Consider the following 226,151-nt stretch of genomic DNA (forward strand, 5'->3'; position numbering starts at 1 on the left):
TTTCTCTTTGTTAACGCGTTTGCTGTTTTATGAATGCATTCCTTCTGGAGTGTTTTTATGTTGCGTTTTTTTGGGTTTTCCAAAAGGTCTCCGCTCGCTGGCATCGTGACCTTTTTTGTTGCTGTTTTTGTGCTTGGCGGGGCGACCTACACTGTTGGCATTACCGCCCGACAGGTGTTTCTCGCCCAAGAAGAGGAAATTATTCCGGTTATTGCGGGCAGCGAACTTGATGACATCCCAGCGTTGATGCGAGGCAATCTGGCCAGTGTTACGACCAGCGTAATCAAAGGCGAACAAAGAAGGCAAAAGCCCCCCCGCATGTGTGAGATGCCGCAAGACTATTTTGAGCGGCAGGACTTTGCGCCTCATGCGGCGCAGGGATATGATCGTCACAATTCCTACGTCCGCAAATATCGTACTCGCCGTGGGTTTCTGAATGAACGAGAACTGCGTGCGGCCAAGGTTGCCTGGCATTATTTTGAGACTTTCACCCAAGAATCCACAGGTCTTGCAAATTCTGTCGGAAATTACCCCTCCACGACACTTTGGGATACCGCGTCCTATATGGCTGGATTGCTCGCGGCTTATGAATTGTGTTTGATTGAAAAGCCTGAATTTGACCGGCGGACAACGCAACTCCTGACGACAATAAAAACTCTTGAGCTGTTCCGAAAGGAGATGCCGAACAAAGTGTACCACACCAAGACGGGCGCCAAGGTGGACTACACAAACAAGCCCGGTGAGATTGGGTTTTCCGCGCTTGATATTGGCCGTTTCCTAGTGTGGCTGCGCATTTACAAAAACCGTTACCCTTATCTGGCTAACACAATTGATTCCGTGCTTTTGAAGTGGGATTTTAGAAACGCAGTGGATAGCGAAGGTCTACTTTTCGGCGCCTACGTCGATAAGGAAACGGGTGAAACCATTTACGCACAGGAAGGTCGGCTGGGGTATGAGGAATACGCCGCAAAGGGCTTTGCCTTGTGGGGTTTCCGACCTCGCCTCGCGCATCGTGCCGAGCCGTTTTTGACAGCGTCCATTTTTGGCGTTCAAGTCCCTTACGATGGCAGAGATCCGCGAGTGTTTCACTCGCAGAATTATGTGGTGACGGAATCCTATCTGCAGGACGGTCTCGAATTCGGGTTTGATTTGCCGCAGGATGACAGTTCACCGGAATGGGTGCACACAGATGGGTGGCGGGCGGAGTTCGCAGATAGGATCTACCAAGTTCAGGAAAACAGATGGCGCCAGACGGGATTTCTCACTGCGCGCTCCGAACACAATGTCAAAGGTCCACCCTACTTCACCTACGACACAATTTTTTCTGACGGCTACCCTTGGAATACCGTCACACCGAGGGGCGACTATGTCCCCGACCATTCTGCGGTCGCCGCCAAGGCCGCTCTAGGGCTTTGGGCGCTTTGGGATACCGAGTATACGGACGTACTTTATGAGGCGGTCATTGAACTTTATGACCCGGAGAACGGAATGTACGAAGGGCTTTATGAGCGTGGTCAAGGTCGTGTGGCGATTTTCACGGCCAACAACAATGGCATCATCCTTACGTCTCTGCTTCACAAGGTTCAGGGGCCAATCTTGACGCCTTACACCGGCGAGACCGAGGTCTGGTATACGGCCTACCGAGATCAGGACACACGCGTCAATCGTAACTATCCTGATCCTCCGCAAAAGGAAGATTGGCTTCCGGCCCTGCGCCACTCTGTTCAAGAAAGGGCGGATTTCTAATGACATTTATTTCTAGACCAGTCGCGATTTTTCTTTGTCTTTTGCTGCCGGGAGCGCTGGGCGCGCAAACCAGTTTCGACGCAACAGAAAACCGAAGTTTCGCTTCTGAAAACGCGATCCTCGACACCGCCATTCCATTCGCGATTGGCGCGCGCGAGGCTCAACAAGCATTGCGGGGCTCCTTTGGCTGGCCGAACTTTCAAGAAGGTCTCGTCGAAGGGGTGTATTTTCGATTTGATCCAGATGGTTACGCGCGGTTTGCGCCCACCCCGAGATTGGACGTAGACGTCTTTGAGGTCATTTGTCGCCCAAGAACGTATTCCTGCGCCGCCCGAAAAGAAGGTTTTGAGATGTTCCTCACCGATCGGGGACAAATCCAGTTGAAGCTTGAGAACGTGGCTTCCGGCGATACGTTTCACGTTGTGGAAGGTGTGTCCGAGATACAAGTGCCGGTCCGAATTCTTCAGCCGTTGGATTTCCAGTTGGAAATGTTGCTTGCCTCAGGTGGCGATCTATCGGCGCGGCGCGGCGGCAACGAGGTTTTGCAAGTGTCCCTAAAAGGCTTTGCGGCGGTGACCGCCTATCTACGGTGGATTTCAGCACGGCAGGATTATGCGGTTTTGCCAAGAGGCTGGCCAGTGCCAAACGGCGCGACACCTGATATGGGCTCTACCGTCACACAATCGTCAACGTGGGCCTCTCCAATGCCGCAACCTCAGGCTCTTGCTCCTGCGGGTTCGCTGCAACATTTTCCGCAATTCACCCCTTCCTCCGATGAGGCAACTCAGTCCGAAACGGGTGCGTTGCGAGCAGAACTCGAAGAGCTAAAGCGACTGATGATACAAGGAAACCACCCAACTTCCGCGCGACAGACGCCGTCACCTGTCGTGGTACACACCACGACTCCAGCCGCGCCGCCAGCGCGCGATTTAGCCGTGCAAGAACTTCTCGCGACAATATCGGCCTTGCAATCTGATCTTGACGCGCTGAAAGCTCAGAGCCAGCCTGTGCCAATGGCAGATGAAGTGGCGATTGAACCGGTTGGTCAATCTACGGAGGCCGCGGCACCACTGCCGTTGAATGACACGGCAACAAATCTGCAATTCCTCATGGATAGCCTTGGTTTGGACATGCAAACCGCCGTCGCGGTCATTCAAATGGCACCTCAAATCGCCACGTCCCCACCCACCCCCGAGTCGCCGGCCGCGGGCAATTCAATAGGTGTGCTAAAGTCTTCTGACGTCGGGTTCGGAACGCCTCAAAATGTTGGGTCGCTGCACGGATCCAAACCTCCAACGCAAGTGTTGTACCAGACCGACGTTGTAGACCAGATCTTGGCTGAGATCGAAGAGGAGATCGTCAGACCCAGGCACGACGCAAATGACCCTAACGGCGCGGTCGATCGTCCAAGCATCGAAGACTATCAACTGCTTTCGCGTTACTTTGTATCCGTCGCCTTGCCAGCTTTGACAGCAATGGCGCAGAACCCTTGAGGATTGTGGCCAAGTTTGTCGGTCGGGATTGCTGTGGCGCTTAGGTAGGCCATTGAAACCGGTAAATAAAAAGCCTTGCGCCGGCGGCTAGGGACTGGATACTTCAGGGATCAACGCACCTCTTCCAAGGTCCTAATGCAACAGCGACGCTCTTCTATGTGTTCTTTCGTTACAGCTATTGCTGTGACCATTGGAGTCTGGATTGGCGGTGCTGGCCGCGCGGACGTAAATGTGTTTGCTGCAGCCAGTTTGAAAACCGCATTGGAAGAGATCGCACTCCAATTTGAGCAATCGTATGAAACTGACGTGCGGTTGACCTTGGCTGGATCATCTGTCCTCGCCCGTCAAATTGCGTTCGGTGCTCCTGCAGATGTATACATCTCGGCCAACGTGGCCTGGATGGACTATCTTGTGGCCAAGGGGAGGATTGCAGAAGGCTCTGTTCGACCAGTTGCTGGAAATCAATTGGTTTTGGTCCGCCCTGTGCCCTCGTCCGGAGAGGGGCCTCCAACATTGGAAGGCGTTTTTGCGGGTGAGGCGGAAGGCCGAATTGCAATGGCATTGGTCGACGCTGTTCCAGCAGGGATTTACGGCAAAGCCGCCTTGCAGTCTCTAAATTTTTGGGACCAAGCGTCGGACCGCGTCGTTCAAACAGACAATGTGAGAGCCGCCTTGGCGTTAGTGGCGCTTGGCGAAGTGTCATGGGGGATCGTCTATGCCAGCGATGCTATGGTGGAGAAACGTGCGGAGATTGTGCACTATTTTGCTGCCGAGACGCATCCGGAAATTGTCTATCCTGCGGCGGCAATCGCAACGTCGAAATCCTCCAAATCAATGAAATTCCTTGAGTTTTTGGGTGGAGATCAGGCCCGCAGAGTCCTTCTCGAAAATGGATTTGTTGTGCGGGACAAAAAGCCATGACGGATTGGCTTGGACCTGAGGAATGGCAGGCGGTGGCCTTGTCACTCAAAGTGGCGTTTTGGGCTGTTTTAGGCACTTTGCCACTCGGAGTTTTGACCGCTTTTGCAATGGCACGGTGGCGGTTCGTCGGGCGCGATTTTTTGAACGTCATCATTCATCTGCCTCTTGTATTGCCTCCGGTTGTTACAGGGTATCTGCTGTTGCTGACTTTTGGTACTCAAGGCGCCGTTGGGCAGGCGCTGCAAAAGGTTGGTATCGTTTTTGCCTTTCACTGGACGGGTGCCGCGCTGGCAGCTGCGATCATGGCGTTCCCGTTGTTCGTGAGGGCCGTTCGCCTTTCGTTGGAAGCGGTCGATCCAAAACTTGAACAGGCGGCCGCGACCTTGGGGGCTTCGAAGCCGCGAGTTTTTTTTACGGTGACTTTGCCCCTAATTCTTCCGGGTATATTGGCTGGGGCGGTTTTGGCTTTTGCCAAAGCAATGGGCGAGTTTGGGGCGACCATCACATTTGTCTCAAACATTCCTGGGCAAACCCGCACTTTGCCCTCGGCCGTTTACGCATTTTTGCAAGTGCCAGATGGAGAAACCTCGGCCATGCGGTTGGTGGTCGTTTCCGTAATCATAGCATGCGCAGCATTGATTTTGTCTGAGGTTCTGGCGCGCCGAGTGTCGGTGCGGGTTGGGAAGTCATGACGTTGTTTGTCAATATTTCGCAATCCTTTGAGAGCTTTACGCTGAATGTCGACTTTGAAGCGCCCGAAGGTTTGACGGTTCTGTTTGGCGCATCGGGGGCGGGAAAGACCACTGTGGCCAATGCTGTCGCGGGATTGAGCCAACCCGATGAGGCCAAGATATCTGTTGGGGCGCGTGTTTTGTCTGATACGCGCGCCAATGTGTGGGTGCCGCCGCATCGTCGGGACATCGGGTACATCTTTCAGGAGGGACGCCTGTTTCCGCATATGAACGTGCGGAAAAACTTGTTGTATGGCAGGGCTTTGGCGCGTGGTCGCACGGATGAGATCACGTTGGAACGTGTGGTTGAGATGCTGGGGTTAGGCGATCTACTTGACCGCCGTCCGGCGCATTTGTCAGGAGGCGAGAAACAACGAGTTGCCATTGGTCGCGCGCTGCTCGCACGACCCAAAATGATCCTCGCCGATGAGCCTTTGGCCGCGTTGGACGAGCCGAGAAAAGCTGAAATATTACCTTATTTCGAGTTGCTCAGGGACGAATTTTCCATTCCAATTCTGTATGTTAGCCACTCTATTGCGGAAGTCGCGCGGTTGGCGACCACAGTTGTGGCTTTGGAAAAGGGACGGGTGTCTCGGGTGGGGCCTGCGGGCGAGGTTTTGAGCGATCCGGAGTTCACGCCTGCGGGGGTGCGGGCTGTTGGGGCTGTCCTCGAGGCAAAAGTCAGGGAACACCACAGCGATGGCCTGACGGAATTGGAGGCCGGAGGAGCGGCCCTCTTTTTGCCGAAGCTGGCGCATGGTGTCGGGAAAACTGTCAGGGTTCGGATCGCGGCGCACGATGTGATTTTGTCTCGCGATACCCCTAAGGGATTGTCTGCGTTGAATATTTTATCAGGAAAGATTGCAACTGTACGCGCAGGTGACGGCCCTGGCGCAATTGTGTCGATAGACACAAAGGCGGGGCGGGTCTTGGCGCGGGTGACACGGCGGTCGGTTCAGGCGATGGAATTGGCAGAAGGGCAGGCCATTCACGCGGTGGTCAAATCTGTGGCCGTGGCGCCGGAAGATGTCGGGCGATAAACACGTCCTACTGGTTAATGCGCTGAAAGATCACAAAAATCGATGTCTGCACCGCGTCGGTAATGCGTCGGTATCGCGACAGTGTGGGTTTTCGATTTGCCCCTATGAACCCGGCGTGCGGTGTTGCGTCGAAATTCTGTGGAAATTCCGACCTGCTTCGCCCTTGGCGGCGCTGATGGGGGCGGCTAGAAAGAGCATCCCGATGCCAAGAAGGAGCGCGCCCCAGTGCAGATGAGTGAGCAGGTCACCACCCGGATTTCCCGAACGATTGCCACCGAGATCGGCGCGTCCGCGTCACAGGTCGGCTCGGCCGTTGGATTGCTGGACGACGGGGCAACGGTGCCGTTTGTGGCGCGCTACCGCAAGGAAGTCACCGGCGGTCTGGATGACACGCAGCTGCGCACGCTTGCGGATCGTTTGGGATATTTGCGTGAACTGGAAGCACGACGGGAAACTGTATCGGCCTCGATCACGGAACAAGGCAAGATGACAGAGGAATTGGCCAAGGCGATCTTTGCCGCGGAGACCAAAGCGACGCTGGAAGATATCTATCTGCCATACAAACCCAAGCGGCGCACCAAGGCGATGATCGCGCGCGAAAACGGGCTGGAACCATTGGCGGAGGCGATTATGGCGGATCGCGCAGCGGAGCCGGAGGCGTTGGCCGCGGGATATGTATCTGAGGCGGTGGCCGATGTGAAAGCCGCGTTGGACGGGGCGCGTGATATCATTGCCGAGGGGCTGACTGAGAATGCGACACTGCTGGGCGAGTTGCGCGCGTTCTTGCAAAAAGAGGCCCGCGTGTCCGGCAAAGTGATCCCGGGGCAAGAGCAGGCGGGCGCCAAATTCTCCGATTACTTTGAACACACCGAGCTGTGGTCCAAAGTGCCAAGCCATCGGGCTTTGGCGATGATGCGGGCCAGCAATGAAGGCGTGATCACGCTGGATATCGGGCCCGATCCAGAAGGTGGCAAAGCGCGTGCCGAGGAGATGGTGGCAAGCCATCTGCACACCCGGACCGAGGGTGCTGGCGACAAGTGGTTGCGCAAGATTGCAGGCTGGACCTGGCGGGTAAAGTTGAGCCTGACGATGACTGTGGATCTGATGGGCGAGCTGCGGCAGCGGGCACAGGAGGAGGCCATTCAGGTTTTTGCACGCAACTTGAAAGATTTGCTTCTGGCGGCACCGGCTGGCGCGAAGGCCACGCTGGGACTTGATCCGGGTATTCGGACGGGTGTGAAGGCCGCTGTTGTTGATGCCACGGGCAAGGTTTTGGATACAGCGACGTTGTACCCTTTTCAGCCGCGCATGGATGTGCGCGGTTCAGAAGCAGCCATTCTGGGGTTGATCGCCAAACACAACATCGAGCTGATTGCGATTGGTAACGGCACAGCAAGTCGCGAGACAGAAAAGCTGGTTGGGGACACGCTGAAACTCTTGCCCAAAGGTGTGGCCGCACCCACCAAAGTTGTGGTGAGCGAGGCGGGGGCGTCGGTTTATTCCGCGAGTGAACTTGCTGCGCGCGAGTTTCCGGATCTGGACGTGAGCCTGCGTGGCGCGGTGTCGATTGCGCGGCGCCTGCAAGATCCGTTGGCGGAGTTGGTGAAGATCGAACCCAAGTCGATTGGGGTTGGCCAATATCAGCACGACGTGGATCAGCACCGACTTGGCAAGTCGCTTGAGGCGGTTGTTGAGGATGCGGTGAACGCGGTGGGCGTGGATTTGAACATGGCCTCTGCACCGCTGTTGGCGCATGTGTCCGGCCTTGGGCCTGGGTTGGCGGAGGCCATCGTGGCGCATCGCGATGAAATGGGTGCCTTTGGCGCGCGCAAGGATTTGTTGAAAGTCGCGCGGCTGGGACCGGTGGCGTTTGAACAGTGCGCAGGGTTTTTGCGCATTACTGGTGGATCAGAACCTTTGGACGCCAGCGCGGTGCACCCGGAAGCCTATGATGTGGCGCGTAAAATCGTGTCGGCTTGTGGACGGGACGTACGAGCGTTGATGGGCGACGGGGCGGCGCTCAAGCAAGTGCGAGCAGAGGAATTTGTGTCCGAGAAGTTTGGCCTGCCGACAGTGCGCGACATTTTGGGAGAGTTGGAAAAGCCGGGGCGCGACCCGCGGCCGACGTTTAAGACGGCGACGTTCGCTGATGGGGTTGAGCAGATCTCTGACCTTAAACCCGGCATGGTTTTGGAAGGCACGGTGACCAACGTCGCGGCCTTTGGTGCGTTTGTGGATGTCGGCGTGCATCAGGACGGGTTGGTGCATGTCAGCCAGCTGGCGGATCGGTTCGTGAAGGACCCGCATGAGGTTGTCAAAGCAGGCGACGTTGTGAAGGTGACGGTCGTTGAGGTCGACGCGCCGCGCAAACGGATTGGCCTGAGCATGCGCAAGGACGGCGGGGCCTCGGCCAAGCAGGATCGCAATGCGCGCGGTGGGGATGAGCGTGGTCGTGGTGGGCCCAAAGGCGGTGGGCCGCGCGGTGGCGGGCGTCCTCAGGGCGGCAGTAAACCTAAGACCGATGGCGGTGGTAATGGCGCGTTAGGCGCGGCGTTGCTGGATGCGATGAAGAAGCGCTAAAGGGCAGGGACGTTAGGCGAGCAACGTCCCCATCCGACGCATCGCGAGCGCGTAGCCTTCGACGCCGAACCCGGCGATCACACCGTCGGCGCGCTGGCTGACGTAAGAATGATGCCGGAAGGCCTCGCGTTTGTGCACGTTGGAAATATGCACCTCAAGCACGGGGCCATCAAAGGTGTGTAGCGCATCCAGAATGGCAACGGAGGTGTGCGTGTAAGCCGCCGGATTGATGATGATGCCGGCCGCGTTTTCGCGTGCGTCATGGACCATCTCGACGATCTCGCCTTCGTGGTTGGACTGCATGAGCTTGACCGACAAGTCGACGTCTTTGCCCACAGCGGCGCAGGTGGTCTCAACATCGTCAAGCGTGTCGTGGCCGTAAATCTCCGGCTGGCGTTTGCCCAGAAGGTTCAGGTTCGGGCCGTTCAGGATGTAGATCGTCTTGCTCATGGTCGGCTCCTGCCGTGTTCAGTTGTTTCGGAGTAGCCGTTGAATGGCCAATAAAGCAAGGGCTTAGCTCTTGATGTCACGCAGAATGACGTTGGTCTGTGCCGAACTTACCGCAGGCAAGTCGAACAAGAAGCCTTCCATAAAGCGGTTGTAGGCCTCGATATCGGTGCAGCGCACGCGCATGTGGTAGTCCGCTGCGCCGGTGATGGCGAAGCATTCCTGAACCTCCTCTCGGGTGGAAACAGCCTCGATGAACCGCTTGAGATGCGCGGGGTCGTGGCGGGTGAGGTTCACGTGGACAATGGCGTGGAACGTGAGGCCGAGTTTGGCCGGGGCCAAGCGGGCGCCGTAGCCCTCGATCAGGCCTGCGTCCTCAAATGCGCGAATGCGGCGCCAGCAGGCGGAGGTGGACATGCCGACTTGTTCTGCGAGGTCAGCGTTGGAGGCGCGGCAGTCGCGTTCCAACAGGGCCAATAATTGGCGGTCTTTGGGGTCAAGGAGCATTGGTTTGATCTCTCGGATTTTTGCCCATATTTGGCACGGAAATTCGAATTTGGCCACATGTCAGTAAAAGTTGGCACGAAATTCCCACCTACGCGTGAGATTATAGAAGGCCAATAGGAGCGCGCAGATGACCAAAGCCAGCCACGAATTCAAAGGGTACGCCCTGTCAGACCGATACGATCACACCGAGGGGCGCGTGTTTTTGACGGGTACGCAGGCGCTGGCGCGGATCATGTTTGATCAAGCGCGGCGGGATCGCGACGCGGGGCTGAACACGGCGGGCTTTATTTCGGGGTATCGTGGGTCTCCGCTGGGTGGGTTGGATCTTGAATTCTGGCGCGAACGGCAGCGGGTGACGGACAACAACATCACCTTTATGCCTGCGGTGAATGAAGACCTTGGGGCGACCGCCGTTTTGGGCGCGCAGCAAGCGGTGCTGGATCCGGACTGCGACGTCGAGGGCGTGTTTTCCATGTGGTACGGCAAGGGGCCGGGCGTGGACCGGTCTGGCGACGCGTTAAAACACGGGAATGCTTATGGATCGTCGGCCAAGGGCGGCGTGCTGGTGGTGGCGGGGGACGACCATGGCTGTGTCAGCTCGTCGATGCCGCACCAGTCGGATGTCGCGTTCATGTCGTGGTTCATGCCGACGCTCAACCCGGCGAGCGTGGATGAGTATCAAGCGTTTGGCGAATTTGGCATCGCGCTCAGCCGGTTCTCGGGCACCTGGGTTGGTTTTAAGGCCGTGTCGGAGACCGTGGAGTCCGGTCGTTCGGTTGAAATCGTGCCGGATCGCACCTTTACCACACCTGAGTTTGAGATGCCGGCAGGCGGGCTGCATGTGCGGCCCAGCGACCTGCCAAGCCCCGAGATCGAAACGCGCATCGGGCATAAGTTGCGTGCGGTTGAGGCCTTTGTGGAGGCCAACCCGATTGATCAGCGTGTGTATGATCTTCCTGAGGCCAGCTTTGGGTTTGTGACGACGGGCAAAGGGCATCTGGACCTGATGGAGGCGCTGCGGCTTTTGGGGCTGGATGAGTCGACCTGTCGGCGGTTGGGTATCGATATTTACAAGGTGGGCATGGTCTGGCCTTTGGCACGGCGCGATGCGTTGGCCTTTGTGCATGGCAAAACCGAAGTGCTGGTGGTTGAGGAAAAGCGCGGCATCATCGAAAGCCAATTCAAGGAATACTTCTACGATTGGCCGGGCGATAAGCCTGAGCGCATGGTCGGCAAGCACCGCGCGGTTGGTGATCCGCTGTTGCCTTGGACGGGCGAGTTGAGCCCGCTGCAACTGGTGCCAGTGGTGGCTGAGCGATTGGATCGGTTGTTTCCCGACGAAGGTCTGGCGGCAAAGGCCCGCGCGTTGACCGAAGAAAAGCCGCCGGTGTTGAATGTCACAGGCGCGACGCGCACGCCGTATTTCTGTTCGGGGTGTCCGCACAACACGTCGACCAAAGTGCCTGAAGGTTCCAAGGCGTTGTCGGGCATCGGCTGTCACGTGATGGCCAGCTGGATGGATCGCAACACTGGTGGCTATGCGCAGATGGGCGGTGAAGGCGTGCCAGTGGCCGTGGCGCAGAAATACAACGGCAAGAAACATGTGTTCCAGAATTTGGGCGAGGGGACGTGGTACCATTCCGGCTCGCTGGCGATCCGGCAAGCGGTGGCAGCTGAGGCCAACATTACATTCAAGGTGCTGTTCAACGACGCTGTGGCGATGACCGGCGGACAACCGGTGGACGGGCCGGTGTCGGTGCATGGCATCGCGTGGAATGCGCGGGCCGAAGGCGTGGCGCGGATTGCCTTGGTTAGCGACGATATCGGCAAATTCAAGCGCGGTGATTTCCCGCCGGACACGTCGTTTCACGACCGAAAAGACATGGACCCCGTGCAGCGTGAGTTGCGCGAGATCGAAGGCGTGACGTTGCTGGTGTATGAGCAGACCTGTGCGACGGAGAAACGTCGTCGCCGAAAGCGCGGGACGATGGAAGATCCTGACACATTTGCGTTTATCAATGATCTGGTCTGCGAAGGCTGTGGCGATTGTTCGGTTGAGAGCAACTGTTTGAGCGTGGAGCCGGTGGAAACCGAGTTTGGGCGCAAGCGGAAGATCAACCTGAGCACCTGCAACAAGGATTTTTCCTGTTTGAACGGGTTCTGCCCAAGCTTTGTGACCGTAACGGGCGCGAAGCGGCGCAAGAAAGACGGCAGCGATGTGGATTTGCCAGCGTTGCTGGCGGATGTGCCCATGCCGACCGTGCCGTCGTTGGACAAGCCGTTTGATTTGTTGGTGACGGGAGTGGGCGGCACAGGTGTGGTGACTGTCGGCGCGTTGATCACCATGGCGGCACATTTGGAAGGGTTGGGCTCTTCCGTGCTCGACTTCACGGGTTTCGCGCAAAAATTCGGCACGGTGTTGAGCTATATCCGCCTGGGCACCAGCCCGGCGGCGGTCAATCAGGTGCGGATTGAACAGGGTGCGGCGGATGCAGTGATCGGCTGTGACGTGGTGGTGAGCTCGGCCCCAAAGGCGAGCGTGCATTATCGCAAGGGTGCGCAGGTTGTTTTGAACACCGCGGCGATGCCCACCGGTGATCTGGTGCTGAACCGTGATGCAGACCTGAAGATCGGTATCCGCGAGCAGGTCATACGCCAAGCGGTTGGTGCCGAAAACGTACGGGCGATGGATGCCAACAAACTGGCAGAGCGGCTTATGGGGGACAGTGTTTTTGCCAACGTGATGATGCTGGGCTTTGCCTGGCAACGTGGGTTGGTGCCCGTCAGCGAGACCGCTTTGAAGCAGGCGGTTTTGCTGAATGGCGTGGCGGTCGAGAAAAACGCACGGGCGTTTGATCTGGGGCGCGTGTTGGCGCATGACGCAGGGGCGATTTCGTTTGATGAGGCGCCGGAAATTGAGACATTGGACGAGGTGATCGCGCGCCGTGTGGCGTTTTTGACCGACTATCAGGATGCCAAATATGCGGCGCGGTTTGAGGCGCGGATCGCAGAGGTTCGGGGTGTGTTGCCTGAGCCGTTGGTGGAGCAGGCGGCGAAGTCGTTGTTCCGGTTGATGTCGTACAAAGACGAATACGAGGTGGCGCGGTTGCACATGCAGACCGGGTTTGAAGATCGGCTTCGTGAAGAGTTCGAGGGCGATTTCAAAGTGAACTATCATATGTCCCCGCCTGTGCTGCCGCTGGGCAAGGATGCGCGTGGACGGCCCAACAAGGTTGCGTTGGGGCCATGGATGCGGCCGGTGCTTGGGCGATTGGCCAAGATGAAAGGTCTGCGGGGTGGCGTGTTTGATCCGTTCCGCTTTAGCGTGGACCGCAAGCTGGATCGTGCTTTGTTGACGTGGTTTGAGGGCGTGTTGGATTTGGTGGTGGATCGCTATAGCCCGGCCACGCTAGAGGTTTGCGCGGCGCTGGTGTCGGCGCCGTCTGACATTCGCGGTTACGGTCCGGTGCGCGAGAAAGCAGCGGAAAACGTGCGCGCGGCGATGCGCGTGCATGAAGATGCGTTGCGTGGGTGACAGCACAGCTGTGGCTGATAGGGTCGCGGAAAATTTAGGGAGAGAGTTATGTCTGTAATCGAAGCGCGTTTGGCGGACCTTGGAATGGTGTTGCCTGCGGCGACCGTGGTTCCGGCCACGGTGCATTTGCCGTTTTCCTTTGTGAACCGGCAGGGCAGCCGTTTGTTGATCTCGGGTCATCCGAAATCCAATGCGGACGGCAGCATTGGCGGCCCGTTTGGGCAATTGGGTACGGATATGACCACCGAGGAAGGGTATCAGGCGTCGCGTGAAATCGCGTTGGCGGTGCTGGCGAATGTGAAGGCCGAGATTGGCGATTTGGACAAGATCGCAGGATGGACGCGGGTTTTCGGCATGGTCAATTCCGCGCCCGGCTACGCCGAGCAGCATCTGGTGATCAACGGCTTTAGCGATGTGATCCTTGAGGTGTTTGGCCCGGACGTGGGGCGTCACGCGCGCTCGGCGATTGGCACCCATGGCTTGCCAATGAACTTTGCGATTGAGGTCGAAGGTGAGCTGGAGTTGCGCGCCTAAGTCACGCGGCGAAAGTGAGCTCACCCCCGAAGATCGGACACGGATGAAAGTTGCGATCTACTGGTGGAGAAATGAAACACCCAAACCTGACCAGTTGGCGCAAAGAGTGGCTTAAGTCAGGTTAGAAACGGTCCAATAAATGGGGCGTGGCTCAAAGAGACAGCCCTAAAAAGGCTGGCTCTGGTGATTGCCGCGCAGCCCGTCCAGCACGATCCTGATTTTCTTTTCGGGCGCGTACTGCTTGCGCGTGGCAGGCTTGATGCCTTTGACGATCTTCTCGCCAGCGCTCTTCGTTGTCTTTCTAATCGTCCACTCCTTGGTGGCAACGATGAGCAACAAACCCTCTCTCGGCAAAAATGGCTAATTGGACCCAAAGGCGCTGACGTCAGACAGGACTGAGTGGGGGCGAGCGGATACTCTCTGCAAGAAAGAGACAATCAATCCGCGACGTTAGAAGCCGCCTTTAGACGATCTGAAATTGGGTGTACCTCTGCACTGCCGAAAATCGCTCCGAACCCAAAGCCGTCGTAAAGTTTATTCCTGCTGAAACAACACATTGCTTATCTTCGCCGCCGCGCTTAGGAGGACGTCCTTGCCCTCGATGACCTCGGCTAACGACATTCTCTGCGTTGGCCCGTGGCATGCCAAGCCGGCGACGAAACGGCCACGCGGATCGACTACGGGAACAGCAATGGCAACCATTCCCTCCAGAAATTCTTCCTGATCCAGCGAATACCCCTGTCCTCGTATTTTGTTCAGTTCGTCAAGAAGCGCCTGAGGGTCACTATGAGTGTGCCGCGTCATCGACCGAAGGTAGATCGAGGCGACAAGGGTCTCGCGTTTCTTCCGTGTCAGGCTAGCCAGGAAGACCTTACCACTTGCGGTGCAATGGAACGGGACGCTCGTGCCGATGGGGAGTTGAATCCGAAACGGCCAATCGGTTTCAACCCGGTCCAGATAGTTCATCCCCTCGTTTCCCGGCACGGCGTAGTTGACCGTTTCCCCAATGCTATCGGCGACTTCTTTCAGAATTTGGTGTCGGGCCACATGATCGCGTGAATTGTGCAACAAGCCCGACCCGAGATCACGCAGCCGTCGCCCAACCTGGTACTTCTTGGAGTTGCCCGGGCGGGTCAGAAAGCCGTTCTCTTCCAGCGTTACGCACAGCCGGTGAACCGTCTGTTTCGGCAGGCCAAGCTGCTCGTTGATCTGAGTGGCGGTCATCGGCTGATCGCTTTTGCCCAGGACCTCAAGGATCAAGAGCGTGCGCAGGTTTGTCGGGATGCGGTCAGAATCCGGCAAAAGAACCCCCAGTAAAAAAGATGGTGCATTTCTCGCGAATCATAATACCGTCACTTATCGCCAAAAACGAGACAAAAAGTCTCATTTTTTGATATGGAGGGGGAATGAAGTTCGACTTTGTCGTTGTGGGGGCAGGATCAGCCGGTTGCGCACTGGCAAATCGCCTGTCTGCAGATGGGCGGTATTCGGTCGCGCTGGTCGAAGCCGGTCCCGCCGACCGCAACCCCTGGATCCACGTTCCGGTCGGATACTTCCGGACCATGGGCAATCCCAAGTCGGATTGGATGTATGTCACTGAAAAGGACAAAGGCATCGCGGGCCGGGCCATTTCCTGGCCCCGGGGCCGTGTTCTTGGCGGGTCAAGCTCGATCAACGGGCTGCTTTATGTGCGGGGCCAACCACAAGACTATGATCACTGGGCACAGTTGGGCTGCATCGGCTGGTCCTGGGACAGCGTTTTGCCGCTCTTCAAACGGTCGGAGACCTGGCATGGCGAACATTCCAACGATGTACGCGGCGCCGACGGGCCGCTTTCCGTGCAGGATTCGCGCCTGACCCGTGAGGTTGTGGATACCTGGCTCGATGCCGCCGAAGCTGCGGGTTACAAACGCACCAAGGATTACAACGGTGAAGATCAGGAAGGCGTTGGGTATTTCCAACTGACCATGAAAGGCGGTCGCCGGTGTTCTTCTGCAGTCGCCTATCTGAATCCGATCAAGAACCGCAAAAACCTGACGATCATCACCGACGCGCAGACCGAAAAGGTTCTGATCGAAGACAGTCGCGCCACGGGCATTCGCGTGAAGCTGCATGGTGCGATGGAAACCATTGAGGCGGGCAAAGAGGTGATCCTCAGCGCTGGGGCCATCGGCTCGCCGCAAATCCTGATGCTGTCGGGCATTGGCGATCCGGACGAATTGTCCCCGCACGGGATCGACGTGCACTCGGCTCTGAGCGGGGTGGGCAAGAACCTGCAGGACCACTTGCAGGCGCGTCCAGTTTACAAAACCAACCTCAGCACGATCAACACCGAGGCCAACAACATCTTCAAACAGGGCATGATGGCGATGCAATATGCCCTGACCCAGCGCGGCCCGATGACCATGGCCGCCAGCCTTGGCACCGGGTTCCTGAAAACCGAAGACCGGCTTGAAACGCCAGATATCCAATTTCACATCCAGCCCTGGAGCGCCGACAAGCCTGCTGATGGGCCGCACAAGTTTTCAGCCTTTACCGCGTCGGTGCTGCAGTTGCGCCCGGAAAGCGCGGGGCACCTGTCGCTGCGTTCAGCCCGGATGGAGGATCACCCCGAGATCCATCCTAATTACCTGGCGTCCGATCTTGACTGCAGAACAATCGTCAAAGGCATTCAGATCGCACGGACAATTTCGCAGACCGATCCGCTCAGGTCTCACATCACCGAGGAACATGCGCCGGGGGCCGGCGTGGCGTTTGATGACGAAGCGGCCACGCTGGATTGGGCGCGCCGGACCTCGGTAACGATTTATCACCCCACCGGCACCTGCAAGATGGGGATCGACGGCAAGGCCGTTGTCGACCCGCGCCTGCGGGTTCGGGGTATCGACGGGCTGCGCGTGGCCGATGCGTCGATCATGCCGCAGATCGTCAGCGGAAACACCAATGCCCCGTGCATCATGATCGGCGAAAAGGCCGCCGATCTTGTGTTGGAGGACGCAAGATCATGATGTTTGGGACAAATCACTTGCCGGTTACCGGCATGGACATCGGGTCGATTTTTCGACCCCAAAAACTCGGGGGCAATGCCTTCAGCCCCACGAAACACAACAAGAAGACTGAGGGCTTTTTCCTAGGGAGGAATATCAATGTTTAAAGTCAAGTACTTAGCAGCTGGCGCCACGGCGCTCGCCCTGATGGCATCCACAGCGATGGCCGAGAAGGTTCTGCGCATCCAGTCGGTGCTGCCGAGCACAGCGGACGAAGTCACCATGCTGAACGAATTCGGCAAGGACGTGGCGGCGCTGACCGGCGGGTCGCTGACCATCGAAGTGTTGCCTGCGGGTGCCGTTGTCGGTCCGCGTGACATCATGGATGCGGTTGACGCGGGACTGGTGGAGGGCGGCTTCGCCTGGACCCACTATTGGGGGGGCAAGCACGTTGCCGCCAACCTCTTTGGTGCGCCGGTTGCGGGCGCCGGTGTCGGCCTCGACAACATCGCGTTCCTGAGCTGGTTCCAATATGGCGGCGGCAAAGAGTTGTATGACCGCCTGTGGGACGAAATGGGCGTGAACGTAAAAGGTTTCATGTTGCAGCCGGTGGGCCCCGAGGCGTTGGGCTGGTTCCCGAAACCGATCGAGTCGATGGATGACTTCCGCCAGATGCGGTTCCGTGCACCTCCTGGTATGGTTGGCGCAGCCTACGCGGACATCGGCGTTCCTGCGGTTGCCATGGGCGGTGGGGACATCCTTCCCGCGCTGGAAAAAGGCACGATTGATGCGGCCGAATGGTGCTGCCCCAAGCCTGATAGCGTGTTCGGCTTCCAGAAGGTGCTGAAGCACTACTATCTGCAAGGTTTGCACCAGGTTGTTGTGAACGCGGACATGTATGTGAACCGCGACTTCTATGACGGGCTGTCGGACCTAGAGAAAAAAGCTCTCGAAGTGGCCGCGAACGCGTCTTTGTCCAAGTCGCTCTCCTACCGTATCTTTGAAAACGGTAAGGCGCTGAAGGATCTGACCGACAATCACGGTGTTATCCTTGAGGACACACCGGCGGATTACTTCACCGAGTACATGGCCGCAGCCAACAACGCGCTGCAAGCCGCAGCAGACGAGAACGCGTTCTTTGCCGAAGTCTGGCAGTCGCAAAAGGACTTCGCCGACACTGTCGTTCCGTTCTGGGCCGGTGCGCAAGCGTCGAATGCGGGTCTGGGTAAGGCGCATGCCGACACGCTGAAATAACCCAAGCTCATTTTGCGGGGGCCATTTGGCCCCCGCAGTTCATTTTCGACAAGGACCTTGGGTTTCGCGAGACCGGTCTTTTTCAAAAATGAACCCCCCGAAAGGGGGCGGACAACCAGGGAGGAATGGGGATGGCCGCAGATGAGGTGAACCCTGATGAGCTCGAAATTGCAGACGAACTGATCGCGGAACGACGTGCCGAAGCCCCCGGTGAAACACCCGAAGACATGACTCCGTGGCAGCGCCCGATCACGGCGGCCATCGACGTGCTGAACTATCGCGCGGGGCAGATCATTTCCCTGCTGTTGGTGCCATTGATCGCGGTTGTGGTGTTCGAGGTGCTCTCGCGCAATTCCTTCTCGATCCTGCAAAATGCGGGGTTCGAAGACTTGGCGCGGTCGCTTGGTCTTGGTCCAACGCTTTGGGTCTATGACACCAGCCGGATGCTTGCCGGGATGCTGTTCATGGCGGCGGCGGGCTATGGGTTGATGCGCGGGGTGCATATCCGCGCCGACTTCCTGTATCGCAACTGGTCGGACAAGACCCAGGCAACTGTGGATGCCTCGCTCTACCTTGTCTTCTTCATGCCCTCGATGATCTTTTTCACTGTGGTTTCGAGTAAGTTCTGGTGGCTGGCCTATTCCACCGGCGAAACCATGCAGATCGACAGCGCCTGGGGCCCATTGCTCTGGCCCGCGCGCACGGCGATGCCGATCGGCGGCTTCCTGTTGATGTTGCAGGGCATCCCCGAGATTTTCCGCGCCTTTCACAAGATGGGCAAGGCGCGCGAACGCTGGTTCGTGCGGGCCTTGCCCATCTACCTGATCGCGCTGGCGTGGCTTGTGCTGGCGGTGTTCCAGCCTGATTGGGTGCCCGGAGGCGAGTGGTTCACCGATCTGATGAAGGCCCGCCCCTCCCTGTCCAAGCCGACCATTGGCCTGATCATGCTGGGCGCGATGCTCTTCGTGATTTTCATCGGCTTCCCGATTTCCTTCACGCTGATCTTCCTTGGATTCGTTTTCGGCATCTGGGGTGCGAACTTCAAGCTGACAACGCTTCTGATGACGCTCAACACCAACTCGACCATGCTGAACGATCAACTGATGGCGGTGCCGCTCTTTGTCCTGATGGGCATCGTGATGGAAGCGGCGGGGTTGATGGAACGGCTCTTTACCTCGATCCAGATGATCATGGCCCGCGTGCGCGGGGCGCTTTTCATCGCTGTGTTGATCGTGTCCACGATATTTGCCGCCGCCACCGGGATCGTAGGGGCCTCCGTGACCCTTCTGGGGATTATGGCCGGAGCCACGATGAGCCGGTCGGGCTATAACGTCCAACTCTCCGCCGGAACGATCACCGCCGGGGGCACGCTGGGCATTCTGATCCCACCCTCGATCATGCTGATCGTGATGGGGCCGGTGTTGGAAGTCTCGACGCTGGACCTGTTCCGCGGCGCGTTCATTCCGGGTGCACTTCTGGCGTCCCTTTACCTGATTTACACCCTCGGGCGGTGCTGGCTGAACCCTGATCTTGGCCCCATCCTGTCCGAGGAGGATCAGCCTGACACGTCGAATTTCTATGGCGCCGAAGTCGCGCTGATTTGCCTGGGCATCCTGACCCTATGCCGCGTCTTTGGCCTCAGTCTGGGCGGCACGTTCAGTTCGATCCCGTTTGGCGGGTTGATTGTCATGGCCCTCGCGATGGCCCTGGCCTATGCGGCCTATCGGCGGCTTAACGTGTTGCGGATCGTTCTACCGATTGCCGTCCTGTTTCACCTCTACATGATCGTTGCCAATACGGGCGCCGACGGCAGCTGGTCGATCTGGTCGATTGTCTTTGCCGCATTTATCGTCTTGTTGGCCTTCCTTGGGCGGCCAATCTACGGCTCTGATGCAGAGGATGGGTTTTATTTCGCACAGCTTTGGGATGAGTTCTTTGCCGGGCTGATGCCGCCGACGATCCTGATCTCCTTTGCCCTTGGTTCGATCCTGCTGGGTCTTGCGACACCGGCAGAAGCCGCAGCCATGGGCGCCTTCGGTGCAATCCTTCTGTCACTGGCTTATCGCAAGTTCACCCTGCCCAGCTTCTTTGACAGCCTGATCAAAGCGCTTGAAATCACGGTTCTGATCATGTTCCTGGTCGCCGCCTCGAATTTCTTTGGTGCGCAGTTCAGCGCCCTTGGAACGCCGCGGATGATGACCGAGATTCTTCTGGGCCTCGATATGTCGCCTTACCTGGTCCTGATCCTGGTGATGTCGCTGATCTTCCTCTTGGGCTGGCCGCTGGAATGGGTGCCAATCGTGCTGATCGTTGTGCCGATCCTGTTGCCTACTGTCGAGAAACTCGATGTCTTCGGGCTGGAACGCTACGACCTCATGGTCTGGTTCGGCATCCTTGTGGCGGTGAACCTGCAAACCGCGTGGCTATCCCCACCCGTGGCCCTGTCGGCCTACTTCCTCAAGGGCGTGGTGCCCAATTGGGATCTCAAAGACATCTACCTTGGCATGATGCAATTCATGCTGGTCCAGCTTCTTGGCCTGATCCTTCTGTTCATCTTCCCGCAGCTGGTGCTCTGGTTACCAGCCGCCATGTCAGGAAACTAAATCATGAGTGTTGAACGCAGTTCTCTATCCTATCTGAAATGGCCCCTACTCACGACGGTTATCGGCCTTGGTTTAAGCGGCTGGCTGGGTTGGGCGACCGAGGGCACGTGGTCCGGGGTTGTCTCGTTCCTGATCGTCGGCACGGTGCTGGCCGCACTTGAAATTGCGCTGTCTTTCGACAATGCCATCGTCAATGCCAACAAGCTTGAGGATATGACCCCGATCTGGCGGCAACGGTTCCTGACCTGGGGCATCTTGATCGCCGTATTCGGGATGCGGATCGTGTTTCCGCTGGTGATTGTTGCGATTTTTGCATGGATCAACCCCTTCGCTGCCATGCATCTGGCCTTATCGGACCCGGACGAATACTCGCGCATCATTGGACACGCACATGGGCCAATATCGGCCTTTGGCGGCACTTTCCTGATGATGGTGGCACTGAAGTTCTTCATCGACGAAGACAAGTCCATCGACTGGATCACCATTCTGGAAAAGCGCCTGCGCCTGTGGGGCTCCATTCGCGGGTTCGAGATCGCCTTTGTCCTTGTGATCGTACTGTTGATTTCCCAATCTCTGGCCGATCACGAGTTGGCCCCTTTCCTGACCTCGGCTGTGATGGGGCTTTTGGTCTTTACCATGGTGGATGGTCTTGGCACCTATCTCGACAACGTCGCCGGATCGACGACCGCGATTGGTGCCAAGGGCGGCTTGGGTGCGTTCCTCTATCTTGAAGTTCTGGACGCCAGTTTCTCGTTTGATGGCGTGATTGGTGCCTTTGCCCTGACCACCAACATCCTGCTGATTGCCATCGGCCTTGGCATTGGTGCGATGTATGTGCGTTCGATGACGATCATGCTGGTCGAACGCGGCACTTTGGCCGAGTTCCGTTACTTGGAGCATGGTGCGTTCTATTCGATCTTTGCGCTCTCGATCGTAATGTTCCTGCAATCGATAGTGCATGTGCACGAGCTGATCACCGGCGGCATCGGCATGGCCCTCATCGGATTGGCCTTCTACGCCTCGATCCGCCACAACAAACGCGAAGCCTGAGCATTCGCACATAGACAGGACTTTCCCATGACCCGGATCTATCTGAAAAAGGCTGCGCTCACATCACGCTCGGACGCCGGCGAAACGGCCAAGACGGTAGCAACAATACTGGCCGATATAGAAAACCGCGGCGAGGCGGCCGCCTTGGAATATGCCGCGAAATTCGACCAATATGATGGCAATGTTCAGCTGACCCCGGACGAGATCGAGGCTGCAAGCGCCCTGGTTCCGCAAAAGCTGAAAGACGATATCCTGTTCGCCCATGACAACGTCCGCCGCTTTGCCGAAGTGCAAAAAGCAACCGTCGCCGATGTGGAATACGAGATCAATCCGGGGCTGATTGCAGGGCAAAAGGCCATTCCGGTCTCTGCTGCCGGGTGCTACGTGCCTGCCGGTCGCTATCGCCATATCGCCAGCGCCATCATGACCGTGACAACGGCGAGGGTCGCGGGCTGCGAACATATCACGGTCTGTTCCGCGCCGCAGCCGGGTGCTGGCCTCTATCCTGCCATTGTCTATGCGGCGCACGCCAGCGGCGCCAACAAGATCATGGCGATTGGTGGTGTGCAGGGGATTGCCTCGATGGCGTTCGGTCTGTTTGGTCAGCCCAAGGCCAATATCATCGTCGGGCCGGGCAATCAGTTCGTGGCCGAGGCCAAGCGCACACTTTATGGCCGGGTTGGAATCGATATGATCGCAGGCCCCACCGACAGTTTGATCCTAGCGGACAAAGGCGCCGATCCGCATATCGTGGCGACCGATTTGGTCAGCCAGGCCGAGCATGGCTACAACTCGCCGGTCTGGCTGGTGACCGATCACCAACCCTTGGCCAAAGACGTGCTGGCCCGGGTCCCCGACCTGATTGCCGATCTGCCCGAATTGAACCGTGAAAACGCCGAAGCCGCCTGGCGCGACTATGCCGAGGTGATTGTCTGTTCGGATCGCGAGGAAATGGCGGCAACATCGGACGAATATGCCCCCGAGCACCTGACGGTTCAGGCCGATGAGCTTGATTGGTGGCTGGACCGTCTGAAATGCTATGGCTCGCTGTTCCTGGGGGAAGAAACCACCGTCTCCTATGGCGACAAGGCGGCGGGCACGAACCACGTGCTGCCAACGTCCGGCGCGGCCAGCTATACGGGCGGGTTGAGCGTGCACAAATACATGAAGATCGTCACTTGGCAGCGCGCCACCCGCGAAGGGTCCAAGCAGGTGGCCGAAGCCACGGCAAGGATTTCCCGACTGGAAGGGATGGAAGGGCACGCGCGCGCCGCAGATGTGCGGTTGGCGAAGTATTTCCCCAATGAAATTTTTGATTTGACGGCCAATGGATGATCCACGCGCTCTTTTCGATCTAAGCGGCCGTGTTGCCGTTGTGACCGGCGCCAGTTCCGGGCTGGGCCGCCGCGCCGCGCAGGTCCTGTGCGCAGCCGATGCGCGGGTTGTTGCGATTGCAAGACGAGAAGACCAATTGCGAAGTCTGACGACGGAAATCGGTGAGCGCTGCGCTTTTGTTGCTGCCGATATCACCGACCGAGACGCTCTGCCGGTCTTGGCTCAGGACCTCGCCCAACCCTTCGGCGCGCCTGACATCATTGTCCATGCGGCAGGCATCAACACACGACAACCCGCTGATGATGTAACCCGCGAGGGATGGGACCAGACGCTTGAACTCAACCTCTCGGCCCCGTTTTTCCTGACGCAATCCCTTGTCTCTGCTATGAAGCAAAAGGGCTGGGGCAGGATCGTGAATTTCGCTTCACTGCAAAATACACGGGCGTTTTCCGGCGGGATCGCCTATGGCGCCAGCAAGGCGGCGGTCGGTCAGATGACCCGGGCAATGGCCGAAGCCTGGTCGGGACTTGGCATCACCGCAAATGCGATTGGCCCCGGTTTCTTTCCAACGGAACTGACCAAAGCGGTGTTTGACGACGCGGACAGGGCCGCGCGCAACGCCGCGCAAACCTGCATGGGCCGAAACGGCAGGCTTGAAGATATCGACGGACCGCTGCTGTTCTTGTGCTCAAACGCTTCAAGTTATGTGACAGGACAGGTTCTTATGGTTGATGGGGGGTTCACCGCGAAATGAAGGCGCTGGTTTATGAAGGTGTTAAAACGCTCGCTATCCACGATGTCGCAATGCCTGTTGCCGCCGCGGGTGAGCATTTAGTGCGTATCCACGGGGTCGGCATCTGCGGTTCGGACATGCACGCCTATCTCGGGCATGACGATCGACGACCTGCGCCGCTGATCCTCGGGCACGAAGCCGCCGGGATTGTCGAAGACGGCCCGTGGAAAGGGCGACGTGTCACGATCAACCCGCTGGTGTCCTGCGGAACCTGCTCCTATTGCCGCGCCGGGCGGGAGAACCTCTGTCCCGACCGACAGATCATCTCGATGCCCCCGCGCGAGGGGGCGTTTGCGCAGTATGTCAGTATGCCGAGCGAAAACCTGATCACAGTCCCTGATGATTTTCCCTTGGACAAGGCCGCCCTGTGTGAGCCGCTTGCCGTCAGCTGGCATGCAGTAAGGCTGGCCATCGACGGCGTGCATCCCGATATGGAGCGCCGCGCCTTGGTCATCGGCGGCGGGGCCATCGGACTGGCCGCCGCGCTGGCACTCAGGGCAATGGGCTGGGACGACGTTGAAATCACCGAACCCAATGCCCTGCGCCGTCGGTTTCTTGAGGATCGATGCGGGTTGCGGGCGGTTGAGACGCCGCAAAAAATTGCCTCCATCGTCGTCGACGCGGTCGGCTTTGCCGCGACAAGGGCTGTTGCGTCGGAATGGGTCGCGCCCGGCGGGGTCATTGCCCATGTCGGGCTGGGTGACAATGCGGAAGGCTTGGACGTTCGCCGCATGACCCTGCAGGAAGTCGCCTTTGTCGGCAGCTACACGTATACCGCGCAAGATTTCCACGACACGGCGCAGGCCATGTTCGATGGTCGCCTTGGCCAACTAGACTGGTTTGAAACAAGATCGTTGGAAGACGGCGCGACCGCGTTTCGTGACATTAGCGCGGGCAACGCGGCAGCCCCCAAGATCATTCTCGACCCATGGGCATAAAGCCAACACGAAAGGATCCAACATGTACAAAAACATTCTTGTCCCCCTGGCGTTGAACCATGGGTTTTCCCACAAGTCACTGGCCCTGGCGGAAGGGCTACGTTCAGACGGCGGGCAGATCACCGCGCTCCATGTCTACGACATCCCACAAGGCACGGCGAGCACCTACATGGGAGAGGATCGGATCGACGAAGGACTGAAGGCCGCCGAAAAATTGCTGAAGGAAAAGGTGCAGGGGATGGACGTTGTAAAAGCCGATATCGTGCGCGGACATGCCTATCGAACGATTGTCGAATACGCTGAGAAGGGCGACTTTGATTGCATCGTGATCGGCTCCCATCAACCCACTGTCAGCGATTTTCTGATCGGTTCGACTGCGGCACGGGTGGTCCGCCATGCCAAGTGCACGGTTCATGTGCATCGTGGTGCGTAGGATGAAAAATGTCTGGAATGGATTTAGATAGCGGCGATATGAGGGTCGCGTTGACGTAATTTCGGATCCGTAATTCACTCGGCCGACGATGCAAGGCGCATTGCGAAACGTCGGTGGCCATGGATGGTGTGCGACTACATTGATGGCGGAGCTGGGAGCGAAGTTGGCAGGCGTCCTCGCAAGCAGCGCAATGGTATCACGATGCCGTTCCGGATCGGGCCGCGCCAATTTGTTGACTTTGCGCTCCACCCCCGCTGATCTCGACGAGAATCGAGATGAACCAGAAAATCGCGCATCGTGGCTGACGTGATTTTCGCGAGATCAAATTCCTTCGCATAAGATTCGAAACCACGGTCTTTTTTGACTGCTGTTTTGGATCAGCCGTGCGACGGAACGAATCTGCAAATTCAACAGCGGCTTCAATTTCCTCTAAGCGACTGGTTTATTTGATAGATCGTCGAACATGCGTCTTCGAAGCGGTATCCCAGAGCCGAAGATGTCAGAACGGACTTTTGCCTGTTTGGTAAACTGCGAGACCAGATCGGAAGTGCTTCAGCCTAGAAACTTGATTCTGTGTCGACCTCGCCACCTGTTCCCGCCGTGTGTGTGCGTAACAGTGTGGACTTGGATTGAACACATCAATTCACGCAGATGAATTTGCTAAGAGATTGATGTGAAGGGGGAAATGGTGGCGGTACAGGGACTTGAACCCCGGACACGCGGATTATGATTCCGCTGCTCTAACCAACTGAGCTATACCGCCACGGTGGAGGCGATTTAGGCTTTCACGCGCGCAGGGTCAAGAGAGAAAACGCCAAGCCTGATGTGGATTTATGGGTTTGTGCGCAAGTTTGCGAAATCCGCTGGGGCGGCCTTCAAAAAATCAGGAAAATTCAACGACTTTGATGCCTAAGGCTTTGGCAGACTGTGGTGCCTGCCATTGGGAACTCGCCGGCGGACGTTACAAAACGGTTATCAAACTGACACGATTGCTTTGAGGAAGCGGCTTAATCACCGCCCCACACAGTTTGGGGATAGCCGTGCTGAGAATCGAAGATCTGACCAAGTCATTTGGTCCCAATGTAGCGGTAGACGCCGCTAACATCACTGTCGAGAAGCCTGCGATGATTGGCATCATTGGCCGATCTGGTGCAGGTAAGTCCACTTTGTTGCGCATGTTGAATTGCCTGACAGATGCGACCTCGGGTCGTATCAAGTTTGAAGATCAGGACATCACTGCTCTTAAAGGCAAAGACAAGCGTCGCTGGCAGTCCGAATGCGCGATGATTTTCCAGCAGTTCAATCTGGTGCCGCGTCTGGATGTGGTGTCCAATGTGCTGCACGGAACACTCAATCAGCGCTCAACGATGGCCACGATGTTCAATCTGTTTCCGACATCCGACATTCATCGGGCCATCGACATTCTGGATCGTCTTGGCATCGCCGAGCATGGCCCGAAGCGTGCCGAAGCTTTGTCGGGCGGCCAACAGCAGCGCGTCGCCATTGCACGCGCCTTGATGCAGGACCCCAAGATCATTCTGGCGGATGAGCCCATCGCCTCGCTTGACCCGATGAACGCGCAGGTGGTGATGCAATCGCTGCGCTCCATCCACGAAGAAGACGGGCGTACGGTGATTGCCAACTTGCACACGCTCGATACGGCGCGCCGGTTTTGTGACCGCGTGATCGGTATGCGGGACGGGCGCATTGTGTTTGACGGCACGCCTGAGCAGCTGACCACGGGTGCTGCCCGCGACATCTACGGTGCGGACGACAGCTTTAGCGAAGAAGCCACATCCACCCAAATCGAAACGCTCGACCGCACAGATGCGGAAGACGTCGTTGCCTAAGTTTCATCACGACCCCGCGCACCAATGTGCGGGCAATTTACCAACCGGAGAGAAAAGATGAAAAAACTGATTGCTGCCGCACTGGCCACAACTGCTTTGACCGCACCGGTCATGGCTGAAGATATCAAAGAATTCCGCATCGGTGTTTTGGGCGGAGAAAACGCTCAGGATCGCATGAATTCGTATGAGTGCTTGCGCACCAAAACCGAAGACCTGCTGGGTGTTGAAACCAAAGTGTTCGCACCTGCCGACTATAACGGTGTGATCCAGGGCCTGTTGGGCGGCACCATCGACATGGCATGGCTGGGCGCGTCGGGTTACGCAAAAACCTTCTTGTCCGACCCAGAAGCGGTTGAGCCAATCCTCGTTAAAGTGAACGTTGACGGCGGCTACGGCTACTACTCCGTTGGCTTCGCACGCAAAGACGCGGACATCGAAAGCCTTGACGCGATGAAGGGCAAAGTCTTTGGCTTTGGTGACCCGAACTCCACGTCCGGTTTCTTGATCCCATCGATCGAAATTCCTGAAGCAACCGGCGCGACCATGACGTCCGGCGACTACTTCGGCGAAGTAAAATTCACCGGTGGCCACGAGCAGACAATCGTAGCGGTTTACAACGGCGACATCGACGCTGGCGTGACTTGGGCCGACGGTCTGGGCGAATGGGAAGACGGTTTCAACTCCGGCGCGCTGCGCAAGGCTGTTGATGCGGGTCTCGTAGACATGAACGAACTGGTTCAGATCTGGCAGTCCAAGCCGATCCCAGAAGGCCCAATCGTTCTGCGCAAAGCTCTGCCAGAAGCCACCAAAGTGAAAATGACCGCTCTGATGGCATCGCTGCCAGCGATGGACTCCGAATGCGCCTATGGCGTGCTGTCGGGTGAGGCCAAAGGCCTGATGCCAATCGGTCACGACGCCTATGAGGTGATCATCGAAGCACGCAAGCTGAAGTCCAACTAAAGCTTGCGACGCAAGATTTCTCAGGCCCCGCACCCATCGCGGGGCCTGTTTTTTGACTTGAAAGGGCAGTCATGACTGAGCTGACGGGACGCGTCACCGATATTCGCGCCGATTACATGGCGCAGGTGCGGCGCAAGCGGATGATGGACGGCATCATCCTTGTGATTTTCATCGCGTTGATGGTGTCAGGGTTCATGATCGCAGACGACCGCAATGCAGGCGGTTTCTGGGACGGGCTGCACCGGTTTTTTGATTTCCCCAAAGAAGTCGTGAGCGAAGCGGTTGGCAAACTCGACGAGATGCCGGCGCATTTTATAACGTTCTTCCCGTCGTTGATTGAAACGATCAACATCGCGGCGGCGTCGACCTTGCTGGGCGCAATGCTGGCGATGGTTCTGTCGCTGTTGTCGACACGCGGAATGGCCAAGTGGCCGCGCCTGATCCCTTTGTTTCGCCGGATCATGGACATTATGCGCGCAGTTCCGGAGATCGTGATTGCGCTGGTTCTGATCTTTGTCATGGGCGGTGGACCTGTGCCCGCGATGATCGCAATTGCGTTTCACACGGCTGGGGCGCTGGGCAAATTGTTTTCCGAAGTGAATGAGAACGCGTCGTTGAAACCCGTTGAGGGTCTGCAATCGGTTGGGGCCAGCTGGGCGCAACGTATGTGGCTGGGCGTGATCCCGCAGGTAGCGCCGAACTACTTCAGCTATGCGCTGTTGCGGTTTGAGATCAACATCCGCGCCTCCGCCATCCTTGGCTTTGTGGGTGCCGGCGGCATTGGCTATGAGCTCAAGAACGCTATGAGCTGGGGCAAGGGCCAGTATGACGAAGCTGCCGCAATTTTCCTTCTGCTGTTTGCCGCCATCGTGGCGGTCGATCAGCTATCCTCTGTGGTGCGCGAGCGCCTGACGCACGGCAAAACCACCGCACAAGCACAAAAGGTGTCGGCATGAGCATCGCAGCCAATGAAACCGATTTCCTGAAAGTTCAGGCCGATCAGCAATTTAGCCGCAAACGGTTGTTCAGCTTTGGTCTGCCTGTCGTGGTCTTGCTCTATCTGACCTATATTTTCTTCAACTTTGACGTGCCGGGCCTGGTCAAGCGTTTTGAAGTCGACAATGCCCGGGCCCTTGTGGCCGATAGCTATAGCTACAAAACCCATATCACCCGCGACAACCGCACTGGTGATGTCACCGCCGCCATCGAAGGCGAGCGCAAAGGCTCTTATCCTGAGGGCACCGTCCCTGAATGGGTGACGTTGGGCGCGGCCGACAAGGTGATTGACCTTGGTGGTGGACATGAAATCGTCTTTGGGGCCGACAACTTTGTCAGCTACGACGTGCCGGGATACGGGTTGATCACGGCGCAGCCGAGCCGTGCGAGCGGTGTGCAAGCCAGCTTGCCAACCTCCGAAACGCCTGATTGGATCAATGCGTCCAAAAACCGGATGACGATCACCACCGACGCTGGCCGTTTGACGATCACCCGCAACCGCACCGAAGTCTTCCGCTACTTCGCTGGTTGGGAGCTCTTCTTCTTTACACTCGACAGCCCCTATTCGGGTCTTGGGTTTGGCGAGGTCATGTCGCGAGCGCTGGGCGGCGAATCTGCTGCGATTTGGCAGGATTTCTGGAACAACAAGATGTGGCGCCACAAAGATGTGGCCTGGGCGTTGTTTGAAACCATCCTGATGGCGTTTTTGGGCACGATGGGCGCGGCGATTGTGGCTTTGCCGCTGGCATTTCTGGCGGCCAAGAATTTCACGCCTTTCACCGCCGTGCGCCAAATAACCCGCCGGTTCTTTGACTTCTTCCGTGGCGTAGACGCGCTGATCTGGACCATCGTGCTTGCCCGCGCTTTTGGGCCCGGTCCTCTGACCGGTGCATTGGCGATCCTGATCACCGACACAGGAAGCTTTGGTAAAATGTTCTCCGAGGCGCTGGAAAACGTCGACAAGAAACAGATCGAGGGCATTCAATCCACCGGTGCGAAACCGTTGCAGCGATATCGCTTTGGGGTGATCCCGCAGGTGACACCTGTGTTGCTTAGCCAGATCCTGTATTATCTGGAAAGCAACACCCGCAGCGCGACCATCATTGGCGCGATCACCGGTGGCGGCATTGGTTTGATGCTGACCCAAGCGATGATCACCCAAAAAGACTGGGAAGAGGTCGCCTATTACATCGTTTTGATCATTCTGATGGTGATGGCGATGGATTGGTTCTCGGGCTGGCTGCGCCGCAAATTGATCGCGGGCGACGAAAGCGGGCGCTAAGCTTACTCTGAACGAAAAGGGGCGGGCGGACTCGTCCGGCCCTTTTATTTGTTCCCTCAATACCTCCGCCGGAGGATCACATCTCTTCCTCAACCGGAGACACAGACCATGGCCAAACTTTCGGCAGACGCCCCTTTGATCCATCCCGATTGTATTCTGCACGAGGTCACCTATGGCCGGTTTGTCGAAATCGGACAGGGCAGCCGGATCATCAATGCGCGGTTTGATGACTACTCATACTGTGACCGCATGGCCGAGGTGGCCAATGCCGAGATCGGCAAGTTTGCCAACATCGCCGCCTTCAGCCGGATCGGTGCCACGGATCACCCGATGGAAAACGCTTCCCTTCATCATTTCCTCTATCGCTCTGCAGATTATTTTGACGACGCGGAGCACGATGTCGCGTTCTTTGAGCACCGCGCAAGCCGCGTGGCGCGGATCGGGCACGACACATGGATTGGGCACGGGGCGATGATCAAGCCGGAGGTCAGTTTGGGTCACGGCAGTATCGTGGCGGCGGGTGCGGTGGTCACCAAAGACGTGCCGCCTTACATGATTGTGGCAGGAACACCGGCGACGCCGTTGCGGCCAAGGTTTTCGCAAGCGGTCGCGGACCGGCTTTTGGCCTTGGAGTGGTGGGATTGGGACCACGACGCGCTGAGGGCGGCGCTGACGGATTTCCGCAGCCTCAAGGCCGAGGCGTTTTTGGAAAAATATGAGCGGTGATGGCGTGGAAAGGCCGGCGGGTTCTGCGATAGGGTGTGGTTGGCGTTGCAGAGAATGGCGGGTTAGAGCCCAAAGTACCAGATTCTGCGCGGTCTACGAGCGTCTGCTTCCAAAGGTTCGCCATGATTGTTAGGATCAGTTTGAACTTTTTTGGAGTAACTTTGTGCGCAAACCCAAGGGTCGCCTGACCGATGCATTTAGTATGCCAGACGATGAAGCTGGGAAGCCTCGCACTGTCCTGATGTTGGATCAGCTCACGCATGTCCCAGAGGCAGGAGACGTCTTGCAAGTCGCTGATCGTAACTTGCCGATTGCTCAGGTCGATGGTCGGCGGACAAGGAATTGCTTGACGGGCTGGAAGTTGACAGGGCGGGGTTGTGTTGCTGTCTTGATCAACGAACCGACGGACACTCTGCGACCATTGGTACAGCGACCAGATCGTCTTTTTGTCACGTGGAGGCCTAAAGACGAATTGCCTTGGCACTTCCAAACTGACGATCTGCCGACATTTACGCATCTCAATGAAGGTTGGAACGCGGATCCAAATGATGTCGGCCTCAAGATTGAGCAAAGCGGCGAAACGCTGTTGGCTCATATGCGGCCAAATCCATATGTCTATCGTGAATACGAGTACGCACCTGCGATCACAGTCTGCTTCAAAGGCTGCAAGCGGTATCGTGTGACACCAGTAAATGACCATGGATGGTATGACGGCCAATGCCGTTTCAGCGGGCTTGCACCGTCATGGGGCGAGTTCTACGAAATCTCAGGCAACACCCGAGACGATATGGACCCCACACCTTGGATCACGATGGCAGGATCTGGAACGCGGCATTTTCATTTCTACCTGAGAGACGAAGCCCTTGAGGTCAAAGCGCAAGATTGGTCGATGGAAACTAAAAGCTGACCTTCGTTTTCGTTTCCCGAAAGGCAACAAAGTCCCGGAAAGCCGCCGCGCCGAATGTCTGCCCCCAGCTAAAGGCCAAACTACATGGTGATCTACTCAGCGGCCATCTTCATATGCGCGGGCGAGGCAAAGAACCGCTGCGCCGCTATGCCCGTGAGGTGGCTGATGCGACCACCGGAGATTGTGCCTTCGATTGCGTGGGTCTGCTCGTTCACGATGGCAATGTCGGCGCGTTTTCCATGATCCAATGTGCCACGGTCATGCAGCCCCATGATGTCGGCTGGTGTGCGGGATATCATTGCCCAGGCTTGGGGCAGCGTGCACAGGCCGTCGTCAACCAGACGGAAAGCCGCTTTGGCGAGGGCGGGGTAGTGATAGTCCGAGACCAACACGTCACACAGCCCTTCGGCGACCAGATTGGCGGCGCGAATGTTGCCCGCCTGCGATCCGCCTCTGACGACATTCGGGGCGCCCATAATCACACAATCCCCAACGGCTTTGGCCACCGCAGCCGCGCCACGTGCCGTGGGAAATTCGCAAATCCGTGCACCAATCAGGGAAAACCGCTCGCGCGTGTCGGCATCGGGGTCATCATGGCTGCCGTAGCGAATTCCCAGCGTGTCAAACGCATCCGCAAGCGTACAAAGATAGCGCGGCACGCGGGCTTCCTGTTCGATGGCGTCGTTGACGATGGCCATGTGCTGTGCGGCTGTGCGCCCGCTTTTCGTGGCCCAAAGCATGATCTCGTCGGGCTTTTCACGGGCCAGCTGGCGTGCTTCGTCGAGGTGATTGTTGAAGACAACATAGTCGATGGCATGGCGGCGAACGGCCGCCAAAAGCCGGTCTGTTGTGTCGACGGTATGGGTTTCGCAGCGCACTTGAATGCGCAGATCGCTGACCGCGTGGGGGCGGTAATGGTCCAGTGCATCAAACAGGTCTTCGGCAAAATCAGGGCCGCGATGGCCGCCTTCCCAGCTCCAGCTTTGGGCAAGCCATGCGGTGGTCACACCATTGGCCGCCATGTCGCGGTCGGTGGCGCGCAGACCCATTTCCAGCGGAAACGGCGCGGAGGGACGTGGTGCGATGTGGCGCTCAAATGCGTCGCCGTGCATGTCGATAATGCCGGGCAAAAGCAAGTAACCGGACAGGTCTACTTCCGGCAACGGGCCTTTTGAGATGCGTCCTTTGTCAACCACCAGAGAGCGGCTTTGCAGGGTGCCATCGCGCAGGATTTTGGCGCCTGTAAGGCGCAGGGACAGTGTTGATCTGGACATGGGTTATGCTCAATCTCGGTTTTCTCGAACCGTACATGTCCTATGTGTCGCCTGCGTGACGGGTGGCGGGTTTTTGCCCCTATTCAGACAGGGTCAATGTCACGCGGTCTCCGGCAAACCACGTGGTGCCAAATTCGATGGGGCGCTGGTTGGTGTCGACGTTTACCCCGACGGAGCGCAGGATTGGGTCGCCTTCTGAAATGCGCAGATGCAGGGCCTGCGTTGCGGACGCGGGACGTGCCGCCAAGCGGGTCTGGGCACGGGTGTAGTCGGTGATGCCATGTTCCTTGAGCGCCGCGGTGACAGAGCGCAGGCGATCAAGTTGGGCGGTGAGATCCGGAAAGCGGTCGGCGGGAAAGACAGAGCGGAAGACGGCGATGGGTTGACCATCCGCGAGCGACAGACCGTCGTAGACGTGAACTTGTGCGCCCTCAGAAAGGCCAAGGGCGTCGGCTTCGGTCGCGTCAGCGAGGCGTGTTTCAAGATGCAGTATTTCTTTGCCCGGTAGACGCCCGGCCTGTTCCAGATTGCGGTGGTAGCGGACGCGTTTGCCGATCGCATAGTCTGTAGGAACCTGAGCCACAAAGACGCCCGCGCCGCGGCGGGCGTGGATCAACCCATTGTCAGACATGGATTTTAGAGCGTGGCGAACCGTATGGCGGTTGACCCCGAAGCGTGCGGAAAGCTCGGCCTCGGTGGGCAACTTGTCGCCCGGTCCATAGCGGCCTTCGGCGATGTCTTCGGTCAGAGCGGCGGCAATGGACTGCCAGATAGGTGTGCGTTTGACTGTCATCAGAGGTCTTTTGTCATGAAAAGTTCACGGGTCTTGGGATTGCGCGACTCGCATCGTGCGGCTAGGATTTGTCTAGTTGTATAGGAATATAGACAAATCAGCAAGGTGTCTAGATGACCGCAGAAAATAACAGACGCTCATGGATGTCGGTGTTGGCCAAGACGCCAGCGGGACGGCTTTTGGCGCTTTGGCATGAGTTGGGCGCAGAGCCTGATTTTCACTGGCTGCGCGCGCCGGAGATTGGCGCGACGATGGTACGAGGCCGCCTCGGTGGCACCGGTGCTCCGTTCAATTTAGGGGAAATGACGCTGACACGATGTGCGTTGCAGCTGGAGAGTGGCGCGGTTGGACATGGGTATGTGCAGGGGCGCGACAAGGACAAAGCGCGGGTCGCTGCGTTGGTGGATGCGTTGATGCAGACCGAACAGGCCGAGGCTGTGCGCGCGGCGATCCTGACGCCGTTGCAGGCAGAAATGACGGCCAGCAAAGGCACGCGTGCGGCAAAGGCTGCGGCGACGAAGGTGGATTTCTTCACCATGGTGCGGGGGGAAGACTGATGGATGCAGATGTCCTAAAGGGCGGTTTTGCAGATGCGCCGATTGAGGCAGCACATGCCTTTCGCGCGGCGATGACTGCGATTGCGCGCCCCGGAAAGATCGAAACCCTAAAAGGCGCGGTGCCGCCTGCGCCGATGTCGGTGGCGGCGGGAACCTTGGTTCTGACGTTGTGCGACCCTGACACGCCTGTCTTTCTTGCGGGCGAATGGGATTGCCAGCCGGTGCGCGACTGGATCGCGTTTCATGTGGGTGCCCCGATTGTGAGCGCTGCTGAGGCGATGTTTGCGATTGGCGATTGGGCGGGTTTGGCGCCGCACACGCAGTTTGCGATTGGCACGCCGGAATACCCGGATCGCTCGGCCACTTTGATTGTCGAGTGCGACGCTTTGAAAGCAGACGGCGCGGTGCTGCGGGGCCCCGGCATCAAAGACACGGCGTCGATGGGATTGCCTGAAGTAGACGCGTTTCAGATGAATGCGATGCTGTTTCCCTTGGGCTTGGACTTTTTCTTCACCAGCGGGGACCAAGTGTCCGCGTTGCCACGTACAACGAAAGTGGAGGCGGCCTGATGTATGTTGCAGTTAAAGGCGGCGAGCGTGCGATTGACAATGCGCACGCGTGGTTGGCCGAAGAACGGCGCGGTGATCTGGATGTGGCTGAGCTGTCGATTGCGCAAATCCGCGAACAGCTGTCACTGGCTGTGAACCGTGTAATGGCAGAAGGGTCGCTGTATGACCCCGATCTGGCGGCGCTGGCGATCAAGCAATCCCGCGGCGACATGATCGAGGCGATTTTCCTGATCCGCGCCTATCGCACCACATTGCCCCGGTTTGGTGCCACGGCCCCTGTGGACACCGAGGCGATGGCTTGTGACCGACGGATTTCGGCGACCTTTAAAGATGCGCCCGGCGGGCAGGTCTTGGGGCCAACGTTTGACTACACACACCGTTTGCTGGATTTTGCTTTGGCCGCCGAGGGGGACATTCCTGAAGCGCCCCAAAGTGAGCCGCGCACGGAGGTCACACCGCATATCACCGAGTTCCTCAATCAAGAGGGTTTGATCCAGACCGAAGTGTCATCGGATGACGTTCCGGGGGATTTGACGCGCGAACCGTTGGAATTGCCAAGTTCGCGTCCTTTGCGTCTGCAGGCTTTGACGCGGGGCGATGAGGGATTTGTTCTGTCGATGGCCTATTCGACGCAGCGTGGCTATGGCCGAAACCATGCCTTTGTAGGCGAGTTGCGCATCGGCAAAGTGGCTGTGGAAATGGACATCCCTGAATTGGGTTTCGCGATCGAAGTTGGTGAGATCGAGTTGACGGAATGTGAGACAGTAAACCAGTTTCAGGGCTCCAAGACCGAGCCGCCGCAGTTCACGCGCGGTTACGGACTGGTGTTTGGACAATCCGAGCGTAAGTCGATTTCGATGGCTTTGGTGGACCGTGCGCTGCGCTGGCAAGAGCTGGGCGAAGACAACATGGGCGCGCCTGCGCAGGACGAAGAGTTCGTGCTGTATCACTCCGACAACATTCAGGCGACGGGCTTTTTGGAGCACATCAAGCTGCCGCATTATGTCGATTTCCAATCTGAGTTGGAGCTGATCCGCAAGCTGCGCCGCGAGGCGATGGAAAACATCAATCCCGTGCAGGAGGCGGCGGAATGAGCGATTATAACTTTGCCTATCTGGACGAGCAGACCAAACGCATGATCCGGCGCGCGATCCTAAAGGGGCTTGCCATTCCCGGATATCAGGTGCCGTTCGCCAGCCGCGAAATGCCAATGCCTTATGGCTGGGGCACGGGCGGTGTGCAGGTGTCTGCCGCGACCCTCACGCCGGATGACACCTTTAAGGTCATCGATCAGGGGGCAGATGACACCACCAACGCTGTGTCGATCCGCAAGTTCTTCGAGAAGACCGCAGGCGTGGCCACAACCGAAGAAACCAGCGCGGCAAGCGTCATTCAGACCCGCCACCGCATCCCAGAGGACGAACTGCGCGAAGATCAGATCCTTGTGTATCAGGTGCCAATTCCCGAGCCTTTGCGGTTTCTGGAGCCGTCTGAGGTGGAAACACGCAAGATGCACAGCCTTGAAGAATATGGCCTGATGCATGTCAAACTGTATGAGGACATCGCCAAACACGGCGCGATTGCCACGTCTTACGCCTATCCGGTGAAAGTCGAGGGGCGCTATGTGATGGACCCAAGCCCAATCCCGAAGTTCGACAACCCGAAGATGGAAATGGCGGGCATTCAATTGTTCGGCGCGGGGCGCGAACAGCGGATTTACGCGCTGCCGCCGTATTGTCAGGTGGTCAGCCTCGATTTTGATGACTTCCCGTTTGAGGCCAGCAAAGCAGATCACGCCTGCGACATGTGTGGCGCGACCGACAGTTATCTGGACGAAGTTATCATGGATGACGCGGGCAACCGGATGTTTGTGTGTTCGGACACAGATTATTGCGCCAGCCGCCGCAAGGCGGGGCATGTGGGTGCGCAAGGCACACCTTTTGAGGAGGACGCGGCATGACACCGCTTCTGCAAGTTCAGAACATCAGCAAGTTTTACGGCCACCGGATTGGCTGTCAGGACGTGAATTTCGATCTCTACCCCGGAGAAGTCATGGGGATTGTTGGGGAAAGCGGTTCGGGCAAATCTACGCTCCTCAACTGCCTCGCCGGTTTTCTAACTCCAGAGACCGGCGAGGTGCGATTTGAAATGCGCGATGGCGAGATGCGCGACACGGTCACGATGAGTGAGCCGGAGCGTCGTATGCTGAGCCGCACCGATTGGGCCTTTGTGCATCAACACGCGCGCGACGGGTTGCGGATGAACGTGTCGGCGGGCGGCAACGTTGGCGAGCGGCTGATGGCTGTGGGTGCGCGGCATTACGGCAATATCCGTGCTGAGGCCGTCGATTGGCTGGGCCGGGTTGAAATCAGCGAAGAGCGTGTGGACGATCGCCCGACGCAGTTTTCCGGCGGGATGCAGCAGCGTTTGCAGATTGCGCGCAACCTGGTGACAGGGCCGCGGTTGGTGTTCATGGACGAACCCACGGGCGGGCTGGATGTGTCGGTGCAGGCGCGCTTGCTGGATTTGTTACGCGGATTGGTGCGGGAAATGGGACTGAGCGCCATTATCGTGACGCATGATCTGGCCGTGGTGCGTCTGCTGGCGGACCGGTTGATGGTGATGAAGGATGGTCATGTGGTGGAAACCGGCCTGACCGATCAGGTGCTGGATGATCCGCAACATGCGTACACGCAGTTGTTGGTGAGTTCGGTTCTGCAAGTTTAAAGGCGGGGAGGGGGCTGTCTGCCCCCCGTCGCAAGCGACTCCCCCCGAGGATATTTTGGGCAAAAGGAAGCTCTGATGATCGAGATCAGGAACCTCAGCAAGACATTCACCCTGCACAATCAGGGTGGCGCAGTCATTCCGGTGATGCACGGCGCAGAGTTGGTGGTGGCGCCCGGTGAGTGCGTGGCGTTGACCGGCGCGTCGGGCGCCGGCAAGTCGACGTTGATGCGGATGATATACGGCAACTATCTCGCTGCGGGCGGGTCGATTGTCGTGGACGGCGTCGACGTCGTACAGGCGGAACCACGCGAGATTTTGGCGTTGCGGCGTGACGTGCTGGGCTATGTGAGCCAGTTTCTGCGCGTGGTGCCGCGCGTGCCAACCGTGGATGTGGTGGCGGAGCCGTTGTTGGCGGTGGGGGCCGAAGGTGAAGCAGCGCGCGCCAAAGCGCGGGAGTTGTTGGCGCGGTTGAATATTCCCGAAAGGCTGTGGTCGTTGTCGCCAACATCCTTTTCAGGCGGCGAGCAGCAGCGCGTGAACATCGCGCGCGGTTTTGCGCACGACTATCCGGCGATGTTGCTGGATGAGCCTACGGCGAGTTTGGATGCAACCAACCGCGAGACGGTGCTGAGCCTCATAGAAGAGGCAAAGGCGCGTGGTGCTGCCATCGTTGGCATTTTTCACGATGAAGCGGCGCGGGCGCGGGTTTGCGATCGCGAGATCGACGTGTCGATCTATACTCCAGGTTTGACGGCGGGAGCTGCATGATGGCGGTGCGCGTGATCGGTGTTGTCGGGCCATCCGGCGTAGGCAAGGATACCGTGATGGAAGCCTTGGCAGCGGCGGACGCACGGGTGCGGCTGGTTCGGCGGGTGATCACGCGGGCGGCCGGTGCGGGCGGTGAAAACTCGGTTGGTGCAACCGAGGCGGAATTTGATGCATTTGTCGCGCAAGACGCTTTTGCCTTGTGGTGGGCCGCGCATGGGCTGCTCTATGGCGTGCCGCGTGACGGGCTGGCGGTTGATGACGCGGACGCGGTTGTGTTGGTGAACTTGTCGCGCAGCATTCTCGACAAGGCGCGCGCGGCATTTGACGATTTTGCAGTGCTCTCTTTGACAGCCGACATTCCAACTCTGGCGGCGCGATTGGCGGCACGGGGACGGGAGAGCGCGAAAGAGATTGAAGGCCGTTTGGAGCGGGCCGCCAGTGAGCAACCGCAGGGCGCGGATGTGATTGAGATTTCCAATGACGGCGCGCTTGAGGAGACCGTGGCGCGGGCTTTGGCCGCGCTTCAGCCGGTGAGGGTATGACGTTGGATTTCGTGAAACATTCCTGCTTCGTCCTCGCCCACGAGGGTCAGGCTGTCGACCACAAACGGGGTTGGCAAAAACGGGGTCACGTGCGGCGTCAGCGCAGCAATTGTGGCCTCGGCGTTTTTGCCAAGGCGACCGGACATAGTGATGTGAAAGCGGAACTCGTCCATCACATAGGGGTAGCCCCATTGCGCCAAGAGCTGCTCTTGGCGGGCGGAAAGGCTGGATTTACGACGACGCTCCAGCTCGTCCGCGCTGGGTGGTGCGCGAAAAGCATCGAGATCGCGTACGGCATGACCCGCGAGCGCGGCCAAGGACGCCTGATCACCGATGATGGTCAACGCGATAAAGCTGCCGATGCGCGACAGTTGCAGACCGTCCAGCGCCACCGGCGCGAGGTTGGTGCAAAGCGCGCTGAAGGCGCTGCGCAGACCCGCAATTTCGGTGCCCTCTGCGAGAAAAAACGGCGGTTTGATTGTGCCGTGCAGGCCGTATTTGCGCGGCGTCGCGGTGATTTCAGCGATTTGCAGGGGCAAATCGTTTACATGGGGATGCGCCACTGCCGTGCCGGTGATCACGTCCCAACCCAACCAAGCCGCACCAAAATCAGCCAATGCGCCAGGACGCGGTGTGTAGTAAATGCCGTATCTTCGGAACTGCATGATGACTCTTTCAACCTTTTGACAGCGAATGCCAAGAATGCGTGACACCCACATGACACAAGAGATGATCCTTGCAAATGCCACCCTTGTTTTGCCCAACGAGACCGTAACCGGGTCTATTGTTGTGCGCGACGGGCTGATTGCTGAGATGGACCAGGGGGCCGCTGTGCCAAGCGGCGCGCAGGACTGCGAGGGGGACTATGTCGCTCCGGGTCTGGTCGAGTTGCACACCGACAACCTTGAGCGACACATGCGGCCACGGCCCAAAGTGGACTGGCCGCATCAGGCGGCGATTGTGGCGCATGACGCCGAGCTGGCGAGTGTTGGCATCACGACGGTATTTGATGCGCTGCGCGTCGGGTCGATCTTGAGCGATCCAAACAAGAAATACGGGAAATATGCGCGGTCGGTGGCGAATGAGATCCTGTCGATGCGCGACAGCGGCGGGTTGCGGATCAGCCACCACATCCATTTGCGTGCCGAAACCTGTTCGGAGACATTGGTGGAGGAGTTGGAAGAGTTCGGTCCAGAAGACCGTATCGGCATCGTGAGCTTGATGGATCACACGCCGGGGCAGCGCCAGTTCACGGATCTGTCGAAATTTGAGGCCTATGTTCGCGGCAAGTACGCGATGGATGCGGATGGGTTTGACGAGTACATGGCGTTTCTTGTTGGGCTGCATGACACGTTCGGTCTCAAACATGAGCGTGCCACGGTTGACGCTGCGGAGCGGTTCGGTGCGGTATTGGCAAGCCACGATGACACGACGGCGGCTCAGGTGGCCACATCGGCGGGCTATGGTATTCGCTTGGCGGAGTTTCCAACCACGGTCGAAGCCGCAAAGGCGAACCATACCCACGGCATTGCCAATATCATGGGCGGGCCGAACCTAGTGCGCGGCGGATCACATTCGGGCAACGTCGCGGCGATGGAGTTGGCGGAGAAAGGCCTGTTGGACATTCTGTCGTCGGATTATGTGCCGTCGTCTTTGTTGTTGGGCGCTGTCATGCTTGGCAATCAATGGGGTGACATGGCCAAGGGGCTGCGCACGGTCACAGCCGCGCCTGCGGAATACACCAATTTGACGGATCGCGGGCGCTTGGCGGTGGGACTGCAAGCTGACCTGATCCGATTTAGATTGACCGAAGGTGTGCCTGCGTTGCGGGCCGTGTGGCACAAAGGGGTGCGGGCGGCTTAAAGTTGGTCAAAGGCCGCGGCGTAGGACACTGCGAAAGGCGTCTTTAGCGCACCGGGTGTCAGCTCAAGCGCCATGAAGTACGGCCCGGCAAAGACATTGGTGAAGCCTTTGGCGATGTCCACCGAATAGCCGAAACGTGTGTAGTAGTCCGGGTTGCCCAAAACAAAGCTGGCTTGCCAGCCGTCCATTTGCGCTTGGGACAAGCCACGGCGGATGAGCTGCGCGCCTATGCCTTGTTTCTGGTGATCGGGTGCGACGGAGACTGGCGCGAGGCCCAAGGCGCGGACGGGTGCGGCCATGGGCGAGAACATCACATGGCCGATGATGTCACCGGGCGTTTCAGGGCGAATATGCATAAAGCGAGATTAGGGGCTGTGGCATTTGAAGTCTATTGTCAGGGATAGGGTTGCAGCTCGTTTGGCGGTGCGAGATCGCCCTAAAAACTGCAGGTAGCAACCGGATTTCGTGCGGAGTCAGACACGCACAGAAGAAGACGTTAGGCCGCTTGCAGAAAACGCTCACATTGCGCCGCTCCTGCGTTTACTTTGCAAGGTGGCGGAGGTCTGCTCGGGAGGTTGACGGTTGCGAAACCCGCGTTTACAAAAATGGTTCAGGGGTCTGCAAGAACCTCGTGAGGCGCCAGCCCAAACTTGCATCCTTCCAACCTGTTCAAGGAGGATGCTTTATGGCGTCATACAATGAAATCCCCGTTTCGACATTGGCCCGCTTGGTGGGCACACCAGACTGCCCCGTGCTTTTAGATGTGCGCATAGATGCAGATTTCGAAGCGGACCCGCACCTGATCCCCGGCGCGGTCCGTCATCCCTTTCTAGACGTGCTTGAACTAGCCGACGCGCTCGTGGGCCGTTCTGTTGTCATCTATTGTCAGAAGGGCCTGAAGATCAGCCAGGGTGCTGCTGCGTTGTTGCGATCAGCCGGTGTGAAGGCGGAAGTCCTTGAAGGCGGCCAGTTCGCGTGGAGGGATGCCGGACATCCGATGGTTCTTGCTGAAAAGCTCCCGCCGCTTGATGCCAGCGGGCGCACGGTCTGGGTCACGCGACACAGGCCAAAGATCGACCGGATCGCCTGTCCCTGGCTTATTCGCCGGTTTATCGATCCAAACGCTCAAATACTTTTCGTCGCAGCCTCGCAGGTCTCCAATGTGGCGGAACGTTTTAGTGCGACGCCCTTCGACATCGAAGACGTGTTCTGGAGTCATCGCGGCGAAAAATGCACATTCGATACGATGGTTGAAGAATTTGGCATTAAACATAAAGCGTTGGAGCGATTGGCCTTAATCGTTCGCGGTGCCGACACCAACAGGCATGATCTGGCCCCTGAAACAGCAGGGCTTCTTGCCGCCTCATTGGGCCTGTCGCGAATGTATCGCGACGACCTTGAACAACTCGAAGCTGGCATGGTTCTTTATGATGCATTCTATCGATGGGCGCGCGATGCGACGGCCGAAGGACACGACTGGCCTGCCGCGTCGGCGAGGGGATAGATCATGAGTTTATCCAGTAACGTGCGGGTTGATGAAACCCCGACGCTTGCGGAAGCGACACAGGTTTGGTGGAAGATCGGTATTCTGTCGTTCGGGGGGCCGGCGGCCCAGATCGCGCTTATGCATAAAGAGATCGTCGAGGACCGCAGTTGGCTTTCTGAGCAGCAATTCCTGAATGCGTTGAGCTTTTGTATGCTCTTGCCTGGCCCTGAGGCGATGCAATTGGCAACCTATGCCGGGTGGCGGTTGCATGGCACGCGAGGGGGTCTGATCGCGGGGCTGTTGTTTGTGCTGCCCGGTGCCGTTGTGATCATGATGCTAGCGGCGATTTACAGCATCTATGGCAACGTGCCCCTCGTAGAGGCTTTGTTTTATGGCATCAAGGCAGCCGTTCTGGTGATCGTGGTTGAGGCGCTGATGCGGGTCGCGAAAAAGGCGCTTTCGCAGCGCGTGCACTGGATCATCGCCGGTATGACGTTTGTTGGGTTGTTCTTTCTGTCCATTCCATACCCGCTGATCGTGCTTATTGCGGGAGTGTTTGGCTGGTTCATGGGAACTCCGGATGCAGATGGGCAGACCATTGGCACCGCGCATGTGTCGGTCCGCAAGACCATTGGCACAATTGTCCTGTGGCTGGCGATCTGGCTTTTGCCGCTGATGGCTCTCGCAGGTTCGGGCGCGCCGGAACTTCTGGTCGAAGTCGGCATGTTCTTCTCGACGCTTGCCGTTGTGACCTTTGGCGGTGCCTACGCGGTCCTCGCCTATATGGCGCAGGATGTTGTGGGGCACTTCGGCTGGTTGACAGCGGGGGAGGTTGTCGATGCGCTCGGCTTGGCCGAAACCACGCCCGGGCCGCTTATTCTGGTTACGCAATTCGTCGGGTTTCTTGCAGGGTTCAAAGAGGGCGGGCTTCTTCTTGGGCTGAGCGCTGCTGTGGTGGCTCTATGGGTCACCTTCGCGCCGTGCTTTCTCTGGATTTTTGCCGGTGCCCCATACATCGAATGGATATCAAGCCAACCGAGGCTGCGAGGAGCTCTCAAGGCGATCACTGCCGCAGTCGTTGGTGTCATCCTAAATCTCTCGATCTGGTTCGCGATGCATGTGTTGTTCGCTGACGTCAGTCAGCAGAAGCTTGGGCCTATCACGCTTTGGAGGCCGGACATTGAAACCGTCGAATGGCTCACTGTCGCCCTGTTCCTTATTAGCGGGTTTTTGGCCTTTCGGTTGCACTGGGGTATCATCAGGGTTCTCTTCGTCGCGGCGCTTCTGGGCGCTGGTTTGCGACTGCTGATCTGACGCCAGATATACTTGGTGCTTGGCGGACGGACCCAACGAAAAAGCCCCGGCTTTCGCCGGGGCTTTTTGAATTCGTCTGTCGTCAAGCTTAGCCGATTGCAGCCGCTTTCACGTCTGCGTCGATGTAGGGCAGGTATTGCTCGAAGTTGTCAGCAAACATGCCCACCAGTTTGGCGGCTTGGGCGTCATAGGCGTCTTTGTCGGCCCATGTGCTGCGTGGATCGAGCAGGCTGTCATCAACACCTGGTACAGAGACGGGCACTTCGAAGCCGAAGTTGGCGTCTTTGCGGAACTCAACGTGGTTGAGCGAGCCGTCGAGCGCTGCGGTCAGCAAAGCGCGGGTGGCTTTGATCGGCATACGCGAGCCTGTACCATAAGCGCCACCGGTCCAGCCGGTGTTGACCAGCCAGCAGGTGGTGCCGTGCTCGGCAATCTTTTGACGCAGCAGGGCGCCGTACGCTTCGGGGCGACGTGGCATGAAAGGCGCGCCAAAGCAGGTCGAGAAGGCAGGTGATGGTTCGGTCACGCCACGCTCGGTGCCAGCCATTTTGGCGGTGAAGCCCGACAGGAAGTGATATTCTGCTTGCGCGGGTGTCAGGCGGGCCACCGGAGGCAGCACACCGAATGCGTCGCAGGTCAGCATGATCACGTTCTTGGGGTGGCCGCCTAAGCCGTTGTCCGACGCGTTCGGGATCGACTCCAGAGGATAGGCGCAGCGCATGTTCTCGGTCAGGCTGCTGTCCTCAAAATCGAGTTCCTTGGTGTCTTCGTCGTAGACCATGTTCTCGATCACAGTGCCGAACATTTGCGTGGTGGCGTAGATTTCTGGCTCTGCTTCGGGGTTGAGGCCGATAGTCTTGGCGTAGCAGCCGCCTTCGAAGTTGAAGGTGCCGCGATCGGACCAGCCGTGCTCGTCATCGCCGATCAGCGTCCGGTTGGGGTCAGCAGAAAGCGTGGTTTTGCCGGTGCCGGAGAGACCAAAGAACACGGCGCTGTCGACCGGGTTGCCTTTGGCATGGTTGGCGGAGCAGTGCATCGGCATGATGCCTTTTTCCGGCAAGATGTAGTTCAACAGGCCAAAGACGGATTTCTTGTTTTCGCCGGCGTATTCGGTGTTGCCGATCAGGATCATCTTTTTGTCGATGTTCACGGCAATCACTGTCTCGGTGCGGCAGCCGTGCTTTTTCGGGTCCGCCTTGAAGGTCGGGCAGTTGATGATGGTATAATCAGCCACGAATGTGTCCAGCGCGTCGCGGGTGGGACGGCGCAGCAAGTGGCGGATAAAGAGGTTGTGCCAAGCCAATTCGTTTACCACACGCACGTTGATTGCGTGGGTTGGGTCGGCGCCGGCTGTCAGATCCTGCACAAAGTATTCGCCGCCTTTCATATGCTCGAGCATATCGGCGTGCAGGCGATCAAAGGCGTCTGCTTCCATCGGGGCGTTGTTTTCCCACCAGATGGTGTCTTCGGTGGTGGGGGTGCGGACGGTGAATTTGTCCTTGGGCGAGCGGCCGGTGAATTCACCGGTGCTGACAAGGAATGTGCCGCCATTGCCCAGAGTGCCCTCGCCACGCTTAAGCGCGTTTTCGATCAGGGCGGGCTCCATAAAGTTGTAATAGACATTTCCCAGACCTTCGATCCCTTGATCTTGCAGGCGGAAGTTCGGGTTTACCCGTCCAAATGTCATTTTTTACACTCCTGTAGCCGCATTTTGTTGGCGGCGGTCCTTTTAAGCCCTCGGAACGAAATAATCTTGCGCGTTCAAACGCTCCGAAGCGTGACACGGCGGTCATAACATGCGGTTTCCAAGGATGAACAGGCGGCTTTGACGCAGTTAGCGCAATCAAATGCAGGTTAGCGCAATCAAATGTTCCTATTGGCGCCTGGGTGCCCGTTTGCGCAACAAAAGTGAGACAAATTAGCCATTCGGAAGTGAATTTGAGGCCAAATGAGGGCGAAATAAGACGCGAATCGCACTTTTACATTGATTGCCGGAGTCCCTAATGCGCATACTGGCGCAAAAAACAGGCAATAAAACGAGCAACATAAGGATCTGACAGATGTCGAAGATCGCCTTGGTGGACGACGACAGGAATATCCTGACGTCCGTATCTATGACCCTTGAGGCAGAGGGATTTGAAGTAGAGACCTACAATGACGGCCAGCAAGCGCTGGACGCATTTAACAAAAAACTCCCGGACATGGCCGTCCTGGATATCAAAATGCCGCGCATGGATGGCATGGACCTGTTGCAGCGTTTGCGACAGAAAACCGCGATGCCGGTGATTTTCCTGACGTCTAAAGATGACGAGATCGATGAGGTTCTCGGCCTGCGCATGGGGGCGGACGATTACGTCAAAAAGCCATTCTCGCAGCGTCTTTTGGTTGAACGCATCCGCGCGCTTCTGCGTCGGCAGGAAGCAGTCGACGGCGAAATCGTCGGCGATACCGAAGATACAAAGATCATGGAGCGCGGCGAGTTGACGATGGATCCGCTGCGCCACTCGGTCAGCTGGAAGGGTCAGGACGTGACCCTGACGGTGACGGAATTCCTGTTGCTGCAGGCGCTGGCACAGCGTCCCGGTTTTGTGAAAAGCCGCGATCAGCTGATGGATGTGGCCTATGACGATCAGGTCTATGTCGATGACCGTACAATTGACAGCCATATCAAGCGTTTGCGCAAGAAGATGCGGACTGCTGATTCTGACTTCTCAGCGATTGAGACGCTCTATGGCATCGGTTATAGGTACAACGAAGAGTAACGACGCAAGGCCGGAAGGACCGACGTGCAGGACATGGCCCAAGGGCGGGACGGAGACGTTGTATTGGGCGATGACTGGGTCGCGCCCGAAGCCAACGTCGAAAGGGAGATGCGCGGACGGCGGGAACGTCGTCGGCTTTTGCCGCTGAGCAAATCCCCGCTAACGCGCAAGATCATCACTTTCAACCTGATCGCGTTGTGCGTTCTGGTCGCGGGTATCTTGTATCTCAACAGTGCACGCGACAGTTTTGCGGTGCAACGTGCTTCGGGCCTGATTGCCGAAGGACGGTTGATCGCGGGTGCCTTTGAAGCGCAGATGCCGTCTGGGGCGCCGGTCAATTTGGCAACTGATGATGGTGTCAAAGTGGGCGGTACGCTGGAAAAGCTGCCTTTGCAAAAAGGTACAAGCGTCTTTGTCTTTGACACTTCCAAGAACGCCGTTGGCATGAAGGTCGGGGAGGCCACGTCAAGCGCAGCGCAGGCTTTGGCGGAACGTCCAGAGGGCACGCCGCTTACATCGACACTGAACAAACTGTGGGAAACCATCGGAGGAGATGGTGAAAGCGGGCTGGGAGAAGACGCCGAAAGTGAAGCGCGTCTTAGCCAGATTGCGGAGCTGGCGCTGGCCGAAGGTGAGCATCTGGCGACGTTGGAGGCCGCTGACGGTGATACAGTGTTCGCCGTGGGTGTGGCTGTACAACAAGCCGGGCGCAACGTTGGTGCGGTGGTGCTGGTCAGCGCTGCCGGAGAGCTGGATCAGATGGTCAGTTCTGAGCGTGAGCGCGTTTTGCAGATGTTCTTGATTGCCACTGTGGTGTCGGTGGGTCTGTCGATGGTTCTGGCGTCTACGATTTCCAACCCATTGTCCGATCTGGCCGCAGCAGCCGAGATCGGGCGCGACAACGACACACGCAAGGTCAACCCGGGCCGCGTGCGTATCCCTGATTTGACGGCCCGGCCTGATGAGATCGGCCGCTTGTCCGGTGCGTTGCGCGGAATGGTTTCGGCCTTGTATGAACGCATCGACAGCAACGAGCAATTCGCGGCTGACGTGGCGCATGAGATTAAAAACCCGCTGGCCTCATTGCGTTCCGCCGTTGGGTCGCTTCGGATGGTAAAGAAGGAAGAGCATCGCGAGAAATTGCTTGATGTGATTGAGCACGATGTGCGCCGTCTGGACCGTCTGGTCAGTGATATTTCCAATGCGTCCCGTTTGGACAGCGAATTGGTCAAAGAAGAAGAGGAGCAGTTCAATCTGCTCGAGATGATTGGCAACCTGACCCAGTATCTGGGGGAGGACGCCAAGGGCAAAGGCATCGAGTTCGTCAGCGACCTGCCGGAAGTGCCAATTGAGATCAACGGACTTGAGGCGCGGCTGGCGCAGGTGTTTGTCAATCTGATCACCAACGCGATCAGCTTTTGCGAAGACGGTGACGCCATTCGCGTCTGGGCGCGCAAACGCGAAAACCGGGTGTTGGTAGTGGTCGAGGACACGGGCCCCGGCATTCCGGAACAGGCGCTTAACAAGATCTTCAACCGCTTTTACTCGCATCGGCCTGAATCCGACTTTGGCAATAACTCCGGTCTTGGGCTGGCGATCTCCAAACAGATCGTAGAAGCACATGGCGGCGTGATCTGGGCCGAAAATATCCGTCCCACAGATGCCGACATCACCTCTGAACCTCTGGGCGCCCGTTTCGTGGTCGGCCTTCCGGTGTAAGTCATGGCGACCGGCGAGGATGGCGGATCAGGCACCCACGCCGGAGCGTCAGACCTCGATGACACCACCCTGCATGCTTCCTGTGTGGCCCTTAACGGGTGCGCGGTTCTGATCACGGGCAAATCCGGCAGCGGTAAGTCCGCGCTTGCATTAGAATTGATGGCCTATGGCGCAACGTTAGTGGCAGACGACTGTACTGTCCTTCGCCAGAGTGGATCGACCTTGACGGCTCGCGCGCCAAGCACCATTCGCGGCAAGATCGAAGCGCGCGGAGTTGGCATTTTGCGGGGGCAGACCGCGACAGAAGCCGAGGTGGTGCTTGCCGTGGACATGGACAGGGTTGAGGAGGACCGCTTGCCGCATCCGCAACAGGTCGTGCTACTTGGCCATTCTATCCCCTTGTGCCGACGGGTCGAAGCAGCGCATTTTGCAGCAGCGATTCTGCAATACCTGCGCGAAGGGAGAGATGCGTGACCGCAGCGCCGTCGACATCGAAAAAGCACCGTCTTTTGCTGCTAACAGGCCCGTCCGGCGCGGGCCGTTCAACGGCCATCAATGCGCTCGAAGACAGCGGCTATGAAACCATCGACAATTTGCCGATTGGCCTGTTGGGCCGGCTGCTTTCGGATCAGCCGCTGACGGGCCCATTGGCGCTGGGTCTTGATGTGCGCAACAGGGATTTTTCCTCGCAGGCATTGCTGGAGGCGCTCGACCTTCTGAAAGGCGTCCACGAGGCCGACCCCGAGCTTTTGTACCTGGACTGTCGCGCCGATGTTCTTGCCCGACGCTACAGCGAAACGCGCCGCCGCCATCCGATGGCGCCCGACGGGGAGCCATCACAGGGCATTCGCCGTGAGTTGGAACTTTTTGCGCCTGTGCGGGCCCGAGCGGATGTGTTGATCGACACCTCAGAGCTGAGCCCACATGAATTGCGCGCGGCGGTGGAACAGCATTACGCCCCCAAAGACGGTCAATCCCTGGCGCTGACAGTGACGTCTTTCAGCTACAAACGGGGTTTGCCGCAAAGTGCCGATATGGTTTTTGATTGCCGCTTCCTGCGCAATCCGCATTGGGAGCCCGATTTGCGTCCGATGGACGGTGGGGATGCACCTGTGGGGGCCTATGTCGCGGATGATCCGTCGTTTGATCCGTTTTTCGACTCACTCACGAAAATGCTGACGACTCTGTTGCCTGCTTACATCGGAGAAGGCCGGAGCCACCTGATGATCGCATTTGGGTGCACGGGGGGGCGGCATAGATCGGTTTTTATGGCTGATTCCGTCGCGGCTGCTCTTGCACAACAGGGCTGGCGGGTGTCAATTAGGCATCGCGAACTCAACCGGGTCGCAACGCTTCCGGGACATGGGCCGGACAGCACAGCAGATGGGGAAGACAAAGCGTGATCGGAATTGTGATCGTGGCACATGGCGGGCTGGCGGGTGAGTACCTGGCAGCCATGGAGCATGTGGTCGGCGCGCAAAATGGCGTCTCTGCCATCGCGATTGAACCAGACCACGACCGGGCCACAAAGCAAGGCGAAATTTGCGCAGCAGCAGATGCCGTCGACAGCGGCAATGGCGTGGTCATCGTCACTGACATGTTTGGCGGCTCGCCCTCCAACCTCAGCCTGCGCGCCTGTGCGCCTGCCAATCGGCGCATCCTCTATGGGGCCAATTTGCCGATGCTGATCAAGCTGGCCAAAAGCCGTCACCTTGAGGTCGGGGATGCGGTGCGTTTGTCGCTGGATGCCGGTCGCAAATACATCGACAGCCAAAATATCCACACGGGGTGAGCCATGAGTGAAACCACATTACGCACACTGGCAATCGTCAACGAAAAAGGGTTGCATGCGCGGGCCTCTGCCAAATTGGTGGAAGTGGTCGAAGGGTTTGACGCATCCGCAGAAGTGTCCAAGGATGGGTTGAGCGCAAGCGGCGACAGTATTATGGGGTTGCTGATGTTGGCGGCGTCCAAGGGAACGTCTGTGGATGTCGCGACTAGCGGACCGGACGCAGAGGCGCTGGCCGATGCCATCGAAGCGCTTGTTGCCGACAAGTTCGGCGAAGGCTTTTAAAGCGAAAGACGGACGGCCAAGTGTTTGGCCGAAGAACGGGAAGAATAAGTTGGTGGACACAGTGCCAGAGCCACATATGGCGAACAAAGGCAAAGGCGGAAGCGAGACCGCCCATGACAGCGAAGGGCAGGTTTATGACCGCCGCACGCTGACCTATGCCAACTCGTTTGACGACCGCTGGACGGGCTTTGCCATTCGCGCCATCGAATGGATGACTGGCAAGTTGACCATCTTGGGCATGGTTAACAAGTTCGAGAGAAACAACGAGAAATTCCGGGGGCAACGTTTCTGGCGCGGCGCACTGGACGTAATGGGCATCGAGCTCACAACGCCTGCTGAACAGTTGGCAAACATCCCGACGGATGGCCCGGTTGTGGTTGTGGCCAACCACCCGCACGGCATGGTTGATGGCATGATCTTTGCAGATCTCATCGGCAGGGTCCGGCAGGATTACCGGATTCTGACGCGGTCTGTGCTAACTGGTCTGGACGAAGCGGCCTCGAGCTTTATGATCCCGGTGCCTTTCCCGCATGATCCGGACGCGCAGCGCAAGATGGTCGAAATGCGCGGCAAGGCCATGTCCCACCTCAAAGAGGGCGGCGTCGTTGCGCTCTTCCCTTCGGGTGTCGTTATGAGCTCTGAGAGCTGGTTTGGACCGGCAATCGAGCAAGAGTGGAATGTCTTTACCGCCCAGATGATCCGCCGTTCTGGTGCGCGGGTTGTGCCGATTTTCTATCCCGGGTCCAACAGCCGCGCATATCAGATCGCCAACAAAGTGTCGCCGATCTTTCGGCAGGGCCTTTTGCTGCATGAGATCGTCAGATCTTGTAACAAGCCGCAAAAACCCGTGGTCGGCGCGCCACTGACCGACGAACAGATGGAAATGCTGCAAAGCGATCCGCGCGGCTTTATGGCTTGGTTGCGTCAGCACACCTTGGATCTGGGCAAGTCCGGCTAAAGCCTTTTCTTCACATCTCTATGGCTCGAAATACCCCGGAGCGCGAGGCAGAGCCTCGCCCACCGTGCAGGCGTAAGCACGCGCAAAACCTGAGCGCGTCAGCGCACCGATGAATTGCGATCAGGCAGGGTCAGCGGGTCGGGACCGGCACGTCTCCACGGTAGTCATAAAACCCACGTTTGGTTTTCCGACCCAGCCAGCCGGCTTCGACGTATTTGGTCAAAAGCGGGCAGGGGCGGTATTTCGTGTCCGCCAATCCGTCATGCAGCACGTTCATGATCGCTAGGCAGGTGTCCAACCCAATGAAATCGGCCAGTTCCAGCGGCCCCATCGGGTGGTTGGCACCGAGTTTCATGGCGTTGTCGATCGACGCCACATTGCCCACACCTTCGTAGAGCGTATAGCACGCCTCGTTGATCATCGGGATCAGGATGCGGTTCACGATGAAGGCCGGGAAATCCTCGGCGCTGGCAGCGGTTTTGCCCAGCTTGGTGACGATGCCCAAGCACGCCTGATAAGTAGGTTCATCGGTTGCAATGCCACGGATCAGTTCGACCAGCTGCATCACCGGCACCGGATTCATGAAGTGGAACCCCATGAACCGCTCAGGGTGGGTGGTACGCGAAGCCAGGCGGGTGATCGAAATCGACGACGTATTGGAAGTCAGGATCGTGTCCGGGCTGAGATGCGGCTTCAGCGTGTCAAAGATCTGATGCTTGATTTCTTCCCGTTCGGTTGCGGCTTCGATCACCAAATCAGTGCCACCCAAAGCGGGCAGTTCCAAGGTGGTGGCAATGCGCGCCATCGCAGCGGCTTTCTCGTCTGCGGAGATCTTTTCTCGGCTCACTTGACGTTCGAGGTTCTTGTCGATTCGCGCGACAGCAGCGTCCAATGCGCTCTGATCGATGTCGTTGAGCAGGACTTCATAACCCGCCAGCGCCATAACATGCGCGATGCCATTGCCCATTTGGCCGGCTCCGACCACTCCGATTGACCCGATGTCCATGATCCGACCCCATTATTTGGCTTTGTCGAACCTTATGCCTGCGTTTCACCCCACCGCAAGGGGGCGGGGTGGCTAAAATTTACTGTAACTTAGCACTTTAGGCATTTGGCAAACAGTTTGCGCGAATCTGGGCGCGGGTGAGGATAGTTGTGGTGAAAATATGTCGTTTGCTAAAATGGACGCTGGTGAAATTGATTACGCTCCGTGTCGGTATGGAAAATCTCGGATCACATTTCGTGGTCCGAAAAAGACGCTTGAAGATGCCTATGTGGCTTTCATCGGTGGAACGGAGACCTATGGAAAATTTGTACCGACCCCGTTTGTGTCGCTGGTCGAAGACGAATTGGATATGGAATGCGTCAATCTGGGTTGTGTGAACGCTGGCATTGATGCCTTTCTCGCGGAGCCACCGGCGTTGGATGTGGCGCAACATGCTGATGTCACGGTGATTCAGGTGATGGGCGCGCAGAATATGTCGAACCGGTATTACAAGGTGCATCCGCGCCGCAATGACCGGTTCATCGGCGCATCGCAAATGATGCAACTGGTGTTTCCTGAGGTCGACTTCAGCGAATTTCATTTTAACCGGCATATGCTGCAAACGCTGCAGTCACGGGCGCCAGAGCGATATGCGATGGTGCGCGAAGAGCTGAAGATGGCGTGGAACGCCCGGATGAAGCTGTTGCTCAATACCATCAGCGGCAAAGTCATCCTTTTGTGGGTGTCGGCACATTCCCCGGATGACGAGGTTGCGACCTTAGAGCTTGGTCGCGATCCGTTGTTTGTTGATCGAGGGATGCTGGATGGGCTGGACCCGTTGGTCGACGGTCTTGTCGAAGTGGTTGTAACGGCTGAAGACGCGGTGCAGTCCACCGACGGCATGGTGTGCTCTGAAATGGAAAAGGTGGCGGCGAAGGTTATGCTTGGCCCGAAAGTACACGAGCTTACGGCTCGGAAGGTCGCCGAGAAGGTCAAAGACCTGATCTGACCAACTTCGCCCCGGTTGGATTATCGCAAAAGAAAAGGCCCGCCAATGAGCGGGCCTTTTTGTGTGTCTAGGGCAGGCGGCCTAGGCCGCCTGATGGGCGTTAGCCAAGCTTGTCGGTCAAGGCCGGAACGGCCTCAAACAGATCGGCAACCAGACCAAAGTCGGCAACCTGGAAAATAGGTGCTTCTTCGTCTTTGTTGATTGCAACGATGATCTTGGAGTCTTTCATACCAGCAAGGTGCTGAATGGCGCCCGAGATACCTGCGGCGATGTACAGATCCGGTGCAACGACTTTACCAGTCTGACCAACCTGCCAGTCGTTGGGGGCATAGCCCGAGTCAACGGCTGCGCGGGATGCGCCAACGGCGGCCCCCAGTTTGTCGGCGAGAGCTTCGATGATTTTGAAGTCCTCTTCCGAGCCAACACCACGACCACCGGAGACAACGATGCCGGCCGAGGTCAACTCGGGGCGATCGCTTTCGGCAACCTTGTCTTCAACCCATTCGGACAAGCCGGGATTGTCAGTAGCACCGATTGTTTCGACTGCGGCCGAGCCACCTTCGCCAGCTGCGTCAAAGGTCGATGTGCGGAAGGTGATAACCTTCTTGGCATCGGACGATTTCACAGTCTGGATGGCGTTACCGGCATAGATCGGACGCTCGAATGTGTCGGCGTCGATCACTGCGGTCACTTCGGAAAGCACCATCACGTCCAAAAGTGCTGCCACGCGGGGCATCACGTTTTTCGCGTCAGTGGTGGCAGGCGCCACGATGTGGCTGTAGTCACCTGCGAGGGACACGATCAGGGCTGCCGTCGGCTCTGCAAGGCGGTGGCCCAGAGAAGCGTCTTCAGCGACCAGAACCTTGGCCACGCCGTCGATTTTGGCAGCGGCTTCGCCAGCGGCTGCGGCAGATGCGCCAGCGGCCAGAATGGTCACGTCACCCAAAGCTTTGGATGCGGTGACAGCCTTGGCGGTGGCGTCCATCGCCAGTTCGCCATTGTTGACTTCTGCGAGAAGAAGAACAGCCATTACACAGCCCCCGCTTCTTTGAGTTTCTCGACCAGCTCGTCTACGGAGCCAACCATGATGCCTGCGGCACGCTCGGACGGCTCGGAAGTTTTAACAACTTCAAGACGCGGTGTGACGTCGACGCCGTAATCAGCAGCTGTTTTCTCGTCCAGCGGCTTTTTCTTGGCTTTCATAATGTTTGGCAGCGACGCATAGCGTGGCTCGTTCAAACGCAGATCAACCGAGATGATGGTTGGGGTCGAAACCTTGATGGTTTGCAGACCGCCGTCCACTTCGCGGGTCACAACGGCTTTGTCGCCGTCGATGTCGACCTCGGAGGCAAAAGTCGCTTGCGACCAACCCAGAAGGGCGGACAGCATTTGACCAGTGGCGTTCATGTCGTTGTCGATCGCCTGCTTGCCGCAGAGAACCAGACCGGGCTGCTCTTCCTCGACCACTTTGGCGAGGATTTTGGCAACGGCCAGCGGCTCGATGTCCTGATGTACATCGTCAGCAGCAACCACGAGAATAGCGCGGTCGGCGCCCATGGCGAGGGCAGTGCGCAGGGTTTCCTGAGCTTGCTTGACGCCAATCGACACTGCGATCACTTCGTCAGCCTTGCCGGCTTCTTTCAGGCGGATGGCCTCTTCGACGGCGATTTCGTCGAATGGGTTCATCGACATTTTTACGTTGGCGAGATCGACACCGGTCCCGTCCGCTTTCACACGGACCTTCACGTTGTAGTCAATCACGCGCTTGACAGGCACAAGTACCTTCATGGGCGTAGGACTCCTTACAAAATGTCAGAGCCGGGGTCCGGCTCAAGCAATGCTCTCTGGGCTTTGATATATTCTTGCGCGGCCGTGAAACAGAGCAAAATCGTCACGATCGCGCCTATCGACGTCACGTTGAGCGGTTTCACGTTACGTTTCTTGCAAGAATATTGCGGCGGCGCAGAAAAGTTACGTAAGGACAAATTGCGTAAGGCGTGATGTTAGCGCCACCGTGCGGAAAGCGCAGACTTAGCGATTCGCGCCGGGGACCCAGAGCACATCAGCGCGGCCATCGTCGTTGGCGATGCGTGCAGCCACAAAGAACCAGTCCGACAGCCGGTTGAGGTACGTCACGACATGCGGGTTGACCTCTTCGGACTGCGCCAGTTCCACTGCGAGGCGTTCGGCACGGCGGGCGACGGTCCGGCAAATGTGCAAATGTGCTGACAAGGCGGAGCCGCCGGGCAGAATAAAGCTGCGAAGCGGTTCGAGCCGGTCATTCATGGCGTCGATTTCCGCTTCAAGTCGCAGGACCTGACTTTCGGCCATGCGCAACGGCGGGTATTCGGCGGTGGCGTCCTTGGCCATGTCAGGGCGGCAGAGATCCGCGCCGAGATCAAAGAGATCGTTCTGAATGTAGGACAGCTGAGTGTCCATGGCGCCTGTGGCATGCAGGCGGGCGACGCCCAGCGTGGCGTTGAGTTCATCCGACGTGCCGTAGGCCGTGACGCGCGCATCGTATTTGGCGACGCGGTTGCCATTACCAAGCGCGGTGGTGCCTTTGTCGCCGGTGCGGGTGTAGATCTTGTTTAGAACAACCATGTTGATCAGCCTCCCGTGCGGAACCAGACAAATATCAGGATCATCACCACCGCAATGAATTGTGCGGCGATGCGCAGGCGCATGAGCTTGTTGGCATATTTGCGATTGAAATCGCCGCCCTTGGCAAAGGCTCCGACGCCGATCACCAGAATGACCAGCACACTCAGACATGCGATTGCGGCAACCCAGAAAAGGGGATCGTTGGCCATGATTCTGCTCCTGCTTCTTTGACGGGGTTCAGACATAGCCGCAGTTTGGGCAAAACTGAACTCCCTTGCTGGGCAACTACGGCGTTTCAGCCCTTGGAGATCACCCAGTCGAGCGTTTTTGTCGGCAGAAGCCGGCGCAGGATGGACATTATGTGGGCGGGCTTGGTGACACGATAGCGGGCGCGGGGGCGGGGACTTTCGAGCGCGTGGATGAGTTTGGCGACAACCGCCTCCGCGGGCAACTCAAACGGATCAAGGCTCTGTTTATCCTCGGCAAAGCGCGCAACGAGGCCTGTGCGGTAGCTGTCGGAGTGGGGTGAGCTTTCCCAGTTGATCCAGCGGTGAAATTGCTTCGCATTGTTGCGGCGCAAGGCAGAGGTGATCGGCCCGGGCTCTATCAAGCTGACGTTGATCGGGCTGTCGCGCAATTCGATCCTGAGGCAGTCGGCCCAGCCTTCGAGGGCGAATTTTGTGGCCACATAGGCCCCGCGATAGCGCATGGGCACGTAGCCCAGCACCGATGAATTCAAGACAATTCGTCCGTGCCCTTGCGTGCGCATGATTGGCATGAGCTGTCGTGTCAGCTCGTGCCAGCCCAACAGGTTGCTTTCCATCAGATCGCGAAATCCGTCGGTGGGGAGGTCTTCGACCGCGCCGGGCAGGCCGCGCGCCCCGTTGTGAAAGACCGCATCCAAAGTGCCACCGGTTTCGGCAATGACCTCTGCCACCGCGGCGGTGATGCTGTCGGTGTCACGGTAGTCCAGTCGAGGGCTCAGGAAGCCTTCGGCGCGCAGGCGGTCGCAGTCGCGTTGCTTGCGGCAGCTGGCAATCACGTGCCAGCCGCGTTGACGCAGGTCGCGGGCAGCGACAAGGCCAATGCCTGTCGAGCAGCCGGTAATGAGAATGGTCTTCTTGGTCATTGTGTGTCCGGCTGCCCCATTGGGCGTGTTTCAGTCGTCTGCTTCGTCGGCGCTTTCGGCGTTGAGTTGGCCGTAGTTCTGAGCGCCAATCGTGTCGTGCAGATCGAGCTGTGTTTCAAGGAAGTCGATATGACCCTGCTCGTCGTTGATCAAGCTTTCAAACAGCCCCATCGACGCATAATCGCCCACGTCGGCGCAATACTTCCGAGCTTCGGAGTAAAGGGCGACGGCTTCCATTTCCGCTTCGAGGTCGCACGCAAGGGTCTCGCGCACGTTTTCGCCGATGCGCAGCGCGTCCAACGTTTGTAGGTTTGGATGGCCTTCGAGGAAGATGATGCGGTCGATCAGGCTGTCGGCATGCTCCATCTCTTCGATGCTTTCTTCACGCATCTTCTTGGCAAGCTTGCCGTAGCCCCAGTCTTTCTGCAGACGATAGTGCAGCCAGAATTGACTGACGGCGGTCAGTTCAACCCGCAGCGCCTTGTTCAGATACTCGATAACCTTGGGATCGCCCTTCATCACGTTCACTCCTTCTGGATGGTGCGCTGCGCAGACCGCGTAATTCGGCTGGCACTTCCAGATTAGGGTTTGCGCGCATTGAGGCAACAAAAAGCTTCATGCAGCCGCCGCAATTGGGCGATTTCCCGAGGGCGTGATAGATTTTTCCAGGTGTAATAATTGCGTTGGTGTCTGACGCGCGCATCCAATTAATGGCTGAGTGAATATCGGTGTCCGAGATTCGTTCACAACTGCAGACAATCATACTTCGGGCCTTGAGCTTTGTATTTGGCCGAGAAGTACGATAAAAACGGTCAGGTAGTCAATCCTGACAAAATTAGTCTGAAGAAAAGTTTATCTACGTTTGGATCAATTGGTGATTTGGGCAAGCATTTTGCCTGCCATCCAGCCGACGCGGCCGGTTTCTTGATCGCGCAATTTCACCCAACCCTTGCCCTCGTCGCGCAGCACTTCAACTTCTTGCCCACGGGTTAGAACGCCCAAAACTGCAAACGACGTGCCCGGTCCGCCGCGCAAATTCACGCGAGAGCCACGTACCGCGCGCAAATCTTTCTGAGGTGCGTCGAGAATCACGTCGGTCGAATTCAGAGCGGCGAGTGTCGGCTGAGTCTCGATTTTTGTGTCTGGCGCAGCAAAAGAATCTGTTTGAGAGAGGGATGCAACCTTTGGCGTTTGAAAGCTTTCAGCTGATGCAGCGCTGACGTTGAGAAATGATGCGTGAGATGCAGGCGTTGCGGTAACGGTTTCGATCTTGGCTTCGGACGTGCGATGCACCGTCGGCACCACCGCTGCGGCCTGTGTAACAACAGGTTCAATGGGTGTTGGGGTGATGCGTGCGGGCTCAGGAGAAACAAGGGGATTCTGGGTTTGAGCCTGGACGACATCGCGACGGTATTTTGGTTCAAAGTCGGACCCGCCGCTGAGCTCATAAAACGCCCAAGCCATGACCGCTAAACTGACAACAACAAACTTGTTCACGAGAAAATCTCCGAAATACTGGGCACGTCACAATAAATAGGCACGCATCACGATAACAGATTATCGATGGGAGGAGTCCATCCTCAGGGGAAAAAATCCTGAATTGTCCCCATCGATCTGCTTTACCGGGGCCGCGGCCTTGGGTATCACCGCAGTATGACCGACCAGATCGACGACGACTTCTCCGCCCAGAATGTGACTGAACCGCTGCGCCGCGCCATTGGCGAGCGCTATCTGACCTATGCGCTGAGCACGATCATGCACCGCGCCTTGCCGGATGCCCGTGACGGTTTGAAGCCAGTGCACCGCCGGATTCTTTATGCGATGCGCGAGTTGAAGCTCAACTCTTCGGGTGGCTATCGTAAATCGGCCAAGATTTCCGGCGACGTGATGGGCAACTATCACCCGCACGGCGATATGGCGATTTATGATGCGATGGCCCGTCTGGCGCAGGATTTCAACGTCCGATATCCGCTGGTCGACGGTCAGGGAAACTTTGGCAACATTGACGGTGATAACCCCGCTGCCAGCCGATACACGGAAGCGCGGATGACCTCGGTGGCTGAGGCCATGTTGGAAGGTCTCAATGAGAACGCCGTCGATTTCCGCGAGAACTACGACGGCACGCTGACAGAACCTGTGGTTTTGCCGGCAACCTTCCCGAACCTTCTGGCGAATGGATCCAGCGGCATTGCGGTCGGCATGGCGACGAACATTCCGCCGCATAACATTGCCGAGCTGTGCGACGCCTGTCTGCATATGATCAAGACACCGGATGTGCGCGAAGACACGTTGCTGAACTATGTCCCGGGACCGGATTTTCCCACCGGCGGCGTGATTGTTGAACCCAAAGAAAACATTGCGCAGGCCTATCGCACTGGACGCGGATCGTTCCGGTTGCGGGCCAAATGGGAAAAAGAAGACTTGGGCCGGGGACAGTGGCAGATCGTGGTCACCGAGATCCCCTATCAGGTGCAGAAATCACGCCTGATCGAGAAATTGGCCGAGGTGATCCAAACCAAGAAAGTGCCGATCCTTGGCGATGTGCGCGACGAAAGCGCCGACGATATCCGGCTGGTGCTGGAGCCAAAATCCAAGAATGTGGACCCAGACGTCCTGATGAACATGCTTTACCGCAACTCCGATCTTGAGGTGCGGTTCTCCTTGAACATGAATGTGCTGATCGACGGGGTCACGCCCAAGGTCTGTTCGATGAAAGAAGTGCTGCGGGCGTTCTTGGACTTCCGCCGCGAGGTGTTGATCCGCCGTTCCAAGCACCGCATGGAAAAGATCGACCACCGGCTTGAGGTGCTTGAAGGCTTTATCATTGCCTTCCTCAATCTGGATCGTGTGATTGATATCATCCGCTATGATGATGCGCCCAAACAAGCGCTTATGGCCGAGGATTGGGGGATGGATCACGCGCGGGCCACCTCCGAAAGCGACTATACGTCGCCGCTGCCGACGACCGGTGAGGGCGAACTGACAGAAGTTCAGGCCGAAGCGATTTTGAACATGCGCCTGCGCAGTTTGCGTCGTCTGGAAGAGCTGGAACTGGTGCGGGAACGCGACGCCTTGATGCTGGAACGCGCCGGGCTCGAAGACCTGCTAGACAGTGATAGCCTGCAGTGGGAGCGCATTTCGGATCAGCTGAAAGAGGCCAAAAAGCTCTTTGGCAAGGACCACGAAGGTGGCGCGCGCCGTACTCAGTTTGCCGAGGCGGGCGAAGTCGAAGATGTGCCGATCGAGGCGATGATTGACCGCGAACCGATCACGGTTGTCTGCTCTCAGATGGGGTGGATCCGCGCCATGTCGGGTCACATTGACCTGACGCGTGAACTGAAATTCAAAGACGGCGACGGCCCGAGGTTTGTTTTCCACGCAGAGACGACCGACCGCCTTCTGGTGTTCGCCACCAATGGGCGGTTCTACACGCTGAGTGCCGCCAATTTGCCGGGTGGCCGCGGCATGGGTGAGCCTCTTCGATTGATGGTGGATCTCCCGAATGAAGCTGAAATTGTTGATATTTTTGTGCATGATAAAGAGCGCAAGCTGTTGGTCGCCTCAAGCGCTGGAGACGGGTTTGTGGTGCCTGAGAAAGACGTGATTGCGCAGACGCGGACAGGCAAGCAGGTGCTGAATGTCAAGGATGACGCACGCGCACAGATTTGCATTCCTGCATCCGGAGATCACGTTGCTGTGGTATCCAAAAATGGCCGTTTCCTTGTGTTCCCACTGGAAGAGTTGCCGGAACTGGGCCGCGGCAAGGGCGTGCGCATTCAGAAATACAACATGGCACGCGGACGTCAGGGCACATTGGAGTTGGATGGCGGACTGTCTGACATCACAACCTTTGACTGGGCTGAAGGTCTGAGCTGGTCGATGGGTGGTAAGACCCGTCATGAAGCAGACCTCAGCGAATGGCTGGGCAAACGCGCAGGCGTTGGCAAAAAGGCGCCCTACGGATTCCCTAAAACCTACACGTTCGGCTAAAGTCTGCGCTTCTTTCTGGTCACATACACCCCGGGGGAGACGCGGCTTGCCGCGTCGGGGGCTGGCCCCAAAGCCGCGGCATCGCCGCTGCCACGCCCAACCCCTCAAGGGGGCGGGCGCTCGCCCTAAACCGGACGCGCCGTCAGCCAGACGCCATTTTCAGGCCGCAACGTCAGGATCATCACGGGATCCGGGTCACGTCCCGCCACTGGATCAAAGCGGAAACGGGTGAGTAAAGTGGCGAGGATCATCACGGCTTCCTGTATGGCAAAGCTCGCGCCGATGCAGATACGCGGCCCGTCCCCAAAAGGCAGGTAGGCATAGCGATCCACAGTCTTGCGATCTGCGAAACGGCCGGGATCAAACGCGTTTGGATCCTCCCAGAGCGCATGATTGCGATGCAGCGCATAGATCGGGATCATAACTGTGTCGCCCGGGCGGATGTCGCGGGCACAGAGCACGTCTGCCTCTTGCGCGGTCCGCGAAATGATCCCTGCCGGAGGGTAAAGCCGCAGCGCCTCGTCCACGATCTGACGGATCAGGGGCATGCGCGCGGCTTCTTCGCCGGTGGCGGCCTCTCCTTTAATGACAGAGGAAGCCTCTGCCCGCGCCTGATCCTGAATGTCTTGGTCGTAGGCACACAGATACAACGACCAAGCCAGCGTCAGCGCGGTGGTTTCGTGGCCTGCCACAATGAAGGTCAATAAGTTGTCGCGCAGTTCGGATGTGTTCATGGATTTGGCAGTTTCGGGATCGACGCCGGCCATCAACAAATCCAGAAGGTCCGGCACCTCGCCTGCGCCGCGTGTGCGGCGGGCCTCGATCGCTTCATCCGCCACAGCTTTCATCTTGCCCACGGCTTTGCCGGAAAACATCCGCCCCGGGCGGGGAACCCAGTCGGGAATGCCAAGCATGTCGAGCAAAGAGACCTTGCCGGCCTCGGCGATATAAAGGTCGATGGCGCGGTGCACAGCGTCTGCATCAAAACTGCCGTCGCCGGAGAACGTCACCTCGGAAATCACATCAAAGGTGGTGCGCACCATCTCGTCCTGAAAATCCACGGCGCGGTTACCAGCGGCGGACACACGCGCGACAGATCGCAAAGCGGCGGCGCTCATGAACGGGGCCAGCGCCAGCATGTTGCGCTGACTGAACACCGGTGCGGCAGCCCGGCGTTGCCAGCGCCAATGGGCGCCCTCGGCGACAAAAAGACTGTCGCCAATAGCGGGGCGCAAGATGTTTTTGGTGGCTTTGGATTTGGGGTAGTTGTCGACGTTTTCCAGCAGCACCCGTCGAATCGCGCCAGGGTCCATGACCATGTGCCAGCGGATCCCGGTTTGTCCCGAAACCATCGGTTGACGCACCGCGATTTCTGGCAGAATTGACAAGAGATTGCTGCGCGCCGCCTTGAGTGACCCCATGAGCCCGAGTGGCTCGGTTGCCAATGGCACAAAAACCGGGGGTTTGCGGTCGGAAGACTTGGCCAGTGGAACAGTCACAGCGGTACTCCTGAAGTGTTTCAAGTCCGATACGTAGCGCAAGACTACGGCGATCACATCGTTGCACATAGCCTACGATTGCGCCAACCGCATGGTTCGGGTATGCCACCAGACAAAGAGAGCAAGAGGGACCGTCGAGCATGATCCGATTGGCAATTTGTGTCGCAGCACTCGCGGCGCTGGTATCCTGCACGGCCCCGAGTGGCCCCGTGACTGATGAGAAGCGTGACCTGGGCGATTTTGTGCTGGGTCACAATATTGTGGTGGCGCCACAATTCCAAAAAGGCCCGCTGTCGCGTGAGGCCTCCAAGGACGTTTTCATCGCGTCGATGAAAAACGCCATAGATGCGCGATTTGGCCGGTATGACGGCGACCGGGTTGTTCACTTTGGGATCAACATTTCGGGCTATGTGTTGGCGCAGAACGGTGTGCCGCTGGTGCTGTCGCCAAAATCCGCGCTTATCATCACCGTCACCGCATGGGATGACCGCGCCGGTGGCAAATTTAATGACGAGGCGCGCGAATTCGTTGTGCTTGAGAGCTTTACCTCAATTGGTGTGAGTTCGGGCCTCACGATGACCGCCGAAGAGCAGATGGAAAACCTGACGTTCAATGCCGCCAAGCAGATCGAATCCTGGATGTATGACAACCGCGCCTGCCTGGTGGATGACGTGCCGGCAGATGTGTTGGCACAGTGTTGGAAAGACAGTGCTCAGGAGCGGGCGGAGCGTAAGAAGCAACTGGATGAGCTGCGCTGATTGAAAGCCTGCTTGATTTTTGTCGCGCAACCAAATATGTCGCGCGCGGTAGAGGTAATCGGGTCCGAGTGACCCCCCAAACGTAGAAAGCGCCCGAGATGGCTAAGGAAAAGTTTGAGCGCAGTAAACCGCACTGCAACATCGGCACCATTGGTCACGTTGACCACGGTAAAACCACGCTGACCGCAGCGATCACCAAACAATTTGGTGACTTCAAAGCGTACGACGAAATCGACGGCGCGCCGGAAGAAAAAGCACGTGGCATCACCATTTCGACTGCCCACGTTGAATATGAAACCGACGCGCGTCACTACGCCCACGTCGACTGCCCCGGCCACGCTGACTATGTGAAAAACATGATCACCGGTGCGGCGCAGATGGATGGCGCGATCCTGGTTGTGAACGCAGCTGATGGCCCGATGCCACAGACCCGCGAGCACATCCTGTTGGGCCGCCAGGTTGGCATCCCGGCCATGGTCGTGTTCATGAACAAAGTGGACCAGGTTGACGACGAAGAGCTGCTTGAGCTCGTCGAAATGGAAATCCGCGAACTGTTGAACGAATACGACTACCCAGGTGATGATATTCCTATCATCGCGGGTTCGGCTCTGGCCGCTCTGGAAGATCGTGACGACAACATCGGTAAAGAGAAAATCTCCGAGCTGATGGCGGCTGTTGACAGCTACATCCCACAGCCACCACGTGCCGTGGATGAGCCGTTCCTGATGCCAATCGAAGACGTGTTCTCGATCTCTGGTCGCGGTACTGTTGTAACTGGCCGTGTTGAGCGTGGCGTGATCAATGTTGGCGACAGCATCGAAATCGTTGGCATCAAAGACACCCAGACAACAACCTGTACTGGCGTTGAAATGTTCCGCAAGCTGCTGGATCGCGGTGAAGCAGGCGACAACGTTGGCGCATTGCTGCGTGGTATCGACCGTGAAGCGGTTGAGCGTGGTCAGGTTCTTTGTGCACCTGGTTCGGTTAACCCACACACCAAGTTCGAAGCAGAAGCCTACATCCTGACCAAGGATGAAGGTGGCCGTCACACGCCATTCTTCGCGAACTACCGTCCACAGTTCTACTTCCGTACAACTGACGTGACCGGCACTGTTGAGCTGCCAGCAGGCACCGAAATGGTGATGCCCGGTGACAACCTGAAGTTCAACGTTGAGCTGATCGCACCGATCGCAATGGAGCAGGGCCTGCGCTTTGCGATCCGCGAAGGTGGCCGCACAGTTGGTTCCGGTGTTGTATCCAAAATCGTTGAGTAATTAGCTCACGCTAATTGTTGACTAGAAAAGGGCGTCCTTCGGGGCGCCCTTTTTGCGTTTGGGGAAAAGGCGACTTTTTGCTGCGGGGAGCAGGGGTAAAATAAAATGGATTCGCTCTGGTTTTCGACTTTACTGTTTTAAAATTACTAATAGCTTTGGGCCTCAGTAACTATCGAGGTCCAATTTGAAACAGCTTTTCACGTGGATTTTTATTTCACTGTTTATCCCCGCCGGAGCTTCTTTTGCGCAACCCGTACGCGGCGTGGAATGCTTGCAGCGTCAGTTGCTTCGGTCTGGCTATAAGCCGGTGCCGATCGATGGACTTTTGGGCGCGCGCACCGTGGGTTCCTTTTCTGAGTATAATGAACGCAACGCACTTGGGATTAAAAGGATATTCACGCCGCATATGGGAGATGCCTAGTGCCGGCTGTTGGGGGAACGAAACAGCGTACTAAAAGCTGACTGGCCATCCAACGATCGGCCCTATGAGATCGCGTTTGGTGAAGGGGTTGAACAACGGTTCCAGATCAAATTCGCTGTTGCTATCCTTAAAGCGAAAAGTCGCGTTTTGCCAATTCTTGGGATTGAGTTGGCTGGATGGGATGTAATTGCGGTTGCAACGACCCCACAAGAGCTTGTTCGGCTGGCTCTTAAAGACACGCCGTATTCAGAAAGTGCGTTAAAACGATTGGCAACCGAGACCTGTTCGCGAGTGAATACTGGAAATTCAATCTACGCCTTGGCTGTTCACGGTTTGATACTGGTTTGCAAATCGCCTGGCGCCTCGGTCGGAAGGGAAATTACTCAATCAAAACTAGAAGATCTTGCAGCCCATGAGTTCATGCATCTTGTTCAGTTTCAACTGGCGGGATCTGCCTCGTCAAACGACAGGCCAGATCAGGCGTCGGCAGAGAGGGGGCCAATTTGGTTGCTCGAAGGGTCCGCGCAGGCATTTGCAAATGCGGTGGCCTTTGATAGGCCCGCATGGACGGGACGGCTGGCGGCTATGAGAAAATTTCCAGACGGACTTCCCGATTTGAACGAGCTTGAGCATCGCGAAATGCGCAGTAGGGCGCCAATTCCGGTGTATTTCGGTGGTATGATCGGAGCCGTCGATCCGGTCGATAAAAGTGGCTTCCCGGCAATAGCCAAGTTTTACGAGATTCTCGGACGGCGCGGCGGCTGGCAACGCGCGTTTGAGGAGGCTTTTGGGATTTCAGTGGATACGTACTATACGCTTTTTGCCGAAATGGAGAGGGTAAATACGCAGGGTGCGCCCTTAAGCGGCTGGTTGCTGAGAGATTAACCCCTTGCCACCACCTTAGATCCCCTCTATATCGCGCGGGTTCTCATTGAGAATTTGGAGGCGGGGTGATTCCCGCCTTTTGGGTTCGATGAGGGTTTGCGGTGGTCGCAGGTCCTCCTCTCAACTCCCACGCCTATAAAAGGCTGACGTAATGCAAAGTCAAAACATTCGCATTCGGCTGAAGGCTTTTGATTACCGTGTCCTGGATGCCAGCACACAGGAAATCGTAGCAACCGCAAAGCGCACTGGCGCAACGGTTCGCGGCCCGATCCCGCTTCCGAACAAAATCGAGAAGTTCACCGTTCTGCGTGGTCCCCACGTTGACAAAAAATCCCGCGATCAGTTCGAGATCCGTACGCACAAGCGTCTTCTCGACATCGTAGATCCGACCCCCCAGACCGTAGACGCGCTGATGAAGCTCGACCTCGCGGCTGGTGTGGACGTCCAGATCTCGGTTTAAGGAGAGTATATGATGCGCTCCGGTATTATCGCGAAAAAAGTGGGCATGACCCGCTTGTTCATGGAAGACGGCAAACAGATTCCTGTCACCGTTCTCCAACTCGACGGCCTGCAGGTTGTTGCTCAGCGTACCATCGAAAAGGACGGCTACACTGCTGTTCAGCTCGGCGCTGGCTCTGCCAAGGCCAAACGCACCTCCCAAGCCATGCGTGGCCACTTCGCAGCAGCGAAAGTGGAACCAAAGCGCAAGCTGGCCGAGTTCCGCGTGTCCGAAGAAGGTCTGATCGAAGTGGGTGCGGAAATCTCCGCAGAGCACTTCCTCGAAGGCCAGAAAGTGGACGTTGCGGGCACCTCGATCGGTAAAGGTTTTGCCGGTGCTATGAAACGCCACAACTTCGGCGGTTTGCGCGCGACACACGGTGTCTCGATCAGCCACCGTTCGCACGGCTCGACTGGTCAATGTCAGGATCCCGGTAAGGTTTTCAAAGGCAAGAAGATGGCTGGTCACATGGGTGCAGTCCGCGTGACCACGCAGAACCTGGAAGTCGTCAAAACTGACGCCGACCGTGGTCTGCTGTTCATCAAAGGCGCCGTACCTGGTCCGAAATCCGGTTGGGTTTCTGTCAAAGACGCTGTGAAGAAAAAAGCTCCTGATGGTCTGCCTTTCCCGGCTGGTCTGAAGTCAGCTGCAACTGAAGCACCTGCGGAAGAAGTTGCCGCGGAAGGTGGTGAAGCATGAAACTTGACGTGATCAAACTTGACGGCTCCAAAGCCGGTTCGGTTGAACTGTCTGAAGACCTGTTCGGTCAGGAGCCCCGCGCGGACATCCTGCACCGTGTGGTTCGCTGGCAGCGCAACAACGCTCAGGCGGGTACTCACAAAGTGAAAACCCGTTCGGAAGTGTCCTACTCCACCAAGAAGATCTATCGCCAAAAAGGCACCGGTGGCGCACGCCACGGCGCTCGCTCGGCACCGATCTTCCGCGGGGGTGGCGTCTACAAAGGTCCAGTTGTGCGTTCGCACGGCCACGACCTGACAAAGAAGTTCCGCAAACTTGGTCTGAAGCACGCTCTGTCTGCTAAAGCCAAAGCTGGTGAACTGGTTGTCATTGAGGACGCTGCAACAGAAGGCAAGACTGCCGCTCTGGCCAAACAGGTTGCAAACTTGGGCTGGAAACGCGCTCTGGTCATCGATGGCGCATCCGTTAACGAGGCGTTCCTGAATGCATCGCGTAACATCGACGGTCTGGATATCCTGCCAACGATGGGTGCGAACGTGTATGACATCCTCAAGCGTGACACTCTGGTGATCACCAAAGCGGGGATCGAAGCTCTGGAGGCTCGTTTGAAATGAGTGCGAAAGCAGAACACTACGACGTGATCCGCAAGCCGATCATCACCGAGAAATCCACAATGGCGTCCGAGAACGGTGCTGTGGTTTTTGAAGTGGCGATCGACAGCAACAAACCGATGATCAAAGAAGCTGTTGAAGCGCTCTTTGGTGTAAAGGTCAAAGCGGTCAACACCACAATCACCAAGGGTAAAGTCAAACGTTTCCGCGGCCAGCTTGGCAAGCGTAAAGACGTTAAAAAGGCTTACGTGACCTTGGAAGAAGGCAACACAATCGACGTGTCCACCGGTCTGTAAAGACTGCTTTCTTTGAGAAAATGAAGAGCCCCCTGCCAGTGATGGCGGGGGGCTTTTTGTTGGGCATCAGCCTGTATAACGTGTGCATTCGTTAAGAAAGTGAAGAAAGTGGATCCTATCAATCAATGGCTGAGGCGCTCGAGAACGAAAAGCGAGAACGCGTTCTTTGAGGAGTTCACTTGCCCAAATTCGTTCCCAAAGGCTGAACGGGCAGCGAGAGAGCGCTTTAGTATGTGGACAATCCGGTCAGTGCCAGACTCTGGTGCAGCGCTCGAGAGTGAGTTGGCGCTGTGGGCTCAAGAGCCGGGTAGATCGTCAATTGCTCTTTTTCACGGCGATGGTCGAGTACGGCAGGCCGCTCTTAAGCAGCTTGATCAAGAACTGCTGCATCCGCTGATCGTATACGGACTGATTTCAAGGTTGAATGACTGGGCGCCGGAGGTAAGGGCTGAGGCGAAGCTCGCACTTGTTAGGTGTTTTTCCAAAACGCCATCGGACATCTTGTTTCCCGCAGTTTGGATTGTTCTTCAGTATGGAACAAGTTGGAAGAGGTGGTCTGGCGGTTGGGGCGCGTTTCTGCAGTTGGTCAACTCAAGAGAAACCCTGTTCAACGGGATTGCGGAGAAAGTGCGTTTAGATCGCTCCGGAGAGGCGTCGCGGGTGTTCCGCAATATTTGTCAAAGCCCTTTGCTGGATGCCCACCTCGAACTGTTGGCTGAGAAAGCGTCGCAACCCCACATTCGAGCATCTGCGTTGAGGTTTGCGGTGCATGGTGAGGTGACCTGGTGGAACGGTGAATTTGAACGTCAATGGATTGACAAGTCTTTGGGAAAGAGCGTTCGTCGGCGCGTTATGGTAAAAAGGCCGATAGCTAATCAGCCTAACTGGTACGCGATGGTGGAGCGTAGTTTGAGGGACGACTCGGCCGCAGTTCGAAACGAAGTGCTGGACGCACTTATCCTGTTGCGTCACGAAGATCGCTGCTCTCAACTAATTGAAATGGTTTTGGGGAGTTGTTGGCCGAAGGTGGCTTACTCCACAAAAAGCCGGATGGAATTTTTGCGATCAAAGGTGCAACTCTGATTTTATTGTTTTGTCAGGCCGCCGCGCATCGTCATGCTAAAGGAATGCCTCAGGAATGACACGCCTAGGCAGCGGCGATTTGGGGCGTCGAGTGCTGTCGAGTCATCTATCGCGGTCAGAACTTGACGAACACTCAAAGCCAGTATGACTGGGGGGTGCGAAAAATTCTAGAAATGGAGCACGCTGAGATAGTGAAATTTATTAGATACTCTGTGGTCGCCGGCTTTGTTGTCCTTGCAGTGCTATTTCACACCCCAAAGAGCTGGAGAGTGGATTATTCAGACAAGTCCGATTTAGAGGCACTTGATATGCTGGGCGCTCCAGACATCAGACCTACCGAGTTTGGATATTTCAACTACGGCTGGGTGACTGGAATCAAGGTTGGTGATTTCTACCTTCTTCCTACAATCCTTCGGCTGGAAAGGAAGATCCCGAGCGAGCTTGAACAGGGTCGTCTCTATTTGCCTATTTACTGGGACGGCATGTTTGGGTGGCTCTTTCCTGAAGATGGCGCCGGCCATCCGTAGGTGCCTTCTATTTCTTTGCTGAAGTGGCTGGAAAAATCTGGCAAATACTAACGTCTGGATCGCCACCGCGCGCGTCGTCGATACGCGGCTTGGTGCGGCGATGTAGGTATCGGCCAAGAAAAACAAGGGGCGCACTTGCCACCACCCCCCATCCCCGCTATATCGCGCAAGTCGTGTGGCCTCAGATTCGTTCTGGGGCTATTCACATTTTGAACCGGGCACCTACGGGGGCCTAAACACTTGGCACCTTAGTAGTCGGTTTTCATTGAGAAACCAGCGAGTGGGGGCCTTACACATAGCGGGCCTTGGGACACATACCTTAGGCTCTGCACGCTAAACGGAAGACAGAAAGCATGGCACTTAAGTCGTATAAGCCGACGACGCCGGGCCAACGTGGATTGGTGCTGATCGACCGTTCGGAGCTCTGGAAAGGACGCCCCGTCAAAGCCCTCACTGAGGGTCTGACGAAATCGGGTGGCCGGAACAACACCGGACGGATCACATCGCGTCGCCGCGGTGGTGGGGCGAAACGCCTCTACCGGATCGTTGATTTCAAACGCAACAAAGTAGATGTCGCGGCAACCGTCGAACGGATCGAATATGACCCGAACCGGACCGCCTTCATCGCACTGATTAAATATGATGACGGCGAGCAGGCATACATCCTTGCGCCTCAGCGTCTGGCAGTTGGTGACCAAGTCATCTCCGCAGCCAAAGCCGACATCAAGCCGGGCAACGCAATGCCGTTCTCGGGCATGCCAATCGGTACGATCATTCACAACATCGAGTTGAAGCCAGGCAAAGGCGGCCAGATCGCCCGTGCTGCTGGTACGTACGCTCAGTTTGTGGGTCGTGACGGTGGTTACGCTCAGATCCGCTTGTCGTCTGGTGAACTGCGCCTCGTGCGTCAGGAATGCATGGCCACCGTTGGTGCCGTGTCGAACCCCGACAACAGCAACCAGAACTACGGTAAAGCCGGTCGTATGCGCCACAAAGGCAAACGTCCGTCGGTTCGTGGTGTTGTTATGAACCCGATCGATCACCCTCACGGTGGTGGTGAAGGTCGTACGTCCGGTGGTCGTCACCCGGTTACTCCTTGGGGTAAGCCGACCAAAGGTGCACGCACACGCAACAAAAACAAAGCGTCGCAGAAGCTTATTATCCGCTCGCGTCACGCCAAGAAGAAGGGACGTTAATCTATGTCTCGCTCTGTATGGAAAGGCCCCTTTGTTGACGCTTACGTCCTGAAGAAGGCCGAAGCGACACGTGAAAGTGGCCGCAACGAAGTGATCAAGATCTGGTCGCGTCGCTCCACCATCCTGCCCCAGTTCGTGGGCCTGACTTTTGGCGTTTACAACGGTCAGAAACACGTTCCGGTGCTGGTATCCGAAGACATGATCGGTCAGAAATTCGGTGAATATTCGCCGACCCGTAACTACTACGGGCATGCTGCCGACAAAAAAGCGAAACGGAAGTAAGTCATGGGCAAGGCAAAGAACCCCCGCCGCGTGGCTGAAAACGAAGCAATGGCGAAAACTCGCATGCTTCGCACCAGCCCGCAGAAACTGAACCTCGTGGCCGGCATGATCCGCGGCAAGAAAGTCGAGAAGGCGTTGACCGACCTGACTTTCTCCAACAAGCGGATCGCAGCAGACGTGAAGAAATGTCTTCAGTCCGCAATTGCCAACGCTGAGAACAACCACAACCTGGACGTCGACGAGTTGATCGTTGCCGAAGCCTATGTGGGTAAAAACCTGACTCTGAAACGCGGTCGTCCGCGGGCACGGGGTCGCTTCGGCAAGATCCTGAAGCCGTTCTCGGAGCTCACGATCAAGGTGCGTCAAGTTGAGGAGCAAGCCTAATGGGTAATAAAGTCAATCCGATTGGCATGCGCCTTCAGGTGAACCGCACCTGGGACAGCCGCTGGTATGCAGACACCAAAGACTATGGTGACCTGCTTCTTGAAGATCTCAAAATTCGTGAGTTCATCAAGACCGAGTGTAAGCAAGCCGGTATCGCACGCGTGATCATCGAGCGCCCACACAAGAAATGCCGTGTGACTGTTCACACTGCACGTCCGGGCGTGATCATCGGTAAGAAAGGCGCTGACATCGAAACGCTTCGCAAGAAGATCGCTTCGATGACTGACAGCGAGCTGCACCTCAACATCGTTGAAGTGCGCAAGCCTGAGCTCGACGCAACGCTGGTTGGCGAGTCCATCGCTCAGCAGCTGGAGCGCCGTGTGTCTTTCCGTCGCGCGATGAAGCGTGCCGTTCAGAACGCTATGCGCATGGGCGCCCTGGGTATCCGGGTGAACGTCGCTGGCCGTCTGGGTGGTGCCGAGATCGCACGTACCGAATGGTATCGTGAAGGTCGCGTTCCGCTGCACACACTGCGTGCCGACATCGACTACGCACACGTGGAAGCCACGACCGCTTATGGGATCATTGGTATCAAAACCTGGATCTTCAAAGGCGAGATCATGGAGCACGATCCACAAGCGCGTGACCGTCGTTCGCAAGAAGTCCAGGATGGCCCAGCACCTCGCGGTGCAGGCGGTCGTCGCTAAGGGAGACTGATCAATGCTGCAACCAAAGCGTACAAAATTCCGCAAACAGCACAAAGGCCGTATCAAAGGTCTTGCTAAAGGCGGTTCGGATCTGAACTTCGGTTCTTATGGTCTGAAAGCAACCACACCTGAGCGTGTGACTGCTCGTCAAATCGAAGCGGCGCGTCGTGCTATGACCCGTCACATGAAACGTCAGGGTCGGGTATGGATCCGTATCTTCCCAGACGTGCCTGTGACTGCCAAGCCGATCGAAGTTCGTATGGGTAAAGGTAAGGGTTCCGTGGACCGTTGGGTCTGCAAAGTGAAGCCTGGCCGTGTACTGTTCGAAATCGACGGTGTGTCCGACGATGTCGCACGTGAGGCCCTGCGTCTTGCTGCCATGAAGCTGCCGGTGAAAACCCGCGTCGTGGTTCGCGAAGACTGGTAAGTCTTTGGCGGGGTAACCCGTTTGAAAACCTAAAAGCCCCCGTCGAGAAATCGGCGGGGGCTTTTTGTTTCAAACCTATGTAAAAGGCCCGCTAAATAGATGGGTCATCGGCGGGCGCGCCGGCAATTTCGCCTTTTGAGGAAAACACTCTTTGTGTTAACCTTTGTTAATTCAAAAGGCTGATTGCTCATGACACCAGACGGTTTAAAAGTTTCCGACATCCTTCAGGACTTCCCTGATTGCCCGCAAAGAGAGATGGCGTTGCGCGCTTTGCGCAAAGGTCATGAAGACTTGGCGGGTGAATGGTTGAAAGCTCTGACGGCTATGGTCAGCGAAGGGCGTGCCCGCATTGAAGCTGACCGGCTGGTAGATCAAAAGCGCCGAGCCTGATCGCGCAGCACCCCAAACAAAGAAAAAGCCCCGACACATCGCTGTGCGGGGCTTTTGTGTTTTCGTGACGTCAGGATCAGGCGGCGCGGTTTTTTGACTGCTTGGCTGATGTGTCTGGCGTGCTTGCACCGGGTTTGTCGCGCAAACGGAAGCGGGACATAGCCTCGACCAGGTTCTGGGCCTCCGTGCGCAGGACCTGTCCGGCGGCGGATGTTTCTTCGAGCATCGCCGCGCTGTTCTGGCCGTCGCGGTCCAAAGACTCGACCGAACCGTTGACCTCGGTGAGGCTGGCGGACTGGTCCACAGTGTTTTCTGCGATGTCTTTGACCTTGCCCACAACCTGTTCAACAGCACTTACGATGTCTTTCAAAGCATGGCTGTTTTGATCCATCAGCGCCGCGCCGTTGGTGACTTCGGTTGTTGAGCTTGCGATCAGTTCGGTGATTTCATGCGCCGCATCAGAGGATCGTTGCGCCAGCGCGCGCACTTCGGAGGCGACCACGGCAAAACCGCGTCCAGCGTCGCCGGCTCGGGCTGCTTCAACGCCGGCGTTGAGGGCCAGCAGGTTGGTCTGGAAAGCCACGTCTTCGATCATATCAGTGATCTGGGAAATGGCGTCCGAACTGTCCTTGATGCGCTGCATGGCGGTCAGGCTGTCTTCGGCGATGCGACGGCTGTCGTTGGCTTTGCCCTGTGCCAGATCGACGTGTTCACGCGCAGATTGAGCGTTGGCTGCGGTGTCGCTGACGGTTTCGCTGATGCTTTGCAGAGCAGCGGAAGTTTCCTCCAGTGAGGCTGCTGCCACTTCGCCGCGGCGAGAGGCATCGTCCACGGCTGACGCGATTTCGCGGGCCGTCCGGTTTAGGACGCTGCTGGAGTTTGTCAGCTGGCGCACCATGCCGTCGAGGCTGCCGTTGAGGTGGTCGATGGCCAGGGAGATGTCCTTGAAAACACCTTTCTGTCCTGCGGGCATCTGGTGGGTGAGGTCGCCGGTGGCAAGAATGCTGAGCGCCGACTTGATGTCGCCAAGGCCCTTTTCAGCGACCTCGCCAATCAGGTTCACACCGTGAGCCAGTTCGGTAAAGCTGTTTTCTTCTTTTGCGACGTCGATGCGCATGGAGAAGTCTCCGTCTGCGCAGGCTTCGATCACGGCCGACACATCGTGCATGAGGGCCTGTTTTTGGATTTCCTCTTCGCGGCTCTGGGCGGCGACGTCAACAATGGCGCCGATTTCGCGAATGGAGGCTTTGGGCACGTCGACAGAGAAATCACCGGCGTTCAATTTCTTCAGGAAGATGTCCAGCGCGCGCAAAGGCCGGGCGATGGCCCGTGCCATGAGCAGTGAGCAGAGAACATAGAACAGCCCGCCGATTGAGCCGACAAGGACTGTGGTCTTGCGTGCGGAATGCGCCACGGCGGCGTCCTCGGCCTCAAGGATTGTGCGCACGGAACCGGCCGTTTCCATGATCGTTTTCATTGCGGGTTGGGATGCCGCAAAGGCTGCGGATACGCTGGTTCGGGTGGTCACTTCAACAGCTGTTTCCTCGGCGAAAGCGGTGAAGGCTAACTCATATTCGTCAAGCGCCTGATCAATTTTTGTCTTTTGCTCCGCTGAGTCGTAGAGAAATACTGGTAGGGCGCGGAACTCCTTGAGGCGTTGCAGAACGGCATCCACGTGTGCCTTGTCCTTGGTCAACATGAAGTCCTTTTCCGATTGGCGCGCGGTTAGGATCTTGGCGTGCAAAACCGGGACTTCGATGAATTTGAGCTCTGCCTCCACGGCACTAACCGCGGTGTTGAGGGCGCCGTGAAGGCCTTCTGTGGCTGTCAGGCCGAGGCGCCGATTGGATGCTACCAAAGCGGCAAAGCTTTGGCCGTACTGATTGATGTGCTCCTGCAGCTCGGGGAGGGCCGCGGTGGCCTCCGCCATTTCAGGCAGTTCGTCTAGATGGACCGACAGGTTTTCAAAGTCATTGGTCATCGCGTCCATCGTGGCCGCATGCCGGTCGATATACTTGGTGGTCTTGCGCAGAAGGAAGTCCTTCTCATGACGCCTTGCCATGAGGAATTTGATTTGAAGTTCTTCTGTTTCCAAATTGATATTGTCGATCGCAAGAATGCGGTGCTGAGCAATGTCGCGCTGGTTAAAGGCGGTCATGGCGGTGCTGGCGATCACGAATAGGACCCCCAAGGCGAGGCCAATGATTGCAAACATGGCTAGACGGATTGAAATTTTCGTTTTCATGTCTTGGCAAGTCCTGATGCGTTCAGATTGACTAATTGGCTATCAGCGATTGGTTAAAAGTTTGTAGTTCGCTTTGCTGCATTGGTTTTTATGTGGTCAGATGGTCGCGTGCCTGTCAGTGATTTTTCCTTTGAGTTTCGGACTTTACGTAGCGGAATTCCTGCCAGGGAGTGGCAAACATTTGCCAGCGCAGCGGAGGCATCGGACAGTGAACTCGCTTCTTTTGAGGCCTTGCGGTAGGAGAAAGACATGAGCCAAACCGAATCCCTCTTTGTGACCCGTCTTTACCGTGCCCACTTGTCCGAATTCGGGCCTGAAATCGATGCATCGGAACTTGAAGCCTCTTGCTATTCCATCGCTGAAGACGATGAAGCCGGGCAAAACTGGTGTGAGGAAAAAGGCTATCCTGGCTATACGTCTTATGCGTCCTTGACCGACCTGCCTTGGCGGTTCCCGATTTTTGCGGACATTGTCGCAGCACTGGACAAACATGTTGCCGCTTTCGTTGAAGATCTGGAATTTGATCTGGATGGACGCAGTCTGGTTTTGGAAGACCTTTGGATCAACATCTTGCCAGAAGGCGGGATGCACAGTTCGCATCTGCATCCGCATTCCGTGATCAGCGGCACGACATATGTGTCCATGCCGGAAGGCGCCAGCGCGCTCAAACTCGAAGACCCACGGTCGGGCCGGATGATGGCCGCACCGGTACGGCGCAGTGGCGCCCGGCGCGAACTTGAGCCGTTCATTTATGTCAAACCAGACGTGGGTGACGTGCTCCTATGGGAGAGCTGGCTTCGTCACGAAGTGCCGATGAACATGTCCGAAGATGACCGCATCAGCGTGAGCTTTAACTACAAGTGGGAATGATCCCAGCCCATTTTCCGCGCAATTTGGCCGGAGAATTTTTTAAGACGTCGCCGATTTGCTTATGCCGCCCCAAGCGCGGTGGGTAGTGTCGTGCGCCCATTTTGGAAAATCGCGAGGAACGACATGACGGAAGAATCCGACTATGAAGCCGGACAGGACAATGTCCAAATTATGGGGTTGGACATCCACAACCCTGTGTTTGCAATTTCCGGACTCACGATCATCGCTTTTGTATTTTTCTCGTTGGTGTTTCGTGAACAAGCCACCGAGTACTTTGGCGCTTTCCGCGTCTTCCTGACAAGTCGGTTCGACTGGGTGTTTCTGATAGTTTGCAACCTGTTTGTGGTCTTCTGTCTCCTGCTGATCGTCTCACCCTTTGGCAAAATTCGCCTTGGTGGTGATACGGCGAAACCAGACTTTGGCTTTGGTTCCTGGCTGGCAATGCTGTTTGCCGCTGGCATGGGCATCGGGCTGGTTTTCTGGGGCGTTGCGGAGCCCGTCGGCCACTATGAGGCCGCAATCGGCGGCATGAGTTTTGACGATGCTGGGGCACGCACCGATTGGTCGCCTTTGAGCGCGGCCGAGGGTGACACTGGCGCGGCACGCAATCTGGCGATGGCTTCAAGTATGTATCACTGGGGTCTGCACCCCTGGGCGATCTATGCGGTTGTCGGCCTGTCCCTGGCGTTCTTCAGCTATAACCGCGGTCTGCCATTGACGATGCGGTCGGTGTTTTACCCGCTGTTGGGCAATGCAACGTGGGGGCCAGTGGGCCACGTGGTCGATATTCTCGCGGTATTTGCCACGATGTTTGGCCTAGCGACATCTTTGGGGCTGGGCGCAAGTCAGGCGCTGGCCGGGCTAAACTATCTGTTTGGTGTGCCGATTAATGATGGCATGAGCGTTCTGTTGATCGTGGCGATCACTGCAATTGCGTTGGTGTCTGTGGTGCTCGGCTTGGACAAAGGCGTGCGTCGTCTGTCGCAGGTCAACATGGTGCTCGCGGGTACCGTGCTTATGCTGGTTCTGGTACTGGGGCCGACGCTGGCCGTTCTGTCGGGCTTCTTTAGCGGGCTTGCGGCGTACCTCACCGAATTGCCCCTGTTGGCCAATTGGGTGGGTCGTGAAGACAGCAACTTTGTGCAGGGCTGGACTACGTTTTACTGGGCATGGTGGATTTCTTGGTCACCTTTTGTCGGCATGTTTATCGCCCGTATCTCGCGTGGCCGCACTATTCGTGAGTTCGTGTTCTGTGTTCTTATATTGCCGACAATTGTCGGATCCCTGTGGATGGCTGTGTTTGGAGGCGCTTCTATCGATCTGATCATTAGCGGCGCGGGCGCCCAGCTGAGCGAGGCCTCTGTTGATCTCAAGATGTTCAAACTGTTTGAAGCCTTGCCGATGACTGAACTTTTGTCGGTGGCTGGCATTGTGCTGGTCGTGGTGTTCTTTGTGACCTCGGCAGACTCAGGGGCTTTGGTGATTGATACGATCACCGCTGGTGGCAAGACAGGGTCTCCGACTCCGCAGCGGGTGTTCTGGTGCGTGCTGAACGGCGCGATTGCGATTGTGTTGCTTCTGGGCGGCGGACTCGGCGCGCTACAGGCGGCCTCTGTGGCCACGGGATTTCCGTTTGCCTTTGTCTTGGTCGCGATGGTTGTGTCCATCACACTTGGGTTGATCCAAGAGAGAAAGCGCGGCTGATATCCATCATTGTCTGAAGTGGAACCCGTGGCGGCAACGCCGCGGGTTTTGTCGTTAAGTTTGTTTTGTTTCTTGCTTGAGCCTCTCATGCGGCTGGCTTTATTAAAGCTTTATTCAAGCCTTCGCGGGTCTTGAGTATGGGGAAACGGGAACTAACGGACCACAATGAGAATTTTCAATTTGGCAGCGGGTTTCCTGCTGACTGTTGGCATGGCTGCACAAGCGCATGCTGACACAAACGTGTTTGGCGAGCTGGGGCTCGCCATTGATGGCTTTTCAGCGGGCGGCAACGGGGTGAACACCTCCGGTTTTCCGTTTGATGAGCCTGGGAACTTCAATGCTTTGAAGGCTATTGGCGAAGTGGGCGCGGTTTATGACACAGGCTTCGCCTGGTCGCTTTCGGCGAATTACAGTGCCACAGATGTTGGCAAGTTCAACAGTATCGGTGCGCCGACGAATGATGGCCCGGCAGGGGCATCGCAGGCCGTCATGACGCTGGGCTATTTGCAGCCGGACTATTTCGTTGGTGGCTTTGCCGGTCTGGGCGACGCGCGATTCATCGGCAGCGACAACGACCAGAACGCGACCTACCGTTTGGTAGGGGTGGGTGGTGCGTTTCAGGCCTCCCGTTGGAGCCACGGATTAAGCCTCAGCCTGATGGACGTGATCGAAACGGATGATCCAGAGACGCTGAGCGACACTGTTATTGTGAAAGTGCAAAGTGAATTCGCGCTTGGCACTGATACGCAGCTTGGCGTGTTTGCGACGTATCTTGAGGGCGAGATGGATTGGGATGGCGCGTTGGCGGATCCTGTTAATGGTGGCAGCTTTGGCGTCTACGTGCGCCACAAGCTAGGCCAAGTGGGAAAGAATCCTTTGTTGCTGGACGCAGGTGTGTCGCGTGTGATGCTGAATGAGGCACCGCCGTCTGCAGATCACAGCCTTTGGGCGACAAATCTGCATATCGGGTTCAGTGTGGTGTTCGGCAAGGGTACGCCATCCCTGATGCGGGTTGCCTCTGCGCCGGACATGACCACTGCGCAGATATTCAATCCGCTGTTGGATTGATATCGACAAAACCCACTTGCTCTGAGTCCGCGCCGCCCCTCTTGGAGCGGCGCTTTTTGTTCGCATTTCCACGACCAAAATTCGGTTCGTCCCAAATTCTCACGTATATGTCCCAAATTCTCACGTTTTTGGCGCAAATCACTCCCATATCTCTTTCATCAAGGAAAACCAAACACCACAGATGAAAAGGACTTTCACAATGATCACCAAATTCGCTTCCGCTGCCCTCGTCGTTGCTCTCTCCGCACCGCTGGCTTTCGCCTACCCAGCCGCTAATGCCGCCGCCGGTGGAGGAGAGCCGATCGTAACTGAAAGCTTTCAGGTCGCTGATACCGCTGGCATGGATCGCCGGCAGGATCGTCGCGACACGCGCCAAGATTGCCGCCAAGGCGAAGGTGCTGCTGGTGCCGACAAGCGGGACTGCAAACAAGACAGCCGTAACGGTTGATACCAAAACACGTTCTACGGAAGGCTGGAGCCTCGCCCGATTGCTGGGCGGGGCTTTGGTTTTGCTTCATCTACTTTCTCGCTAGGGTATATCCATGGATGAGGTGAAAAGCGTTCGGTTCGGGTACGTCAGCAAAATCTTGCGACGCCAATTGGGCTCGAACGTGACAGAAAAGTTGCTGATGGACGTAGGCTGGTACCCGACCGCCAAGACGGGTGCGACAGTCTATCAGGAGGCGGCGCTTGTGCGCAGCGCCTGTTTGGCGGCTGATGATCCTACGCTGGGCGCGCAAGTCGGCTTGGCTTATCGGGACGCGCGCACTCTGTCAGCTTACATTGGTGCAAATTCTGAAACGTTGCGACATGCGATCATTCAGGCTGCACGATTTTTCCAGTTGGCCGATCCGACCACGGTGTTTGAGCTTGCGAAGTCTGGCGATGGCGCGGTTCTGGCAGTGCATTCAACATTCGCGGACCTGCAATCCAACGCGCGATATCAGGAGTTTCTGGTATTTGGCGTTTTGGCCCGTTTGCAAACCATGGCGCGAAGCAAAATGAGGCCGAAAGAAGTTGTCTTCCGGCATAAAGGCACTGGCGATGTGCGCGCATATGAGCGGCTCGTGGGTTGTCCGGTACTGTTTGGCGCTGCGTTTAGCGGGCTAAAACTATCAGATGCCACTTTGGATGTGCCACTTACAGGATTTGACCCGGATTTGGTGGCGCATTTGACCGCTTTGGCGGAGGCGCAACTGTCAAACAAGGGCACACGGGATCAAAGCATGGTTGACCGTGTGGAGCGCATGCTGGTGGAAGCGTTGCCTGCGCGTTTTTTGAGTGCAGACGATGTCGCTGCGTCTTTAGGGACAACGCGCCGAACGTTGACACGCCGATTAAGTGCTGAAGGCACCAGTTTTCGCGCTCTGTGCAACGGCCTGCGGTTTCGTCTAGCGAAAGCATACTTGCTCGAAGGAAGGTCAGTTACCGAAACCGCTTTTCTGCTTGGCTACGGAGAGCAGGCAACCTTCTCCAGCGCGTTTCGCGTTTGGAGCGGAGCAAGCCCATCAGAATTCAGGGGTAGAGCACTGTCGAGCGGAACGTTTGGCCCTTTGTTTGATTCATAGAGGTCCGTCAACTTCCCCTTGCCATCCAGACGACTCCCCCGTATAGAGCGCCATCTCGCGGATTCCGTTGTTACGGGATTCGTGTGTTTTATCATTTGTCCATCAGGTCAAAAGGTAACCCTGCACATAACCCGGGGGCCTTCTGGTGTATGAGAAAGGAAGAGGCGATGAACGCCAACGAACTGCGTGAAAAAACGCCGGATCAGCTTCGTGAAGAGCTGGCCAATCTGAAAAAAGAATCGTTCAACCTGCGTTTCCAACAGGCCACCGGCCAGATGGAAAACCCGGCCTTGATCCGTGCAGCGCGTCGCAACGCTGCCCGTGTTAAGACTATCCTGAACGAAAAAGCCAAGTCGGCAGCAGAGTAATAGGAGCCTGATAGATGCCCAAACGTATCCTGACTGGCACCGTTACTTCGGATGCCAACGCCCAAACAGTCACCGTTTCCGTAGAGCGTCGCTTTACGCACCCGGTTCTGAAGAAAACCATTCGTAAGTCCAAAAAGTACCGGGCTCACGATGAGAACAACGCCTACAAAGTAGGTGACAATGTTCGCATTATCGAATGCGCTCCGCGTTCGAAAACCAAACGCTGGGAAGTTCTGGAAGCTTAAGAGCCGCAAGGCTCCCAAAGCGACTAGACTTAACAGTTAGTCGAAACCCTGGGGATCTCGCCACGCATCGGCGCCCCATAGGTCGGGAGAAACCACATGATCCAGATGCAAACCAACCTGGATGTTGCTGACAACAGCGGCGCTCGCCGTGTTCAGTGCATTAAGGTTCTGGGTGGTTCCAAGCGTAAGTACGCATCCGTAGGCGACGTTATCGTTGTCTCGGTTAAGGAAGCCATTCCACGTGGTCGCGTAAAGAAAGGTGACGTCCGTAAGGCCGTCGTCGTACGCACCGCTAAAGAAGTCCGTCGTGAAGATGGCACAGCGATCCGTTTTGATCGCAACGCGGCTGTTATTTTGAACAACGCCAATGAGCCTGTAGGTACTCGTATCTTCGGCCCAGTTGTTCGTGAGCTGCGCGCCAAGAACTTCATGAAGATCATCTCGCTCGCGCCGGAGGTGCTGTAAGATGGCTGCTAAGCTGAAAAAAGGCGACAAGGTCGTCGTATTGGCCGGTAAGGACAAAGGCAAAGAGGGTTCTATCTCCTCTGTTGACCCCAAAGCCGGTAAAGCTGTTGTGGAAGGCATCAACATCGCCATCCGCCACACAAAACAAAGCCAGACCAACCAGGGCGGCCGCATCCCTCAGGCGATGCCTATCGAACTGTCTAATCTGGCTCTGCTGGACGCAAATGGCAAAGCCACACGCGTTGGCTTCCGTATGGAAGGCGACAAGAAAGTGCGTTTTGCCAAAACCACGGGGGACGTGATTGATGCTTGATACCGCAAACTACACCCCGCGTCTGAAGTCGCTGTATGCGGATTCCATCCGCGCCGCTCTCAAAGAAGAGTTCGGTTATTCAAACGACATGCAGATCCCGAAGCTGGAAAAGATCGTGCTGAACATCGGCTGTGGCCGTGCAGCCGTGAAAGACAGCAAGAAAGCCAAGTCGGCGCAGGCTGATCTGACCGCGATTGCGGGCCAGAAAGCTCTGACCACTGTTGCTAAGAACTCCATTGCCGGCTTCCGCGTTCGCGAAGGCATGCCAATGGGCGCCAAAGTAACACTGCGCGGCGACCGTATGTACGAATTCCTCGATCGTTTGATCACCATTGCGATGCCTCGCATCCGCGACTTCCGTGGTGTGAACCCGAGCTTTGATGGCCGCGGCAACTTTGCCACTGGCTTGAAAGAGCACATCGTATTCCCAGAAATCGACTTTGATAAAGTCGACGAAAACTGGGGCATGGATATCGTCATCGCCACCGATGCCAAAACCGACGCTGAAGCGAAGAGCCTGTTGAAGCATTTCAACATGCCGTTCAACGCGTAAGCGCAGGAAGGATTAGACATGGCTAAAAAATCTATGATCGAACGCGAAAAGAAGCGTGAACGTCTGGTTGCTAAATATGCAGTCAAACGCGCAGAGCTGAAAGAAATCGCTGCCGATGAGTCCAAGCCAATGGAAGAGCGTTTCAAAGCGCGTCTGAAACTGGCGAAACTGCCGCGCAACAGCTCGGCTACACGTCTTCACAACCGTTGTCAGCTGACCGGTCGTCCTCACGCTTACTACCGTAAGCTGAAGGTCAGCCGTATCGCGCTGCGCGAGCTGGGTTCTGCAGGTCAGATCCCCGGCATGGTCAAATCTAGCTGGTAAGGAGAGAGTATTATGAACGATCCTATCGGTGATATGCTGACCCGTATCCGCAACGGCCAGATGCGCGGCAAGTCGGTGGTTTCCACACCTGCTTCCAAATTGCGCGGCTGGGTTCTGGATGTGCTGGCCGACGAAGGCTACATCCGCGGCTATGAAGCATCTGAAGAGAACGGCCACCCGGCCTTCGAAATCAGCCTGAAATACTACGAAGGCACTCCTGTTATTCGTGAATTGGCTCGGGTTTCCAAACCTGGCCGTCGCGTTTACATGGGCGTCGATGACATCCCAACAGTCCGTCAGGGCCTGGGCGTGTCGATTGTCTCCACCTCTAAAGGTGTGATGTCGGATGCAAGTGCTCGTTCCAACAAGGTTGGTGGCGAAGTACTCTGCACGGTCTTCTAAGGAGAGCTGTTATGTCTCGTATTGGTAAAAAACCGGTCGAGCTGCCCAGCGGCGTTAGCGCTTCTGTCTCCGGCCAGACCATCGAAATCAAAGGTCCGAAGGACACCCAGTCTTTCACTGCAACTGACGACGTCACTGTTGCGGTAGAAGACAACGTTGTGACTGTGACACCGCGCGGCTCGTCCAAGCGTGCACGTCAGCAATGGGGTATGTCTCGCACTGTCATCTCCAACATGGTGACTGGTGTGACTTCGGGCTTCAAAAAAGAACTCGAGATCAACGGTGTTGGTTATCGTGCGCAGATGCAGGGCAACACCCTGAAGCTGTCGCTCGGTCTCTCGCATGAAGTGAACTTCGAAGTGCCGGCCGGTATCACCGTGACCGCACCGAAGCCCACACAGATCATTGTCGAGGGCACCAGCAGTCAGCTTGTAGGCCAAGTCGCGGCGAACATCCGCGAATGGCGTAAGCCCGAGCCCTATAAAGGCAAAGGTATCAAGTACGTTGATGAATATATCTTCCGCAAGGAAGGTAAGAAGAAGTAAGGACCAGACAGATGGCAAACAGCAAACGGACACTGTTCCTCAAGCGCCGCCTGCGCGTCCGGAACAAACTTCGCAAGGTCAATGGCGATCGCAAGATGCGCCTTTCGGTTCATCGTTCGAACAAGAACATCAGCGCTCAGCTGATCGACGATCGCAACGGTGTGACGGTGGCCTCGGCCTCGACCCTCGAAAAGGATCTTGGCGTAGTTGGCAAAAACAACGTCGAAGCAGCCACCAAAGTGGGTGCTACGATTGCCGAACGTGCCAAGAAAGCCGGCGTGAGCGAAGCATATTTCGATCGCGGTGGTTTCCTCTTCCACGGCAAAGTGAAGGCCTTGGCCGACGCTGCGCGTGAAGGCGGCCTAAGCGTATAAGCAACTTGTGGGGGACGGCAACGTCCCCCCGATGATCCGGGAGGTCCGGCCTTGGTTGGGCCTCACTGGGATCGAGACAAAAGGCGCCACGCGCCAGTAGATAAAGGAATGCCAAATGGCAGAACGTGATAATCGCCGGGGTCGCGGTCGCAACCGCGAAGAAGAAACTCCGGAATTCGCAGATCGTCTAGTCGCGATCAACCGTGTTTCGAAAACCACCAAGGGTGGTAAGAACTTTGGCTTTGCAGCTCTGGTTGTTGTCGGCGATCAAAAAGGTCGTGTCGGCTTTGGCAAAGGTAAAGCGAAAGAGGTCCCTGAGGCCATTCGTAAAGCCACTGAACAAGCCAAACGCCAGATGATCCGCGTGCCTCTGCGCGAAGGTCGTACCCTGCACCACGATATGGAAGGCCGTCACGGCGCCGGTAAAGTGGTAATGCGTACCGCACCTGAAGGTACCGGTATCATCGCAGGTGGTCCAATGCGTGCAGTTTTCGAAATGCTCGGCGTCAAAGACGTTGTTTCGAAGTCGATCGGTTCGCAGAACCCCTACAACATGATCCGCGCAACCATGGACGGGCTGAACAAAGAAGCCAGCCCACGTCAGGTTGCCGCACGTCGTGGCAAGAAAGTTGCTGACATCCTGCGCAAGGATGAAGCACCTTCCGAAGCCGCAGACGCGTAAGGAGTAACGATCAATGGCAAAAACCATCGTTGTAAAACAGGTCGGCTCGCCGATCCGTCGCCCCGCAGACCAGCGCGCCACTCTTGTGGGCCTGGGCTTGAACAAGATGAACCGCACCCGTGAGCTGGAGGATACTCCTTCGGTCCGCGGCATGGTCAACAAGATCCCGCATCTGGTTGAGATCATCGAAGAGCGCGACTAAGCGGTAACGCTTTGAAGACATTGAGAAACGCCCTCGCATTTGCGGGGGCGTTTTTCGTTGAGCCAAACGCACTTAAAACGCCCCATGCATAAACTGCATAACAGAAATGCAGTTTTAGACGTTGTTTGCCTAATTAGTCAGCTTATTTGACCTGCATGATTTAGACAAACGCGCTTGGCACCGGAGTGGCGCACCGGAGCTTTTAGGAATTAGAAAATGCAACACGCACCCGCACTTCACATTGAACCCGTCGATTTCGTTGGCCACATCCAGCATGCAATCGAGGACTTCCGCATCAATCGCGCACGCGCCAAAGCTTTCAAGAAGACCGTTCGCGAACTGTCGGCCCTGACCGACTACGAACTGTCAGACATCGGTCTCGCCAGAAGCGAGATCATCTCCGTCGCTCGTCAGAGCGCGATCTAAGACATTCGACCAACACCGCAACAAAGCCTCGGGCAGTTGCCTGAGGCTTTGCCGTTTCAAAGGGCGCGCAAGGTTGAGCAAAAAAAAGGAAACGACAATGGCACTAATCGACCAGACCGCACACACCACACCGTCACTGATGGCTCGCCTGACCGAGCTTTGGCAGTCCAACAAGAAAGCCTGCCTTGTTCGGATCAAACACAACGCAACCGTGCGTCAGCTTAACAGCATGACCGACCGCGAGTTGGATGACATTGGCGTGTCGCGCTACAACATCCATGACGTGGCACGGGACGCCGCTATGCGCGGCTGAGCCACTTTGGTTGACGAATACTCAGCGCCTCCGCTTTGCGGGGGCGTTTTTTGTTATTTGGGGGACTAAGGATAGAGTTGGAGATAACCGGAGAAATCCGTTGCCAAGGTCTCAACCGTACCATGCTGTTGACGCCGCAGACTTGATCAACGCTCAACCCTTGAACCTTTGCGCCAACCCGTCTATACGCGCCCAGTGGTCAGTCTGGCCACAAGAATCAAAACCAAGAAAAGCCGTGTTTGACCCGACTACGCTTCGTGGGTCAGTTCCGGCAAGGAGAAGCGATATGAAACTGAATGAACTGCGCGACAACGAAGGCGCAACCAAAAAACGCATGCGCGTTGGCCGTGGCCCCGGTTCCGGTAAAGGTAAAATGGGTGGCCGTGGTATCAAAGGTCAAAAATCCCGTTCGGGTGTGGCTATCAATGGCTACGAAGGCGGTCAGATGCCTTTGTACCAACGTCTGCCTAAGCGCGGCTTCAACAAGCCAAACCGCAAGGCATTTGCCGTTGTAAACCTGGGCCTTATCCAGAAATTCGTCGACGAGAAAAAGCTGGACGCCAAAGCTGCGATCACCGAGGACGCGCTGATTGCTTCCGGTCTGGTACGTCGCAAAAAAGACGGCATCCGTGTTCTGGCAAAAGGCGAAGTTTCCGCCAAATTGAACATCGAAGTGACCGGTGCTTCCAAGGCAGCTGTTGAAGCTGTGGAAAAAGCAGGCGGCTCTCTGACGGTCAAATCCGCGCCAGCGGCTGAATAAGAGGTTGTGAGCGGGCGGATACCCGCTTACATAATCTTCCAAGTTTTCCAACGCCGCCAAACCGGAAAACGGTTTTGGCGGCGTTTTTAGTCACAGAGAGATCCCAATGGTATCTGCAGCAGAGCAAATGGCGGCCAACACAAGCTGGGCCGCACTTGGAAAAGCCACCGACCTGCGCAACCGCATCCTGTATACGCTGGCGCTTTTGATCGTTTATCGCCTCGGCACATGGATTCCGGTGCCCGGCATTGACGGCATCGCGCTTCGTGAGTTCATGGAGAGCGCGGCACAGGGCATTGGCGGCATCCTTTCGATGTTCACCGGCGGCGCGCTGGGACGTATGGGCATCTTTGCTCTGGGCATCATGCCATATATTTCGGCCAGCATTATCGTGCAGCTTCTTGGCTCCATGGTGCCTTACCTTGAGCAACTCAAGAAAGAGGGCGAGCAGGGCCGCAAGAAGATGAACCAGTACACGCGCTTCGGCACGGTGGGTCTGGCGATTCTGCAGTCTTACGGCCTCGCAGTCAGTCTAGAGGCGGGCGATCTGGTCACCGATCCGGGCGTGTTCTTCCGCTTTAGCTGCATGGTGACGCTGGTGGGCGGCACGATGTTCCTGATGTGGCTGGGTGAGCAGATCACCGCGCGTGGTCTGGGCAACGGTATCTCTTTGATCATCTTTGTTGGCATCATTGCCGAACTGCCTGCTGCTATGGCGCAGTTCTTCTATCAGGGCACCACCGGCGCGATCAGCGGTTTTGTGATTGTTGGCGTGATCATCATGGTCATCGCGACGATTGCCTTTGTGGTCTTTATGGAACGCGCCTTGCGCAAGATCCATATTCAGTACCCGCGTCGTCAGGTTGGCATGAAAGTCTATGACGGTGGCTCCAGCCACTTGCCGGTCAAAGTGAACCCGGCGGGCGTTATTCCGGCGATTTTTGCCAGCTCTCTTTTGCTGCTGCCGACCACGATTTCCACCTTCTCCGGCAGCCAGACCGGGCCGATCATGTCGACCATTCTGGCTTACTTCGGTCCCGGTCAGCCGCTCTATCTGCTGTTCTTCGCCGCGATGATCGTGTTCTTCGCCTATTTCTATACCTTCAACGTCAGCTTCAAACCTGACGAGGTTGCGGACAACCTGAAGAACCAGAACGGCTTTGTTCCGGGCATCCGTCCAGGCAAGCGCACAGCTGAGTATCTGGAGTATGTGGTCAACCGCGTGCTGGTGCTGGGCGCCGCTTACCTTGCGGCAGTTTGTCTCCTTCCTGAAATTCTGCGTGGCCAGTTCTCGATTCCCTTCTACTTTGGCGGTACGTCGGTTCTGATTGTTGTGTCGGTGACTATGGACACCATCCAGCAAGCCCAGAGCCATCTGCTGGCCCATCAATACGAAGGGCTGATCGAAAAATCGCAGCTGCGCGGCAAAGGTAAAAAGCGCGGCGCACGCAAGGGAGCTGCTCGTCGATGAATATTATCCTGCTTGGCCCACCTGGTGCCGGTAAAGGCACGCAGGCTGGTCGCCTCGTTGAAAAACGTGACATGATCCAGCTGTCCACGGGCGACATGCTGCGCGCCGCAAAGACATCTGGCACAGAGATGGGCAAGCGCGTGGCCGAGGTTATGGACCGTGGCGAGCTTGTGACCGACGAGATCGTGATCGGCCTGATCCGTGAGCAGCTTGAGGGCGACAAGAAGGGCGGCTTTATCTTTGACGGCTTCCCGCGCACGTTGGCACAGGCCGACGCTTTGGCAGCCCTGCTTGAGGACTGCGGCGAGACGCTGGACGCGGTGATTGAGATGCAGGTGAATGACGAGGTTCTTGTGGACCGCATCGTTGGCCGCGCTGCAGAAGCGGTTGCCGCAGGCGGCACAGCCCGTGCGGACGACAACGCCGAAAGCCTGAAAGTGCGCCTGATGGCGTATTACAAGCAGACGTCCCCGCTGATTGGGTATTACCACGCCAAAGGCGATCTGACGTCGATTGACGGTCTTGCGTCAATGGATGAGGTTGAGGCCTCGATTGCGGGCGTGTTGGGTTGACCTGACACTCATCTTCTGGATGTATTGAGCGGAGCGCCTTCGGGTGCTCCGTTTTTGTTTGGGGCTTCTAAATGATGCGGCAGTCCAGTTGAGACTACTTATTGGCATTTTCTCGTGCCTATGCCTCCACGCCATTTGGCTGCTGACCTGTAGTGTCAGCGTTGCAAACACTGGCGAGTTGAGCCTGATTTGGTTTGTGGCGAAGTGGTTGGTTCCGGTTCTTTGCGCGCTGATCGGGGTCCTCTGTTATCGCGGTGCCCACAGGGGTCGTCTTCTTGTCGCGACGCTGTTCTTTTTGTTTTCCTGGTTGGCTTTTGATCCGACGACAAGGATCGGCGCGATGGTTGGATGGCAGTTTAACGAAGGTTCGGAGGACCGCCGGATGCTTTGGGACGGTTCCTTTGAATTCAAAGGCTGACGAGAGGGTAAGTGGAGCGGTGAGCAAGGCGTTTATTGTGTCAGCACTCTTATTCTTTGAGCGCGCTTTCGGGTTGCGCACATGTCTCTCACTTGTTTGGTTAGAAAAGCGACTTGCGAAATGGAAAATTGCATGACTCGCAAGTTGGTTTTAGGGAGCATCGTCGTCTTGCTGACCCTATTCTTTTTTCGGGACTGTCTGTCGATCTCGTCGAACTCGACGCGCCTGACAAAGGAGGGTCGAACGCCGCCGGAAATTGAAGTTGGTCTTCAATGGTATCCAATCCCCCGTCAGTTTGTGGTGAAGGGGCCGGCCTTTGTGGGTTCGTATTTTCGTGACCCTCATTTTTCGAGTGCTCAAAGTGCTGATCACCAGTCCTCAATGGAGCGCATCAAAGTTCAGGTTTTGCGCATAAATCCGGCATTTAAGAGGGAACTGCAGCGCGAAGTCATATCGTTAGAAAGGGGAGGTGTGGTCGTCCACTATGAACTGGATGACCACCCCATTCACCTGGATACCAAACGCAAGCCAATGGTATTGGCTCTAAGTGAAGAGACCGTTTTGCTTTTCATGCGCGCGTATACGTGGAGCGGGTCTGTTGAGGATGGTTCGGATTTTGAACTTCTGTTTATTTGGCTGGATAAAACAGGAGCCGCGCGAGTTGTCAGAAAAAGCGACGAAGTCGAATGGCGTAAGGCATTTGACTTCGTGCGCCAACGTCGTGACGTGCTGTTGTGGGAAAGCCATTGCCCGTCAATCTACCGGTTTGATTGGCCGCTATACAAGGAACTGACTAATGTGCAGTGTTACTGAGTTTTTTGGTATGAGGGTAACCCCTTCCCCCACTTGACACCCCCGTCAATCCCCCATAAATCACACCATCTCTTAACGGAGAATCACATTCTTTGCTGGTGGGTCGCCCCCATTGGCAAGACCACCTGATCAGCTGAGGCCCGATCGCTCAAAAGCGTCGGGCTTACGTTGTGAAAAAAGGTTCCGGAACTACGGAACCGCAACGAAAAGGAAAGTGACACGTGGCACGTATTGCCGGCGTAAACATCCCGACCCACAAACGGGTCCCGATCGCCCTGACTTATATCACTGGTATTGGCTCAACTTCGGCCGCTGAAATCTGCGAAAGCGTCAAAATTGACGTGACTCGTCGTGTAAACGAACTGAGCGACGCAGAAATTCTGGCCATCCGTGAGCACATCGATGCGACCTACACCGTTGAAGGTGACCTGCGTCGTGAGACACAGATGAACATCAAGCGTCTGATGGACCTTGGCTGCTATCGCGGTCTGCGTCATCGTCGCAACCTTCCTGTGCGCGGTCAGCGTACACATACCAACGCTCGCACACGCAAAGGCCCTGCAAAGGCCATTGCTGGCAAGAAGAAATAAGGGAGGGTTTGATCAATGGCACGTGAAAAGGTTCGCGCTAAGAAAAAAGAGCGTAAGAATATCGCCTCTGGTGTTGCGCACGTTAACTCGTCGTTCAACAACACCAAGATCCTCATCTCTGACGTACAAGGCAACGCCATTTCCTGGTCGTCTGCCGGTACTATGGGTTTCAAAGGCTCGCGTAAATCGACGCCTTATGCTGCTCAGATGGCTGCAGAAGATGCTGGCAAAAAAGCACAAGACCACGGCGTCAAAACGCTGGAAGTCGAAGTTCAAGGCCCAGGTTCGGGCCGTGAATCGGCTCTGCGCGCCTTGGCTGCAATCGGCTTCAACATCACCTCTATCCGTGATGTAACCCCGATCGCGCACAACGGCTGCCGTCCGCCGAAGCGCCGTCGCGTATAAGCACTACTCTACTCTCTGGGGCTGCGCCTTTTGGCTCGGCCCCAGTTCGTCATTTTGAAACCTCGGGCGTCTGGTTCTTTTGGACATGAGATCCGGACAAGTATGGAGGGACGTATGATCCACAAAAATTGGGCTGAATTGATCAAGCCGACCCAGCTTGAAGTGAAACCTGGCAACGACCCCGCGCGTCAGGCAACTGTTGTTGCTGAGCCGCTGGAGCGTGGCTTTGGTCTTACGCTGGGCAACGCGCTGCGTCGCGTTCTGATGAGCTCGCTGCAAGGCGCGGCCATCACATCTGTACAGATCGACAACGTTCTGCACGAGTTCTCTTCTGTTGCCGGTGTGCGCGAAGATGTGACTGATGTGATCCTGAACCTCAAAGGCGTGAGCCTGCGGATGGAAGTTGAAGGCCCTAAGCGTCTTTCGATCTCTGCCAAAGGCCCAGGTGCTGTGACTGCCGGTGATATCTCCGACAGCGCGGGCATCGAAGTTCTCAACAAAGACCATGTGATCTGTCACCTCGACGATGGCGCGGACCTTTATGTGGAACTGACCGTCAATACTGGCAAAGGCTATGTGTCGGCAGACAAAAACAAGCCGGAAGACGCGCCAATCGGCCTGATGCCGATCGATGCGATCTACTCGCCTGTGAAAAAAGTGTCTTATGACGTGCAGCCGACCCGTGAAGGTCAGGTGCTGGATTATGACAAACTGACCATGAAGGTTGAAACCGACGGGTCCATCACACCAGAAGACGCCGTGGCCTTTGCTGCGCGCATTCTGCAGGACCAGTTGTCGATCTTCGTGAACTTTGACGAGCCCGAGTCGGCTGGTCGCCAAGAAGAAGACGATGGCCTCGAGTTCAACCCGCTTCTGCTGAAGAAAGTGGACGAGCTGGAACTGTCTGTACGTTCGGCAAACTGCCTCAAGAACGACAACATCGTTTACATCGGCGATCTGATCCAGAAAACCGAAGCGGAAATGCTGCGCACACCGAACTTCGGCCGCAAATCTTTGAACGAGATCAAAGAAGTGCTGTCGGGCATGGGTCTGCACCTTGGCATGGACGTCGAGGACTGGCCGCCGGACAACATCGAAGATCTGGCCAAGAAGTTCGAAGACAACTTCTAAGAGTTTCGGGCGGGGGCAACCCCGCCCAATTCTACAAATGCCCGGAATTGCCGGGGAATACGTGGGCACATGCCCCAAGGAGAGTGGCTGACACGCATCGGCTGCCGGACAAAGCAAAAACGCAAGTAGGAGAATTGAAATGCGTCACGCTCGTGGTTATCGCCGCCTGAATCGTACACACGAACACCGCAAGGCATTGTTTGCCAACATGGCGGGTTCGTTGATCGAACACGAACAAATCAAAACCACTTTGCCAAAGGCCAAAGAACTGCGCCCGATCATCGAAAAGATGATCACGCTGGCAAAACGTGGTGACCTGCACTCCCGCCGTCAGGCCCGTGCGCGTCTGAAAGAAGATCAGTATGTGGCAAAACTCTTTGACATTCTTGGCCCACGTTATGCCGAGCGTCAGGGTGGTTATGTCCGCATCATGAAAGCCGGTTTCCGTTATGGCGACATGGCTCCGATGGCGATCATCGAATTCGTTGATCGTGATCTGGACGCCAAAGGCGCAGCGGACAAAGCCCGTGTTGCAGCAGAAGACGCTGCCGAAGAATAAGACAACTCCGGTTTGACCGGTCGTTTTGAGCCCCTGCCATTTGGCGGGGGCTTTTTTGTTGCGTAAGCCAACGGCGCCTGCTGCCAAAAGACATTGTGAGCGCCGGTTGAAATTGGCCTATCTGTTCCGCATATGCTGACAAAAGCAAAAAGGACGCCATTATGATCCGCCCCCTTGCGATTGTACTTTCAATCGTGCTCGCCGTACCAGCCGTCGCAGAAACCCGCGTGCCACAGTCTCAGGCAGAAATCAGCCTCGGGTTTGCGCCTTTGGTGGCAGAGGCCGCTCCGGCGGTGGTCAATATCTACGCGAAACAAGTGGTGCAGGCCCGCCAAAGCCCGTTTTCATCAGACCCGTTTTTCGATCAGTTCTTTCGCAACTTTGGCAATACTGGTCCGCAGGTCAAAAACTCGTTGGGATCCGGCGTGATCTTGTCGGACGACGGGATTGTCGTGTCCAACTATCACGTAGTGGGCATGTCCACGGACATTCGGGTGCAACTGAATGACCGGCGGGAATACAAAGCGCGGGTTTTGTTGGCAGACGAGGAAAGCGATTTGGCGATCCTGCAGATGGAGGGCGTTGAAAGCCTGCCGTATCTGGAGTTGCGCAACAGCGACAACGTCGAAGTCGGCGAGTTGGTTCTGGCGATTGGCAACCCGTTCGGGGTGGGTCAGACGGTGACTTCGGGCATCGTGTCGGGATTGGCGCGGTCCGGGATTTCGACGGGGAGTGCGCGCGGGTATTTCTTGCAGACCGATGCGGCGATCAACCCCGGCAACTCGGGCGGCGCGTTGATTGATGTGAACGGTGATCTTGTAGGGATTAACACGTCGATCCTTACACGGTCCGGCGGCTCAAACGGTATTGGCTTTGCGATCCCCTCCAAACTGGTGGGCCAATTCGTGGATCAAGCGCGCTCGGGGTTTGAGAGTTTCCAGCGCCCTTGGGCCGGTATGTTTGGCCAACCAGTTGATGCAGATATGGCGGACGGACTCGGGCTGGATCGGCCGGGTGGCATCGTCGTGTCAGACTTGCATGCAGCGAGCCCGTTTATGGCAGCCGGATTGGAATCCGGAGATGTGATCCTTGAGGTCGAAGGTCAGCCGGTGAACACCCCCGCCGAGATGGTGTTCCGAATGTCTGTTGTCGGGTTGGGCGAAGCTGCCAAAGTGCTGGTCGTGCGGGACGGCGCGGAAAGCGTATATGAAGTGGCGCTTGCGCTTGCGCCAGAAGAGCCATCGCGTGAAACTGTTGAAACCGGAGCGCGTTCGGCCATTCCCGGAATGGTGATGAGCAACATCAACCCTGCTGTACTGGGACAGTTTGGTCTGCCGCTTGGCATCACCGGTGTGGTGGTGGAAAAGCCAGGCCAAGTTGGGGCGCGGCTTGGTCTGGCACCGGGGGATGTATTGCGATCTGTGGATGGTCAGGACGTGGCCACGACTGCCGAGGCGGATCAGGCTTTGCGTGATGCGCGCAAACGCCTTAGGTTGGAGGTCCAGCGCGGCACACAACGTGTCGTGATGCGTTTCCGACTCTGAGGGCCATGGCCGACCTTTTTGACATTCCGAATTCCGCTGATCAGACCGGCAACGCGGGTGCGGGCGAAAGCTCTGCACCGCGCCCGTTGGCAGATCGATTGCGTCCGAGATCTCTGGGTGAGGTCATAGGACAAGAGCAGGTGCTGGGCCCTGAGGCGCCTTTGGGCGTGATGTTGTCGTCCGGCTCACTGTCTTCACTGGTTTTTTGGGGGCCGCCCGGTGTGGGCAAGACCACCATCGCCCGACTTCTGGCTGATGAAACCGATCTGCATTTTGTGCAGATCAGCGCGATCTTTACTGGCGTGCCGGAGCTGCGCAAAGTTTTTGAAGCCGCCAAGGTGCGGCGCGGCAATGGCAAAGGTACGCTGTTGTTCGTGGACGAGATACATCGGTTCAACAAAGCGCAGCAGGACGGGTTTCTGCCCTACATGGAAGACGGCACAATCCTTTTGGTTGGGGCCACCACCGAAAATCCGTCGTTTGAACTCAATGCCGCTGTTCTGAGCCGCTCGCAAGTTCTTGTGCTTGAGCGCCTGAGCCTCGCAGACCTCGAACGGCTCGCGCAGCGGGCCGAGCGTGAACTGGATCGCGGCATGCCGTTGGACGGTCCGGCGCGCGAAGCGCTTTTGGAAATGGCCGATGGGGATGGGCGTGCGCTGCTCAATCTGATCGAACAGGTTATGGCGTGGCGTGTCGACGGCAAGCTGGACACAGACGCATTGTCGACGCGGCTTATGCGCCGCGCGGCGAAATACGACAAATCGGGAGATGAGCACTACAACTTAATCTCGGCACTTCACAAGTCGGTGCGCGGGTCCGACCCCGATGCGGCGCTTTATTGGTTTTCGCGCATGTTGGAAGGCGGGGAAGACCCGCGGTTTCTGGCAAGGCGCATCACGCGGATGGCGTGCGAGGACATTGCCTTGGCCGATCCACAAGCTCAGGGCGTTTGCTTGAGTGCGTGGGAAACGTATGAGCGGCTGGGCAGCCCAGAAGGGGAGTTGGCGTTGGCGCAGGCGGTGATCTATCTGGCGCTCGCGCCGAAAACCAACGCGGGCTACATGGCTTACAAAGCGGCGCGGGCTTTGGCCAAAAAGACTGGGTCCGAACCGCCGCCCAAGCACATCCTGAACGCGCCTACGAGTTTGATGGCGGAGCAGGGGTATGGCGATGGATATGAGTATGATCACAACGCCGAAGGTGGATTTTCCGGGCAAAATTATTTCCCTGAAGGTGTCAAACGTCCAGTGCTCTATAGTCCAGTAGAGCGCGGGTTTGAGCGTGAATTGAAGCGGCGGCTGGATTACTTCACGACGCAGCGGTTGAAGAAGAAGTAGGCACCCGATGATCCTGAACGTGGCATATGTGGCTTTGGGCGGCGCGGTTGGCGCGGCATTGCGGTATCTTGTTGGGCTCAGCGTCGTGCGCGCCATAGGGCCAGGCGCGATATCAGGATTTCCCGTGGCCATCATCACGGTGAACATCATCGGCTCATTCCTGATGGGCGTTTTTGTGGTGGCCGCCGCCAATCGCGGGCTGACGCATCTGTCACCTTTGGTCATGACCGGGCTGCTGGGCGGCTTTACGACGTTTTCCGCGTTTTCTTTGGAAACTGTGACGTTGATTGAGCGTGGACAATGGGGCGCGGCTGGTGTTTATGTCGCGCTTTCCGTTATTGGGTCGGTGGGGGCGCTGTTTTTGGGCGTTCTTGTCGCACGTGGAGTTTTCGCATGAGCCGGGTTCAGACCATCACAATCGAGGATAACGATGCAGACCAGCGGTTGGACCGCTGGTTCAAGCGCGTGTTTCCCCATGTCGGCCAGGGCCGCGTCGAAAAGATGTGCCGCAAAGGCGAGATCCGTGTGAATGGTGGGCGGGTGAAGGCCTCGACCCGACTGGAAGCGGGCAATGAAGTGCGCATTCCGCCGCTGCCTGCCCCTGGTGAAATGCCACCGCGCCCTGCGATGACACGCGTCACAGAAAAAGACGCAAAGATGATCCGCGATTGCGTGATCTACAAAGACGACCACGTGATCGCGCTGAACAAGCCGCCAGGACTTCCGACGCAGGGTGGCAGCAAGCAGACCAAACATGTGGACGGCTTGTCCGAGGCGCTGCGGTTTGAAATGGACGAAAAACCGCGACTTGTGCACCGGTTGGACAAAGATACGTCGGGCGTTTTGTTGCTTGCGCGCACGCGGCCAGCGGCCCAAGCGTTGACGGCAGCGCTGCGCCATAAAGAAACCCGCAAAATCTACTGGGCGGTGGTGGCCGGCGTGCCTGTGCCGTATCTGGGCGAGATCAAATACGGGCTGGTCAAAGCTGGCGGCCATGGTGCACGCGGCGAAGGTGAAAAGATGCATGCGGTGCATCCGCGGGACATCGACAGCACGCCCGGAGCAAAACGGGCGCATACGCAATATGCAACGCTTTATCGGGTGGCGAGCCGTGCCAGCTGGGTGGCGATGGAGCCTCTGACGGGCCGCACCCATCAGTTGCGCGCGCATATGGCCGAGATCGGCCATCCGATCATTGGCGATGGGAAATACGGTGGCTCGGGTCAAGAAAACCTTGGCGATGGATGGGGTGCGAAACTGGGCGGCATTATTTCCAACAAGCTGCATCTGCACGCCCGAACCATGTCGTTTGAGCATCCGGAAACCCGCAAGACGATCACTGTGCATGCGGACCTGCCAGATCACATGGCGCTGACGTGGGACACTTTTGGCTGGACCACGGATCTGGCAGCTGAAGACCCGTTTGAGGAACTTCGCTAAACGCCCTTTGAAGTGTTGATTGGCCAGCCGCCCCAATAATGTGGCAGGCTCGGAATGCCGAAAGGCGTTTTTTAATCAACTTTTTGGGGAGGTATCATGCCCGCCGTTTCATTTTCTCATATCGGGATCACAGTTCCCGACCTCGATCGCGCGGTGAAGTTTTACACCGAAGCGTTTGATCTTTACCTGCTGATGCCGCCAAGCGAGGTGATGCAGGACGATAGCGCAATTGGCGAAATGTGTGACGACGTATTTGGTCCCGGTTGGGGAAAGTTCCGCATCGCGCATGTGTCGACCGCCGATGGAATTGGCATTGAACTGTTCGAGTTTCCCAAGACCGATGACACTCCGCCGCCGTTTGAATACTGGAAACCCGGAATTTTCCATTTCTGTCTGCAAGACAGCGACATGGAGGCGCGGATCAAACGCATCGAAGAGCTTGGTGGCAAACAGCGGATGCAACGGGTGCGGTACTACTACCCTGACGAGAAACCCTATCGCATGGTCTATTGTGAAGATCCATTTGGGAACATCATCGAACTCTACAGCCACTCTTATGAACTTACCTATTCCAGTGGGGCATATACGGGCTGAGCTTGACGTCGGTCCTTTTGCGTGGTGAAGCATCGCCAAGCAAAAGGACGACAGATGCGGCTAAAACTGGTGATATTTGACGCGGATGGCACACTGGTGGACAGCCAGGCGGACATTCTCGGGTCGATGCATGGCGCGTTTGAGCGACAGGGCATGACGTCGCCGTCGCGCGAAGATATTTTGGGTATCGTGGGGCTGTCGCTGGATGTGGCGATGCTGAAACTTGCACCTACCACGGATGCGGTGACACGCGCGGCTTTGGTGGAAGGCTACAAGCATACATATATGCGCCGCCGCGAAGCCGTTGGCGCCAAAGAAAGTTCGCCACTGTATCCCGGCGCGTTGGCGGCGTTGGACCGGCTGAAGGCGCGCGATGATGTTGTGTTGGGCGTGGCGACCGGAAAGTCGCGGCGCGGATTGGACAAGTTGATCGAGGGGCATGGTTTGGAAGGCTATTTCCTGACCCGTCAAGTGGCAGATGACCACCCGTCCAAGCCGCATCCGTCGATGATCCTGACGGCTTTGGCCGAGATGGGCATCGAAAGCGGCGATGCGGTGATGATCGGCGATACATCTTATGACATGGAGATGGCGCAGTCCGCCGGCGTTGCGGGGCTCGGCGTGAGTTGGGGATATCATCCATCCAGCGCATTGAGTGCAGCGAAGCATATTATTGAGGATTTTTCGGCGCTGGACACAGTGTTGGAACAGATGTTTGGAGAGTTGGCATGAGCGGTTGGGCAAAAAAGCGGTTTTGGAAAGAGGCCTCTGTCGAGGAGACAGACGAGGGTTTCGGCATTCTGCTTGATGGTCGCCCGGTGAAGACACCTGCAAAAGCGCCCCTGACGTTGCCGACACGTGCAATGGCCGAGGCGGTAGCCGCAGAATGGGCCGCGCAGGACGAGAAGATCGACCCAGCAACAATGCCTGTCACCCGCTCGGCCAATGCGGCGATAGACAAAGTAACGATTCAGCACGGCGAGGTGGCTGATATGTTGGCGGAATATGGCGGCACGGATTTGCTGTGTTATCGCGCCACCACGCCGGAGGCTTTGGTTGCGCGGCAAGCCAAAAGTTGGGATCCGATGCTTGAGTGGGCAGAACAAGAATTCGGGGCGCGGCTGGTGGCGGTCGCCGGTGTGATGCACCATGCGCAGGACACCCAATCACTGGAGAAATTGCGGACCGAAGTGCATAAACTCTCGGCCTTTGAAATGGCGGCCTTTCATGACTTGGTTGGCATTTCCGGGTCGCTGATTCTCGGATTCGCTGCACTGCGTGGGGTTCACGATGCGGACGAAATCTGGCGTCTGTCACGCGTTGATGAGCAGTGGCAAGAGGAGCAGTGGGGCGTTGATGAGGACGCGTCCAAGGAAGCGCAGATCAAATATGACGCGTTCCTGCACGCAAATCGCTTTTATAAGTTGGCACAAATTTAGCAAATTAACCTTTTTTGCAGGCAGTTTGGGCGTCTTTCACCCATCGATTGAATCCCGTGATGGACCTCTTGACGTTTGACGATGAATGCGCCCAAACTGAGCCACGATGTAATTGGGGTGTAATCCTTAAACATCTAAAGGGCCGGGAGTGGCCTACTAAAACCGCCTCTCAAAGGGGCGGGTAATCAGGAAGAGGTAAAAATGAAAAAATCCGTATTCTTTGGTGCGCTGACTGTTGCTGGCCTTGCGGCCGGTGCTGCGGCTGCTGGCACGCTGGATGACGTGAAAGCACGCGGCAAGCTGAACTGCGGCGTGACCACCGGTTTGGTTGGCTTTGCTGCACCTGACGCGAACGGCGAATGGATGGGCTTTGACGTTGGCGTATGCCGCGCAGTTGCCGCCGCTGTTCTGGGTGACCCGAAAGCTGTAGAGTTTGTGCCAACTACCGGCAAAACCCGCTTTACTGCGCTGGCGTCTGGCGAAATCGACATGCTGGCACGTAACACCACATGGACCTTCTCGCGCGACGTGGACCTGAAGTTCACATTCGTTGGCGTGAACTACTATGATGGTCAGGGCTTCATGGTTCCTAAGGATCTGGGCGTAAGCTCGGCCAAAGAACTGGACGGCGCGACTGTTTGTATTCAGACCGGTACCACCACCGAGCTGAACCTGGCGGATTTCTTCCGCTCCAACAACATCAGCTATGAGCCGGTTCCAATCGAAACCAACGCTGAAGCACAGCAGCAGTACCTTGCAGGTGCTTGCGACGTGTACACAACGGATGCTTCCGGTCTGGCCGCGACTCGCGCCACATTCGAAGATCCAGCTGGTCACGTTCTGCTGCCAGAAATCATCTCCAAAGAGCCTCTCGGCCCACTGGTTCGTCACGGCGACGACAACTGGGGTGACGTGGTTCGTTGGTCCTTGAACGCTCTGATCACAGCAGAAGAGCTGGGTGTGACATCTGCAAACATCGGTGAGATGGCTGCTGGTACAAACAACCCAGAAGTTAACCGTCTGCTCGGCACCGAAGGCACCCTGGGCGAAATGCTCGGTCTGGACGCCGGTTGGGCCAAGGCAGCCATCATGGCTGGCGGCAACTACGGTGAGCTGTTTGAAGGCAACATCGGTGAAGCCACACCAATCGGTCTGGCCCGTGGCCTGAACGCTCAGTGGACAAATGGCGGCCTGATCTACTCGCCTCCTTTCCGCTAAACACATCACGGAAAGGGCGCGGTACACACCGCGCCCTTTTCGCTTTGCGACCTCTGCAAACAATAATCGGCCAGACGCTTTAGACGTCAAAAAATAAAGGCCGAGCAACGGGGAAGATCCTTCATGACCACTTTGACCGACCCTCCTAAGGCGTCGTTCCGGCTGTCTATGCTGATCAACGACACGCGCTATCGCTCGTTGACGTTTCAAGCAATCGCAGCCGTGGCACTGGCCCTTGCGTTTGTGTATCTGGGCAACAACCTGATGCAAAACCTTCGCGCCGCCGGCCTGAATATCTCGTATAGTTTTCTTGGCGACCAAGCTGGCTATGACATCAACCAGCGTCTCATCGAATATGACAGCCAATCTACACACGCTCGTGCAGCCCTCGTCGGGATTTTGAACACACTGCTTGTGGCGTTCTTGGCTTGTATTACCGCAACCATCTTTGGCGTGGTTGCAGGGGTTCTACGGCTGTCCAACAACTGGATCATATCCAAGTTGATGGCCGTTTATGTGGAAATTTTCCGCAACATTCCGGTGCTGATCTGGATCATCATCATTTTCACCATCATGACGGCAGTGATGCCTGGCCCCCGGGAGTTCAAAGGCGACAACGCGACATCGAGCATGTTTCTGGATCTGGTAGCATTTACCAACCGAGGCGTATACATCCCGATGCCGTTCTTTGAGAATGGCCTGTTTGGCAATGCAGCGTTGAACTGGGTTCTAGTTCTGTTGGTGGCAATGGGGTCTTGGTACGCGACGCGCAAAGCAAACGCGCGTGCCGCCGAGGTTCAGGCCGAGACCGGCATTCGTCCAAACACATTTTGGACCAATCTGGCGATCTGGCTGGCACCGTTCATTGCCTTGATGTTCATCATGGGGCTTTCGTGGGAAGTGCCTGCGCTCAAGGGCTTTAACTTCAAAGGTGGTATCAAAGTCGGCGGATCGCTGATCGCGCTTTGGTTTGCGCTGTCGATCTATACAGGCGCCTTTATCGCGGAAAACGTCCGTGCTGGTATTCAAGCTGTGTCGAAAGGACAAACCGAGGCCGCAGCGGCTTTGGGCCTGCGTCCGCGTCGTGTGATGAACCTTGTGGTTCTGCCGCAGGCGCTGCGTGTGATCATTCCACCGCTGATTTCTCAGTACCTCAACATCACCAAGAACTCGTCTTTGGCTATTCTTGTTGGCTATGCGGATGTCACTGCGACGTTGGGCGGCATTACGTTGAACCAAACGGGCCGCGCGATCGAATGTGTGCTTCTGCTGATGTTGTTCTATCTCACTGCGTCGCTGCTGATTTCGATGGCGATGAACGTCTACAACGCATCCGTTAAGCTGAAGGAGCGCTGAGATGGCTGATCAAGAGACAAATTCGATTGCCTTTGTGGCCACCGAAGTGATCCCGGAATCCGCGCCTCCGGCGCGCGAAACCGGCGCTGTAAAATGGATGCGCGAGAACCTGTTTTCGAGTGTCACCAACAGCATTCTGACACTTGTGGCGCTTGTGTTCATTTACTTGATCCTGTCTGGCACTGTGCCATGGATCGTGAATGGTCTTTGGACAACATCGTCGTTGGCGGAATGTCGTGAGGCGCTTGCTGGTAAGACTGGCGCGTGTTTCTCGGTACTGACAGAACGCTGGAACCAGTTGATCTATGGGTTCAAATACCCTGTAGAGGAATATTGGCGTCCAAATCTGGCCTTTGTGCTGATGCTGGTTGCCATTGCGCCTGTGTTGTTCTTTGAGCTTCCGCGAAAGCTGTTGATCGTAACAGCCCTTTATCCCTTTGTGGCCTTTTGGCTGATTTGGGGCGGCACCATTCTGGCACCGCTTCTGGCGTTGATTGGCTTTGTGGTTGCGGGTGTGTTCTTCCAAGTGTTTGGTCGGACCAACTTTGCTTTGGGTTTCTTTGGAGCGGTTGTGATTGCCTTGGTCATCTGGGCCGTTGGCGGAATGCTTATTCCAGAAGATGCGTCCGAGAATGCCTTGTTGTCTGCAGTGCCAAGTCGTGACCTCGGGGGCTTCATGCTCAACCTCATGCTGGGCGTGACCTGTGTGTCCTTGTCGGTGCCGTTGGGCATTGCATTGGCACTGGGGCGAATGTCTGACATGCCGCTCATCAAAGGGGTCTGCGTTGTCTTTATCGAGTTCATTCGGGGCGTGCCGCTGATCACGCTGCTGTTTGTGGCCTCGGTTATGTTGGCGTATTTCTTCCCGCCCGAAAGCACAGTGGACCTGTTCCTACGGGTGGTGATTATGATCACGCTTTTCTCGGCAGCCTATATTGCTGAGGTGATCCGTGGTGGCCTCGCAGCTTTGCCAAAGGGGCAATATGAAGCTGCAGACAGCCTTGGGCTTGATTACCCACAGGCAATGCGTCTGATCATCCTGCCGCAAGCGCTGAAGATCTCCATTCCGGGCATCGTCAACGTGGCGGTGGGTCTGTTTAAGGACACAACACTGGTGTCGGTCATTTCGATGTTCGATCTGGTGGGCATGATCCGCGGACCGATCTTGGCTTCGACCGAATGGAACGGCGTCTACTGGGAATTGCTGGGCTTTGCCGCGCTGCTGTTCTTCGTCGTCTGCTACGGCATCTCTCAATATTCACAGTGGCTCGAGCGCAAGCTCCACAAAGGCCACTAAGAAGGGGTTCTCAATATGTCTGAACTTATCACTGACCGTCAAATCGATCGCTCCAAGATGCACGTCTCTGACGAGGTCGCGATCAATATCTCTAACATGAACAAGTGGTACGGGTCGTTCCACGTGCTGCGCGATATCAACCTGACGGTCAACGAGGGCGAGCGTATCGTCATCGCGGGCCCATCAGGGTCGGGCAAGTCGACGTTGATCCGCTGTATCAACCGTCTGGAAGAACACCAGTCGGGCGATATCATCGTGGATGGCATCGAATTGACCAATGATCTCAAGAACATCGACAAGATCCGGTCCGAGGTTGGCATGTGCTTTCAGCACTTTAACCTGTTCCCGCATCTGACGATCCTTGAGAACTGTACCTTGGCGCCGATCTGGGTGCGCAAAACACCCAAGAAAGAAGCCGAAGAGATCGCGATGCACTTCCTTGAGAAGGTCAAGATCCCCGAGCAGGCCGACAAGTACCCCGGCCAGTTGTCAGGTGGCCAGCAGCAGCGTGTGGCGATTGCACGCTCGCTGTGCATGAAGCCACGCATTATGCTGTTTGACGAACCGACGTCTGCTCTTGATCCTGAGATGATCAAAGAGGTGCTCGACACCATGATCGAGCTTGCGGAAGAGGGCATGACCATGCTTTGCGTGACGCACGAAATGGGTTTTGCCCGTCAGGTTGCGAACCGCGTGATCTTTATGGACCAAGGCCAGATCGTTGAGCAAAACGAGCCGGAAGAGTTCTTCAACAACCCGAAGAGCGAGCGTACGCAGCTGTTCCTGAGCCAGATCTTGGGTCACTAAGACAGGTGTCGCAAAGAGTTGATGAGGCCGCGGTGGAAACATCGCGGCCTTTGTTTTTAGGTAGTGTGCAGAATTTGCGTTGAAAGGGCAGACCATGACGAAGACAATTTTGATCACCGGCGCAACAGATGGAATTGGGTATGAAACCGCCAAGTTGCTGGTATCGGAAGGTCATAGGGTTCTGGTGCACGGGCGCAGCGCCGAAAAACTGGGGCGGGTGACGCAGGACCTTGTCGTAAAGGGATATCGCGCTGATTTGTCGTCGTTTTCAGACACCGCGGCGCTCGCCCAAGCCGTAAAGGCGGATAACGACACGATCGATGTGTTGATCAACAACGCGGGCGTTTTCAAAACGCCGCAAACGCACACGGCTGACGGATTGGATGTGCGGTTTGTGGTGAATACCTTGACGCCATATCTGTTGACCTGCGCGCTGTTGGACCAAATGCCCGCGGACGGTCGGGTGGTGAATTTGTCATCGGCCGCGCAGGCGCCAGTGGATTTGACTGCAATGAAGGGTCAGCGGGATCTCAGCGCGATGGACGCTTATGCACAGAGCAAGCTGGCGATCACGATTTGGAGCCGCGAGTTGGCGGCTGAGTTGCCGGACGGCCCGTCGGTGGTGGCTGTGAACCCCGGGAGTTTGCTGGCTTCCAAAATGGTTAAAGAAGGGTTCGGGGTGGCCGGAAATGACCTAAGTATTGGCGCCGACATTTTGCGGCAGGCGGCGCTTTCTGACACCTTTTTGGGCAAGTCAGGCGCATATTTTGACAATGATTCCGGCCGCTTCGCCGATCCGCATCGTGACGCGTCGAACACCGGGAAATCGGCTGCGGTCTATTCCGAGATTAAAGCGCTGGTGGCGCAGTATGGCGGGTAGCAGCAGTTAGCCGCTGGCGCTGTCCAAGAGGTCGCGGGGAACGGCAAAGTCGATGGCTTCGGCTTGGCCAAACTGCACCTCTTGCCACGAGGCGGCGTCGAAACGAAAGATCGTTGTCGCGTTTGTCGGATAGTCAAAAAATCGAGGATGGTCGGGGCGTTGACGGGCAAGAAGCTCCGCGAAATGGCCTATCCCCGGATTGTGTCCGAGCATTAGAACGGTGGTGCCAGTTGCCACGTGCAAGTGCCGCAGCATGGTGTTTGCACCCGCATGATAGAGCGCGTCCTCAAAGCGTGTGTCCGTGACCTTTAGGCCAAGGCGGGAGAAGGTTTCGCGGGTGCGTTCAGACGTAGAGCACAACAGTTGATCCGGTAGATATTCAGTTTCGAGCAGCCATGCCCCGATTGCTTTGGCCGAGGCCCGGCCGCGCTTGTTGAGTGGTCGGTCGTGGTCTGATTGTAGCGGGTCATCCCAGCTGGATTTGGCGTGGCGCATCAGGATCAGGGTGAGGCTCATGGATGGAAGGCTTTCATATGCAAGGCGGATTGGACGTCGGTGCGGGCTGCACCTACGCTAAGCGGGCAGGCACGTCGGGCGATGCAGCCGCGCGCCATGCAGCCGGCACCGTCGGATGTGTCGAGAAAATCATGACAGGCCGATAGGTTATAGAGGTTTTCCGCACTTAGAGCTGAGACTGGACAGGCAGTGGTGCAAGGGGCAGGGCAGGTGTCACAGGGAGACGTCCCAGTGGGTGCCGGCAAGAGGACTTCCTGTCTCAGATGCAGTGCGCCGCGCAAAGACACCATCAGGCCGACGGTGTCGTGAACCATCATGCCAACAGGACTTTGAAAGAAGCGGCCAGTGTTCAGCGCCCACGAGATAAATGGTGGGTACGGTGGGCCGTCAGAGGGAAAAGAACACTCTGCGGCAATAGGTAGAGCGATCTCAGCCAAAACGCGTTTGGACCAGCGGTCCACCGGATTTGGCGCGGCATCGAGGTATTCAGAGGCTTGGGAAAACACCGGCCAGAAATCCGCTCCGGTGCCAAGCAGAACAATTGTGCCAACTTCGTCGTCCGCAGAATATACCGCGCGAGGGTGCAATGCGCCCATTACAATCAAGCCCCGATCTTTGGCCTGTTTGGCTATCTCGGCGTAACTCATTTGCGACCGAACGGCAGAAGAAAGCTCCAGCCGAATCGGGTTGGGCGTTTGTCCTGCCATGCAAGGCCGATGGTCATCTTATCATGTCCCTCGCGGGGTTGCGCGATGTAGGTTCCGAGCGTTCGGTCCCAGATCGATAAGGCAAACCCATAGTTGCTGTCGTGTTCGTCCCGATGCACGGAATGATGCACACGGTGCATGTCAGGCGTCACCAAGGCAAGGCGCATGATGCGGTCCAAGGCAATCGGCAGGCGAATATTGGAATGCGTGAAAAGCGCGGTCGCGTTCAGAAGGATTTCAAAGATGAGCACAGCCAGCGGTGGGGCGCCTAGCGCGTAGACAAGTCCGACCTTGAGGCCCATGGACAGGGCAATTTCCACCGGATGGAACCGGATGGCTGTGGTGACGTCCAGGTCCGGATCGGCGTGGTGAACCCTGTGCAGGCGCCAGAGCAGCGGGATCTTGTGTGTGATCAGATGCTGTAGCCAGATGGCGAAGTCCAAGATCAACACCGCCAGAAATACTGCAATCCAATCAGGAAGTTGGATCTGGTTGAGCAAACCCCAACCGCGGGTTTGCGCATCAAGTGCGGCACCGATGGCAAGCAGAGGAAGTGCCAGTGCCACCAGTCGGAGTGTCAGCGTGTTGAGCACCGAAAAACCCCAGTTGGTCAGCCAGCGTCGCGGGCGGGACCACCGCAGTTTACGACGGGGAAGCAGGCGTTCGGCAACGGCCAGAAGCACAAAGAGGCCGAAGAAAAACAGCAGGCGGATCAGAAGGTCATCAGACATTGAAAGCTCCAATAGGTGGTTTCAATGTATTCTGTTTTGAGAATATATAAAGAGTGTGCAGATCAATCCGCGCGGATCATCGAGCCTGCGCCGTGTTCGGTGAACAGCTCCAAAAGGCAGGCGTTGGGGGCGCGGCCGTCGAGGATGACCACAGCGCGCACGCCTTTGTCGATGGCGTTCAACGCGGTTTCCGTCTTTGGGATCATGCCGCCCGCTATGACGCCTTCTGCGGTCAAGTCTTTGATTTGCTGCGCTTTCAGCTCTGTCAAAATTTCACCGGACGCGTTTTTCACACCCTCCACATCGGTCAGCAACAGCAGGCGGTCGGCCTGCAGGGCGCCGGCAATGGCGCCGGCGGCGGTATCGCCATTGACGTTGAAGGTTTCGCCATTGCGGCCAGCGCCCAGAGGCGCGACGACAGGAATGGTGTCATTGGCAAAGAGATCGGTCAGGACCGTGGCGTCCATATCCGCGGGCGAGCCCACAAATCCCAGTTCAGGATCGGTTTGGTCGCAAATCATCAGGTTGGCATCCTTGCCCGAAAGGCCAACAGCCTTGCCGCCTTGACGGTTGATCGCCTGCACGATGCGTTTGTTGACGACACCTGACAGCACCATCTCGACCACCTCTACGGTTGCGGCATCGGTGACACGTTTGCCGTGCACAAAATCGGATTTTATTTCAAGACGTTCCAGCATCGCGTTGATCATCGGGCCACCGCCATGAACGATCACGGGATTGATGCCGACATGACGCATCAGAACCACATCGCGGGCGAAATCTTCCATGGCTTCGTCGCTGCCCATGGCGTGGCCGCCAAGCTTGATGACAACGATCGCGCCTGCGTAGCGCTGCAGGTAAGGCAGGGCCTGAGAGAGTGTGCGGGCAGTTGCGATCCAATCGCGGTTCATGTCTTGCTTCTTCATGTCTGGGACCTCTTCTGGAGGCCGTTGTTACCCGCTTGGCAGGAGCCTGCCAAGGGTAGGGCGGACAGATCATGGAGAATCGTGGTTAATCGTCTTGTTTTTCGGGATTTCATCCGTCGGCATTACGTCTGCATCACGTCGGTATTGCGTCGGTGCGATTTGGAGCCGAAATTGAGCTAACGGATCGCGCGTTGCGCAACGGGCAAAACCTTTGGCGAGGCCGTCGCCCTGTGCGGCTGCGCCCGCCGGAGCGGACGCAGCAGAGTGGTTAGAAACCTTCGAGGACGATCTTGCCTTTGGCTGTGCCGCTTTCGATCAGGGCGTGCACTTGCTTGAGCGTCTCGGCATCGATCTTGCCGGCCACGTCGGTCACGGTAGTGCGCAGTTTGCCTGCATCGACCAGATCCGCCACTTCGTTTAGCAGATCGCGCTGGGCGTCCATGTCGGCGGTGCCAAACAGTGAGCGGGTGAACATCATTTCCCAATGCAACGAAATCGCTTTGAGCTTGAGCGGCATGGCGTTCAGCGTGGCAGGATCGTCAATCAGGCCAAAGCGGCCTTGAGGTGCGATCAGCTCGATGATGTCGTCAAAATGCGCATCGGTCATGGTGGTGGAGAACACATAGCCGGGCGCGCCAAGACCAAGGGCCGCAACTTGTGGTGCGATAGGTTCACGGTGGTCGATCACGTGATGCGCACCAAGGTCTTTGACCCACGCTTGCGTTTCGGGACGCGACGCGGTGGCGATGACCGTCATGTCGGTCAGTGCCCGCAGCAGTTGGATGGTGATCGAGCCGACGCCTCCTGCGCCGCCAATCACGAGGATGGTGTTGCTGCCCTCAGGCGTTGCGTCACGTACCTTCAGGCGGTCAAACAGCATCTCATACGCGGTGATGGCCGTGAGTGGCAGAGCCGCGGCTTCGGCGTCGGTCAGCGTGGTCGGTTTGCGGCCAACGATGCGTTCATCCACCAGATGAAATTCGCTGTTGGTGCCTGCGCGCGCAATGGAGCCTGCGTAAAACACCGCGTCGCCCGGTTTGTAGTATGTTGCGTCGGGGCCGACGGCCTCGACCACACCAGCGGCGTCATATCCCAGCACGCCGAATTCGGCGTCTGCTGCCAATGGACGCTGACGGACTTTGGTGTCTACGGGGTTCACGGACACGGCGTTGATTTTGACAAGAATGTCGCGCCCAGTCGGGGCGGGTTTGTCCAGAGTGATGTCGATCAGGCTGTCGGGGCGGTCAATCGGACCTGCGGCTTTGAAAACGACGGCTTTCATGGGGAGTTCCTTTATTGAGTAGGGGAGCAGAGTGGCCAACGGTGGGGACGAGCCACGCCTAGTCAGTCAATCTTGGTCATTTCGTTTAACACGAAGCTGTCCACGGCGCCGTCGGTGGCGGCCATATATGCGGCGAGGTGCGGCGCGTTCATGTGGGTTTGCCACAACTCACGGCTTTCCCAGTTTTCGTAAAAGACAAAGAGGCCGGGATTTTCGTTGTCCTGGTGCAGGTCGTAGTTGATGCAGCCTTTTTCGGCGCGGGTGATGTCGATCAGCTTTTTCAATTCATCCTCGACAAGGGCTTCTTTTCCGGCGGCAGCGGTGATTTGGGCAAGAATGGTGAGGGACATGACAATCTCCGAGAGGGTGTAAATTTGTTGTGTCGCTCTTATGTGTGATTTGCGATAATCTATGCAAGTACGCACCTTTTGGACATATAGGGGCCAAAAGGATACTGTGACCGCGATTGCGAGGAAGAAATGAACCGGTTTGAAGATTATGACTGTAGCGGCGGATGCCCGGTTGAAGGCGCGCTGGAACAGATTTCGGGCAAGTGGAAAGGGCTGGTGATTTATCACCTGCTGGGGGGCACGCTGCGGTTCAATGAATTGAGCCGACGTTTGGGTACGGTCACGCAACGCACGCTGACAAAGCAACTGCGCGAACTGGAGGACGTCGGGATACTCCATCGCGAGGTTTATGCGGTGGTGCCGCCGAAGGTCGAATATTCGCTGACAGAGAAGGGCCGAAAATTGGAAGCGGTCGTTGTGGGCTTACACGCGTGGGGGCAGGAGTTTCCATCACGCAAAGTTCCGCTCTCGCCGCAAACCAGCGCCTAGGGTCGCCGCGAATTACAACGTCAGGAGGCGTGCAATTTGCGCAGGGCGTATCTGAGATCACCTTGCAGGGTGACAAAATCGCGCTGGTCAGTTTCGTCTTTGCGGCCGATCAGGACATAGTCCCAGCCGGGTTTGCCAAATTCGGGCAACATCAGGCGGGCCGCTTCGCGCATGCGCCGTTTGGCGCGGTTGCGGGCGACGGCGTTGCCAACTTTCTTGGAACAGGTAAAGCCGATGCGGATCGCGAGAGGATCGACGTCTTCGGTGTCACGGCGCTTGCGGGCCTGCACCATCATCGCCTTGGTGCCCTGTTTGCGGGCGCGGGCGGCAGCGAGGAAATCGCTGCGTTTTTTCATGACCTCCAGACGAACGGAAACCGCCGGAGACGCGCTCCCTTGGCTGGCTGGGCCATCCTTGGGGGTCTCCGGCGGTGTCATTCCGTCAAAACGGTCGGTGAGCTTATGCGCTCAGCGACTTACGACCGCGTGCGCGGCGTGCGTTCAGGATCTTGCGGCCGGCTTTGGTGGCCATGCGCGAACGGAAACCGTGGCGCCGTTTACGAACGAGGTTCGATGGTTGGTAGGTGCGTTTCATCGCTCCGTCTCCGATTTGTGTGTGCTGGGCTCCGGCGACAGATTCGCGGTGCCCGTTCTATTGGAAGCCCGGTCTTTAGACCTGTGGGCCGGATAAGTCAAACGGGTGATGTCGGTTTTGTATCAAAAAGGCAAGCGTCGGCGGGGATATTCCGCATTTAGCAGATTTGCGGCCTGATAACGTTTCAAAATCCGCTTTTGGGGGCGTGAAATTCGGCTGCGAAGCGGTCAATTGTTACGCTTCGAGCGCCATTCGTCACGAAACGCCCCGTCACGATCAAGCGCCCGTGAGGTCCCTGTTGTTTTGGCGGTCACTGCCGCATGTTTAAGGCAAGCAACAAGAAGAGGCCGGATGTGGCTGATATGACGAATACCGAGACACCCCCCAAATCAGGTTTGGCACGTTTGTTGCCATTGGCGGTGATTGGCGCGGTGGCGCTGGGCGGCGCATGGTTGTTGGGGGACTACCTGACTTTTGAGGCGTTGCGGGACAATCGCGAAATGCTGATTGCCTATCGTGATGCGCATTATTGGGCGGCGGTGGCCGCATTTATGATGATTTATGTGCTGATCGCGGGGTTTTCGCTGCCAGGGGCGACAATTGCCACGTTGGCGGGCGGGTTCTTGTTCGGGACCTTCCCCGGGGTTCTTTATAACGTTGGTGCGGCGACGATGGGCGCGACGATTGTGTTTCTGGCCGCCCGTTGGGGGCTTGGTGAGAAGCTGTCGGCGAAGATGGATGCCAGCGAAGGGCGCATCAAGGCGATCAAGGCGGGTATTGATGAGAATCAGTGGTCGATGCTTTTCATCATCCGGCTGGTGCCCTTGGTGCCGTTTTTTGTCGCCAATTTGATCCCGGCGCTGGTTGGGGTGTCTTTGTGGCGCTATGTGGTGTCGACCTTTGTGGGCATCATTCCGGGTGGGTTGGTATACACATCCGTGGGCGCTGGGCTGGGTGAAGTGTTCGCGCAGGGAGAAACCCCCAACCTAGGTATAATCTTTGAGCCGCATGTGTTGTTGCCGATTCTCGGGTTGGCGGCATTGTCGGCGTTGCCGGTGGCATTGAAATATATTCGCGGCAAGGAAGCGATCTGATGGACAATATCAAATGTGATTTGCTGGTGATTGGCGCCGGCTCTGGTGGGCTGTCTGTTGCTGCGGGTGCCAGCCAGATGGGGGCCAGTGTGGTTCTGCTGGAAGGCCACGAGATGGGTGGCGATTGTCTTAACTTTGGCTGTGTGCCGAGTAAGGCGCTGATTGCGAGCGCCAAGGCAGCGCACGGGCAGTCGACAAGCGCGCAGTATGGCGTGGCCGATCAGGTGCCGCAGGTGGATTACGCGGCGGCCAAGGCGCATGTGAAAGACGTAATTGCCCAGATCGAGCCGATGGACAGCCAAGAGCGCTTCGAAGGGTTCGGCGTGCGGGTGATCCGTGAATTTGGAACATTTGTCAGCCCACGTGTCGTGGAAGCCGGCGATCACCGCATCACCGCGCGACGGGTGATTGTCGCAACAGGTTCCAGCCCGCTGGTGCCGCCGATCCCGGGCTTGGACAGCGTGCCTTATCTGACCAACGAGACGCTGTTTGATCTGACGGAGACGCCGGAGCATCTTTTGATCATTGGCGGTGGGCCGATTGGCATGGAAATGGCGCAAGCGCATCAGCGGTTGGGCATCAAGACCACTGTTATTGAAGGCGCCAAAGCGCTGGGCCGGGATGATCCGGAAATGGCGGCGATTGTGTTGGACAATCTGGAAGCCGAAGGGGTGGAGATCGCCGAAGACGCGCTGGCCAAACAGATCAGCGGTGCGGCCGGCAAGATCACCGTGGAAACGCAGGACGGGCGCAGCTTTGGCGGCTCACACTTGTTGGTGGCCGTCGGGCGCAACGCCAATATGGAGCGGCTGAACCTTGAGGCCGCAGGAATTGAGACCACGCGCATGGGCATTAAGGTGGATGCGAGCCTGAAGACCACCAACAAGCGGGTTTATGCGATCGGCGATGTGGCGGGTGGCGCGCAGTTTACCCATGTGGCGGGCTATCAGGCCGGGGTGATCATCCGATCCGCGTTGTTTGGGCTGCCTGCAAAGGCGCGCACAGATCACATCCCTTATGCGACCTATACAGACCCCGAGTTGGCGCAGATTGGTCCAACCGAAGCTGAAGCGCGCAAAATATACGGAGAAAAGCTGACTGTGGTGCGGTTTGACATCGGCCACAACGACCGCCTGATTGCCGAACGTAAAGCCAAGGGGTTGATCAAGGCGATGGTCGTCAAAGGCCGTCCCGTTGGCGTGTCTATTGCCGGCCCACAGGCAGGCGAGTTGATCAATCTTTGGGCGCTCGTGATTGCCAACAAGCTCAAGATGAGCGCGGTTGCAGGCATGGTGTCGCCCTATCCGACGGTAGGAGAAATCAACAAGCGGGTTGCAGGGGCCTATTTCTCTCCCCAACTGTTTGATAATCCTAAGGTCAAACGGGTGGTCGGCTTGGTTCAACGCTGGCTGCCATAATCGCCGAACGATAAGGGGCGGGCACAGATGCTCAACACACTTTCAGGTCGTTTCCTGATCCTGACCATCATCTTCGTGATGCTGGCGGAAGTGTTGATCTTTGTGCCGTCGATTGCGCGGTTCCGTCAGGATTATCTGTTGAGTCGTCTGGAGCGTGCGCAGATTGCGTCGCTGGCGTTGCTGGCGGATGACATGATCGACATGGATCTCGAAGAAGAACTGTTGCGCAATGCGGAGGTCTATAACGTCGTGTTGCGCCGCAATGAGGTGCGGCAGTTGATGTTGTCGAGCCCTATCCCAAACCCGATTGCTGCGACTTATGACATGCGCGACCCGACTGCGGGCTTGTTGATCCGCGATGCGGTGATGCAATTGCTGGATCGGGAGGATCGTGTGATCCGCGTCATTGGTGCGCCGGTTCTGGAGGCCGGATTGCTGATCGAGGTGACGATGGACACCAAGGGGCTGCGCATGGCGATGGTGGATTACGGCGTGCGTGTTCTGGTGCTGTCGGCTGTGATTTCCGCCTTTACCGCGTTTTTGCTGTTCCTCGCTGTTCGGGCGATTCTGGTGAAACCGATCAAAGGCGTTGTTGGTTATATGCAGAGCTATGCGGCCGCGCCGGAGGATGCCCGACGGATCATTCAGCCAACGGCTGGCGTGCGGGAGTTGCGGGAAGCCGAGGAGGCCTTGCAAACGTTGCAGACCGAATTGACCGCCTCGCTCAAACAAAAAGAGCGGTTGGCGCAACTCGGTGGTGCGGTGGCCAAGGTGAGCCATGATTTGCGCAATATCCTGACCTCAGCGCAGTTGTTTACCGATCGCATTGAAACCAGCGAAGATCCGTTGGTGAGCCGTCTGGCGCCGAAATTGGTGGGATCCATCACACGGGCGGTGAACCTGTGTGAGAGCACGCTGGCCTTTGGCAAAGCCGAAGAGCCGCCGCCCAAGCTGTCGCAGGTGATGTTGGCAGATCTGGTGAGCGATGTCGTGGACAGCGAGCGCCTTGCTGTGGGGGAGTTTGATCTGAGCTTTGCCGAGGACATTCCCGCGGGGCTAACGGTGCGCGCTGACCCAGAGCAGTTGTTTCGGGTGATTTCCAATCTGGTGCGCAATGCGCGGCAGGCGATTATCGCATCGGGGCAGGGGGCCGAAATTGCGGTCGCTGCACGCGAGGATCAGGACGCTTGGCTGATCGAAGTGCGCGACACGGGGCCTGGCCTGCCACCCAAGGCACAGGAGCATTTGTTCACGCCGTTTCAGGGCGGGACACGCAAAGGGGGCTCTGGACTCGGTTTGGCGATTTCGGCGGAACTGGTGCGCGGCCACGGCGGGGATTTGTTGCTTAAAGAGACCGGATCGGCAGGAACCTGCTTTGAAATCTGCCTGCCCAAAGGCGATGTGGCGGCAATCTGAATTTTCTTTCGTTTTGCCCTTGCGCTTGTCCGGTGTAGGCTCTAAATCCCCCTCACCGCGCTCTGGTAGCTCAGCTGGATAGAGTACCTGACTACGAATCAGGGGGTCGGGGGTTCGAATCCTCCCCAGAGCGCCATTTCCCAAATTTAGCACACGTATTGCTTCAGCTTTTGGCCTCCGCCAAGAGCGGCCGTCCATGTTGAGACCATTTGGATCAGAGATCGCCAAGAAGAATTCCCGCAACAACTCTTCCTTGAGCCCGCTTTCTTTAGCAGCGTTCAAAGCGGCTTGGACCATTGGCGCGAGACCGGCTTTGCCTTTGGTGATCATCGGGTCAAACCGGCGTGCGGGAAGATCTACGGCGATTTCTAATGAGCGTGTCAGAAGCGTCTGCATGTATGCAGACAAGGAATGTTCCGGAAGTTTGAGGCTGACATTTGCAAACAAAAAAAGAGCGCACTTGCGAGCGCTCTTTTCATGGGTCTGCTTGGCAATCTTGTCAGGCAGATTTTCGCATAGGCACGGTTGCATTGCCGGCTTTTGGCGACGCGGTCTGATTGGTTGGCGAAGGACGGAAGCTCGCCACCAATGCCCCCAGTTCACGCGCGGCGGTCTGCAAGGCGCGACCCTGATCGCTGGAGCGTTCCACGAGCCCGGCGTTTTGTTGGGTGACCCGATCCAGATCCATGACACCTGCGTTGATCTCGGTGATCGCAGAGGCCTGATCGCGTGAGCTTTCGGCAATTTGCGCGGCCAGTTTGCTGACGTCCTGAATCTTGTTGGTGATCTCCTCGATGGCCTTACCGGCCTTGTCGACAAGGTTCACGCCGACTTGCACCTGATCCGCCGATGTCTCGATCAGTCCTTTGATTTCGCTGGCACTGGTCGCGGAGCGTTGCGCCAACGACCGGACTTCGGAGGCCACAACAGCAAAACCACGTCCACTGTCCCCGGCGCGCGCAGCTTCGACACCTGCGTTGAGCGCAAGAAGGTTGGTTTGGAAAGAAATGTCTTCGATCAAGCCATTGATTTCGCTGATCTTGACGGCGCTGTCCTTGATATCCTGCATCGCTTCGATCGCGGATTTTACGATTTCACCGCCCCGCACCGCGTCTGTTTTTGTGGTGTCTACAGTGCGTTCCACAAGCTTTGTTTGATCAGACGCCGATTGAACACCATCGGTGATCTGGCTGATGGCCGCAGCGGTTTCCTCAAGCGTCGCGGCCTGGTTCTCCGTGCGCTTCGCAAGGTCGTGTGTGCCTTTCGCCATCTGACCGGTCTCGTCTTCGATCTCGGAAATTGTGCCCAAGACACGGCCGATGACGTCATCCAGCGCCGCCGCTGTTTTGTTGAAGTCCGCCCGCAACATTTCGTAATCGGATTGGAACTCGGTGGCGATGCGATAGCTCAACTGACCTTTCGCCAATTGGTTCAAACCTTCGGCCAATTCAGAAACAACTTCGGCCTGCTCGCGGGCGTCCTCGTGGGACTTGTCTTCGAGCGCCTTGTTTTCCTTGATAGTTACGGAAAACGCGGCAACCGAACGCGCCAGGCGTCCAAGTTCATCTTTGCGGTCGATTTCGGGCACGTCGGTTTGGGTGTCGCCTTCGCGCAGGGTGGTAATGCGTGCCACAATGCGCGCCAGAGGGCGTGTCACGCCAGAGGCCGATACATATACGATGCCGGAGATCAGCAAGCAGATAAGCGCAACGGCAAAGCCTGATTGCGTGTAAAGTGTGTTTACCACAGAGGCGATCACGCCGCCGTCAAAACCCATCACCATAGTTGCGACAACGGTGCCATCGGAGTGGCGAATGGGGAACTTCACGTAAGCCACACCGCCGGATTCCAGTTGCATCGCGGCCTCGGTCCCCGCGAGGATTTCTGCTACGCCCGCGTCCCAACCTTCTGGGTTGGTGCCTTCCACGGCCAATTCAGCGAAGACGTCGCCATCTACGAACACCTTGGCAAACAGTGCATTCTCCATTTCGCTCACGCCGCCAATCGCGCCGCTAACGCCCTCGGCGTTAAAATCCCAAACCGCAGCGGCGACCGGGGATTCAAGGAATGTTTGAGCCAGGGTCACTTCGTTTTCGAAAGCTTTCACCAAGGTGGCGCTTTGTTTGGTTACCCAGAACACGGTTGTTGCAACAAAGGCGACCAGAATACAGGCCACAATCGGCAGCAATAGACGCGACATTATCGATAGTCCAAAGGCCCGTTTTTTTTCAGCGTTCATTTCGTGCTCCGATCAGACCGTGGCCAAATCCTTGGTGAGGTCTGGTGTGTTGCGCCGTCTCTGTGGCGCGTCTAGTTTTGTTCAACCCGCAGTTCGGCGTGCGCAGGCACGCTTTATGCATCGGTGTCTTGAGACGGCCTGATGGCATCTGCGACACGTCGTCTTTCCATTTCTTCGGCGCATGAGGCTGTCGGGCGGAAGCCTTGGCCTGCAAGGGGCACACATTCCGGCAAGACTCAGTTGCCATCTGAAGTCGTGAAGTTGAGGTGTTTGTAATCACGTGGCGTTAATAGAGACTTACTGTTGTCCAAGGCCTTTCAATCCCCCGCCGCAAGGGGGGAAGGAACGGTGTGACGCGTATTGCAGCGCCAACAAAAGTTGTGTGTTGCACTGCATTTGCGACGTTGGGTCAAAAATCGATCGTTTTGGCAGAATGGATTGCGCAACGAGCGACGCGCGGTAGAGCATAGGGCAACAGAAGTTGTGCGCCCGAAGGCATACGCTCCGCAGTCAGAGGAAAACCAAGATGAGCCGCCAAGATATCCTGTTCACGCCCGTGGATCTGGGCAAGTTGCAAGTGAAGAATCGTGTCGCCATGGCGCCGATGACACGCATGTATTCGCCCGGCAACGTCCCGAACTCCAAGAACATTGCGTATTACAAGGCGCGTGCCGAAGGGGGCGTTGGTCTGATTATCACGGAAGGCACCTTTGTTGGTCACAAGGCAGCGATTGCTTATCCGAATGTGCCGGCATTTTCTGGTGAAGATTCGCTGGCTGGCTGGAAAAAAGTCGTTGACGCAGTGCATGAGGCGGGCGGCAAGATTGCCCCGCAGTTGTGGCACGTCGGTGGCATCCGTCGCCCCGGTGTGAACCCCGGTGGCGATGAGCCGGGCCACAGCCCGAGCGGCATGGCCAAGCCGGGCAAAGTCACTGGTCACGCGATGGAACAGGCCGACATTGACGAGGTGATTGCAGCATTTGCCCAAGCTGCCTCTGATGCCAAGGAGATTGGGTTTGACGCGATCGAGCTGCACGGCGCACATGGCTATTTGATTGACCAATTCTTCTGGGACGGCACCAATGTGCGCGACGACGCCTATGGTGGTGATCTGGCAGGTCGGTCCAAGTTCGCATTGGAATTGGTGAAGGCCGTTCGTGCGGCCGTTGGTGAAGAGTTCCCGATCATCTTCCGGTTTTCGCAGTGGAAACAGCAGGACTACACCGCTCGCCTTTGCGAGACGCCGGAACAATTGGAAGGGTTTCTCAAGCCGCTGGCGGATGCCGGTGTGGATATCTTCCATTGCTCGACCCGCCGATTCTGGGAGCCGGAGTTTGAGGGAAGTGACCTGAACCTCGCAGGCTGGACACGCAACTTGACCGGCAAGCCGACGATTACGGTGGGCAGTGTTGGTCTCAATCAGGATTTCCTGCCGGAAAGCGGTATGGCCGATTTCAACGCAGCGGAGCCTGCGAGCATCGACAACCTGCTGGAGCGGTTTGAGAAAGATGAGTTCGACATGGTCGCGGTTGGCCGTGCGCTGATTGCGAACCCTGATTGGGCCAATCAGGTGCAAGACGGCAAGTTTGCCGATCTGGCGCCCTATGAGAAAGACATGCTGCAAAAGCTTGTCTGACCGTAAGCGACATCTTCAAGCTAAGGCCATGCATTGCATGGCCTTTTTTTGTGGCTTGGGGGATGTGGTTGGCAATCTTGCGCTGCGGGCGTCCATTGGGTGTTGTTTGCACCTGCATAAGCGGACTAAAAGGCGGTAACCCCATCATGCGATCAGGGTTGCGGGCAGGGCCCGTTCAACCCGAGACAAGGAGATCAACGTGGCGAGCGTTTTGAACCAATTGAGAGAGATGACCGTGGTTGTCGCCGATACCGGCGAAGTCGAGGCCGTCAAAACATATCAGCCAGTGGATTGCACCACGAACCCGTCGCTGGTGTTGGCCGCATTGAGCGATGCCGGTTCCGCCGAAATGGTGACTGCCGAGATCGAAAAGGGTCGCGCTGGCGGGTTGTCGGCAGAACAAGTGGCCGATGCGTTGACCGTGGCTGTGGGCGCGCGCCTGACGGCCTTGGTGCCGGGTCGTGTATCGACCGAAGTTGATGCGTGTCTGTCGTTTGACACCGAGGCGTCGGTAAAACGCGCGCAGGCGATCATTGCGGATTACGCCGAGCGCGGGATTGGAAAAGAACGCATTTTGATCAAGCTGGCCTCGACTTGGGAAGGCATTCGCGCGGCGGAAATCCTTCAGAATCAAGGCATTGACTGTAACCTGACGTTGCTCTTCAGCATGGCGCAGGCGGTGGCCTGTGCAGATGCCAAGGCGTTCCTGATCTCGCCATTCGTTGGCCGTATCACTGATTGGTACAAAGCGTCAGACGGCGTGGAAAGCTATGCGCCGAATGACGATCCGGGCGTGAAATCTGTGCGTGGCATCTATGATTATTACAAGTCCAACGGCATCAACACCGTTGTGATGGGCGCGTCGTTCCGCAACGTGGATCAGATCAAAGCGCTGGCAGGTTGTGACAACCTGACAATCGCGCCGGCGCTGCTGGATGCGCTGGACAGCGAAGAAGCGGCGCTGCCGCGTGTGTTGTCACCAGAGACCGCCAGCGGTGTTGCGCCCGTGACGATGGACGAGGCGACTTTCCGTTGGGAGATGAACCAAGATCCGATGGCGACCGAGAAATTGGCCGAAGGGATTCGCAAGTTTGACGTCGATCATAAGAAGCTGATCGCGATGGTTGCGGAGCGTCTGCAGTAAGCTGTAACACGTCGGTGCCCTATTTGACGTCTGTTGAGGTCAAAATCGGGAAGAAAACAAAAACGGCAATCGCAGGAAAGCGATTGCCGTTTTTGTTTGTGAGAAAGGGACGTCGAGCCCACTCGACGCACGAGCGAAGACTGACTAACTAAGCGCACGGCTGCAGACGCCTGCCTCCCGTGGACGCTTGTCTTGGTGAAGTTCTGTTACGACATAAAGCTATTGAACTCTTTGTGCATATCGCGCGGATGGTAATACGGGGCTCCATCTTTCACTGCGCGATCTGACGAGAGAGATGAGCTATGTCTGAGACCACAGAAGTTTCCCCCACCAACACGTTTACAGATGGCCCGATGGCTATCATCTATTTGAAAACCGCGCTGCCGATCATTTTTGTGATGGGCATGAACGGACTTTTGTCCGTAGCAGATGCCCTGTTTTTGGGTCATTTCGTTGGCCCTGATGCCTTGGCGGCCGTTACCCTTATGTTCCCGATTTACATGTTGATCGTGGCGCTTTCCACGCTTGTGGCGAACGGCATGTCGAGCCTACTGGCCCGGTCCCTGGGGGCTGGTGACATGGAGAGATCCCGTGCGATCTTTGCGGGCTCGCACGGACTGGCCGTTGCCTTGGGTCTGGTGCTGGTTCTCCTGTTTTACCTGCTGGGAGGTCCGGTCACGGTGCTTGCGGCTGGCGGGTCCGAAAATTTGGCGCAGATGGGACTTGTCTATCTTCAGATCACGGTTTTTTTCTCGCCGCTGCTATTCGTTCTGTCAGTCAATTCAGACGCTTTGCGCAACGAGGGTCGCGTCGGCTTCATGGCGGCCATGAGCCTCCTCGTCTCGGTGTCCAACATCGGATTCAACTACGTCCTGATTGCGGTTCTGGAGATGGGCGTTGCGGGGTCGGCCTTTGGCACGGCGGCGGCGCAAGCGCTGGCTTTTGCCATCATTTTATACGTCCGGGTGTTTGGCAAAACTGTCCTGCGACCTTCGGCTTTGCTGTCCCACGGGCTGACAGCGCACTGGGGGCGCGTTCTGGCGCTTGGCGCGCCCCAAAGCCTGAACTTTATCGGGTTGGCGCTGGGATCTGCGGCCATCATTGCGGCGTTGCAGTGGGTTGGCAGGGATGGCTATGCGGATACGATCACCGCCTATGGTATTATCACGCGTGTGATCACCTTTGCTTTCTTGCCGCTTCTGGGCCTGTCCTTTGCCTTGCAAACAATCACTGGCAACAATTTCGGGGCCAAGCTTTGGCACCGGTCGGATGCCAGCCTTAGGGCCGCGCTTTGGGTGTCGTTTGTCTATTGCGTGATGGTTCAGGGTCTTGTGACGACCTTCGCCGCCGACATCGCGGGTGCGTTTGTTGAAGATGGCGCTGTGATCGGGGAGGTTGCGCGCATTCTTCCGGTGATGACGGTGGTCTTCTTCCTCATGGGGCCAATGATGATGGTCGCGACCTATTTTCAGGCCATCGGCAACGCCGCGAAAGCCGCATTGCTTGGTCTGACAAAGCCCTATGCGCTGGCGATTCCTCTGACGTTTGGCTTGCCTTTGCTGTTTGGCGAAATCGGTATCTGGTATGCTGGTCCCGTGGCGGAGGTTCTGATGTTGGGCCTCACGGCGCTGGTGTTGGCCCATACAGCCCGTACCACCGGTTTGAAGTGGGGCGTTTTCCACGTGCAAGAAGGAGCAGCACCATGAACGCTGAACGTCCATCTGCAGCACAGGCAAAGAACGCGGCAAAACGGCTGCGCGGGACGCTGGCCGACCAGGGCAGGACCGTGAGCCATTCTGAGTCGCTTGAAATGATCGCACGTCAAAACGGTTATCGGGATTGGAATAGCTTTCTGGCAGTGATCGGCAATGCGCCCCCTGTCGGGTGGCGTGTTGGCGAGCAGGTCACGGGAACCTATCTTTCGCAAGATTTCCGCGCCGAGGTGACGTCGGTTTCGGAGGTCAAGTCAGGATGGTTCCGATTGGCCTTAAAGCTGGACACGCCCATCGACGTGGTCACGTCCGAGCATTTTAGCAATGTGCGAAAACGGATCCGGGGCACGGTCGGACCCAAAGGCCACTCGGTTGAGCGCACCAGCGACGGAGTGCCGATCCTTCGGGTCGATATGTGACATCCGCTTTGGAGAAAATACCGTTGGCCCGTGAAGGGCCAACGGCTGCGGGTCAAGCGGCTGACGCGACGGGGGCTGAGCCATCCAATTGCGCGTGAAGCTGCGCGATCTGCACGGCGGCCTGTGCCGCCTCGCGACCCTTTTTCACAAAGTGATCGTGAAAAAAGGTCATGTGTTCCTCAGAAGGTTGGAAATGGTGCGGGGTCAGCGAGACCGACAGCACCGGCACACCGGTTTTCTGGCCGGCTTCCATAAGGCCGGTGACCACGGCTTGGGCTACGAAATCATGGCGGTAGATGCCACCGTCCACCACAAGCGCGGCTGCGGCGATGGCGGCGTAGTCACCCGTCTCGGCCAGCTTTTGCGCCAAGAGTGGCATTTCAAACGCGCCGGGCACGTCAAAAACGTCGACGTCAGCGGTCACGCCAAGTTCGGCCAGTTGGGCTGTGAAGCCTGCATAAGCCTGATCGACGATATCGGCATGCCAGCGCGCCTTGATGAAGGCAAATTTAGGGGATTTTGTCATTGCTCTGATCCTTTCTCAAACGACAAGATCCCAGAGCGCACAGAAAGCGCAGGCCATGCGGCCCGTTCCTCCCATTCTCTATCATCCGGACTATAACCGTCGGCCCCGGAATCACACCGGTGTCTGCTGACCCACATTTTGTGGCGCTCGCGGGCTTTCACCGCCGGTGGGGAATTTCACCCCGCCCCGAGAATAATGTGGTTCTAAATCCTGTTGCGTGGCGGCGTCAAAAGGAATTGTCGGAACTGACGCAACGGTGGTTTTTGTCCGATATTTTGTTTGAGGCTCGAAATAATACTTGGCGCGGCGCGGAAAGCTTGGTTGAGTTGGCGCTAACACAAGGCTTTGGGAGGAGCGCGGCATGACACAAATCGAGAATCCGATCCTGAGAGGGTTTCATCCCGACCCGTCGATTTGTCGTGTCGGGGATGATTACTATATCGCGACCTCAACATTTGAGTGGTATCCCGGTGTGCAAATCAGCCATTCGCGCGATCTGGTGAACTGGCGCACGCTGAGCCAGCCATTGCGGCGGGCAGAGCAGCTTGATTTGCGGGGCAATCCCGACAGCTGCGGTGTCTGGGCGCCGGCGCTGTCTTATGCGGATGGGATGTTCTGGCTGATTTATACGGACGTCAAACGACTGGATGGCAATTTCAAGGACGCTCATAACTATCTGGTGACGGCTCCCAGTATTGAGGGGCCGTGGAGCGATCCGGTCTATCTGAACTCCAGCGGGTTTGACCCGTCGCTGTTTCACGATGCGGATGGCAAAAAGTACCTGGTGAACATGGTGTGGAACCATTTGGCGACCATGGGCAATTCAGACCGGCGGGGCGCGCCGTTTTTTGCAGGGATTTTGTTGCAGGAGTATTCCGTTGAAGAGGCGTGCCTGGTGGGGGAGATCACCAACATCTATCCCGGCACCGATCTGGGCCTGACTGAGGCGCCGCATCTGTTTTCCAAGAACGGATATTACTATTTGATCACGGCAGAGGGTGGCACAGGCTATGAACACGCGGTGACCTATGCGCGGTCCAAAACCTTGCGTGGCCCTTATGAAACCCACCCCAACAAGCATCTTTTGACGGTGCGCGACAATGAGGACAGTCCGCTGCAGCGCACGGGGCATGGGCAATATGTCGAATTGCCGGACGGGACGCCTTGGCACACCTATTTGTGCACGCGCCCCCTAAAGGGGCGGCGGTCCCAGATGGGACGCGAGAGCGGGATTGCACGGTGTGAATGGCGCGAAGATGGTTGGTTGTATCTGGCCAATGGCGGGATGGAACCGAGTCTGGTCGAAGATGCCCCCGCGTTGGAGCCGCATCCGTGGCCTGATGTGCCGGCACGGTTTGATTTTGCCAAGCTGACGGAATTGCCACCGCAATTGCAGTGGCTCCGCAGTCCGGACACCGCGCGGTTGTTTGAGCTTCGCGAAGATGCGTTGCGGCTGTTTGGGCGCGAGTCGATCGGGGCGTGGTTTGAGCAGGCCTTGGTGGCGGCGCGTCAAACAGAATGGGTGTGTTCCGCCGAGACCGAAGTGGCGTTTCAGCCAGACAGTTATCAGCAGATGGCGGGGCTGGTGGCGTATTATAACCGGACGCAGTTTCACTATTTGGCGATGACAATGGATCCGGACACAGGTGGACGGGCGCTGACGATTTTGTCCTGTGCAGATTGGCCGGAGGGGCGGTTGACCTATCCGGTTGGCGAGCTGATCGCGCTGCCGGATCAAGGCACGGTTCGAATGCGGCTTGAGATCGACCACGCGGATTTGCGGTTATTTTACGCCGTCGGCGACGGCGATTTCCAGAGCATTGGTCCGGTGCTGGACGCGTCGATCCTTTCGGACGAAGGCGTGCGCGGGGAGCATTCAAATTTCACCGGCAACTTTGTCGGCGTTGCCGCGCAGGATTTGACCGGCCGCGCGAAGGCCGCGGATTTTGCCTATCTTGAGGTGAAGAACGGCAAGGAATGACAAAGGGTGAGTGGCCCTTTGTCATTTGGGCTTTACGCGATGTCTAGCGTGACCGGAAAGTGGTCCGAAGCCCCCAGGAGGCTGGATTTTAGCGGTTTGGCGCCGTTCAGTTGGTAGGGGTTCCAGACCATCGCCGGAGCGCTGCCGGTCAGGGAGAAATGACTGGACGCCATGATATGGTCGATCAGCGCGTTGACCTTGTCGCCGGTGTAGTTGTCGGTGAAGCGAGCTGTGGAGGGTTCCCAGCCGTAGCGGCCGAACTTGGGGCGGCCAAGCGGGTAGCAGAGCAGGCTGGCACGGTCAAAGACGTCTCCGAGGATGATTTCAACCGCACTGCGGCCAAAACGGCTTTCATAAAAATCAAAGCCGGGGCCATCGTTGATGTCGCCCATGACAATGGTTGGGCGGTTGGCTTTGAGCCAGTCCTCGACGCGGCGGCGGATTGAACTGCATTCCGCAAAAAGTTTGCGGCGGTTGCGAACAGAGGTGCGGTCAAAATTCAGCCGGTCCATGGCGGAAAAGATGCCTTTGGATTTGGCATGCGCCACGATCATCCAGAAATCAGCGCCGCCGTCTGCCCGCACGACCTTGGCCTCAAGCGGGGGGCGGTAGTGTTTATAAACCTCCTTGATGCCATCTTGATCGCTGTCGATCTGAAACTGTTCTTTGAAGGGCGGGTTGGATTTGCTGCCTGCGCTGCCGCCAGCATCGTGGGTGACAGAGGCAACGGTGGGATCATAGAGCACCGCGATTTCCTGACGCCCGCCGGATGGAAAACCGATCATCGCCTTGGATTGGCGCAGGCTTTTGGCGGCGGCGAAGCCCTCGAGCGCGGCAACCGTGCTGCGATTGCCGGTTGTGGTCGTGGTGTTGGGGCCTTCGGTGATGCCGATAACGTCGGGATCAATTGCGGTGAGGACGTCGGCGATGGCGTCGAATTTGGTGATGGCCTCGGCCGAGGTTTTCATGGTGTTGTCGTCGTTAAACCAGTCGTCGAACCATTCAATATTGTAAGACATCAAGCGCATCATGCGTCCTTTCGGAGTTTGAAAATGGAGTGTGTAAAACGTCGGGGTGCAATTTCGGCGGTCGTGAAGATGTGAAAATGCGTCTTATGAGAGCATAGCACAAAACCTGGCAACTGCGGATTGTTCGGGTGTGTGCGTGTGGCGGGATTGCGTCACCTGAAATGGCGGATTTCGGTGCCGGAGTTGGCAGGGTTGCCCTTTGCATGCCCAAACAGGCAGTGTGATCCGCAAGCAATGTGGCGGCGTGACATGAAACGGTTGGTGAGTTTTTGGCTGGTTCTATTAGGCTGTGCGACCGGATCGGTGGCACAGGAGGCCGGTGCCGACGGACGCGGCATCTTCAGCATTTACGGCCAGATCAACCGTGGCGTTCTGAGCTATGACGACGGGTTGGCGAGGGACACCTATTGGTTTGTGGATGGCTCTAAATCGGTTTCGCGGATTGGCGCCACCTATGATCGGGACATGCGGGGCGGCTGGCGATTTCGCGCACGTGGCGAGTTGGCTCTGCGATGGAAAGAGACCAACCAGATCAGCCAATCCGATCCGCACCATAGCGGCTATAAATTCGACCGTCGGGAAATCCGCAAAATTGAGGTCGAGTTCAAACACGACGCCTATGGCACCTTTAGCCTTGGGCAAGGTGCTATGGCGGCGGATGGTTTCACCGGATTGGACCTGTCATTGACTACAGTTGTAGCGGGAGCCCCCGTGCAGGATGCGGCGGGGGGAATGATCCTCCGCCCGATTGGCGCGGCCCCAAATGACCTCCTTATCAAGCAGGCGTTTCGGACGATGGGTAGCTCTCGGAGGCTGCGGATAAGATATGACTCTCCGATGCTGGGGGGCGTGCGTTTTGCGATGGCTGCAGGCAAGGAAGTTTTGTCTGAGTTCAACGACTCCAGCTATGCCGACATCTCCGTGCGATATGACGGCGATCATGGCGATTATCGCCTGCGTGGTGGCGCGGCGTTTCGCTGGATCGAAGGAAGTGGGCGCAACAAACGGGACGTGTTGATTGCTTCAGGTTCCGTTTTGCATCGCCCAAGTGGCTGGAACTTGTCGATGGCCACAGGGCATGAAGACGGAGGCGGCCGATACGTTTACGGCAAAGTCGGATACATTGCTCGTTGGTGGAAAGTCGGGCATACGGCGTTTTCGATCGACATCTATGAAGGCAATGACATCGCGAAGGATGTTCTTGGGGTTTCGGGTGGTGTGAGCCGCTCTTATGGGTTTGCGGTTGTACAACGGTTGAAGAAGCAGGGCGTTGACCTTTACGCGCTGGTGCGTCGCTACGACGACGAAACACCCGTACCACAGTACCAAGCAAGCACAGCCATCCTGGTCGGCGCACGTTGGCGGTTCTGACGTCGATTGCGATCAGGGTTTGCACAACCTCCCGCTGAATAATCTTTAAAAAACTGTTACTTACGGCGCAGATTGGCAGATTCTATCTATTCTCTGGCAGGAATTCTCAAGGACGATTGGTTTCCCCCACCCACATTGAGGTCATAGGGGAGTTAACAAGTGAAACCAAATCGCTGACTTCCCGAAAATTGATTTCGGATAGCCAGAGAGGGACACAGTTATGGAGAATGTAGTCGTAATCGGAGGAGACGGTTTTTGTGGGTGGCCTACGGCGCTGCACCTGTCGCGTCGTGGATATGGTGTAAACATTGTCGACAACCTGTCGCGCCGCCGGATTGACGAAGAACTGGGCGCCACAAGCCTGACACCAATTGCCCCGATCGACCAGCGTATTGCAGCTTGGAAAGAGATCAGCGGCCGTGAGATTGGTTTTGACAAAATTGACGTGGCTCTTGAATTTGACGCTCTTGTTGCGTTGCTGAACGAGGTGAAACCGACCGCGATTGTACATTTTGGTGAACAGCGCGCGGCGCCATATTCGATGCGCGGCCTGTCGGAGAAACGCTACACCGTGGACAACAACATCGCCGCGACCCACAACATTCTGGCTGCGGTTGCAGCGTCGGGTCGTGACATCCACGTGGTGCACCTCGGCACAATGGGTGTCTATGGGTATGACGGGGACGGTCTGGAAATTCCCGAAGGCTATCAGCAGGTCAAGGTGACCGGTGACGACGGCGCGGAATTTGAGCGTGAAATCCTGTATCCAACCAATCCGGGCAGCGTTTATCACATGACCAAGTCGATGGATCAGCTGATGTTCCAATTCTATGCCAAAAATGACCAGTTGCGGATCACCGACCTGCATCAGGGCATCGTTTGGGGCACACAAACACCTGAGACCAGACTGGATGAGCGTCTGATCAACCGTTTTGACTATGACGGGGACTATGGCACCGTGCTCAACCGGTTTTTGATGCAGGCTGCTGTCGGGCATCCGCTGTCGGTGCATGGCACCGGTGGGCAGACCCGTGCGTTTATCCACATCCGCGACACCGTGCGCTGCATCGAGTTGGCGATCGCCAACCCGCCAGCCAAAGGTGAGCGTGTGGTGATCCGCAACCAGATGGCGGAAACCCATCGGGTCCGTGATTTGGCAAAACTGGTGGCTTCGATGACCGGTGTTCAGGTGGCATTTGTGGACAATCCGCGCAAGGAGGCTGCGGAAAACGACCTTCGTGTCAGCAACCAAAGCTTCCGCGACCTGGGGCTGAAACCAACGCTTTTGGCCGAGGGGCTTTTGGAAGAAACAGTGGACATCGCCGAAAAATATGTCGACCGCTATCGGCCTTCGACGATTGCTGCGTGCTCTGTCTGGACCACCATGAACAAACCGGGGATCGTTAAAGGCGTCGATCGGATCGAAGTGTCCGCAGCCTAGGTTTACCGCATCGTCAATTTAAGATGTAGGGCCCGGGCGGAGCAATTCTCTGCCCGGGTTGATTTTGGTTAATTTTGCTTTTGGAGTGGATTTTTGAATATCGGTGCCGCCAAAAAAACACAGGCCTCCCAGAATGATTTCTGGAGCGTGGACAGCCAACCGGAGAAACTCTCCGGACCTGTTGCGTTGTGGCGTGCGCCCGCGGTGCTGGCCACGTTTATGGTCCTGTGTTCGCTTGGGCTTTATGCGTTGCACCACAGCAGCTTTCTCAACTACTTTTTTCCGACCGGAGACTGGGTATTTGTGCGTGTGCGGGATCAGCACTTTGTCGCGATCCGCCAGTTCTTGCTGTCTTATTTTGTGGCCTTTGGACTTTTTAGCAATGGCTCCGCGCGTGCGCGGGCACGGCTGATCCTTGCAATGGTGGGCTATTTCCTTGCCTTCTGTTTGATCCTCGATTTGTCTGCTAACGCTATTTATCAGGTCACCGGCCTGTTGCCGGCTTTGAACGTGCAGCAGATCGCCGCCGGTGTTGTGGGCTTCGCGATTTTCTCGACTCAGGTTTTTGGACGTGGCGCGATGCCGGAGACGGTGGCAATGACCGTTACGCCGCGCCGCAGGTTGGTTGTGGCAGCACGGTTTGTGATCATAACTGTTTTGGCGGCGTTCATCTCGATGAAAGTCAACCAATCAAACCCGGCGATTGTTTCCTGGCTGCGACACTGGGCGCTGTTGGGAGGATTGGGGCCGGGCGTGTTCTTATTCTTGCCGTCCCTATTTCTCATGTTGTTTATACTGTCCTTGTGGGACCGGATCTGGTCAGAAAAGGATGACAGGTATTGCCCGCCGTTGTCGGTTGTGGTGCCTGCACACAATGAGGAATACATCCTTGCCCACACCATCGCGTCGCTGGATGCAGCGGCAGAGCGGTATGGGGGCGACGTCACCTTGCTGGTGGTCAATAACAACTCGTCAGACAACACTTTTGCTGTGGCGCAGAAAGCGCTGGAGCAGGCTGCCCACTTGACGGGGCGGGTGCTTGAAGAGGCGCGCGCCGGCAAAGCGCATGCCTTGAACCTTGGATTTTCACAGGTCGAAACCGAGTTTGTCATCCGCATTGATGCGGACACACAGATTGAGGCCGACGCCTTGTGGCGGGCGATGTCCCATTTTGCCAATCCGGAAGTGGGGTGTGTTGGGGGCGTGCCGCGCACCCGAGGACGCAGCTTTTTTGAACGCGCGCGTCAGGCCGAAGTGCTCGTAAACCACGGGTACTATTCGATTGCCACCGATTCTCTGGAGGCTTTGGTTGCCGTGCCGGGTATGTTTGCAGCCTATCGCACAGCATTGACCCACGAGTTGGGCGGGTTTTCGTTTGGCCTGAATGGCGAGGACTCTGAAATGTCCATGCGCATTGGTGAGATGGGGTATCACGTGATGGTGGACCCGCGTGTGCACTATGAAAGTGAAGTGCCGGCGACGATGCATCACATGCGCGAACAAAGAATGCGGTGGTTCCGGTCCTCGTTTCACATCGCAGCGCGGTGTGCTGATGCCTCACATTTGCATAGGGCGTCCATTCGCGGATCGATCATTCTCCCCCTTATGCTATTCAATGCGGCGGTGCGTGGCATGACCATATGTCTGATCTTTTTCGGATTTGTAGAATACATGGACCTGTTCGCCCGAGACCTGAGGCCGCAATTGCATGCCATTTTCTCGGTGGCCATCGGTGCACCTTTTCTGGTGTCGGTGATGGCGATCTGTATCAACCGAGCTTGGTATGCGCTCCTGTACGTGCCGGAATACACGCTGTTCCGTCTGCTGCGCTCCTACTTTACGCTTGAAAGCATGCTGAGCATTAAGATCACCGAGCGCGTGCGGAAGGAAAAACGGCCAGTGACTTTGCCGGCTTTGCCGCAATTAGGTCATAAATAGCCCCAAGAAAGTCCAAAAGCGCTCTAAGACTCGTCCCATTTACATTTCATTAACCTTTTCAATTGTTTGCAAATTTCGACTGAGCCATTCGGGGGCATTGGACGATAGGGGTTACTATGGGACGAAACTGGAGACTTGGAGATTTTGGAGAAACCGGGCCGTTTATGCCGGAGCGGGACGTCGAGAAGGCGCCCTCCAAAAATCGTAAAGATGTACATCGGTTGATGATCGAAGCTGCGCGCCAGATGGTTGGCGGGCAGTCGGTTGACGACAATGAACCCAAAGTGTCCCCGGTGGAAGCTGCCATGTTGCGCAACGCGCCGGAGCTGGCGGGTGCAACCGCGTCCGAATTGGCAATCTTGCAAGCCGAACGGGATGCGTTGATGAGCCGACGCTGGCCGCGACCGCGTCTGGTGTCTTTGATACTCGTGGGCACTCTGGCGGCTTTGATGCCGACTGTTGTGCTGCGCTTGATGATCTGGTCGCTGGTGTTGTTCATCGTGGCGGCCGTGGCCGTTGGACCAGAGCGCGTGCGCGACGGGTTGGGCGGTTTTGGCGCGTGGTTCCTGCGGTATTGGCAGCACGAGTTGAAGTTGGCGCAAAAACTGGTGGGCGGCGGTCACTGAATTGGCGTCTTGCCGGGCCCGAAAAACCTCGACGTGAAGCCGGTTCAACAAGACGCAGTCGCGTGGCGTGGGGCATTTGCCTCAAAATTGCCATATCTGTGCCTGCGAGAAACCAAAGTCTCGGACAACCATCAATCCTCAGATTTCAGACTTGATTCTGCGCGGCCGTAGCAGGCCGCACTGCACGAACATTTCCGCAGGCGCTTGGCGCCGGCAACAGTATGGTGATGGGTATGAGCAATGATGATCCGACGCTGTATGAGGATCCCGAGGTCCCGCAATACGGCGAAGACATAAAAGAACCCGGCGAGCCGTTTGGCGAGGGAACACTTGATACGATCCGAACGCTGGTGGCTGAAGATGACGTGGTTGCGGGTGTAGCGCAAGACGTTGAGACGCGCCGCGCGACGCCTGCCGTTGATAGGACAGTAAATGAACCTGAGGCGCCTGTGCTGCTCGGCGCAACTGCCTTGGCCAACGCTTCGGCTGCGGATTTGCATGACTGGGTTGAAGCCCCGCGTACACGCCAGTGGCGCAAAATTGAAATTGTCGAAGGCGGTCCCGGACGGGCCTTGCGCCGGTTTCTGACAACACCGCGCCTGCTGTCGATAGCCTTTCTGAGCGGGGTCGTTTACTGGCAACCCTATTTTATTCCAATGCTCGTGTTGGCGCTGGTAAGCGTGTTGCTATTGGTGGGGGCTTTGATTGGCCAAGACCGCATGGGGCGCTTTGTTATGCGCCGAATTCAGCGGTTTATTTGGGCTGACCCCGCGTTGGCCCGCGCGCTTGAAAAAGTGACACCCTACCGGATGCGCCGTCTGCTTTATCGCCCGGCATCGGAGGAAGACGTTTGGGACGGTCCTATTGACCCGTCTTTTGCCGCGCGGATTTCCAGAATCCGAAGCTGAGCCGGTTTGCTGACATTAGAACGCGGATTGGCCTTGAAATTGTCCTGCTGCCCAAGTATGTCAGCCTCTGATCAAGGCAAAGAAGAAGCGTCATGGCGAAAACCAATCCGATCACATTTATTCAGCAAGTCCGCGCGGAAGTGTCCAAAATCGTTTGGCCAACCCGTCGTGAGGTTCTGCTGACCACGGTCATGGTGTTTATCATGGCGGCGCTGACAGCAGCGTTCTTCTCGCTGGTGGACATTCTGATCCGTGGCGGGCTTAACGGTGTTCTGTCGCTGTTTGGCTGATTGGCACAGGGTCGCTTGTCGGCCTTTGGCTCTTGAAATCATGATGGTTCGGCGGTAACTCACTGCCTACTTCGGGACTGTGGCGTGTGGCGAATCAAGTTGCACGCCGATTTTGTGTTCCCGAAAGCCCCCGCGGGGCACGTATTGAAATGACATCCGGCAAAAGCCGGTAAGACGGGAAAGAACGGTCACATGGCAAAACGGTGGTATTCGGTAAGCGTGCTTTCGAACTTTGAGAAGAAGGTCGCCGAGACAATCCGCACGTCGGTCGAAGAGCAAGGGCTTGAGGACCAGATTGACGAAGTGCTGGTGCCAACCGAGGAAGTGATCGAAGTGCGCCGTGGTAAGAAAGTCACCACAGAGCGCCGCTTTATGCCCGGCTACGTTCTGGTGCACATGGAAATGAGCGATCAGGGTTATCACCTTGTGAATTCGATCAACCGCGTCACGGGTTTCTTGGGCCCGCAAGGTCGCCCCATGCCGATGCGTGACGCCGAAGTGCAAGGCATCCTTGGCCGCGTTCAAGAGGGCGAAGAAGCGCCGAAACTGCTGATCAGCTTTGAAGTTGGCGAGAAGGTCAAAGTCAACGAAGGTCCGTTTGAGGACTTCGACGGTATGGTCGAGGAAGTCGACGACGACAACCAACGCCTCAAGGTTACCGTGTCGATCTTTGGTCGTGAAACTCCGGTTGAGCTGGAATTCACACAGGTCAACAAGCAGAGCTAATTGCCTTTGCATGATGATGAACAAAAAAACCGCTGCGGGTGCCGCAGCGGTTTTTCTTTTGTCAGGTGAGTCTTTTTACAGACCGAGATAGTCCGCATGTTGCGGGTTGGTCGTGGCTATTCGATCGGCATGGACCTTTAGCTCTCTGAAATGGGCCAGCGCGGTTTTTTGATCGACCGAGGCCAAGCGGTGCGACTTTTGCGGCCGCCATCCTAATCCAAACAGGATCGCCTGCCAGCTTTCTGCTTCGAAGAAGCTGCGACCTGTGAAGTCAAACTGACCCGGAGCGCGCGATTCCCACAGCGACAGCAATTGCGCCAAGCGTGGTGAGTGCGGCGCGGACGTCGCGTCGCGCCAGAACTGTGTGTCGCGCCGGTTGCTGAGTTTGTAATGGGCCTCGATAAAGGCGGAGACTTCGTCGAACAGTTCGGAGAAGATGCCGCTGAACCAGTCCGCGTGAACTTCCATGTTGTCGTCGGTCAAAGATTTAAGGACCTCGACAAAAAGCCGTGCTGTGTATTCCACGAAATAGAGGCCTGTGGACTCCATAGGCTCAAGGAAGCCCGCGGCGAGACCGATCGCGCAGCAGTTGCCTTTCCATGCTTTGTCCATCCGTCCGATGCGAAGTTGGAAGTGCCGTGCACGGGATTCGTCAAGTTGGCCAGGGTAGGCGTCCGAAAACTCTTTGAACGCTTCGTCAGGCGACAAGTATTTGCTGGAATAGACATACCCACGACCGCCCCGCGTTTGCAGGTCGATGTCAAAGGTCCAGCCGGCGTTGCGTGCGGTCGCGGTTGTGAAAGGCCGGGACTCGATGTCTTTGGCATCCACTTGGCAGGTGACTGCAGAGTCCACCAGCAGTTGCTCGGCGCCGGAAATGAATTCGCCACCAAGTTCTTTAATGAGACGGGCCGCAAAGCCGGTGCAATCCACAAAGATGTCCGCTTCGATCTGTTTGCCGTTGCGCAAGTGCAGGCGGTCGATCTTACCTTTTGACGACTCGACCTTGTCGACGTGAGAGATGATGTGGTTGACGCCCCGTTGTGTCGCAATTTTCTTTAGAAAATGGGCAAATGCGTTGGCATCCAGGTGGTACCCGTATGGGACGATGCCGTGATAAGGAATGTCGCTTTTCTTGCGTGGGGAAACGCCGTTGCGCGCCAGACGACTCTGGATGCCAGCCCAGTAATCGTAGCGGGCCATGGCGCCTTCGCCGCGGTCTGCCTTCAGAAAATTCAGAGCGGCATGGTTTTCAAAGACAACGGGCGGGTGCTCGAAGGGATGAAAGAAGGAAGGCGTGTTATCAGACCAGCCGACAAATTCGATGCCATGTTTGAAAGTCCCCTGGCATTCCTTGATGAACTTTTCCTCGGAGATTCCAGCGTCCTCAAGATAGCCGCGCATGGTGTGGATCGTCGCCTCTCCGACGCCCGTCGGGGGGACCTCGGCAGATTCGATCAACGTCATTTTCAGTTTGCGGCCGTCGAACTTGAAGTGGTTCGCAACATAAGTCGCCATCATCCAACCGGATGATCCCCCGCCAACGATACAGATGTGCAGGGGCTTGGGCCCCTTTGACGAATTCGAGTTCGATTTTTTGGATGGCACGCGACGTCTCCGATCAAAATTCGTAGGTGGCAGGAGGGTGAATCAGCAGCCCTCCTTTGGCAACAGGAAATCGTTAAGTGTCGGAGCTGCGTTCTTGCCGTGAATATGCGGTTCTCGCCTATCGGGTTGCTGTCGGCAGAGACTTGGCGTCGGAATCGTGACAGCCAATTGAAGCAAAGCAGGTCAAACGCACGCCTCGGCTACGGGACCAGTGATTGCCAAACCAACCGATGACCTCTTCTTCGTAAAGGTCGCAAAACGCGTTGTCTTCGGCGCCCGCAAGGGACAGGAACCGGCGAGCTTCCTCGGAAGTGAAAAGAGCGTGTTGCTCCAGAAGTTCCGGTTTGGCCGGATATTCAAACCTACCATTGATGGTCAGGAACACTTCGTTCCAATCTTCGTCAAAGAAGAACGCGCGTATTGGAAAGTCGCCGTCTGAATCCAGGTCAAAAATCTCAAAATGGAGACGAAACACTTCTTGTGGTATATCATTGGCGAGCAGTTGATTCAGGTTTTCAGCAAAAGCAGGATCCAAGCGCGCCAGATTCCGTTTTAACAGTTCTCGTGCTGCCTTTTCCTTAGGGTGCAAGGGCGTTTCCTTCCCGTATTGGCTATGCTTATGCTTGACTGCGTTGGGTTCTTGTTGGTTGCTCACGGTTAAGGCGCCTCAGGCGTCGGAGCAAGTACCAGTTGCCTAACCCTGCTTGCGCCTTTGGCCCTTGCTATCCCAGCAAAACAGGCGTAAACGCCGCCTCTATCGTCTTCGGGCGAGATTCTCTCGTGGGAGGTCAAAGCATCGCGATGCCAAGGCCGGACCACGCAACATAAACCGGGCGGAACGCGTTTCGCCTACGTTGAAAGGAAAACCAAATGGCTAAGAAGCTAGCTGGTACAATGAAGCTGCAGGTTCCTGCAGGTCAAGCCAACCCATCTCCACCCGTCGGTCCGGCGCTGGGTCAGCGCGGCATCAACATCATGGAATTCTGTAAGGCGTTCAACGCCAAGACACAGGACATGGAAGCCGGCGCACCTTGCCCGACTGTGATCACCTACTATCAGGACAAGTCCTTCACCATGGACATCAAGACGCCACCTGCGTCTTACTACCTGAAGAAGGCTGCCAAGCTGAAATCCGGTGCAAACCTGCCAGGTCGTGAGACCGTTGGTTCGGTGACACCCGCTCAGGTGAAAGAAATCGCCGAAGCGAAAATGAAAGACCTGAACGCAAACGACATCGAGGCTGCAATGCAGATTATCCTTGGTTCCGCGCGTTCCATGGGCATCGAGGTGAAGTAATGGCGAAGCTTGGTAAACGTACTGCCGCAGCGCGCGAAGCGTTCGCAGGCAAAGATAATGTGACCGTTGAAGAAGCGGTTGCTCTGGTCAAAGGCAATGCCACCGCGAAATTCGACGAAACCGTTGAAATCGCCGTGCAGCTGGGTGTTGACCCACGTCACGCAGACCAGATGGTTCGCGGCGTAGTTGGTCTGCCTAACGGCACCGGCAAAACCGTTCGCGTAGCCGTTTTTGCACGTGGCCCGAAAGCCGAAGAAGCACAGGCAGCTGGCGCGGACATCGTTGGCGCAGAAGATCTGATGGAAGTCGTTCAAGGCGGCACCATCGACTTTGATCGCTGCATCGCGACACCGGACATGATGCCGGTTGTTGGTCGTCTGGGTAAAGTACTTGGCCCACGCAACCTGATGCCAAACCCAAAAGTTGGCACCGTGACTATGGATGTGAAAGCAGCCGTAGAAGCAGCCAAAGGCGGCGAAGTTCAGTTCAAAGTCGAAAAAGCTGGTGTGGTTCACGCCGGTGTTGGCAAAGCTTCGTTTGACGAAGGCAAGCTGGTTGAGAACGTCAAAGCCTTTATGGATGCCGTTCTGAAAGCCAAGCCAGCCGGTGCAAAAGGCGCCTATGTCAAGAAGATCGCTCTGAGCTCCACAATGGGCCCAGGTGTGACCATCGACATCGACAACGCTGCTGCACAGTAAGCTGTCGCACATATAAGATTTGAGGGCGTCCCTAGCGGGGCGCCCTTTTTCGTTGTTGCAAGGGCTCTTGTCGCGTGTTGATTGCATCGAATTTTTTGTAGTTCCCACACCTCAACGGAGCGCAGTTAACCCGACCGCAACGTAAACCTGTTTGGTTCATTTCAGAACAAACGGATCCAATCACGTGAACACTGCCGGTCTTTCAAAGCGATATTTGCGCCGCACTGCTGCGCTTGCCTTGAGTATTCTGCTCATGGCAAGCATCGGCGCCTTCAGCATCTCGACGCTGGGCCAACGCGACGTGTCGGTGCGCTCGGCAAATGTGCGGGTCATGGACAAGGTTCTGGTAGCCGTTGCCGAAATGTCGGTGGCATTTGAACAAATCCGGATCAACCCGAAACTGCAGCGCTCCCAAGTGGAGCAGGGTCGGGTGTCGCGTGCGCTGCGCACTGCTCAGGAAGGGGCGTTCGAGATGGATACGGCCTTCAGGGCCGGGCTATACTCAGCGGAAGCGGAAAAGATCTTCCAGCAGATGACGCTGTCTCCGATCGACGAATTGCGGGATCTGTTCTTCCTTGCGGAGATTGTCGCGGATCCTGGTAATGACGCGGCCAAGGCGGCCAAAGCCGCCGCCTTGGCGGCAGACATCAGCAGGCAGCTGATCCCGGTTTTGCAGCGGGTCATCCAAGAAGAAATCAGTGCAATGGATCGGGCGAGCGACCGGCAGCTTTTGCTATCGATATTTGCGATTTTTGTGGCGTTGGCTGGCATTGGCGTGGTGATCGCCTTGGTTCTCTTGCCGATGGAAGAATTTATTGTCGCTAGTCAGGAAGAGATTGAGGCCAGCCGACAGGAAGCCCTGGCGGCGTCGGTGGCGAAATCACAGTTTCTGGCGACCATGAGCCATGAAATCCGCACCCCGTTGAATGGGGTTCTGGGGTTGAACCAAGTATTGCAGGACGGCGAAACAGATCCTGAACGCCGCCAGCTGTTGGCGCTGGCGGTGTCTAGCGGCCAGTCTTTGCTGCAAATCATCAATGACATTCTTGATCTGTCAAAGATCGAGGCGGGCAAGCTGGAGATGGAGCGCGGAGAGTTCGACGCAACTGCCTTGTGTCAGGACGTCGTTGATCTGTTCCGGGTGCAAGCTCAGGAAAAGGGCGTGGCCCTGCATTTGCAGGTGCCGGACGGATGCGATGCATTGCGTGTGTCGGGCTTTGCCAAAGAGACCCGCCAGATTGTTCTCAATCTTGTCAACAACGCCCTCAAGTTTACCGAAAGCGGGTCGGTCGGTGTGCATTTGGCCGAAGATCAGGACCCCGAAGATGGCGGGCAGTTGATGCGGATCGTGGTGTCAGACACGGGTATCGGCATTTCCAAGGACGCGCTGGATCGGGTTTTTATGCAGTTTGAGCAGGCGGATGCATCGACCACCACACGATTTGGCGGGACCGGTCTTGGCCTGTCGATTGTCAAACGGCTTGCCGAGGCGCTGGGCGGGAAGATTTCTGCGGAAAGCACAGAGGGCGAGGGCTCGACTTTTACAGTCGTTCTGCCGGTTCAGAAAGCAAAAGACCGTGCGCTGCCACGATCCGTTCCGCCGCGCCCCGAGCTTGATTTGGCGGGCACGCGCGTTCTGGTGGCTGATGATAATCGGGTGAATCAACTGGTCGCTCAAAAAATGCTCGAAAAACTTGGGTGCGAGGTCAGGGCCGCGCACGATGGTCTCGTCGCCGTCAAGCTGGAGCGGGAGTGGCGTCCTGACATCGTCCTGATGGATGTCCGGATGCCGGGCATGGATGGACTTGAGGCGACCCGACACATCCGGGAGGCGGCACAGGAGGCGGGCCGGATCGCGGTGTCGATCATCGGGTTGTCCGCCAACGCCCTGCAAGAACACCGACGCGCCGGGCTTGAGGCGGGGATGGACGGGTATCTGACCAAACCGTTGAAACGGGAGGCGTTGGAAGCCGAGCTGCGACGCCACCTGTCGATGATCGAAGTGAACAAAGAAAGCGAGAGTTCAAAATGCGCCTGAACGTAATGGCAATAACCTTGTGTGCCGCTGCTGTCTGTGCGCAGCAGTCGGTCGCGGAAACGTCCGAAGTTTGGTTTCTGAACTGGTCGGATTACATCGACCCGTCGGTCACAGAAAGCTTTAAGGCCGGACATGGGCAAAACGTCGAAATTGAACAATATGGCGAGGCCAATGTGGCCGAGTCCCGTCTGTCTGCCAAAGGCACAGGATATGATCTGGCGGTGATTTCTGCCGAGTCCGTTGCGCGGTTGGCAGAGACCGGCGCGCTGAAACGACTGGACATGTCTTTGGCGCCGAATACCGCGGCGTTGGACCGTGAATTGTGGGACCTCTTCCTGTCCTCAATGCCACAAGCGGGCGGATATGCTGTGCCTTACCTTTGGGGCACGACTGGCCTGGCGTTTGATCGCGAGGCTGTCGCGGAACGTCTGCCCGGTGTGGCGACGGACAGTTGGTCCTTGATTTTTGATCCGGAGAATGCCGCCAAACTGGCCGACTGCGGAATTGTGATTGCGGACTCAAGCGAAGAGGTTGTAGCCATCGCTTTGGCCTATCTCGGCAAAGATCCGCATTCGCGCGCGCCTGAAGACATCGATGCTGCGTTTGACGTTTTGGCGGGCATCGCGCCCTATGTCCGGTCGTTTGATTCCACTTTGTATGACGGCATCGGTAACGAAGAGATGTGCGCGGCGTTGTCATGGAGCACAGAGGCTTTGACGCCGATCATGGAAGAACTGACAGACCGCTTTGAGTTTGTTCTGCCCAAAGAAGGCGCGAACCTTTGGGTTGATGTGTTTGTCATGCCAGTTGACGCGCAAAACGAAACCGGGGCGATGCAGTTCCTCAACCATGTCATTTCGCCGAAGAACCTGACTCTGTCTGCCGTCTATAATTCGGGCGCGATTGCCGCACCGATTACCTTGGAGTTGGTGGATTGGGAGGCCTACGATGTGCCGGCTTTGACCTTGCCTCCAGAGGTGCGGGAAAACCTGTTCTTTGTGTCAGACCGCAGCATCGAACAGAAGCGCGCGCTGGAGCGCCGGTGGCGGTTGATGCAGGTCGGATTTTGAGCGGCAGACGCTTCTGGCGCAGCGCCATCTGAAAGGCCTAAAACAGAAAGGTCAGATCATCGAGCGTGGTCAGGGTTTCGCCCCAAATGAGAATGGATTGATCAGCGCTCACGGTGATCAGGAGGTTGCCGCCGACCGTTTGCGAGGCGGCAAGGACATCCGCTAGCGAGGCGAATTGCGAAAGACCGGAGAAATCCACCACATCCTGTCCCGTCACCGCTTGAATTGTGTCATGGCCGTCATCGTCGCGGAACACAAAGGTGTCGGCGTTTGCGCCACCGTGAAGAAAATCGTCACCCTGTCCTCCGGTCAGGGTGTCTTCGCCTCGGCCACCGAGCAGGCTGTCATTTCCGTCGTTGCCTGACAGGATGTCGTCGTCGTTCTCTCCGAGCAGGGTGTCGTTGCCGCGCCCGCCGCGCAAAATGTCGTTGCCGACAAACCCTTCAAGCAGGTCATTGTCAGCGCCGCCAAAGAGCGTGTCGTTGCCGTACCCGCCCAGCAGATGGTCGTCGCCCCTGTTGCCTTCCAGATAGTCATGCCCGACTTGCGGTGTGTGGCTGTAGGGGGGCACGTGGTCGCCTTCGATCCGGTCGTTGCCCGCACCGCCATAAAGCATGTCATCCCCGCTCCAGCCTTGAAGGGTGTCGTCGCCGCCGAGGCCGTAAAGACTGTCGTCACCTTCGCGACCATTGATGTCGTTGCCCGCCGCATTCCCGAACACCTGATCTGCGAACTCGGTGGCCAGCAGGTTCTCGATGCCGCGCAGCGTCACGGTGCCGAATTCGGTGACTTGCGCGCCGGTCAAGCGCAGATCCAGTGAGAGGCCTTGTGTGGCGATGCCCCGCACCAGGCTGAGAGTGTCGGATCCGCTGCCGCCAAAGAAAGATGACTGACCAAAATCCCAAACAATTGTGTCGTCGCCAGCCCCGCCATACACAACGTTGTTGCCGGTGCCGGGCGCAAGGAAGTCGTCACCGCCGCCGCCGTACAATGTGTCGTTGCCGGTTTCGCCAAAGAGCATGTCCAATCCGGCACCGCCGCGCAGCAGATCGTCGCCTTCGTCGCCGTGCAAACGGTCATTCCCGTTCATACCCCGCAACGTGTCGTCGCCCAAATAGCCGCGGATTATGTCTCCGAGGGGCGTGCCGGTCAGGGAGCTGTCATCAAAATCAGTGCCGCCAACAAAAGGCATATGTGCTTCCTTTTCGCGAATGCAGGCTTGGGGAAGATCAGAGAAAGTGCCGAAGAAATTGGGTGTCTTTGCTTGGAAATTTACGTGGTTTTGGCGTTTTCGGCAAGCATCACCGCTGTAGCGCGCAGCTGACACGACTGCAGAGCGGGTGATGCGCTGCACGGTTTTGGTTGCGTGCAAAGGCCAGCGGGCAGGCGATCAACCGTTTGGCATGGGATTTCGACCCTTGCCAAACGCACCGCATGGCTTTAAGCGGAGCCTGCCCACCCCTTGGGGAGTCGCGCAATCGATTCTTTTGGAGGTGGCCTGTCCAAGACGGAGGGTTCCTGCATACGCTGGAATAATTCCTTCCTGAGATGGGGTAAGAGACAAGTTTCCGAAGGTAACCTACCTTCGGGTGATCTTGGTTCCCAACCCAAAGTTTGGACCTGAACGCGCGCCCCGATTGGGGTGTTGCAAAACTGAGCCGGGGAGAAATCCCCAAATTTGGAGTGAAACTGTGGATAGAGCGCAAAAAGAGAAGGTGGTCGACGAGCTCGGCCAGATCTTTGAAGCCTCTGGCGTTGTAGTGGTTTCCCACTACGCGGGTCTCACGGTTGCTGACATGCAGGACCTTCGTGCACGCGCGCGTGACGCGGGTGGTGCTGTACGTGTTGCCAAAAACAAGCTCGCCAAGATCGCCCTCGAGGGTAAGCCGTGCGAAAGCATTGCTGATTATCTCGATGGTATGACCGTTCTGACCTATTCCGAGGACCCTGTGGCAGCAGCCAAGGTCGCCGAGGACTTTGCCAAGGAGAACAAAAAGTTCGAAATCCTTGGCGGGGCAATGGGTGAGAACGCTCTGGACCGTGCCGGTGTTACCGCAGTGTCTAAAATGCCTTCTCGCGAGGAGCTTATTGCTTCGATCGTGGGTTGCATTGGCGCACCTGCAAGCAACATCGCTGGTGCCATTGGCGCGCCTGCAAGCAACATCGCTTCCATCCTGTCTACCATCGAGGAAAAGGCAGAGGCGGCGTAAGCAACCCAGAAACCGCGTATGGGACTATTGCCCAACGTTGGAACACATACCTAGAAACGGAAAGAGTCTAAAATGGCTGATCTGAAAGCACTCGCGGAAAGCATCGTAGGTCTGACCCTGCTGGAAGCACAAGAACTGAAAACCATCCTCAAAGACGAGTATGGCATCGAGCCCGCCGCTGGCGGCGCAGTTGTAATGGCAGCTGGCGGCGACGCCGGTGGCGCAGCTGAAGAAGAAAAGACTGAATTCGACGTGATCCTGAAATCCGCAGGCGCATCGAAAATCAACGTCATCAAAGAAGTCCGCGCCATTACTGGCCTGGGCCTCAAAGAAGCTAAAGAATTGGTTGAAGCCGGCGGCAAAGCTGTCAAAGAAGGCGCTTCCAAGGACGAAGCTGAAGAGATCAAAGGCAAGCTGGAAGCAGCTGGCGCCGAGGTCGAAGTTAAGTAATTCGGTTTCTTGCCGAGTTATTGCAGGCGTCCCTTCGGGGGCGCCTGTTTTCGTTTGCGGTTCTTCAGTCGCAAAGCGGCAGCTCAAGCGGTGGCTGCTTGGGCAGGGACTGCCGCCATTGGTTGATAATCGGTTGCAGGGTGCGCTTGGGCCAGAACTTCGGAGTGCCGATCGCCTTCAGGCAGGCCTCGTTCCAGTAAAGTCCGGCGCGGGTTATCGAACGCCCTTTTTTGACTGCGTTCGCGATGGCGTTGATGTCTTGTGACGCAGGATAGATATACAGCGTGGTCGGGTTGTTCTCGGCAATTCCGAGAATTTGCTCGGTCGCGGGTTTGGACCACGTGGTGCAGCCGTTGCTGCGACCGGAGGTGTAGTCCACAAGCCGACCGAAAGGAACAAAGCCTTCGTCATCGGCATGTCTGCTTTGCGGCTTTTTCATCCGGCACTGCCAGCGCAGGAACATCGCGCGGTGCCCGCCGATGGCGCGTTCGCGGGCGTTGCTGGTCTCGCCTTCGCCGTCAAAGAGCAGGAAAGTGCGCAGCAGAGGTTTCGTGCGTGATCCGTTTTGGTAGTAACCCTTGAATGAGGTGCGGGACTCGGCGGTCACATAGGCGCCGCCTGCAGTGAGTTTCGATCCTTCGGCATTGCTGAAATTGCGGGCGCACTGCCGTCCGTTTGAGAAATTTGCGCGCTTTAGTTTGCGGCCGTTTCCATAGCCGGAGGACACTGCTTTGAATGTGCGGGAAGCCTCGCAAATCACATAAAACCGAGAGAGGGCTGCGCCGTTGGAGGCGGTGCTGGGCCGTGTGGCGTCCATCGCAAAATAACAGGCGTTTTTGATGGTCCCGTTTTGCACCTTCTCACGATAGAGGGTGCGCGCCCTGTTCAGGACGATTGGCGCAATTTGGTCAGTGCCGGTTCCCACGTGTTTTTGCAGCCAATTGGGGATGTCAGGCGAGGGAGTGGACGCGCTTGCCGGCGCGGCGAGGGTCGACGCGATCAGGAGCAGAGTGCGAAAGGAGCGACTGAGTGAGAAAACCATCAATACCGAAACCCGAAACATGAATACTGTGACCGTCTGTTGAGAGCTTGCACGAAATCGGCGGTGTGGGTCTAGGAGGATTTGGGTTCGTTTGATTCAAACCTGTTGATGGTGTGCCGGTGCTATCAGGCTTTCCCTCCGCCGAAAGAGACATGCGGTGATGGCGATCTTCGCGATTGGCAAATTAACCAAATGTCAAGTCCCAAGGGGTTGCACTCCATCGGGCTATTCATTATTCGGTAGTCTCTTGCGGTTTCGAGCGATTCGGGGCCGCTTTTGTCCTTTGTGGATTTTTTTGAACAGGCGGCGCGGTTTTCGGGGGAAATTGATCACCCGACAGGAAAGACAACGACAAACAATATAACACGTTTTCCAAGGTGGGACACCCCGGCTTGGCAAGCCTCTTGAGTGGCGCAAGTATGCGATAAACAAGAGGTTTTCCAAGGCAGGGATCAAAGATCGAGAGGCTCCGGTGGGACGGGGCCGAGAATGGATCTGATCCACGCCGTCACTGACGCGACGTGCCGGGGCCCGACGGCATGTTGTTGACGAGATATCGAAAGGTGACATTGACCATGGCTCAAAGCTTCCTTGGCCAGAAACGTCTACGTAAATATTACGGCAAAATCCGCGAAGTGCTGGAGATGCCAAACCTGATCGAAGTGCAGAAAAGCTCTTACGATCTTTTCCTGAAATCCGGCGAACTTGAGATCCCCACCGACGGTGAAGGCATCAAAGGTGTGTTCCAATCGGTCTTCCCGATCAAGGATTTCAACGAAACCAGCGTGCTGGAATTCGTCAACTACGAGCTGGAAAAGCCGAAGTACGACGTTGAGGAATGTCAGCAGCGCGACATGACCTACAGCGCGCCGCTGAAAGTCACTCTGCGTCTGATCGTGTTTGATGTGGACGAAGACACCGGTGCGAAATCGGTTAAAGACATCAAAGAGCAAGACGTGTTCATGGGCGATATGCCCCTGATGACGCAAAACGGGACGTTCGTTGTGAACGGCACCGAGCGTGTGATCGTTTCCCAGATGCACCGCTCGCCCGGCGTGTTCTTTGACCACGACAAAGGCAAAACCCACTCTTCGGGTAAACTGCTGTTTGCGTGCCGCATTATTCCCTATCGCGGTTCGTGGTTGGATTTTGAATTCGACGCCAAAGACATCGTCTTTGCCCGTATCGACCGTCGTCGTAAGCTGCCTGTGACCACCCTGCTTTATGCGCTGGGTCTGGACCAGGAAGGCATCATGGATGCCTATTATGACACCGTTGATTTCAAGCTCGACAAGAACAAAGGTTGGGTCACCAAGTTCTTCCCGGATCGTGTGCGCGGCACTCGTCCGACATTCGATCTTGTGGATGCGGCCACTGGTGAAGTGATCTGTGAAGCTGGCAAGAAAGTCACGCCTCGCGCGGTCAAGAAAATCATCGACGAAGGCAAGATCACCGAGCTTTCGGTTCCGTTTGAGCATATCGTTGGCAAGTTTGTCGCCAAGGACATCATCAACGAAGAAACCGGTGCGATCTATGTCGAAGCTGGTGACGAGCTGACGCTGGAATACGACAAAGACGGCGATCTGATCGGCGGCACAGCCAAGGAACTGGTGGACGCGGGCGTCACCGAGATTCCTGTGCTGGACATCGACAACATCAATGTCGGCCCTTACATGCGCAACACCATGGCGGCAGACAAAAACATGGGCCGCGACACCGCGCTCATGGACATCTACCGCGTGATGCGTCCGGGTGAGCCACCCACCGTTGAAGCGGCGTCTAACCTGTTTGACACTCTGTTCTTTGACAGCGAGCGTTATGACCTTTCCGCGGTTGGCCGCGTGAAAATGAACATGCGTCTGGCTCTGGATGCAGAAGACACACAGCGCACCCTGCGTAAGGAAGACATCATTTCCTGCATCAAGGCGCTGGTTGAGTTGCGTGACGGCAAGGGCGACATCGACGATATTGACCACCTCGGCAACCGTCGTGTGCGGTCCGTTGGTGAGCTGATGGAAAACCAGTACCGCGTGGGTCTGCTGCGTATGGAACGTGCGATCAAAGAGCGTATGAGCTCTGTTGAGATCGACACGGTCATGCCGCAGGATCTGATCAACGCGAAACCGGCTGCAGCCGCTGTGCGTGAATTCTTTGGCTCTTCGCAGCTGTCGCAGTTCATGGACCAAACCAACCCGCTTTCGGAAGTTACCCACAAACGCCGTCTTTCGGCGCTTGGCCCGGGTGGTCTGACACGTGAGCGTGCTGGCTTTGAGGTGCGCGACGTGCACCCGACCCACTATGGTCGGATGTGCCCGATTGAAACGCCGGAAGGTCCGAACATTGGTCTGATCAACTCGCTGGCGACATTTGCGCGCGTCAACAAGTATGGCTTCATCGAAACGCCTTATCGCGTTGTCAAAGACGCGAAAGTGACCGACGAAGTGCACTACATGTCGGCAACCGAGGAAATGCGCCACACAGTGGCGCAGGCCAACGCGTCGCTTGATGATGACGGCAAGTTCCAGAACGATCTGGTCTCGACCCGTCAGTCCGGTGACTACACTCTGGCGCCTAGCGAGAATGTTGACCTGATCGACGTGAGCCCGAAACAGCTGGTATCGGTTGCGGCTTCGCTTATTCCGTTCCTTGAAAATGACGATGCTAACCGGGCCTTGATGGGTTCGAACATGCAACGTCAGGCGGTTCCATTGCTGCGTGCGGAAGCACCGCTGGTTGGTACCGGTATCGAGGAAAAAGTGGCGATCGACTCTGGTGCGGCCATTCAGGCGAAACGCGCCGGTGTGATCGACCAAGTGGACGCACAGCGTATCGTTATCCGCGCCACATCCGACCTTGAGTTGGGTGACGCGGGCGTTGACATCTATCGTCTGCGCAAGTTCCAGCGGTCCAACCAAAACACCTGTATCAACCAGCGTCCGCTGGTGAAGGTGGGTGACACGGTTTCCAAGGGCGAAGTGGTTGCTGACGGTCCATCGACCGACATCGGCGAACTGGCTCTGGGTAAAAACGTGGTTGTCGCGTTTATGCCTTGGAACGGCTACAACTATGAAGACTCCATCCTGATCTCCGAGCGCATCGCGCGTGACGACGTGTTTACTTCGGTTCACATCGAAGAATTCGAAGTCGCCGCTCGTGACACGAAGCTTGGTCCAGAAGAAATCACTCGCGACATTCCAAACGTCGGTGAAGAAGCGCTGCGCAACCTCGATGAGGCCGGCATCGTTTACATCGGTGCGGACGTTGAGCCTGGTGACATTCTTGTTGGTAAGATCACGCCAAAAGGCGAAAGCCCGATGACACCGGAAGAAAAGCTTCTGCGTGCCATCTTTGGTGAGAAAGCCTCGGACGTGCGCGATACATCGCTGCGTGTGAAGCCGGGTGACTTTGGTACCGTTGTTGAAGTGCGCGTCTTTAACCGCCACGGTGTGGAAAAAGACGAACGTGCACTGCAGATCGAGCGTGAAGAGATCGAACGTCTGGCGCGTGACCGCGACGACGAACTCGCGATCCTTGACCGCAACATCTATGCGCGTCTCAAGGGCATGATCATGGGCAAGGTGGCTGTCAAAGGCCCCAAAGGCGTCAAGCCGAACTCGGACATCAACGACGAGTTGCTTAACAGCCTGTCCCGCGGTCAGTGGTGGCAGCTGGCATTGGCAGACGAAGCCGATGCGCAGGTTGTCGAAGCCCTGAACGAGCAGTACGAGATCCAGAAACGTGCGCTTGAGCACCGCTTTGAGGACAAAGTCGAGAAAGTCCGTCGTGGCGACGATCTGCCCCCAGGTGTGATGAAGATGGTCAAAGTCTTTATCGCCGTGAAGCGTAAGCTTCAGCCAGGTGACAAAATGGCCGGTCGTCACGGGAACAAAGGTGTTATTTCCAAGGTTGTGCCTATGGAAGACATGCCGTTCCTCGCAGACGGTACGCCGGTTGACTTCTGTTTGAACCCGCTTGGCGTTCCATCGCGTATGAACGTTGGTCAGATCCTTGAAACCCACATGGGTTGGGCCGCACGCGGTCTTGGCATCAAGATCGACGACGCTGTTCAGGAATACCGTCGTTCCGGCGACCTGACACCTGTGCGCGAAATGATGCGTCTGGCTTATGGCGAAGATGTCTATGAAGAAGGCATTGCCGACATGGACGAAGGTCAATTGATGGAAGCAGCGGGCAACGTAACCCGCGGTGTCCCGATTGCGACCCCGGTCTTTGACGGCGCCAAAGAAGGCGACGTGAACGACGCTCTGGTCCGTGCCGGGTTCTCTGAATCCGGTCAGTCGATCTTGTTTGATGGCCGCACCGGCGAGCAGTTTGCCCGCCCTGTGACCGTCGGCATCAAGTATCTGCTGAAACTGCACCACCTTGTGGACGACAAAATCCACGCGCGTTCCACCGGTCCGTACTCCTTGGTTACACAGCAGCCGCTGGGTGGTAAGGCACAGTTCGGTGGTCAGCGCTTCGGTGAGATGGAAGTCTGGGCTCTGGAAGCTTACGGCGCCGCTTATACACTGCAGGAAATGCTGACAGTGAAGTCGGATGACGTGGCAGGCCGGACCAAGGTCTATGAAAGCATCGTCAAAGGCGAAGACAACTTTGAAGCGGGCGTGCCGGAATCGTTTAACGTTCTGGTGAAAGAAGTCCGTGGTCTCGGCTTGAATATGGAACTCCTGGATACGGAGGGGGATGAGTGAGGGCGCAGCCTCTCACTCCCTTCCACTCTCCCCTAGAATTTGAGGTATCAAAATGAACCAGGAACTGACGAACAACCCGTTTAACCCGCTGACGCCACAAAAAGCGTTTGACGAGATCAAAGTCTCGCTGGCATCGCCAGAGCGGATCCTGTCGTGGTCTTACGGTGAGATCAAGAAGCCGGAAACCATCAACTATCGTACGTTCAAGCCTGAGCGTGACGGTCTGTTCTGTGCGCGTATCTTTGGCCCGATCAAAGACTACGAATGTCTGTGCGGCAAATATAAGCGCATGAAGTATCGCGGCGTTGTCTGCGAAAAATGTGGTGTTGAAGTTACGCTTCAGAAGGTGCGCCGTGAGCGCATGGGCCACATTGAGCTGGCCGCGCCAGTGGCACACATCTGGTTCCTCAAGTCGCTGCCATCGCGCATCGGCCTGATGCTGGATATGACACTGCGTGATCTGGAACGTGTTCTGTATTTCGAAAACTACGTTGTCATCGAGCCCGGTCTGACCGACCTGACTTACGGCCAGATGCTGACAGAAGAAGAATACATGGATGCGCAGGATGCGTATGGCATGGACGCCTTCACCGCCAACATCGGTGCTGAAGCGATCCGTGAGATGCTGTCCCAGATCGATCTGGAAGCCGAAGCAGAGCAGCTGCGTGCTGATCTGGCCGAAGCAACTGGTGAGCTGAAGCCCAAAAAGATCATCAAACGTCTGAAAGTGGTCGAAAGCTTCATCGAGTCCGGCAACCGTCCGGAGTGGATGATCCTGACCGTAATCCCTGTGATCCCGCCTGAGCTGCGCCCGCTGGTGCCGCTGGATGGTGGTCGTTTCGCGACGTCTGACCTCAACGATCTGTATCGTCGTGTGATCAACCGGAACAACCGTCTGAAGCGTCTGATCGAACTGCGTGCGCCTGATATCATCGTGCGTAACGAAAAGCGGATGCTGCAGGAATCTGTGGATGCGCTGTTTGACAACGGCCGTCGCGGTCGTGTGATCACTGGTGCCAACAAGCGTCCGCTGAAATCGCTCAGCGACATGCTGAAAGGTAAGCAGGGTCGTTTCCGTCAAAACCTTTTGGGTAAGCGCGTCGACTTCTCTGGCCGTTCGGTGATTGTGACCGGTCCTGAATTGAAACTGCATCAATGTGGTCTTCCTAAGAAGATGGCGTTGGAGCTGTTCAAACCGTTCATTTATTCGCGTCTTGAAGCCAAAGGTCTGTCTTCCACTGTGAAGCAAGCCAAAAAGCTGGTCGAAAAAGAGCGTCCCGAAGTTTGGGATATCTTGGACGAAGTGATCCGCGAACACCCTGTCATGCTGAACCGTGCGCCTACGTTGCACCGTCTTGGCATTCAGGCGTTTGAACCGGTTCTGATCGAAGGTAAGGCCATTCAGCTGCACCCCCTCGTGTGTTCCGCGTTTAACGCTGACTTTGACGGTGACCAAATGGCTGTACACGTGCCGCTCTCGCTGGAAGCCCAGCTGGAAGCGCGTGTTCTGATGATGTCCACGAACAACGTTCTGTCGCCAGCAAACGGCGCGCCGATCATTGTTCCTTCGCAGGATATGATCTTGGGCCTGTACTACACCACCATCATGCGCGACGGCATGAAGGGTGAAGGCATGGTCTTCTCGTCCATCGAAGAAGTTCAATACGCACTCGACAGCGGTACGGTGCACCTGCACGCCAAAGTTACCGCGCGTATTCCTCAGATCGATGAAAACGGTCTTGAGGTGATGGAGCGCGTTGAAACCACGCCAGGTCGTGTGCGTCTGGGCTCGCTTTTGCCTCAGAACAACAAGGCGCCGTTTGAGCTGGTGAACAAGCTCTTGCGGAAGAAAGACGTGCAGAACGTGATCGACACTGTCTATCGCTACTGCGGTCAGAAAGAGTCCGTGATCTTCTGTGACCAGATTATGACCATGGGCTTCCGTGAAGCATTCAAGGCTGGCATCTCGTTTGGTAAAGACGACATGGTTATCCCTGACGACAAATGGACGATCGTTGATGGCACACGCGATCAGGTGAAAGACTTTGAACAACAGTACATGGACGGCCTGATCACACAGGGCGAAAAGTACAACAAAGTTGTCGACGCCTGGAGCAAGTGTAACGACAAGGTCACTGACGCGATGATGGACACCATCTCGTCCGCGCAAACGGATGAAGATGGCTCTGAAGCGGAACCGAACTCGGTCTACATGATGGCGCACTCCGGTGCGCGTGGCTCGGTCACGCAGATGAAACAGCTGGGCGGTATGCGTGGCCTGATGGCCAAGCCAAACGGCGACATCATCGAGACACCGATCATCTCGAACTTTAAAGAAGGTCTGACCGTTCTTGAGTACTTCAACTCCACCCACGGTGCCCGTAAGGGTCTGTCGGATACGGCTTTGAAGACTGCGAACTCCGGTTATCTGACACGTCGTCTGGTGGACGTTGCTCAGGACTGCATCGTGCGTGCGCATGACTGTGGTACTGAAACTGCGATCACCGCCGAAGCAGCCGTGAATGACGGTGAGGTTGTTGCCTCGCTGGCAGAACGTGTGCTGGGTCGTGTGGCTGCTGAGGATATCCTCAAGCCAGGCACAGACGAAGTGGTTGTGGCCGAAGGTCAGTTGATCGACGAACGTATGGCTGACGCCATCGACGAAGCAGCGGTTCAATCCGCACGCATCCGCAGCCCGCTGACCTGTGAAGCGGAAGAGGGCGTTTGTGCAATGTGTTACGGTCGTGACCTTGCACGCGGCACCATGGTGAACACCGGCGAAGCTGTTGGTATCATCGCGGCGCAGTCGATTGGTGAACCCGGTACACAGCTGACGATGCGGACATTCCACATCGGCGGTGTTGCGCAGGGTGGCCAGCAGTCGTTCCTCGAAGCGAGCCAAGAAGGCAAAATCGTCTTTGAAAATGCGCAGATTCTTGAAAACGCAAATGGCGAGTTCCTCGTTATGGGCCGTGGCATGAAGCTGTTGATCATTGACGAAGCCGGCGAAGAGCGTGCGAACCACAAAGTTGGTTATGGCTCCAAGTTGTTTGTCAAAGACGGTCAGAAGATCGGCCGTGGCGACAAACTATTTGAATGGGACCCCTACACTCTGCCAATCCTTGCGGAGAAGACAGGTACCGCCAAATTCGTTGATCTTGTTTCGGGCATTGCTGTGCGGGACGAGACCGATGAAGCTACCGGTATGACACAGAAGATCGTTGTCGACTGGCGTGCGGCACCGAAGGGCAACGAGCTTAAGCCGGAAGTGATCCTTGTGGATGCTGACGGAGAGCCTGTGCGCAACGATGCGGGCAACCCTGTTCACTATCCGATGTCTGTGGATGCCATCCTGTCCATCGAAGAAGGTCAGGACGTGAAGGCGGGTGACGTTGTTGCGCGTATTCCACGTGAAGGCGCCAAGACCAAGGACATCACCGGTGGTCTGCCGCGTGTTGCGGAACTGTTCGAAGCCCGTCGTCCGAAAGATCACGCGATCATCGCCGAAATCGATGGTTACGTGCGCTTTGGCCGCGACTACAAGAACAAGCGTCGCATCGCGATTGAACCTTCGGATGAGAGCATGGAGCCCGTCGAATACATGGTGCCCAAAGGCAAGCACATTCCTGTTCAGGAAGGTGATTTTGTCCAGAAGGGTGATTACATCATGGACGGTAACCCGGCACCGCACGACATCCTGTCCATCATGGGTGTAGAAGCGTTGGCGGACTACATGATCGACGAAGTTCAGGACGTGTATCGTCTGCAGGGCGTGAAGATCAACGACAAGCACATCGAAGTGATCGTGCGCCAAATGTTGCAGAAATGGGAGATCCAGGACTCTGGTGAAACCACGTTGCTCAAGGGCGAACACGTTGAGAAAGCCGAGTATGACGCTGCCAACGAGAAGGCGCTGGCCGAAGGCCGTCGCCCTGCTCAGGGTGAGCCGATCCTGCTTGGTATCACCAAGGCGTCGTTGCAGACACGTTCGTTCATCTCCGCGGCATCGTTCCAGGAAACCACCCGCGTTCTTACCGAAGCCTCTGTGCAGGGTAAGAAAGACAAGCTGGTTGGTCTCAAGGAAAACGTCATCGTGGGTCGCTTGATCCCGGCGGGTACTGGTGGGGCGACACAGCATGTGCGCTCCATCGCGTCCGAGCGGGACAACGTGGTCATCGAGGCCCGTCGCGAGGAGGCAGAAGCCGCCGCCGCGCTGGCAGCCCCGGTTGAAGACGTTCAGGCCGACGACGTGTTTGACAGCGGTCTGGTGGAAACTCCGGAAAGCCGCGAACTCGACTAAGTCGACCTAGCGGTTTGAGAATTGAGAAAGGCCTCCGGCGCAGCGTCGGGGGCCTTTTTTTGTTTTGGTGAGGGTGTTTTGTGTAGAAAAGTGGCCGTACGGTACGCAACCGACACTTAAACGCTGTTTCCAAAATGGTTTTCCGATTTTCATGGAGCCAGCAGTTTTCGGAAGCAGAGGAGAGCCAATTGGATAAGGTAACCATTGAGCTAGAAACAGGCACTTGGCATGGTCATTCCAGCGAGAGTGTCTGGGCTATTTCGCTAGGCGACGGTCTCTTTAGAGTCGAAAACTCACCGTTCTTTGCGCGCGGCATTTCCTATGGCGACATTGTGCATGCCGAGCAAAAAGAAGGTGCTAATGTGTTCGTAAGAATCGTGATTTCTTCCGGTAGATCAACATACCGTATCATAATCGGGGAAAACGCAACCGATGCCCAAATCGAGCGTTTTTGGAGACCTCTGGAGGCTGAGGGATGCACCTATGAGAGTGGCGAATTCGGCTACACTATGTATTCGGTGGATGTACCGAAAGACACCAATGTGCAGAGGGTTTTCTCGCTTCTGAATGAAGGGCTTTTGCACAAAGTATGGGATTTTGAAGAAGGGCATTACGGTCACGCAGAACAATCGCCTTGATGCCGATGCTTGGAGTTCAAAAAAATACAATTAGGATACGACAGGTAGCGTAAAACTGTTAGTGACCGGAAACGAATGCCGATACCCTCAATAAGAAATTTCGCAGCCAGTGCAGCGTGGCAGCGTGATCCGAACACTCTGAACTCCCCTCGAATTGCTCACATCCCCTTGGCAATCGCCTAAGCCGAGCGTAGCGTCGCGCGGTTGGCTTTGGCGGAGGGCTTTGCGTGGCGGTTTTGACGGATAACACCAAAGGCGCGCTGTTGATGATGTGTTCGATGGCGGCGTTCACGTTCAACGACACTTGCGTGAAATTGCTTGGTCCCGAAGTTCCGCTGTTTCAGATGCTGTTTTTGCGCGGTGTGGCGTCGAGCCTGATGATCTGGGGATTGGCGCGGGCCTTGGGCGCTTTGCGCTGGCGGATTCCGCGGCGGGATTGGGGGCTGGTGGCCCTGCGCACCTGTGCCGAGATCGGCGCGGCTTATTTCTTTATCACCGCGCTTTACCACATGCCGATCGCCAATGTGACGGCGGTTTTGCAGGTGTTGCCATTGACCGTCACGTTGGGCGGCGCGCTGTTGTTTGGTGAGGCCGTGGGCTGGCGGCGGATGTCGGCCATTCTTGCGGGCTTTTTGGGCATGCTCTTGATCGTCAGGCCGGGGCCGGAAGGATTTGATCTTTATGCCGGATACGCTCTGGCGGCCGTGTTCTTTGTGACCGTGAGGGACCTATCGACACGACGGATGTCGGCAGAGGTGCCGTCGATGACGGTGACGCTGGTTGCGTCGCTCGGCGTGATGCTGTTTGCCGGTGTCGCAAGCCTTGGCACAGATTGGGTGCCATTGAATTTGCGCCAGATTGCGTTGATCGGCGGCGCGTCAGTGTTCATCCTTGGCGGATATCTGTTTTCGGTCATGGTGATGCGGGTCGGCGAAGTGTCGTTCATCGCGCCGTTCCGCTATACGGGGCTGTTGTGGGCGTTGCTGCTGGGATTGGTGGTCTTTGGCAACTGGCCGGATCCCGTCACCTTTCTGGGCTGCCTAATCGTTGTCGGGGCAGGGGTGTTCACCTTGCTGCGCGGCCGGAAGTTGGCTCAGGAGAACAGCGCGCGGACGTGATCCGCGTCGATGTTAAACACCCGCTTGAAATGGGCTTCGTCTTCGGCGTCCAGAATTGGCAAGGTCAGTGGCTTGGCGTTTCTCTGACGGCTGTCGTTAAAGTCATTGTGGCCACGAATGAACATGTCTTCGCCGGCAAAGCTGACGATGGGCATGAATTTTCCCATTTTTGAGTGCCCGAAGTTCAGAATGGTGATGTCGGACTTCGGACTGACCGTCATGGCCAGCGCGGCAGTCCAAAGATGTTCCATGGTGGGTTTGCCGCTGATGCCATCTGGACCGGCACTGGCGATGTAGCCTTGCGAAAAGTCGATCGCGACGTGTTTGTTCTTACGAATGAGCGTGTGCACCTCGTTCACCCGCTCTCGCAGGCGTTCGACAAAGCGGATGTTGACCGCGTCATCGTCATCCATGCGAAATTGCAGGCAGTGATCCTTGCTGTCGCGCCGCACGGCATTGATTGCGACCTTCATGATGTCGCGGTGCGGCTCGGGCGGGTAGGCCGCGATAACAGCTTGCGGAATGTCGGCCAGGGCCGCTTCGAGGCGTTTGCGATACACGTCGGGCATCTGATCGCCAATGATCACAAGGAAGGTAAAATCTGGATCTGTCTGCGCACGCAGGGGCGGTAAAGTGAAGGCTTCAAAGATGCGAAACCGCTCTTCCATGCGGGTTGGATCGTAAAGGAACGCCATGCGCTCTTCGGGGGTTTCATGCTCAACTTGAAAGCCGCCTAAAGCGGGATAGGAAAAGCGGCAAACGCCGATCACTTGCATGTCCTTGCTGTCCATCGCAAAGGCCCCGTGGTATCGTCGGAAATGAACAAAGCGCGTTCTGCGCTCGTGTGGATTATCTTGTCATTGCGCGAAACCGGACGCAACCGGACAGGGTGGCAGGTATGTGATCAACAACCGTCGCATAGGCCCTGTTGACAACGGACCCGACTCCCCATATATCGCGCCCATCCGGCATTGGGTTAAGTGATCCCTAAGCCGTTTCATATCTGTAGTGGTCAAGTTCCGGTCTACTTTGAAGGCCGCAACCTCTGAGACTCCACCGCGTCGTTTGCCTCGGAATGGAAACGATTGCGGTTTTTGCGCTTGTGTTTTCACAAGTTGCGAGAAAATCGAAGCCGCGTGGGGTTCGCCCCGCGCATGAGTGAAAGCAAACGGGAAAGAGACCCTATGCCAACGATTCAGCAGCTGATCCGCAAACCGCGTCAGCCCAAAATCAAGCGCTCGAAGTCGCAGCACCTCGAGCAATGCCCGCAAAAGCGCGGCGTATGTACCCGCGTGTACACAACCACACCTAAGAAACCGAACTCCGCTATGCGTAAAGTTGCGAAGGTACGCCTGACCAACGGTTACGAAGTGATTTCGTATATCCCGGGTGAAAGCCACAACCTTCAGGAGCACTCTGTGGTTCTGATCCGTGGCGGTCGTGTAAAAGACCTTCCGGGTGTCCGTTACCACATCCTGCGTGGTGTTTTGGATACCCAAGGCGTCAAAGACCGTAAGCAACGTCGTTCGAAGTACGGCGCCAAGCGTCCCAAGTAAGAAGGAGAGGCTGAGATGTCACGTCGTCACGCCGCTGAAAAACGCGAAATCTTGCCTGACGCCAAATTTGGCGACAAGGTACTGAGCAAATTCATGAACAACCTGATGATCGACGGTAAAAAGTCGGTCGCCGAAAAGATCGTTTACAACGCGCTGGATCGCGTTGAAGACAAGATCAAACGTGCGCCAGTCGAAGTGTTCCACGAAGCACTGGACAACATCAAACCATCGGTCGAAGTTCGTTCGCGCCGTGTGGGTGGTGCCACCTATCAGGTTCCGGTTGAAGTACGCCCTGAGCGTCGCGAAGCACTGGCCATTCGTTGGCTGATCACTGCTTCTCGCAACCGCAACGAAAACACCATGGAAGAGCGCCTTGCAGGTGAGCTTCTGGACGCTGTGAACTCGCGCGGTACCGCTGTTAAGAAACGCGAAGACACGCACAAAATGGCCGAGGCAAACAAAGCCTTCAGCCACTATCGTTGGTAATTTCCAGAGGACATTAGACCAATGGCACGCGAATATCCCCTCGACCGCTACCGTAACTTCGGGATCATGGCTCACATCGATGCAGGTAAAACCACCTGTTCGGAGCGGATCCTGTTTTACACGGGTAAGTCCCACAACATCGGCGAAGTTCACGACGGCGCTGCAACCATGGACCACATGGAGCAGGAGCAGGAACGTGGCATCACCATCACTTCGGCTGCGACCACCACTTTCTGGGAACGCACCGAAGACGGTGAGACTGCGGATTCTGAAAAGTTCCGCATGAACATCATCGACACCCCCGGCCACGTTGACTTCACCATTGAAGTTGAGCGTTCGCTGGCGGTTCTCGATGGTGCTGTCTGTGTTCTGGACGCCAACGCTGGCGTTGAGCCCCAGACAGAGACTGTTTGGCGCCAAGCTGACCGCTACAAAGTTCCACGTATGGTTTTTGTCAACAAAATGGACAAAATCGGCGCGGACTTCTTTAACTGCGTTCACATGATCGAAGACCGGACTGGCGCGACTGCTGTGCCTGTTGGCATTCCAATCGGTGCAGAAACCGAGCTGGAAGGTCTGCTGGACCTCGTGACCATGGAAGAATGGCTGTGGCAGGGTGAAGACCTTGGTGCGTCGTGGATCAAAGCACCGATCCGCGAAAGCCTGCAGGACATGGCCAACGAATGGCGTGGCAAAATGATCGAAGCGGCCGTCGAAATGGACGACGACGCGATGATGGAATACCTGGAAGGCAACGAGCCTGACGTGCCAACCCTGCGCGCATTGCTGCGCAAAGGCACACTGGAAATGGCATTCGTGCCAGTTCTGGGCGGCTCTGCGTTCAAAAACAAAGGTGTTCAGCCTCTGCTTAACGCTGTAATCGACTATCTGCCCAGCCCGCTGGATGTTGTTGATTACATGGGCTTTAAACCCGGCGATGATGACGAAGTTCGTGATATTGCACGTCGTGCAGATGACGAAATGGCGTTCTCGGCTCTGGCGTTTAAAATCTGGAACGACCCCTTTGTTGGCTCGCTGACCTTTACCCGTATTTACTCCGGTAAAATCGAAAAGGGCGACAGCTTCCTGAACTCGACCAAAGGCAAAAAAGAGCGCGTTGGCCGCATGATGATCATGCACTCCAACGACCGAGATGAAATCAGCGAAGCATTCGCAGGTGACATTATCGCTCTGGGCGGCCTGAAAGACACCACAACCGGTGATACGCTTTGCGCGATCAACGATCCTGTGGTTCTGGAAACAATGACGTTCCCCGATCCTGTGATCGAGATCGCTGTTGAGCCTAAGACCAAAGGCGACCAAGAGAAAATGTCGACTGGCCTGCAACGTCTGGCCGCCGAAGACCCCTCCTTCCGTGTGGAAACTGACATCGAAAGCGGTCAGACCATCATGAAAGGCATGGGCGAACTTCACCTCGACATCCTCGTGGACCGTCTGCGTCGTGAGTTCAAAGTGGAAGCCAACATTGGTGCCCCACAGGTTGCTTACCGCGAGACCATCGGTCACGAAGTCGAGCACAGCTATACCCACAAGAAACAATCTGGTGGGTCTGGTCAGTACGGCGAAGTGAAGTTGTTGATCTCTCCAACAGAGCCGGGCGAAGGGTATTCCTTTGAGTCCAAAATTGTTGGTGGTTCGGTTCCCAAAGAATACATCCCGGGTGTTGAAAAAGGCATCAAATCGGTCATGGACAGCGGCCCTCTGGCTGGCTTCCCTGTGATCGACTTCAAAGTTCAGTTGCTTGACGGTAAGTTCCACGACGTGGACTCAAGCATTCTGGCCTTTGAAATTGCGGGTCGTATGTGCATGCGTGAAGGCATGCGTCTTGCGGGTGCAAAACTGCTTGAGCCAATCATGAAAGTCGAAGTGATCACACCGGAAGAATACACCGGTGGCATCATTGGTGACCTTACCTCCCGTCGTGGGCAGGTGTCCGGTCAGGAACCACGCGGCAACGCTGTTGCAATCGACGCATTTGTGCCACTGGCCAACATGTTCGGTTACATCAACACGCTGCGTTCCATGAGCTCGGGCCGCGCCCAGTTCACCATGCAGTTTGACCACTACGATCCGGTTCCGCACAACATCTCGGAAGAGATCCAAGCGAAATACGCATAACGAAATTTGGGAAGCGGGTTGCCCGCTTCCCTTACCAACATCAAGGAGGCCATCATGGCTAAGGAAAAGTTTGAGCGCAGTAAACCGCACTGCAACATCGGCACCATTGGTCACGTTGACCACGGTAAAACCACGCTGACCGCAGCGATCACCAAACAATTTGGTGACTTCAAAGCGTACGACGAAATCGACGGCGCGCCGGAAGAAAAAGCACGTGGCATCACCATTTCGACTGCCCACGTTGAATATGAAACCGACGCGCGTCACTACGCCCACGTCGACTGCCCCGGCCACGCTGACTATGTGAAAAACATGATCACCGGTGCGGCGCAGATGGACGGCGCGATCCTGGTTGTGAACGCAGCTGATGGCCCGATGCCACAGACCCGCGAGCACATCCTGTTGGGCCGCCAGGTTGGCATCCCGGCCATGGTCGTGTTCATGAACAAAGTGGACCAGGTTGACGACGAAGAGCTGCTTGAGCTCGTCGAAATGGAAATCCGCGAACTGCTGAACGAATACGACTACCCAGGTGATGATATTCCTATCATCGCGGGTTCGGCTCTGGCCGCTCTGGAAGATCGTGACGACAACATCGGTAAAGAGAAAATCTCCGAGCTGATGGCGGCTGTTGACAGCTACATCCCACAGCCACCACGTGCCGTGGATGAGCCGTTCCTGATGCCAATCGAAGACGTGTTCTCGATCTCTGGTCGCGGTACTGTTGTAACTGGCCGTGTTGAGCGTGGCGTGATCAATGTTGGCGACAGCATCGAAATCGTTGGCATCAAAGACACCCAGACAACAACCTGTACTGGCGTTGAAATGTTCCGCAAGCTGCTGGATCGCGGTGAAGCAGGCGACAACGTTGGCGCATTGCTGCGTGGTATCGACCGTGAAGCGGTTGAGCGTGGTCAGGTTCTTTGTGCACCTGGTTCGGTTAACCCACACACCAAGTTCGAAGCAGAAGCCTACATCCTGACCAAGGATGAAGGTGGCCGTCACACGCCATTCTTCGCGAACTACCGTCCACAGTTCTACTTCCGTACAACTGACGTGACCGGCACTGTTGAGCTGCCAGCAGGCACCGAAATGGTGATGCCCGGTGACAACCTGAAGTTCAACGTTGAGCTGATCGCACCGATCGCAATGGAGCAGGGCCTGCGCTTTGCGATCCGCGAAGGTGGCCGCACAGTTGGTTCCGGTGTTGTATCCAAAATCGTTGAGTAATTAGCTCACGCTAATTGTTGACTAGAAAAGGGCGTCCTTCGGGGCGCCCTTTTTGCGTTTGGGGAAAGAAGTATTGTGCGTCTAATCTGAATGGGAATAGGTGACTTTCTATTTCCATTTATTGCGGTAATGTTTCGGCGACGAAGACAGATAAAGCTAATGGTTGAATGAATACGCTAAAACTCGCACTACTTTCGCTTCTGCTTGTTCCGACGCCCGCTTTGGCCAAGCCTTTATTGACCAATAGCGAGGACACATATGAAAGCGTTTGTCTGGACTTTGGGGATACACCTGAACGGTTGATCGAAATCTGCACGCGCGCACTTCAGGCCACTGGTGCCACACAGGTCCAGCGGATTGACATGAAAGATTCGCTGGCTTGGGCACATTACAATTTGGACAACGTGCAGGAGGCGGAGCGCCTGTTTGCCGAGATGTTGGCCGACGATCCCAAGTCACCTTTGGCGCTCGTGGGATTGGGCTGGATGGCCCATGATCGGGACGATTACGAAACCGCAGCAGAGCGTTTTGGCGCAGCAGCGGAAATTCGGCCGGAGGAACAAGCCATCGCGGGCTTGGGTAGCAGCCTGTATCGGCTTGGCAAGTTACCGATAGACGACGCGCTTGGATATCTGGATGCGGCCTTGGCCATTTCGCCGAAGTACTACTGGGCGATGCGGCAAAAGGGTTGGCTGCTTTCGGCGGAAGGGCTTTCCGCGGACGCGGTTGCAGCCTTTGAAGAGGTGCTGGAAGTCAACCCTGACGATACCAATGCGATGTATGGTGCGGCCTATGTGTTGTCGAGAGACGACCAATGGCAAGAGGCTTTGCCCTTGGTGAACCGCGCGTTGCAACACAAGCCGGATTTCACGGCGGCCCTGTCGCGCAGATCGCTGATTTTGCTAAGTCTAGGTCGGCCCGCTCAGGCGTTGAAAGACGGAAAACGCGTGATCGAATTGCGGCCCAATGACAGCGATGGCTTTGTCCGCGTCGCGCGGGCACAATCCGCTCTTGGCCGGACAAAGGACGCCATCGCTACGCTGGCAAAAGCCGAGGAGATCGTGGGCTACGACGGATATCTCTTTTATTGGCAGGCGGATTTGCTGTCAGATGCGGGAGATACCGATTTGGCGGTGAAGAAACTGAAGACAGTGATCACTGCCGGAGATGCGGACTATTATGACCACGAATTGCTGTCGGTAATCCAGTTGGATTCGAAGCGCTTTCCGGAGGCCAGAAAGACCGTGGACAAGGCTTTGACGCTTTATCCGCTTGAACCTTACCTGATGTATTATGACTCGCTTATTCTGATAAATGAACAAGAGTACGCGCAGGCGGAGGCTCGGTTCGATGAGGCCGTAGCGGCGGAGCTTCCGGTGGAACGGCTGTCCAACTTTCTGAAACAGCTGGTGGGTGCGGCCCAGTATCTCCAGGCGGTGCAGATGCGGGTGCGCTATTCCTCGTTGGAGGAATGACCAGCCTTTGACCGCGGGTTTTCCGAAGGCTTTCCCAACGCGGCATCGGCTGCGTCCGTGATCTCGTCCAGTGCAGCCTCAAGGCTAAGACGCAGAGCTTCAACCACTTCATCGCTGGGTTTGCGCGGCACCTCTTGTGACCACTCCTGACAGCTGATGACGCCGCGCGAAAACGGCAGGGGTAGCATTTGTTTGTCCCACGTTGGCAGGCGCAGCACGCGCTTTTGGGCGAAGGCCACGGTGAACACCCGAGCACCCGAAGAGCGCTTCCAAACGATTGGCACGGTGGAGGAGACCCTTGCAGGGCCGCGCGGCCCGTCGGCAGCAATTCCGACAGAGCAGCCTTGTTTGATGCGCTTGAGCACTTCGCGAGACAGCGTGACGTGGCGCTTGTGGCTCGACATCGGAATGGTTTCCCAACCCAGCCGCACCAGGATTTGGCCAGCCAACCTACCGGCGCGCGCCGCCGACGTCAGGGCGCAGATACGCGCGCCTTTGGGGGCGTTGAACATGTATGGCGCCATGATAAGGCGTTGATGCCAAACGACAAAAATCACGGGCTCACCACGTGCGACACAGGTGTCCATTTCCTCGCAGCCGGTACGCGACCATTGCGAAGTGCGAAAACAAAACCGTACGTAGGCCGCAAACATACCCTCGATTGCGCTGTTGAAGCGCGGGCTATTGGCAATCGATTTTCTGATGGACTTGAGGCTCACTGGTGATTTCTCGTTGGCAATTTCGGCCTGTCATATCGCGCGCCAGCGACCAAGGCCAGAGCCGCGATAAATTGCGCGATTTCCCTCTTGCCTATGCCGCATGGGTGGCTTAGGACATTCGGCACATTAGGGGTATAGCTCAGTTGGTAGAGCGACGGTCTCCAAAACCGTAGGTCCCGGGTTCGAACCCTGGTGCCCCTGCCATTTTCCAGAAATTTGAAACCTTATGCCTGGTCCGCAAGCCGGGTGCGCGCGACGTCGAGCTTCAGGTGTGCGACCTGCAGGCGGTGCAGTGCCTTGTCTCGGGCCTCATAAAGCCGCCGCATACGTGATCCGGGCGCGCCAATGGTGGAGACTTTGCGGCTGACAGCTCCGGGCACAAGCGTGCGGGCATGGCCAAGCGCCTTTCGCCACGCGAAATCGGCAGCGGTGTAACTTTGGCTGGCCTGTACAAACAGGCGACGACGGGTTTTCAGATCCGGGTGCATGTCGGGACTCCTTTTGCAAAAAAACGAGTGCAGATGGTGTGTAGTGCCGAGCAGTGCAGAGCGCGTAGCTCTGACCCTAGGATAAGAAAACAAGGCATTGTCCGTCAACGCACGGTTTTGCGACCGGAGACAATTAGACCTGCGTTTGCAGTCAAAATCAGGTGGCGTCGCGGCCCCAGTCGGCGTCCTGCATTTCACGAAGTCGGGAGGCCGTGCGTTCAAATTCGAACGTTCCTTCGCCTTCGAGGTAAAGCATTTCCGGCTCTGCCGCTGCGGAACAGATCAGGCGAACTTTGGCCTCATATAAGGCATCGATTAAAGTGACGAAGCGCTTGGCTTCGTTGAAGTTATTGCGGCTGAGGGTCGGGATGTCTTCGAGTACAAGAGCCTTGAGCGCTTCGGCGATGGCGAGATAGTCACCAGGGCCAAGCATCTTGCCGCATAGGTCGTAGAAAGACGCACGGCCCACGCCATTGCGAAACTTGGGTATCTCGACCTGCCGGCCTTTGACGGTGATCATCAAAGGTTCCGCGTTGCCGCCGGTTAAATCGTTCCATATGGCATTGATCTGGTCGCGGGCTTCGGTGCTGGCCTGCACAAAATAGACCTGTGAGCCTGCCAAGCGATTCTGTCTGTAGTCCGTCGGGCTGACCAGTTCCCAGACATGCATTTGTTCTTTGATGAGCGCGATGAAGGGGAGGAAGAGCTGGCGGTTGAGACCGTTCTTGTAGAGGTCATCGGGCACGCGGTTGGATGTGGTAACGATTACGGTCCCCGCGGCGAAGAGTTGTTCAAACAAGCGGCCAACGATCATCGCGTCGGTGATGTCGGTGATCTGCATTTCGTCAAAGGCCAACACGCGGATGGAGTCGGCGACTGCTTTGGCCACCGGAGCGATGGCGTCCTCGACGCCCTCTTTTCGGGCCTCGTGCATGGCGCCGTGGATTTCCTGCATAAAGGCGTGAAAATGCACACGACGCACGGGCACGTCCAAGCTGTCGACAAACAGGTCCATCAACATGGATTTGCCGCGTCCCACGCCACCCCAAAAGTAGAGCCCCTGTATCGGATCCGGCGTAGATTTGCGGAACCAGTTTTTCTTGACCGGTTTGGACAGCTCTGAGCGAATCCGCTCAAATTGCGGCAAGACCGCTTCTTGGGCGGTGTCGTGGTGCAATTCGCCTGCGGCGATGCGGGCGGCGTAGATCTCGGGCACGGTGGTCATAACAATGGCCTTAGCCCAACTGCGCCGCGAGGAAAAGGCACCAGTGGCGGTGGATAAGAGTGTGTGATGCCTCGGTAAACAAATGCTGAATTGACCGGCGGGGTGTTGGGCGTCACTTTGGCATTCGCGCGAAGAGGAGAGAGACCATGCAGGCACGCACGCCGTTGTTTACCCCGGTTCTGATTGTTGGGTGTATCATTGTTTTGGTCAGCTTTGCGGTGCGGTCGAGCTTTGGCGTGTTCCAAATCCCAATTGCGCAGGAATTTGGCTGGCTTCGGGCGGAGTTTTCACTGGCGATTGCTATTCAGAACCTTGCGTGGGGTATTGGACAGCCGATTTTCGGGGCTATTTCCGAAAAAATCGGGGACAAAAAGGCGATTGTGCTCGGGGCGGTCGTCTATGCAATCGGGTTGGTCCTGTCATCATTCGCGGTGACGCCAGAGGCGCATCAAGTCTATGAGATCCTTGTGGGATTTGGCATCGCGGGAACCGGGTTTGGCGTGATCCTTGCGGTTGTTGGCCGTGCCAGTTCTGATGAAAACCGGTCGATGTCTCTGGCGATTGCCACGGCGGCGGGCTCTGGTGGGCAGATATTCGGACCACCTCTGGCGGAGTGGATGCTGTCCTTTATCAGTTGGCAGGAAACCTTCCTTGTTTTTGCAGCTATGATCCTCGCGATGGTGGCATTGCTGCCCTTGATGCGCGCACCGGCGGCCAGCAAGGTTGAGGTGCAAGAAAGCATGGGCGCGACGCTTTTGCGGGCGTTTCGTGACCCGTCTTATACGTTTATTTTTGTTGGCTTTTTTAGCTGTGGCTATCAGCTTGGATTTGTCACAGCGCATTTCCCGGCAATGATCACCGAGATGTGCGGTCCCATTGCGCCGGGCAGTATGCTGGCAGGTTTGGGGGTTACGTCAACCTCAGCACTGGGCGCGGTGGCGATTTCGTTGATTGGATTGGCCAATATTGGTGGCACGCTGTTGGCCGGTTGGGCCGGCAAGCACTATCAGAAAAAGTATTTGTTGGCAGGTGTTTATACCGGTCGCACCATTGCGGCGGCGGTGTTCATCATGATGCCGATTACGCCGATGAGTGTGGTTGTTTTCTCGCTTGTGATGGGGTCACTTTGGCTGGCGACGGTGCCTTTGACCTCCGGTTTGGTGGCGCATCTTTATGGGCTACGGTTCATGGCGACGCTTTACGGAATTGTCTTTTTCTCCCATCAGCTTGGCAGCTTTCTGGGCGTTTGGCTTGGCGGTCGGATGTATGACGCGCATGGCGATTATACGATGGTCTGGTGGATTGGCGTGGGCGTTGGCGCGTTCAGCGCGATTGTGCATCTGCCAATTCGAGAGCGCCGCGGGGCCGTGGCGGCATAAGGCGCGCGACTCAGGGCCAAGCGGCTGGTTAACGGCCAAAAAGGCGATCTGCAAAGCGACAGTAATGCGTCGGTATTGCGTCGGTGTCGATCCGTCGTGGAACCTTGTTAAGGTGGGGGGTGTTGCGTTTGCGGGCTTTTAACAAAAGCCCGTTTGCAAGCCCTCCCGGGCTACTTTTGAAACTGATCCAGAATGTAGCTGCTGGTCATCAAGTCGAGATGCGCGCCGCCGCCGTTCTTAAAGAGCGTGATGTCGTCGTTTGCGTAGCGCTGAAAGGCATCAAGGTTGTAATAATCCGCCAAGACATCCGCTCGGGTGATGACGCCGTCGGCCAGCGGGATCTTCAGTTCTCCGATGTGATCCAGCGTGGTGTCGAAACTGTCGACAAAAATCTGGGCGCGTTGCAGGGCGACATCGTCGATTTCGCGCATGTCAGGGCGGTAGGCGCCGATCAGGTCGATATGTTGGCCCGGTTGCAGCCAGTCACCGCGCAGAGTGGGTTCGGTGGACATGGTGGCAGAGGTCACGATGTCAGCCTCACCCACAGCGGTTTCAAGATCCGTTGCGACAGTCAGCCCGTCGATTTCGGTGGCCATTTTTTCGGCATTGGCCTGCGTGCGGTTCCAGACGGTGAACTGCGCGTTTGGGAAGGCAGCGGAGTAGGCGGCGTGCAGATTGCGGCCAACGGTGCCTGCGCCGACGATCAGGATTTTGGAGCTGTCAGGTCTGGCCAGTCGACGGGCAGCCAGAAGGCTGTCACCTGCGGTCTTCCATTTGGTCACGAGGTGGAAGTCCAGAAGAGCAGCGAGAATACCGTGGGCGTCATCAAACAGCGTGACCGCGCCGTGGATCATCGGCACATCCCGGGACGGGTTGTCGGGAAAAACGGTGGCGGATTTTACCGCGATACCCAACCCGTCAATCCACGCCTGACGCTGTAGCAGCGTGTCTTTGCCACGATAGAGAAAGCTGTCTGAAATTTCGGCCTTGGGCTGTTGGTGCCCTGCCGCGATGGCGTCTGTCAGGCCGAGCCAATCGAGGTTTTTCTCTCCGTCCGCGAAATTGATGATGGTGGTCATTTGGCTTCTTCCTCGGTCAGCAGGCCTTCGGTCACAAGTCGGTCTGCCCAGCCTTGGGGGTGATCAAACAAGTGGGTTTTCCAGCCGCGCGCGGCGGCAGCGTCGATATTCTCCGGACGGTCATCTGCAAAGATCAGGCGGTCAGGGGCGATGCCGCTGTCGGCCTCGACATGCGCGTAAATCGCGGGATCGGGTTTGATCATCTTGAGCCGACCGGAGACGTATTCGCGGTCAAAGCGGGTGAGGAACGGATAGACGGCCTGGCTGAGCGGGAAGTTGTCATGACCAAAATTAGTGAGCGTAAAGAGCGTCACGCCTTTGTCCGCCAGCGCGTTGAGCAATCGCACGGAATGCGGGATCGCGGGTGCCGCAAGGTCGTTCCAGTTGTCGTTCCACATACGCAATTCGCGGGCGTAGTCGGGATATTGCGGGATCAGGCTTTCGATCATGGCGGGCAATGAGGCTCCGGCGTCGATCTGGGCGTGATGGGTGTGAATGTCGGTGTCGGCAAAAAACGCGCGGCGACGGGCCTCGCCCACTGTGCGGTCATAGAAGTTTTCGGGCTGCCATTCGATCAGCACGTTGCCGATGTCAAAAACGACGGCTTGGATATTGGTCATGGTTCGTCAGTCTCTACTCGGTCTCGTTGTTTTTACCCTAGTGGGCGCATGGGGGAGTTGAAAAGAGTTAACGCCGTGCGCGGGGCCGATGGGGCCCGGTGTCGGCTTCGGTACGGGCCTCGCGCCAGAACACAAACAGACCCGAGCCAATGATCAGCACCATGCCGATCCATGTGGTGAGTGCGGGCCATTCACCAAAGATCACCACGCCAAAGGCGACACCCATTGGCATGGCGATATATTCCAGCGGCGCGATCATGGATGCTTCGGACAGGCGGTAGGCTTGGGAGATAAAGAAGCCGCCCATGGCAGACGCGACGCCCAAAAGCGCGAGAATCCAGTAATCCCCGGAGGCCGGCCAATGCCATGCGCGCAGCAGGAAGTCGGTGATCTCGGGGCCGGACCCTTCGTAGGCGCCGTGGCCGAGGGTGAGACCGACGATGGATGAGACAATCACAAAGACGATCTGAATGTAGACCGACATGGTGGCAGCACTTTCGGTGTTGCCGATTTTGCGCGTCAGCACGTGCAGCATGGCGTAGGCAAAAGCGGCGGCAAAGGGGAACAGCAGCGCCACGTTGAACTCGTCAGCACCGGGGCGGATCATGATCAACACACCGATCAGACCGGCGCTGACAGCGGCCATGCGGCGGGGGCCGACGTGTTCGCCCAATAGCAGCGCGGAAAAGGCGGTGATAAGCAGGGGCGAGACAAAGAAGATCGCCATGGCATCGGCCAGAGGCAGCACCGCGAGACCGAGAAAGAAGGTGGTGTTGGCGGCAACCACGCAGAGCCCGCGCAGCAGGTGCATACCAAGCCGTTTGGTGCGCAGCACGGAAAAGCCGCCTTGGAACGGGACGATCACGATCAACAGGATGCCGAGGCCGATCAGCGAGCGAAACAGCACAATCAGGTGCAGGGCGTAGTCGCCCGACAGGAATTTGATTGCGGCATCATTGAGTGAGAAGAAAAACACGGCAATGAGCGCGGAAAGGGGTCCGAGAGGGATGCGGCTGAACATGTGTTCACTTGGGCGGTGTTTTGCGGTGGCTGTCTAGAGAGAAAACGACATTGGGGCGGAAATTTTGGTCACCGGCGCCCGCAGACGTTAGCGACATGTATCTGCTGCTTTGTCATCACGACGGAGTAAGCTAGAGTTGCCGAATTGCGCGGGGAGACTTTGTTTTGAAACGATTTATGGGGATTGTTGCAGTATTGGCTGCGGCGTTTGCGATCTGGCATTTCAAACTGCGACCGGAACCGGTCTATGTCAGCGACGGCTCTGATCCCGGTTGGGTGATCAGTCACAAGACCGCCGGCGCGGAGTATCCCGAAAACACGCTTTTGGGGTTTCGCGAGTCGCTGAAGATGGACGTTGATGCGATCGAAATCGATGTGCATGTGGTCAAAGAAGGCGCAGTGGTGCTGCACCACGATCCGGTGCTGTCGAGCTATAATTGTTTTGAGGACGGGGATGAGACCAAGTTGATTGTGGCGCAGATGACGGTTGCGGAGCTGGCTGCGCTGACCTGTTACAACAGCAAGGTGAAAAAGCCCTACCAGATCGACACGCTGGATGCGCTTTTGACGGATTATGTGGCGAGCGGCACGGACAAGACGTTGCTGTTGGAGGTGAAGGTCTGGGACGAGCTGATCGAGAACAACCCGCTGCATGTGGGGCTCGACATCGGGCAGATGCACTATGAGGATCGCCATGTGGCGGAGCGGGTTTACGCGGTGCTGCGCCAATATCCGAGCGTGAAAAACGTGCAGTTCAACACGTTCAGCCGGTCGTTGTTGCTGGAGTTGAAGGCGCAGATGGCGGCGGAGGAGGGGTTCGGCTTCGGACTGCTGTACAAAGGCCATTACGCGCCGGTCTGGATGGCGCCTCTGGCGTTTGTGATGCGCAAGAAATGCTATGACAGTTGCTGGGCGCCGGATTATGCCGAAGTGCGGCAATGGTTGCGGGACAACGAGATTTCGACCTTCATTCCCAATTTTCCGCAGATCGACAACGTTCTGTTCGGACGGGGATTTCAAAAACACATTGTCGAGCAGAAAGACGGTTTGACGATCTATCCGTGGACGCTGAATAAAGCCAAAGACTGGTCGACGTATCAGGCGATGAATTTCGACGGGATACTGACGGACAAGCCGCAGGATTTTTTGACTTGGGTTGAGTAGAAGCGCTTGGGTCTCATATGGGGCGGGCGTGGTTTCCCGGTGTGATTTGTCCGAGTGATGTCCCCACAAGCGTTTCAATCGCGGATGCTTCTTCCGGGCTAATCTCGGGTGATCTCATCCACGCGACGCCGCTCTGAGTTCGCGCTCCAACGCTTCCAGAAACCGTGAGCGGTCTGTTTTGGTAAAGCCCTTACCGCCACCTTGGCGGAACGGGTCTGCGGCGCGCAGGTCGGCCATCAGGTCGCGGGTTGCCAGAACGTTTCCGATGTTGGCGGCCGTCAGCGCTTCGCCGTTGTGTTTGAGAACCCGCGCGCCCGCCTCGACACATTTGGCGGCCAAGGGAATGTCGCCGGTGATCACCACGTCGCCTTTGGTGGCGCGGTCCGCGATCCACATGTCGGCCACGTCAGGGCCTTCGGGCACAATCACGTTTTCCACTAAGGGATTTTGCGACGGGCGCAAGCCGCCGTTTGAAACCACATAGATCTGAACTTTGTGACGGGTGCCGACGCGTTCAACCTCGGCTTTGACCGGGCAGGCGTCGGCATCGACATAGATGGCTGTCATGGCTTAGTCCGCGTAAAGCGCTTCGGCGTGGAAGGCGACGTGCTCTTCCATGAAGGTCGAGACAAAGAAGTAACTGTGGTCATAGCCTTTTTGCAGGCGCAGGGTGGCTTCTTGACGACGCTCTGCGACGGCTGCGGCAAGCGCTTCGGGTTTCAGAAGATCAATGAACTGATCGTTGGTGCCTGTGTCCACCAGAACGGGCCCGTCAAAGCCTGCGGATTGCATCATCAGCGTGGCGTCGTGGCGTGCCCACGCGGCCTCATCGTCCCCAAGATAGGCTGACAGTTGCTTGCGGCCCCAGTCCGACGCGGTCGGGTTACAGATTGGCGCAAAGGCAGAGACAGACTTGAACCGGCCTGGCAGGCCCATCGCCATGGTCAGCGCGCCATGACCGCCCATCGAGTGGCCCATGATGGATTGGCGCGACATATCCAGTGCGAATTCTTCTTGCAGCATCGACGGCAAATCTTCGGTGATGTAGTCCCACATCTGGTAATGCGGCATCCAAGGCTTCTGTGTGGCATTCACGTAAAATCCGGCGCCTTTGCCAAGGTCATAGCCGTCATCATCCGCCACATCATCGCCGCGCGGCGATGTGTCGGGAAAGACCAGCGCGATGCCCTGCTCGGAGGCCCATTGCTGCGCACCGGCTTTGACCATAGCGTTTTCATGCGTGCAGGTCAGGCCAGACAGATACCAAAGCACGGGCACCGGTGTGTGTTGCGCCTCTTCAGGCAGAAACAGGCCAAACGTCATCTCGCAATGTGTGGAGTGGGACTGATGGGTGTACACGCCCTGTGTGCCGCCAAAGGCGCGGTTTTCCGATACGATTTGCATGATGTGCTCCATAACCCGGCTGCGTTCGGGTCACGATGTCAGAGTTGCAGGGACCATGCAATGACCGCCGAAACGGTGCCGATTGAGATCGCTGTGGAAAACAGGATTGCAGCTGAGACACGGTGCGGCGCAACGCCGTAGTGCTGTGCCAGCATATAGACGTTTCCAGCCACCGGCAGGGCTGCGGCGGCGATCACAACCGAGGCCGAGTAGGCATCGATTGGAAACAGCCACAACACGGCGATGGCGACAAACAGCGGGTGCAAAACCAGTTTGCAGAAGGTCAGCCAAAGCGCCACCTCGACCCGTTCCGCTGATTTGGTGGCAAGCGAGGCGCCAATTGCAAACAGCGCGCCCGGCGTCGCCGCGCCGCCAAGAATGGCGAGGAATTCGTTCATCGGACCCGGGATTGGAATTTCCAGCGCGGACCAGATGAACCCCAGCGAGATCGCCACAATCATCGGGTTGCGGATCAAGCCGCCGCCAACAGTGCGCAGGATGCCAAGGCTCATGCGGCCATCACGAGAGCCGGTGATCAAAATCACGATGAGGCTGGAGAACACAATCAGATCGACGGCGAGCACCATCATCACCGGCCCAATCGCCTCGGGCCCCATCAAAAGCGTCAACATTGGCACACCAAGGAAACCCGCGTTGCCGATCACTGCGCATTGCGCCTCGACGGCGGCGGTGGCGACATCCTGTTTGCGCAGGAAGGCGACGACGGTGGCCAGGCCATAGACCACGGCGCAGCCCCAGAGATAGCCCCCCATCAGCCGCCAGTTCAGAACCTCGGCGAGGCTGAGATTGGCGGCAAACCGGAACAACATCGCGGACAGGGCAAAAAAGAACACGAATTTGGTCAGATAGGCGGTCGCCTCGGCCGAGAAAAACCGCGTCCGCCCGGCCCAGTAACCCAGACCGATGATGGCAAAAAACGGCAATGTCTTCAGAAAGATCGGCAGCATGGCCTATGCCTATCACGCGGCGCAGCGGGGGCAAATGCGCGGCGGCAGGTTTTTTTGACCCGGTTAAAACCGGTTTGGGCTCCGCACCCCTCTATTTGTGTCGGGGTTGGCGCGATGCTTGCTGAAAATGAACCGACCAGTTTATATTCAGATATCGCAACCTGAACTCTAGGCGCAATGAACAAAAACTCAGCCATCATCCGCAAAGGGCGGAAGTATGATCAGGTGCTGGACGGCGCCCGTGATTTGTTCATGGCGCATGGATTTGAAAGCATCGGGGTGGACGACATCGCCCGGCGTGCGGACGTGTCCAAGGCGACGCTCTACAGTTATTTTCCCGACAAACGCATGTTGTTCATGGAAGTGGCGCGGCTGGAATGCCAGCGGCAGGCAGAGACACTTGAAGCCGCAGTGGATGTGGAGCAGCCGGTCGAGGTGGTTCTGGGTGTGGTTGGCAGGGGATTGCTGGAGATCGTCCTGAGTGAGTTTGGCTGGAACATGTTCCGGGTCTGCATTGCCGAAGGCGAGCGGTTTCCCGAGCTTGGGCAGCAGTTTTTTGAGACCGGGCCAAAGATCCTGATCGACCGGATGTGCGCGTTTCTGGAGATCGCTGAGGCGCGGGGCGAGGTTATTGTGGAAGACCGCGCGCTGGCGGCGGACCAGTTTCCTGAGCTGTGCAAGGCGGGCGTGTTCTTAAGGTTGGTGACTGGCGTGCAAACCGAATTCTCGCAAGACGAGATTGATCGTGTGGTTGATGGCGCTGTGGAGATGTTCATGGCGCGCTATGGCGTGAAGGCGGGCTAGCGCACCAAAACGTCATTTCGGCAGCGCCACCTATGATTGGACAGAGGTGAAGCGGGCTGCCAGACTGTCGTGATGACACATCTTTTTCGAACCGGATTTCTGGCCGCGGCAGCCTTGGCTTGCAGCGTCAGTTCCCCTGTTGCCAATGTCGGCGCATGCTCGGTAGACGCGATGTTGGTGTTTGACGGCTCGACATCGATGGCGGAGATCAGTTTCGAAACAGGCCCCAACACGCGCATTGTCGAAGCGCGGCAGGCGATACGGCGGGCGATGCCGGACATCGCGCCTTACCGGCGGGTGGGGCTGATGATCTACGGGCCGGGCCCGAAAGGGGCGTGTTCCAACCTTGATCTGCGCTTTTCACCGATTGAGGCATCGGCGGGGCCGGTGATTGACGCCATAGAGGGTCTCAGGCCGGACGGGCTGACGCCGCTGACAGATGCGGTGCGGCAGGCGGCAGAAGCGATGGATTATCGCAACAGCCCAGGCGTGGTCGTGCTGGTGACCGATGGCAACGAGACCTGCGGCGGTCGGCCTTGCGAATTGGCGCGCCAGTTTCGCGCCACAGCACGCGATTTGGTGGTGCATGTGATTGGGTTTCGGGCGCAAGTGGATTTCTTTGCCTGGAACAATCCAGAGCAGGACCCGTTGGATGGCACCACCGTGGCGAGCTGTCTGGCAGATCAGACCGGCGGGTTGTTTGTGACTACGGAGACGGTGGACGAGTTGGTGGCGGCGCTGCAACGCACGTTGGGCTGTCCGGTGATTGGCTGAGCTGGGCGGTTGGTTGGAAGGACGCGCCCTCGCCAGAGCGCGTCTTTTTTCTTTATGGGCTTTAGAATTCAACCACAGCTCGGATGGATTTTCCGGCGTGCATCAAATCAAAGCCTTCGTTAATCTGATCAAGCGACAGCTTGTGGGTGATCATCTCGTCGATCTCGATTTTGCCGTCCATGTACCAATCCACGATGCCCGGAACATCTGTGCGGCCCTTGGCGCCACCAAAAGCGGTGCCCTTCCACACGCGGCCAGTCACAAGCTGGAACGGGCGGGTGGAGATCTCGGCGCCAGCGGGTGCCACGCCGATGATAACCGACACGCCCCAGCCGCGATGGCTGCATTCCAGCGCGTCGCGCATGACCTGTACGTTGCCGGTGGCATCGAAGGAATAGTCCACACCGCCGAACGTGTCCTTTTCGGTCTTGGTCAACTCGACAATCTTGTCGGTCACCGATTGATCGCCAAGCTTGGAAGGGTTCACAAAGTCGGTCATGCCGAACTTGCGGGCCATGACTTCTTTGTCGTCGTTCAGATCAACGCCGATGATCTTGTCAGCCCCTGCCATGCGCAGGCCCTGGATCACGTTCAGACCAATGCCACCAAGGCCGAACACAGCCGCGGTCGAGCCGATTTCGACGCCTGCAGTATTAATCACCGCGCCGATGCCGGTGGTGACGCCGCAGCCGATGTAGCAGATTTTGTCAAACGGGGCATCGTCGCGCACTTTGGCCAAGGCGATTTCCGGCAGGACCGTATGGTTGGCGAAGGTCGAGCAGCCCATGTAGTGATAGATCGGCGTGCCATCCAACATCGAAAAGCGCGAGGTGCCGTCGGGCATCAGGCCTTGGCCTTGGGTGCCGCGGATTGCGGTACACAGGTTGGTTTTGCCGGACAGGCAAGCGTGGCATTCGCGGCATTCCGGCGTGTAGAGCGGGATCACGTGATCGCCGGGTTTCAGCGTGGTGACGCCTTCGCCGACTTCCATAACAATGCCTGCGCCCTCATGGCCCAGAATGGACGGGAACAGCCCCTCGGGGTCAGCACCCGAGCGGGTGAATTCGTCGGTGTGACAAATGCCTGTGGCCTTGATTTCTACCAGAACCTCGCCCTTTTTCGGGCCTTCGAGGTTCACGTCCATAACTTCCAATGGTTTGCCGGCTTCGAGAGCCACTGCGGCACGGGTGCGCATCATTTCGCCTATCCTCCCTGAATTTTCCAAAGCGTGGTTGAAACACGCGGGCTTTGCAACCTTGTATGACCATGATGACAGGCTGATGCCGTCGCCTCAACAAGCGGGCGAAGCAATTGGGTTGGTTTGCGACAAAGACATGTGCGTTCAAGGAGTTTTCAGCATGGGTATTAAGACACTGGTTGTGGCGGTTGCGTCGGTTGTGACGGTTGCGGGATGCCTCGCGAACGAGGACACGGCGGCAGAGGCACAGGGCAGCGAGATCTGCGAACCGGACACGTTTGAGTTTCTGATTGGTCAGGACAAATCCGCGCTGGACGGTGTAACGGTGCCGGAAATGCTGCGTGTGATGCAGGACGGGTCGCCCGCGACGATGGATTTTCATGAAAACCGTTTGAACGTAATTCACGATGTCGACGGCAAGATCGTTGCCGTGACCTGCGGCTGATCATGGGTCTTGCGCTGCGTTTGCGCTATTTTCGATAGACTTTGTGACAGGCGCCGCAGCTGCCGCCGAGCGACCGCATAGACGCCGCGAGCGCGGCTTGATCCGTGAAATCCAGTGCTTTTGCGGCGGCCTTGAGGGCATCGCCTTTGGTGGTGAAATCTTCCCAGTCGGTCCAGATGTTGGGCAAGGCTTCGGATTTCGGGTCGGTGGCCTCGGCCTCAAACAGCGTTGAAATTTTGCCGGACTGGGTGACGATGGTGTCGCGCGCCATGCGGGCTTTGGCTTGATGCAGGGTGGTTGTGCCTTTGGCCATGTCGCCCAGCGTTTTGGTGGCCGCGCCAATGGCGGCCATGCTGTCCATGCGGGCCATGACCTGTGGGTCTTTGACGCCATCATGGGCCAGCAGTGGCGTGGCAATCAGCAGAGCAGCAATGAGAGGTGTGGGGCGCATGGAATGTCCTTTGGTGTTGGGTGCTTTCACAGCAGCCCAAAGAGGGTCTGGGAATCAAGCAAAAAGTATGAGAACATAAAGTGAACAAATATCACGAATCCGTTCCGGCTGCTGCCCATGCCAAACCGTCGTATCTTATCGCTCTGGTTTCCAAGATTGGGGGCCGAACGTCTGCTCCGGATGGAGCGGGGCACGTTTGACGCGCCTTTGGCGGTGCTGCGCGACACCGGCCAGATGCAGGTGATTTCTTCGATGAATGTGCAGGCCGAGGCCGAGGGGCTGACGCTGGATCAGCCTCTTCGCGATGCGCAGGCGGTCTGTCCGCAGCTGATTACGCGGCTTAGGAATGAGCAGGCCGAGGCGGCGTTTCTGAAAGTGTTGCGGCGCTGGGCGGGCAAGTTCAGCCCTTGGGTGGCAGAGGCGCCGCCCGATGGGTTGGTGATTGATGTGACCGGCTGCACGCATCTGTTTGGTGGAGAGCAGGGGCTGTTGTCGCATGTGGCGCAGGATTGCAATGATCTGGGACTGACAGTGCGGGCTGGTGTAGCGGACACGCTGGGCGCGGCTTGGGCCTTGGCGCGGTTTGCAGCGCAACCCGGGGCCTCCCATCGCAGCGGGGACGACATCGATCAGGAAGCACCGGCAACGCGGTCGCGTGCGGTCAAGCGGCGGCATTGGACGCGGGGTGGCACGCCGCCACCGCTGGCAAGCGGCGTGGCCGATGTGGGCCAGATTGCGCCGCCCGGTCAGGCGCATACTACGCTGGCGGATTTGCCGGTTGCGGGCTTGCGCCTTGAAGGCGACACACAGGCGGAGCTGGCGAGGCTGGGTCTGCGGCGGATTGGCGATTTGACCGGTCAACCCCGCGCGGCGCTGGCGCGGCGGTTTGGCAAAGGGCTGGTGCTGCGGCTGGATCAGGCGCTGGGCAGCGCGCCGGAACCGGTCAGCCCCGCAGCGGTGGAGGCAACGTTTGCCGTCAGGATGACCTTGCCCGACCCGATTGGATTGGAGGACGACGTCTGGGCCGCGATTGACCGGCTGTTGCCGCCGCTGTGCGCACGGCTGCGGGACAAGGGCAAAGGCGTGCGGGTGGTGCGGTTGCAGGTGTTTCGCGCGGATCAGACCATGCAGGGGGTTGAGGTCGGACTGGCGCGGGCGAGCGATGATCCTGACCGGTTGCGGCCTTTGTTGCGGATGAAGCTCGATGATATCGACGCGGGGTTTGGCATCGACATGCTGCGGATCGAGGCGCTGCGGGTGGAAACCCTGCATGCGCGTCACGCGGCGGGGCATCTTGAGGCGGGACAGGCGGCGGCAAAGCGGCTGTCAGAGGCGCATGTGATTGACGATCTGGTGGGCCGGATTGGCGCGCGGGTCGGGCTTGAGCAGATCACGCGCCGCCATCCGGGGGCGAGCCACATCCCCGAGAAGACCGCCCAGATGCAGCATGCGGCGTGGTCGGAGCCGTGGCGGGATGAGTGGCCCGCGCCGACGGTGGCGCGGCCGTTGTTGATGTGGCGGCCCGAGCCGGTGACCGCGCCGGATGTGCCGCGATTGCCGGAGCGGTTTCGCTGGCGGGGGCGCGATTTAGAGGCGACGGGGGCGGCGGGGCCGGAACGCATCGCGCCGGAGTGGTGGTTGGATGAACCGGATTGGCGCAGCGGGGTGCGTGATTACTGGCGGGTCACCTGCGCGACGGGCGAGAAGCTGTGGCTTTATTATGCGCATGGCGGGACCATGTCGGCGGGCTGGTTCTGTCAGGGAAGTTTTGCGTGACCCCCAAACAGAAAAGCCGCCCCGAAGGGCGGCCAACCTGGCGACACAAAAGTGCCTCCGGCGGCACAGACTGGGTGGGGGCAATAACGCCGCGCCGCCGGAGGTAGCGTTTTTGTTTCGCTATGAGGATAAGATGCCGCTTTCCTTTGTCGAAAAAAGGCTCCCTCCAAGGCCATTTGCAGATTTAAATGAGGCAGAATGAGGGCAGGGTTGATTTATCGAAAAAAGCGGGGGAGTCTGAAGGCATGACTGTCCAGCCTCCCATCCCGATGCGCCCCGGGTTCAAAGCCCCGGAACAAGTGGCTTTTCACCGAACGGAACTCGCGGTGATCCTCTCCTTATATGGGCGAATGGTGGCCGCTGGCGAATGGCGGGACTACGGGATTTCCAACCTTCGGGAAGTGGCGGTGTTTTCAGTGTTCAAGCGCACGGCAGAGAACCCGCTTTACCGCATTGAGAAGCGTCCCAAGTTGCGCAATCGCCAAGGGCTTTATGCGGTGATTGGTATGGACGGGCAGGTGCTCAAGCGCGGGCACGACTTAAAGACGGTTTTGCGGGTTCTGGAGAGTAAACTGATCCGTGTGGTTGACTGAATATCCTTTGAAATTGGGTATTTAGGGCCAGAAAGAAGCGGGCAAGATCCGTGTGTTATCGGCCAGCGTTTCAGGTGGGAGCAGCCCCGTGGACATCTTTGACCCGGCAGAAAAACACTGCGTCGTGCTCGGGCTTATTGAGGGTGTGAAGCCACGTGGCGTGCCATGACACAGAGCAGTTCAAACATGATTGAGACGCCGAGAAAGGCCGTGTTGCCGGAGGCGTCAAACGGGGGCGAGACCTCGACCATGTCGGCGCCAACGATGTTGAGACCGTCCAGTTCCCGCACCACTTGCAACGCCTGAAAACTGTTGGGGCCGCCCACTTCGGGCGTGCCGGTTCCAGGGGCGAACGTTGGGTCAACAAAATCGATATCGTAGCTGACGTAGGTCGGTTTTGAGCCGACGATCTCGCGGGCTTCGGCCATCACATCGGCGATGCCACGGGTGAAAAACTCCTCGATTCGGATGACGCGAATGCCAACAGAGTCGGCAAAGTCGGTGTCCTCATCATCGTAGGTGGTGCCGCGAATCCCGATCTGAACAACACGCTTGGGATCAAGGAGGCCTTCTTCCACTGCGCGGCGGAAAGGTGTGCCGTGGGTGTACATCGTGCCGCCAAAATAGCTGTGATAGAGGTCGGTGTGGCTGTCAAAATGCACCATGCCAAGGGGCGCGCCTTTGGCCAGAGACCGCAGGATCGGCAGCGAAGTCAGATGGTCGCCGCCTGCCGTCAGAGGGGTGATGCCGCGCGCTTTGATTTGATCATAAAATGCGGTGATGCGGGCCATGCTGTCGGGAACGTCGGCAGGGTTTGGCCCCACGTCGCCGAGATCGGCACAGTTTACGAGATCAAAAGGGCGCACGCCCGTGGCGCCATTTTGAGCGCGGATCATGGTGGAGGCGTCGCGCAATTGACGGGGGCCGTGGCGCGGGCCGGGGCGGTTGGTGGTGCCGCTGTCCCAAGGGACTCCGATTAGGCCGATTTGCACATCGTCAATGCGGGTGTGGTCGAAATCCACATTGGGCAGGCGCATGAACGACGGCATGCCCGCGAAACGCGGCAGCTCCATGCCCGAGATCGGCTTGAAAAAGTCACTCATCGGATGCTCCTTAGGTCGGGCGTTTGTGAGAGGTCACGGGCCCGTCGCCCTGTTGTGCAATGCGGGCGATGGCCTGCGCGATAGGCTCGTAAGTGACGGCCATGTGGTACGCGTTGGCGTGGATTATGGTGTCGGGGTCGGTGACCATGGCGACGTGGCCTTTCCAGAACAGTAGATCGCCGCGCTGGTAGGGGCCGGTTGCGTCGAGGAAGGCGGCTTCTTGCAAGTCGCTGTCGCCGGGGCAGGGGGTTGCGCAGGCAATAAGGGCAGCTTGCACAAGGCCGGAGCAGTCGATGCCAAAGGATGAGTTGCCGCCCCAAAGGTACGGCGTGCCGATCAGACGTTCGGCCACGGCGGCGGGGTCGGATTCAGGTCGGTCGATAGGGCGTAAGTGTTGTACGGGAATGTAGCGGATCTCATAGGCGTCAGGACCTCTACCAAGTTCATCAGAAGCCCTTAGGTGAAACACTTTGTAGAAACCGTTTTCTTCAGATGACACATGCACTTTGGCACCAAACGACAAGGACCACGCGCGGCGCGTCACTTTCATATTTGGTTCCAGGTAAAGATGTGTGGAACGGGTTGCCACAGTGTGCGTTGCCGCCGGAAGGCCGGGGCCGTTAATGTCCCAAGCGGAAACCCAACCGACGTAGCCATCTTTCTCGGAGATCACGAAGGCATTGCCCTTGTGATACTCAAGAACTCTAACCGTATCTCCCGCAATCAGTTCGCGCAGAAGGTTTCGGTCGTTGATATCCGAAGTGGCGGTGAGGGGCGTGCGGCTTGCGACAACCGTTTCAATTTCGCCTTCCACAAACTCCTTCGCGTCCACTTTGCCACGCAAAGACACATGCGCCACGCGGCCGTTATACGGCGTTAGTCGCTTGTCCATCAAAGCCCCAGCATCTTTGGCAGCGCTTCCAAAATCGCCCGTGCGCCCATGCCTACGCCGCCTTTGGGGCGGGCGGGGGTGGGCGATGGGTTCCAGCCGTAGATGTCGAAATGGGTGTAGCGCTGGCCTTCGGCAAAACGGCGCAGGAAGAGCGCGGCGGTGATGGAGCCGGCAAAACCGCCTGCGGGCGCGTTGTCGAGATCGGCAATGGCGGGTTCGATCATCTTTTCATAGGGCGTCCAGAAAGGCATGCGCCAGACCGGATCGGAGATCACGGCGGCGGCGGTTTCCAGCGCGGTCACAACGGTGGTGTCGTCGGTGTAGTATGGCGAGAGGTCCGGGCCAACTGCGACGCGGGCGGCGCCTGTGAGGGTGGCCATCGAGATCATCAGATCGGGGTTGGTTTCCGAGCCAAGCGCGAGCGCGTCGGCCAGCACAAGGCGGCCTTCGGCGTCGGTGTTGTTGATTTCCACGGTCAGGCCTGCGCGTGACGTGAGCACGTCGCCGGGGCGGAAAGAGTCGGCGGACACAGAGTTTTCCACCGCCGGAATCAGGACCCGCAGGCGCAGAGGCAGGTTCAGCGCCATGATCATATGGGCGAGGCCAAGCACGGTGGCTGCGCCGCCCATGTCCTTTTTCATCAGCCCCATAGATGCGCCGGGTTTGAGATTGAGGCCGCCGGTGTCAAAACACACGCCTTTGCCCACCAGCGTCAGGGTGGGGCCGCTGTCGCCCCAAGTCATGTCTAACAGACGCGGCGCACGGTTTGGCGCGGCGGCGCGGCCTACAGCATGGATCATCGGGAAATTTTGATCCAACAATGCCTCGCCGGTGATCACGGACAGGGTTGCATCAAATTGCGACGCCAGCGTTTCGGTGGCGGCTTGCAGGTCTTGTGGGCCCATGTCGGAGGCGGGGGTGTTGATCAGGTTTCGGGTGAGCGCTTCTCCCGCGGCGATGGCTTCGACGCGCGTTGCATCAACGCCCGAGGGGCAAATCAGTCGCGCACCGTGCGCTGACTTTTTCTTATATGTGTCAAAGACATACTGAGACAGAAGCCAGCCGAGACATTCGGTTTCAAGATCCCCCCAAGGCAGGTCGGTGGCCAAGGCGTAGGATCCTGCGGGCAGGGCGCTGGCGATGGCGGCGAGAGGGAACCTGCCGCGCGCGTGTGTGTTTGCGTCGCCAAATCCGGCCACTGCCATAACGGGTGTGCCGGAGGCGTCAGGCACCAGAAGCGTTTTGCCGAGTCCGGCGTTGAAGCCGGAAGCGGAAACCCATGTGCGTACCGGGTCGGCTTGGCGGTCCAGCCAGGTTTCAAAGCCGTCCTTGTCGATGACGTGCAGCGGCAATGCGTCGGACGCATCACCGGATGCGGCCGCGAATTTCAGGGTGTCGGACTGAGAATGTGACACGGGAGGGCCTCCTGACAGGTGTTTCGCGCTGCCAGCCTATAGGCTGTGGCAGCGCCTGCAAGTCCTGTCGGAGACATCCGGATGAAGGGCGGTTTGGTCGGAGAACCAATCAGACCTGAATGGCTTTGATGTCCCATAGTGCGCGCAGAGAGGGTTCGCCAAGCCGGAGCACGCGGGCGAGTGTGGCTTGTGCGGCGACCTTGTCTTCTTGATGAAGCGCGATCCGAACATCCCGGGCTACAAACGCGAGCTTTTCCAATCCGAGCCTTTGGGAGGCGCGGGCGATCTTGCGGCAGGCCGACATCAGATCACGGTCATCATTTCTGTTGTAGGCGACCTCTGCGGCCGCCAATGCCTCTGACAAGGCGTCGATGGCCGCGATGATCAGCTGCTCGGCCTTCCGGTAGTCCATCTTGATGTAAAGACGCGTCAACTCATCTTCGTTTACGAGGGCTGCTTCGCTAAGATGCAGCCGCGAGACTTGTGCCATATTCTCACCCATTGTGTAGTCGCCCCTGAATCACCCAAGAACATTCTGAGGGAAGAACCTTCTCAAAACGTTTCCGGCTTTCTCGCATTTTTGTCGAATTGGGGGGATATCCGCTCAAACGATGTAGGGAGGCCGGAAATGGGTTGAGGTTTGGACTGAAAATAGAGCGAATTTGGTGAAAATACCTTTAAAAACAACACCCCGAGCACGGGGTGCACGGGGTGTCTGAACCTTCGGAGAGAGACGGGTGGTGAGGGAAAGGGAGTGACTCTCAGGCGAAGATATTGGAGGTGTTGCGGTTGCTGGACATAAGGGCGCGAAGGCGACGTTCACGGGCTTTGTCTGCGAGAGAACCGGTACCGGGTGTTGCGATTGTCATGATGTCTTCCTTGTAAATCCGCTTAGGCATTTTGAACTTCCCTATCTTGTTTTTGGCCGGTGTGTGGAGGGGCCGATGTGTGTGTTGTTGAGATTAAGGTGCTGCCGAAATGCGGCTGAAATGGCGCGAATTGTGTCAAATTGACGGTAAATTTGGCTAAAATTGGAAACACAGCATTCGAGCCCGGGCAACGATTGTTGCCGGGTTGACCCCCTCAAAACTGTCCCGCAGGGCCTCCAAACACCAGCAAAACAAGGCTTGCTGTACGTGTGGAGGCGGCTGCCCCTCAAAGTCCGGTCCCTAATCCGGATGGGCGGCGCGTTTTGGACGTTGTTGGCCCAATTGCGCTACTTGATGATTTTCTAGTGCTGATTTGGGTCCCGATTGGGGCGCGAGTCGGGCGATTTGGAGAATCGCCCGACTATTTTTGGACAGGAGCGGGAGCTGCTCAGCGCAAAACTTTGTCCAAAGGCCACTGAATTTTGTGCGACAGGGTCACATCAAAGGTCTCACCCGCGCCCAGAGCGTGGTGCCACAGCAGGATGCCGCGCTGGTCTTTGTATTGTGTGTTCGTCGGAGCTGGATCGGATTGGTGTGAGATCACGAGGTCCTCCTGCTCGGAAAAGGGCACGCGACCGACAAGGCGCAGGTCCCAAGTCTGGTCTGTCAGATTCTTGGCTGTCAGCACGCGGATTTCGGTCTGTTCATTGCGCGAGGTCAGCACGCCAGTGTCGCCGGTCAACCTTTCGGTAATTGTGTCGGTCAACAGGAGGCCGGGGATAGCACCGAAGGACAGTTCGGTTGTGTCGCCCGCCGCCACGAGAGGCAGCCCGGCTTGGGTAACAAAGGTGCCGTTGAGGTAAAAGTCGGCCTCGCCATTGAGGATGAGTTCATCAAAGGTGTTGGTGATTTCGGCCATGACAAAGGCAGTTTCGTCCCGCATCGGGTTGGCAAGGGCGTAGACCTCGGGGGTTAGGCTGAGAGTGTCCAACGCAAGACGCAGGGCTTCGGAACCGGACTTGATGGAGACCGGGGACGGATAGACATAAGTGGCGTTGATGCCGTCACCAAAGGTCGATGTTGCTGCCACCTCGGAAATGATGGGTTCCGCCATTGGGGGGTGAGCATCTTCACTCATTGCCAGGCGACCCAGTTGCATTTTCTGCACCGGTTGGGAAACCTCGATACGGCGGCGCCACGGGGCGAGGCTTGACGGGAAGGCCTGGGCATCCGGGCGGCTGGTAGAAAGGGTCACATCAACGTCGATCCAATCCTCGCCTGTGTCCTGCATGACAAAAACATTGCGATGAATGCGCAGCGAAGGGGTATCTCCGGTTGCGAGATGCACGTCGTAGACGGGCTGCCATGAGGCGTCCCAATCTGTGCGGTGCGTGAGGGTCACGCTACCTTCAATGGGCTGTTCGGAGGTGATCTGTGCCACCAGCATGGACTTTTTGCCCTCTGGTGGGGTGAGCGCCTCTTCGGTGGCGCGGGCCTCAGCCAGGGCCTTGGCAAGCTCCTCAAGGGATGTGTCAAACTGGCGGGCTGTGCGTTCGGCCGCGGCGGCTTCCTGACGGGCCTTGAGCGTTTCCTGACCAATAACGGCCAACGTTTGCGTCAGAGCCTCGGGCGTGGTTGTGTCCTGTGGGCTTTGCAGACGCGAGAGGTAGCTGAGACGGGCGATGGCGGCGTCGGCCTGCATCAAGATATCTGATTGTTGGTCTCTGGTCGTTTGGATTTCGGCCTCGATCCGTTTTACTTCGGCCTTGGCGGCGGCGAGCGTTGCGCCGTCGGCCCGTGGTGCTGGCGGCACTTTGGCGTGACGCACAGTGACGGCGCCAAGCTGCGCACCGTCTATGGAGACGCGAACTGTGGTTGGGTCGATGGACTCGGGCAGATTGGTGATCAGGATTTCATGGTTGCCAGCAGGAGCGGAGAGCGGGGCGTTGCGGGTCAGGGTCGCGCCGTTGCTGTAGAGCGTGGCGGCGGTCACCGGTGCGGTGATCGCAATGGTGTCGGCCCAGAGAGGTGCCGCGAGAATTGTGAATGCGGTGGCGAGGATGTGTTTGGACATAAGACGGCCTTTCAGAACGGGTTAATCATAGGGAGCACGTCGCAGCGAGGGCTGGCAAGTGGGGGCAACCTGAACGGATGTGGGTGGGCGGAGGTGCGCTTGTTCGCGCGAGGACGCAGAGCATCGCGCAGGTCGCAGGTGGTCTGGCAGGTGACCGCAACGGTCAGACGCCGGCCAAGCGGGCGGTGGCGGAAAAATGACCAGTCATGGCATAGGTCAAGGTCTTGTCGGTTTGAATCTGGCTGATCGAACAGAAACGGGCGGCGCAAGGCAGCGCCGCCCGTAACGTCGTTTTGGGCTGGATGTCGTCTAGACGGCCATTGGATCCAGAATTTGAATGTCGTCCATTGTGAAGGGCACATCGCTGTAGATGGTGATCGTCGAAACCGCCGCTGCAGCGTTTTCGGTGGCGGCCAAGTGGAAGGTCAGCGTCGTCTCATACTCTCCCCAGACCGCGGTAGAGCCGGATGCTTGTTCGAAATCCACTGTGATTTCACGGTCCAAGAAAGTGGCATAGCGTTCGATATCGATCACCAGCGAATCCTCGGCGGGGTCAAAGTCCTGCACGACACCTGCGTTGATGGACACTTCGCCGTCGCCATCCACATCGGTGTCCTGGTCGACCACTTCGAGCGTCAGGTTGAACGTGTCACTGCCTTCGCCGCCTTGCAGCCCAAAGCCGCCGAATTCCGGCCGGTCGTCGCCGATCGACGTGCGCACGTTAAAGACGTCGTCGCCTTCCCCGCCTTCTACATTGATAACGTTGTCGCCCACATGATTTGAGGCGTCGATGTTGATTTCATCGTTGCCTTCCCCGCCCAAAACTTCGGAGGCAAACCCGTTCGCGGTGAGCACGTCGTCGCCGGCACCGCCTTCGAGACGGTAGGAACCGCCTGTTCCGTCCAGTGTGTCGTTGCCTTCGCCGCCGAACATGTTGGAAAAGTCGGTCAGCATGTCATCGCCTTCCCCGCCGTAGACAGAGGTTGGTCCGTTAGACAAGGTTGGCGCAATTGCGACATCATCACCCCCCAGAAGCTCGACAACGGAGGGTTCAAGCGCGGGGTCGTGTTCTCCGACAAGTGTATCGTCGCCCTCTGTGCCCAAAAGCGTGTCGGTGCCGTCATATGTCAGCTCTTCGACCGCTTCCTCGTCAGGCGCGGCAACAGCGTCATCGTCGTCTACGACCGAATATAGCATGGCGCCCCCCAAGGCACCGAGCAAAATCAAACCAAGCGTCATCATTGAATTACGTCCCTAAAATACTACCTATTCGTGTTTATTATTCTCCTTATAGGGGAATAAACTAGGAGAATTCTAGGTAATTTGGAGGCGTAAAAAAAAGCGCCCAACAGAGGGCGCCTTTTGAATTGGGTTTAAAGTGGCCTTAGCCCTTTTTCAGGACTTCGCGACCCAGCGTTTCTGCGATCTGCACTGCGTTCAGCGCCGCGCCTTTGCGCAGGTTGTCAGACACGCACCAGAGGTTCAGGCCGTTGTCGAGCGTGCTGTCCTGACGGACGCGCGAGATAAACGTGGCAAAGTCGCCAACGCATTCTTTGGGGGTGACGTAGCCACCGTCTTCGCGTTTGTCGATCACCATGATGCCTGGCGACTGGCGCAGGATATCGCGTGCTTCGTCTTCATCCAGAAAGTCTTCGAACTCGATGTTGATCGCCTCGGAGTGGCCCACAAACACAGGCACGCGCACGCAAGTTGCGGTGACTTTGATCTTGGGGTCGATGATCTTTTTGGTTTCCGCGACCATCTTCCACTCTTCTTTGGTGGAGCCGTCTTCCATGAAGACGTCGATGTGCGGGATCACGTTGAAGGCGATCTCTTTGGGGTAAGTTTTTGGCGGCACGTCGTTGACGGGATTGTAGACCGCTTTGGTCTGATCCCACAGCTCGTCCATACCGGATTTGCCCGAGCCTGATACCGACTGATAGGTCGACACAACAACGCGCTTGATGGTGGCGCGGTCGTGCAGAGGCTTGAGCGCCACAACCATCTGCGCTGTCGAGCAGTTGGGGTTGGCGATGATGTTTTTCTTGGAATAGCCGTGGATTTCATCGGCGTTGCATTCCGGCACGATCAAAGGCACGTCGGGGTCGTAGCGGTAGAGCGAGCTGTTGTCGATGACGACACAGTTTGCCGCCGCCGCGAGAGGCGCGTATTTCTTGGTCGCGTCCGAGCCGATGGCAAACAGCGCAATGTCCCAGCCGGAGAAATCGAATTGCTCGATGTCCTGCGTTTTCAGGGTTTTGTCGCCAAAGCTTACTTCCGTACCAAGGGAACGGCGGCTGGCCAGAACGGCAAGCTCATCCACTGGGAACTGGCGTTCCTCCAGAATGTTCAGCATTTCGCGGCCCACGTTGCCCGTGGCGCCAGCGACGACGATGCGATAACCCATCTCAGGTCTCCATTACTAACGACGCGCCCTCTTAGCCCTGTTTGGCCAAAGAAAAAAGGGGGCGCACGCGCTTAATTGCTGAAGCGCCGCATTCCGGTTTGCGATGCATGCGTTTGGCAGGCGGATTTTGGATCAATCCATCCGGTCTTGGGAGAAGCAATAGATCAACGCACCTATCAGGATAAGGGCAGCCATGATGCCAAAGAGGGTCTGGTAGGCCAGCAGGGAATCGGTTGGGGCAATGGCGTTGTGCAGTTTGCCCGAGCCGAATTGCATCACACCGACACCGCCGATCCCAAAGAGGTTCATCAGCGTCACGCCGCGCCCCGTAAGATGTTCGGGAAAGAAGCTGCGGGCATGGGCGATCAGCACGGGGAAGGCGGCCCCGCAAAACCCGACCACCGACATCATCAGGATTGACTGTATGGAGCCGGTGTCGGTGAAAACTGTGAGACAGGCCAATGCGCCTGCGCCGGTGAGGCTGCCGGTGATGATAACCCATTTGCGGGTGCCAAAGATGCGGTCGGCGGGTCCGTAGCAGAACGTGCCGAGGATCATCGCGACGCCCATCACCAACGTGGCCTGACCGATTTGGCCGGTGTCGAGGGCGAAGGTGTCCGAAAGATAAGGGCCGATCCACAGTCCACGGATACCTGCGGCGGGCATGTAGTTCACGAACATCAACGGGAACAGGAACCAGAGCGCGGGGATTTTGAGCAGATCAAACACGGAGCCTTGCTCGGAGCTTTCGGCCTTGGGCGGGTCTAGTACCTTGGCCCAAAGGCCCAGCGCGATGACGCTGCTAGTCGCGGCCAATACCCAAAGCGTGGCGCGCCAGCCGATGGTTTCGGCGGCCCAAGCGGTTGGATATGCTGCGATCAGATTGCCGACGGAGCCAACGCCGAGCATAAGCGCAGCAAGCGTTGCAAAACGGGCAGGGGGATAGGTGCGGGCAAAGATAAAGTAGCTCGCCATCAACACAGGCGCGCAGCCGACACCGAGCAAGGCCATCGCAATCACCACATGAATAGGCGCGGTGGCCATCGCGAAGAGCGCGGCCCCTCCGCCTCCGCCGACCAACAGAAGTACCGCTGCCGTGCGACGTGGGCCGATGCTGTCAAGCGCCGCACCGACGGGGATTTGCATGGCGGCGAACACCAGAAACCAAAGACCCGAAGCAAAAGCCAGATCCGCAGGCGTCGCGCCGATGTCGGTTTCGAGCACCTGTGTGAGGACCGCCAAGAAGGCCCGGAAAAACTGGCTGAGCACGTAAGCTAGGCACAGCAGGATCAGATCGTTGCGCATGTGGTGTATGTCCCCCCGAGGCGCGACTTGACCGGAACAGATCGGGAAAGGCAAGAGGCACATGTGCGCCTATGCTCACGCATCTGTGCAGGGATGTGTAAACACCAAACCTTGTTGCCCTACGTATAGGTCCCATCTGGATTTTCAGGGAGGGGTTCCAAACAGGGAGCTCTAGGATCATGTATATAGAACAATCAACGCAGGCGTTTTATGCGAACCTGCCACGTACGGACAGTTTTGACAGTCTAAGCGATCCCAAGCGGTATGTGCCGCTGCCGGATGACTGGATTGTTGGCGTTGCGGATATTGTCGGGTCAACGCACGAGATCGAACGCGGACGCTACAAGATTGTGAATATGGTGGGAGCTGCCGTGATTTCAGCGCAGCTTAACGCCGCCGATATGGCCGCCTTGCCCTATGTTTTTGGCGGCGACGGCGCCGGGTTTGCGGTTTGGCCGACGCAACGCGCGGCCGCTGAGAGGGCACTGGATTCGGTGCGGCGCTGGGCGCGGGCGGAATACGGTATCGAGCTTCGGGTGGCGACAGTCAGTGTGGCCGAAATTCGCGACGCAGGTCGCGATGTGCGTGTGGCGCGGTATGCACCGGGTGAGGGTGTCGATTATGCGATGTTCTCTGGTGGTGGGCTGGCTTGGGCCGAGCGTCAGATGAAGTCCAACGTTTTGCGTCTGGACGAGCGTAACGCACCCAGCAAAGCGCCCGATTTAAGCGGGCTGAGTTGCAGATGGTCCAATGTGAAATCCGAACGCGGCGCCATATTGTCCATCGTTCTGAAGCCACGCGATGGGGTGTCGGAAGAGGCCTTTGCCAAAGTCGCCAAGAGCGTCATCGAGGCGAGTGCAGTTGATCCGCGCGGGATGCATCCCGTGCCACGACAGGGACCAGACGCGCATTTCCCGCCGCCCGGTATGACAATCGAAGCGCGTGTGAGCCAAAGCGGGCCGTTTGTGGCGCGTCTGGCGAAGCTGGCGATGAGCAACGCTTTGATTTGGGTTCTGATGCGGTCTGGACGTAAGATCGGGAACTTTGACCCAATGTCTTATCGTGCCGAAGTGGCGACCAATGCGGATTTTCGCAAGTTTGACGACGGTCTGAAGATGACGCTGGATTGTGATGCTGTAACGCAGGCGAAGATCGAAGGCATTTTGCGCAAAGCCAAGGCGGAGGGTTTGGTGCGTTATGGTCTGCACGCGCAATCGGAGGCGATGATGACTTGTCTGGTGCCGTCAGCGACCGAGTCAAACCACATGCATTTTGTGGATGGCGCGGCCGGTGGGTATGCCCAAGCGGCCACGCGTCTTTGATACCGCGCTAGGTGGATTTGGTCTGTCGCAGGCGACCGACGATACCGGTCGGGAAGAAATAGACAGACAGGATAAAGAGCACACCCAACCACAGCAGCCAGCGGTCCGCGTTGAGCAGTTCTGGCAGGATTGGCAAGGCGGAGACCGCTCCGCCGGCCACGTCCATAAGGCCTTGCAGATAGTTTTGTGCCAATACGAACAGGGTCGCGCCAATCACTGCGCCATACATCGTGCCCATGCCACCGATCACCACCATTAAAAGAATGTCGATCATGATTTCCATCGACAGCGTGGTGTCCGGCCCGACATAGCGCAGCCAGATCGCATAGAGCGCACCGGCCAGGGCTGCGATGGCGGCCGAAATACAGGTGGCGGCGACGCGGTAGTGCACCACGCGATAGCCAATTGCCTCGGCGCGGAAGTCGTTCTCGCGGATTGCCAGCAACACGCGCCCAAATGGCGAATGCACGATGCGCAACATCAAGAGGAACAGGACCAGACAGGAGCCGAAAACGAGGTAGTATTTCAGCAGCTTGCCGTTGGCTTTGACGCCGAGAATTTCGCCGTCTGCAAACTTGAAAGCCGGGCCCAAGGCGCGGGGGATCTTGAACGACAAGCCGTCTTCGCCACCCGTCAGACCTGAGAGTTGGCTGACCAGAACGGCCACAGCTGAGGCCACTGCAAGCGTAATCATCGCAAAGAAGATCGCGCGGACGCGCAGGGAAAACAGCCCAATGGCAAGTGCCAATAGGGCTGCGAGGCCTGCACCCGCAAGCGCGCCTACTATCAGCGCATCAAAGCCCCGCCCCATGTGGGTGGAGGCCAGCGCCACGCCGTAGGCGCCCAGTCCGAAGAACATGGTGTGCGCGAAGCTGACAATGCCGCCAAACCCCAGAAGCAAGTCGTAGCTGGCGACCAGAACGATGAACACACAAATGCGGGCTGCCGTGTCGACAGAGCGCACGCCCGGAAACAGGAACGGCGCGAAGGCAAGACAGAACAGGATGGCGATCAGGACGACGGCCAGCACCTTGGAACGGGGCATGTCGCCCGAGAGAAGTTTGGTCAGCATAGCTATTTCGCCTTTACCACGGGGATCATGCCCATCGGGCGCCACATCAGGATCGCGACCATCAGGCCAATGTTAGAAATCAAGGCGACCTTGGGTTCAAGGAATGCCACATAATTCTGCATCAGCCCGACAAGCAGCGCGCCGATGAAGCAGCCTTCGACCGAGCCAAGCCCGCCAATGATCACCACGATGAAGACAAGGATCATGGTCTGGTTGCCCATGTGGGCGGTGATGACTTCTTGATAGAGACCCCAGAGAACGCCACCCAAACCCGCCAGTGCAGATCCGGCGATGAACACGCCGACAAACACCAGCCGAAGACGATAGCCCAGCGCTTCGACCATCTCGCCGTTTTCAACACCTGCACGCACGATCAACCCGATCTTGGTGCCGCGCAGCACAAAGCGCATGCCGGTAAAAACCACGATGCCAACTGCAACGGCCACAAGGCGGTATTTTTCGAGCGCGGCACCGGCGAAAGTGATTGCGCCTTTCAGCGCTTCGGGGCGGGTAATGTAGATTTCCTCGGGTCCCCACAGCACAATGATGAGCTGCTCTACCACGATCAACCCACCCATGGTGACAAGGATTTGTTTGAGGTGGTGGCCATACACAGGCTTGACGATGACCTTTTCAAAGGCCCATCCCATCAGGCCCGTGGCGGCCATAGCACCTACGATGGCAACCATGAGCGCCGTGAGGTTCAGCATCAGCGAGCTGGCGCCGGTCATATGTTCGAGCATCAGCAGAAAGCTTACGCCGACAAATGCGCCAACGGACACAAACGCGCCGTGGCCGAAGTTGATGACGTCCATCAGGCCAAACACGAGGGTCAAGCCGGAAGCCATGATGAAAATCATCATGCCCATCGCGAGGCCAGACACCGTCAACGTTAGCCAGCTGGATGTCGCGGGAATGGCAATAAAGCCAAGCAGCATCAAGCCAACAACAAGTAAGATTGGCGCATGTGGGGCGAGGCGCTCGCCAAAGGACATGCGCGCCATTGTGGGGGTGTGATCCGGTGCGGCACTCATGGGTGGCTCCTCGGCTTATTTGTTCCAAAACTACCTAAGTCGGTCGGTGTCAGCGGGCGCATCATTCGCTCTCCACGCTCAGGCCCATCAGCTGTTCTTGCAGGGCGGCGTCGGTCGCCAGTTCAGACATTTGTCCGGACCAGATCATGCGGCCGTCGTCCATCACGTTGGCTGTGTCGCCCAGCGCTTTGGCCACGGCAAAATTCTGCTCCACCAAAAGGATCGATGCGCCTTGGGTTTTGAGTTCTTTCACGGCCCGCGCCATTGTGGTGATGATGGCCGGCGCCAGACCTTTGGTTGGCTCGTCAATTAGGTAGAGCTGACGCTCCTCGATCATGGCGCGTGCGATGGACAGCATCTGCTTTTGCCCGCCCGAAAGCGTGCCGGCATCTTTTTTCCAAAACGTCTCGAGTGCTGGAAAGACAGTGAAAAGCCATTGCAGGCGGGCCTGATCAATCGGGCCGCCGACAGCCGCGAGGATCATGTTTTCCTCAACTGTCAGATCGGCAAAGATGCCCATGTCTTCGGGCACAAAGCCGATGCCCAGCCGCGCGATGGCCGGGGTTGGCAGTTTGGTGATGTCTTGCCCGTCAAACAGGATCGCGCCTTTGTGGGCGCGCCAATGGCCGATAATGGAGCGTAGGGTTGTTGTTTTGCCAACACCATTGCGGCCCAGAAGCATGGTGACTTGGCCACGCGGAACCTCAAGGTTGACGCCTTGCAGGATGTGGTATTGCGCGATGTTGGTATAGACGCCGTCGAGTTTCAGGATGGGATCAGACATTGGCCAGCGCTCCTTCGAGGTCGCGGCCCATATAGGCCTCTTGCACCACATCCGATGCCATCACTTCGGCGGGTGCGCCGTCTGCGGCCAGTGCACCGTTGTGCAGCACGATGATGCGGTCAGCTAGCGTGCGGATCACGTCCATCTTGTGCTCCACCAAAAGGATCGAGCGATCTTTGCGGTGTTTCAGATCGGCAATCAGATCAAGCACCACGGGTGCTTCGTCCACCGACATGCCAGCGGTGGGTTCGTCAAACATATAGACCAGCGGATCGAGCGCGATCAGGAGCGCGACTTCGAGTTTGCGCTGATCGCCGTGCGACAATTCCGAGACGATCTGAAGCGCTTGGTCTCGCAAGCGGACCCGCTCTACGATTTCCATCGCGGGGGTCGTCAGGTCGTCGTGTGTGGAAGCCATCGAGAACATATTGAAGCCGCGGCCAGCCTTGGATTGGATCACAAGGCGCACGTTTTCCAGCACGTTCAGATTTGGAAACAGGTTGGTCAGCTGAAAGGCACGGCCAATCCCTAGGTGGGTGCGCTGTGCGACGGACATACGCGAGATGTCATGGCCGTTGAGCATGACGCGGCCTTCGCTGGCGGGGATCTGGCCGGAAATCAGGTTGAAATAAGTGGTCTTGCCTGCGCCGTTGGGGCCAACGATCGCGGTCAATTCACCGGCGTTGAAGCTGCAGGATATGTGATCGACCGCCACGTGGCCGCCAAAGCGCACGGTCAGGTCGGTGGTCTCAAGGATGTTGTGTGACATGGGTCATCTCTCCGGAGACTGCTCCGGTGGGAAAGGAAAGCCCGGCGACAGCAGGTGCCGCCGGGCTGGAATTTTTAGAGGGTATTAGTTGCGGACCGGGATCGGAAGATCGTCGATGCCAAGCTCGCGCACCAGTTCAGGGATCGCCCATTCCACATCGTCATCCACACGGATTTTGAAGTGATACATCGGCTGCATCGCCTGATGGTCCTCGGCGCGGAATTTCATGGTGCCTTTGGGTGTTTCCCACTCCATGCCTTCCATGGCCGAGATCAGATCCTCGGTGTCGGTGCCGCCGGCCTTTTTGATGGCCTCGACAACCGCGATACCTGCGGACATGCCACCTGCGGTGAAGAAATCAGGGGGTGTGCCGAAACGATCCTGGTGGGTGGCAACAAGCCAGTCGTTCACGTCATTTTTTGGAATGTCGTAGTAGTAGTACGTCGCGCCTTCGAGACCGGGGAAGTCCTTGTAGGCCTTCAAGGCAGCGAGGATGTTGCCGCCTGTGGCAATCTCAACACCAAAGCGGGATGGGTCCATCGCCTGAATTTTGCTCATCGGGTTGCCGCCGCCGGCCCAGATGATGAAGAGCTTCTTGTCGCCTTCGAGGTCTTTCATGGCCGTAAAGATGCGCTCTGCGGCGGCCGTGAAGTCGGTGGTGTCTGTGGGCGCATATTCTTCGTGCGCAATCGCTTGGCCCTGACCTTCAAGAGCCTCGCGGAAGGCGGCGATGCCGTCGCGGCCAAAGGCGTAATCTTGCGCCAGTGTCGCGATGTGCACGTTTTCACCGGCCAGCGCGATGGCGTTGGCGACGGCGTCTTGCGAGCTGTTGCGCGAGGTGCGGAAGATGTAGCGGTTGTAGTTGGCGCCGGTGATGCTGTCGGCCACGGCGGGCTCAACGATCAAAAGCTTTTCGTATTCTTCAGCAACCGGCAACATCGCCAGCGCCACGCCGGAGCTGACAGGGCCGACTGCGAGGTCAACTTCGTCATCGCCATAGGCTTCTTCCAGAAGCGCTTTGCCGATGTCGGGCTTGAGCTGTGAGTCTTTTTCAATCACGACGATTTTCTCGCCATTGATTTCCATGGTGCCGCCGGTGGCATACTCCAGCCCCAGCATCAGCCCGTCGTGGGACTGTTTGGCGTAGGCCTCAAACGGGCCGGTTTTTCCATAAACATGCGCGATCTTGATATCGGCGAAAGCTGTGGTGGTGGTCAGTGCCAATGCCGACACTGCGCCCGTGATGAGCCATTTCATAATGCGTTGTCCTCCCTGAACTCACGCCCGACCTGGAGGCCGGGGCGATTGTGGACATGGTAGGAGGCAGGGGCAAATATGGTCAATTCGGGGAAACTACGTAGGTAATTTTGCGCAGGTTTCGGCCGCTGGAGCCGCGTGCCATCGGTGTCGGTCGATTGATATCCGGCCGAGGCACTATGGGAGGTTTTTGGGTCGCGGGATTTGGCGCAAAGCCTGACGTGACAAGACGCACAATTGCGTTTTGCAGCTTGGACGTGCATGTAGGGCGCATGTCGAGACACAGCGAAATTCCAGCCACCTCACAATCCCTGTCGATTGCCCTTTTGCGCGCGCGCGAAAAGGTGATGGGGCCGGTGCGTAAGATGCTGGCAGACGTGGGAGTGACCGAGCAGCAATGGCGCGTGTTGCGTGTGTTGGTAGAAGACGGTCCACTTGATCCAACCACGATTGCCGAACGTGCGGTGCTGTTGCTGCCAAGTTTGACACGCATCCTGCAAAAGCTTGAGGACAAAGAGCTTGTCACGCGGGGACGGGATCAGTTTGACGGCCGGCGGCATGTCATCACATTGACCGAGGCCGGTGAGGCCATCATTGCGGCAAATATTCCAGAAGCCTTGCGGCTGGCCGAGGTGCAGCGCGACCGGTTGGGGGCTGAGAAATACGACCAGCTGTTGGCATTGTTGAACGATCTGAACGCGGACGGCGGAGAAAGCTGACGCTCAGTCCGGCTTGACCCTGTCCGGATGCGCCGACGCAAACGCAGGGAGCGCGGCACAGGCGGACTCGACCGCGACCATTTTCGGACAGTCTGAGAAATCCACACCCCAACGACGGGCGTTGTAAAGCTGTGGCATCAGGCAGATGTCCGCAAGGCCAGGCGTGTCGCCACAACAGAACGGCGCCTGATCAAAAGACGCCAGCATCGTTTCAAAGGCATCAAGGCCAGGAGCAATAAAATGCGCCATCCATTTTGCCATGGCGTCACCGTCATCCGGCGCAAGCTGTGCCGCATGTTTGGCCACTCGCAAATTGCAGACCGGGTGCAAATCGACAGCAATGGCATGAGCCAGCGCCCGTGACTGAGCCGCTGCGGCAGGGTCTTGAGGCAACAGGCCAAGGCCGCGCGTGTCGTTGAGGTAGTCCAAAATCGCCAGCGACTGGGTCAGACGGATGCCGTCGATGTCGAGCACCGGCACGAGCCCTTGCGGATTGCGGGCAAGGTGCTCGGCGCCGCGATGATCTCCGGCCACCAGATCGACGGGCACGCTGTCATAGGCAATGCCTGCGAGATTAAGGGCAATGCGGACGCGGTAGCTGGCAGAAGACCGCCAGTAGTCAAACAACAGAGGCGCGGTCATTTGGATTTGGCGCCGGCTGCGTCGAGAGCTTCGGCCAGAACGGCGCGATCCCCGATGTGATTGGACAGGATCAGCACTAGCCGCGCGTTCAACGCGTCAGAACCAGCGCGGTCGAGACCGTCGTGTGCCGCTAGCAAATCCGCGTAGAAATCGTCGGCAGCTTCGATGTTCGGGGTCAGGATCAGGGTGTCGGGCATGACTTATTCCTTGCCTGTGGCACGGCGTAGCGCTGTGCGGAATTGGGTTTCATCAAAGGTTTCGCGGCGGGCCGCGACATGTTGATCCGGACGGATCAGGTACACACCAGACGGTGCATCCCCGAGATAGCGGCGTTGCAGGGCCAATGTTGGATCATCCCGCACCGACAGTGCGAGGCGCGTGACCTCGACACCTTCCTCGACAAAACGATCGGACGCGTCGGCATCAATGGTCATCAGGACGAAGCGGTCACCCAAGTGGTCCAGCAAAAACCCGTCCGGCAGCGGCGCGTCGGGGCAGGCACTGCCGGGACGGGATATTGCAGGTCCGGCAAGAGCGTCGGCGGAATTGAGCGGCGAGCCGTCATAGGTGCATGGTACAGAGAGACGCCCCGAGTTCACCAGAGGTCGGGCAAATTCGTAATTCTCTGACAGATCCAGCACGGCGTCGCGCAAAACGCGGCTCATGTCCGATTTCGGCGTGATGAAGTCCGTCGAACGGGTGGAATTGGTGATGTTTTCGTCTGCACCATGGATGCGCTCGACATTGTAGCTGTCCAGCAAACCTTCGGGCGCTTTGCCGTCGATCACCAGCTTGAGCTTCCAGACCAGATTGTCGGTGTCCTGCATGCCGGAATTGGCGCCCCGTGCGCCGAACGGCGAGACCTGATGCGCGGAGTCCCCAGCAAAGAGTGTGCGGCCATGACGGAACTGCTCCATCCGACGGCACTGGAAGGTGTAGATTGAGACCCATTCGAGGTCGAATTTTACGTCGTCACCGAGCATCGCCTTGAGACGGGGAATGACGTTTTCAGGCTTCTTCTCTTCTTCTTTGTCGATGTCCCAGCCCAGTTGCAGGTCAATGCGCCAAACATTGTCGGGCTGTTTGTGCAAAAGCGCGGACTGGCCGCGATTGAAGGGCGGGTCGAACCAGAACCACCGCTCGGTGGGGAAATCGGCATCCATCACCACGTCCGCGATCAGGAAGTTGTCCTCAAACACCCGACCGACAAAATCCAGCCCCAACATGCGGCGGGTGGGGGAGTTGGCGCCGTCACAGGCAATCAGCCAGTCGGCCTCAAGCGTATAGCTGCCTTCGGGGGTTTCCACTTCAAGCGTGACGTGATCGTCGTGTTGGCCAATCGCCTCGACCTTGCTTTGGCCGCGGATTTCAATGGGTGCGCCCTGATCCTGTAAGTCGCGCACGCGGTCGACGAGGAATTTTTCGAAATGGTATTGCTGTAGGTTGATGAAGGCCGGGCGACGGTGACCGTCCTCGGCCAGAAGATCAAAGTCGTAGACCTGACGGTCGTCAAAAAAGACCTTTCCCACGTCCCATTCTATACCTTTTTCGACAAAGGGATCGGCGCTGCCGATGCGGTCTAGGATTTCCAGCTGTCGTTTGGCAAAACAGATCGCGCGGGAGCCAAAGGAGACCTTGTCGTTGTCATCCAGCACCAGCACCTGGACGCCCTGATTGGCGAGGTCGATGGCCGCAGACAATCCGATCGGGCCGGCGCCAATCACGATCACCTTGTGACGCGCTGGCGTGGCCGCGTCTTGATCGGCGTGCCGCGTATACGGGTAAAGCGGCGTTTCAAAGATCTTGCTCATGGGTTTCCTCCCCCAATGGATCAGGTGCGCGCATCGTTTGGTCACGCAGTGTTCCAGACCGGGCGGTATCCCGCCACGATCTGGATCAAAGACGGGTCTTTAGCCCTGCAAGGCTTCCCACATTTCAATGTCGCGCTGGGCGGTCCAGATGCGAGGGGTGTCGATGCCTCGCGCCTCGTCATAGGCGCGGGCAACGTTGAAGGGCAGGCAGTGCTCATAGATGGCGTAGTCGCCAAATTTCGGGTCACATTCCGCGCGCACGGCGTCCCATGCTTCTTTCAAAGTGCCGTTGCGGGCGGCAACACGCGCCGCCGGACGATAAGTGCTTTCGACAAAATCGCGGGTGTTTTCGATGGCGGCGTTGACCATCTGTTTTCCGATCAAAGCATCGCCGCGACCGGGTGCGATGGCGTCCACATCAAACGACGCAATGTTGTCGAGTGTGTCGCCCCAATCGGAGAAATGCCCGTCGCCGCAATAGCAGGCAGAATGGTATTCAACGATGTCGCCGGTGAACATGACGTTCTGATCCGGCACGTGGATCACGATGTCGCCGGCAGTGTGGGCGCGACCCAGATGCATCAGGTCGATGCGGCGGTTGCCGAGGTAGACAGTCATGTCCTCGGAAAACGAAGTGGTCGGATAGGTCAGGCCGGGAATGCTTTCGTGGCCTTCAAACAGGCGTGGGAAGCGTTGGAATTCACTGTCCCAGTCTTCCTGGCCACGCTCCACCACCATCGCGCGGGCGGCGTCGCCCATGATGATCTGATCTGCGCCATAAGCGGACGCACCCAGCACGCGCACAGCGTGATAGTGGGTCAGCACAACATGGGAGATCGGCTTGTCCGTCACTGTGCGCACGCATTCGATGACTTTGTTGGCAAGGCGCGGTGTGGCCTGTGCCTCAACGATCATCACGCTGTCGTCGCCGATGATCACACCGGAGTTGGGGTCGCCCTCGGCGGTGAAGGCATAAAGCCCGTCGCCAACTTCGGTGAAGGAGATGTTTTTTTCCGTCATGTCGCCTTGCGACGCAAATGCCTTGGCCATGTGGGTCAATCCTTGAAGATGTAGTCGAGTTTCATGATGCCGCCGGGCATCGGATGCGATGCGGTCAGCGACAGATTGTGTTGAGCGCCAGGGGCAAAGCACGGCAGGCCGCGCCCCAGAAGCGTTGGCATGAGGAAGATCGAGATGCGGTCAAACATGCCCGCATCCATTGCGGCGCGTTGGGTCTGTCCGCCGCCCATGATCCAGATGCGGTGATGATCCGCAGTTTCGATCGCAGCCTTGAGGTCTTCGACCGGTCCGGCAGCGGCGATGTGATCGCCTTTGAAGTCGTGTCGATGCGTCAACACATAGGCGGGGCGGGCTTCATAAGGCCAGCCCCATCCAAGCACTTGGATGTAGGTCGCGTGACCCACCATGAGTGCGTCAATTTCGGTGATGAAATCACCGTAGCCGCCATCGCCACCATCAGACGCAATCGCCTCGTTGAACGGGTTCAGCCATTCTACACCGCCGTCCGGAGTTGCGATGAACCCATCAAGGCTCATCGCGATATATCCGACATATTCGGGGCGGTGTGTCATGGCGGGCTCCGGTGCTCAGCGTTTGTAGGGGTCTTCCAGCGCTGGCAGGACCGTTCCGGTGCAGGTGCCAAATCCGATGGTGTAGCCATCGCCCTTGGCGCTACCGCCGAGGGTAAGCGTGTCGCCGTCCTCGATAAAGGTGCGGGTTTCGCCGGTGCCCAATGTCAGCGGCTCTTTGCCACCCCAGCTGAGTTCGAGAAGGCTGCCGCGTTCGGGTTTGGTCGGGCCGGAAATTGTGCCGGATCCCAACAAATCACCCACATTCATCGGGCATCCCGATGTGGAGTGATGCGCCAGCTGTTGTGCGGCGGAATAATACATCTGGTCATAGTTGGTACGGGTGATGGTGGTGGCTTCTTTGCCCTCGGGTGCCATGGTCACGGTGAGGTCGATGTCATAGAGCATCGGGCCCACGTCCTTGATGTGGTCCAGAAGCTCAAACTCGCGCTCAGGTGTCATGGTGCGGAACGGCTCCAGTGCTGCCTTAGTCACGATCCAAGGCGAGATGGAGGTTGCGGTGGCCTTGGCCTGAAACGGGCCTAGCGGCTGGTATTCCCACGCCTGAATGTCACGCGCGGACCAGTCGTTCAGCAGCACATAGCCAAAGATGTTGTCGTCGGCTTCCTTCACCGAAATCGGGCCATCGGAGGCGGTGCCGACAATGGCGCCCATTTCCAGTTCGATGTCAAAGCGGCGACAGGGCAGGAAGGCGGGCATGTCGTGATCTGGCGACTTCAGCTGACCCCATGGGCGGCGGATGTCGGTGCCGGACACGACAACGGACGACGCGCGACCGTTGTAGCCAATCGGGATGTGCAACCAGTTTGGCGGCAGCGCATTTTCCGCGCCACGGAACATGGTGCCGACATTGGTCGCATGGTGGCGACCGGCGTAGAAGTCGGTGTATTCGCTGACCGCGATGGGCATGTGAAGTTCGGCCTCAGCCATTGGCACTAGCAAAGGCTCAACGGCGGCGCGCTCGGCGCTGCCTTCGGACAGCAATGCGATCAGGTGCGTGCGCAGGTCGCCCCATGCTTCGGCGCCGAGATCCATGACGTCGTTCCAATAGGGCAGATCAAAGACCGGCTCATCAGAAACCTGTACCAGACCGGCTTCTTCGGCTGCGGCCATATCAAGGATCATATCGCCAATGGCGACGCCGCAGCGTTGCTCGGTTCCGGCGTGTGAGAACACACCATATGGCAGGTTGTTAAGGGGGAAAGGGTGGTCGGGCGCGTTGGCGCTCTCCACCCAGCTTTTCATCAAAGACATGCGCGTTTCCTTGTGGTGCAGGGCGTCCCCTGCGTCTTTCTGGCTAAAATACCCAATGGGAGCCACGCGAAAGACACGTGGCCCCCTTAGGTGTGAGTTTACTTCTTCCCGGGTGTGCCGTCGAACTTCTTCTCCAGATCGCTCCAGCAATCGATATAATCATCCTGCATCGGGGCCTGGCGACCGGCGAAGTCGGTCAGGTGCTGCGGGAAGCGGGTTTCGATCATGAACGACATGGTGTTGTCGAGCTTCTCGGCCTCCAGCTTGGCCTCGGACGCGCCTTCAAAGGCGTTCTTGTCCGGTCCGTGCGGGATCATCATGTTGTGCAGGCTCATCCCGCCCGGGACGAAGCCCTGCGGCTTGGCGTCATACTGGCCGTAAATGTTGCCCATCAACTCGGACATGATGTTCTTGTGATACCACGGAGGACGGAAGGTATCCTCGGCCACCATCCAGCGTTCGCGGAACAGAACAAAGTCGATGTTGGCGGTGCCGGGCTGGCCTGAGGGCGCGGTCAGGACGGTGAAGATCGAGGGGTCGGGGTGGTCAAACAGAATCGCACCAACTGGGCAATAGGTGCGCAGGTCGTATTTCACCGGCGCATAGTTGCCGTGCCACGCCACCACATCCAGCGGGCTTTGATTAATGTTGGTGCGGTGGAACTGTCCGCACCATTTCACGGTCACGGTCGAAGGCACTTCGCGGTCTTCAAAAGCGGCAACAGGTGCTTTGAAATCGCGCGGGTTGGCCATGCAGTTGGCCCCAATCGGACCACGTCCGGGCAATTCGAATTTCTGGCCGTAGTTTTCGCAAACAAACCCACGGGCTGGCCCTTCTAGCACTTCGACGCGATACAACAGGCCGCGTGGAATGATGGCGATTTCTTTGGGTTCAAGATCGATGACGCCCAATTCGGTGGAGAATCGCAGCACGCCTTCTTGCGGAATCACCAGCAGTTCGGAATCGGCGGAGAAAAAGTAATCATCCTCCATCGTCGTGTTCACCAGATAGACATGAGAGGCCATGCCGACTTGGGTGTTCACATCACCCGCGGTGGTCATGGTGCGCATACCGGTGATCCATGTCAGGGCCTCTTCGGTATGGGGCATAGGGTCCCAGCGGTACTGACCAAGCGAAGTTACGTCGGGGTCCACGCAGGGGGCGGACTTCCAAGACGGCACATCGATTTTTTCATAACGGTGACTGTGTTTTACCGACGGACGAATGCGGTAGCACCATGTGCGTTCCACAGATTCGGCGGTGAAAGCCGTGCCTGACAACTGCTCCCCATAAAGGCCGTAGTTGCACTTCTGCGGGCTGTTCATGCCTTGGGGCAAAGCACCGGGCAGGGCCTCGGTTTCGTAGTCGTTGCCAAAGCCGGGCATATAACCCTCGTGCGGGCCGGGAATGGACGGGGCAATTTGCATGCGGGTCGGGAGGGTGTGTTTGGTCACGTTTTGTCTCCATCTCGAATTTGGTTGCACTGGTAATGGTTGTTTTTGTAACTAACAAGCAGGAGGCGTACTGATTCATGACTGAGACTGCCAAAATCGAAGGGTTCGACCTGCTTAGGTTTCTGCCCTATCTGCTAAATCAGGCAGCTGAAGAATCCAGCCTGACGTTCCAGAAGGTCTATAAAGACCGCTACGGGTTGTTGCGCACTGAATGGCGCGTGCTGTTTCATCTGGGCATGTTTGGCGAGATGACCGCCACGGATATTGGCACACGCGGCAAGATTCATAAGACAAAAGTGAGCCGCGCCGTCTATCGGCTTGGGCAACGTCGGTATCTGAAACGGATGCCAAGCGAAACCGATCGACGGGTCGAATGGCTGGTTTTGACGCCTGCGGGTGAAGCGGTTTACCGGGATCTGCGAGACACTGCTGAACGGTATGAAGAGGCGCTTCTGGATGGGTTCACTGCTGACGAAGTTGCGCAACTGAAGCGTGTTTTATGTCGGTTGGGTGGAACAACTGATTCGGCCGGTTCGCCAAAATGACAGGCAAATCGCGGGTGGCTGGCTAACAGTCTGCGCGCAGCGGCGTCATTGTTTTCGGACGGGCGACAATCATGCGCGTTTAAGGCGAAATTGTGGCGTTGCACTTGCCTGTACCAGTTGGTGTGTGGCATTTTGGATCAAAGTTTAGGTTATTTCGAGAGGGCGGCATGGGTTTGAAAACGACAACCAAATTGGCGTTGATGTCTGTAGGCGCAACACTATTGACGGCGACATCGGCCTTGTCTCAAGACAGTGGCGGATGGCGCAGCAACTGGTGGTGGCGTTGGTTTGGCGGCAACACTGGTGGTTCAACTGGTGGCTCTACAGGTGGTTCTTCTAACGCTGTTCCAGAGATTGACGCGGGTGCCGGCCTTTTGGCAATGGCAGCTGTGCTGGCCACATTGGCGTTGGTTTGGGAACTGCGCCGCCGCCGCAACAAGGCGGATTGATCGTTTAGATCAGCGCCCAATTGGCGGTGAACAACACATAGACCGCAATCACAGCGTTCGCAGCCCCATGGGCCGCGATTGCGTTTGTAAGCCCATGCTTTCGCAAAGCGAGCAAACCAAACACCGCGCCCGCAAGCATACCAGCGAGATAGCGTTCGTGTAGCAGTCCAAACAACAGGTTCGGCAGCAAAAGCGCCAAAACCACCCAGATCAGCCCGCCGCGCATCAGGCGGCGCTGAATATAGCCCCGGAAAAACAACTCTTCGATCACTGGCACCAAAGCGATGGTGCCCAGTAGACGAAAGGCAATCCATGCCGTCGAAGGCGCGGCTGCCTGTGCTTGGGTCACTGGCGCAGTGATCAGCCAGAGCGCGCCGACCGCGATGCCTGCAAGTACGGCGAGGGCTTCGGGGCGTTGCACAAGGCGGACAAGGGCGGGACGAAAGTAAAGTAGCACACACAGCATCGCAACGGCGCGAAACGGGTAGGCGTCCGACGGGGTGGGCCAGAACGCGGATGCTACGACGCCAGTGATCATCATCACGATAAACGGCACAATCAGGGCCGCTAAGCCTTCTTCAGCCAGTCTTGGCAGGTCGTTACGGTCACGAGGCGTGCGGTGCAGCCAGGCCCATTGGTGAGCCACGGCGACAACACCAAGGGCGAGGGCTGTGAACATCAGCCAGCCTGCGTAGGAATGAAACCCGTTTAGCGCGTGTTCCGCAGACACTTCGGCGCCAATCACGATCAGGATCGCGATGCGCAAAATGTTAAAGAGCCAACTGCACAGCACTGCCAGCGGAAAAAGCGCGAGCCAGAAGCGGCGCATGCGCAGGTCGGCCTTCATCAACATCGCATAAAGCCCCATGAAGATGGTGATCAGCGCGATGCCTTCAACACCGGAGCATTGGCTGGCGATCTGCACGAAAAAATCATCATAGCCGATCACATAACTTGCAGGATCTACGCCGACGTCTACGCCCATGGCCGACAGCACCAGAAACACCAGAAAGAAGGTCAGACTCGACAGATCCGCGATGTTCCACAAGGGGCGCATCAGATCCGCCAGATCAGGCACGATGACGGCGCCAAGCAGGGCCACGGGCAGGAAATAGCTTTGGGATTGCAGCCAGCGCCACCATTGGCGCGCAGGTGTAATCCAAAGCAGCGCGCCCAGTGCGGCGAGCGTGCCGCCAGCGGTCATCATCAAGAGTGTTGGCAGAAACCGGTGCGAAATCTCAGTGGCCCCAAAAAGCGGCAAAGGCAAAAAGATCAGCGCCAGCCCCAAACCATGCAACGTCAGCCAAATGTGCGGGCCGGGGGCGGATTGGGTTGCCTCGCGCAACGCTTGATAGGCGCGGGGGCGCAGCCAGAAATAAAGCGCCAGAACCGTTATCACCGCGAGACCTCGGGCGGTCATTGACCGAAGCGCGCGACAAGCGGCCTCGATCTCGGTCTGACGGCATTCGATGGAGGCTATGACCTGATAGGTGATAATCACGGCCAGAAGCTCTGCCACTGCGATGCCCGCCATGATCGTCAGGCGGTTCCGCATTGGTTTTATGGCCGTTGGCGCACTCATCTGATCGAGTCAGAAGTCGGGCGTAACGCCGGGAAGGTTTAGCGCTTTGATCAGTTCGCGCAATTCCTGACGGGCGGCGACGTTAGAAATGTTGAGCTGTTTGACCCCGATGTCGCGCAAATCCAGAAGGGTAATGCCGCGCGGGAAGAGTTCGCGGAAAATGACACGCTCGTTAAAGCCCGGCGCCACACGAAAGCCGATACGCTTGGCAAGTTTGTCCAGCGCCTTGCCCATTTTCTCTTTGTTGACCATTTGCTGCGCGCCCATACGGTTGCGCATGACGATCCAGTCGATTGGCTGCAACCCGGCCTGTGCGCGCAACTGCCGCGCGCTCCAGACCATTTCAGAGTACACAGACGGGCCGGTGATTGTGTCGGCGTCGCCGTCGATGTGGGCCAGAAGGTCAAAGTCGACAAAGCTGTCGTTCAACGGTGTCACCAGCGTGTCCGCCAACGAGTGCGCGACCTGCGAGAGGCGGGTGTGCGAACCCGGGCAATCAATCAGAATGAAGTCGCTGTCAGGTTCCAGCGTTGCTACCGCTGCTGACAGGCGCAGATCATAAATGTTTTCGCCGGGCTTCAGCGTTGCAGGGTCGATTTCCGGCAGATCGTGATAGTCCGGAGTGGGCAAGTCGAGGCCATGTTCATTGGCATATTTCAGGCGGTTTTCGACGTAGCGGCCAAAGCTTTTCTGGCGCAAGTCCAGATCAAGCGCGCCAACCTTGTGGCCCATCCGCGTAAGAGCGGTGGCGATGTGCATCGACAACGTGGATTTGCCCGCGCCGCCCTTTTCGTTGCCGACCACAATGATATGCGCCATGCCCGTTGCCCCTGATCCGTTGTTTGTCGCCCACTTACTGCGGGCGTGTTTTGCTGTCCACTATATGTGGTGTTTATCCACAGGAAAAGTGGGCAGTTGTTGTTAACTGTTTAGGGCTGGCTGTCTCGCCATTCACCCGTCGCCAAGTCGCCAAGTGACCAGTCGCCGACGCGTGCCCGGATCAGCCGCAGCGTGGGGTGGCCCACGGCGGCGGTCATGCGGCGCACTTGGCGGTTGCGACCTTCGCGGATTGTCAGCGCAATCCAGCAATCGGGAACTGATTTACGCACGCGGATCGGCGGAGTTCGTGGCCAAAGATCGGCGGGTTCGTCAATGCGTTTCACGTCGGCGGGTTTTGTCAGCCCGTCCTTGAGCGTCACGCCTTTGCGTAACGCGGCCAGTGCTGCATCATCCGGCAGGCCCTCGACCTGTACCCAATACGTCTTGGCCATCTTGTGACGCGGATCGGCGATGCGGGCCTGCAGTTTGCCGTCATCTGTCAGCACCATCAGCCCCTCGCTATCACGGTCCAGACGGCCGGCGGGATAGACTTTGGGCACGTCGATGAAGTCCGACAGCGTGCGGCGGGTGCTGCCCTCAAGGCCTTTGTCGGTGAATTGCGACAGCACATCGAAGGGTTTGTTAAAGAGGATCACGCGGGTCATGAGCCGTTCCTACACGGGGGCGTGTTGGGGTTGCAAGTTCGCTTTGGCTGGGATCATCTGTGCCGCAAGAGCGTGAGGGAAAGACGATGGATATCAAGGATATGCGGCCGGAGACCTTGTTGGCGCAGGCCGGCGGGGCGATTGATGCACAAAGCGGCGGTGTGGTTCCACCGATCCAGCCAGCCACGACGTTTGTGCGGGACGAAAACTATAAACCGTTGAATCCGGACAATGTTTATGCGCGGCCGCACAACGATGTGGTGCGCCAAGCAGAGGGCGTCCTGGCCCAGTTGGAAGGAGGCGAGGCGGGGTTGCTTTTCCCGTCAGGCATGGCCGCGATTGCGGCGCTGTTTCGCACGGTTCCGACAGGGGGGCGGGTGGTTATCCAGTCTGGCATTTATTGGAACACCACCAAGTGGGTGCGCGATTTTTGTGAACGTCGTCAGATAGATGTGGACGAAGTGGACGCAAGCGATGCGGCAGCGTTGGCGGATGTGTGTGCCAAAGGACCTGCGAATATCGTTTGGGTGGAGACCCCAAGCAATCCGTGGCTCAAGATCACGGATGTTGCGGCTGCCAAAAAGGCGGCCGAGAGCTGTGGGGCGCTGTTGGCGGTGGACAGCACGGCGGCCTCGCCGGTTCTGACCAACCCGTTGAAATTGGGGGCAGATATCGTGATGCACTCGACCACCAAAGTGATCAACGGGCACTCGGATGTGCTGGGTGGTGTGTTGATCACCAAAGAGATCACGCCGGTCTGGGAAGAGATTGAAACCGATCGTGCCAGCGCAGGCGCTGTGATGGGACCGTTCGAGGCGTGGCTGTTGTTGCGCGGCATGCGCACGATGGCGTTGCGCGTGGAGCGGATGGTGGATAACGCTATGAAAATAGCGGACTTTTTGGTGGATCACCCGAAGGTCGATGACGTGCTTTATCCAGGTCTTGAAAGCCATGCGGAGCATGATCTGGCGAAGGCGCAGATGCCGGGCGGGTTCGGGTTTCTGATGTCCTTTCTGGTCAAAGGGGACCGCGAGACCGCGTTGCAAGTGGCTGGAAAGATGAAGCTTTTCCATCGGGCGACGTCATTGGGTGGCGTGGAGAGTCTTGTGGAGCATCGCTATACCATCGAGCCGCACACAGGCATTCCGGAGACGTTGTTGCGGATCTCTGTGGGGGCGGAACATGCCGAGGATCTGATCGCGGATTTAGGGCAGGCTTTGGGGCAATAAGGCCTGTCTGTATGACGTCGGTATCGCGTCTGCAACGCGACGGTGCGGTTTGGCGTTGGGGGGCGACCCTGACTGGCAACGCTTGGCACACATCAATTGTTAATCCGTTTCGGCAATTTTGGGCGCAGCAAATCTGATTTTGCGCAACTTACCCCAGCGGCGGAACGGAACATTGAACAAGCGTGTCAGCAACCCAGTATTGATAACCCCGTCCTATGAGGATCGCGGACTGTTCAAGAAACCTCCGACGGAGTTGGTTGTGGAGCTGATTACGAAGTTTGGCAAAAGCTCACGCAATGACATCATCATCAAAGGTTTGGTGCAGAACGGAGTTGAGGTTGATGTCATTTTCGCCGGGCGCAGAAAAAAGCAGGCCGACGAATTGGTCAGACTGCTGCGTCACAGGTGGGATGAAGCGACCGATGTTGTTCATCGGGGCATGAAACATCCAAAACGCGAAGATGTGCGCATTCCTGTGCGAATACAGGGGTCTTGGCGCACGCGCATCGTTGAGGATGATGAAGAGTGGTATTCTCGGGAGTATCAACTTTTGGTCGCGCGCTGGGCTTTCATGTCGGAAGGCGGCGAGTTCCAGAGTTTCGGTGAGCCGCCGTTCACCGATACAAGCAGCCTGAAAGCCTCGGGCAAATCTTAAGCGGATTGGTTTGGGCGCAACAGTGGCTTGATCCCTGACTGGGTTGTTGGCTCTATAGGGACAGCAATGAACAGCGTCGGAGCGGCCAATGAAACTTGAATTCCACCACATTAATTTTGTGTCCCACGATGTGGACCGGCTGCACGATTTTTATACCAAGGTTTTGGGGCTTGCGGATGTGCCGCAAGAAGACTTTCCACGCACGAAAGCCGATGAAGACAGTGGCTATGACGGTAAAATCCGCTTTGCCACAGATGGCGATATGCAGATGCATCTGGCGGAGCGGCGGTTGGATGTGGCCTTTGTGAACGGGCAGGTGATCAATCCGGTGGATCGCGGGCATATCGCGTTTCGCACCGATGATATCGCGGCGTTTCTGCAGGTGCTGCGGGACAACAACGTGCCGTACTCAGATTACGGAACCGCCTTTGCCAAGGAATGGCATCAGGTGTTTTTCCACGATCCTGAGGGCAATGTGGTTGAGGTGCATCAGCAGGTGGGCGGCACGGGCTGATACCCCATGTCGTTCTGGAGCTATACAGATGCGCCGTGCCCGCCTAGCGTGGCCCAATGACTGATCACCCCATTCTCGACAGCCGTTATAGCTGGATTCGTCTCGCGATTACTTTGGTGATTGCGGTGTTTGCCAATGTGGGCATGTGGGCGGTGATTGTGGTGATGCCGTCGATCCAAGCCGAGTTCGGCATCGATCGGGCGGGTGCAAGTGTACCTTATGTGCTGACGATGGTCGGCTTTGCGGTGGGCAATTTTGCAATTGGCCGCGCGGTGGACCGGTTTGGGGTCAGCAAATCGCTGATTGGCGCGGCGGTGTTGAGCGCGGTGAGTTACGGGCTGGCGGCCCTGAGCCCGTCGGTGGCGATCCTGTCGTTGGTGCATTTCTTTTTGGGCTTTGGCACGGCGGTCGGGTTTGGGCCGCTGATTGCGGACATATCGCTGTGGTTTCAAAAGCGACGCGGGATCGCGGTGGCGATTGCGGCGAGCGGGAATTACCTGTCCGGCGCGATTTGGCCAATGCTGCTGAGCGGCGTGCAGAGCGATTTCGGCTGGCGCGGGGTGTTTGTGGCTTTGGCGGTGATCACGGTGGTCGCGATTGTGCCTTTGGCGTTGTTGTTGCGTCCGCGGGTGCCGATGGAGGCCTTGGCGGCACAACAAAGGGCGGCAGATGCCAAACAAGGTGGAGCGCCATTCAAGCCTGTGGTGCTGATGTGGGTCTTGGGCATTGCCGGCGTGGGCTGTTGCGTGGCGATGTCGATGCCGCAGGTACACATCGTGAGTTTCTGCGTGGATTTGGGCTTTGGCCCAGCGGTGGGTGCCGAGATGCTGGCCCTGATGTTGTTGGGCGGCGTGGTGTCGCGGCTGATTTCGGGGCTGGTCGCGGATCAGTTGGGCGGATTGATCACATTGTTAATCGGGTCGGTGTTGCAATGTATGGCGTTGTTCTTGTTCCTGCCGTTTGACGGGCTGGTGCCGCTTTATCTGGTGAGCGCGGCCTTTGGCTTGGCGCAGGGCGGGATCGTTCCGGCCTATGCGCTGGTGGTGCGGGAATACATGCCGGCCAATGAGGCGGGCAGCCGCGTCGGATTTGTCATGATGGCAACAATCATGGGCATGGCGCTCGGCGGGTGGATGTCAGGTTGGATTTACGACGTGAGCGGCAGCTATGGGTTGGCGTTCATCAATGGCATCGTTTGGAACGCGCTCAACATCGCCATTTTGGTGTCGATCCTGATGCGCGTGCGCGGTGGGCCAAGGCCGGTGGCGGCATAACGCGGCAGTATTTTGCCTGCGACCAAGAAGCATTTGGGGCGGACCGGGATTTATGTCAAAAGGGCCGCACGCGGCGCCGGTGCCGACAGTTTGAGACATCCGAACCCTTTGCGACCCCTTGGAACGGCTTGCAACTCTCGACTGTTTGGTATACAGCCGCATACAAATAGCCACCGAGCCTTAAAAATAAGCTTGAGACTCGGCGTTCATGCACCCGCCAACTCCAAATCGCTAGGATCACCATGAGCTTGTATACCGACTACCTCACCGAGATCGAAACCCGTAAAGGCGAGGGCCTGAGCCCTAAGCCGATTGACGGCGGCCCCCTTGTGGCCGAGCTGATCGACCTGATCAAAGACACCGGAAATGAGCTGCGCGAAGGCGCGCTCGACTTCTTCATTTACAACACGCTGCCCGGCACAACTAGCGCGGCGGGCGTAAAGGCGAAGTTCCTGAAAGAGATCATTCTGGGCGAGGCTGTTGTGGCCGAGATCACACCGGATTTTGCCTTTGAAATGCTGTCGCACATGAAGGGTGGCCCTTCAGTTGACGTGCTGATCGATCTGGCGCTGGGCGACGATGCTGCTGTGGCGACGCAAGCGGCCGACGTTCTGAAGACACAAGTGTTCCTGTATGACGCCGACATGACCCGTCTGGGTGATGCGTTGGCTGCAGGCAATGCGATCGCCAAAGATTTGCTGGAAAGCTACGCCAAGGCCGAGTTTTTCACCAAGTTGCCAGACATGGCGGAAGAAATCGAAATCGTGACCTATGTGGCGGGCGAAGGCGACATTTCCACCGACCTTCTGTCGCCAGGTGCCGAAGCGCACAGTCGTGCGGACCGCGAGTTGCACGGCAAGTGCATGATCTCGGAAGCTGCGCAGAAGCACATCAACGAGCTGAAGCTGCAGCACCCTGGCAAGCAGGTGATGTTGATTGCTGAAAAAGGCACCATGGGTGTGGGCTCGTCGCGGATGTCGGGCGTGAACAACGTCGCGCTTTGGACTGGTAAACAGGCCAGCCCTTATGTGCCGTTTGTGAACTATGCGCCGATCGTGGCAGGCACCAACGGCATTTCGCCGATCTTTTTGACCACAGTGGGCGTGACCGGCGGTATCGGTCTGGACCTGAAGAACTGGGTCAAGAAAACCGATGAAGACGGCAACGCGATCCTGAACAACGACGGCAACCCGATCCTTGAGCAGACATACTCTGTTGAGACCGGCACGGTTCTGAAGATCAACACCAAAGACAAGAAGCTCTACTCGGAAGAGGGTGATGAGTTGGTCGACGTGTCCTCGTCCTTTACCCCGCAAAAAGCGGAGTTCATGAAGGCCGGTGGGTCTTATGCGATTGTCTTCGGCAAGAAGCTGCAGACATTTGCGGCCGAAGCGTTGGGCGTTGAGCCAACACCGGTGTTCGCACCGTCCAAAGAAATCAGCCACGAGGGTCAGGGGCTGACCGCCGTGGAGAAGATCTTTAACAAAAACGCAGTGGGCACCACACCGGGCAAGACATTGCACGCCGGTTCCGATGTGCGCGTGAAGGTCAATATCGTGGGCAGCCAAGACACCACCGGCCTGATGACCATGCAGGAACTCGAAGCGATGGCCGCCACTGTTGTGTCGCCAATCGTGGACGGCGCGTATCAGTCGGGCTGTCACACCGCGTCTGTTTGGGATGCCAAAGCACAGGCCAACACACCGCGCCTGATGCAGTTTATGAACGACTTTGGTCTGGTCACAGGCCGTGACCCCAAAGGCGAATATCACGCCATGACCGACGTGATCCACAAGGTGCTGAACGACATCACCGTCGACGACTGGGCGGTGATCATCGGTGGCGACAGCCACACACGTATGTCCAAAGGCGTCGCCTTTGGTGCGGACAGTGGCACGGTGGCACTGGCACTGGCGACTGGTGAGGCATCGATGCCGATCCCTGAGTCGGTCAAAGTGACCTTCAAAGGCAAAATGGCCGAGCACATGGATTTCCGCGACGTGGTTCACGCCACCCAGTTGCAGATGCTGGCACAGCATGGCGACAACGTGTTCCAAGGCCGCGTGATCGAAGTGCACATCGGCACATTGCTGGCGGACCAAGCGTTCACGTTCACTGACTGGACTGCGGAAATGAAGGCCAAAGCGTCGGTCTGTATTTCCAACGACGAGACACTGGTTGGCTCGCTTGAGCTGGCCAAGTCGCGTATCCAGATCATGATCGACAAAGGCATGGAGCATGAAAATGGCATGCTGCAAAACCTGATCGACATCGCGGATGCCCGCATTGCCGAGATCAAATCCGGTGACAAGCCTGCGCTGACACCTGATGACAACGCCAAATACTTTGCCGAAGTGGTTGTGGATCTGGACGAAATCGTCGAGCCAATGATTGCCGACCCTGACGTGAACAACGCCGATGTATCCAAGCGCTATACCCACGACACCATCCGTCCGATCAGCTTCTATAAGGCTGAGAAGAAAGTGGATCTTGGCTTTGTTGGCTCGTGCATGGTGCACAAGGGCGACATCAAGATCGTCGCGCAGATGTTGAAGAACATCGAAGCTGCCAACGGTAAGGTCGAGTTCAAGGCACCGCTGGTTGTGGCCGCGCCGACCTATAACATCATCGACGAGATGAAGGCCGAGGGTGACTGGGAAATCCTGCAGAAATATTCGGGCTTTGAGTTCGACGATCTGTTCCCGAAAGAGCAAGCGCGCAAAGAGTATGAGAACATTCTCTATCTCGAACGTCCGGGCTGTAACCTGTGCATGGGCAACCAAGAAAAAGCCGCGAAGGGCGACACTGTTCTGGCGACCTCGACCCGCTTGTTCCAAGGCCGTGTTGTGGCGGATAGCGCGACCAAGAAAGGTGAGAGCCTGTTGGGCTCGACCCCGCTGGTGGTTCTGGCAGCCGTTTTGGGCCGTACGCCGACATTGGAAGAGTACAAGGCTGCGGTGGAAGGCATTGACCTGACCAAATTTGCACCGCCGCTGGCTGCGCCTTCGGCAACCAAGTCCGCGCACTTCTGATCTGAGGATCATTTGAAAAATCGGCCGGCATCGTGGAAACGCGGTGCCGGCTTTTTTTGTGGATTTTACACGCTTTATGGTTGTGACCGCTCGGTTAGTTGGTCACCTTCCTGATAAGGATTTTGATTATCAAAAAGATCTAAAAGATGTCCGACTTTTTTGCGCGGCCCGAGGCCGGGTTTTTGATTGCTGTATTGCTCGTTTTTTTGCTGATGATGTTTCTGTTGTCGCGACTTTTGCGGTTCCTTTTGTACCGAGATCGACGGCGTCAACCTGAGGCTCAGCCGGAACCGGCGAAGACCCGAAACACGGTGATCGTCGATGGTTCAAACGTGATGTATTGGAAGGGCGGCGAGCCGAATTTGGACACGTTGATCGAGGTTTTGGACAGCCTCAGGTCAAAGAACCTGAAACTGGGTGTGATGTTTGATGCCAATGCGGGATATCTTGTCTCGGAGAGTTACATGCATGACAGCGCGTTTGCGACGCGACTTGGCCTGTCAGCGGAAAACGTTCTGGTGGTGCCCAAAGGCACGCCAGCGGACAAGACTATTTTGCTGGCGGCACGTGATATGGACGCGCGGGTGGTGACAAATGATCAGTTCCGCGATTGGGCGGAGGAGTATCCCGAAGTGGAAAAGGAGGGGTTCCTGATTAAGGGGGGATATAGGAAGGGGACGCTTTGGTTGGGGCTTGGCGAAGCGGAGATTTCTGGTGCTGCGGGAAATGCGCCCCAAAATGGTGGCAAGGTTAAGGTCGCCGGCGAAGGTGATGCAAAAGCCGCCTTTGCCATTGCCGCTGCGGAGTTGGACCCTTGGCCTAGCAAGGCCGCGTTGAAGGCTGTTCTTGAGGCAGGAGGGCATGCCTTCGTCGAAGGGCCTCATTCGCTACAGGTAAGCGACGCGCCGAGGTTTGTCTTTCAGGACTTGGAAGGTGCGGCAGCGCCTAGTATCGAAGCGCACGGGGATGAAACCAAAGCGCTTGTGGTGACCTGTCGGGATATCTCAAACACACTGTCCGCCGCGAACATCCGCCACCGGTTCGAAGTGTATTCCTATAACGACGCGTTGGCGGCGTATTTGCACCATGACTGGCCGAAGGATTGGTGATGCCTCGCGGCCTTAGGTCAGTGATAGGAGAGGATCAACAAAAAACGCCGCCCCAAATAGGAGCGGCGTTTTGTCGAAACATCTGAAAGCGGTGCTTAGAAGCCCAGGCCTTCGTATTTCTTTTTGAACTTGGACACGCGGCCACCGGCATCCATCAGGCGGGTGTTGCCGCCGTTCCATGCAGGGTGCACGGAAGGGTCAACATCAAGTGCCAGCTGGTCGCCTTCGGCGCCATAGGTCGAGCGCATCTGAACGATCGTACCGTCGGTCATTTTCACGTCGATGAAGTGGTAGTCGGGATGAGTGTCTTTTTTCATGATACCGCTCCTTACGCTTTCTTGGGTTTGTAGTTGGTGTCTTCTGCGATACGTGCGGATTTACCGCGACGTGCGCGCAGATAGTACAGTTTGGCGCGACGGACGCGACCACGGCGAACAACGGTGATGTTGTCGATGTTGGTCGAGTGCAGCGGGAATACGCGCTCCACGCCTTCGCCAAAGGAAATCTTGCGAACAGTGAACGAGCCGGCAATGCCTGCGCCGTTTTTACGGCTGATGCAAACACCTTCGTAGTTCTGCACACGGGTGCGCGAACCTTCGGTCACTTTAAAGCCTACGCGAACGGTGTCACCGGCTTTGAAATCGGGGATGTCTTTCCCCAGAGCGGAAACTTGTTCCGCCTCAAGCTGTGCGATCAGATCCATCTGACCATCTCCTATTTTGCTTGCGGTTGTTCCGCAAAGGTTTGATGCACCTAAGAGCTCTCGGTCTTCTTCCGGGTCCGCAGATGCGCCCGCCAGAGATCAGGTCGTCTTTTCTTGTCGTCATTCGCTGTGTGGTGCACCTGTTCCCGAAGAAAACAACAGTTTTGCAATGCACAGCACGCCCGAACGACTCATACGAGGCGCGGACTTGCGCGTATGTAGGGGAAAGCGGGCCACAGTGCAAGCGGGATTGACTGTGCGGCAGGCGAGATTTGCATCGGCCAAAAGATTGCGCGCCCTACGGTAAGTTTACTGTTCCCAAGGGCCGCAGACCAGCTAGGATTTGAGGGGCGTCCGGCGGTTGGCCTGTGGCGGCTTTGGTTTTGGTTTGAGGTATGTGCGATGCGATTTTCATTGGCCTTCGTGGCGGTTTTGTTGGTTCTGGTGTCCTGTAGCCGCCCGCAGCCCGAACCGGTCACCGCCGCAGACAGGCAAGCTGCGCATCTCAAAGCTGAGGTGGCGCGGCTGGTCACAAGGCCGAAATTTGGCGATTTTGATCCCTATGACTGGGAAGGGCGCGGGCCGCGTGCCTATCCGATCCATGGCATCGATGTGTCGCGCTGGCAGAGTGCAATCGACTGGCGCAAAGCAAAGAGTGCTGGCGTCAGTTTCGCCTTTTTCAAAGCCACCGAAGGCGGCGATTTGGCGGATCCACGGTTTGACGATCATCGCCAGGGCGCGCAGGCGGCAGGGGTGCCTTGGGGCGCGTATCATTACTATTATTTCTGTCGCTCAGCCGAGGAGCAGGCGCGCTGGTTCATCCGCAACGTGCCGCGTGGTGCGGACTTGCCGCATGTTCTGGATATGGAGTGGACGCCGCGCTCCAGAACCTGCACCAAACGGCCAAGCGGAGCCAAAGTGCGCTCGGAGGCGCGCAAGTTTCTGGCGATCCTGCACAAGCACTATGGCGTGCGCCCGATCGTTTACACCACGGTGGATTTCTATCAGGACACCGGTATCGGACAAGTCGGTGGCACAGAGTTTTGGCTGAGGTCCGTCGCGGGGCATCCGCGGGACGTCTATCCCGGAGGCCGTTGGACGTTCTGGCAATATACAGGCACGGGAGAGGTGCCGGGGGTTGACGGTGAAGTCGATATCAATGTGTTCCGGGGCAGTCCGGAAGATTGGGTGCGCTGGCGGGATCGGATTGGTGGGTAGCGCAGTTTTTGCGGTGCGGACACATACCATTGAACGCCGGACTATACTTTTGAGCGCCCACCTATACTTTCCCTTTCCCACCGTTCGGATGCAGGTGGGCTAGGTTAAAGGAGTGGCGCGCATCACTCTCACGAAACGCGTCATGGCAAATGTGGCGACGACCTTGGCTTAAGTCATGACTGTCGACCGCGACCGAAGGTGCCTCACGTGTCCCGGGCTCGTCCCTGTTCTGGACATATTGAGAATGGTCTGGTGGAAGGACCAACCTTCAAAAACAGGGCGCCGTCCGAGCTACCCTCGCCCAGAGCGTACGGTGCCCTGTCTATTTTTTGTTTTGATAAGCTTGCCACATGTCCGGCCGCCGCTCGCGGGTGAGCGCTTCGGCCATGTCGCGGCGCCATTTTTCGACGTTACCGTGGTGGCCTGACATCAGCACATCAGGGATGGCGCGGCCTTTCCAGTCTGCAGGTCGGGTGTATTGCGGATGTTCCAGCAGGCCTGCGGAATGGCTTTCGTCCACGGTGCTTTCTTCGTTGCCCAAGACATCCGGCAGGAGCCGCACGGTGGCGTCGATCATGGCCTGCGCGGCGATCTCGCCGCCGGTGAGGACAAAATCACCAAGGCTGACTTCCATGATGTTGTAGTGATCCAGCACGCGCTGGTCCACGCCTTCAAACCGGCCACACAGCATGGTCACACCGTCCGCTTGGGACCAAGCTCGCGCCATTTGCTGATCAAAGGGGCGGCCGCGAGGGGACAGATAGACCAGGGGCCAGTTGCCACGTGCGCCAGACATGGCGCTTTCGATGGCATTGCCCAGCACGTCCGGACGCAAGACCATACCGGCGCCACCGCCCGCGGGGGTGTCGTCAACGTTGCGGTGCTTGGTCACGCCGAAGTGGCGAAGATTGGTTGTGTGGAGTTGCCACTTGCCATCCTTGAGTGCGCGACCCGTGAGGCTTTCGCCAAGCACACCAGGAAAGGCGTCCGGAAAAAGCGTAATGATCTGGGCTGTCCAGACACCGGACAGGCGTGGATTGTGGTCCATCAACTCGCGCGGCTTGAACGAGGTGGTGATCGATTTGCGCCCGTGGGAGCGGGGCTTTTTGTCGGTTTTGTCACTCACCTTGCAGGCTCCTTTCGTGCGCATCCATCAGGGCGCGTTTGGCCGCGTTGCGGGCCTCCCTGTCGCTGATTTTGCGGTTGAGGTCCAGCAGTTCGTCCAAAATCGGTTGCGGCAGGCGGGTGTTTTCCGGCGCCAGCGGCACCAATGTGTCGCGGGTTTTGGGGGGCACGCCGACGAGGTCCAGAAGGGGCGCTGCCACGCCGAGTGGCAAGGCTTGCCAATGCTCCAGCGCCAGCGGGATCACCGGCACGGGGGCGATGGCCTCGGCCAGTTCCTGCAAGATCGGGCGGGTGTCGGCGACTGGCCCGACGCGGGTTCTGAACTCCTCAAGCGACATGGTGATGCCTGAAGATTTCACATGCTCCCAATACGCACTTCCCAACCATGAATCCGCCTGTCGGGTGGTCATCACGATGCGGACGTCGGCCTGTTGCCCGGATTTCTCATAGCGACGCTGCGCGGATGTCACGATTTCGCGTAGGTTGTCGATGGCGGGGCGATAGTCAGGCACGTCTTCACGGCCCGGCATGTGGCCGGCGAGTTCTTCGGCTGACAGGATCAGGCCACGGCTTTTGTAGGTTGGTTGTTCAGCCCAGTATTCATCTGCGCGCAGGGAAACTTTGGCCAGTGTCAGCGGATCGCGCCACGTGGAGTAACCGCGTGTGGCATGCACCAGTGGGCGGACCTTCCATTTGAGCTGAATGTTGCAGTGCGGTTTCAACAAAGCGCGGTTTTCGCGCAGGGTGCGTTGCAGCGTTGTCGTGCCGGTTTTGTGAAACCCGGCGTGGATGATCAGTGGACGGGTTTTGTCCGCCATGTCAGACGTTACCGGTGAGCCAGATGCGACGGGCTTCAAACTTGGCTTGGGACACGTCTTCGTCGCTGAGGTCGGAGCGGTTGGCCTCTAGCATCGCGTCCAGAAGCTCCTGCGGCATCGAGACGTTTGCGGGTGGCAAAACTTCTAGTCCGCGCCGAGCGCGGCCGGGCATGTCCAATGCATCCATCACTGCAGCAAGCGGGCCGATCGGGCGGGTGCCGGCCTCTTCGAGCGGCGCGCTGACGACTTTGAAAGGGGACACGGTGGCGCGCACCTGATCCACAATGGCGTCAAGGTCGGCGCTGTCGGCAAAAGTGGCGCAATAGTCATCAAAGCTCAGCGTCATGCGCACGGCACGCAGGTGTTGCGCGTAGCAGCTGCGCATCCAGTCCTCAGCTGCACGGGTGGAGAAATAGAAGGTCATGTCGGCGGCGTCGCCAAACGCGGCTTGCGCGGTGTCGGCGATGGCTTTCATCAGCAGGGGCGCCGCGTCGTAGCGGGTCAGGTTACGGCGTCCGGGCATAAGACCGGAGAGGTCTTCGGAACTGAGCACAAGCGGGCGCGGATCGTCGGTGTCGATCTCTTCGAAAACCGCGGCAATTTCGGAGGCAAATTCGGCCAGATCGGCGGGACGGCGACCGGCGGAATAGGCACGGGCTGCCTCGCACGCGCCGATCATGCCCGGACGGGTGAGAAACCGGATATGGCGTTCCAGACGCGGGCGGTTGTGGACCAGCATTTTCTGAACGCTGGTGGTGCCGGTCTTGTGAAAGCCTGCGTGCACAAGGATGCGGATCATGGTGCGCTCCTGTGTAATAAAAACGCGGCCTGAGCTACGGGGCGATCATGCATGTCAAAACAGTCCCTCAGGCGGGTCGGTGATGATGCGGCCTGCCGATATGTCGACTGTGGGCACCGCGACGCGGGTGAAGGGCAAAAGAACCGTTGATTTGAGCGCGGCTCCCTGAATTTCCAGAAGGTCTGTGGCGCCGTGGTTTTGGACCGACTTCACGGTGCCAAGCAGCGTGCCGCCGGTGTCGCGCACCTCAAGGCCGACGAGATCCGTGTAGTAGTATTCATCGTCATCCGTGTCGGGCAGGCGGGCGCGGGGCACATAGAGTTGCACCCCTTTGAGGGCATCGGCCTGTTCCTTGGTGGAGATCCCCGAGAGGCGGACCGAGAGACCGTTTTTCACGACACCAAGAACTGTGACTTCGAATTCCATTGCGCCGTCGCCGGTGATGAGCGGGGCATAATCCGCGATGGCTTCGGCCTCGGCCGTGAAGGATTTCAAACGGACGTCACCGCGCACGCCATAGGCGCCGCCGATGGCGCCGACGCAGATCATGTCGGGATCACTGTTGGTCATGGGTTTGGGCCCTTTTTGGTCTTGTAGACTGTTTTGACGGATTGGGGGGAATGGCGCAAGGGAGAGGCGGTGTTGGCGACCGCAGAAACCTGTGAGCCGGACGCAAGGTCGTGGGCCGGTGTCAGCGGGTTTGCATTTCAAGCCGGGCGTCGCGGTCTTCCCAACCGACTTTGGCCAACTCAGGTGTGTCAGAGGGCGCCTCGGGCCAGCCGACGCAGAGATAGGCCACCAGAGACCAGTCAGCCGGTATGTCCAGATCGCGGTTGAGCTGGTCAGGATCAAGGATCGAGACCCAGCCGACACCGAGACCCTGTGCGCGGGCTGTGAGCCAGAACTGGGTGACTGCGCCAACCACAGAATAACGGCGCATCTCGGGCATGGTGGCGGCGCCGAGGCCAGCGCCCTTGGGCGTGGCTTCGTCGCAATAGATTGCCAGCTGCACCGGCGCTTCGCGCATGCCGGACAGTTTCAGGCGCGCATAGAGCGCGGCGCGGTCGTCGGAATAATCCGACAGCGCAATCGCATTGGCAGATTGATAATTCTTGAGAGCGGCAGCACGGGCAGCGTCGGATTGGACGCGTACAAGGCGCCAAGGTTGGCTGAGCCCCACCGAAGGGGCCAGCAAAAACGTGTCGAGGCACTCCGACAGGAGTGCCTCGTCCACTGGATCCGAGCGGAAGCGGCGCACATCGCGCCGCCACATCATGAGCCGTGTCAGGTCGTCCCGGAAATCTGGCGTAAACTCTGTCATTCCGGTGCGGGCCTAACTTATTCTTCTGCGGCTGCTTCTTCTGCAGGCGCGGCAGCGGCTTCGGCTGCGTCAGCCGCTTTGGCGGCTTTTTCTTCGGCGCGGTCTTGCGCTTTTTTGCCGGGCTCAGCTTTCTTAGGGTTGCTGCGCTCGGTTTTGGCGATTGTGCCAGCCGCTTCGAGGAAACGTGCAACACGGTCGGTAGGCTGCGCGCCTTCGTCGAGCCAGTACTGAACGCGTTCCATGTCCAGTTTTACACGCTCTTCGCTGTCTTTAGGCAGCAGTGGGTTGTATGTGCCGAGCTTTTCGATGAAGCGGCCGTCACGTGGCATGCGGCTGTCCGCAGCTACAACACGGTAGAAGGGGCGCTTTTTGGAACCGCCGCGGGCGAGACGAATTTTCATAGCCATGGGTGTATCTCCTATAATGGCGTTTGCACCGGGGTGCTTTGGTAGTTGCACCAGCACGGTGCGGGTTGGTGTCGAAGGACCGAATTCAGCGGCCCAACGGTTTGTTATTCCTGATGCTTCTTGTGGTGCTGAATGACCTCAGCGATGATGAAGTTCAGGAAATTCTTGGCAAATTCGGGATCCAGATTGGCCCGTTTTGCAAGGTCTTCAAGACGTGCGATCTGTTTCGCTTCGCGAGCCGGATCGGACGGGGGAAGGTCGTGTGTGGCTTTGAGCTTGCCAACAGCCTGTGTGTGTTTGAACCGCTCGCCCAGCGTATAGACGAGGATCGCATCGAGGCGGTCGATGCTTTCGCGGTGCTCTTTGAGCACGTCAGCGGCGCGGGTAGCTGCGTCAGTCAAGGGCGTAGCCTTTCGGTTTGAACATCGGGTCGGCGTAGTGGCTGATTTCCATTTCGATGGCGTCGCCGATCTGCGTGGTGCGCAGGGTTTCGGGCGACGGGTGGCGGTAAACCACATCGTGACCATCGACGGAGGGTGCGGACTTGTCTTTTTCGGCGCCAAGGCGTTCGGCCAACCGGATGGAATCCAGATTTTTCGGGTCGATGTAGGACACGGCCCCATCCCAGCCGAGGTCGTCATAGAAATAGCGACGCACGGCGTTGGTGGCTTCGAGTGCATAGCCGTGACCGGCTTTTTCCGGCCAGATGATCCATGCGATTTCACGTTCGGGCCATTGGGCGGGCATCCAGCCGCCGGCCATGCCAAGCGTTTCGTCGGTCTCTTTGTCGTGGATCATCCACATGCCGTAGCCGCGAATGTTCCAGTGGCCGATTTCAGCCGCATAGAGCATCCAGGTCTCATAGGCATTCAGCGGCCCGCCCATAAAGCGGGACCGGTAAGAGGCAAATGTGGCTTTGAAGTTCGGGTAGTCCTCGGGCTCGGGGCCGCGCAGGACAAGGCGTTTGGTTTCCAGAACGGGGATATTGCGCGTGGCCATTATGCAGCCTCCGTCACTGGGTGGCGATAGATCAGGCAAGGTTTGCCGGTAAGTTCGCCCTCGCATTCCAATGTCGCGCCAAGCCGTTCAGCCAGCGCAATGGAGCGATGGTTGTCGTGGCGGATATAGCTGATCGGGGCAGGCACGTTGAAGTTTTGTGCTGCGTATGTACGGGCGGCGAGAGCCGCCTCATAGGCGATGCCTTTGCCCTCAAAGCCGTCAAACACGTGCCAGCCGAGTTCTGGTTCCCGCCAGCCGACATGGTTGATGATGCCAACGCCACCACATTGTTTGCCGGTTGCTTTTTCCTCGACCATCCAGAGGCCATATCCGCGCAAAGCCCAGTGGCCGACGACGCCGATGATGACGCGCCAGCATTCGTGGCGGGTGGTTTTGGGGCCGCCAACCCAGTGGCTGCGTTCGCCTTGGTTGAAGGCAAAGACCGCATCGAGGTCGCTTTCGCGGTAGCCGCGCAGGATCAGGCGGTCGGTTTCAACGGCGGGAATGTTCAGTGAGAGGCTCATGCGTAGGCCTCCATTCCGCCGTCGGCGATGTCGTTTGGGGACATGTGACGCCAGATTTGCAACTCGCCATAGCGTTCGTGTTGAAACACGCCATCCTGACGTGCGCCCAAACGTTGGGCCAGTTTGCGAGAGGCGGTGTTTTGCGGGGCAACCAAGCTGATCACGGTTTGCCAGCCAAGCACGTCGTAGGCATAGCTGCGCGCGGCGGTGGCTGCTTCGGCGGCAAACCCGCGTCCTTCGAAGCCATCAAACAGATCCCAGCCGATTTCAGCTTCGGGCCAGCCATGCGGGAACCAAAGGCCGATATTGCCAACGGGAGTGTGCGTGTCGCGGGCTTCAACGATCCAGCGGCCGTAGCCACGCAAAGTCCAGTGGCCGATTTCGGTGGCCAAGACCCGCCATGACTGTTCGGCTGACAACGGCCCGCCGACAAATTTGGATCGGTCAGACGCGAAAAATGCCGCCATGTGTTCGGCGTCGGATGCGCGGGGCGCGCGCAGGATCAATCGTTCGGTTTCCAGAGTCGGCACGACCGCTGCCAGCTGAGCAGCCAAAGCTGCTGCTGGATCAGAGGCGGATGCCTCATGAGGATATGCCGATGTCTGTGTCATTTACTTCTTTTTGCCAAAGCCGGACAGGCCCGGGGGGAGCCCCATGCCGCCGCCGAGACCAGGCAGGCCACCCGGCATACCGCCTTTGCCGCCCATGGCTTTGGCCGCGGCTTCGAGCTGTTTGGGGTCCATCTGGGTGGGGTCCATGTTGGCCATGTCCGCGCCATCTTTGCCCATCATGCCCTTCATCGCCTGTTTCAGCATGCCGCCTTTGCCCATTTTGCCCATCTTCTTCATCATGTCGCCCATCTGGCGCTGCATCTTGAGAAGCTTGTTCAGGTCAGACACTTCCATGCCGGAGCCCTTGGCGATGCGCTTTTTGCGGCTGGCTTGCAGCAGCTGCGGGTTGGCGCGTTCTTTTTTGGTCATCGACTGGATCATGGCGATCTGGCGGACGATCATTTTGTCGTCAAAGCCTGCGTCCTGCACACCTTTGGCCATTTTGGCCATGCCGGGCATCATGCCCATCAGACCTTCCATGCCACCCATCTTTTGCATCTGCTCCAGTTGGGATTTCATGTCGTTCATGTTGAAGCGGCCTTTGATAAAGCGCTTCATCATGCGTTCGGCCTGTTCGGCCTCGATTGTTTCTTGAGCTTTCTCAACCAAGGCAACGATGTCGCCCATGCCAAGAATGCGGCCGGCGATGCGGTCGGGCTCAAAGGTTTCGAGCGCGTCCATCTTTTCGCCAAGGCCGACGAATTTGATCGGCTTGCCGGTTACTGCGCGCATCGACAGCGCAGCACCGCCACGGCCGTCACCGTCCATACGTGTGAGGACCACGCCAGAGATGCCGATCTTGCCGTCAAATTCTTCGGCAACTTCGACCGCCACCTGACCTGTGAGGCCGTCGACCACCAGCAGGGTCTCGCGCGGGTTGACGGCGTCGCGGACGTCTTCGACCTCTTGCATGAGGGTTTCATCGATCTGCAAACGACCGGCGGTGTCGAGCATGTAGACGTCGTAGCCGCCAAGCGTCGCCTGTTGTTTGGCGCGTTTGGCGATTTGTACGGCGGATTCACCTGCCACGATGGGCAGTGTGTCGACGCCGATCTGGGTGCCGAGCACCTGCAGCTGTTGCATCGCGGCCGGACGATAGATGTCGAGCGAGGCCATCAGCACGCGCTTGCCGTCTTTTTCGGACAGGCGTTTGGCAAGTTTACCGGTGGTGGTGGTTTTACCGGAGCCTTGCAGACCCACCATCAGGATCGGCGCGGGCGGGCTGTCGATTTTGAGCGCACCAAGGTCGGCATCGTCACCGCCTGCCAGCACACCTTTGAGTTCGTCGTGCACGATCTTGACGACTTGCTGACCGGGTGTGACGGATTTGGTTACGGACTGGCCCGTGGCTTTTTCTTGCACGGCTTTGACAAAGTCGCGGGCAACGGGCAGCGAGACGTCGGCCTCAAGCAGCGCGACGCGAACTTCGCGCAAGGCGGTTTTGACGTCATCCTCAGACAGGGCGCCTTGTTTGGTGAGGCGATCAAAGACGCCGGAAAGGCGTTCGCTTAGATTTTCAAACATCGCTTTGCGGCTCCTTAGCACCGTTTCCAACCTTGGCCCGTAGATAGGTACGAACCGCCCAAACGCCAATGTCCCCCATGGGCGCGACGCGCTGATGGGGGGCGATCCCGGCCTAAGCCATGGGACCGGAAGTTTGACAGACTCCCGGAGTTGGGTGCGCGTTTACGCTTGAGGCGCGGGAGAGTCAAGCGTGGCGGGTGGATATGGCTTTTGCGGCAGGCTATGAGTGGCGGGATCAATAGGGAGTGCGCGGGATGGATGCGTCGTCACAATTTCAGGACAGTTTGCCGGTCAGTTCGGATGCGTTGTTGGAGCAGCTAAGCGGGTGGGAAATTGATGTGACGTTGCACTCCCATGTGCCGCTGCGCACGGTTGAAGATGCGAAATCGGTGGAAGCGGCGATGGCAGTCGAAGGTGAGGCGGCGTTTCGGGTGAAGAACCTGTATTTGCGGGACAAGAAAAAGCGCAATTACCTGGTGACGCTGGAACAGGATCGCGAGATTGACTTGAAGGCGCTTGGAAAACAGTTGGGCGTCGGTGGCCTGTCGTTTGGGTCGGCGGACCGGCTGTTGGAGATGCTTGGCATTCGCCCCGGAGCGGTGAGCCCGCTGGCGATGGTGACGGGAGCTGAGAAGGGCGTGCGGTTCATCATCGACAGCACGGCGCAAGATGCGGAGCGGATTTATATGCATCCTTTGGTGAACGACCGGACGGTGGTGATGGATGTTGCGGATTTGTGGGCGTTTATGGACCGCGTTGGGGTCACGCCGGAGTTTTTGGAATTTTAGTCAAAAAGACCGGCTGCAACAGACATCGCAGCCGGACTTTGTTTTTAATGGTCGAGTTTTAGGCGCTCAGAGGGTTCTGGTCGCGGTGGGCATACGCCACATAGGCCGCGATCACACCCAGCACCAATGCAGGCACGGCGGATGGACCGAGGATCAGCAGGTGAGTCAAAACAGCCCCGATCATGGTGCAGACCAGAAGCGCTGCGCCGATCAGTTGCTTGCCGGGCAGCCACAGCAGGATCGCGCAGCCGATTTCAAGGGCGCCTGTGACATAGCGGAACCATTGGCCAACGCCGATGGCGTCAAAAGTGCCAACCATCATTTCCTGACCAGAGAGTTTGGCCAGACCTGCGGCGACAAAGGCCAGCGTCAGCAGCGCCTTTGCGATGAGGAGGATGTATTTTTGCATGTGTCGTGTCCCAAGTTCGTGAGTGGTTGTTTTGTGGGGCGAGAGCGTAAAGGCTCCCGCCAGAGGGAAAAAGCGTATCTGCGCACAGAGATGGTGCGGAAGCGCTCAGGCGGCTTTGGCGTCGACCACGGCGCCGTCCTTGTCGAGGATGGTCACGTCGGTGATGCCGACAAACCCGAGAACAAAGCGCAGGTAGTCCGAGGCAAAGTCAAAGTCCGAGCCCAGCTGGGTGCCGCCGGTTGCGATGGATATGATGGCCTTTTTGCCTTCAAGAAGGCCCTTGGGGCCGTTTTCTGTATAGGCGAAGGTCACGCCAGCGCGGGCGATCTGATCGACCCAGGCCTTGAGCACAGCGGGGATTGCAAAGTTATACAAGGCGGTGCCGATAACGATGGTGTCCGCAGCTTGCAGTTCCGCAACCAATGTGTCGGAGATTTCCAGCGCGGCCTTTTGAGCGTCGGTGCGGTTTTCTTCGGGCGTGAAGGTCGCGGTGGTGAAGGTCTCATCCAGAAACGGCAGGCCGTCGGCCAAGTCGCGGCGAACAACCGTATCGGCGTTGAGCTCGGTGACGAGGTCAGCAGATTTCACGCGCGAGACGGAATCGGCGAAACGGGCGGAGGCATCGATGTGCAGGACAGTCTGGGTCATTGCTATGTTCCTTGGTGGAGTGTTTGTTCAACTGAAGGAACATTTAGACATTGCAAAATTTCACACAACTGCACTAATAGCGAACACTGTGTTTAAAAATGCACAGTGACGACAGGACGAGGGACAGTATGGACAACTGGGATGAAATCCGCACCGCTTACCAGGTGGCGCGCTTGGGCACGGTCAGCGGCGCGGCAGACGTGTTGGGGGTGCACCATGCCACGGTGATCCGCCACATCGACTCGTTGGAGGCCAAGTTGGGCCTAAAGCTGTTTCAGCGTCACGCGCGGGGATACACGGCGACGGAGGCCGGGCAGGACCTGATGCGAGTGGCGCAGGCGACAGATGACCAGTTCGGCCAACTCGAAGGCCGCATGAAAGGCCGTGGCGAAGATGTGTCAGGCGAATTGGTGGTGACGTCGCTGGGCGGCTTTGCGCCCCTGTTGGCGCCGGTATTGGCAGAGTTTCAGGCCGCGCATCCGGATTTGATGGTGCGGTTCTTGACGGGAGATCGCGTGTTCCGATTGGAGTACGGCGAGGCGCATGTGGCGATCCGGGCCGGTGTGGGCGAAGAGCAGCCCGACAACGTGGTGCAGTCTCTGGCCGAGTTGCCGTCGGCGTTGTTTGCGTCCGATGCCTATATCGCGCGGTGGGGCGTTCCCAAGGACGAGTCGGATTTGGTCAATCACCGGTTTGTTGGGCATGACAACGAAGAAAGCCGCGCGCCATTTTATCGGTGGCTCAAACAATATGTGCCGCGGGAAAATGTGACGTTCCGCTCGACTTCGGATCGCGGAATTGCCGCAGCTATCCGATCCGGTGCGGGACTTGGATTTTTGCCGCAGTGGTCGGCAGAGAGTGAAGAGGGGTTGCAGCAAGTGCTGCCGCCGCGCCCCGAGTGGGCGGTGCATGTGCGGCTTGTGACCCACGTCGATTTGCACAGAACCACCAAAGTGCAGACCTTTTTGAGTTTCCTGAAAGAACATGCTCAGGAGTGGCAGGCGCAATGAGCCGAGCGGCGCGTGGGCATCTGGCGATGCTGTTGTTTTCCGCCCTTGTGGCAGGGTCGTTTTCTCTGGGCGGGATGGTGGCCAATGATGTGGCGCCAGCGGCCCTGAATGCGGTGCGGTTTCTGATCGCTGGGGCGGTAATCGGGGTGGCAGCGCTGGCCACAGGTGGGATTCCGTCAGGCAGCTTTCGTGCGCCGTGGCGGTATCTGGTGCTGGGCGGACTTTTCGCGATCTATTTTGTGCTGATGTTTGAAGGGCTGAAGACCGCGCATCCTGTGAGCACGGCGGCGGTGTTCACATTGACCCCATTGATGTCTGCCGGATTTGGCTGGGTGTTGTTGCGCCAGATCACCACGCGGCGGATGGCGGTGGCGCTGGCTATCGGCGCAATCGGAGCCCTGTGGGTCATCTTTCGCGCCGATTGGGCGGCGTTTTTGCGGTTTGAGGTTGGGGAAGGCGAATTCTACTACTTCTGGGGCTGTGTGGCCCATGCCGCCTATACGCCGATGGTGCGCAAGTTGAACCGGGGCGAGCGGCCGGTGGTGTTCACCTTTGGCATGTTGATGGCGGGGCTGGCGGTTTTGACGGTGTTTGGCTGGGGCGACATTCTGGCGACAAACTGGACCGGACTGTCACCGCTTGTTTGGGGCACCGTGATCTATTTGGCGATATTTGCCAGTGCGTCGACATTTGTGTTGTTGCAATTTGCGGCCCTAGAGCTGCCGAGTGCAAAGGTCATGGCCTATACCTATCTGGTGCCGACGTGGGTCATCTGCTGGGAATTCGGGCTGGGGAACGGGGCGCCGTCGGGATTTGTTTTGATTGGCGTGGCGCTGACGATTGGGGCCTTGGTTTTGTTGCTGGAAACGGATGCGTCTTGATCCTGTCATGTAACCTACGTAGGCCTGAAAAAACTCTCTGAAAGACCTGAAAGGCGCGTTTCATGATATCTCTGGACGTCACTCGTGATTGCCGAGACGATGCCGTTTTGGTGGCGCCGCTGGGGCTGAGCACGCCGGATGTCGCGCCGGTCTCTTTGAACATCAGGGGTGGATCGCAACGGGTGGTTTTTGATCCCGGCTGCGGGCAGGGGGCGGTCGAAGTTGTGCCGGAGGCGGACCACATCAGCTTTCGGTGGCAGTTTTCGCGGGGCGGGGCCGATTATCCGGAAGCGATGTTTGCCCAACGCGACAGCCGCTACACCCGCGCGGCCACGGAATTGGCGGGCGAAATGCGAGACATCGTGGCCGGCGCTGCACATCAGACCGAGGCATTGCAGCGGATTGCGGCGCATGTCACAGCGCTTTTCCAATATGGGCACGTGGAGAAGCGATTTTATGAGGGCCTTGATGAGATGCCCCAGTTGTGCGGCCTGACGCGTGGGTCCTGTGTGGACATCAATGCCTATCTGATCGCGGGGTGTCGGGCTGTCGGCATCGATGCAGGGTATGTCACAGGCTATTTCATCCCTGAGGAAAAGCGCACGTCGTGCACGGACATGCATTGCTGGGTGGTGACCCGTGCGGATGGCATTGTTCAGGAATGGGACATCGCGCACCATCTAAAAATGGATGTTCGGGAGATTGCCCCTGCATTGAACCCCAAACCCGGGGTTCGGGTGGCGATGAGCCATTCGATGGGGCGGAATTTTCCGGATCTGGATGTGGCAGATTTGAAGCTTCTGGCGGAACCGATGTGGAAGCTGAAAGGCGGGTCGTGGGAGCGGGCCGTTCTGGATATCCGGCTCGATGGGTATGACGCGCTGTTGTAGTGCGCTGCCCGTTTGATGTGGCGCAAAGCAAGGTAGAGGCTGTTGCGGTAGAAACGTATGGGTTCTTGAGGGAGACCAGGATGCCTGCTGCGACCAATAAAGCCGATCTGATTGCCGTTGCT

235 protein-coding genes, 3 tRNA genes and 1 riboswitch (1 of these 239 running past the window's edge) are annotated in these 226,151 nt (G+C 57.4%); of the genes, 150 read left to right on the top strand and 88 right to left on the bottom strand.

All coding sequences use genetic code 11. The annotated features are described in order from the left end of the window. Positions 1-105: 105 nt before the first annotated feature. From PG871_RS03470 to PG871_RS03495, 6 genes are all read left to right on the top strand, one after another. Entirely contained in the window at positions 106-1,746 is a 1,641-nt protein-coding gene (locus PG871_RS03470; protein WP_270725991.1) for a DUF3131 domain-containing protein, read from the top strand. Beyond that, positions 1,746-3,239 (top strand): hypothetical protein, encoded by a 1,494-nt coding sequence (locus PG871_RS03475; protein WP_270725993.1) that lies wholly within the window; start codon positions 1,746-1,748, stop codon positions 3,237-3,239. Before PG871_RS03470 ends, PG871_RS03475 begins: the two co-directional genes overlap by 1 nt. 156 nt (positions 3,240-3,395) lie before the next feature. Then, positions 3,396-4,160: a molybdate ABC transporter substrate-binding protein gene (modA, locus tag PG871_RS03480; RefSeq protein WP_270725994.1), complete on the top strand. Its 765-nt coding sequence runs from the start codon at positions 3,396-3,398 to the stop codon at positions 4,158-4,160. Beyond that, positions 4,157-4,852: a molybdate ABC transporter permease subunit gene (modB, locus tag PG871_RS03485; RefSeq protein WP_270725997.1), complete on the top strand. Its 696-nt coding sequence runs from the start codon at positions 4,157-4,159 to the stop codon at positions 4,850-4,852. Before modA ends, modB begins: the two co-directional genes overlap by 4 nt. Continuing rightward, complete coding sequence (modC, locus tag PG871_RS03490; RefSeq protein WP_270726000.1) at positions 4,849-5,931, top strand: molybdenum ABC transporter ATP-binding protein; 1,083 nt, start codon at positions 4,849-4,851, stop codon at positions 5,929-5,931. Before modB ends, modC begins: the two co-directional genes overlap by 4 nt. 231 nt (positions 5,932-6,162) lie before the next feature. Then, on the top strand, positions 6,163-8,511 hold the full coding sequence (locus PG871_RS03495; protein WP_270726003.1) for a Tex family protein: 2,349 nt from the start codon (positions 6,163-6,165) through the stop codon (positions 8,509-8,511). A gap of 12 nt (positions 8,512-8,523) precedes the next feature. Here PG871_RS03495 and aroQ read toward each other — a convergent pair whose 3' ends face one another. Both aroQ and PG871_RS03505 read right to left on the bottom strand, forming a co-directional pair. Then, positions 8,524-8,961, bottom strand: coding sequence for a type II 3-dehydroquinate dehydratase (gene aroQ / locus PG871_RS03500; RefSeq protein WP_270726006.1), 438 nt, complete (start codon positions 8,959-8,961; stop codon positions 8,524-8,526). A gap of 63 nt (positions 8,962-9,024) precedes the next feature. Continuing rightward, the gene (locus PG871_RS03505; RefSeq protein WP_270726009.1) at positions 9,025-9,465 is read right to left on the bottom strand and encodes an Lrp/AsnC family transcriptional regulator; all 441 of its coding nucleotides are present in this window, start codon (positions 9,463-9,465) and stop codon (positions 9,025-9,027) included. A gap of 127 nt (positions 9,466-9,592) precedes the next feature. Here PG871_RS03505 and PG871_RS03510 point away from each other — a divergent pair, with 127 nt between their 5' ends. Beyond that, entirely contained in the window at positions 9,593-13,000 is a 3,408-nt protein-coding gene (locus PG871_RS03510; RefSeq protein ID WP_270726011.1) for an indolepyruvate ferredoxin oxidoreductase family protein, read from the top strand. A 48-nt stretch (positions 13,001-13,048) separates the two neighbouring features. Next, the gene (locus PG871_RS03515; RefSeq protein WP_270726014.1) at positions 13,049-13,534 is read left to right on the top strand and encodes a RidA family protein; all 486 of its coding nucleotides are present in this window, start codon (positions 13,049-13,051) and stop codon (positions 13,532-13,534) included. A 165-nt stretch (positions 13,535-13,699) separates the two neighbouring features. Here the strand turns inward: PG871_RS03515 and PG871_RS03520 are convergent, their stop codons facing one another. Further along, on the bottom strand, positions 13,700-13,870 hold the full coding sequence (locus PG871_RS03520) for a hypothetical protein (RefSeq protein ID WP_270728761.1): 171 nt from the start codon (positions 13,868-13,870) through the stop codon (positions 13,700-13,702). Between the two features lie 198 nt (positions 13,871-14,068). Further along, a complete protein-coding gene (locus PG871_RS03525; RefSeq protein ID WP_270726015.1) occupies positions 14,069-14,836 on the bottom strand; it encodes an IclR family transcriptional regulator in 768 nt (255 codons plus the stop codon). A gap of 104 nt (positions 14,837-14,940) precedes the next feature. Here PG871_RS03525 and PG871_RS03530 point away from each other — a divergent pair, with 104 nt between their 5' ends. The 8 genes from PG871_RS03530 to PG871_RS03565 all read left to right on the top strand — a co-directional run bounded on the left by PG871_RS03530 (position 14,941) and on the right by PG871_RS03565 (position 24,927). Beyond that, positions 14,941-16,542: a GMC family oxidoreductase gene (locus tag PG871_RS03530; protein ID WP_270726018.1), complete on the top strand. Its 1,602-nt coding sequence runs from the start codon at positions 14,941-14,943 to the stop codon at positions 16,540-16,542. 138 nt (positions 16,543-16,680) lie between these two features. Next, the gene (locus PG871_RS03535) at positions 16,681-17,775 is read left to right on the top strand and encodes a TRAP transporter substrate-binding protein (RefSeq protein WP_270726020.1); all 1,095 of its coding nucleotides are present in this window, start codon (positions 16,681-16,683) and stop codon (positions 17,773-17,775) included. Between the two features lie 131 nt (positions 17,776-17,906). Further along, positions 17,907-20,378, top strand: a complete 2,472-nt coding sequence (locus PG871_RS03540) for a TRAP transporter large permease subunit (protein WP_270726023.1) — start codon at positions 17,907-17,909, stop codon at positions 20,376-20,378. Positions 20,379-20,381: 3 nt separating this feature from the next. Further along, positions 20,382-21,428: a DUF475 domain-containing protein gene (locus PG871_RS03545; protein WP_270726025.1), complete on the top strand. Its 1,047-nt coding sequence runs from the start codon at positions 20,382-20,384 to the stop codon at positions 21,426-21,428. 27 nt (positions 21,429-21,455) lie between these two features. After that, the gene (hisD, locus tag PG871_RS03550) at positions 21,456-22,763 is read left to right on the top strand and encodes a histidinol dehydrogenase (RefSeq protein WP_270726028.1); all 1,308 of its coding nucleotides are present in this window, start codon (positions 21,456-21,458) and stop codon (positions 22,761-22,763) included. Beyond that, complete coding sequence (locus PG871_RS03555; RefSeq protein ID WP_270726031.1) at positions 22,756-23,517, top strand: SDR family NAD(P)-dependent oxidoreductase; 762 nt, start codon at positions 22,756-22,758, stop codon at positions 23,515-23,517. Before hisD ends, PG871_RS03555 begins: the two co-directional genes overlap by 8 nt. Next, complete coding sequence (locus PG871_RS03560; RefSeq protein ID WP_270726034.1) at positions 23,514-24,494, top strand: alcohol dehydrogenase catalytic domain-containing protein; 981 nt, start codon at positions 23,514-23,516, stop codon at positions 24,492-24,494. Before PG871_RS03555 ends, PG871_RS03560 begins: the two co-directional genes overlap by 4 nt. A 22-nt stretch (positions 24,495-24,516) precedes the next feature. After that, on the top strand, positions 24,517-24,927 hold the full coding sequence (locus tag PG871_RS03565; protein ID WP_270726037.1) for a universal stress protein: 411 nt from the start codon (positions 24,517-24,519) through the stop codon (positions 24,925-24,927). A gap of 686 nt (positions 24,928-25,613) precedes the next feature. Here the strand turns inward: PG871_RS03565 and PG871_RS03570 are convergent. Beyond that, positions 25,614-25,690: transfer RNA gene (locus PG871_RS03570), tRNA-Met, on the bottom strand. Positions 25,691-25,967: 277 nt separating this feature from the next. Here PG871_RS03570 and phnC point away from each other — a divergent pair. From phnC to PG871_RS03595, 5 genes are all read left to right on the top strand, one after another. Further along, the gene (gene phnC, locus PG871_RS03575; RefSeq protein WP_270726039.1) at positions 25,968-26,777 is read left to right on the top strand and encodes a phosphonate ABC transporter ATP-binding protein; all 810 of its coding nucleotides are present in this window, start codon (positions 25,968-25,970) and stop codon (positions 26,775-26,777) included. 57 nt (positions 26,778-26,834) lie between these two features. Further along, positions 26,835-27,737: a phosphonate ABC transporter substrate-binding protein gene (phnD, locus tag PG871_RS03580; RefSeq protein ID WP_270726042.1), complete on the top strand. Its 903-nt coding sequence runs from the start codon at positions 26,835-26,837 to the stop codon at positions 27,735-27,737. A 71-nt stretch (positions 27,738-27,808) separates the two neighbouring features. Continuing rightward, a complete protein-coding gene (gene phnE / locus PG871_RS03585) occupies positions 27,809-28,693 on the top strand; it encodes a phosphonate ABC transporter, permease protein PhnE (RefSeq protein ID WP_270726044.1) in 885 nt (294 codons plus the stop codon). Further along, entirely contained in the window at positions 28,690-30,015 is a 1,326-nt protein-coding gene (phnE, locus tag PG871_RS03590) for a phosphonate ABC transporter, permease protein PhnE (RefSeq protein WP_270726047.1), read from the top strand. Before phnE (PG871_RS03585) ends, phnE (PG871_RS03590) begins: the two co-directional genes overlap by 4 nt. A gap of 108 nt (positions 30,016-30,123) precedes the next feature. Beyond that, positions 30,124-30,741, top strand: coding sequence for a chloramphenicol acetyltransferase (locus tag PG871_RS03595; protein ID WP_270726049.1), 618 nt, complete (start codon positions 30,124-30,126; stop codon positions 30,739-30,741). Here PG871_RS03595 and PG871_RS03600 read toward each other — a convergent pair. Further along, entirely contained in the window at positions 30,704-31,336 is a 633-nt protein-coding gene (locus PG871_RS03600) for a hypothetical protein (protein WP_270726052.1), read from the bottom strand. The genes PG871_RS03595 and PG871_RS03600 overlap by 38 nt on opposite strands. On the opposite strand from PG871_RS03600, the gene PG871_RS03605 reads away from it, so the two are divergent. Then, positions 31,337-31,648 (top strand): hypothetical protein, encoded by a 312-nt coding sequence (locus PG871_RS03605; protein WP_270726053.1) that lies wholly within the window; start codon positions 31,337-31,339, stop codon positions 31,646-31,648. A gap of 92 nt (positions 31,649-31,740) precedes the next feature. On the opposite strand, the gene PG871_RS03610 is transcribed toward PG871_RS03605, so the two are convergent. Then, positions 31,741-32,922, bottom strand: a complete 1,182-nt coding sequence (locus PG871_RS03610; protein ID WP_270726056.1) for an alpha-D-ribose 1-methylphosphonate 5-triphosphate diphosphatase — start codon at positions 32,920-32,922, stop codon at positions 31,741-31,743. 79 nt (positions 32,923-33,001) lie between these two features. After that, positions 33,002-33,715 (bottom strand): phosphonate metabolism transcriptional regulator PhnF, encoded by a 714-nt coding sequence (gene phnF, locus PG871_RS03615; RefSeq protein WP_270726058.1) that lies wholly within the window; start codon positions 33,713-33,715, stop codon positions 33,002-33,004. A gap of 113 nt (positions 33,716-33,828) precedes the next feature. Between phnF and phnG the strand changes: the two genes are divergently transcribed. From phnG to phnN, 7 genes are all read left to right on the top strand, one after another. Continuing rightward, positions 33,829-34,272 carry a phosphonate C-P lyase system protein PhnG gene (gene phnG, locus PG871_RS03620; RefSeq protein WP_270726060.1) on the top strand — a complete coding sequence of 148 codons (444 nt, stop codon included), beginning with the start codon at positions 33,829-33,831 and terminating at the stop codon, positions 34,270-34,272. Next, the gene (phnH, locus tag PG871_RS03625) at positions 34,272-34,841 is read left to right on the top strand and encodes a phosphonate C-P lyase system protein PhnH (RefSeq protein ID WP_270726062.1); all 570 of its coding nucleotides are present in this window, start codon (positions 34,272-34,274) and stop codon (positions 34,839-34,841) included. The genes phnG and phnH overlap by 1 nt, the downstream gene beginning before the upstream one ends. Next, positions 34,841-35,935 carry a carbon-phosphorus lyase complex subunit PhnI gene (locus PG871_RS03630; RefSeq protein ID WP_054003642.1) on the top strand — a complete coding sequence of 365 codons (1,095 nt, stop codon included), beginning with the start codon at positions 34,841-34,843 and terminating at the stop codon, positions 35,933-35,935. Before phnH ends, PG871_RS03630 begins: the two co-directional genes overlap by 1 nt. Then, positions 35,932-36,801 carry an alpha-D-ribose 1-methylphosphonate 5-phosphate C-P-lyase PhnJ gene (locus tag PG871_RS03635; protein ID WP_270726070.1) on the top strand — a complete coding sequence of 290 codons (870 nt, stop codon included), beginning with the start codon at positions 35,932-35,934 and terminating at the stop codon, positions 36,799-36,801. The genes PG871_RS03630 and PG871_RS03635 overlap by 4 nt, the downstream gene beginning before the upstream one ends. Beyond that, positions 36,798-37,568 carry a phosphonate C-P lyase system protein PhnK gene (gene phnK / locus PG871_RS03640; protein WP_270726074.1) on the top strand — a complete coding sequence of 257 codons (771 nt, stop codon included), beginning with the start codon at positions 36,798-36,800 and terminating at the stop codon, positions 37,566-37,568. Before PG871_RS03635 ends, phnK begins: the two co-directional genes overlap by 4 nt. 75 nt (positions 37,569-37,643) lie before the next feature. Beyond that, positions 37,644-38,336 (top strand): phosphonate C-P lyase system protein PhnL, encoded by a 693-nt coding sequence (gene phnL / locus PG871_RS03645; RefSeq protein WP_270726076.1) that lies wholly within the window; start codon positions 37,644-37,646, stop codon positions 38,334-38,336. Beyond that, positions 38,333-38,878: a phosphonate metabolism protein/1,5-bisphosphokinase (PRPP-forming) PhnN gene (gene phnN, locus PG871_RS03650; RefSeq protein WP_333559655.1), complete on the top strand. Its 546-nt coding sequence runs from the start codon at positions 38,333-38,335 to the stop codon at positions 38,876-38,878. The genes phnL and phnN overlap by 4 nt, the downstream gene beginning before the upstream one ends. Here the strand turns inward: phnN and PG871_RS03655 are convergent. After that, positions 38,860-39,543 carry a DUF1045 domain-containing protein gene (locus PG871_RS03655; RefSeq protein ID WP_270726079.1) on the bottom strand — a complete coding sequence of 228 codons (684 nt, stop codon included), beginning with the start codon at positions 39,541-39,543 and terminating at the stop codon, positions 38,860-38,862. The genes phnN and PG871_RS03655 overlap by 19 nt on opposite strands. A 52-nt stretch (positions 39,544-39,595) precedes the next feature. On the opposite strand from PG871_RS03655, the gene PG871_RS03660 reads away from it, so the two are divergent. Then, on the top strand, positions 39,596-40,741 hold the full coding sequence (locus tag PG871_RS03660) for an alpha-D-ribose 1-methylphosphonate 5-triphosphate diphosphatase (RefSeq protein ID WP_270726082.1): 1,146 nt from the start codon (positions 39,596-39,598) through the stop codon (positions 40,739-40,741). Here the strand turns inward: PG871_RS03660 and PG871_RS03665 are convergent. Next, positions 40,738-41,097, bottom strand: coding sequence for a GNAT family N-acetyltransferase (locus PG871_RS03665; RefSeq protein WP_270726085.1), 360 nt, complete (start codon positions 41,095-41,097; stop codon positions 40,738-40,740). The two genes, PG871_RS03660 and PG871_RS03665, sit on opposite strands and share 4 nt — an antisense overlap. Positions 41,098-41,426: 329 nt before the next feature. On the opposite strand from PG871_RS03665, the gene PG871_RS03670 reads away from it, so the two are divergent. Next, entirely contained in the window at positions 41,427-42,245 is an 819-nt protein-coding gene (locus PG871_RS03670; RefSeq protein ID WP_270726087.1) for a sulfurtransferase/chromate resistance protein, read from the top strand. A 3-nt stretch (positions 42,246-42,248) separates the two neighbouring features. After that, positions 42,249-43,541 carry a chromate efflux transporter gene (gene chrA / locus PG871_RS03675; RefSeq protein ID WP_270726090.1) on the top strand — a complete coding sequence of 431 codons (1,293 nt, stop codon included), beginning with the start codon at positions 42,249-42,251 and terminating at the stop codon, positions 43,539-43,541. A gap of 88 nt (positions 43,542-43,629) precedes the next feature. Here the strand turns inward: chrA and PG871_RS03680 are convergent, their stop codons facing one another. Next, complete coding sequence (locus tag PG871_RS03680; RefSeq protein WP_270726093.1) at positions 43,630-45,228, bottom strand: phosphoenolpyruvate carboxykinase; 1,599 nt, start codon at positions 45,226-45,228, stop codon at positions 43,630-43,632. Positions 45,229-45,601: 373 nt separating this feature from the next. Between PG871_RS03680 and PG871_RS03685 the strand changes: the two genes are divergently transcribed. The 7 genes from PG871_RS03685 to PG871_RS03715 all read left to right on the top strand — a co-directional run bounded on the left by PG871_RS03685 (position 45,602) and on the right by PG871_RS03715 (position 51,054). Beyond that, entirely contained in the window at positions 45,602-46,303 is a 702-nt protein-coding gene (locus tag PG871_RS03685; protein WP_270726095.1) for a response regulator transcription factor, read from the top strand. 33 nt (positions 46,304-46,336) lie between these two features. Further along, positions 46,337-48,022, top strand: a complete 1,686-nt coding sequence (locus PG871_RS03690; protein ID WP_270728709.1) for a sensor histidine kinase — start codon at positions 46,337-46,339, stop codon at positions 48,020-48,022. A gap of 3 nt (positions 48,023-48,025) precedes the next feature. Continuing rightward, entirely contained in the window at positions 48,026-48,496 is a 471-nt protein-coding gene (locus tag PG871_RS03695; protein ID WP_270726097.1) for an HPr kinase/phosphorylase, read from the top strand. Continuing rightward, positions 48,493-49,425 carry an RNase adapter RapZ gene (rapZ, locus tag PG871_RS03700; protein ID WP_270726098.1) on the top strand — a complete coding sequence of 311 codons (933 nt, stop codon included), beginning with the start codon at positions 48,493-48,495 and terminating at the stop codon, positions 49,423-49,425. The genes PG871_RS03695 and rapZ overlap by 4 nt, the downstream gene beginning before the upstream one ends. Further along, positions 49,422-49,814, top strand: a complete 393-nt coding sequence (locus PG871_RS03705) for a PTS sugar transporter subunit IIA (RefSeq protein WP_270726100.1) — start codon at positions 49,422-49,424, stop codon at positions 49,812-49,814. The genes rapZ and PG871_RS03705 overlap by 4 nt, the downstream gene beginning before the upstream one ends. A gap of 3 nt (positions 49,815-49,817) precedes the next feature. Then, positions 49,818-50,096: an HPr family phosphocarrier protein gene (locus PG871_RS03710; RefSeq protein WP_270726103.1), complete on the top strand. Its 279-nt coding sequence runs from the start codon at positions 49,818-49,820 to the stop codon at positions 50,094-50,096. Between the two features lie 76 nt (positions 50,097-50,172). Continuing rightward, a complete protein-coding gene (locus PG871_RS03715) occupies positions 50,173-51,054 on the top strand; it encodes a lysophospholipid acyltransferase family protein (RefSeq protein ID WP_270728710.1) in 882 nt (293 codons plus the stop codon). 130 nt (positions 51,055-51,184) lie between these two features. On the opposite strand, the gene PG871_RS03720 is transcribed toward PG871_RS03715, so the two are convergent. After that, positions 51,185-52,060: a 3-hydroxybutyryl-CoA dehydrogenase gene (locus PG871_RS03720; protein WP_270726106.1), complete on the bottom strand. Its 876-nt coding sequence runs from the start codon at positions 52,058-52,060 to the stop codon at positions 51,185-51,187. Between the two features lie 160 nt (positions 52,061-52,220). Between PG871_RS03720 and PG871_RS03725 the strand changes: the two genes are divergently transcribed. Next, positions 52,221-53,048: a DUF6473 family protein gene (locus tag PG871_RS03725; RefSeq protein WP_270726109.1), complete on the top strand. Its 828-nt coding sequence runs from the start codon at positions 52,221-52,223 to the stop codon at positions 53,046-53,048. Between the two features lie 100 nt (positions 53,049-53,148). Here PG871_RS03725 and PG871_RS03730 read toward each other — a convergent pair whose 3' ends face one another. The 8 genes from PG871_RS03730 to PG871_RS03770 form a co-directional block, all read right to left on the bottom strand. Further along, entirely contained in the window at positions 53,149-54,078 is a 930-nt protein-coding gene (locus PG871_RS03730; protein WP_270726111.1) for an electron transfer flavoprotein subunit alpha/FixB family protein, read from the bottom strand. Next, positions 54,078-54,836: an electron transfer flavoprotein subunit beta/FixA family protein gene (locus PG871_RS03735; RefSeq protein ID WP_270726114.1), complete on the bottom strand. Its 759-nt coding sequence runs from the start codon at positions 54,834-54,836 to the stop codon at positions 54,078-54,080. The genes PG871_RS03730 and PG871_RS03735 overlap by 1 nt, the downstream gene beginning before the upstream one ends. Positions 54,837-54,850: 14 nt before the next feature. Continuing rightward, the gene (locus tag PG871_RS03740; RefSeq protein WP_270726117.1) at positions 54,851-54,979 is read right to left on the bottom strand and encodes a hypothetical protein; all 129 of its coding nucleotides are present in this window, start codon (positions 54,977-54,979) and stop codon (positions 54,851-54,853) included. A gap of 100 nt (positions 54,980-55,079) precedes the next feature. Beyond that, the gene (locus tag PG871_RS03745) at positions 55,080-55,652 is read right to left on the bottom strand and encodes a cob(I)yrinic acid a,c-diamide adenosyltransferase (RefSeq protein ID WP_270726120.1); all 573 of its coding nucleotides are present in this window, start codon (positions 55,650-55,652) and stop codon (positions 55,080-55,082) included. Between the two features lie 5 nt (positions 55,653-55,657). After that, positions 55,658-55,861 (bottom strand): twin transmembrane helix small protein, encoded by a 204-nt coding sequence (locus tag PG871_RS03750; protein WP_270726124.1) that lies wholly within the window; start codon positions 55,859-55,861, stop codon positions 55,658-55,660. An 86-nt stretch (positions 55,862-55,947) separates the two neighbouring features. Continuing rightward, positions 55,948-56,781 carry an SDR family NAD(P)-dependent oxidoreductase gene (locus PG871_RS03755; RefSeq protein ID WP_270726129.1) on the bottom strand — a complete coding sequence of 278 codons (834 nt, stop codon included), beginning with the start codon at positions 56,779-56,781 and terminating at the stop codon, positions 55,948-55,950. Positions 56,782-56,811: 30 nt separating this feature from the next. Then, a complete protein-coding gene (gene bfr / locus PG871_RS03760; RefSeq protein WP_054003662.1) occupies positions 56,812-57,300 on the bottom strand; it encodes a bacterioferritin in 489 nt (162 codons plus the stop codon). Between the two features lie 348 nt (positions 57,301-57,648). Beyond that, complete coding sequence (locus PG871_RS03770; RefSeq protein ID WP_270726133.1) at positions 57,649-58,278, bottom strand: SH3 domain-containing protein; 630 nt, start codon at positions 58,276-58,278, stop codon at positions 57,649-57,651. 156 nt (positions 58,279-58,434) lie between these two features. Here PG871_RS03770 and PG871_RS03775 point away from each other — a divergent pair, with 156 nt between their 5' ends. Then, complete coding sequence (locus PG871_RS03775; protein ID WP_270726136.1) at positions 58,435-60,771, top strand: DNA topoisomerase IV subunit A; 2,337 nt, start codon at positions 58,435-58,437, stop codon at positions 60,769-60,771. A gap of 125 nt (positions 60,772-60,896) precedes the next feature. On the opposite strand, the gene PG871_RS03780 is transcribed toward PG871_RS03775, so the two are convergent. Further along, the gene (locus PG871_RS03780) at positions 60,897-62,192 is read right to left on the bottom strand and encodes a cytochrome P450 (protein ID WP_270728711.1); all 1,296 of its coding nucleotides are present in this window, start codon (positions 62,190-62,192) and stop codon (positions 60,897-60,899) included. Positions 62,193-62,410: 218 nt separating this feature from the next. Here PG871_RS03780 and PG871_RS03785 point away from each other — a divergent pair, with 218 nt between their 5' ends. The 16 genes from PG871_RS03785 to PG871_RS03860 all read left to right on the top strand — a co-directional run bounded on the left by PG871_RS03785 (position 62,411) and on the right by PG871_RS03860 (position 72,709). After that, the gene (locus tag PG871_RS03785) at positions 62,411-63,028 is read left to right on the top strand and encodes a hypothetical protein (protein WP_270726138.1); all 618 of its coding nucleotides are present in this window, start codon (positions 62,411-62,413) and stop codon (positions 63,026-63,028) included. Between the two features lie 98 nt (positions 63,029-63,126). Further along, on the top strand, positions 63,127-64,302 hold the full coding sequence (tuf, locus tag PG871_RS03790; protein ID WP_270726139.1) for an elongation factor Tu: 1,176 nt from the start codon (positions 63,127-63,129) through the stop codon (positions 64,300-64,302). A gap of 184 nt (positions 64,303-64,486) precedes the next feature. Next, positions 64,487-64,723, top strand: coding sequence for a peptidoglycan-binding domain-containing protein (locus PG871_RS03795; RefSeq protein WP_270726141.1), 237 nt, complete (start codon positions 64,487-64,489; stop codon positions 64,721-64,723). Between the two features lie 9 nt (positions 64,724-64,732). Further along, positions 64,733-65,608: a hypothetical protein gene (locus PG871_RS03800; RefSeq protein ID WP_270726143.1), complete on the top strand. Its 876-nt coding sequence runs from the start codon at positions 64,733-64,735 to the stop codon at positions 65,606-65,608. Positions 65,609-65,759: 151 nt separating this feature from the next. Further along, complete coding sequence (gene rpsJ, locus PG871_RS03805) at positions 65,760-66,068, top strand: 30S ribosomal protein S10 (protein ID WP_054003514.1); 309 nt, start codon at positions 65,760-65,762, stop codon at positions 66,066-66,068. 12 nt (positions 66,069-66,080) lie between these two features. Continuing rightward, entirely contained in the window at positions 66,081-66,806 is a 726-nt protein-coding gene (rplC, locus tag PG871_RS03810) for a 50S ribosomal protein L3 (RefSeq protein ID WP_270728712.1), read from the top strand. Next, the gene (gene rplD, locus PG871_RS03815; RefSeq protein ID WP_270726149.1) at positions 66,803-67,420 is read left to right on the top strand and encodes a 50S ribosomal protein L4; all 618 of its coding nucleotides are present in this window, start codon (positions 66,803-66,805) and stop codon (positions 67,418-67,420) included. The genes rplC and rplD overlap by 4 nt, the downstream gene beginning before the upstream one ends. Further along, entirely contained in the window at positions 67,417-67,713 is a 297-nt protein-coding gene (locus PG871_RS03820; protein WP_054003512.1) for a 50S ribosomal protein L23, read from the top strand. The genes rplD and PG871_RS03820 overlap by 4 nt, the downstream gene beginning before the upstream one ends. 249 nt (positions 67,714-67,962) lie before the next feature. Continuing rightward, positions 67,963-68,796 carry a hypothetical protein gene (locus tag PG871_RS03825; RefSeq protein ID WP_270726150.1) on the top strand — a complete coding sequence of 278 codons (834 nt, stop codon included), beginning with the start codon at positions 67,963-67,965 and terminating at the stop codon, positions 68,794-68,796. Between the two features lie 269 nt (positions 68,797-69,065). Next, positions 69,066-69,323, top strand: coding sequence for a hypothetical protein (locus PG871_RS03830; RefSeq protein ID WP_270726153.1), 258 nt, complete (start codon positions 69,066-69,068; stop codon positions 69,321-69,323). Between the two features lie 353 nt (positions 69,324-69,676). Continuing rightward, positions 69,677-70,519 carry a 50S ribosomal protein L2 gene (gene rplB, locus PG871_RS03835; protein WP_270726156.1) on the top strand — a complete coding sequence of 281 codons (843 nt, stop codon included), beginning with the start codon at positions 69,677-69,679 and terminating at the stop codon, positions 70,517-70,519. Between the two features lie 3 nt (positions 70,520-70,522). Further along, positions 70,523-70,801, top strand: a complete 279-nt coding sequence (gene rpsS, locus PG871_RS03840; RefSeq protein ID WP_054003509.1) for a 30S ribosomal protein S19 — start codon at positions 70,523-70,525, stop codon at positions 70,799-70,801. Positions 70,802-70,804: 3 nt separating this feature from the next. After that, positions 70,805-71,185 carry a 50S ribosomal protein L22 gene (gene rplV, locus PG871_RS03845; RefSeq protein WP_270726159.1) on the top strand — a complete coding sequence of 127 codons (381 nt, stop codon included), beginning with the start codon at positions 70,805-70,807 and terminating at the stop codon, positions 71,183-71,185. Continuing rightward, positions 71,185-71,892, top strand: coding sequence for a 30S ribosomal protein S3 (rpsC, locus tag PG871_RS03850; RefSeq protein ID WP_054003507.1), 708 nt, complete (start codon positions 71,185-71,187; stop codon positions 71,890-71,892). The genes rplV and rpsC overlap by 1 nt, the downstream gene beginning before the upstream one ends. Positions 71,893-71,905: 13 nt before the next feature. Continuing rightward, positions 71,906-72,319 (top strand): 50S ribosomal protein L16, encoded by a 414-nt coding sequence (gene rplP, locus PG871_RS03855; protein WP_054003506.1) that lies wholly within the window; start codon positions 71,906-71,908, stop codon positions 72,317-72,319. 189 nt (positions 72,320-72,508) lie between these two features. Beyond that, positions 72,509-72,709 (top strand): hypothetical protein, encoded by a 201-nt coding sequence (locus PG871_RS03860; RefSeq protein WP_270726165.1) that lies wholly within the window; start codon positions 72,509-72,511, stop codon positions 72,707-72,709. Between the two features lie 76 nt (positions 72,710-72,785). On the opposite strand, the gene PG871_RS03865 is transcribed toward PG871_RS03860, so the two are convergent. Further along, positions 72,786-74,954 carry a methyl-accepting chemotaxis protein gene (locus PG871_RS03865; RefSeq protein WP_270726168.1) on the bottom strand — a complete coding sequence of 723 codons (2,169 nt, stop codon included), beginning with the start codon at positions 74,952-74,954 and terminating at the stop codon, positions 72,786-72,788. Positions 74,955-75,203: 249 nt separating this feature from the next. Between PG871_RS03865 and PG871_RS03870 the strand changes: the two genes are divergently transcribed. The 3 genes from PG871_RS03870 to PG871_RS03880 all read left to right on the top strand — a co-directional run bounded on the left by PG871_RS03870 (position 75,204) and on the right by PG871_RS03880 (position 78,596). Further along, positions 75,204-75,824: a 2OG-Fe(II) oxygenase family protein gene (locus PG871_RS03870; RefSeq protein ID WP_270726170.1), complete on the top strand. Its 621-nt coding sequence runs from the start codon at positions 75,204-75,206 to the stop codon at positions 75,822-75,824. 123 nt (positions 75,825-75,947) lie between these two features. After that, positions 75,948-77,528: a BCCT family transporter gene (locus PG871_RS03875; protein WP_270726173.1), complete on the top strand. Its 1,581-nt coding sequence runs from the start codon at positions 75,948-75,950 to the stop codon at positions 77,526-77,528. A 165-nt stretch (positions 77,529-77,693) separates the two neighbouring features. Continuing rightward, the gene (locus PG871_RS03880) at positions 77,694-78,596 is read left to right on the top strand and encodes a hypothetical protein (protein ID WP_270726175.1); all 903 of its coding nucleotides are present in this window, start codon (positions 77,694-77,696) and stop codon (positions 78,594-78,596) included. Here PG871_RS03880 and PG871_RS03885 read toward each other — a convergent pair. After that, positions 78,577-79,026, bottom strand: coding sequence for a hypothetical protein (locus PG871_RS03885; RefSeq protein ID WP_270726178.1), 450 nt, complete (start codon positions 79,024-79,026; stop codon positions 78,577-78,579). The genes PG871_RS03880 and PG871_RS03885 overlap by 20 nt on opposite strands. A gap of 181 nt (positions 79,027-79,207) precedes the next feature. On the opposite strand from PG871_RS03885, the gene PG871_RS03890 reads away from it, so the two are divergent. The 34 genes from PG871_RS03890 to PG871_RS04055 all read left to right on the top strand — a co-directional run bounded on the left by PG871_RS03890 (position 79,208) and on the right by PG871_RS04055 (position 104,007). Beyond that, entirely contained in the window at positions 79,208-80,164 is a 957-nt protein-coding gene (locus PG871_RS03890) for an AraC family transcriptional regulator (protein WP_270726180.1), read from the top strand. A 167-nt stretch (positions 80,165-80,331) separates the two neighbouring features. After that, the gene (rpmC, locus tag PG871_RS03895; protein WP_108888942.1) at positions 80,332-80,532 is read left to right on the top strand and encodes a 50S ribosomal protein L29; all 201 of its coding nucleotides are present in this window, start codon (positions 80,332-80,334) and stop codon (positions 80,530-80,532) included. A gap of 14 nt (positions 80,533-80,546) precedes the next feature. After that, positions 80,547-80,777 carry a 30S ribosomal protein S17 gene (gene rpsQ / locus PG871_RS03900; RefSeq protein ID WP_054003501.1) on the top strand — a complete coding sequence of 77 codons (231 nt, stop codon included), beginning with the start codon at positions 80,547-80,549 and terminating at the stop codon, positions 80,775-80,777. Positions 80,778-80,873: 96 nt separating this feature from the next. Further along, a complete protein-coding gene (rplN, locus tag PG871_RS03905; RefSeq protein WP_048863755.1) occupies positions 80,874-81,242 on the top strand; it encodes a 50S ribosomal protein L14 in 369 nt (122 codons plus the stop codon). A gap of 1 nt (position 81,243) precedes the next feature. Beyond that, positions 81,244-81,555, top strand: coding sequence for a 50S ribosomal protein L24 (rplX, locus tag PG871_RS03910; protein ID WP_054003500.1), 312 nt, complete (start codon positions 81,244-81,246; stop codon positions 81,553-81,555). Next, positions 81,548-82,108 carry a 50S ribosomal protein L5 gene (rplE, locus tag PG871_RS03915; protein WP_270726195.1) on the top strand — a complete coding sequence of 187 codons (561 nt, stop codon included), beginning with the start codon at positions 81,548-81,550 and terminating at the stop codon, positions 82,106-82,108. Before rplX ends, rplE begins: the two co-directional genes overlap by 8 nt. A gap of 18 nt (positions 82,109-82,126) precedes the next feature. Then, a complete protein-coding gene (gene rpsN, locus PG871_RS03920) occupies positions 82,127-82,432 on the top strand; it encodes a 30S ribosomal protein S14 (protein WP_054003498.1) in 306 nt (101 codons plus the stop codon). Between the two features lie 12 nt (positions 82,433-82,444). After that, a complete protein-coding gene (rpsH, locus tag PG871_RS03925; RefSeq protein WP_054003497.1) occupies positions 82,445-82,834 on the top strand; it encodes a 30S ribosomal protein S8 in 390 nt (129 codons plus the stop codon). A gap of 11 nt (positions 82,835-82,845) precedes the next feature. After that, on the top strand, positions 82,846-83,379 hold the full coding sequence (gene rplF / locus PG871_RS03930; protein WP_270726201.1) for a 50S ribosomal protein L6: 534 nt from the start codon (positions 82,846-82,848) through the stop codon (positions 83,377-83,379). An 11-nt stretch (positions 83,380-83,390) separates the two neighbouring features. Beyond that, on the top strand, positions 83,391-83,753 hold the full coding sequence (gene rplR / locus PG871_RS03935) for a 50S ribosomal protein L18 (protein ID WP_270726203.1): 363 nt from the start codon (positions 83,391-83,393) through the stop codon (positions 83,751-83,753). 115 nt (positions 83,754-83,868) lie between these two features. Continuing rightward, on the top strand, positions 83,869-84,435 hold the full coding sequence (gene rpsE, locus PG871_RS03940) for a 30S ribosomal protein S5 (RefSeq protein ID WP_270726205.1): 567 nt from the start codon (positions 83,869-83,871) through the stop codon (positions 84,433-84,435). A gap of 13 nt (positions 84,436-84,448) precedes the next feature. Continuing rightward, the gene (gene rpmD / locus PG871_RS03945) at positions 84,449-84,637 is read left to right on the top strand and encodes a 50S ribosomal protein L30 (RefSeq protein ID WP_270726208.1); all 189 of its coding nucleotides are present in this window, start codon (positions 84,449-84,451) and stop codon (positions 84,635-84,637) included. 216 nt (positions 84,638-84,853) lie between these two features. Beyond that, positions 84,854-85,063: a DUF1127 domain-containing protein gene (locus PG871_RS03950; protein WP_270726211.1), complete on the top strand. Its 210-nt coding sequence runs from the start codon at positions 84,854-84,856 to the stop codon at positions 85,061-85,063. Between the two features lie 97 nt (positions 85,064-85,160). Beyond that, entirely contained in the window at positions 85,161-85,376 is a 216-nt protein-coding gene (locus PG871_RS03955; protein WP_270726213.1) for a DUF1127 domain-containing protein, read from the top strand. 286 nt (positions 85,377-85,662) lie between these two features. Continuing rightward, the gene (gene rplO / locus PG871_RS03960) at positions 85,663-86,136 is read left to right on the top strand and encodes a 50S ribosomal protein L15 (RefSeq protein ID WP_270726215.1); all 474 of its coding nucleotides are present in this window, start codon (positions 85,663-85,665) and stop codon (positions 86,134-86,136) included. A gap of 106 nt (positions 86,137-86,242) precedes the next feature. After that, complete coding sequence (gene secY / locus PG871_RS03965; protein WP_270726218.1) at positions 86,243-87,607, top strand: preprotein translocase subunit SecY; 1,365 nt, start codon at positions 86,243-86,245, stop codon at positions 87,605-87,607. Further along, positions 87,604-88,179, top strand: a complete 576-nt coding sequence (locus PG871_RS03970) for an adenylate kinase (protein WP_054003488.1) — start codon at positions 87,604-87,606, stop codon at positions 88,177-88,179. The genes secY and PG871_RS03970 overlap by 4 nt, the downstream gene beginning before the upstream one ends. A 550-nt stretch (positions 88,180-88,729) precedes the next feature. After that, complete coding sequence (locus PG871_RS03975; protein WP_270726220.1) at positions 88,730-89,410, top strand: hypothetical protein; 681 nt, start codon at positions 88,730-88,732, stop codon at positions 89,408-89,410. 221 nt (positions 89,411-89,631) lie between these two features. Further along, positions 89,632-90,000: a 30S ribosomal protein S13 gene (rpsM, locus tag PG871_RS03980; RefSeq protein ID WP_270726222.1), complete on the top strand. Its 369-nt coding sequence runs from the start codon at positions 89,632-89,634 to the stop codon at positions 89,998-90,000. Between the two features lie 15 nt (positions 90,001-90,015). Further along, positions 90,016-90,405, top strand: a complete 390-nt coding sequence (gene rpsK, locus PG871_RS03985) for a 30S ribosomal protein S11 (RefSeq protein ID WP_270726225.1) — start codon at positions 90,016-90,018, stop codon at positions 90,403-90,405. 114 nt (positions 90,406-90,519) lie between these two features. Beyond that, positions 90,520-91,536 carry a DNA-directed RNA polymerase subunit alpha gene (locus PG871_RS03990; RefSeq protein ID WP_054003479.1) on the top strand — a complete coding sequence of 339 codons (1,017 nt, stop codon included), beginning with the start codon at positions 90,520-90,522 and terminating at the stop codon, positions 91,534-91,536. A 139-nt stretch (positions 91,537-91,675) separates the two neighbouring features. Continuing rightward, the gene (gene rplQ, locus PG871_RS03995; RefSeq protein ID WP_270726229.1) at positions 91,676-92,095 is read left to right on the top strand and encodes a 50S ribosomal protein L17; all 420 of its coding nucleotides are present in this window, start codon (positions 91,676-91,678) and stop codon (positions 92,093-92,095) included. 161 nt (positions 92,096-92,256) lie between these two features. Further along, complete coding sequence (locus PG871_RS04000) at positions 92,257-93,639, top strand: trypsin-like peptidase domain-containing protein (RefSeq protein WP_270726231.1); 1,383 nt, start codon at positions 92,257-92,259, stop codon at positions 93,637-93,639. 5 nt (positions 93,640-93,644) lie between these two features. Continuing rightward, entirely contained in the window at positions 93,645-94,976 is a 1,332-nt protein-coding gene (locus PG871_RS04005) for a replication-associated recombination protein A (RefSeq protein ID WP_270726233.1), read from the top strand. A gap of 7 nt (positions 94,977-94,983) precedes the next feature. Further along, positions 94,984-95,373 carry a fluoride efflux transporter CrcB gene (gene crcB, locus PG871_RS04010; protein WP_270726235.1) on the top strand — a complete coding sequence of 130 codons (390 nt, stop codon included), beginning with the start codon at positions 94,984-94,986 and terminating at the stop codon, positions 95,371-95,373. Beyond that, entirely contained in the window at positions 95,370-96,416 is a 1,047-nt protein-coding gene (locus PG871_RS04015) for an RluA family pseudouridine synthase (protein WP_270726237.1), read from the top strand. The genes crcB and PG871_RS04015 overlap by 4 nt, the downstream gene beginning before the upstream one ends. A gap of 96 nt (positions 96,417-96,512) precedes the next feature. After that, on the top strand, positions 96,513-97,010 hold the full coding sequence (locus PG871_RS04020) for a lactoylglutathione lyase family protein (protein ID WP_270726239.1): 498 nt from the start codon (positions 96,513-96,515) through the stop codon (positions 97,008-97,010). A 54-nt stretch (positions 97,011-97,064) separates the two neighbouring features. Then, complete coding sequence (locus PG871_RS04025) at positions 97,065-97,742, top strand: HAD-IA family hydrolase (RefSeq protein ID WP_270726240.1); 678 nt, start codon at positions 97,065-97,067, stop codon at positions 97,740-97,742. Further along, the gene (locus tag PG871_RS04030) at positions 97,739-98,449 is read left to right on the top strand and encodes an ATP12 family chaperone protein (RefSeq protein ID WP_270726241.1); all 711 of its coding nucleotides are present in this window, start codon (positions 97,739-97,741) and stop codon (positions 98,447-98,449) included. Before PG871_RS04025 ends, PG871_RS04030 begins: the two co-directional genes overlap by 4 nt. Positions 98,450-98,650: 201 nt before the next feature. After that, the gene (locus tag PG871_RS04035) at positions 98,651-99,667 is read left to right on the top strand and encodes an amino acid ABC transporter substrate-binding protein (protein ID WP_270726243.1); all 1,017 of its coding nucleotides are present in this window, start codon (positions 98,651-98,653) and stop codon (positions 99,665-99,667) included. Between the two features lie 123 nt (positions 99,668-99,790). Further along, positions 99,791-101,023 (top strand): amino acid ABC transporter permease, encoded by a 1,233-nt coding sequence (locus PG871_RS04040; protein ID WP_270726246.1) that lies wholly within the window; start codon positions 99,791-99,793, stop codon positions 101,021-101,023. Position 101,024: 1 nt separating this feature from the next. After that, positions 101,025-102,320 (top strand): amino acid ABC transporter permease, encoded by a 1,296-nt coding sequence (locus PG871_RS04045; protein WP_270726249.1) that lies wholly within the window; start codon positions 101,025-101,027, stop codon positions 102,318-102,320. 15 nt (positions 102,321-102,335) lie between these two features. Beyond that, on the top strand, positions 102,336-103,127 hold the full coding sequence (locus PG871_RS04050) for an amino acid ABC transporter ATP-binding protein (RefSeq protein WP_270726250.1): 792 nt from the start codon (positions 102,336-102,338) through the stop codon (positions 103,125-103,127). 94 nt (positions 103,128-103,221) lie between these two features. Next, a complete protein-coding gene (locus PG871_RS04055) occupies positions 103,222-104,007 on the top strand; it encodes an SDR family NAD(P)-dependent oxidoreductase (RefSeq protein ID WP_270726251.1) in 786 nt (261 codons plus the stop codon). Positions 104,008-104,013: 6 nt separating this feature from the next. Here PG871_RS04055 and PG871_RS04060 read toward each other — a convergent pair whose 3' ends face one another. From PG871_RS04060 to PG871_RS04085, 6 genes are all read right to left on the bottom strand, one after another. Further along, complete coding sequence (locus PG871_RS04060; protein WP_270726253.1) at positions 104,014-104,523, bottom strand: SixA phosphatase family protein; 510 nt, start codon at positions 104,521-104,523, stop codon at positions 104,014-104,016. Further along, a complete protein-coding gene (locus PG871_RS04065) occupies positions 104,520-105,170 on the bottom strand; it encodes a ferredoxin (protein ID WP_270726254.1) in 651 nt (216 codons plus the stop codon). Before PG871_RS04065 ends, PG871_RS04060 begins: the two co-directional genes overlap by 4 nt. After that, positions 105,167-105,961, bottom strand: coding sequence for a sterol desaturase family protein (locus PG871_RS04070; protein ID WP_270726255.1), 795 nt, complete (start codon positions 105,959-105,961; stop codon positions 105,167-105,169). Before PG871_RS04070 ends, PG871_RS04065 begins: the two co-directional genes overlap by 4 nt. 62 nt (positions 105,962-106,023) lie before the next feature. Beyond that, positions 106,024-106,887: an acetylglutamate kinase gene (gene argB, locus PG871_RS04075; RefSeq protein WP_270726257.1), complete on the bottom strand. Its 864-nt coding sequence runs from the start codon at positions 106,885-106,887 to the stop codon at positions 106,024-106,026. A 268-nt stretch (positions 106,888-107,155) separates the two neighbouring features. After that, positions 107,156-108,169: a zinc-binding alcohol dehydrogenase family protein gene (locus PG871_RS04080; RefSeq protein WP_270726260.1), complete on the bottom strand. Its 1,014-nt coding sequence runs from the start codon at positions 108,167-108,169 to the stop codon at positions 107,156-107,158. A gap of 62 nt (positions 108,170-108,231) precedes the next feature. Further along, on the bottom strand, positions 108,232-108,519 hold the full coding sequence (locus PG871_RS04085; protein WP_270726262.1) for a putative quinol monooxygenase: 288 nt from the start codon (positions 108,517-108,519) through the stop codon (positions 108,232-108,234). A gap of 129 nt (positions 108,520-108,648) precedes the next feature. Between PG871_RS04085 and PG871_RS04090 the strand changes: the two genes are divergently transcribed. Next, positions 108,649-109,008 (top strand): winged helix-turn-helix transcriptional regulator, encoded by a 360-nt coding sequence (locus PG871_RS04090; RefSeq protein ID WP_270726266.1) that lies wholly within the window; start codon positions 108,649-108,651, stop codon positions 109,006-109,008. A gap of 20 nt (positions 109,009-109,028) precedes the next feature. Here the strand turns inward: PG871_RS04090 and rnpA are convergent, their stop codons facing one another. Together rnpA and rpmH are read right to left on the bottom strand one after the other, a co-directional pair. Beyond that, complete coding sequence (rnpA, locus tag PG871_RS04095) at positions 109,029-109,445, bottom strand: ribonuclease P protein component (RefSeq protein WP_270726267.1); 417 nt, start codon at positions 109,443-109,445, stop codon at positions 109,029-109,031. Between the two features lie 22 nt (positions 109,446-109,467). Continuing rightward, a complete protein-coding gene (rpmH, locus tag PG871_RS04100) occupies positions 109,468-109,602 on the bottom strand; it encodes a 50S ribosomal protein L34 (protein WP_048599009.1) in 135 nt (44 codons plus the stop codon). Between the two features lie 362 nt (positions 109,603-109,964). On the opposite strand from rpmH, the gene PG871_RS04105 reads away from it, so the two are divergent. From PG871_RS04105 to PG871_RS04120, 4 genes are all read left to right on the top strand, one after another. After that, on the top strand, positions 109,965-110,696 hold the full coding sequence (locus PG871_RS04105; RefSeq protein ID WP_270726303.1) for a TVP38/TMEM64 family protein: 732 nt from the start codon (positions 109,965-109,967) through the stop codon (positions 110,694-110,696). Next, complete coding sequence (locus PG871_RS04110; RefSeq protein WP_270726305.1) at positions 110,696-112,114, top strand: dihydrolipoyl dehydrogenase family protein; 1,419 nt, start codon at positions 110,696-110,698, stop codon at positions 112,112-112,114. Before PG871_RS04105 ends, PG871_RS04110 begins: the two co-directional genes overlap by 1 nt. Before the next feature lie 27 nt (positions 112,115-112,141). Then, positions 112,142-113,530 (top strand): sensor histidine kinase, encoded by a 1,389-nt coding sequence (locus PG871_RS04115; RefSeq protein ID WP_270726307.1) that lies wholly within the window; start codon positions 112,142-112,144, stop codon positions 113,528-113,530. Between the two features lie 59 nt (positions 113,531-113,589). Next, positions 113,590-113,666, top strand: a tRNA-Arg gene (locus tag PG871_RS04120). A 363-nt stretch (positions 113,667-114,029) separates the two neighbouring features. Here the strand turns inward: PG871_RS04120 and PG871_RS04125 are convergent. Continuing rightward, the gene (locus tag PG871_RS04125; RefSeq protein WP_270726309.1) at positions 114,030-115,730 is read right to left on the bottom strand and encodes a methyl-accepting chemotaxis protein; all 1,701 of its coding nucleotides are present in this window, start codon (positions 115,728-115,730) and stop codon (positions 114,030-114,032) included. Between the two features lie 565 nt (positions 115,731-116,295). Between PG871_RS04125 and PG871_RS04130 the strand changes: the two genes are divergently transcribed. From PG871_RS04130 to PG871_RS04145, 4 genes are all read left to right on the top strand, one after another. After that, complete coding sequence (locus PG871_RS04130; protein ID WP_270726312.1) at positions 116,296-117,405, top strand: NADH:flavin oxidoreductase; 1,110 nt, start codon at positions 116,296-116,298, stop codon at positions 117,403-117,405. Positions 117,406-117,604: 199 nt separating this feature from the next. Further along, positions 117,605-118,549, top strand: a complete 945-nt coding sequence (gene tal / locus PG871_RS04135; protein WP_270726315.1) for a transaldolase — start codon at positions 117,605-117,607, stop codon at positions 118,547-118,549. Positions 118,550-118,851: 302 nt separating this feature from the next. Beyond that, positions 118,852-120,255 (top strand): MATE family efflux transporter, encoded by a 1,404-nt coding sequence (locus PG871_RS04140; protein WP_270726317.1) that lies wholly within the window; start codon positions 118,852-118,854, stop codon positions 120,253-120,255. After that, entirely contained in the window at positions 120,252-120,680 is a 429-nt protein-coding gene (locus PG871_RS04145; RefSeq protein ID WP_270726319.1) for a glyoxalase superfamily protein, read from the top strand. The genes PG871_RS04140 and PG871_RS04145 overlap by 4 nt, the downstream gene beginning before the upstream one ends. Before the next feature lie 52 nt (positions 120,681-120,732). On the opposite strand, the gene PG871_RS04150 is transcribed toward PG871_RS04145, so the two are convergent. Beyond that, entirely contained in the window at positions 120,733-121,206 is a 474-nt protein-coding gene (locus PG871_RS04150; RefSeq protein ID WP_270726321.1) for a 6,7-dimethyl-8-ribityllumazine synthase, read from the bottom strand. Between the two features lie 69 nt (positions 121,207-121,275). Next, positions 121,276-121,404, bottom strand: a riboswitch (FMN riboswitch). Positions 121,405-121,567: 163 nt separating this feature from the next. Between PG871_RS04150 and PG871_RS04155 the strand changes: the two genes are divergently transcribed. Beyond that, on the top strand, positions 121,568-123,187 hold the full coding sequence (locus tag PG871_RS04155) for a glycoside hydrolase family 43 protein (RefSeq protein WP_270726323.1): 1,620 nt from the start codon (positions 121,568-121,570) through the stop codon (positions 123,185-123,187). Between the two features lie 32 nt (positions 123,188-123,219). On the opposite strand, the gene PG871_RS04160 is transcribed toward PG871_RS04155, so the two are convergent. Beyond that, the gene (locus PG871_RS04160; protein ID WP_270726325.1) at positions 123,220-124,218 is read right to left on the bottom strand and encodes an endonuclease/exonuclease/phosphatase family protein; all 999 of its coding nucleotides are present in this window, start codon (positions 124,216-124,218) and stop codon (positions 123,220-123,222) included. A gap of 246 nt (positions 124,219-124,464) precedes the next feature. On the opposite strand from PG871_RS04160, the gene PG871_RS04165 reads away from it, so the two are divergent. From PG871_RS04165 to nusG, 7 genes are all read left to right on the top strand, one after another. Beyond that, positions 124,465-125,586, top strand: a complete 1,122-nt coding sequence (locus PG871_RS04165) for a porin (protein ID WP_270726327.1) — start codon at positions 124,465-124,467, stop codon at positions 125,584-125,586. 220 nt (positions 125,587-125,806) lie between these two features. After that, positions 125,807-127,027: an NAD-dependent epimerase/dehydratase family protein gene (locus tag PG871_RS04170; protein WP_270726330.1), complete on the top strand. Its 1,221-nt coding sequence runs from the start codon at positions 125,807-125,809 to the stop codon at positions 127,025-127,027. Between the two features lie 93 nt (positions 127,028-127,120). Continuing rightward, positions 127,121-128,965, top strand: a complete 1,845-nt coding sequence (locus PG871_RS04175) for a glycosyltransferase (RefSeq protein ID WP_270726332.1) — start codon at positions 127,121-127,123, stop codon at positions 128,963-128,965. Positions 128,966-129,081: 116 nt separating this feature from the next. Further along, entirely contained in the window at positions 129,082-129,591 is a 510-nt protein-coding gene (locus PG871_RS04180) for a hypothetical protein (RefSeq protein WP_270726335.1), read from the top strand. 233 nt (positions 129,592-129,824) lie between these two features. After that, entirely contained in the window at positions 129,825-130,499 is a 675-nt protein-coding gene (locus PG871_RS04185; protein WP_270726338.1) for a hypothetical protein, read from the top strand. A 92-nt stretch (positions 130,500-130,591) separates the two neighbouring features. Further along, complete coding sequence (gene secE, locus PG871_RS04190) at positions 130,592-130,789, top strand: preprotein translocase subunit SecE (protein ID WP_054000826.1); 198 nt, start codon at positions 130,592-130,594, stop codon at positions 130,787-130,789. 192 nt (positions 130,790-130,981) lie between these two features. Next, positions 130,982-131,515: a transcription termination/antitermination protein NusG gene (gene nusG, locus PG871_RS04195; RefSeq protein ID WP_270726344.1), complete on the top strand. Its 534-nt coding sequence runs from the start codon at positions 130,982-130,984 to the stop codon at positions 131,513-131,515. Between the two features lie 75 nt (positions 131,516-131,590). Here the strand turns inward: nusG and PG871_RS04200 are convergent, their stop codons facing one another. Both PG871_RS04200 and PG871_RS04205 read right to left on the bottom strand, forming a co-directional pair. After that, positions 131,591-133,123, bottom strand: coding sequence for a tryptophan halogenase family protein (locus tag PG871_RS04200; RefSeq protein WP_270726346.1), 1,533 nt, complete (start codon positions 133,121-133,123; stop codon positions 131,591-131,593). A gap of 118 nt (positions 133,124-133,241) precedes the next feature. After that, a complete protein-coding gene (locus PG871_RS04205) occupies positions 133,242-133,778 on the bottom strand; it encodes a hypothetical protein (protein ID WP_270726349.1) in 537 nt (178 codons plus the stop codon). A gap of 215 nt (positions 133,779-133,993) precedes the next feature. On the opposite strand from PG871_RS04205, the gene rplK reads away from it, so the two are divergent. The 4 genes from rplK (at position 133,994) to PG871_RS04225 (ending at position 138,225) form a co-directional block, all read left to right on the top strand. Beyond that, entirely contained in the window at positions 133,994-134,419 is a 426-nt protein-coding gene (gene rplK / locus PG871_RS04210; protein ID WP_270726352.1) for a 50S ribosomal protein L11, read from the top strand. Then, positions 134,419-135,117, top strand: a complete 699-nt coding sequence (rplA, locus tag PG871_RS04215) for a 50S ribosomal protein L1 (RefSeq protein ID WP_270726356.1) — start codon at positions 134,419-134,421, stop codon at positions 135,115-135,117. Before rplK ends, rplA begins: the two co-directional genes overlap by 1 nt. A 238-nt stretch (positions 135,118-135,355) precedes the next feature. Further along, positions 135,356-137,155, top strand: coding sequence for an ATP-binding protein (locus PG871_RS04220; RefSeq protein ID WP_270726358.1), 1,800 nt, complete (start codon positions 135,356-135,358; stop codon positions 137,153-137,155). Continuing rightward, a complete protein-coding gene (locus PG871_RS04225) occupies positions 137,146-138,225 on the top strand; it encodes an extracellular solute-binding protein (RefSeq protein WP_270726361.1) in 1,080 nt (359 codons plus the stop codon). The genes PG871_RS04220 and PG871_RS04225 overlap by 10 nt, the downstream gene beginning before the upstream one ends. Positions 138,226-138,262: 37 nt before the next feature. Here the strand turns inward: PG871_RS04225 and PG871_RS04230 are convergent, their stop codons facing one another. Further along, entirely contained in the window at positions 138,263-139,417 is a 1,155-nt protein-coding gene (locus PG871_RS04230) for a calcium-binding protein (RefSeq protein ID WP_270726364.1), read from the bottom strand. A gap of 499 nt (positions 139,418-139,916) precedes the next feature. Here PG871_RS04230 and rplJ point away from each other — a divergent pair, with 499 nt between their 5' ends. Together rplJ and rplL are read left to right on the top strand one after the other, a co-directional pair. Next, positions 139,917-140,435, top strand: a complete 519-nt coding sequence (gene rplJ, locus PG871_RS04235) for a 50S ribosomal protein L10 (RefSeq protein WP_270726366.1) — start codon at positions 139,917-139,919, stop codon at positions 140,433-140,435. A 72-nt stretch (positions 140,436-140,507) separates the two neighbouring features. Further along, positions 140,508-140,885, top strand: coding sequence for a 50S ribosomal protein L7/L12 (gene rplL, locus PG871_RS04240; RefSeq protein WP_270726369.1), 378 nt, complete (start codon positions 140,508-140,510; stop codon positions 140,883-140,885). 64 nt (positions 140,886-140,949) lie between these two features. On the opposite strand, the gene PG871_RS04245 is transcribed toward rplL, so the two are convergent. After that, the gene (locus PG871_RS04245; RefSeq protein ID WP_270726372.1) at positions 140,950-141,810 is read right to left on the bottom strand and encodes a hypothetical protein; all 861 of its coding nucleotides are present in this window, start codon (positions 141,808-141,810) and stop codon (positions 140,950-140,952) included. Positions 141,811-142,502: 692 nt separating this feature from the next. Between PG871_RS04245 and rpoB the strand changes: the two genes are divergently transcribed. The 4 genes from rpoB (at position 142,503) to PG871_RS04265 (ending at position 152,695) form a co-directional block, all read left to right on the top strand. Further along, entirely contained in the window at positions 142,503-146,639 is a 4,137-nt protein-coding gene (rpoB, locus tag PG871_RS04250) for a DNA-directed RNA polymerase subunit beta (RefSeq protein ID WP_270726374.1), read from the top strand. Between the two features lie 52 nt (positions 146,640-146,691). Beyond that, positions 146,692-150,939 carry a DNA-directed RNA polymerase subunit beta' gene (gene rpoC, locus PG871_RS04255; RefSeq protein WP_270726378.1) on the top strand — a complete coding sequence of 1,416 codons (4,248 nt, stop codon included), beginning with the start codon at positions 146,692-146,694 and terminating at the stop codon, positions 150,937-150,939. A gap of 188 nt (positions 150,940-151,127) precedes the next feature. Beyond that, a complete protein-coding gene (locus PG871_RS04260; protein ID WP_270726380.1) occupies positions 151,128-151,577 on the top strand; it encodes a DUF4265 domain-containing protein in 450 nt (149 codons plus the stop codon). A 236-nt stretch (positions 151,578-151,813) separates the two neighbouring features. Further along, positions 151,814-152,695 (top strand): DMT family transporter, encoded by an 882-nt coding sequence (locus PG871_RS04265; RefSeq protein ID WP_270728713.1) that lies wholly within the window; start codon positions 151,814-151,816, stop codon positions 152,693-152,695. On the opposite strand, the gene PG871_RS04270 is transcribed toward PG871_RS04265, so the two are convergent. Next, positions 152,671-153,486, bottom strand: coding sequence for a putative rhamnosyl transferase (locus PG871_RS04270; RefSeq protein WP_270726383.1), 816 nt, complete (start codon positions 153,484-153,486; stop codon positions 152,671-152,673). The genes PG871_RS04265 and PG871_RS04270 overlap by 25 nt on opposite strands. A gap of 393 nt (positions 153,487-153,879) precedes the next feature. Between PG871_RS04270 and rpsL the strand changes: the two genes are divergently transcribed. From rpsL to PG871_RS04295, 5 genes are all read left to right on the top strand, one after another. Beyond that, positions 153,880-154,251 (top strand): 30S ribosomal protein S12, encoded by a 372-nt coding sequence (gene rpsL, locus PG871_RS04275; protein WP_054000841.1) that lies wholly within the window; start codon positions 153,880-153,882, stop codon positions 154,249-154,251. 15 nt (positions 154,252-154,266) lie between these two features. Next, on the top strand, positions 154,267-154,737 hold the full coding sequence (gene rpsG / locus PG871_RS04280; RefSeq protein ID WP_270726409.1) for a 30S ribosomal protein S7: 471 nt from the start codon (positions 154,267-154,269) through the stop codon (positions 154,735-154,737). Positions 154,738-154,758: 21 nt separating this feature from the next. After that, a complete protein-coding gene (gene fusA / locus PG871_RS04285) occupies positions 154,759-156,876 on the top strand; it encodes an elongation factor G (RefSeq protein ID WP_270726411.1) in 2,118 nt (705 codons plus the stop codon). A 54-nt stretch (positions 156,877-156,930) separates the two neighbouring features. After that, positions 156,931-158,106, top strand: a complete 1,176-nt coding sequence (tuf, locus tag PG871_RS04290) for an elongation factor Tu (protein ID WP_270726139.1) — start codon at positions 156,931-156,933, stop codon at positions 158,104-158,106. A gap of 167 nt (positions 158,107-158,273) precedes the next feature. Further along, positions 158,274-159,581 (top strand): tetratricopeptide repeat protein, encoded by a 1,308-nt coding sequence (locus PG871_RS04295; protein WP_270726413.1) that lies wholly within the window; start codon positions 158,274-158,276, stop codon positions 159,579-159,581. Here the strand turns inward: PG871_RS04295 and PG871_RS04300 are convergent. Continuing rightward, positions 159,560-160,234, bottom strand: coding sequence for a lysophospholipid acyltransferase family protein (locus PG871_RS04300; protein ID WP_270728714.1), 675 nt, complete (start codon positions 160,232-160,234; stop codon positions 159,560-159,562). The two genes, PG871_RS04295 and PG871_RS04300, sit on opposite strands and share 22 nt — an antisense overlap. 194 nt (positions 160,235-160,428) lie before the next feature. Between PG871_RS04300 and PG871_RS04305 the strand changes: the two genes are divergently transcribed. Further along, positions 160,429-160,504 (top strand) — tRNA-Trp (locus tag PG871_RS04305). A gap of 20 nt (positions 160,505-160,524) precedes the next feature. Here the strand turns inward: PG871_RS04305 and PG871_RS04310 are convergent. Both PG871_RS04310 and zapE read right to left on the bottom strand, forming a co-directional pair. After that, positions 160,525-160,788, bottom strand: coding sequence for a hypothetical protein (locus tag PG871_RS04310; RefSeq protein WP_270726415.1), 264 nt, complete (start codon positions 160,786-160,788; stop codon positions 160,525-160,527). A gap of 157 nt (positions 160,789-160,945) precedes the next feature. After that, entirely contained in the window at positions 160,946-162,013 is a 1,068-nt protein-coding gene (zapE, locus tag PG871_RS04315; RefSeq protein WP_270726418.1) for a cell division protein ZapE, read from the bottom strand. A gap of 146 nt (positions 162,014-162,159) precedes the next feature. Here zapE and PG871_RS04320 point away from each other — a divergent pair, with 146 nt between their 5' ends. Continuing rightward, positions 162,160-163,392, top strand: coding sequence for an MFS transporter (locus tag PG871_RS04320; RefSeq protein ID WP_270726420.1), 1,233 nt, complete (start codon positions 162,160-162,162; stop codon positions 163,390-163,392). 170 nt (positions 163,393-163,562) lie between these two features. Here PG871_RS04320 and PG871_RS04325 read toward each other — a convergent pair whose 3' ends face one another. The 3 genes from PG871_RS04325 to PG871_RS04335 all read right to left on the bottom strand — a co-directional run bounded on the left by PG871_RS04325 (position 163,563) and on the right by PG871_RS04335 (position 166,112). Beyond that, complete coding sequence (locus tag PG871_RS04325) at positions 163,563-164,471, bottom strand: ornithine cyclodeaminase family protein (RefSeq protein ID WP_270726422.1); 909 nt, start codon at positions 164,469-164,471, stop codon at positions 163,563-163,565. Further along, positions 164,468-165,091 (bottom strand): HAD family hydrolase, encoded by a 624-nt coding sequence (locus PG871_RS04330; RefSeq protein ID WP_270726424.1) that lies wholly within the window; start codon positions 165,089-165,091, stop codon positions 164,468-164,470. The genes PG871_RS04325 and PG871_RS04330 overlap by 4 nt, the downstream gene beginning before the upstream one ends. A 67-nt stretch (positions 165,092-165,158) precedes the next feature. Beyond that, complete coding sequence (locus tag PG871_RS04335; protein WP_270726426.1) at positions 165,159-166,112, bottom strand: DMT family transporter; 954 nt, start codon at positions 166,110-166,112, stop codon at positions 165,159-165,161. A 164-nt stretch (positions 166,113-166,276) separates the two neighbouring features. Here PG871_RS04335 and PG871_RS04340 point away from each other — a divergent pair, with 164 nt between their 5' ends. Further along, entirely contained in the window at positions 166,277-167,275 is a 999-nt protein-coding gene (locus PG871_RS04340) for a glycerophosphodiester phosphodiesterase (RefSeq protein WP_270726428.1), read from the top strand. Positions 167,276-167,389: 114 nt separating this feature from the next. Here the strand turns inward: PG871_RS04340 and PG871_RS04345 are convergent, their stop codons facing one another. The 3 genes from PG871_RS04345 to PG871_RS04355 are packed head-to-tail and all read right to left on the bottom strand — an operon-like array spanning position 167,390 to position 169,647. Beyond that, the gene (locus PG871_RS04345) at positions 167,390-167,842 is read right to left on the bottom strand and encodes a YaiI/YqxD family protein (RefSeq protein WP_270726429.1); all 453 of its coding nucleotides are present in this window, start codon (positions 167,840-167,842) and stop codon (positions 167,390-167,392) included. A gap of 3 nt (positions 167,843-167,845) precedes the next feature. Beyond that, positions 167,846-168,679, bottom strand: a complete 834-nt coding sequence (gene fghA / locus PG871_RS04350; RefSeq protein WP_270726431.1) for an S-formylglutathione hydrolase — start codon at positions 168,677-168,679, stop codon at positions 167,846-167,848. A 38-nt stretch (positions 168,680-168,717) separates the two neighbouring features. Beyond that, positions 168,718-169,647: an AEC family transporter gene (locus PG871_RS04355; RefSeq protein WP_270726433.1), complete on the bottom strand. Its 930-nt coding sequence runs from the start codon at positions 169,645-169,647 to the stop codon at positions 168,718-168,720. Between the two features lie 177 nt (positions 169,648-169,824). On the opposite strand from PG871_RS04355, the gene PG871_RS04360 reads away from it, so the two are divergent. Together PG871_RS04360 and PG871_RS04365 are read left to right on the top strand one after the other, a co-directional pair. Next, on the top strand, positions 169,825-170,451 hold the full coding sequence (locus PG871_RS04360) for a TetR/AcrR family transcriptional regulator (RefSeq protein ID WP_270726434.1): 627 nt from the start codon (positions 169,825-169,827) through the stop codon (positions 170,449-170,451). A 72-nt stretch (positions 170,452-170,523) separates the two neighbouring features. Beyond that, positions 170,524-171,225: a vWA domain-containing protein gene (locus PG871_RS04365; RefSeq protein WP_270726436.1), complete on the top strand. Its 702-nt coding sequence runs from the start codon at positions 170,524-170,526 to the stop codon at positions 171,223-171,225. 61 nt (positions 171,226-171,286) lie between these two features. On the opposite strand, the gene PG871_RS04370 is transcribed toward PG871_RS04365, so the two are convergent. Continuing rightward, positions 171,287-172,420, bottom strand: coding sequence for an S-(hydroxymethyl)glutathione dehydrogenase/class III alcohol dehydrogenase (locus PG871_RS04370; protein WP_270728715.1), 1,134 nt, complete (start codon positions 172,418-172,420; stop codon positions 171,287-171,289). Positions 172,421-172,583: 163 nt separating this feature from the next. On the opposite strand from PG871_RS04370, the gene PG871_RS04375 reads away from it, so the two are divergent. Further along, on the top strand, positions 172,584-172,868 hold the full coding sequence (locus tag PG871_RS04375; RefSeq protein ID WP_270726438.1) for an I78 family peptidase inhibitor: 285 nt from the start codon (positions 172,584-172,586) through the stop codon (positions 172,866-172,868). A gap of 25 nt (positions 172,869-172,893) precedes the next feature. Here PG871_RS04375 and PG871_RS04380 read toward each other — a convergent pair whose 3' ends face one another. Beyond that, entirely contained in the window at positions 172,894-173,319 is a 426-nt protein-coding gene (locus tag PG871_RS04380; RefSeq protein WP_270726440.1) for a c-type cytochrome, read from the bottom strand. Between the two features lie 117 nt (positions 173,320-173,436). Here PG871_RS04380 and PG871_RS04385 point away from each other — a divergent pair, with 117 nt between their 5' ends. Both PG871_RS04385 and PG871_RS04390 read left to right on the top strand, forming a co-directional pair. Further along, positions 173,437-175,095, top strand: a complete 1,659-nt coding sequence (locus PG871_RS04385) for a Y-family DNA polymerase (protein WP_270726442.1) — start codon at positions 173,437-173,439, stop codon at positions 175,093-175,095. A gap of 245 nt (positions 175,096-175,340) precedes the next feature. Beyond that, positions 175,341-175,688 (top strand): DUF2794 domain-containing protein, encoded by a 348-nt coding sequence (locus PG871_RS04390; RefSeq protein ID WP_270726444.1) that lies wholly within the window; start codon positions 175,341-175,343, stop codon positions 175,686-175,688. Positions 175,689-175,822: 134 nt separating this feature from the next. On the opposite strand, the gene speB is transcribed toward PG871_RS04390, so the two are convergent. From speB to PG871_RS04430, 8 genes are all read right to left on the bottom strand, one after another. Further along, a complete protein-coding gene (gene speB / locus PG871_RS04395) occupies positions 175,823-176,791 on the bottom strand; it encodes an agmatinase (RefSeq protein ID WP_270726446.1) in 969 nt (322 codons plus the stop codon). A 10-nt stretch (positions 176,792-176,801) separates the two neighbouring features. After that, positions 176,802-177,683, bottom strand: a complete 882-nt coding sequence (locus PG871_RS04400) for a C40 family peptidase (protein ID WP_270726447.1) — start codon at positions 177,681-177,683, stop codon at positions 176,802-176,804. Continuing rightward, positions 177,683-179,098 carry a leucyl aminopeptidase family protein gene (locus PG871_RS04405; RefSeq protein WP_270726452.1) on the bottom strand — a complete coding sequence of 472 codons (1,416 nt, stop codon included), beginning with the start codon at positions 179,096-179,098 and terminating at the stop codon, positions 177,683-177,685. Before PG871_RS04405 ends, PG871_RS04400 begins: the two co-directional genes overlap by 1 nt. A gap of 109 nt (positions 179,099-179,207) precedes the next feature. Beyond that, positions 179,208-179,600: a hypothetical protein gene (locus PG871_RS04410; protein WP_270726454.1), complete on the bottom strand. Its 393-nt coding sequence runs from the start codon at positions 179,598-179,600 to the stop codon at positions 179,208-179,210. Between the two features lie 815 nt (positions 179,601-180,415). Continuing rightward, positions 180,416-182,041 (bottom strand): DUF4139 domain-containing protein, encoded by a 1,626-nt coding sequence (locus PG871_RS04415; RefSeq protein ID WP_270726456.1) that lies wholly within the window; start codon positions 182,039-182,041, stop codon positions 180,416-180,418. A gap of 309 nt (positions 182,042-182,350) precedes the next feature. Continuing rightward, complete coding sequence (locus tag PG871_RS04420) at positions 182,351-183,283, bottom strand: calcium-binding protein (protein WP_270726458.1); 933 nt, start codon at positions 183,281-183,283, stop codon at positions 182,351-182,353. A gap of 142 nt (positions 183,284-183,425) precedes the next feature. Continuing rightward, the gene (locus PG871_RS04425) at positions 183,426-184,448 is read right to left on the bottom strand and encodes an aspartate-semialdehyde dehydrogenase (RefSeq protein WP_270726460.1); all 1,023 of its coding nucleotides are present in this window, start codon (positions 184,446-184,448) and stop codon (positions 183,426-183,428) included. 132 nt (positions 184,449-184,580) lie between these two features. Then, entirely contained in the window at positions 184,581-185,753 is a 1,173-nt protein-coding gene (locus PG871_RS04430) for an MFS transporter (protein ID WP_270726462.1), read from the bottom strand. A 179-nt stretch (positions 185,754-185,932) separates the two neighbouring features. Between PG871_RS04430 and PG871_RS04435 the strand changes: the two genes are divergently transcribed. Continuing rightward, positions 185,933-187,075: a DUF3095 domain-containing protein gene (locus tag PG871_RS04435; protein WP_270726463.1), complete on the top strand. Its 1,143-nt coding sequence runs from the start codon at positions 185,933-185,935 to the stop codon at positions 187,073-187,075. A 7-nt stretch (positions 187,076-187,082) separates the two neighbouring features. On the opposite strand, the gene PG871_RS04440 is transcribed toward PG871_RS04435, so the two are convergent. The 5 genes from PG871_RS04440 to PG871_RS04460 form a co-directional block, all read right to left on the bottom strand. Continuing rightward, the gene (locus tag PG871_RS04440) at positions 187,083-188,147 is read right to left on the bottom strand and encodes a branched-chain amino acid ABC transporter permease (RefSeq protein WP_270726465.1); all 1,065 of its coding nucleotides are present in this window, start codon (positions 188,145-188,147) and stop codon (positions 187,083-187,085) included. Positions 188,148-188,149: 2 nt separating this feature from the next. Next, positions 188,150-189,181 (bottom strand): branched-chain amino acid ABC transporter permease, encoded by a 1,032-nt coding sequence (locus tag PG871_RS04445; RefSeq protein WP_270726467.1) that lies wholly within the window; start codon positions 189,179-189,181, stop codon positions 188,150-188,152. A 61-nt stretch (positions 189,182-189,242) separates the two neighbouring features. Continuing rightward, positions 189,243-189,965, bottom strand: coding sequence for an ABC transporter ATP-binding protein (locus PG871_RS04450; protein WP_270726469.1), 723 nt, complete (start codon positions 189,963-189,965; stop codon positions 189,243-189,245). After that, the gene (locus PG871_RS04455; RefSeq protein WP_270726472.1) at positions 189,958-190,734 is read right to left on the bottom strand and encodes an ABC transporter ATP-binding protein; all 777 of its coding nucleotides are present in this window, start codon (positions 190,732-190,734) and stop codon (positions 189,958-189,960) included. The genes PG871_RS04450 and PG871_RS04455 overlap by 8 nt, the downstream gene beginning before the upstream one ends. Before the next feature lie 84 nt (positions 190,735-190,818). After that, positions 190,819-191,991 (bottom strand): substrate-binding domain-containing protein, encoded by a 1,173-nt coding sequence (locus PG871_RS04460; protein WP_270726475.1) that lies wholly within the window; start codon positions 191,989-191,991, stop codon positions 190,819-190,821. A gap of 272 nt (positions 191,992-192,263) precedes the next feature. On the opposite strand from PG871_RS04460, the gene hpaR reads away from it, so the two are divergent. Continuing rightward, positions 192,264-192,710 (top strand): homoprotocatechuate degradation operon regulator HpaR, encoded by a 447-nt coding sequence (hpaR, locus tag PG871_RS04465; RefSeq protein WP_270726478.1) that lies wholly within the window; start codon positions 192,264-192,266, stop codon positions 192,708-192,710. Between the two features lie 3 nt (positions 192,711-192,713). Here hpaR and maiA read toward each other — a convergent pair whose 3' ends face one another. From maiA to hmgA, 7 genes are all read right to left on the bottom strand, one after another. Next, positions 192,714-193,352 carry a maleylacetoacetate isomerase gene (gene maiA, locus PG871_RS04470; RefSeq protein ID WP_270726481.1) on the bottom strand — a complete coding sequence of 213 codons (639 nt, stop codon included), beginning with the start codon at positions 193,350-193,352 and terminating at the stop codon, positions 192,714-192,716. Next, positions 193,349-193,549, bottom strand: a complete 201-nt coding sequence (locus PG871_RS04475; RefSeq protein WP_270726483.1) for a DUF2783 domain-containing protein — start codon at positions 193,547-193,549, stop codon at positions 193,349-193,351. The genes maiA and PG871_RS04475 overlap by 4 nt, the downstream gene beginning before the upstream one ends. A 3-nt stretch (positions 193,550-193,552) precedes the next feature. Next, positions 193,553-195,163 carry an FAD-dependent oxidoreductase gene (locus tag PG871_RS04480; protein WP_270726485.1) on the bottom strand — a complete coding sequence of 537 codons (1,611 nt, stop codon included), beginning with the start codon at positions 195,161-195,163 and terminating at the stop codon, positions 193,553-193,555. A gap of 99 nt (positions 195,164-195,262) precedes the next feature. Further along, the gene (locus tag PG871_RS04485; RefSeq protein ID WP_054001043.1) at positions 195,263-196,213 is read right to left on the bottom strand and encodes an MBL fold metallo-hydrolase; all 951 of its coding nucleotides are present in this window, start codon (positions 196,211-196,213) and stop codon (positions 195,263-195,265) included. Between the two features lie 5 nt (positions 196,214-196,218). Next, positions 196,219-196,755, bottom strand: coding sequence for a dihydrofolate reductase family protein (locus PG871_RS04490; RefSeq protein WP_270726489.1), 537 nt, complete (start codon positions 196,753-196,755; stop codon positions 196,219-196,221). Between the two features lie 15 nt (positions 196,756-196,770). Next, positions 196,771-198,027 carry a fumarylacetoacetase gene (gene fahA, locus PG871_RS04495; protein ID WP_270726492.1) on the bottom strand — a complete coding sequence of 419 codons (1,257 nt, stop codon included), beginning with the start codon at positions 198,025-198,027 and terminating at the stop codon, positions 196,771-196,773. Between the two features lie 98 nt (positions 198,028-198,125). Then, positions 198,126-199,454, bottom strand: coding sequence for a homogentisate 1,2-dioxygenase (hmgA, locus tag PG871_RS04500; protein ID WP_270728716.1), 1,329 nt, complete (start codon positions 199,452-199,454; stop codon positions 198,126-198,128). A 104-nt stretch (positions 199,455-199,558) separates the two neighbouring features. Here hmgA and PG871_RS04505 point away from each other — a divergent pair, with 104 nt between their 5' ends. Beyond that, positions 199,559-200,026 (top strand): MarR family winged helix-turn-helix transcriptional regulator, encoded by a 468-nt coding sequence (locus PG871_RS04505; RefSeq protein WP_270726495.1) that lies wholly within the window; start codon positions 199,559-199,561, stop codon positions 200,024-200,026. 167 nt (positions 200,027-200,193) lie between these two features. Continuing rightward, on the top strand, positions 200,194-200,475 hold the full coding sequence (locus PG871_RS04510; RefSeq protein WP_270726498.1) for a VPEID-CTERM sorting domain-containing protein: 282 nt from the start codon (positions 200,194-200,196) through the stop codon (positions 200,473-200,475). Between the two features lie 4 nt (positions 200,476-200,479). On the opposite strand, the gene xrtE is transcribed toward PG871_RS04510, so the two are convergent. The 3 genes from xrtE to PG871_RS04525 all read right to left on the bottom strand — a co-directional run bounded on the left by xrtE (position 200,480) and on the right by PG871_RS04525 (position 203,541). Then, on the bottom strand, positions 200,480-202,057 hold the full coding sequence (gene xrtE, locus PG871_RS04515; protein WP_270726501.1) for an exosortase E/protease, VPEID-CTERM system: 1,578 nt from the start codon (positions 202,055-202,057) through the stop codon (positions 200,480-200,482). A 9-nt stretch (positions 202,058-202,066) separates the two neighbouring features. Next, positions 202,067-202,876 carry a division plane positioning ATPase MipZ gene (locus PG871_RS04520; RefSeq protein WP_270726506.1) on the bottom strand — a complete coding sequence of 270 codons (810 nt, stop codon included), beginning with the start codon at positions 202,874-202,876 and terminating at the stop codon, positions 202,067-202,069. Between the two features lie 110 nt (positions 202,877-202,986). Then, positions 202,987-203,541, bottom strand: a complete 555-nt coding sequence (locus PG871_RS04525; protein WP_270726509.1) for a pseudouridine synthase — start codon at positions 203,539-203,541, stop codon at positions 202,987-202,989. Between the two features lie 86 nt (positions 203,542-203,627). Between PG871_RS04525 and PG871_RS04530 the strand changes: the two genes are divergently transcribed. From PG871_RS04530 to PG871_RS04555, 6 genes are all read left to right on the top strand, one after another. Beyond that, entirely contained in the window at positions 203,628-204,770 is a 1,143-nt protein-coding gene (locus tag PG871_RS04530; protein WP_270726512.1) for a trans-sulfuration enzyme family protein, read from the top strand. A 172-nt stretch (positions 204,771-204,942) separates the two neighbouring features. Beyond that, on the top strand, positions 204,943-205,425 hold the full coding sequence (locus PG871_RS04535; RefSeq protein WP_270726515.1) for a hypothetical protein: 483 nt from the start codon (positions 204,943-204,945) through the stop codon (positions 205,423-205,425). A gap of 88 nt (positions 205,426-205,513) precedes the next feature. Beyond that, the gene (locus PG871_RS04540; RefSeq protein WP_270726519.1) at positions 205,514-205,939 is read left to right on the top strand and encodes a VOC family protein; all 426 of its coding nucleotides are present in this window, start codon (positions 205,514-205,516) and stop codon (positions 205,937-205,939) included. Between the two features lie 56 nt (positions 205,940-205,995). After that, positions 205,996-207,213, top strand: coding sequence for an MFS transporter (locus PG871_RS04545; RefSeq protein ID WP_270726521.1), 1,218 nt, complete (start codon positions 205,996-205,998; stop codon positions 207,211-207,213). Positions 207,214-207,455: 242 nt separating this feature from the next. Beyond that, positions 207,456-210,245 carry a bifunctional aconitate hydratase 2/2-methylisocitrate dehydratase gene (locus tag PG871_RS04550; protein WP_270726524.1) on the top strand — a complete coding sequence of 930 codons (2,790 nt, stop codon included), beginning with the start codon at positions 207,456-207,458 and terminating at the stop codon, positions 210,243-210,245. A gap of 146 nt (positions 210,246-210,391) precedes the next feature. After that, on the top strand, positions 210,392-211,354 hold the full coding sequence (locus tag PG871_RS04555) for an NYN domain-containing protein (RefSeq protein ID WP_270726526.1): 963 nt from the start codon (positions 210,392-210,394) through the stop codon (positions 211,352-211,354). 95 nt (positions 211,355-211,449) lie between these two features. Here PG871_RS04555 and rpmE read toward each other — a convergent pair whose 3' ends face one another. Together rpmE and rplS are read right to left on the bottom strand one after the other, a co-directional pair. Then, positions 211,450-211,671, bottom strand: coding sequence for a 50S ribosomal protein L31 (rpmE, locus tag PG871_RS04560; RefSeq protein ID WP_270726528.1), 222 nt, complete (start codon positions 211,669-211,671; stop codon positions 211,450-211,452). Between the two features lie 11 nt (positions 211,672-211,682). Next, on the bottom strand, positions 211,683-212,057 hold the full coding sequence (gene rplS / locus PG871_RS04565) for a 50S ribosomal protein L19 (RefSeq protein WP_270726531.1): 375 nt from the start codon (positions 212,055-212,057) through the stop codon (positions 211,683-211,685). Positions 212,058-212,459: 402 nt separating this feature from the next. Between rplS and PG871_RS04570 the strand changes: the two genes are divergently transcribed. Further along, complete coding sequence (locus tag PG871_RS04570) at positions 212,460-213,275, top strand: glycoside hydrolase family 25 protein (protein ID WP_270726533.1); 816 nt, start codon at positions 212,460-212,462, stop codon at positions 213,273-213,275. Between the two features lie 322 nt (positions 213,276-213,597). On the opposite strand, the gene trmD is transcribed toward PG871_RS04570, so the two are convergent. From trmD to ffh, 11 genes are all read right to left on the bottom strand, one after another. Next, complete coding sequence (gene trmD / locus PG871_RS04575; RefSeq protein WP_270726535.1) at positions 213,598-214,401, bottom strand: tRNA (guanosine(37)-N1)-methyltransferase TrmD; 804 nt, start codon at positions 214,399-214,401, stop codon at positions 213,598-213,600. Then, on the bottom strand, positions 214,394-215,218 hold the full coding sequence (locus tag PG871_RS04580) for a hypothetical protein (protein ID WP_270726538.1): 825 nt from the start codon (positions 215,216-215,218) through the stop codon (positions 214,394-214,396). Before PG871_RS04580 ends, trmD begins: the two co-directional genes overlap by 8 nt. 1 nt (position 215,219) lies before the next feature. Continuing rightward, entirely contained in the window at positions 215,220-216,017 is a 798-nt protein-coding gene (locus PG871_RS04585; protein WP_270726540.1) for a hypothetical protein, read from the bottom strand. 54 nt (positions 216,018-216,071) lie between these two features. Continuing rightward, positions 216,072-216,587 carry a ribosome maturation factor RimM gene (gene rimM / locus PG871_RS04590; RefSeq protein WP_270726542.1) on the bottom strand — a complete coding sequence of 172 codons (516 nt, stop codon included), beginning with the start codon at positions 216,585-216,587 and terminating at the stop codon, positions 216,072-216,074. A gap of 121 nt (positions 216,588-216,708) precedes the next feature. Then, positions 216,709-217,338 (bottom strand): 5,6-dimethylbenzimidazole synthase, encoded by a 630-nt coding sequence (bluB, locus tag PG871_RS04595; RefSeq protein ID WP_270726545.1) that lies wholly within the window; start codon positions 217,336-217,338, stop codon positions 216,709-216,711. A gap of 17 nt (positions 217,339-217,355) precedes the next feature. Then, positions 217,356-217,745, bottom strand: a complete 390-nt coding sequence (rpsP, locus tag PG871_RS04600; RefSeq protein WP_270726547.1) for a 30S ribosomal protein S16 — start codon at positions 217,743-217,745, stop codon at positions 217,356-217,358. Between the two features lie 104 nt (positions 217,746-217,849). Further along, the gene (locus PG871_RS04605) at positions 217,850-218,146 is read right to left on the bottom strand and encodes a chorismate mutase (RefSeq protein ID WP_270726550.1); all 297 of its coding nucleotides are present in this window, start codon (positions 218,144-218,146) and stop codon (positions 217,850-217,852) included. Continuing rightward, positions 218,139-218,744: a GNAT family N-acetyltransferase gene (locus PG871_RS04610; protein ID WP_270726551.1), complete on the bottom strand. Its 606-nt coding sequence runs from the start codon at positions 218,742-218,744 to the stop codon at positions 218,139-218,141. Before PG871_RS04610 ends, PG871_RS04605 begins: the two co-directional genes overlap by 8 nt. Further along, entirely contained in the window at positions 218,744-219,268 is a 525-nt protein-coding gene (locus tag PG871_RS04615; RefSeq protein ID WP_270726553.1) for a GNAT family N-acetyltransferase, read from the bottom strand. Before PG871_RS04615 ends, PG871_RS04610 begins: the two co-directional genes overlap by 1 nt. Next, positions 219,265-219,879 (bottom strand): GNAT family N-acetyltransferase, encoded by a 615-nt coding sequence (locus tag PG871_RS04620; RefSeq protein ID WP_270726558.1) that lies wholly within the window; start codon positions 219,877-219,879, stop codon positions 219,265-219,267. The genes PG871_RS04615 and PG871_RS04620 overlap by 4 nt, the downstream gene beginning before the upstream one ends. Beyond that, complete coding sequence (gene ffh, locus PG871_RS04625; RefSeq protein ID WP_270726559.1) at positions 219,880-221,403, bottom strand: signal recognition particle protein; 1,524 nt, start codon at positions 221,401-221,403, stop codon at positions 219,880-219,882. Positions 221,404-221,657: 254 nt separating this feature from the next. Between ffh and PG871_RS04630 the strand changes: the two genes are divergently transcribed. Continuing rightward, positions 221,658-222,191 (top strand): prolyl-tRNA synthetase associated domain-containing protein, encoded by a 534-nt coding sequence (locus PG871_RS04630; RefSeq protein ID WP_270726561.1) that lies wholly within the window; start codon positions 221,658-221,660, stop codon positions 222,189-222,191. A gap of 58 nt (positions 222,192-222,249) precedes the next feature. Here the strand turns inward: PG871_RS04630 and PG871_RS04635 are convergent, their stop codons facing one another. Further along, positions 222,250-222,600 carry a DoxX family protein gene (locus PG871_RS04635; protein ID WP_270726563.1) on the bottom strand — a complete coding sequence of 117 codons (351 nt, stop codon included), beginning with the start codon at positions 222,598-222,600 and terminating at the stop codon, positions 222,250-222,252. Positions 222,601-222,705: 105 nt separating this feature from the next. Continuing rightward, entirely contained in the window at positions 222,706-223,248 is a 543-nt protein-coding gene (locus PG871_RS04640) for an FMN-dependent NADH-azoreductase (RefSeq protein ID WP_270726565.1), read from the bottom strand. Between the two features lie 128 nt (positions 223,249-223,376). On the opposite strand from PG871_RS04640, the gene PG871_RS04645 reads away from it, so the two are divergent. The 4 genes from PG871_RS04645 to PG871_RS04660 all read left to right on the top strand — a co-directional run. Further along, positions 223,377-224,258 carry a LysR family transcriptional regulator gene (locus tag PG871_RS04645; RefSeq protein WP_270726566.1) on the top strand — a complete coding sequence of 294 codons (882 nt, stop codon included), beginning with the start codon at positions 223,377-223,379 and terminating at the stop codon, positions 224,256-224,258. Continuing rightward, complete coding sequence (locus PG871_RS04650; protein WP_270726567.1) at positions 224,255-225,139, top strand: DMT family transporter; 885 nt, start codon at positions 224,255-224,257, stop codon at positions 225,137-225,139. The genes PG871_RS04645 and PG871_RS04650 overlap by 4 nt, the downstream gene beginning before the upstream one ends. A gap of 62 nt (positions 225,140-225,201) precedes the next feature. Next, positions 225,202-226,029: a transglutaminase-like domain-containing protein gene (locus tag PG871_RS04655; protein ID WP_270726569.1), complete on the top strand. Its 828-nt coding sequence runs from the start codon at positions 225,202-225,204 to the stop codon at positions 226,027-226,029. 80 nt (positions 226,030-226,109) lie between these two features. After that, a protein-coding gene (locus PG871_RS04660) for a ClbS/DfsB family four-helix bundle protein (RefSeq protein WP_270726571.1) crosses the window boundary here: on the top strand, positions 226,110-226,151 show its 5' end (the start). The gene runs 453 nt beyond the window's last position; only the first 42 of its 495 coding nucleotides appear in the window; its start codon is at positions 226,110-226,112; its stop codon lies off the right edge, out of view.

It is taken from the genome of Shimia sp. Alg240-R146 (assembly GCF_947331465.1).
Lineage (GTDB): Bacteria > Pseudomonadota > Alphaproteobacteria > Rhodobacterales > Rhodobacteraceae > Shimia.

Coding starts and splice junctions, on each gene's coding strand:
- PG871_RS04365 (WP_270726436.1), top strand. CDS start 170,524: ATGACACATCTTTTTCGAACCGGATTTCTGGCCGCGGCAGCCTTGGCT.
- PG871_RS03775 (WP_270726136.1), top strand. CDS start 58,435: ATGACCGACCAGATCGACGACGACTTCTCCGCCCAGAATGTGACTGAA.
- nusG (WP_270726344.1), top strand. CDS start 130,982: ATGGCAAAACGGTGGTATTCGGTAAGCGTGCTTTCGAACTTTGAGAAG.
- rpmC (WP_108888942.1), top strand. CDS start 80,332: ATGAACGCCAACGAACTGCGTGAAAAAACGCCGGATCAGCTTCGTGAA.
- PG871_RS03875 (WP_270726173.1), top strand. CDS start 75,948: ATGACGGAAGAATCCGACTATGAAGCCGGACAGGACAATGTCCAAATT.
- PG871_RS04620 (WP_270726558.1), bottom strand. CDS start 219,879: ATGACACAGACATCGGCATATCCTCATGAGGCATCCGCCTCTGATCCA.
- modB (WP_270725997.1), top strand. CDS start 4,157: ATGACGGATTGGCTTGGACCTGAGGAATGGCAGGCGGTGGCCTTGTCA.
- PG871_RS04090 (WP_270726266.1), top strand. CDS start 108,649: ATGAACCGGTTTGAAGATTATGACTGTAGCGGCGGATGCCCGGTTGAA.
- ffh (WP_270726559.1), bottom strand. CDS start 221,403: ATGTTTGAAAATCTAAGCGAACGCCTTTCCGGCGTCTTTGATCGCCTC.
- PG871_RS04505 (WP_270726495.1), top strand. CDS start 199,559: ATGACTGAGACTGCCAAAATCGAAGGGTTCGACCTGCTTAGGTTTCTG.
- PG871_RS03955 (WP_270726213.1), top strand. CDS start 85,161: ATGGCACTAATCGACCAGACCGCACACACCACACCGTCACTGATGGCT.
- PG871_RS04160 (WP_270726325.1), bottom strand. CDS start 124,218: ATGATGCGCTTGATGTCTTACAATATTGAATGGTTCGACGACTGGTTT.
- hpaR (WP_270726478.1), top strand. CDS start 192,264: ATGTCGAGACACAGCGAAATTCCAGCCACCTCACAATCCCTGTCGATT.
- rpsH (WP_054003497.1), top strand. CDS start 82,445: ATGAACGATCCTATCGGTGATATGCTGACCCGTATCCGCAACGGCCAG.
- rplD (WP_270726149.1), top strand. CDS start 66,803: ATGAAACTTGACGTGATCAAACTTGACGGCTCCAAAGCCGGTTCGGTT.
- PG871_RS04085 (WP_270726262.1), bottom strand. CDS start 108,519: ATGTCCCTCACCATTCTTGCCCAAATCACCGCTGCCGCCGGAAAAGAA.
- PG871_RS03515 (WP_270726014.1), top strand. CDS start 13,049: ATGTCTGTAATCGAAGCGCGTTTGGCGGACCTTGGAATGGTGTTGCCT.
- PG871_RS04125 (WP_270726309.1), bottom strand. CDS start 115,730: ATGTCGCGTCTATTGCTGCCGATTGTGGCCTGTATTCTGGTCGCCTTT.
- PG871_RS03555 (WP_270726031.1), top strand. CDS start 22,756: ATGGATGATCCACGCGCTCTTTTCGATCTAAGCGGCCGTGTTGCCGTT.
- PG871_RS04020 (WP_270726239.1), top strand. CDS start 96,513: ATGCCCGCCGTTTCATTTTCTCATATCGGGATCACAGTTCCCGACCTC.
- PG871_RS04060 (WP_270726253.1), bottom strand. CDS start 104,523: ATGAGCCTCACCCTGATCCTGATGCGCCACGCCAAATCCAGCTGGGAT.
- zapE (WP_270726418.1), bottom strand. CDS start 162,013: ATGACCACCGTGCCCGAGATCTACGCCGCCCGCATCGCCGCAGGCGAA.
- rplA (WP_270726356.1), top strand. CDS start 134,419: ATGGCGAAGCTTGGTAAACGTACTGCCGCAGCGCGCGAAGCGTTCGCA.
- PG871_RS03510 (WP_270726011.1), top strand. CDS start 9,593: ATGACCAAAGCCAGCCACGAATTCAAAGGGTACGCCCTGTCAGACCGA.
- PG871_RS04615 (WP_270726553.1), bottom strand. CDS start 219,268: ATGAGCCTCTCACTGAACATTCCCGCCGTTGAAACCGACCGCCTGATC.
- PG871_RS04325 (WP_270726422.1), bottom strand. CDS start 164,471: ATGACCACCATCATCAATTTCGCGGACGGAGAGAAAAACCTCGATTGG.
- PG871_RS04065 (WP_270726254.1), bottom strand. CDS start 105,170: ATGAGTTACGCCGAGATAGCCAAACAGGCCAAAGATCGGGGCTTGATT.
- rpsE (WP_270726205.1), top strand. CDS start 83,869: ATGGCAGAACGTGATAATCGCCGGGGTCGCGGTCGCAACCGCGAAGAA.
- PG871_RS03690 (WP_270728709.1), top strand. CDS start 46,337: ATGGCCCAAGGGCGGGACGGAGACGTTGTATTGGGCGATGACTGGGTC.
- PG871_RS03715 (WP_270728710.1), top strand. CDS start 50,173: ATGGCGAACAAAGGCAAAGGCGGAAGCGAGACCGCCCATGACAGCGAA.
- tuf (WP_270726139.1), top strand. CDS start 156,931: ATGGCTAAGGAAAAGTTTGAGCGCAGTAAACCGCACTGCAACATCGGC.
- PG871_RS03685 (WP_270726095.1), top strand. CDS start 45,602: ATGTCGAAGATCGCCTTGGTGGACGACGACAGGAATATCCTGACGTCC.
- PG871_RS04445 (WP_270726467.1), bottom strand. CDS start 189,181: ATGAGTGCCGCACCGGATCACACCCCCACAATGGCGCGCATGTCCTTT.
- PG871_RS03535 (WP_270726020.1), top strand. CDS start 16,681: ATGTTTAAAGTCAAGTACTTAGCAGCTGGCGCCACGGCGCTCGCCCTG.
- PG871_RS04155 (WP_270726323.1), top strand. CDS start 121,568: ATGACACAAATCGAGAATCCGATCCTGAGAGGGTTTCATCCCGACCCG.
- rplR (WP_270726203.1), top strand. CDS start 83,391: ATGGCAAACAGCAAACGGACACTGTTCCTCAAGCGCCGCCTGCGCGTC.
- PG871_RS03600 (WP_270726052.1), bottom strand. CDS start 31,336: ATGAGCCAACAGCGTTTCGCCGCTTTGCTCAATCTTGAGGCCGACATC.
- PG871_RS03655 (WP_270726079.1), bottom strand. CDS start 39,543: ATGCAGTTCCGAAGATACGGCATTTACTACACACCGCGTCCTGGCGCA.
- bfr (WP_054003662.1), bottom strand. CDS start 57,300: ATGAAGGGCGATCCCAAGGTTATCGAGTATCTGAACAAGGCGCTGCGG.
- PG871_RS04105 (WP_270726303.1), top strand. CDS start 109,965: ATGACGAATACCGAGACACCCCCCAAATCAGGTTTGGCACGTTTGTTG.
- PG871_RS03820 (WP_054003512.1), top strand. CDS start 67,417: ATGAGTGCGAAAGCAGAACACTACGACGTGATCCGCAAGCCGATCATC.
- PG871_RS04370 (WP_270728715.1), bottom strand. CDS start 172,420: ATGCGCACCCGTGCCGCAGTGGCTCTCGAAGCCGGCAAACCATTGGAA.
- rplV (WP_270726159.1), top strand. CDS start 70,805: ATGGGCAAGGCAAAGAACCCCCGCCGCGTGGCTGAAAACGAAGCAATG.
- PG871_RS04385 (WP_270726442.1), top strand. CDS start 173,437: ATGCCAAACCGTCGTATCTTATCGCTCTGGTTTCCAAGATTGGGGGCC.
- PG871_RS04360 (WP_270726434.1), top strand. CDS start 169,825: ATGAACAAAAACTCAGCCATCATCCGCAAAGGGCGGAAGTATGATCAG.
- PG871_RS04550 (WP_270726524.1), top strand. CDS start 207,456: ATGAGCTTGTATACCGACTACCTCACCGAGATCGAAACCCGTAAAGGC.
- rpsC (WP_054003507.1), top strand. CDS start 71,185: ATGGGTAATAAAGTCAATCCGATTGGCATGCGCCTTCAGGTGAACCGC.
- PG871_RS03780 (WP_270728711.1), bottom strand. CDS start 62,192: ATGGGGTCACTCAAGGCGGCGCGCAGCAATCTCTTGTCAATTCTGCCA.
- PG871_RS04055 (WP_270726251.1), top strand. CDS start 103,222: ATGACGAAGACAATTTTGATCACCGGCGCAACAGATGGAATTGGGTAT.
- PG871_RS04440 (WP_270726465.1), bottom strand. CDS start 188,147: ATGCTGACCAAACTTCTCTCGGGCGACATGCCCCGTTCCAAGGTGCTG.
- phnD (WP_270726042.1), top strand. CDS start 26,835: ATGAAAAAACTGATTGCTGCCGCACTGGCCACAACTGCTTTGACCGCA.
- phnG (WP_270726060.1), top strand. CDS start 33,829: ATGACCGCAGAAAATAACAGACGCTCATGGATGTCGGTGTTGGCCAAG.
- rpsQ (WP_054003501.1), top strand. CDS start 80,547: ATGCCCAAACGTATCCTGACTGGCACCGTTACTTCGGATGCCAACGCC.
- PG871_RS04450 (WP_270726469.1), bottom strand. CDS start 189,965: ATGTCTGATCCCATCCTGAAACTCGACGGCGTCTATACCAACATCGCG.
- PG871_RS03720 (WP_270726106.1), bottom strand. CDS start 52,060: ATGGACATCGGGTCAATCGGAGTGGTCGGAGCCGGCCAAATGGGCAAT.
- PG871_RS04165 (WP_270726327.1), top strand. CDS start 124,465: ATGAAACGGTTGGTGAGTTTTTGGCTGGTTCTATTAGGCTGTGCGACC.
- secY (WP_270726218.1), top strand. CDS start 86,243: ATGGTATCTGCAGCAGAGCAAATGGCGGCCAACACAAGCTGGGCCGCA.
- modC (WP_270726000.1), top strand. CDS start 4,849: ATGACGTTGTTTGTCAATATTTCGCAATCCTTTGAGAGCTTTACGCTG.
- rplE (WP_270726195.1), top strand. CDS start 81,548: ATGCTTGATACCGCAAACTACACCCCGCGTCTGAAGTCGCTGTATGCG.
- rpsK (WP_270726225.1), top strand. CDS start 90,016: ATGGCACGTGAAAAGGTTCGCGCTAAGAAAAAAGAGCGTAAGAATATC.
- PG871_RS03660 (WP_270726082.1), top strand. CDS start 39,596: ATGACACAAGAGATGATCCTTGCAAATGCCACCCTTGTTTTGCCCAAC.
- PG871_RS03565 (WP_270726037.1), top strand. CDS start 24,517: ATGTACAAAAACATTCTTGTCCCCCTGGCGTTGAACCATGGGTTTTCC.
- PG871_RS04435 (WP_270726463.1), top strand. CDS start 185,933: ATGTATATAGAACAATCAACGCAGGCGTTTTATGCGAACCTGCCACGT.
- PG871_RS04070 (WP_270726255.1), bottom strand. CDS start 105,961: ATGTCTGATGACCTTCTGATCCGCCTGCTGTTTTTCTTCGGCCTCTTT.
- PG871_RS03975 (WP_270726220.1), top strand. CDS start 88,730: ATGACTCGCAAGTTGGTTTTAGGGAGCATCGTCGTCTTGCTGACCCTA.
- PG871_RS03860 (WP_270726165.1), top strand. CDS start 72,509: ATGACACCAGACGGTTTAAAAGTTTCCGACATCCTTCAGGACTTCCCT.
- PG871_RS03750 (WP_270726124.1), bottom strand. CDS start 55,861: ATGGCCAACGATCCCCTTTTCTGGGTTGCCGCAATCGCATGTCTGAGT.
- PG871_RS03665 (WP_270726085.1), bottom strand. CDS start 41,097: ATGCATATTCGCCCTGAAACGCCCGGTGACATCATCGGCCATGTGATG.
- PG871_RS04375 (WP_270726438.1), top strand. CDS start 172,584: ATGGGTATTAAGACACTGGTTGTGGCGGTTGCGTCGGTTGTGACGGTT.
- rpsG (WP_270726409.1), top strand. CDS start 154,267: ATGTCACGTCGTCACGCCGCTGAAAAACGCGAAATCTTGCCTGACGCC.
- PG871_RS04570 (WP_270726533.1), top strand. CDS start 212,460: ATGCGATTTTCATTGGCCTTCGTGGCGGTTTTGTTGGTTCTGGTGTCC.
- phnH (WP_270726062.1), top strand. CDS start 34,272: ATGGATGCAGATGTCCTAAAGGGCGGTTTTGCAGATGCGCCGATTGAG.
- PG871_RS03725 (WP_270726109.1), top strand. CDS start 52,221: ATGTCGTTTGCTAAAATGGACGCTGGTGAAATTGATTACGCTCCGTGT.
- PG871_RS04580 (WP_270726538.1), bottom strand. CDS start 215,218: ATGGCGGACAAAACCCGTCCACTGATCATCCACGCCGGGTTTCACAAA.
- PG871_RS03970 (WP_054003488.1), top strand. CDS start 87,604: ATGAATATTATCCTGCTTGGCCCACCTGGTGCCGGTAAAGGCACGCAG.
- PG871_RS04420 (WP_270726458.1), bottom strand. CDS start 183,283: ATGATGACGCTTGGTTTGATTTTGCTCGGTGCCTTGGGGGGCGCCATG.
- PG871_RS04150 (WP_270726321.1), bottom strand. CDS start 121,206: ATGACAAAATCCCCTAAATTTGCCTTCATCAAGGCGCGCTGGCATGCC.
- PG871_RS04635 (WP_270726563.1), bottom strand. CDS start 222,600: ATGCAAAAATACATCCTCCTCATCGCAAAGGCGCTGCTGACGCTGGCC.
- PG871_RS04545 (WP_270726521.1), top strand. CDS start 205,996: ATGACTGATCACCCCATTCTCGACAGCCGTTATAGCTGGATTCGTCTC.
- PG871_RS04110 (WP_270726305.1), top strand. CDS start 110,696: ATGGACAATATCAAATGTGATTTGCTGGTGATTGGCGCCGGCTCTGGT.
- PG871_RS04640 (WP_270726565.1), bottom strand. CDS start 223,248: ATGACCCAGACTGTCCTGCACATCGATGCCTCCGCCCGTTTCGCCGAT.
- PG871_RS04145 (WP_270726319.1), top strand. CDS start 120,252: ATGAACGCTGAACGTCCATCTGCAGCACAGGCAAAGAACGCGGCAAAA.
- PG871_RS03630 (WP_054003642.1), top strand. CDS start 34,841: ATGTATGTTGCAGTTAAAGGCGGCGAGCGTGCGATTGACAATGCGCAC.
- PG871_RS03495 (WP_270726003.1), top strand. CDS start 6,163: ATGAGTGAGCAGGTCACCACCCGGATTTCCCGAACGATTGCCACCGAG.
- rpmE (WP_270726528.1), bottom strand. CDS start 211,671: ATGAAAAAAGACACTCATCCCGACTACCACTTCATCGACGTGAAAATG.
- rpsP (WP_270726547.1), bottom strand. CDS start 217,745: ATGGCTATGAAAATTCGTCTCGCCCGCGGCGGTTCCAAAAAGCGCCCC.
- PG871_RS04525 (WP_270726509.1), bottom strand. CDS start 203,541: ATGACCCGCGTGATCCTCTTTAACAAACCCTTCGATGTGCTGTCGCAA.
- rplO (WP_270726215.1), top strand. CDS start 85,663: ATGAAACTGAATGAACTGCGCGACAACGAAGGCGCAACCAAAAAACGC.
- PG871_RS04530 (WP_270726512.1), top strand. CDS start 203,628: ATGGATATCAAGGATATGCGGCCGGAGACCTTGTTGGCGCAGGCCGGC.
- chrA (WP_270726090.1), top strand. CDS start 42,249: ATGAGTTTATCCAGTAACGTGCGGGTTGATGAAACCCCGACGCTTGCG.
- PG871_RS04475 (WP_270726483.1), bottom strand. CDS start 193,549: ATGCCCGACACCCTGATCCTGACCCCGAACATCGAAGCTGCCGACGAT.
- PG871_RS03545 (WP_270726025.1), top strand. CDS start 20,382: ATGAGTGTTGAACGCAGTTCTCTATCCTATCTGAAATGGCCCCTACTC.
- PG871_RS04300 (WP_270728714.1), bottom strand. CDS start 160,234: ATGTTTGCGGCCTACGTACGGTTTTGTTTTCGCACTTCGCAATGGTCG.
- PG871_RS04610 (WP_270726551.1), bottom strand. CDS start 218,744: ATGGCCACGCGCAATATCCCCGTTCTGGAAACCAAACGCCTTGTCCTG.
- PG871_RS04140 (WP_270726317.1), top strand. CDS start 118,852: ATGTCTGAGACCACAGAAGTTTCCCCCACCAACACGTTTACAGATGGC.
- hisD (WP_270726028.1), top strand. CDS start 21,456: ATGACCCGGATCTATCTGAAAAAGGCTGCGCTCACATCACGCTCGGAC.
- PG871_RS04130 (WP_270726312.1), top strand. CDS start 116,296: ATGAGCCGCCAAGATATCCTGTTCACGCCCGTGGATCTGGGCAAGTTG.
- PG871_RS04480 (WP_270726485.1), bottom strand. CDS start 195,163: ATGAGCAAGATCTTTGAAACGCCGCTTTACCCGTATACGCGGCACGCC.
- rplF (WP_270726201.1), top strand. CDS start 82,846: ATGTCTCGTATTGGTAAAAAACCGGTCGAGCTGCCCAGCGGCGTTAGC.
- PG871_RS04115 (WP_270726307.1), top strand. CDS start 112,142: ATGCTCAACACACTTTCAGGTCGTTTCCTGATCCTGACCATCATCTTC.
- PG871_RS04510 (WP_270726498.1), top strand. CDS start 200,194: ATGGGTTTGAAAACGACAACCAAATTGGCGTTGATGTCTGTAGGCGCA.
- PG871_RS04630 (WP_270726561.1), top strand. CDS start 221,658: ATGGATGCGTCGTCACAATTTCAGGACAGTTTGCCGGTCAGTTCGGAT.
- xrtE (WP_270726501.1), bottom strand. CDS start 202,057: ATGAGTGCGCCAACGGCCATAAAACCAATGCGGAACCGCCTGACGATC.
- crcB (WP_270726235.1), top strand. CDS start 94,984: ATGATCCTGAACGTGGCATATGTGGCTTTGGGCGGCGCGGTTGGCGCG.
- PG871_RS04030 (WP_270726241.1), top strand. CDS start 97,739: ATGAGCGGTTGGGCAAAAAAGCGGTTTTGGAAAGAGGCCTCTGTCGAG.
- PG871_RS04455 (WP_270726472.1), bottom strand. CDS start 190,734: ATGTCACACAACATCCTTGAGACCACCGACCTGACCGTGCGCTTTGGC.
- PG871_RS04400 (WP_270726447.1), bottom strand. CDS start 177,683: ATGGACAAGCGACTAACGCCGTATAACGGCCGCGTGGCGCATGTGTCT.
- PG871_RS03735 (WP_270726114.1), bottom strand. CDS start 54,836: ATGAAGGTACTTGTGCCTGTCAAGCGCGTGATTGACTACAACGTGAAG.
- PG871_RS04000 (WP_270726231.1), top strand. CDS start 92,257: ATGATCCGCCCCCTTGCGATTGTACTTTCAATCGTGCTCGCCGTACCA.
- PG871_RS04540 (WP_270726519.1), top strand. CDS start 205,514: ATGAAACTTGAATTCCACCACATTAATTTTGTGTCCCACGATGTGGAC.
- phnE (WP_270726047.1), top strand. CDS start 28,690: ATGAGCATCGCAGCCAATGAAACCGATTTCCTGAAAGTTCAGGCCGAT.
- rnpA (WP_270726267.1), bottom strand. CDS start 109,445: ATGACACCGCCGGAGACCCCCAAGGATGGCCCAGCCAGCCAAGGGAGC.
- PG871_RS03730 (WP_270726111.1), bottom strand. CDS start 54,078: ATGGCTGTTCTTCTTCTCGCAGAAGTCAACAATGGCGAACTGGCGATG.
- rplB (WP_270726156.1), top strand. CDS start 69,677: ATGGCACTTAAGTCGTATAAGCCGACGACGCCGGGCCAACGTGGATTG.
- PG871_RS03610 (WP_270726056.1), bottom strand. CDS start 32,922: ATGTCCAGATCAACACTGTCCCTGCGCCTTACAGGCGCCAAAATCCTG.
- rpmD (WP_270726208.1), top strand. CDS start 84,449: ATGGCAAAAACCATCGTTGTAAAACAGGTCGGCTCGCCGATCCGTCGC.
- phnE (WP_270726044.1), top strand. CDS start 27,809: ATGACTGAGCTGACGGGACGCGTCACCGATATTCGCGCCGATTACATG.
- PG871_RS04430 (WP_270726462.1), bottom strand. CDS start 185,753: ATGCGCAACGATCTGATCCTGCTGTGCCTAGCTTACGTGCTCAGCCAG.
- rplQ (WP_270726229.1), top strand. CDS start 91,676: ATGCGTCACGCTCGTGGTTATCGCCGCCTGAATCGTACACACGAACAC.
- rplK (WP_270726352.1), top strand. CDS start 133,994: ATGGCTAAGAAGCTAGCTGGTACAATGAAGCTGCAGGTTCCTGCAGGT.
- PG871_RS04355 (WP_270726433.1), bottom strand. CDS start 169,647: ATGCTGCCGATCTTTCTGAAGACATTGCCGTTTTTTGCCATCATCGGT.
- rpoB (WP_270726374.1), top strand. CDS start 142,503: ATGGCTCAAAGCTTCCTTGGCCAGAAACGTCTACGTAAATATTACGGC.
- rimM (WP_270726542.1), bottom strand. CDS start 216,587: ATGACCAACAGTGATCCCGACATGATCTGCGTCGGCGCCATCGGCGGC.
- PG871_RS04555 (WP_270726526.1), top strand. CDS start 210,392: ATGTCCGACTTTTTTGCGCGGCCCGAGGCCGGGTTTTTGATTGCTGTA.
- rpsL (WP_054000841.1), top strand. CDS start 153,880: ATGCCAACGATTCAGCAGCTGATCCGCAAACCGCGTCAGCCCAAAATC.
- PG871_RS04490 (WP_270726489.1), bottom strand. CDS start 196,755: ATGACACACCGCCCCGAATATGTCGGATATATCGCGATGAGCCTTGAT.
- aroQ (WP_270726006.1), bottom strand. CDS start 8,961: ATGAGCAAGACGATCTACATCCTGAACGGCCCGAACCTGAACCTTCTG.
- phnK (WP_270726074.1), top strand. CDS start 36,798: ATGACACCGCTTCTGCAAGTTCAGAACATCAGCAAGTTTTACGGCCAC.
- PG871_RS04645 (WP_270726566.1), top strand. CDS start 223,377: ATGGACAACTGGGATGAAATCCGCACCGCTTACCAGGTGGCGCGCTTG.
- PG871_RS04040 (WP_270726246.1), top strand. CDS start 99,791: ATGACCACTTTGACCGACCCTCCTAAGGCGTCGTTCCGGCTGTCTATG.
- PG871_RS04390 (WP_270726444.1), top strand. CDS start 175,341: ATGACTGTCCAGCCTCCCATCCCGATGCGCCCCGGGTTCAAAGCCCCG.
- PG871_RS03530 (WP_270726018.1), top strand. CDS start 14,941: ATGAAGTTCGACTTTGTCGTTGTGGGGGCAGGATCAGCCGGTTGCGCA.
- PG871_RS03990 (WP_054003479.1), top strand. CDS start 90,520: ATGATCCACAAAAATTGGGCTGAATTGATCAAGCCGACCCAGCTTGAA.
- phnN (WP_333559655.1), top strand. CDS start 38,333: ATGATGGCGGTGCGCGTGATCGGTGTTGTCGGGCCATCCGGCGTAGGC.
- PG871_RS04330 (WP_270726424.1), bottom strand. CDS start 165,091: ATGACCAATATCCAAGCCGTCGTTTTTGACATCGGCAACGTGCTGATC.
- PG871_RS03865 (WP_270726168.1), bottom strand. CDS start 74,954: ATGAAAACGAAAATTTCAATCCGTCTAGCCATGTTTGCAATCATTGGC.
- PG871_RS03950 (WP_270726211.1), top strand. CDS start 84,854: ATGCAACACGCACCCGCACTTCACATTGAACCCGTCGATTTCGTTGGC.
- modA (WP_270725994.1), top strand. CDS start 3,396: ATGTGTTCTTTCGTTACAGCTATTGCTGTGACCATTGGAGTCTGGATT.
- PG871_RS04310 (WP_270726415.1), bottom strand. CDS start 160,788: ATGCACCCGGATCTGAAAACCCGTCGTCGCCTGTTTGTACAGGCCAGC.
- rpsJ (WP_054003514.1), top strand. CDS start 65,760: ATGCAAAGTCAAAACATTCGCATTCGGCTGAAGGCTTTTGATTACCGT.
- PG871_RS03880 (WP_270726175.1), top strand. CDS start 77,694: ATGAGAATTTTCAATTTGGCAGCGGGTTTCCTGCTGACTGTTGGCATG.
- PG871_RS03745 (WP_270726120.1), bottom strand. CDS start 55,652: ATGGTTGTTCTAAACAAGATCTACACCCGCACCGGCGACAAAGGCACC.
- PG871_RS03635 (WP_270726070.1), top strand. CDS start 35,932: ATGAGCGATTATAACTTTGCCTATCTGGACGAGCAGACCAAACGCATG.
- speB (WP_270726446.1), bottom strand. CDS start 176,791: ATGAGTGACTTTTTCAAGCCGATCTCGGGCATGGAGCTGCCGCGTTTC.
- rplS (WP_270726531.1), bottom strand. CDS start 212,057: ATGGATCTGATCGCACAGCTTGAGGCGGAACAAGTTTCCGCTCTGGGG.
- PG871_RS04170 (WP_270726330.1), top strand. CDS start 125,807: ATGGAGAATGTAGTCGTAATCGGAGGAGACGGTTTTTGTGGGTGGCCT.
- rplX (WP_054003500.1), top strand. CDS start 81,244: ATGGCTGCTAAGCTGAAAAAAGGCGACAAGGTCGTCGTATTGGCCGGT.
- maiA (WP_270726481.1), bottom strand. CDS start 193,352: ATGACCGCGCCTCTGTTGTTTGACTACTGGCGGTCTTCTGCCAGCTAC.
- PG871_RS04335 (WP_270726426.1), bottom strand. CDS start 166,112: ATGTTCAGCCGCATCCCTCTCGGACCCCTTTCCGCGCTCATTGCCGTG.
- PG871_RS03475 (WP_270725993.1), top strand. CDS start 1,746: ATGACATTTATTTCTAGACCAGTCGCGATTTTTCTTTGTCTTTTGCTG.
- PG871_RS03710 (WP_270726103.1), top strand. CDS start 49,818: ATGAGTGAAACCACATTACGCACACTGGCAATCGTCAACGAAAAAGGG.
- fghA (WP_270726431.1), bottom strand. CDS start 168,679: ATGCAAATCGTATCGGAAAACCGCGCCTTTGGCGGCACACAGGGCGTG.
- argB (WP_270726257.1), bottom strand. CDS start 106,887: ATGAAGAAGCAAGACATGAACCGCGATTGGATCGCAACTGCCCGCACA.
- PG871_RS04655 (WP_270726569.1), top strand. CDS start 225,202: ATGATATCTCTGGACGTCACTCGTGATTGCCGAGACGATGCCGTTTTG.
- PG871_RS04270 (WP_270726383.1), bottom strand. CDS start 153,486: ATGGACAGCAAGGACATGCAAGTGATCGGCGTTTGCCGCTTTTCCTAT.
- rplL (WP_270726369.1), top strand. CDS start 140,508: ATGGCTGATCTGAAAGCACTCGCGGAAAGCATCGTAGGTCTGACCCTG.
- PG871_RS04080 (WP_270726260.1), bottom strand. CDS start 108,169: ATGAAAGCCGTCGTTTTCAAAGCCGCAGGTCCGATTGACCGCCCCGAC.
- PG871_RS04050 (WP_270726250.1), top strand. CDS start 102,336: ATGTCTGAACTTATCACTGACCGTCAAATCGATCGCTCCAAGATGCAC.
- rpsS (WP_054003509.1), top strand. CDS start 70,523: ATGTCTCGCTCTGTATGGAAAGGCCCCTTTGTTGACGCTTACGTCCTG.
- bluB (WP_270726545.1), bottom strand. CDS start 217,338: ATGACAGAGTTTACGCCAGATTTCCGGGACGACCTGACACGGCTCATG.
- PG871_RS04230 (WP_270726364.1), bottom strand. CDS start 139,417: ATGCCTTTTGTTGGCGGCACTGATTTTGATGACAGCTCCCTGACCGGC.
- PG871_RS03605 (WP_270726053.1), top strand. CDS start 31,337: ATGCGGCCAAATCCATATGTCTATCGTGAATACGAGTACGCACCTGCG.
- PG871_RS04185 (WP_270726338.1), top strand. CDS start 129,825: ATGAGCAATGATGATCCGACGCTGTATGAGGATCCCGAGGTCCCGCAA.
- rpoC (WP_270726378.1), top strand. CDS start 146,692: ATGAACCAGGAACTGACGAACAACCCGTTTAACCCGCTGACGCCACAA.
- phnF (WP_270726058.1), bottom strand. CDS start 33,715: ATGACAGTCAAACGCACACCTATCTGGCAGTCCATTGCCGCCGCTCTG.
- PG871_RS04345 (WP_270726429.1), bottom strand. CDS start 167,842: ATGACAGCCATCTATGTCGATGCCGACGCCTGCCCGGTCAAAGCCGAG.
- PG871_RS04180 (WP_270726335.1), top strand. CDS start 129,082: ATGGGACGAAACTGGAGACTTGGAGATTTTGGAGAAACCGGGCCGTTT.
- PG871_RS03505 (WP_270726009.1), bottom strand. CDS start 9,465: ATGCTCCTTGACCCCAAAGACCGCCAATTATTGGCCCTGTTGGAACGC.
- PG871_RS03540 (WP_270726023.1), top strand. CDS start 17,907: ATGGCCGCAGATGAGGTGAACCCTGATGAGCTCGAAATTGCAGACGAA.
- PG871_RS04650 (WP_270726567.1), top strand. CDS start 224,255: ATGAGCCGAGCGGCGCGTGGGCATCTGGCGATGCTGTTGTTTTCCGCC.
- tuf (WP_270726139.1), top strand. CDS start 63,127: ATGGCTAAGGAAAAGTTTGAGCGCAGTAAACCGCACTGCAACATCGGC.
- PG871_RS04015 (WP_270726237.1), top strand. CDS start 95,370: ATGAGCCGGGTTCAGACCATCACAATCGAGGATAACGATGCAGACCAG.
- PG871_RS04425 (WP_270726460.1), bottom strand. CDS start 184,448: ATGGGTTATCGCATCGTCGTCGCTGGCGCCACGGGCAACGTGGGCCGC.
- PG871_RS04005 (WP_270726233.1), top strand. CDS start 93,645: ATGGCCGACCTTTTTGACATTCCGAATTCCGCTGATCAGACCGGCAAC.
- rpsN (WP_054003498.1), top strand. CDS start 82,127: ATGGCTAAAAAATCTATGATCGAACGCGAAAAGAAGCGTGAACGTCTG.
- PG871_RS04295 (WP_270726413.1), top strand. CDS start 158,274: ATGAATACGCTAAAACTCGCACTACTTTCGCTTCTGCTTGTTCCGACG.
- secE (WP_054000826.1), top strand. CDS start 130,592: ATGGCGAAAACCAATCCGATCACATTTATTCAGCAAGTCCGCGCGGAA.
- PG871_RS03785 (WP_270726138.1), top strand. CDS start 62,411: ATGATCCGATTGGCAATTTGTGTCGCAGCACTCGCGGCGCTGGTATCC.
- PG871_RS03755 (WP_270726129.1), bottom strand. CDS start 56,781: ATGACCAAGAAGACCATTCTCATTACCGGCTGCTCGACAGGCATTGGC.
- PG871_RS04585 (WP_270726540.1), bottom strand. CDS start 216,017: ATGATCCGCATCCTTGTGCACGCAGGCTTTCACAAGACCGGCACCACC.
- phnL (WP_270726076.1), top strand. CDS start 37,644: ATGATCGAGATCAGGAACCTCAGCAAGACATTCACCCTGCACAATCAG.
- PG871_RS04415 (WP_270726456.1), bottom strand. CDS start 182,041: ATGTCCAAACACATCCTCGCCACCGCATTCACAATTCTCGCGGCACCT.
- PG871_RS04520 (WP_270726506.1), bottom strand. CDS start 202,876: ATGGCGCATATCATTGTGGTCGGCAACGAAAAGGGCGGCGCGGGCAAA.
- PG871_RS04460 (WP_270726475.1), bottom strand. CDS start 191,991: ATGAAATGGCTCATCACGGGCGCAGTGTCGGCATTGGCACTGACCACC.
- rplP (WP_054003506.1), top strand. CDS start 71,906: ATGCTGCAACCAAAGCGTACAAAATTCCGCAAACAGCACAAAGGCCGT.
- PG871_RS03595 (WP_270726049.1), top strand. CDS start 30,124: ATGGCCAAACTTTCGGCAGACGCCCCTTTGATCCATCCCGATTGTATT.
- PG871_RS03870 (WP_270726170.1), top strand. CDS start 75,204: ATGAGCCAAACCGAATCCCTCTTTGTGACCCGTCTTTACCGTGCCCAC.
- PG871_RS04485 (WP_054001043.1), bottom strand. CDS start 196,213: ATGGCCAAGGCATTTGCGTCGCAAGGCGACATGACGGAAAAAAACATC.
- PG871_RS03680 (WP_270726093.1), bottom strand. CDS start 45,228: ATGACATTTGGACGGGTAAACCCGAACTTCCGCCTGCAAGATCAAGGG.
- PG871_RS04410 (WP_270726454.1), bottom strand. CDS start 179,600: ATGGGTGAGAATATGGCACAAGTCTCGCGGCTGCATCTTAGCGAAGCA.
- fusA (WP_270726411.1), top strand. CDS start 154,759: ATGGCACGCGAATATCCCCTCGACCGCTACCGTAACTTCGGGATCATG.
- PG871_RS04380 (WP_270726440.1), bottom strand. CDS start 173,319: ATGCGCCCCACACCTCTCATTGCTGCTCTGCTGATTGCCACGCCACTG.
- hmgA (WP_270728716.1), bottom strand. CDS start 199,454: ATGCAAATTGCCCCGTCCATTCCCGGCCCGCACGAGGGTTATATGCCC.
- PG871_RS03695 (WP_270726097.1), top strand. CDS start 48,026: ATGGCGACCGGCGAGGATGGCGGATCAGGCACCCACGCCGGAGCGTCA.
- PG871_RS04035 (WP_270726243.1), top strand. CDS start 98,651: ATGAAAAAATCCGTATTCTTTGGTGCGCTGACTGTTGCTGGCCTTGCG.
- rplN (WP_048863755.1), top strand. CDS start 80,874: ATGATCCAGATGCAAACCAACCTGGATGTTGCTGACAACAGCGGCGCT.
- PG871_RS04225 (WP_270726361.1), top strand. CDS start 137,146: ATGCGCCTGAACGTAATGGCAATAACCTTGTGTGCCGCTGCTGTCTGT.
- PG871_RS03670 (WP_270726087.1), top strand. CDS start 41,427: ATGGCGTCATACAATGAAATCCCCGTTTCGACATTGGCCCGCTTGGTG.
- rpmH (WP_048599009.1), bottom strand. CDS start 109,602: ATGAAACGCACCTACCAACCATCGAACCTCGTTCGTAAACGGCGCCAC.
- PG871_RS04045 (WP_270726249.1), top strand. CDS start 101,025: ATGGCTGATCAAGAGACAAATTCGATTGCCTTTGTGGCCACCGAAGTG.
- PG871_RS04025 (WP_270726240.1), top strand. CDS start 97,065: ATGCGGCTAAAACTGGTGATATTTGACGCGGATGGCACACTGGTGGAC.
- rplC (WP_270728712.1), top strand. CDS start 66,081: ATGCGCTCCGGTATTATCGCGAAAAAAGTGGGCATGACCCGCTTGTTC.
- fahA (WP_270726492.1), bottom strand. CDS start 198,027: ATGTCTTTGATGAAAAGCTGGGTGGAGAGCGCCAACGCGCCCGACCAC.
- PG871_RS04320 (WP_270726420.1), top strand. CDS start 162,160: ATGCAGGCACGCACGCCGTTGTTTACCCCGGTTCTGATTGTTGGGTGT.
- PG871_RS03560 (WP_270726034.1), top strand. CDS start 23,514: ATGAAGGCGCTGGTTTATGAAGGTGTTAAAACGCTCGCTATCCACGAT.